A 228,918-nucleotide genomic window follows, 5' to 3' on the forward strand; every position below is an offset into this window, starting at 1 on the left:
TGCGCCAGTTGTCGATTCTCTTGCATATATATCTCGTGCCGCCGCCGCACACGGTGCGGGGCCTTGCCGCGACGCTCAAGGTGACGAAGCCGGTCATCACCCGCGCGCTCAACACAATGGGCGAGATGGGCCTGGTGGACCGGGTGCGCGACGACATGGACAAGCGCAACGTCATCATCAAGCGAACGGTCGGCGGCGCGCTCTATCTGGAAAAACTGGGCGACCTGATCATCGATCAGGCGCGAACCGTAAGGACGTGACGATGGCGCCGGATCACAAGCTTGACCGCAGGCTGAACGCCTATAGACCCGATCTGGCCGATGCGGCTCTCGCCAGCCTTGTTGAGGCTGAGCGCTTCGTCGAGGGCATTCCTGCGCGCGTTACGGTGCCGGTCGCAGCCTTGCGTCCGCGTCCCGACCTTGCCAGCGGCATCGATACGGAATTGCTTCTGGGCGAGGAGGTCAAAGTCTTCGATCGTGCCGACGGCTGGGCCTGGGTCAAGGCTGTGTCCGATGGCTATGTCGGCTATCTCCCGGAGACTGCGCTCGGCCCTATCGAAGCGCCTCCGACCCATTGGGTGACGGTGCCACGCAGCTTTCTCTATACTGGCCCGGATCTGCGCTTTCCCAACCAGCTGGCGATCTCCATGGGCAGTCGCCTGACGGTGACGGGCGAAGCCGAAACCCGCGGCACGCGCTATTTTCTGCTGGATGACGGTCGTGCCGTGATCGCCGATCATTGCCGCTCCATCGGCACCCCTGCCGGCGTGGATTACGTCGCCGTTGCCGCCCGATTCCTGGAAACGCCCTATCTCTGGGGCGGTCGCAGCGGTCACGGCATCGACTGCTCCGGCCTCGTGCAGCTTTCCATGCTGATGTGCGGACTTCAGGCGCCGCGCGACAGCGACATGCAGGCCGCAGGTCTCGGTAACCCCATCGATAGAAGCGATCTTCGTCGCGGCGACCTGATCTTCTGGAAAGGCCATGCCGGTATCATGGAAGACGAACGCACGCTACTGCACGCCAACGGCCACACGATGAGCGTGGCCCGCGAAGATGTGGATGCGGCCATTGCCCGGATCGGCTGGCTCTACGAGCAGCCGACCGGCTATCGCCGGCCGGAGCGGATTGCTTAAAAGCTAGCAACCGTAACTAGCTAGACGAGGCGCATTAATGCGCCTCGTCCCAGTTAAGGGCAGCGCGGGCGTCAACCTTCAGCGGCACGCGCATGGCGATCGCCGGCATGGCGGCGTTTTCCATGGTCGAGACGATCACGGGCATGGCCGCCTCGATGGCCTCGTCTTCGACCTCGAATATCAGTTCGTCATGCACCTGCAAAAGCATCCGCGTCTTCTCACCAAGGCCGGCCTTGGCAAGCGCTGGCTCGACCTGAACCATGGCGCGGCGGATGACGTCTGCGGCCGAGCCTTGGATCGGTGCGTTGATCGCCGCCCGCTCGTTGAAGGCGCGCATCGACGGATTGGACGATTTGATCTCGGGATAATGGGCGCGCCGGCCGAAAATCGTCTCGACATAGCCATGCTCGCGGGCAAAGGCCTTGGTGGCTTCCATATAGTCCTTTATGCCGGGGAAGCGCTCGAAATACTTCTTGATATATTCGCCGGCTTCCGACCGCTCGATGCTAAGCTGGTTGGCAAGACCGAATGCGGAAATGCCGTAGATGATCCCGAAATTGATTGCTTTGGCACGGCGACGCACTTCCGAGGGCATGCCGTCTACGGGCACGCCGAACATTTCCGAGGCCGTCATCGCGTGGATGTCGACGCCATCGGCGAAGGCCTGGCGCAGCTGCGGAATGTCTGCGACATGGGCAAGCACGCGCAGTTCGATCTGGCTATAGTCCGCCGATAGCAGTTTATGACCCGGCGTGGAAATGAAGGCGGTGCGGATCTTGCGGCCTTCGGCGGTGCGCACCGGAATGTTCTGCAGGTTCGGTTCCGAAGACGACAAGCGCCCGGTGGTGGTTGCCGCCATGGAATAGGATGTATGCACGCGCTTTGTCTGCGGATGCACATAGCCGGGCAGGGCATCGGTATAGGTCGATTTCAGCTTGGTCAGCTGGCGCCAGTCAACGATCTTGCGTGGCAGCGGTTCGCCCTGAGCGGCAAGGTCTTCCAGCACCTGTGCCGAGGTCGACCATTGTCCGGTCTTGGTCTTGGTGCCGCCGGGCAGGCCCATGCGGCCGAACAGGATATCGCCCAATTGCTTCGGCGAGCCGATGTTGAAGCGTTCGCTGGCCAGTTCGTAGATCTCGTCTTCGAAGGCAGCTGCCTTCTGGGCGAGTTCGCCCGACAGGCGCGACAGAATCTGGCGGTCGATGGTGATGCCGCGCTCTTCCATTTCAGCCAGAACCGGCACCAGCGGCCTTTCCAGCCGCTCATAGACGCGGGCAAGGCCGGCAGCGGCAAGCCTTGGCTTCAGCACTAGCCAAAGACGCAGCGTCACATCGGCATCCTCGGCGGCATAGGCCGTTGCCTTGTCGATGTCGACGAGATCGAAGGTAACGAGCGATTTGCCCGATCCGGCCACCTCTTTGTAGGGGATCGGCTTGTGGCCAAGCCAGCGCTCCGACAGACTGTCCATGCCGTGGGCGCCGACACCGGCCTCCAGCACGTATGAGATCAGCATCGTGTCGTCGAAGCCCTTGATGGTAACGCCATGCCGTTTCATCACGAGGTAATCGTATTTCAGGTTCTGAGCCACTTTGAGGACCGATGGGTCTTCCAAGAGCGGCTTCAGCGCGGCAAGCGCCGCATCCATCGGCACCTGATTTTCCGCCAGCTTCAGCCCGTCGCTGAACAGGTCGTCACGGCCGGTCTTGTGGGCGAGCGGCAGATAGGCGGCGCGAATGGCCGCAGCCCCAGGCGATGGACCGTTTTCCTGGATGGCCAGCGACAGGCCGACGAGATCGGCCTGCATCGGATCGAGAGAGGTGGTCTCGGTGTCGAAGGCAACGACGCCGGTCTCTCTTGCGGCGGTAATCCAGCCCTGGAGTGTGGTGAGGTCGCGGATCGTCACGTATGTGGAATGGTCGATGGGCTGGCTGCCAAAGGCGGATTGCCGGGCTGCGGCAAGATCTGCAGGCGTTGCGCTACCAGCTGTGGCTTTCACCGGCGCTGCAGACGAGGCTGCGGCCTCGCCTGAGGCAGTCGGTTGCCCAGGAGCCGATGTATCGCTGTCGAGATCTGGTCCGTGGGCGGCTGCACCCCATTCCACAGGCACGACGGCCGGCTCGATGACGCTGGCATCGCAATCGCAGCTGTCGGCAACGCGGCGCGTCAGCGAGGTGAATTCCATGGTCTTGAGGAAGGCGACGAGCTTTGGCCCGTCCTGCTTTTCCAGCATCAGCGCGTCAAGCGGCATGTCGAGCGGCACATCGGTGCGCAGCGTTACCAATTGCCGCGACAGCTTGACGAGTTCGGCGCCAGCCAGGATGTTTTCGCGCCGCTTGTTCTGCTTGATCTCAGCGGCGCGGGCCATCAACGTGTCCAGATCGCCATATTCCTCCAGCAATTGCGCCGCCGTCTTCGGTCCAATGCCGGGAATGCCGGGAATATTGTCGGTGCTGTCGCCGGTCAGGGATTGCAGGTCGATCATTTTTTCCGGCGGCACGCCCCATTTCTCGATCACGTCGGGAATGCCGATCTGCTTGTCCTTCATACTGTCATACATATGGACATTGGCGGTGACGAGCTGCATCAGGTCCTTGTCCGACGAGACGATGGTGACGTCTGCGCCGATGGCTTCCGCCGCCCTTGCATATGTTGCGATAATATCGTCGGCCTCGAAGCCTTCAGTCTCGATACAGGGCAGGTTAAAGGCGCGGGTGGCTTGGCGGATCAGCCCGAACTGCGGCACCAGTTCTTCCGGCGGAGCAGAGCGATTGGCCTTGTATTCCGGGTAGATATCCTTGCGGAAGGTCTTCGACGAATAGTCGAAGATCACAGCCAGATGGGTGGGCGTCACGCCGACGGAGGTGTCGCGCGCCTCGGTCAACAGTTTCCACATCATGTTGCAGAAACCGGAGACTGCGCCGACCGGCAAGCCGTCGGATTTGCGGGTCAGCGCCGGAAGCGCATGGAAAGCCCGGAAGATGAAGCCGGAGCCGTCGACAAGAAAGAGATGATCGCCTTTTTTCATGGGCAAAGGGATAGCGCGCCGGCCCGAAAAGGTCCATGCTTCCGTCACGGTTTGCCCGCTGTTTTACCGTCGTGCCATAGAGCGTCTTTTGATGATGGTGACTTTCTGTCTGATCGGAGGATTGACCAATGCGCCGCAAGGAGCTTGTTTCCGCAAGTATCGTATTTCTCGTGGTCGCTCTTAGCTCCAGGAACGATTCAGGGAGCCTATTCGCGATCAAATTGTTAGGCTTTCTCGCTATTCTCCTGGCCGTTTTTTGGGTAGAGCGTCGATGGCCGTGGGCAAAGTGGGTGAAGGGCGAAACATTCAGCATCGGTTATACCGCCGCTCTCGGATTGTTGATCGCCCTCGAAGCGACCCTTTTGACCTATCATGCCGGTCGGTCTTTCATCGAAAGTCTGGAAGGGTTCGCGCTGACGCTCCTGTTATTCCTCATTTTTTCTCTCGGTTTGGCGCTTCTGCGTAATCGCCGCATCATCAAGTGACGATTTTCCTGTGTCATCACGAAAAGCTTACCGGATTGTAATCCTTGCTCCCTTGAAAAGACACATTTGCTGGCGCATTTACTAGTCACCGGCGCATGATTGGCGCCGCGGTCTGAAAGCCGGCTCGTCCCCCGCCGCTTCAGACTTCAGGACAAAGGCCTTATCCCCCCTCTCCGGGCCTTTGTCCCCTGTTACGAAAGTCGTCACGGCGCCGCCTCCGGCCGTGGCGACTTTTCTTTTTTGGGTGGTGCCTCCCAAAGGCTGTCGCCGGGACGGCGGCCGGATTGCCTCATTTCAGAAACCGGCCTATCATTCCGCCATGGTCTTTGATCGCCGGCAATCACCAACCTATCTCGTTAGCCAGCTCGCCAAGGAATTTGGCCGCGCTTTGCAAGCCCGTGCTGAAGGTCTGGGCTTTTCCGCCGGTCAGTTTCCGATCCTGCTGGAGCTGTGGCAGGAGCAGGGCTTAACGCAGAAGCAATTGCTCGAACGGGTCGATGTCGAGCAGGCCACTATGGCCAATACGCTGTCTCGCATGGAGCGTGATGGGCTGATTGATCGCAAGCCGCATCCCACGGATCGCCGCGCCCAGCTGATCTTTCTGACGCCAAGAGGCGAGGGGCTGCGCGATCAGGCAATTTCTGCCGCCTGCGAGGCCGATGACGCGCTATTTCATGGGTTCCGCCGCTTCGAGCGCGAATTGCTGCTCGAATTCATTCGCCAGGCGCTGGACAATGCGCGCCGGGCCGACACGGGTGGCAGTGCGGTAAATAGTTAGGTTTTCGTCTCGAAACCGTCAGCCTGATGGTCTATCGTCCCTGCCGATTTGAATAATCCAGGAAGAGCCCATGACCGATCTTGCCCCCATTCTCGCCGAGGCCGACAAGGCGCTGCCGCAAAGCCTCGATCGGCTTTTCGACCTCGTGCGTATTCCATCGATTTCCACCGATCCGGCCTATAAGGCCGACTGCCGCAAGGCGGCAGAATGGCTGTCGAAAGAATTAAACGACCTCGGTTTTACCGCCTCTGTGCGCGATACGCCCGGCCACCCCATGGTAGTCGGCCATCACGACGCGCTCGCTGCCAATGCTCCGCATGTTCTATTCTACGGTCATTATGATGTGCAGCCGGTCGATCCGCTGGAGCTTTGGGAAAACGATCCCTTCGCTCCGGCAATCAAGGAAATCGAGCCCGGCCGCAAGGTCATCACCGGGCGCGGCACCGCCGATGATAAGGGCCAGCTGATGACCTTCGTCGAAGCCTGCCGAGCCTATAAGGCCGTCCACGGCGGCTTCCCGATCAAGATCACGATTTTGTTCGAGGGTGAGGAAGAATCCGGCTCGCCATCGCTGAAGCCGTTCCTAGAGGCCAATGCCGCCGAACTGAAATGCGACTTTGCCCTGGTCTGCGACACCGGCATGTGGGACCGCGAAACACCCGCGATCGCCGCTGCTCTGCGCGGCCTGGTCGGGGAGGAAATCACAGTGACAGCCGCGGACCGCGATCTGCATTCCGGTCTGTTTGGCGGTGCTGCGGCCAATCCCATCCATATCCTGGCCAAGGTGCTGGCGGATCTGCACGACGAGACCGGTCGCGTTACCATCGACGGCTTCTATGAAGGCGTGGAAGAGACGCCAGCCAATATCAAGGCCTCCTGGGAAACGCTTGGCCGCACGGCCGATACCTTCCTGCGCGATGTCGGCCTGTCGGTTCCATCAGGCGAACAGGGCCGTAGCGTGCTGGAACTGACTTGGGCGCGGCCGACCGCCGAAGTCAACGGCATCACCGGTGGCTATACCGGCGAAGGCTTCAAGACGGTGATTGCATCCAAGGCCTCGGCCAAAGTGTCGTTCCGTCTGGTCGGCGACCAGAACCCAGACAAGATCCGCGAAAACTTCCGGGCCTTTGTCCGTGCTCGTATCCCGGCCGATTGCTCGGTGGAGTTTCATGAACACGGTGCATCGCCGGCTATTCAGCTACCCTATGACTCTGCATTCCTGACCAAGGCGAAATCCGCCCTGTCGGATGAGTGGCCAAAACCAGCAGAAGTGATTGGCATGGGCGGCTCGATACCGATCGTCGGCGATTTCCAGACCTTCCTCGGCATGGACTCGCTGCTGGTTGGTTTCGGCTTGGTGGATGACCGGATTCACTCGCCCAATGAGAAATACGAGCTCAACTCCTTCCACAAAGGCATTCGCTCGTGGATCAGGATCATTGACGCTCTGGCGAAGTGAGTTTGACAGCGTCCGGTATGCCTCATACCGGACGCTTCTCCTTGGACAGTGTCCTGAAAAGCAAAAAGGCCGGGGAGTGAACCCGACCTTTCCAAAACTCGCTTCCATCGCTGCCAGTACATCCGTGGTCAACGAAGCGCGAGGCTTCAACCTGAGAGCGGACCGGACTTTCGCCCTTGATGCCGCCTTGCCACCAGTGTCGCGCCAAATACCTAATTTAGAATTAAGCGTTGTCAGCGACGCCGGCAAAAAGACTGGCGGCTAGCCTCGTCTCTCACGTCTGATCCCTAAATGGTGTACCAAAACGGCAATTCAAGGGCCCAATGATATTTAGTAGGATCTTTTCGATTTGCGCTGCGATGTCTTGCCGGGACGGGCCAATCTTTCTAAAACCGAGCCATGAGCCTTAAATCTGTTCAAGACTTCTTTTCAGTGCATGCGCCAGAGATTGCCGTGATTGAAACGGCAGAGAGTTCCGCGACCGTTGCGCTGGCCGCTGAAGCCCATGGGGTCGCCCCGGACCAAATCGCCAAGACCCTGTGTCTCAGGGTGGGCGATACCACCATGCTGGTGGTCGCCGCAGGTATGCGGCGGCTGGATAATAAAAAGTTTCGTGAGAGGTTCGGCGGTAAGCCCCGCATGCTGGGCACCGAAGATGTGGTGGAACTGACCGGCCATCCAGTTGGTGGCGTTTGTCCATTTGGGCTTGCGACCCCGCTTGCGGTTTTCTGCGATCTGTCGCTGCAGGATTATGACATTGTCGTGCCCGCAGCCGGCGCCACCAATTCGGCAGTGAAGATAACGCCGCAGCGCATGGCCGAACTAACGGGTGCCGAGTGGGTGGACGTCTTCCAGTAAAGAAAGTGTGAGCATGAAAAAAGGCGACGCACGAATGCGCCGCCTTCCTCCTCGCTCCAACTGAATGGATTAGAGTCTGTCAGGTTCAGACTGAACCAGACAGACTCTAGATTGTTTTGTTTTCGTTTGTCTTTTCGGGAAAACCGGGCTCCACTTTTCCCTGACAAACTTTAGTACCAGCGGCGGCGCGGTTCCGGCTGCGACTGCGTGGCGACCAAATAACCAACAAAGGCGCCGACCAAAGCAATGCCGAGCAGAGCTGTCGATGTTGCCGTCGGATGTTCTCGCACGATGCCGGCAACGGAAGAGGCTTCTTCCTTTGCGTAGCGCGCGACGTCCTGGGCGCTGCGGGCAGCGTTGTTGAGGGCATGCGACGTGGAGCCGCGCACCTGATTGGCAACCGAATAGCTCTGTTCTGCCAACCGATCCTTCAGTTGGGCAACCTGAGCCTGAAGTTCGCGCATTTCCGCTTGCATACGCATGTTCTCAACCATGACTAACTCCCTGTTTTGTTTTCGGGGGACAAACGGTCCCATGTCCGTTTGGTTCCATTTTGCCCTCGAAAACACCGCAAAGAGCTGAGATCACCCAGTCTGCCTCGTCTTCCCTCTCTGCCCAAGACATTATAAGCAGGGGTTGACACGGCCAGCAGATCCACCATCCGGAGACGGCCAGCACGAAATGGCAGGCATGAAGAAGTCACGAAACCGCATCGAGCCGAGACTCGGGGAAACCGAGGACGAGGATGAAAACGAGATCAGGCTCGATAGCAGCGATCGCGTGACCGGCGGACGGCAGGCTTCGAAACGGTCATCGCTCTCCAGTTCCAGCACGTCTGCAAAAGGACACACACGCAGCGTCAAGCGAGAAAAGGCCCGCTCTGGCGGCTTTCTCGGTCTCATCAGGCGACTGTTTTACTGGTGCATCGTGCTTTGCATCTGGAGCACGATCGCGGTCGGCGGCGTGGTCGCCTATTTCGCCGCTCAAATGCCAAGCGCCAGTTCCTGGACCGTGCCGGCCCGCGCCCCGAATATCAAGATCGTCGCCGTCGATGGAACGCTGATTGCCAATCGCGGCGTTACCGGCGGCGAAGCGCTATCGCTGGACGAGATGTCGCCCTATATGCCGGAAGCAATCGTGGCGATCGAGGATAAGCGCTTCTACCATCATTTCGGCGTGGATTTCATCGGCGTCGGCCGTGCTTTCGTCACCAATATTCTGCTCGGTCACAAGGCCCAGGGCGGATCGACCATTACCCAGCAATTGGCCCGAAACCTGTTTCTGTCGCCGAAGAAGACCTTCGAGCGCAAGGTGCAGGAAGTGCTGCTGTCGCTGTGGTTGGAACAGAAATACACCAAGGACCAGATCCTTGCGATGTATCTGAACCGCGTTTATTTCGGCGATAATGCGTACGGCGTCGAAGCCGCCTCCCGGCGCTATTTCAATACCTCGGCCCGCGATATCAATCTTGGCCAGGCGGCACTTCTCGCTGGTCTGGTGCAGGCGCCGTCACGGCTGTCGCCGGTCAACGATCCCAAGCCTGCCCAGGAGCGGGCCAAGGTGGTGCTGGGCGCCATGCGCGAGCAGGGATACATTACCGATAGCGACTTCGACCGCGCTATGAAGCAGAGCCCCGACCATGCCAAGCGGCAGGCCGATGGCGCCGGCCAATATGTGGCCGACATTGTTGCCGGCCAGCTGAAGGGTCTGATCGGCGAGGTCAAGCAGGATATTGTTGTCACCACCACCATCGATCCGAGCCTGGAAGATGCCGCGCAAGCGGCAATCACGGCAACGCTCGACAAGGACGGCAAGAAATCCAATGCCTCGCAGGCCGCCCTTGTGGCCGTTGACGGCAATGGCGCGGTGCGCGCTCTTATCGGCGGCCGCGATTATGCCACCAGCCAGTTCAACCGTGCGGTAACCGCCAAGCGCCAGCCAGGCTCGGCCTTCAAACCCTTTGTCTATGCGACCGCGATGGAGATCGGCGATACGCCCGGCACGATCCGCAATGATGGGCCGGTCAAGATTGGCAATTGGACGCCTGAAAATTACGAGCAGAAATACAATGGGCCGGTGACGCTTGCCTATGCGCTGGCCCATTCGCTGAACACGGTCGCCGCGCAGCTGGTGGTGGAAGTTGGCCCGGACCAGGTGATCAAACTCGCCCATCGGCTTGGCATCGAGTCGGACCTGCAGAGCAATGCCTCGATTGCGCTTGGCACATCGGAAGTCTCGCTGCTGGAGCTGACCTCGGCCTACGCACCCTTTATGAATGGCGGCTACAAGGCGACGCCGCATGTGGTGAGCCAGATCGCCGATGCCAACGGCAAGGTGCTCTATACCGCCGATTACGGCGAGCCGCCGCGGGTGCTGAACCAGCAGGTCGTGACCGAGATGACCCAGATGATGGAAGGGGTGATGACCGAGGGTACCGGCAAGGCCGCCCGGCTGAAAAACTGGCAGGCGGCCGGCAAGACCGGCACGACACAGTCTTTCCGCGACGCCCTGTTCGTCGGCTTTACCAGCAACCTGACAACAGGCGTCTGGTTCGGCAATGACGACGGCACCCCGATGAAGAAGGTCACCGGCGGCGGGCTGCCGGCCAAGACCTGGAAGGACTTCATGACTGTCGCGCACAAGGGGCTGACGCCGGTACCGCTGTTTGGCGATCCGACACCGCAGCAGCCGGATGACAGCCCATCGCTGACGACGATGATCCAGCAGGTTCTGTCCGGCACGCCATCGACGCCTGCGGGTTCCGATCAGCAGGGCTCCGATCCCGTCGATGCGTTTCCGCCGGCGCCGCCAGCACCGGATGCGCAGCAGGGGCAGCCTCCTGCCGCCAACCAGCAAGGGGTTAATCCCAGAGTTTCTCCGGGTGCTGTGACCGCCTATCCGCAGCGTGATCAGGCCTATCCAGGCAATCAGCCGTATCCGGCCAATCCGTCGCAGCCGCGCCAGATGCCGCCACAAGGCCAACCAATGCCGGCTGGACGGCAGGTGCCGCAATACCAGCCGGGCGATCCGCGTCAGGGAGCTGTGCTGGAAGGTCGGGTGCCACCGGGTGCTGCGCGCCGCAAGGGCCCTGTCGAAGATGGCGATCCCTATCTCGATCCGGATGGTAATCCCTATGATCCGCGCGCGCGTCAGCCTTACGGCCCGCCAGGCGCGGCGCCGCCCGAGCCGGCATATGGTCAGGATGACGGGTACGCGCCGCCCGCAGATGTTGGAACGCCGGTTCGTCCGCAACCCGAGGGTCGCGTCAGCGGCAAAACGACATTGCTTGATGTGATCATGGGGCGCTAGTATAGGCGCTTCATTGACATGCAGTTTCGTGCCACAGGTTGGGGCAAGTCCGGCCTGTCACATCTGTCGGGATTTGGACCTGTTTACCCGCTGGTTTCGGCGGGTTTCTGGATAAAGCCCGGTTTTGCCGGAAATGCGCAAACTTGGTGCCCGCCGTGAATTTGGTGCCTTGCAGTCGCAAATTTCGGTTCTTATATAGCCCGCATAAGCCAGCGTCGCTGCGCAATCCCGTAGACCCAATCCACGTCGAGGGGCTGTCACCGGAATGCCTGTCGGGGGTTCGGACAGTCTGCTTCAAGGAGAGTATAAAATGGCAAAAGTAATCGGTATCGACCTTGGAACGACCAATTCCTGCGTCTCCGTCATGGACGGCAAAGATGCGAAGGTCATTGAGAATTCGGAAGGCGCACGCACCACGCCGTCCATGGTTGCCTTTTCGGACGACGGCGAGCGCCTTGTCGGCCAGCCGGCCAAGCGCCAGGCGGTCACCAACCCCACCAATACGCTGTTTGCGGTCAAGCGCCTGATCGGTCGCCGCTACGAGGACCCGACCGTCGAGAAGGACAAGGGCCTGGTGCCTTTCCCGATCGTCAAGGGCGACAATGGCGATGCTTGGGTTGAGGCACAGGGCAAGGGCTATTCGCCTGCCCAGATCTCCGCGATGATCCTGCAGAAGATGAAGGAAACGGCGGAAGCCTATCTCGGCGAAAAGGTTGAAAAGGCCGTCATCACGGTTCCCGCCTACTTCAATGACGCTCAGCGTCAGGCCACCAAGGATGCCGGACGCATCGCCGGTCTCGAGGTGCTGCGCATCATCAACGAACCGACGGCCGCTGCTCTGGCCTACGGCCTGGACAAGAAGGACGGCAAGACGATCGCCGTTTACGACTTGGGTGGCGGTACCTTCGATATTTCCGTTCTGGAAATCGGCGATGGCGTCTTCGAAGTGAAGTCCACCAATGGCGACACCTTCCTCGGTGGCGAAGACTTCGACATGCGCCTGGTCGAGTATCTGGCTGCTGAATTCAAGAAGGAACAGGGCATCGAGCTGAAGAACGACAAGCTCGCCCTGCAGCGCCTGAAAGAAGCTGCCGAAAAGGCAAAGATTGAACTGTCGTCTTCGCAGCAGACCGAAATCAACCTGCCTTTCATCACGGCAGACGCTTCCGGTCCGAAGCATCTGACGATGAAGCTGACCCGCTCCAAGTTCGAAAGCCTGGTCGACGATCTCGTCCAGCGCACGGTCGCACCTTGCAAGGCAGCCCTCAAGGATGCCGGCGTTACTGCGGCCGATATCGATGAAGTGGTTCTGGTTGGCGGCATGAGCCGCATGCCGAAGGTGCAGGAAGTCGTCAAGCAGCTGTTCGGCAAGGAGCCGCACAAGGGCGTCAACCCGGATGAAGTCGTTGCCATGGGTGCTGCCATCCAGGCCGGCGTTCTCCAGGGCGACGTCAAGGATGTTCTGCTGCTCGACGTTACGCCTCTGTCGCTCGGCATCGAAACGCTCGGTGGCGTCTTCACTCGTCTGATCGATCGCAACACGACGATCCCGACCAAGAAGAGCCAGGTGTTCTCGACCGCTGACGACAACCAGCAGGCCGTTACCATCCGTGTTTCCCAGGGTGAGCGAGAAATGGCGGCAGACAACAAGCTGCTCGGCCAGTTCGACCTCGTCGGCCTGCCACCGGCTCCGCGCGGCGTGCCGCAGATCGAAGTCACCTTCGACATCGACGCCAACGGCATCGTTCAGGTCTCGGCAAAGGACAAGGGCACCGGCAAGGAACAGCAGATCCGCATCCAGGCATCTGGTGGTCTGTCTGACGCCGACATCGAGAAAATGGTCAAGGATGCCGAGGCCAATGCCGAGGCTGACCGGAAGCGCCGTGCAGTGGTCGAAGCCAAGAACCAGGCCGAAAGCCTGATTCACTCCACCGAGAAGTCGGTGAAGGATTACGGCGACAAGGTCTCCGAGGCCGACCGCAAGGCTATCGAAGATGGCATCGCAGCGCTGAAGGCCTCGGTCGAAGCTTCCGAGCCTGACGCTGATGACATCCAGGCCAAGACGCAGACGCTGATGGAGGTTTCCATGAAGCTTGGTCAGGCCATCTACGAGGCCCAGCAGGCTGAAGGCGGCGCCGAAGGTGCGGCCGGTGGTCATCATGATGACGGCATCGTCGATGCCGACTATGAAGAAGTGAAGGATGACAACACGAAGAAGTCTGCTTGATGCGGATTTCACGGCATCATACCTTCTCGAGATGGCTGGCCTTCGGGCCAGCCGCGTTTGCTTTGGCGGCCAGCCTTGCCGTCTTGGCAGGCCCCGCTGCGGCAGCGTCGGGGGCTGATGTCCGACAGAAAGTCAGTTCTGCGGAAGCCGCCATGCTGCAGGCGATTGCCAAGCACGATACCGCACTGCTGCGGCGTACGATCGGTGGGCTTGGCCCGCTGATCGAGGATGCGTTGAAGCGCAAGAAGTCGGGCGCACAGGTTTCGTCTTGCGATTTGGCGGCCCATTCGCTCGGGTTCGCCGGAACGGCGCTGTCGGAAGCGATCGCTCAGAAGGGTGAGGCGCGCAAGCTGCTGATGGATGATGCCCGTCAGGCAGCAGCGGACTTCAACAGGGATATGTCGGCTTGCGATGCGCAGGTCGGGCAGAAGACAGGCAACCACGCGGGCGTGGAAAAAGCTTTGAGAGCTTTGTAGGACGATGGCAAAGGCAGATTTCTACGAGACCCTCGGTGTCTCCAAGACCGCAGACGAAAAAGAGCTGAAAAGCGCCTTCCGCAAGTTGGCGATGAAGTACCATCCGGACAAAAACCCCGGGGACGACGAGTCGGAGCGGAAGTTCAAGGAAATCAACGAGGCCTATGAAACGCTGAAGGACCCGCAAAAGCGCGCGGCCTATGACCGTTTCGGCCATGCTGCCTTCGAGCAGGGCGGCATGGGCGGCGGGGGTGGCGGCGGTTTTGCCGGCGGTGGCTTCTCGGATATTTTCGAGGACATTTTCGGCGAAATGATGGGCGGCGGCCGTGGCGGTCGCGCACGCTCGACCGGTGGTCGCGAACGTGGCGCCGATCTTCGCTACAACATGGAAATCTCCCTGGAGGAGGCCTATAGCGGCAAGACGGCGCAGATCCGGGTTCCGACCTCGATCACCTGTGAGGTCTGTTCGGGCTCGGGTGCCAAGCCGGGTACCAAGCCGACCACCTGCGCCACCTGCCAGGGTTCTGGCCGCGTGCGTGCTGCGCAAGGGTTCTTCTCCATCGAGCGGACATGCCCGACCTGTCAGGGTCGTGGCCAGACGATCAGCGATCCCTGCGGCAAGTGCCATGGCCAGGGCCGCGTCACGGAAGAGCGTCAGCTGTCGGTCAGCATTCCCGCCGGTATCGAAGACGGTACCCGCATTCGCCTGCAAGGCGAAGGAGAGGCCGGTCTGCGCGGTGGGCCTTCGGGTGATCTCTACATCTTCCTGTCGGTGAAGCCGCACCAGTTCTTCCAGCGAGAAGGCGCCGATCTCTATTGCTCGGTCCCGATTTCGATGACGACAGCCGCCCTTGGCGGCACCTTCGACGTCACAACGCTTGACGGAACCAAGTCGCGGGTAACGGTGCCTGAGGGCACCCAGCCGGGCAAGCAGTTCCGTCTGAAGGGTAAGGGCATGCCGGTGCTGCGCTCCGCGCAGATGGGCGATCTCTATATCCAGATCCAGATCGAAACCCCGCAGAAGCTGACCAAGCGCCAGCGTGAACTGCTGCAGGAGTTCGACCAGATTTCCTCCAAGGAGAACAATCCGGAATCGACCGGGTTCTTCGCCCGGATGAAGGAATTCTTCGAGGGTTGAGATAGAAAAAGGCCGGTGCGTAAGCGCCGGCCTTTTTAAGTTTAGTAATGCGGCGGCTTGGTGATTGGCACGGCATCGTGCGATTGCTCTTCCAGGCTTAGAAACCTCTCGGTCAAACGGTCGAGCTTGGCACGAGTCTGCTCCACCACTTTCCACTGCTCAGTGAGCTGATCTGAAAGTTCCTCGATAGTTTTCGCCTGATAGGCGACCGTTTCTTCAAGCCGGATCAGCCTGTCTTCGGTATCGGCCATGCTTTTCTCCTGGCAATGATGCTTTGCACATTACAGCGCCGTGCGCCATATATGGCGCACAAAGGTTCGCTGTAGCGTTTTATACCTGCTGCAAAATTCCTTAAATCGATTCCGATTTAAGGAATTTTGCAGTGGAACAGGAGCTACCCGATAATTTGCCAGACTGGAACCGTTTTCGCGGATTCCATCATGCCTCAGGCGGGTCCGGGTCATCATAGGGCATGAGTATGACAGCCGAGGCTGCCGCAGACGCGCCAAACAGCAGAGCCATGGGAAAGGCCAGCATCGCCAAGGCGATAAACGGGTGGGCGGCGTGACCAAGCAAACCACTCAGTCCGCCGATGTCGAGCCAGATTAGCAAGATTGCGGTACCGGCGCCGAGGGCGGCGCCACAGGCGGCGTTGCCGGCGAGAAAGCCAAGCATGCGCCGGTGATCCAGCTGCGCGTCGCCGGGTGATTGCTTGTAACTGTCATGCGCCATGCAAAGCCCCTCCTGACTCCGCCTCGGTTCCAGATGGTACGAACGGAGCGCTCGAACCGTTCCATTATCGCCGAGCGGGCGGAAAAAGCCATGAGGCAGCTTGTCTCGGCATGGCTTTGCCCCTAACTGCACATAATCTCGTTTTCTGGATCCCATGGCTGAAAAAACCTTCATCAACCGGCTGCAATTGACGGATTTTCGCAATTATGCTGCGGCTTCCCTGCGGCTTGATGGGCGGCATGTGGTGCTGACCGGGCGCAACGGCTCCGGCAAGACCAACCTGATGGAGGCTGTGTCGTTCCTGTCGCCGGGGCGCGGTTTGCGCCGGGCGGTACTGTCGGATGTTGCAAGAGCAGGCGCTGAGAACGGATTTTCGATTTTTGCCAGCGTCGAGGGCATGGCCGGGGAGGCGGATCTCGGCACAGGCTCGGAAATCCAGGAAGAGACTGCGGTGCGCCGCCTGCGCATTAACGGCTCTCCGGTGCGCTCTGTCGATGAGCTTACCGATCATCTGCGCGTGCTGTGGCTGACGCCAGCCATGGACGGTCTATTTACAGGGGCCTCGTCTGAACGCCGGCGCTTTCTCGACCGCCTTGTGTTGTCGATCGACCCGCAGCACGGCCGCCGCGCCAGCGATTTCGAGCGTGCCATGCGCAGCCGCAATAAGCTTCTGTCAGACGGACGTTTCGACGCGAGCTGGCTGTCCGGCATTGAACAGCAGATGGCCGCACTCGGCATTGCCATGGCGCTGGCCCGCCAGGAAATGATGCGACTGCTGGCCACCCTGATCGAGCAGCGTCGCGATCCCGGCAGCTTCCCAGGCGCCGATCTGATGCTCTCAGGCTTCCTTGACGACGAGGCGGGAGCCGCGGCGATCGATCTTGAAGACCGCTATCGCGACCTGCTTGCCCAGTCGCGCGGGCGGGATGCGGCGGCAGGGCGCACGCTGGAGGGGCCGCATCGCAGCGATCTTCTGGTGCGCCACCGGGAAAAGGACATGGAGGCGGAGCGCTGTTCGACCGGCGAGCAGAAGGCTCTGCTGATCGGTCTCGTGCTCGCCCATGCCGAACTTGTCGCGACGATGACTGGTTTCGCGCCGATCCTGCTGCTCGATGAAATCGCCGCCCACTTGGACCAAGGCCGCCGTGCGGCGCTGTTCGACAGAATCGACGTGCTGGGCGGGCAGGCTTTCATGACCGGAACCGACACCCATATGTTCGAAAGCCTTGGCGAGCGGGCACAATTCGTGACCGTCGACGATGGACAGTTGTCATAGCGTTTCAGTGTTTCATAGAAGCACCGCAACGCTCTAACTCTCTGTTTTTACGGATTTCCGGAGGGAAAACCGGTTCCCACTTTTCCTGGAAATGCTCTAACCTGACTGTTCGCAGAGGCAAAGACATGCAACAACAAGACATGGAACCGCTTTCGCCAGAAGAAATCCAGCGCTACCAGCGCCATATCCTGCTGCCTGAAATCGGCGGCGCCGGCCAGCAGAAGCTGAAGGCGGCGCGCGTCATGGTTATTGGCGCGGGAGGGCTCGGCGCGCCCGTGCTGCAATATCTTGCAGCAGCCGGTGTCGGCACGCTTGGCATTGCCGATGACGACCACGTGTCGCTGTCCAATCTGCAGCGGCAGGTGATCCATGACAGCGGTACCCTCAATGAATTGAAAACTGAAAGCGCTGCCCAGGCTATAGCAAGGCTCAATCCGCATGTGCGGGTCGTACGCTTCGAAGAGCGGTTCGATGCTGAATTTGCGGATACGCATTTGCGTGGCTTCGATCTGCTGATCGACGGTTCCGACAATTTCGATACGCGTTACAATGCCGCCGATGCGGCCGAACGGCACCACCGTCCCTTGGTCACGGGCGCTGTCGGCCGGTTCGAAGGCTCTCTGACGGTGCTGAAACCCTATGCGGCGGATGCCGAGGGAAACCTCTATCCTGCTTATCGCGATCTGTTTCCGGAAAAGCCGCCGGCGGGTCTCATCCCGACCTGTGCTGAAACCGGCATCGTCGGTGCCTTGACCGGGGTGATCGGCACAATGATGGCGATGGAAGCGATCAAAATTATCGCTGGCATTGGTGAACCATTAGTAGGACGTTTGCTAATGTACGACGCCTTGTCCGCCCGCTTCGAAACGGTGCGATACCGGCGCCGAAACAGAAACACGAAGGTTTGACCATGGTGGAAATCGTTCAGATCGACGAGCATTTTGAAGACTGGGATGCGCTTCTGGCCCTGGTGCTGGATGCTTTCGACTATATGCATCCGCTGATCGACCCGCCATCTTCGGCTTTAAAGCTGACACCGGAAGCGTTGAAGGCTAAAGCGCATGAGGAAATCGGCTATGCGGCGCTGATAGACGGGAAGCTCGTCGGCTGTCTGTTCTGTCGGCAGAGCGCGCCGGACCGGCTCTACATGGGCAAGGTAGCCGTGCTGCCCGATCTCCAGGGTCAGGGCATTGGCCGGGCGATGCTGAAGGCGGCGGAAGGCCTCGGCCATGCCTGCGGCGTCAGATATCTTGAACTTGAAACCCGCATCGAGCTCAACAACAATCACAAGCGCTTCGAAAAATGGGGCTTCCATATCGTCGCGGAAAAAAGCCATCCGGGCTATGACCGGACGACCTTCGTACAGATGGAAAAGTCGCTAGGGTGAACCGCTGAGTTGAAGTGTGCGCCCTAGATGCAGCACGGCACTGTAGGGCTTAATCGCGCCCGGGCAGGACCCGGTTTGGCGGTCGATGGCCGTCGAAATAGGTGCGGATATTGATGATGACCTTGTCGCCCATGTCGATGCGGCCTTCCAGCGTCGCCGAGCCCATATGCGGCAGCAGCACGACCTTGCCCTCTTCTGCCAGTTTCAGCAGCTTCGGATTGACTGCCGGTTCGTTTTCGAACACGTCGAGACCTGCGCCAGCAATCTTGCCCTCGCGGATACATTGAATGAGCGCAGCCTCGTCGATAATGCCGCCGCGCGCGGTATTGACGATATAGCTGGTCGGCTGCATCAGCGCCAAACGCCGTGCAGACAGAAGATGGTAGGTAGCCGGTGTCGACGGGCAGTTGACCGAGACGATATCCACCCGCGCCAGCATTTGGTCGAGGCTGTCCCAATAGGTTGCCTCCAACTCGTCTTCCGTCTGCGGGCTGACCTTTTTACGGTTATGATAATGGATCGAGAGTCCAAAGGCCTTAGCCCGGCGGGCAACGGCCGTACCGATTCGCCCCATGCCGACAATGCCGATCCGCTTGCCCCAGATGCGCCGCCCCAGCATCCAGGTCGGCGACCATCCAGCCCATTCTCCTGGCCGTTCGGTCAGGATGCGAGATCCCTCGGCCAGGCGGCGCGGCCCGGCCAGAATCAGCGCCATCGTCATGTCGGCCGTGTCTTCACTCAGCACATTCGGCGTGTTGGTCACCGTAATGCCCTTGCGGGCAGCAGCATCGACGTCGATATGGTCGGTGCCATTGGAAAAGCTGGCGATCAGCTTCAATTGCGGCCCGGCGGATTCGATCAGCCCGGCGTCGATCCGGTCCGTCACGGTCGGCACCAGCACGTCGCTGGTCTGCATCGCGCGTTCCAGGTCAGCACGGGTGCGCGGCGCGTCATCGATGTTCAACTCCGCGTCAAACAGCTCGCGCATGCGGGTTTCCACTGCGTCCGGCAGCTTGCGGGTAATGTAAACCTTGGTCTTTTTCCGCTGGGTCATGAAGACTTTCGATGCCTTGTAAACAGGTCCTTAACCAAACGCAGGCGATGATTCCGCTAATCGCAGCGCGTCCTCGACACGCACGGACGTTTTAAGAGGTTTCGCCTGCTGCGCAATGGAGCTTGATCAATCGGATCGAAAAACCTGTTGCGCAGTCAGGTTCATTTCTATCAAACCTGTCCGGGAAGACAATTGTATCTTCGCTTGCAGGATCACATACAGGCGACGGAACCGCTGGCGGGGGCTTCGGGTTCCGATCGATCCATCGACAACGGAAATGCCATGCCCAACGGGTTCAAACGCTCCTGTCTCACGCTTTTCGTCTCCACGCTGTTCGCTCTATGGGCTGGCGCTGCCGCCGCGCAAGGTGCGACCAAGGGTACCAGCGGCTTGCCCTTGCCACGGTTCGTCACCTTGAAATCGGCGCGCGTCAATCTGCGCATCGGCCCCAGCACCGATTACGCGACGTCCTGGATGTATACCCGCGCCGGCCTGCCGGTCGAGATCATCCAGGAATACGACAATTGGCGGCGGATCCGCGATACTGATGGTACCGAAGGCTGGGTCAACCAGACCCTGCTGTCGGGCGAACGCAGTGCGCTCGCCGCCCCGTGGATGAAGGGCAAGGGCGACGATGTCTATGTCAACATGCGCCGTGACGGCCAGGCCGGCTCTGCAGTCATTGCCAAGCTTCAGCCGGGCGTGCTGATGCGGTTGCTGGAATGCAACGGCACCTGGTGCCGCGCGGAAGTCGACGGCACCAAGGGCTGGGTCGCCCAAGGTGAAATCTGGGGCGCCTATCCCGGAGAAGCTTTCAAGTAGATGCCTTCAGCCGAAGCGGCTTCAAGCCAGCCCGGCTTCCGCTGCGGCATCCTTGAGCGATGCCAGCGGACGCGGTCCGATCTGCTGAATGACAAGACCTGCGGCCAGGCAGCCGAGCTTGCCGCAGTCTTCCAGAGACCGGCCCTGGGTATAGCCATAGAGGAAGCCTGAGGCGAAGAGATCGCCGGCGCCTGTCGTGTCAACCAGTTCAGCAATGGCGGTCGCCGGCACATGGATGCGCTCGGAGCCCTTGACGATCATCGCGCCATCTTCGCTCATCGTCACGGCGGCGAGTTTGCAGTCCTTGGCGATCTGGTCCAAGGCCAGCTCGAAATCCTCGGTCTCGTAAAGAGCAAGCGCCTCCTGGCGATTGGCAAAGACGATGTCGACTGTGCCGGAGCGCATCAGGTCAAGGAATTCCGCCCGGTAGCGGTGCACGCAGAAACTGTCGGACAATGTCATCGACATTTCGCGGCCGTGCTCATGGGCAATGCGGGCACACTCGACGATCGCCTGCTTGGCGCGCGGCGGATCCCAGAGATAGCCTTCGAAATAGGTGACCTTGGCTTCGGCAACGACTTCGGGCTCGACATCTTCAGGGCCGAATTCGACGCAGGCGCCGAGATAGGTGTTCATCGACCGCTCGCTATCGTCGGTCACGAAAATCATGCAGCGCGCCGTCGGTGGCTCGGTTCCCTTCGCCATGGTCTTGTAATGAACGCCCTGGGCACGAATGTCGTGGGCAAAGATGGTGCCCAATTGATCTTCAGCAACCTTGCCGAAATAGGCGGCCTTGCCGCCGAAACTGGCGATGCCTGCCGCCGTGTTTCCGGCGCTGCCGCCGGAAGCTTCGACGGCCGGTCCCATCATATCGTAGAGCTTCGTGGCGCGCTCCGCGTCGATCAGGTTCATGGCGCCTTTGACGATGGCGTTTTCCTCAAGGAAGCGATCTTCGCATCGTGAGATGATGTCAACGATTGCATTGCCGATGGTCAGCACGTCGAATTGCGTCATGGGAGGCTTGGTCCGTCCATTGATGTTGGGATAAACTCATAGCGGATTTTGACGGGCAGAAAAGATGAAAAAGGCACCGGCAGACAAGCTCTGCCCGCGGCCCGTCAAAGAACATTGGATTTTCATCTTCAGGAGGCGAGAGCATCCCTTTCGCCACGTCCTGCGATCAACGACAGAGCCTCTTGCGCCGGCAGCGCCTTGCTAAACAGGAAGCCTTGGCCGAAATCGCAGCCGATGCTTTTAAGGAAGGCGAGTTGGCTCTCGTCCTCGATGCCTTCGGCTGTGGTGGCGATGCCGAGACCCTGGCCGAGACCGAGAATGGCCCGCACGATATCTTCCTGCTTCTTGTCGGTGTCGTATGCCATCACGAAGCTGCGGTCGATCTTGATCTTGTCGAATGTGAATTTGGACAGTTGCGACAGATTGGAATAGCCGGTACCGAAATCGTCGAGAGCAATGCGGATCCCGCTCTTTCGCAGATCGGCCAGGATCTGGCTGGCCTGCTCGATGTCCTGGACAAGCGCCGTTTCGGTGATCTCGATTTCCAGCTGGCTGGGCGGCAGGCCAGTTTCCATCAGGATAGCTATGATCCTGAGGCTCAACTGCCGGTCAACGAATTGCGTTGGTGAAATGTTGAAGGCGAGCCGCACGGTTGGCGGCCATTGCAACGCGTCACGGCAGGCCTGGCGCAGCAGGCTGTCCGAAAGTTCGACGATCAGCCCGGCTTTTTCGGCGAGTTCGATAAAGTCGCTGGGCAAGATATACTGGCCAGGGCCGGTCTTCCACCGCGCCAATGCTTCGAAGCCGCGCAACTCGCCCGTCTTCAGATCGATCAACGGCTGGTAATATGGCACGATCTGGTTGTCGCGGATCGCCGACTTCAACGCCATTTCCGTTTCTGCGCGGCGCAGGGCCCGGTCTTCCATGATCCGGTCGAAGCCGTAGACACTGTTATGGCCAGCCTTCTTGGCGACATACATGGCGACGTCGGCGCAATGGGTGGCGTCCTTGAAATCGCTGCCGTCTTCCGGGAAGAGAGCAAAGCCGACGCTGGCGCCGATCTCGCTGGTCATGCCTCCGACATCGTAGGGATTGCACAGCAGCCGGGCAATGTGCTGGCCCGCATGGGCATAATCCATATGTTCCGAGCGGGGGCTGACAAGCAGAAATTCATCGCCGCCCATGCGATAGACTTCGGCGCCTGGAAGCGCATTGCGCAGCCGATGCGCCACGTCTTTCAAAAGCAGGTCGCCGCCCTGGTGACCGACGAGGTCGTTGACCTTCTTGAAGCCGTCGAGATCAATCGAGTAGATTACCCAACGACCCTCCCGGAAAGGATCCGCGTCCGCCTGTCGCTCGGCAAGCGCTCGACGGTTCGGCAGGCCGGTTAGCGGATCGTGATGGGCAAGCCAGTCCATGTTCTGTTCGGCCACATTGCGAAGGCGGATTTCCGACTGCAACTCTCTGATCCGCCTTGCCGCGAAGACCAGACTTAACAAGCCGACAATGCAAAGGGCGGTAAAAAGTTCGTCGAGCTGAAGCGATTCGTTCGCATCCATGAAGGCATCGAGATTTTCATGAAAATTGTATAGAATTGCGATCGGCCAAAGAACCAGCGCAATGCTTGTTAAAAGCACAGCGTCCTTGGTGGTCTTGTTTTGGACGATCTCTAATATCTTCACGCTGCGACCCCTCTGAACGGCTGCCGAACCGCCCGCCTTCCTGACAAAAGCATGGTCATTGTGAAATTGCCGTTAAAAACATTCCTTAAATATAATTCACCCGCATAAATAGTATTAGCGATTACTGGTACGCGAGATGATAGATGTCCCATGTTGGGGCGGTCAGTCCAGGCTGGCCAGGAAGCCTGCTGCACTGTCGGCAATCCGCTCGCGTTCTGCCGCGTCGAAATTGTCGTAGCTGCGCAACATCTGCGCCATGCGCGGGTTCTTGGCCAGCCGGTCCCGGTGCCGGGCGATGAAGTCCCAATATAGTGCGTTGAAGGGACAGGCCTTTGCGCCCGTGCGCTGCTTTACATCGTAGCGGCACGAGCCGCAGTAATTGGACATACGGTTGATATAGGCGCCGCTCGCTGCATATGGCTTTGAGGCCAATAGACCACCGTCGGCAAACTGGCTCATACCGAGCGTGTTGGGCAGCTCCACCCACTCATAGGCATCGGCATAGACACTGAGATACCATTCATGCAGCGCATGCGGATCGATGCCGGCAAGCAGCGCGAAATTGCCCGTCACCATCAGGCGCTGGATATGGTGGGCATAGGCCTGCTGCTTCGTCTGGGTCACGGCGGCCTTGACGCAGGCCATGTCGGTCTCTGCCGTCCAGTAGAAATCCGGCAAGGGGCGGTGGTGATCGAGGGCGTTCAACGACACGTAACCGGGCATCTTGAGCCAGTAGATGCCGCGCACATATTCACGCCAGCCGATGATTTGGCGGATGAAGCCTTCCGCCGCATTGAGGGGCACCTTTCCTGAATGATAGGCAGCCTCGACCGCGCGGCAAACCGTGAGCGGGTCAAGAAGGCCGCAATTCAAATATTGCGAGATGACTGCATGATAGAGAAAAGGCTCGCCCGTGAGCATCGCGTCCTGATAATCGCCGAAGAAGGGCAGGGCGTGGTCGACGAAGGCCGTAAACGCCGCTTGTGCATCGGCCCGCGTCACCGCAAACCAGAAAGGCTCGAGATCGCCGAAATGATTGCCGAAGCGCGCCTCAACCAGCGCCAGAACCTCCTTGGTGATGGCATCGGGTTTGCAGGTCTTCGGCTTTGGCATGAAGAGATCGAGCGCCGCCGGCTTGCGGTTCTCTGTATCATAGTTCCAGCGCCCGCCCTCGGGCGTGTCTCCCTCCATCAGCAGGCCGGTTTTCCGGCGCATCTCGCGATAGAAATATTCCATGCGCAATTGCTTGCGCCCTCTGGCCCAGGCTGCGAATTCGTCGGGAGTGCAGAGGAACCGCGTATCGGGGAGAATGTCGACCGGAAGCGACAGTTGCTCCTCCCACCCTGCCATCATCTGGCCCACGCGCCATTCGCCCGGCTCGGTCACCACGATGCGCTGGGGACGATGTGTCTTCACCGCCTGTCGCAGCTGCTCGGTAAATCCGCCGCCGTTTTCAGCGGCATCAAGCGTTACATAGTCGACGGTCCAACCCGCGGCGCGCAATTCCTCGGCGAAGTGCCGCATGGCTGAAAACAGGAAGGCGATCTTTTTCTTGTGATGGCGCACATAGGTGGCTTCGTCGTGAAGCTCGGCCATCAGCACGACATCCTGTTTGGGATCTCCAGCTGCAAGGCTTGTCAGCGTTGGCGTCAGTTGGTCGCCAAGAACCGGAATGAGATTGCGCACAGCGACCATTTGAGACCTACAGAGACAAGTAATGTCTCAGATACGCCGCGCACGATCCGATGGATCGTTGCCGGCGGATGCAAAACCATCTGCACCCGCCGGGATCATTGATGTCAGACGGCGATCTTCATCGGCGCCGGCGCGCAAACTTCCTCGAACGGCTGCCAGCTCAAACCACCGGTATACCGCCAGGCCATCCGGCCCTGATCGTCGAGGGCGAAAAGATGCAGCCAACTGTTGTCGAACAGGGCGCGCACGCCGTCATGGCGCGCCAGGATCTCGGTCATCGCCTCGGTCGGCGCCTCGATGCAGACCGATAGCCGCAGCGGTTCATGCACGAAGCGCTCGCCGTCATGGACAGATTGCCAGGGAAGCCCGGCCCGCAGCGGTCCGCCATTACCCTCGATGACACCGATGCCACCGGTGACATTGTGCAAGAGCTTGTTGCCGCCGCCGAATACCTCGGGTGCCACGGTCGAGCCGTAATATTGCAGGCTGATCCAGCTGGCGACGATCACAGGCGCCGTCAGGATCAATTCCAGGGTGCCAAAACCCTGATCCGCCTTCCAGTCGTAATCGTGTAGGAAGGCGCGTCCCTGCAGATTGCGGCCTGATGTGCGCGACCGGGGTGCGGCGACAAACGCCTTACAGCCGGCAAGCGCCCATTCCGGCCGTGTTTCCGCCCAGTCATGGCTGCGTGCGGCAACCGAAGCCTCATTGGCCGCCCGCGGCAACCGCAGAGCCCGTTCGCTTCTGGCTAGCTGGCCTGCACTATCGAGCCACGCCATAGCACGGGCGATGTCTCCCGCGTGAGCATCAGCCGGATAATCGCCGGTGAAAAGCTGCACCCCGTCGGTGGTGGTATCATGCAGCGCGCCGAGGAAAACCGTATCATCGGGGATCTCGATGCCGGCCTCAGTCAGACCCGCCCTGACATCCCGGTCGTTCAGCAGCGCTGCCAGCAGCCGGGCATTGACATCGCCCGCGTAGCCACCGCAAGCGCCGCAGTGAAGCGCGCTGGCATGGGGATTGTTGACAACATTTGCACCGTGCCCGACCAGCAACACCAGCCGCGCAAAGCCTGATGTCAGCGACATCGCCGTCAGCACGGCTGTCGCCGCCGTGATCCGCTCTGGCAGAGACAGAGCCGGAAGCATCTGCGGTGCCGGCTCGACGGACGGCTTGCCATGATGCAGGCCCAGCGCATCGCCGAGCAGCTTTGCGACATAAACCGGCCCGGTTGCCTCGACGAAGGCGAAGGAGGAGACGGCCGCGAGCTTGAACCGCCCCCAGGCGCGCTTGGCCCGGGCCTTGACCCGCACCGGCTCCACTTCCTCAGCGCGGTAGGCGCCGCCGGCCCGCGAGGTCAGCGCCGGATTGAGCAATACCGGAAACCGCGCCTCCTCGACATCGGAGGCAAATCGATGATGGGCGGTTCTAAGGCCGAAGAAGCCCGCAAAGCCAAGCGTGCGGATATCAGGATCGAGGCTTTCCAGCGCCCGCCGGAAGACTTCCGACCGGACATCGATACAGAAGGCCGCCTGCAACAGGGGCCGATCCTGGGAGGCTCTGGGACTTTCCGAGGCAAAGATCTGCGCCAGCCCTCTTTGCGCCGCCCGTTCTGCTGCTTCCTGCAAAAGAGCGTCGAGGACGAGATCGGCAGTCGGTGTGAGCGGCAGGCTGTGGGCATCCCGGACCTTTTTCCATGGCTCGGCGATCGCCTCCTCGTAGCGAATAAACAGTGCTTCTTCCCAGATCAGCCGGATCGCGAGGAGATCGGTGATCGTCTGGTCTGTGCCGCCGGCCAGTTCCGCCTGCCACAGCTTGTAGCGCCCATATTGCGCCCAGCCACCCAGCGTCATCAGCATCTGGTGATAGTAGCTATCGAGTGCCTCGGGCTTGAGGCCCAGCCGCTCGCTGACCCTGACGATGACCGCCTCTGCGCTCTCAGGTGCGTCCGAGACATGCCGGGCAAAGCCGGAGAGGCCGGCGATCTCGGGCGTGAGGTCGTGGGTGGCCACCGCCCGCCAGGCGCCGTAAGCGCCCTTTGCGCGCGGGGCAGCCCACAGAGCTTGGCCTTCGTCAAAGTAGCCGGCCATCCAGGCGCCCAGCCGCTCGGCGATGAGGCCGGGCCAGTCGGTGCCGGAGGCCTCGGCAGCCAGATCCGCTACCGTTGCCAAGGCTACCGGCTTTTCCGGGTCTTCAGCCTTCCGCGCCTTGAGATCTGCCAGATTGACCGGCTTCAGCGTGGAAGCGCAGGCATCGAGCGCGGCCAGCAGGTCATCATCGCCAATCTCACCGGTGGCGATTTTTGTCCGATACCATTGCCTCGCCATGGTGACGGACACGCCTGCGACCCGGGCCAACCGTGCGCCGACCTCGGCCAGGGTCTCGCCGGTCTGGCCGAGAAACGGATTGACAGCGACGCTAGCCATCAGCGGCCAGGCCGGGGGAATGGCCCGGGCGGCGCGGTCCGCAGCAGCGTGGAACAGGGCCGCATCGATCATGGTGTCTTTGGTTTCAAGAGACATGGCGAACTCCTCAGTTCTGCTTGCTGGCGGTCAGCTTGGATGTCGACCAGCCGCCGACCAACCGGTCGAAGACGGCATTGACGTAAAAGCCGTTGGAAAGATGCACCCGCAGACCGGCGGCAGCAGGATGATAGGCCCAGAGCGGAAACATGGCCTGAACGACCGCAACAGCCGCGAAGCTGACGACGGCCAGAACCAGCAGCGCCCATTCCAGCGGCGCCGGTGCCGGGGTTGGCGGCAGGGTGCCTGCCATCAGCAGGTTCGTCACCGTCTGCAGGGCGAAATAGCTGACCGAGGTCGCGACCGCATAGACCGCTGTGCTGCGGGTCAGCGCCTTGGGCGCGGCGTCGGCGAGGCCCTGGGCCAACATATAGGCGACGCCGAAGATCAGGATGGCACCGAGCGCAATCGCCTGCGGCGACTTATGCGTCAGGCCAAAGCAGAGCCCGACGAGCACATAGATTGCCAGTGCCGAGAGAAAAGCCCGCCCAACCGCGCCGGCATCGGGCACGGCAACCGGGCCGGGCCGGCGAATGGCCGCCACCCGCTCCACCGCGCCGCCTGAGGCGAGGAAGGAATGGGCCTTGTAGAGTGAATGGGCGACGATATGCAGAAGCGCCAGCGGAAACAGCGCCAGCCCGCATTCAAACACCATGAAGCCCATCTGCGCGACGGTCGACCAGGCCAGCGACGTCTTCACCGCCGGTTGGGTCAGCATGACGAGGCTGCCGAACAGGGCAGTAAATCCCCCGACCATGACCAGTACGGCAAGCACGCCAGGGCTGAGCAGCATGACATCGGCAAACCGGATCAGCAGGAAGCCGCCGGCATTGATCACCCCGGCATGCAGCAGGGCAGAAACCGGTGTCGGGGTTTCCATCACCTCCGTCAGCCAGCCATGGGTCGGAAACTGCGCGGATTTCAGCATGGCAGCGAGTGCAAGGAAGCCGGTTGCGACCATCGCCGCACTACCGCCTTGGCCGTGGCGCGCGGCTTCAAGGATCGTGGCGATATCGGCGCTGTTATAGGCATGGGCCAGCAGGATAGCTGCTACCGCAAGAGCGGCATCACCGAGCCGGGCAGTGATGAACTTCTTGCGCGCCGCGCGCTGGGCGGCAATCCGCTGCGGGTAAAACAGCAGCAGCCGGTGCAGAAACAGGCTGGTGGCGATCCAGGCGAGAACGAGTTGCAGAAGATTGCCGGCCGTGACCAGAAGCAGCACGGCGACCAAAGTGGCGCAGAGCCAGCCTGTGAACGGCCCTTGCCGGTCCTCGCCGTCAAGATAGGTGGCGGCGTAGCGGATCACCACCCAGCCGATGAAGGTGACAAGAACAAGCATAGTGACGCTGACCGCATCGAGCCGGACGGAAAACCCAGCCGAGGCCACGCCAAGCAGCGGGCTGGTGCCGGGGCCGGCAAGGATCAAGCTCGCAAGACAGGCGAGCGCCGCGCAAAGCGCTAGCAATGCGGCACCTTCTGCGAGCTTCGGCGCGCGCTTGGGCCTGATGCCGGGTTCGGAAAAGCCGACTGCGGCAGCGGCGAGCAGTGGTATGGGTGCCAGCAAGGGCAGGAAGTGGATAAGCACGGCAAAACCCCTCAATCGATCCGTTGCGGACACTGTTAGTCGAGGCGGGTCTCCAATAAAAATTCATTGTTTTGTTGTTATCGTTCGTTTTAAAAGAACGATATGAGAGATCTGAACTTCAACCATCTGCGATATTTCTGGGCTGTCGCCCATGAAGGCAGCCTGACGCGGGCTGCCCAGCACATGAATCTGTCGCAATCGGCGCTGTCGGTGCAGATCCAGAAACTCGAGCATCAGATGGGGCATCCGCTGTTCGAGCGGGTGGGCAAGAAACTCGTGTTGACGGAAGCGGGCCAGATCGCGCTCGATTACGCCGATACGGTGTTCAAGGCGGGTGACGAGTTGATGAGCACATTGCGCGGTCGGCCGACGGCCAGCCGCCAAGTGCTCAGGGTTGGGGCGCTGACGACGCTGTCGCGCAATTTCCAGCTGGAATTCCTGCGCCCCCTCGTCGGGCGTTCCGATGTCGAGTTGATCGTCCGCTCCGGCAATATGCGCGATCTCCTGGCGCAACTTGAAGCGCATGCCATCGATGTGGTGCTCGCCAATAGCGCTGCCCCCCGCGATGCGCGGTCTGCGCTGCGCAACCATCTGCTGAATGCACAGCCGGTCAGCCTCGTCGGCCGGCCGCGCTCTGATGGGCGGGTCCTGAATTTTCCCGATGACCTTCGCAGCGAGCCGCTGCTGCTACCGAGCCTCGACAGCGACATTCGCGTCGCCTTCGACCGCATCCTGGAAATGGCCGGTATAAGGCCTGTCATCCTCGCCGAAGTCGACGACATGGCGATGTTGCGTCTGATGGCACGCGAACGCGAAGGTGTTGCCCTCGTGCCGCCTATCGTTGTGCGTGACGAGCTGGAATCGGGCATTCTTGTTGAGCATTGCCGCATCCCTGAAGTGACCGAGAGCTTCTATGCCATCATCCAGAAACGCCGCTTTCCGAACGCTTTGCTAAGCGAATTGTTGGCCCGGGGCGAAACCGTCGGCGGGGTGGAGTGACCTCCGGACGCCATCGCCAACGCATGATGCCCGGTTATCAATCAATAAAGCGGGCAAGCTCATCTGGCGTTCCCTTTGGAAAGGTGGCCTTCAGATACTCCAGGAAGGCCGACACCCGCGTGCTAAGCAGCCGTCGTGTCGGATATAGCGCCCAAAGTGCCGTTTCAAATCCTTCCACATCTCCCCAACTGACCAAGGCGCCTACCGCTAGGTCTGAACTCGCCAGTGACAGAGGGAGACGTGCTGCGCCGAGGCCAGTGCGCACCGCATCGCGGATCATGATGAAGGAAGAGAGGCTAAGAACCGGCCTCACCATCAGGCGCGATTGTCCGTCCGCCGTCGTGATCTCCCAAACATCGCCTTGAACCATTGGCCCACGAATGATGGCAGGAACGGTTTCCTGATCGGCGGGTCGCGGCAGGTCCGGGCTCGCGACAACGACCATGCGGTCGTGCAGAAACACGCGACCGACCAGACTTTCATCCGGTTCCGGATTGACGCGAATGACCAGGTCATAGGCGTCTTCGATCATGTCGACAGCTCGATCTTCCGTGGTGATCTCCAGCTGAACCTCCGGATATTTCCGCACGAAGCCGGCGGCGAGCTTGCCCATCGCCGTCTGGGAAAATAATAGCGGCGCGCTGATCCTCAACCGGCCGCGAGGGCTATGCCCGCCGGATGCGATTGCTTTGGCCGTCTCGTCTAACTCGGTCAAAAGCGTCGCTGTCCGCTCGAACAGCGCCCGCCCTTCCTGTGTCAGCCTCAGCACCCGCGCGCCGCGCTCGAAAAGACGTAGCTCAAGGCTCGCCTCGAGTTCGCTAACGCGCCGCGAGAGCGTCGCCTTTGGCCGGCCAGCCGCGCGAGCCGCTTTGCCAAACCCGCCATGACGAGCAACCAGATTGAAATCTGCCAGCGCCAGTAGATCCATATGTTCCACCTGTGAGACGATCTGTCCAAATACTGCGTCTATCGGAAAGAATATGGATCACTAAATTCACGTGTGTCAACGCAAGCAAACTTATCCGACCCAATAGGAGTAGAGACCATGACTATTCTCGTTACTGGTGCCACCGGCCGTGTTGGCCGCCATGTCGTCGATCAACTCATTCGTCGCGGCGCCAAGGTGCGCGTCTTGACCCGTGACCCCGCAAAGGCTGACTTTCCCGCTGATGTCGAAATTGCCCAAGGCGACTTGCTCGATATCGATGCCTTGCGCCGTGCCTTTCAGGGAGTGCGCACGTTGTTCCTGCTCAATGCCGTGACCGGCGATGAATTCACCCAGGCGATCATTACCTTGAACATTGCTCGGGAAGCCGGTGTCGAACGGGTCGTCTATCAGTCGGTCTTCGATGCCGAGGGCGCGGTAAATGTGCCGCATTTCGCCGTAAAATCGGGCGCCGAGCGTATGCTGCGGCAGATGGGATTCAGCGCTACCATCCTGCGCCCGTCCTACTTCATCGACAACGAGTTGATGATCAAGGACGTTATCCTTAATCATGGCGTTTATCCGATGCCGATCGGCTCCAAGGGTGTTGCAATGGTCGATGCCCGGGATATCGCCGAAATTGCTGCGATCGAACTGATCCGCCGTGACCAGGCGCCGGGCACTCTTCCAATCGAGACCATCAATCTTGTTGGTCCAGACACTCTGACGGGCCCGCAGGTGGCCGCTATCTGGTCGGATTTGCTCAGCCGGCTGGTCGTTTATGGTGGTGATGATCCGAGCGGCTTCGAGCAGAACATGGCAACGTTCATGCCGAAATGGACGGCCTACGAGATGCGGTTGATGGCCGAGCGATATGTCAGCGACGGGATGATTCCGGAAGCCGGAGATGTCGAGCGTCTGACGCGAATGCTAGGACGTCCGCTTCACAACTATCGCAACTTTGCGGCAGAGATTCTGCGCGCAGCGTGAGAACCACGCTCTTCGCCCAGGTCCGTTGGGAGGAGCAATATTATATATGGCGGGCCTAGAGAGCAGATGCTGGGCAATTGCAATGCCCAGCTTTCTCCGTGAGTGGTCCGATCATTCCCACTCGATCGTGCCTGGTGGTTTCGACGTCACGTCATAAACCACGCGGTTGATGCCGCGGACTTCGTTGATGATGCGGGTGGCGGCGCGACCGAGGAATTCCATGTCGTAATGATAGAAATCCGCTGTCATGCCGTCGACCGAGGTGACGGCGCGCAGCGCGCAGACGAATTCGTAAGTACGCCCGTCGCCCATGACGCCGACGGTCTGGACCGGCAGCAGCACGGCAAAAGCCTGCCAGATGGCGTCGTAGAGGCCAGCCTTGCGGATTTCATCGAGATAGATAGCGTCTGCTTCGCGCAGGATATCGAGCTTCTCGCGGGTCACGCCGCCGGGGCAGCGGATGGCAAGGCCCGGACCGGGGAAGGGATGGCGGCCGATGAAGCTGTCTGGCAGGCCGAGCTCTTTGCCCAGCACGCGCACTTCATCCTTGAACAATTCGCGCAGCGGTTCCACCAGCTGCATGTTCATCCGCTCAGGAAGGCCACCGACATTGTGGTGGCTCTTGATGGTCACGGACGGACCGCCGGAGAAGGAAACGCTTTCGATGACATCGGGATAGAGCGTGCCCTGGCCGAGGAAATCGGCGCCGCCGAGCTTCTTGGCTTCGTCTTCGAAGGTCTCGATAAACAGCCGGCCGATGATCTTGCGCTTGGTTTCCGGATCGGACACGCCTTCCAGCTCGCCGACAAAACGGTCGATCGCGTCGACATGGATCAGGTGCAGATTGTAATGTTCCTTGAACATGGCGACGACATCGGCCGCCTCGTTCTTGCGCATCAGGCCGTGGTCGACAAGAATGCAAGTCAGCTGGTCGCCGACCGCTTCATGGATCAGCAGGGCCGCAACCGAACTATCGACGCCGCCGGACAGCGCGCAGATGACGCGCTTGTCGCCGACCTGGGCGCGGATTTGTTCGACCGCCTTGGCGCGGTAGGCCGACATGCTCCAGTCACCGGAAATGCCGGCGATATTGTGCACGAAATTCTGGATCAGCTTGGCGCCGTCAGGCGTATGCACCACTTCTGGGTGGAACTGCACGGCGTAATATTTGCGCGCTTCGTCGGCAATGAAGGCGAAAGGCGCGTTAGACGAAGTGGCAAGTACGCGGAAGCCCGGCGGAATCGCGGTAACGCGGTCGCCATGGGACATCCAGACCTGATGGCGCGAGCCGACTGACCAGAGGCCTTCGAACAGCTTGCAATCCTGCTCGATGTCGAGGAAGGCGCGGCCGAATTCGCGGTGGTGGCCGCCTTCGACCTTGCCACCGAGCTGAGCGCACATGCTCTGCTGGCCATAACAGATGCCGAAGATCGGCAGGCCGCTGTCGAAGATCGCCTGGGGAACGCGTGGGCTGTTGTCATCCAGTGTTGAGGCGGGGCTTCCGGACAGAATGATCGCTTTCGGCCTGAGCCGGGCGAAACCCTCTTCTGATGACTGGAAGGGAACGATTTCGCAGTAGACGCCGGTTTCGCGAACGCGCCGCGCAATCAGCTGCGTCACCTGGCTGCCGAAATCGATGATGAGAACGCTGTCGGGATGTGCTATCTGGGTCATGTCGAGCCTTTAATGAAAAGCGATGCTGCTGGCAATCCGGGAAATGCCGGAAGCATGAAAAAACCAATGCGTGACCCGGTGGACCGGATCAGAACCAGCCGGCTTAAAACCAGCCGGCTCAAAACCAGAAGGTGCCATCTTCCAGCGCCTTCACCAGCGCGTCGACAGCCTGGGCGAGATTGCGATCGACCACGTGGAGATATTCCGTCCAGTCGCTGACATGGTTCAGCTCCGCCTTGCCATCGGAAATGCCGCGCAGGCCGATGAGGGGCAGATTGAAGCTCTGGCACGCCCGCAGCACGGCGTAGGTTTCCATATCGACCATGTCTGCGTCGATACCGTCATAGACGGTGCCAGACACGATATTGCCGCCGGTCGACAGGCTGGCGGTTGCGACGCCCGGAATGCGCAGTGGCAGGTCTATGGCTGCCGGCAGATCGAGAAACGGCGTGCGGCCCTTCTCGAAGCCGAGCGGCGAGGCATCCATGTCGCGATAGGCAACCGAAGAGACCTGATAGACCTCCGTCTGCTCCAGCCTGGCCGATCCGGCCGAGCCGAGCGACACGACCAGATCCGGCAGGGCATTTTGAACCTGCAGGTCTTTCAGCGCCGCCGTCAGCACGATGGCCGCCTCGACCGGGCCGACGCCGGTCATCAGAGGCTGGATGCGCAGCCGAAGGAAAGGGCCATATTCCGCGTCGACCGCCATGACGAACAACACGGATTTGCCACAGACGGATTTCAATTCGAATGTCATTCCCGGATATCCTCACGGCCCCGCATCACCATCATGGTGCTGGTCATGGAGGCGATCAATTTGGCTGGACCGTCGCCGAGCGCATAGCCACGGCCATCGGCGACGATGATGGTGGAGCCGGGCTTGATGATTTCGCCTCGAAACAGAAAGCGCTCTCCGCGTCCGGGCGACATCATGTTGACCTTGAATTCGATTGTCAGCACCGAAGTATCGGGCTCGATCACGGTATAAGCGGCATAGCCGCAGGCCGTGTCCAGGGCTGCCGAAATCACGCCGGCATGCAGAAACCCATGCTGCTGGGTGAGCTTTTCGTGAAAGGGAAGCTCGATTTCGACAAGCTTGTGGCTGACCCGGGTCAGTTCGGCACCCATGGTCTGCATGGCGCCCTGACGCGCAAAACTCGCCTCGATCCGCTGCTGGATTTCCGCATCCATCTGGCTGCCGCCCTTCATCCCTCGCTTGCGCAGCCATTTGGCACGAGACGGCCGCTTGGGCAAGCCCTTGCGGCGCAACATGACCGGCGGGTCAGGGATCAGTTGAGCAGGAACAGGGCTCCATTGAGCACGCTGGCGAACCCGACCCAGGCTGCATAAGGAATGAAACAGGCGAGGGCCACCTTGTCGAACCTGCGTACCTGCCAGAGAAAGGCGAGGATCAGCGCCAGCATCGGCAGGATGACGATCAGCCCGAGCCCGGTGCTTTGCTGGCCGAAAAAGGCCGGCGACCACAGGAAATTGAGGATCATCTGGCCGAACCACAGCGTCATGGCCTTTGAACGCCGCGCGCGGCGCCAGATCCGCGCGCCGGCAAGGCCGATCAGCACGTAGAGTACGGTCCAGACCGGCCCGAACAGCCAGGCGGGTGGATTGAAGCTCGGCTTCACCAATCCGTCATACCAGTCGCCTGGCAGGTTGGAGAGGCCGATCAGGATGCCGATGCCGGTAACGGCGATCATGAAAATGAGGTTGGTAAGGGCGTTGCGCATGACGCTCGAATTTAGTGGCTGTCGCGTTTTTTGGAAGAGTGCGAAAGTCTAAGAATTCGCGCCACGAATATTCACGAGAGCCGGATGATGTGCTGGTCCCAGTTCACCGCCTCCTGGCTGTCGAGAAAGCGGCCGTCGTAGGAAGAGGTGGCAAAGCCGTGCCGAGCCGAGGCTATGCCCGCGGCTTCATTAAGGATGCCGGTCGCTTTGACCTTGCCGCTGGCCGCGTCAAGCACCACCGAGACGCCGCCGGCAGGAGAGGTTACGCCGACCAGTCCATCGCGCCTGTTAACGGCGATAGCTCCGACATAATTGCCAAGGCTGCGGGTGACCTCAGGCGGCAGGTCGATCCAGGTCAGCGCCTCGCCTTTGCCGAAATGGCCGATCAGGGGCGGCAGGTCGCGGCGCGGCCCTTCGTACTGGCAGGCGAACCAGATACGGCCATCGGCATCGAGATCGATATGGCGGGTCGAGACTTGGCGCAGCACTTCGGGCAGCTCGTGCTTTTCGACGAGGTCGCCGGTTGCGGCATCTGTCAGGACCAGTGAGGGTTCCATATGGTCGAGATTGAGCTTGGTGCGACCGAAATCCGGATTGGTCTCGATGCCGCCATTGGCGATGATCAGCAACTTTCCATCGTCGCTGACGCTCATGTCATGGGTGCCGATGCCATGGGCGGAAAATTCGCCGATCCGGCGAAAGCCGTCGGTCGCATCGTAAAGCCCGATCATGCCCCTGTTGTTGTCAAAATCGTTTTCTGAGGCATACAGCAACCTGCCATCCGGCGAGAAATGGCCGTGGCCGTAGAAATGCCGCCCGGCCGGGGCATTGACCACCACGGGTGCTATCAGGTTCTGCCGGTCGAAGATGAAGATAAACGTGCCGGGGCGACGGGCAAAGGCGGCGACTTTTTTGGCCGAGGAGGCAAGCCCGTGAGCACGGCCGGGCAGCGCAACGCGCGAGACGATACGGCCATCTTCTGCCAGCAGAGCTGCGCCAAAACTGCCGTCCGGCGCGCGAAAGCCCGAGGCATAGACGGCATCGGCCTGCACCAGCATCTCGGCTGCGGCAGGCGTCAGGCTGGCGAGATAGATGGCGCCGGCAGCTTTCAGGAAATCTCGACGGTCGATCAGCGCGCCGCGCATGGCGATCAGTCTCCGTCCGCGAAGGAGAAGCCCGCGCTGAGACCGACGCCGCCGCCCAGGCCGTCGCTGAGGTCGGTGATCATGCTGCGGCTGTTGTCGAGCAGGCTGACAAGCTTTTGGCGCTCGTCGGGCTTCGATACCGCCGCTTCGACGTCAGGTGTTATCGTCTTGGTGGTTTCGATCAGCTTGTCGGCGCGGGCGTTGATGGCGTCGATAACACCGCGCTTTGCCGGTGGCAGCAGGCTAGCGGCATTGGTGCCGTTCAGCAGGTCTTTGAGGCCGGTGAGATTTTCCTGCATGCTGGCGAAGGTCAGGCCCGAGCGCCAGAAAATCGCCTGTTTCGGCGCAATCCGGCCATCGGCGCCCTTGAAGAAGGTTTCGATCCGCTCGTCGCGCACCGTTTCCGTGCCATGGACGAGAACACCAAGCAGGCCGGTCACGGCTTCTGATGGCGTGCGGAACACGTCATTGTCGGGGCCCGGCTGCTTCCACGCCGCCTGTACGCCACCGGGGGCTTCCCAGAGGCTCGACAGTTCACCGGCCATGTTTTCGACATTGCCTGCGATCGCTGCGCCATAGCGGCAGCGGAAGTCGCCGTCCTTCTGAGCCAGGGTCTCCGCGCCGGTGCCGTAGAGCACATATTCCAGCGCGCCGAGGCCCTGGATTGCCACGCTTTTCTCGTGCAGCGACTGGGGATCGGCAAAGCTCTTGTCGTTGGAGGCAATCGCGCCCTGGATCTGCTTCAGCGCCAGGCCCTTGCGGTCGGGATAAAACAGGATGTGCTCGAAGCGGTTCTCCTCGATCACCGGTCCGACCCTGATAATCTCGATCCGCGCCCAGGCGCGCACGGCATCCCCAAATCCTTGCCTGGCCGCCTTAAGCGTTGCGTCTGACGGCGTTGCGCAAAGACTGTCCATGCCTGCATGCAGCGCCTTGGCCTTGTCCACGAACTGGCGGTAGCCGGGGCGGATAAAGCCGTCTACTGCCTTTTCCATGACGGCGGGAACGGCATCGGTCTGTAGCGCCGTCGCATGAGGTGCGGCCTCTTGCGCAAAAGCCGGTAAAGCGGCGGAGAGGGCGAGGATCAGGCTCAAGGTCAGGGAACGCGGGTTCGGCATCAGAGAGACTCCAGAAACGTGATCAACGCCTTGCGGTTAACAGGCGTCATGGATGCGAAAGCTTGGCGGGCCTGCTCGGCCTCGCCACCATGCCAGAGGATGGCTTGCGGCAAGGACGATGCTCGCCCGTCGTGCAGATAGGCTTGTCTACCGACCTTGCCCGTCAGCCCAAGCCCCCAGAGCGGCGGCGTGCGCCATTGCCGGCCTGTGGCCAGGCCCACCTGCTGCCCGTCGGCAAGTTCCGGTCCCATATCATGCAGCAGGAAATCGGAATAGGGCCAGATCAGCTGGAAGGAGAGCGCCGGATTGGCGGCATCGCGGCGCGTCACATATTTCGGCCTGTGGCAGGTGGCGCAGCCAGAGGCATAAAACAGCGCCTTGCCCGAGAGAACCTCGGCCTTTGCCACATCCCGGCGTTTCGGCGGCGCGAGCGTCTCGCTGTAGAAGGTCATAAGATCGAGAACCGGCGGCGGTGCCTCGACAGTTCCAAGCCGCTTTTGCACGCCATTCGGCATGGCAAGACAGACCTTTTCTGCCGCCGTGCAATCGCCGGCATGGCGCGGATCGTCGGGTGAGGAGATACCGATATCGCCGGCAAGCGCGCTTGCGGACTGGTCGCGGACGCCGGCATTCTCCGCCTTCCAGCCAAACCGGCCGATCCTGACATCGCCGGTCCTGTGGTCCCGCACCTTGGCAACGGTGCCAGATATGCCTTGCCCGGCTTGAGCCTGAGCCTCGGCATTGCCAAGAATATCCTCGTCGGCGATTGCCTCGATCAGGCCCATACCGATCATCGGATTGGCGATGCGCGGCGACAGAATGGTGTCGGCTCCAAGCGGTCCGTAAGCCAGCTTGTCGATCCGGTAGGCGGGAACCTGCAGCACCTCGGTCTCGCCACCGGACAGGCTCACGGTCTTTGGCTGATAGGTCACAGCCATCTGCCCTTCGGCAGCAAGGCCGGGCACGGCGCGATCCTGCAATTGCCGGCCATAGGTTTCGTCGCCGAAATTCAGCGCCTTCAGGGCAGCGATCTCCGCCTTTTCCGTGTCCGTATGGGCGGGGCGGGCAAGCCGCAGAAACATCGAGGTGGCATCGCCATTTGGGCCGGGTGGATGGCCACGTCCGCCGCGCTGATGGCAGCTTTCGCAGGAGCGCGCGTTAAACAGCGGCCCCAGTCCATCGGAGGCCTGGGTGGAGGAGGGGGCGGAAACCCAGAGCTTTTGAAATAGCGCCTCGCCCAGCGAAAATTGCTGCTGCTGGTCGAAACTCAAGGTGGCAAGCGGATGGGTGAAGGCCTTGGCGTCTGCGGTGCCGGTAAAAGTCGCAGCCCCCGCACTCATCACTTCGAAAGCTTCCGGCTTGGAAAAATCACCGGTCGGAGCGGTAACGGTCTCGACCCTTGCTCGGTCCGCGGGAGAAAGATCCGCACGCGGCTCTGCTGTGGCGTTCGCTACCAAAGCGGTCAGCATGACCAGGGTCGTTGAAATGATACGCAAAGGCGCTACCTCGGCAAACGAATGGCCGCGACCATGAAGGCAGCGGCCATTCGAAGATGCATGATCTTACTTGAAGACGGCGCTCGGGTTGTCGAGGCTGTCGGAGCCTTCCAGCTTGACTTCGCCAAGGTCGAGGTCAGCGACGACGCGCTGGATCGATTTGGTCTGGTCGATCAGGCCATCGATGCCGGCCTGGACCGTCGCATTGCCTTCCTTGTTGTTCTCGGCAATCATCTGGTCATAGTGCTCGACGGTCTTGGCGCGCTTCACCAAGGCGGTCATAGCCTTCATCGTGGTGTTGAGCTTGGACTTCATTTCCTTGTCCAGCGCCTTGTCCTTGGCGGCCACCAGATCGGACAGCGACGGACCGGTCATCTTGGTGCCGTCAACGCGGGTGTATTTGCCTGTGTAGGCCGAACGGATGCCAAGCGCGTCGTAGTAATGGGAGTTATGCGTGTTGTCGGAGAAGCAGTCATGCTCTTCTTCCGGATCGTGCAGCAACAGCCCAAGCTTCATCCGCTCACCGGCCAGTTCGCCGTAAGACAGCGAGCCCATGCCGGTGAGGATGGCCTTCAAGCCCGACTTAGGATCGGCCAGCAGCGTCTTGGTGGCTTCGCCTTCCGGCTTCCAGGCGTCAACCATTTCCTGCAGGTCGGACACCAGCAGCGTAGAGGCCGACTTCAGATATTGAGCGCGACGGTCGCAATTGCCGCCGGTGCAATTCTTCAGGTCGTAATCGGTATAGGGACGGTTGCCGGCGCCAGGACCAGTGCCGTTCAGATCCTGGCCCCAGAGCAGGAATTCGATGGCGTGGTAGCCAGTCGCGACATTGGCCTCGACTCCACCCGCCTGATGCAGCTTGTTTGCCAGGAAATCGGGCGTCAGATTGGTGGCATCGACTTCTTCGCCATTGATCTTGATCTTGGTATTGGCGATCACATTGGCAGTAAAGAGCGCGTTGGTGTCGCTCTCGGTCCCGTAGGACTTGTCGACATAGTCGATCAGGCCTTCGTCCAGCGGCCAGGCATTGACCTTGCCTTCCCAGTCGTCGACGATCTTGTTGCCGAAGCGATAGACTTCCGACTGCTGATAGGGAACGCGCGCCTTGATCCAGGCGGAGCGAGCCTTGTTGAGCGTCGATTTGCTGGGCTTGGCGAGAAGCGCATCGATGGCGGCATCGAGCGTCTTTGCCGTGGTCAGCGAATCCTCGTATTTCGCCTCTGCCAGGTCAGCGTAATGCTTCAGCACCGCATCGGGCTCAGGCGCCTTGGCGGCCGGCGCGGCAAACGCGGTGGAGGCGATGAAAAGCGCCAGTCCGGCGCCGATCATGAATGGTCGAGACATGCCCTCTCCTTTGACGCTGTCAGCGTCGTTCTTCGTCGATGGCCTGTCATGGAACAAAATTAAACTAGTGTCAAACAATCAGGAATAGCCCCTGAAAAATAGGGGCTAGCTGACCGATTGTTGTAGAAGTCGGGCCTTAAATTAGGCCCGAACCATCCGACAGAAAAAGAACCCATCGGTATCAGTTGTACCTGGGCTAAGCGTCAGGCCGGCACCATCGGCCGTCGTCGGACGGGCAGCGGCGGGACCAAACAGCGCTGTCCAGCGCTCCAGCATAGGCTTTGGCGAAAACTGCGGATGATCGGCAATGAATGCTTCGATCTGCCGATGATTTTCCTCCGGCAGCACCGAGCAGGTGACATAGATCAGTTCGCCGCCGGGCTTCACATAGGTCGCGGCCTCTGTCAGCGCCTGCCGCTGCTGGTCGATCCGTTCCTGGAGATTGCGGTCCGTCAGCCGCCATTTGGTATCGGGGCGGCGGCGCCAGGTACCGGTGCCGGTGCAGGGCGCATCGACCAGAACCTTGTCGAAGCGGCCGGCAAGCGCCTGCAGCGCGGCAACCCGGTCGTGCACCTGGACGTTATGCGTACCAGCCCGTTTCAGCCGTTCGATGATGGGTGCCAGCCGTTTGCGGTCACTGTCATAGGCGTGGACCTGGCCCTTATTGCCCATAGCAGCCGCCATGGCGAGCGTCTTGCCACCACCGCCGGCGCAGAAATCCAGGACCTGCTGGCCCCCGGTCGCTTCCACCAGGGCGGAGACGATCTGCGACCCCTCATCCTGAACCTCGAACCAGCCCTTTTGGAAGCCAAGTTCGGCAGTCACGTTCGGCAGTCGCGACGGACCTTCGCCGGGCTCGATGCGAATGCCGATCGGCGAGATCGCCGCCGGCTTGGCATCTGCGTGAGACAGCGCCTTGACTACCTTTTCACGGTTGGCCTTCAGGGTGTTGGCGCGCAGATCGAGGCTGGGGCGCACGGTCAGCGCCTGCGCCTCGCGCAGCCAGTCGGCGCCGAACACGGCTTCGAAGGATGGTACGATCCATTCGGGGATGTCGCCCTGGACGAAAAATGGCGCGTCCTCAAGATTACGGCTGGTGAAGGCATGCTTCTGAGCGTCGCTGAGCGGGGCAGGGGCAAAGCTGTCGCCATCGAGATCGGCAGCAAGGGCGTCCGCTGCAAGCCCCCATTGCCGCAGCAGAACCGCGTAGGCCAGGGCGGCCGGGCTATCATCGTCCATCAGATAGGCGTGGGAGAGTTTCATCCGAAGCGCGTCGTAGACGATATTGCCGATAGCGGCGCGATCACCGGACCCGGCAAAACGATGGGCGAGGCCCCAATCTTTCAGCGCATCGGCCACCGGCCTGCGACGTGTCTCGATATCGCTTAAAACCTCGATTGCTCCGGCAAGCCGTCCGCCCAAACGCATGATCGTCTCCTTGGTGATCCATCAGACCTTGCGTGGTAGCGATGAAACCCGGTCGGGGCAAGCACGTATCATGGCATCAAGCCGCAGACTTATCCCACCAGTTCGTAGCAAACCTTGGCGGTGCCGCTGCTCACCATGCCGATATCGGCGGCGGCTGCCTTGGAAAGATCGAGGACTCGACCCTTGATGAAGGGGCCGCGATCGTTGATGCGCACAACGACGGTCTTGCCATTGTTGCGGTTCGTGACCTTGACCTTGGAGCCGAAGGGCAGCGACTTGTGGGCGGCCGTGAAGGTCGAAGGATTCATGCGTTCGCCGGAAGCAGTCTTGGAGTATACCGCGTACCAGGAAGCACCACCGCAGCCATTTGCTGCAAAGGCCTTGATAGGGCTGAAAGCAACAAGAGAGGTAATAGCTGCTGTGACGAGAATGGATCGACTGAAAGGCACCAAAATCTTCGTTTCCCTTTGCTGTTTCTGAGACGAAATTTGCGTAGGGAGGCTTAAGCGTGGTCAAAAATGGCAAAAAAGTGCCCCAATCAATCACGGAATGTTACATTAAGATATATTCGTGATCGACCTGCTGAATTAATGATTTGGTAAGTTTTTAGAAAAACTGTTTAAAATCAGCCTAAAAACAGAAAAATATTGCGTACTATATGTTTGTGAATCGATCACGAAATTTTTTTCCGAAGTTTTGAAAAAAGACGTCGGGAAAGCAGCCTCGCTCGGGAGAATGAGGCGAAATTGGCGCAATTTCTGAGCGAAATCGAGGGTGTTTTAGGAATGAATGTTCAGGTGCTATCCGCGCCAGCGCCCTGAGGTCCAGAGCTGCGAGAGCGATACCCGGTAATCGGGATAGGTAAAGGAGAAGCCCAGCGCCCTTATCTTCTCATTCCTCACCCGTTTGCTCTCGCCGTAAAAGGAGCGGGCCATGGGCGACAGTTCGGCGGTCTCGAATGCCTGTTCCGGCGGTGGCTCCGCCGCCATCAACCGTGCGGCCTCGGCGACCACATCCTGCGGCGGTGCCGGCTCATGATCGGTGATGTTGAAGATGCCGCTCTCCAGGCGATCGGCCAAAAACAGAGTGGCCGCAGCGATATCTTCGACACGGATGCGGTTGAACACCTGATCCTTCTTGACCAGACGGCGGGCATTGCCCTCGGCAAGATTGACGAAGCCATTGCGGCCCGGCCCGTAAATGCCCGAGAGCCGCAGCACCGCCAGCGGCAGAGAGCAAGCGGCTGACACTTCTGCCCAGGCCTGCTCGGCCTCCACCCGCTCCACCGAGCGGTCCGAGACCGGCTTGCAATCCGTCTCCTCATCCACCCAGGCGCCCTGGTGGTCGCCATAGACGCCGACGGTCGACAGATAGGCGATCCATTGCAGCTTGGGCATCACGGTTTTCAAATTTCCGCCGGTCAGCCGCAGCAGCGGATCGCCGTCGCGGCCGGGAGCGATGGACTGCACCAGATGTGTGGTCTGCGCCATCGCAGCCAGAAGCGGCGCGGAGAACGCGTTTCCATCAAAGACCAGCGGTGTGATGCCGAGGCCGGCGAGCGCTTCTGCCTTTGCTAGCGAACGGCTGGTGCCGTTTACGGAAAAGCCAGCTTCGGCAAAGCGCTGGCCAATGGCCTTGCCGGAAAAGCCGGCACCGAAAATCATCAGGTTCATGAGGTCACTCCAACAGCTAGCCATTCGGCCCGAACGTCTTCGTCGGGCTCTTTGTCTTTATAAGAAGCGAGGGTGGAAAAATCGGCCGACGTCATTAGCCGCGATAGAGCCCAGACGGCCATGCCGCGTACATCCGGCGACGCATCGTCCAGCAGCGCCTTGCATGGCGCAATCAACTCGCCGGAGCCGGAATTGCCAGCGGCGATCAGCACGTTGCGCACGAAACGGTCACGCCCGATACGCTTCACCGGCGAGCCGCTGAAATGGCTGCGAAAGCCCGTGTCGTCGAGAGCAAGGAAGGCGGCGATCTCGGGCGCCTGCAGATCCTCGCGGGCCTGAAGCTTGATCTCGCGGGCCGTCGCGGCAAACTTGTTCCAGGGGCAGGCAGCCAGGCAATCGTCGCAGCCATAGATGCGATTGCCGAAGGCGGGGCGCAGGTCCCGGTCGATCACGCCTTTATGCTCGATGGTCAGATAGGAAATACAGCGTCGCGCGTCGATCTCGTAGGGGGCCGGAAAAGCTGCGGTCGGACAGGCATCGAGACAGGCGCGGCAGGAGCCGCAACGGTCGCGTTCCGGCGCGTCCAGTTCGAGATCCGCCGTGGTGAACATGCTGCCGAGAAACAGCCAGGAGCCGAAGTCTCGGCTGACCAGGTTGGTATGCTTGCCTTGCCAGCCAAGCCCGGCGGCGGCGGCAAGCGGCTTTTCCATAACGGGAGCGGTGTCGACAAAGACTTTCACATCCTCGCCTGCCCGTGCCGCAAAGCGGGTCGCCACTTCCTTGAGCTTGCCCTTGATGACATCGTGATAGTCGCGGTTGCGGGCATAGACCGAAATTGCTGCCTTTTCCGGCTCGGCCTGCAACAGGCGCGGATCACTGTCAGGACCGTAATTCAGCCCGAACATCACAACGGAACGTACCTCCGGCCAGAGCACCTTTGGATCGCCGCGCCGCTCGCGCGTCTCTTCCATCCAGGCCATGGTGCCGTGATGGCCGGCCTTTATGAAGGCAGACAGCCGTGCCGGTGCCTGGGGAATGCTGTCAGGCCCGGTGATGCGACAGAGATCGAAGCCCTTGTCTGCGGCTTCCTGCTTGAGGAAGGCGGTCAGCTTGCCAGCGCGTATTCTGGCCTTTTCCGCCTCTCGCCCGGGCTTGTCCGCCTCAGCCATCATCCGTCCCGTCAGAAATCCAGATCCGCATAATGCGAAACCGGGGTGAGGCCGCGCACCCGCTCGGCAAGAAGCGGGCGGAAGGAAGGCCGCGATTTCAGCCGCTGATACCAGTCCTTGGCAACAGGCGATTCTGCCCAGTCGATTTCTCCAAGATAATCCAAGACGGAAACCGCCGCGCCCGCAGCAAGATCGCCGTAGCTCAGCCGGTCGCCGGCAAGCCAGGTGCGCGAGCCAGCCAGCCAGCTCAGATACTTCATGTGCTGACGGATATTGCCCCGCGCGGTGCGCAGTACCTTGGAATCCGGAGCGCCGCCGCCAAGCCCATTCGGGATCTGCAGCTTGAACACCCGTTCGCGCGCCAGGGGCCGTGTCACGTCCTGTTCCATCTTCTGCAGGAACCAGTCGACCAGGCGGCGGATCTCGGCGCGCTGGAACGGGTCTTCGGCCAGAAGCCGGCGGTCGCGCTTTAGCACGCCATGGGTTTCGTCGAGGAATTCAGAAATTACCGTGCCGCCGCAGAGCGTGCGCATGTTGTCATCGACATAGACGGGCAGCGTGCCGGCGGGATTGAGGTTTAGGAATTCCCGCCGCTTTTCCCAGGTCTGCTCCTCGACCAGATCTGCCTGGAACCCGTATTCCGACAGGATCAGCCGGACGAAACGGGAGGTGGTCGACATGGGATGATGATACAAAGTGGGCATTGCTGGGATACTGTTCCGGTTGGGGCGGTTATCGGTTGTCGTCTGGCTGTCTCGGCGGCTTGTTCAGCGACCATCCTTGCGGGGGCATTCTTGCTGGGCATTCTCGCTGGTCAGGGAGCCAACCTTGCGTCTATAGGAATTTCATTCCGTCATACAAGCGAATCGCTTTCCTTGTCACGCCTATCAAAGGACAATCCATGGAAGATCAATCGATCGTCAGCGCAGTTCTTCTCGGCCTCATCGAAGGGCTCACGGAATTCATCCCAGTCTCCTCGACGGCGCATGTGTTGCTGGCCGGTCATTTTCTGGGGTTCAACTCGCCGGGCAATACCTTTGCCGTGCTGATCCAGCTCGGTGCGATCCTCGCCATCCTGACCGTCTATTTCCACAAACTGCTTGCCATCGCCACCGCCCTGCCCAGCGATCCCAGAAGCCGCCATTTCGTGCTGGCCGTGCTGGTCGCCTTCCTGCCCGCCGCCATCATAGGGGCGATCGCCCATGATTTCATCAAGGCCGTGCTGTTTGAAACGCCGATGCTGATCTGCGTCATGCTGATCGTCGGCGGTGTCATTCTTCTCGTGGTCGACAAGATGACCTTCAAGCCGCGCTATACCGACGTGATGGACTATCCCCTGTCGCTCGCTTTGAAGATCGGCTTCTTCCAATGCCTGGCAATGATCCCCGGCACCTCGCGCTCTGGCGCTACCATCGTCGGCTCGCTGCTGATGGGTACCGACAAGCGCTCCGCCGCCGAGTTTTCCTTCTTCCTTGCCATGCCGACCATGCTCGGCGCTTTCGTGCTCGATCTCTACAAGAACCGCAATGCGCTGAGCTTCGACGATGGCATGTTGATCGGCGTCGGCTTCATCGCCGCCTTCATCTCTGCCCTGTTCGTGGTGCGCGGCCTGTTGGACTTCGTCTCGCGCCGGGGCTACGCGCCTTTCGCCTGGTGGCGGATCGCTATCGGCATTGCTGGTCTAATCGGCCTGCTCGTTCGCGGATAAGGCGAGTGATATAGCCATGCTTGAGGCGTCGCGTGAACAGCGCGGCGCTTTTTTCGTGCCATAAAGCCTGTCGCGTTTAATTGCCTGCAATTAAACGATAACGTACATGCGACAAAAGAAGACCTAAAGCGTGTCGCCGTGAATCCTACTCACGGCGACACGCTTTAGGCGTTCGGTGAAACGCATAAGGTTTGAAAAGCCGATGCGGACCGCTGTCGCGGTTCGCGATGCGTTGGCCAAAGTGAGCGTCGCGCGTCAAACCTTCTTACCCAATCTGACAGCACCAGGCGACGACGCAGCAGAACCGCGCAGAGCCAAGAGTCCGGAAAGTAAGAGAGAAGGTGCTGCGATCAGCTGCTGTTAGCGGGCGATCGAAGCAGTGCTGCAGGGATCAACGCCATAGGCGGGGGCGCAATTGCCTTTGCGGGCTGCGACCGTCGACGGGGCGATGAACGAACCTGCGATGACAACCAATGCCGCACACGCAAAAAACAGTGCGATAGATTTGCCCATGAAATGAGAACCTCAGAAGTCTGTGATGTGGCGGGGCGCGAAGATCGCCGGTCCCATGCGCTGACCCGTCTTTACGCACGGGCTACCGCAACATCAATAGCCGAATGTGCTGAACCAGCGGTTAATAAAACAAATTAATTGCTGCGACTTTTGTGCAACGCCAAAACAGCCGAACGGCGCCTCTGGTAAAGGCGCCGCTCTGGCTATCTTGCTCTAAAACCTGTCGCTTCAGGCAGCCTTGCCCGTGCGCGTATACTGGCCGTGCGGGCGGAAATGCACCAAATACGACGGCAGGACGGCGGCAAGGGCGCGTGGCTGGATACCGAGGCCGGTTAGCGTGCGACCATCCTTCTTGGCGGCTTCCGAAACGACGTTGTCGCTTTTCAGCAGCGTCAGCTGGTCGTTGGTCAGTGGCGGCGCAACGAGCGGGATCAACGAGGCGACGGAGGCCATCAGCGAGGCAACGCCGAAGGGGATCGAAACGAGCGGATTGCTGCGATCGATAACGCGCAGCATTTCCTCAAGACATTGACGGAAAGTCAGCACTTCAGGACCGCCAAGCTCGTAGATGCCGGGCGCAGCCTTGCCATTGGCGGCAAGTGCGACGGCCTCGGCCACGTCCTCGACGAAGACGGGCTGGAACTTGGTCTTGCCGCCCCCGATCAGCGGGAGGCATGGGAGAAGGCGGGCCATGCCTGCGAACTTGTTGAAGAAACCGTCTTCCGGACCAAACACGATGGAGGGGCGCAGGATGACGGCGCCGGGCGCGACCTTCAGAATGGCTTCTTCGCCCCGCCCTTTGCTGGCGGCATAGGCGGAGGCGGATTTGGAATCGGCGCCGATGGCCGAGACATGTACCAGGCGAGCGCCTGCCGCAGTGGCGGCTTCAGCGACGGCACGCGCGCCGAAATCCTGGACGGCGTCGAACTTGTTTCGGCCGGCTTCCATCAGGAGGCCGACGCAGTTGATGACGACGGATGCGCCTTCCACGGCTTTGGCGACGCTATCGCGGTAGCGCAGATTGGCCTGGGCCAGCGAGATCTGCCCGACATTGCCAAAGGGCAGCACGAAGCCGGCGAGATCCGGGCGGCGCACGGCGACGCGCACGCGGTAGCCACGTTGCGCCAGCACCCGCACCACGTGCCTGCCCACGAACCCTGAGCCTCCGAAAACGGTCACGAGCGGCGGAAGATTTGCGAGTGTCATAGAGAGCTCCTGCGGATCGGAATATCGGACCAAGTCGTCTGCTGTCTCATATCGCTATTGCCTTTGAAGGTGAAGCGGAATCATCCGGGCGCGGCCATGCGGCGTCGCCTGGATTAAGGAGATACAAATAAGATAGTGCAGCACATCAAAGATCGAGTGGCGCGCCCGCGAAAATTGCTGAACGCGAGGCGCCAGAATGAGGTTTGCCGGTGGCTCAGAGTGTTTCCGGGAAAAGTGGAAACCGGTTTTCCGTCCGGAAACACGTAAACACTCTAAAGAGCACCTTCGACGAGCACGATCTCACCATCGGCCACTTCCTGGCGGATCTTGACGGCCGCCTGGTATTCAGGCGAGTGGTAGCAGTCATAGGCGGCCTGGAACGAGGGGAATTCAATGATGACGTTGCGGGCACGGCCGGGGCCTTCCACGGCGTCGGTTTTGCCGCCACGGGCAAGGAATACGGCACCGAAACGTTCGAAGGCAGGCTTTGCCGTCGAGACGTAATCCTTGTAACGTTCAGCGTCGCGGACGTCGACGCGAGCAATCCAGTAACCCTTTGCCATCAAAACACCTCTTTCGGTTTCTTTCTGGTGATCGGCGAAATTTGCGGCAAGGTCAAGCGGCGAGATTGCGGGGCTGATCGTGATTTATCTCGCTGGTTCTCACGGCGATATCGATGCATGGTCAGGCCAGAGTGGTGTCAAGCCCGTCCGGGCGCAGTTGAAGGCGGGGTCAAGGTGGACATTATTCGCAAGCCGACACGGCAATCATCAAGACCAGGCAAGGTATCGGCATCGGCATGGCCCTTGCTGGCCGTCCTTCCCTTGCTTGTGGCAATGCCCGTTGAGGCGCAAACCGGCGCGTCTACCGCGCCGCCGCCGGGCCATGGAGCCGTCGCCAAACCCTGCGCATCCTCCGTTTACGACGATCTGCGCAATGCGCCGATCGAGGCCGACAGCGTGTTGCGCATCGCCTGCAAGGTCGAGTTGAAGCACGACGATCTCGTCATGCAGAACCTGGAACTCTCTGGCGCGGAAGCCAGCGGCGTCAGTATTGATTGCCATGGCGGCGTCATCGGTCTGCCTGGGCAGGTGCCGAAAGGCGCGCCTCCCACGATCCGCATCGCATCGCTGCGCAAGGAGGATGGCAGCTGGAGCGTTCCGCGCGACATCGTCATCCGCAATTGCAAGATCTATGGCTCGATCCACATCATGGGGCTCGGCGCCAATGGCGAGGCTGAACTGGTGCGCCAATCCTCCCTTAACCGCAATCACACCGAATATGCCCAATCGGCCGCGCCGTCAGGCGTGGTGCTTGATAATCTGACCATTGTTGCGGACGGACCGATTCCGCTTTATGTGGCTCCCGGCGTCACCCATGTGACCCTGTCCCATTCGGTCATTCAGGGGCAGACAAAGGGCTCGGCCATCTATCTCGATGCTGAAAGCGCCTATAACACCATTTCCGGCGACCGGTTCGAGCTTGGCACCCGCAGTCGCGAGATGATTGCGGTGGATGGATCGGCTCACAACGTCATAGAGGCTAACAGTTTCCTGAATGCCGTGCATGGCGGCATCTTTCTCTATCGCAATTGCGGGGAGGGCGGCACGATCCGTCATCAGACGCCCCAGCACAACAAAATTGCCGGTAACAGCTTTGTCTATGAGGACGCCGTTCGCCCGCGCCCGGCGATCTGGCTCAATGCGCGAGAAGCCTGGCGCAATCTCTATTGCTATCAGGACCCGCCGGCACCTTTCGGCAGCGGCGCCGACAACCGCAGCTTTGCCGATTTCAACACCGTCACCGGTAACAGGATTACCGGCGGCGATATCGACCTGATCCGCGACAAGGGCGACAACAACGTCCTGAGTGACAACAGTGCCAAGCCGCATTGAGCATTTCCAACAAAAGTGCGTAGCGGTTTTGTGTCTGGAAATACGGTAAAAAAGGTCAGAGTATTTATGCGTTTCCATGAAACGGGGAAGTGCTCTGAGCCGCGAGGTTCAGGCCAGGGCGGTCTTCATATCCGACAGAATGGCTTCGGCGGCAGCCTTCGGATCGGCAGCGCGCACGATCGGCCGGGCAACGACCAGATGGCTTGCGCCGGCGCCAAGCGCTTGCGCAGGTGTCATCACCCGTTTCTGGTCTCCGGCATCGGCGCCGGCAGGGCGAATGCCCGGCGTGACCACGGCCATGCCAGGACCGAGAATGGCGCGCACTGCTTCTGCCTCCTGCGCCGAGCAGACGATCCCGCCCATGCCGGCTGCCTTTGCCTGCGCGGCGCGCTTGAGCACGAGATCCCTGGCATTGACCTGATAGCCGGCATCGGAGAGATCGCCGTCATCCATAGAGGTCAGTACGGTCACGCCAAGCAGGCAAAGTCCAGAGCCATCGGCCGCAGCGACGGCGGCCTGCATTGCTTTTGGATAGGCATGCAGCGTCAGCATCGTCATGCCCATCTTGACGATATTCTCCACCGCCGAGGCAACGGTGTTGTCGATGTCGAGCAACTTCATGTCGAGGAAGACCTGCTTGCCGCTGCGGGCGAGATCGCGGGCAAATTCCAATCCGCCGGCAAAGGCCAGCTGGTAGCCGATCTTGTAGAAAGCCACGGTATCGCCCAGCGTTGACACCAGCTTTTCGGCGTTCGCCACGGTTGCGACATCAAGGCCCACGATCAGGCGGCTGCGCGGATTCATGACCAATCTCCCTGCCAGGTTTCCATCGCGGTCCAGTCGCATGCAACGCGTCGATCCGCAAGGCTAAAGCAGAAGAGATTACCGCCACCCCCAGGCTGATCGGCATCTCTGCCGATCGCGCGTCCCTGAAGATGGCATTTCAGCAGCGTGCCGACGCCGCCATGGCCAATAAAGGCAATCGGGACCGATGGATCGTGATTGGCCAAGGCCTCTTCGATGGCGCGGTGGATGCGCGTCTGCGCATCCACCGCTCGCTCCCAACCATGAAAGCTCTCCTGCGGATGGGCGAAGAACCAATCCGCCGCCTTTTCAAAGTCCGGCGGCGCAAGGAAGCCGGTGGCGGAGCGGTCGTTTTCATGCATGGCCTCTACCGTTTCAACATCGAGGCCAGCAGGCTGCGCCAGGATAGCGGCGGTTTCCACCGCCTTCACCTCTGCGCTGCTGATGACCCGGCCGAGGCGTCCGACCCATTCTGCCTTGGCGGTCGCTTCGGTGCGCGCCCGCCCGTGTGCCGACAGCCCCCATTGCGGCACGGGCACATCAGGATCTATCTGCACCTGCGGATGGGTGATGTAGACGGCAAACACGTCTCGTTCCTATCAGCGGCGGCGATAAAGCCAGAGCTGGGCCGGCGGAATATTGCGGACCACGAAATCGAAATGCTCGATGAAATAGCTGCCGCCTTTGGCGATGATCGGCGACATCGGTCCGTAGGAAATCTGGATGACAGGGCGACCATGCGGCACGCGGTCGAGCAGGTCTTCCAGCAGTCGAATTCTGTCCTGCATCGGGAAATTCAGCATGGGAACGGCGGAGATGACACAATCGAACGAGAGGCCGGATAGCGGCCCCAGCGTCTTTTGCAAATCGAAGGCATCGCCATGGACGAAATTCACGCCGGGAATAGTCTCTGTCAGATGCCGGTGAAACTCGGCGGAATATTCGACCGAGACCAGTTTGTCCGAGGTAATACCACGCGCTAGGATCGCCTTGGTGATGACGCCGGTGCCCGGACCGAGTTCCAGAACCGGTAGCCCGCTTTCCGGCCTGACGATGCTGGCCATGCGGCGCGCTGTTATGGTCGATGTCGGAACGATGGCGCCGACAAGCTTCGGCCCCTGCATCATGCCCTTGAAGAAACGGATTTCCTCGTCGAACTTCTTCTCCAGCCGTTGCTTCAGGTTGAGCTTCATTCCAAGTCATCTCCTAATAAGACATGCTTTGCCTGTCATGGGCGCACGAGCGGCATGTTGATGTGATTTGTCGCGAAAACAAGACAAAATGGCGCACATGTGAAAATTTTGTGTCGAGAATCACTTTAGCGGCCGCTCAGCCAAGCCCGGTTTCGCCTGCCTAAACCGATTGTGCAAACATGCAAACGCCGCCCCGAGAGCCCCCAGGACGGCGTTAAAAGCGGCAGTGCGATGGCGGATTTTAAACGCGCATCGGCATCAGGACATAGAGCGCGTCATCGCCGGCGGTGTCGCGGATCAGCGTCGGCGAACCGGCGTCGGCGAGAAGGAAGATGGCTTCCTCGCCGGACAGCTGCGCGGTGATGTCGAGCAGATATTTGGCATTGAAGCCGATTTCCATCGCGTCGCTATCATAGCCCACGGCCACTTCTTCGGTGGCGCTGCCGGAATCGGGGTTGTTGACCGTCAACAGCAGATGCCCGTCGCCGATGGCGAGCTTCACCGCCCGGCCGCGTTCCGAGGAAATGGTCGAGACGCGGTCCACGGCGCGGGCAAAGCTTTGGCAATCGACCCGCATTTCCTTGTCATTAGCCTGCGGAATGACCCGCTGATAGTCAGGGAAGGTCCCGTCGATCAGCTTGGAGGTCATGACGATCTCGCCGATGTTGAAGCGGATCTTGGCGTCCGATACTTCGAGCGTGACGATCAGGTCGGGATTGTCGACCAGCTTCTGCAATTCGCCGACCGTCTTGCGGGGAATGATGATGCCCGGCATGCCTTCGGAGCCGGACGGTGCCTCGACGTCGGCCCGGGCGAGACGGTGGCCGTCGGTTGCAACGGCCCTGAGCTTCAGCTTGCCGTCCGCTTCGATCGTGTGCAGATAAATGCCGTTGAGGTAATAGCGGGTTTCCTCGGTCGAAATCGCAAACTGGGTGCGATCGATCAGCATCTTCAGGTCCGACGCCTTTAGCTTGAACGAATGGCTGAAGCTGCCGGTGGTCAGGTCAGGAAAATCCTGTTCCGGCAAGCATTGTAGCGAGAATTTCGAGCGGCCCGAGGCCACGGTCATGCTGGCGCCGTCAGGATTGGTGGACAGCAGCACCTCGGCGCCATCGGACAGCTTGCGGACGATTTCATACAGAAGATGGGCAGGAACCGTGGTGGCGCCGGCTTGTTCGATGTTTGCGGGCGTACCCTCGGTGATTTCCAGATCGAGATCGGTCGCCTTCATCGACAGGCTCTGGCCCTCGGCACGCAGCAACACGTTCGAGAGGATAGGAATGGTGTTGCGCCGCTCGACCACCCGATGAACATGGTTCAGGGACTTTAGAAGATTGGACCGTTCAAGAGTAATACGCATCGACGCTGCCACTTTCGACCTGTGCGATCCGGCCAGCAATCTTGGCCGCGGATCGGCTTGCCTTGGTCCGGACGGTGGATGTCCGGCTTGATTGGGACCGGCAAAATGGCAGTAAAACCGATCAGAATGCAAGGGGCTGGTGGCTTTTGCCAAGGCTTGGTCGCCGCTTTCCACCACAGATCGCGCCCTTGCGCTTGCGATGACGCAGCGCCTCGCCCATAACAGGAGGGTACCGTGCTTGGCGGGGCACCCTTCTGAGGCGTCCGGGCGTGGTGAGTGGGAAAGCAAGCGTGGCGGAAACTGACATCAAGCCGGATGACGGACAGAAGACCTTCCGGCTGCATGACCGTGCGGTCAGTGCTCGCCCGGTCGAGCCGGCGCTTTATCTGGTGGCGACGCCGATCGGCAATCTCTCCGACATTACCTTGCGGGCCTTGGAAATCCTGGCTGGCGCCGATGTTCTGGCCTGCGAAGATACCCGCGTCACCCGCGTGTTGCTGGATCGCTACGGCATTACTACACGCCCCTATGCCTATCATGAACACAATGCCGCCGAGGTCGGGCCGAAGCTGATCGAGGCGCTCGCTGCCGGCAAATCGGTAGCACTGGTGTCGGATGCCGGCACGCCGCTGGTCTCCGATCCCGGCTATCGGCTGGGGCGTCTTGCCATCGATGCGGGCTTTCGCGTCGTGCCGGTTCCAGGTCCGTCCGCGCCGCTCGCGGCACTGGTCGGTTCAGGCCTGCCAAGCGATGCTTTCCTATTTGCAGGGTTTCTGCCCACCAAGGACAAGGCCCGCCGAGACCGGCTGGCGCAATGGGCAACGGTGCCGGCAACCATCATCTTCTTCGAATCGCCGCACCGCATCGGGGCAACGCTTGCCGCTGCAGTGGACGTGCTGGGCGCTGATCGTACAGCCTGCGTTTGTCGCGAACTGACCAAGACCTTCGAGGAGTTCCGGCGCGGCACGCTCGCCGAGCTTTCTGCCTGGTACGACGACGAGCGCCAGGTCAAGGGCGAGATCGTCCTCGTCATCGCCCCGCCGGACGCCGCTGCGCCGCCCGAGGCCGCCGATGTCGACCGCCTGCTCATGCAACTCGCTGCGACCTTGCCCACCTCAGGCGCAGCAACCGAAGCGGCCCGCCAGACCGGTCTGCCGCGCAAGGACCTCTATCAAAGACTGCTGGAACTCAAAGACGGGACGTGATTTTGGGGACGAAGACGAAAGGGCAGGGGCAGGCAACGACGTTATCGCGGGTTATGAGGGGCCTTTTGGGCCGCTGGTCGGACAGCGGTGTGCACACAGGCAATTACATTCCCGAAATCGATGTGCTGCGCGCCGTTGCCGTGGCCGCAGTCGTACTGTTTCACGCGGGCCTGCCATTCTTTAAAGGCGGTTTTCTCGGTGTTGACGTCTTTTTCGTCATCAGCGGCTTTCTGATTGCCCGAATCTACGCCACAAGCGGCGTAAATTATTCAGCTCTTGCCTTTTATCGCAGGCGGTTCCTGAGAATCATTCCGGCTTTGATCGCAATGATTCTTCTGGTCCTGCCCTTCGTCTGGCTCGTCCGCTACGGAGCAGTTTTCAGCCAGTATCTGCGCAACGCACTCTATTCCTTGCTGTTCGTAGCCAATTTCGACTTCTGGAACCATGTCGATTATTTCGGTCCGACCAATGATGAAGTGCCGCTGCTGCATGTCTGGAGCCTTTCCGTCGAAGAGCAGTTCTATCTTGTCGCGCCGCTCATCCTCTTCTACTTCCGGCGCTTCCGTTCGATGCGGGGGCTTTTGGCCGCCGCATTGATCCTTAGCAGCCTGATCCTCAGTTTCGTCCTGGATCGCTTTGCTCCGGATGCTGGATTTTTCCTCATGCCCTCCCGCTTTTGGGAATTGGCGGCCGGCGCTGTGGTCGCCTTCCTGCCCCTGCCCGGGGGCATCAGGCCCGGCAATCAGTTGGCGAGCCTCGGGGGGGCTGTTCTGCTCGTTCTAATGCTGGTTCTTTTCATGTCCTTTGGCGAGGAATACACGGTCCAGACCATCGGGCGATTGATCGCCGTCTTGCTCGCAGCCGCCTATCTCGCCTTGTTTGGCAGGGGCGATCACAAGATGTCTTTGGCTCGGATTGCGCCGCTGCGCGGGCTCGGAAAGATCAGCTACAGCCTTTACCTCTGGCACAATCCGCTGCTCGCCTTGCTCAGCCTTCAACTCTTTCGGCCCTCGACACCTATTGTCGTCATCCTGACGGTCTGTCTTTCTGTCGTCCTGGCGGTCATCAGCTATACCCTGATTGAAAATCCGTGGCGGCGACTGGGAGGGGCAACGACTGCCAGCCAGGCTCTGTCGTCGTCCCTCGTTGGGGCCTTGCTGATCCTGCTGCTGATCAGCGTGCCCGGCTATCTCGCCACCGGTGGCTTCCGATTTGATGCGCGGGCGAAATTGGTTCTGGAGGAGGCACAGACCCCCGTTCCGGCTGAATTTTCGTCGCATTGCTTCTTGGAAGGAAAGAGCGGTATCGCGTCCTTTCCGCAAGACTGCAAAAGCGCCATCGGTCCGCAATCCACTTTGGTCTGGGGTGACAGCTTTGCCCACCACCTTGCCATGGGCCTGCGCACTGTCAGGCCTGATATCGAAGAATTGAGTGCGGCAGTCTGTCCACCGACGGTGCATATATTTTTTCGCGGAAACCCTCGATGTGAAGGCCTTAACGATCAGGCCATTGCCGAGATCGCACGTGCCCACCCGGCACGCGTCATTCTAACCGCTTACTGGTCGCATGCCGAGAACTTCAATGCATCGCTTGCCGTTGAGAAGACTGTCCTGGAGATCAAAGCCAAATCGCCACAGACCGAAATCATCCTGGTCGGCAGTCCCCCGATCTGGCGACCGAATCTGTCACGGCTGATCTTGCGAAATAATGTCCCGCTTGAGCAGGACGATCTGGAAAACCGGTCTCTCGGCGAAGTTGCAGCCTCTGATGCGGACCTCAAAGCCGTTGCGGAGCGGAACGGCCTTCGATTCATATCCTTGAAGGATATGCTTTGTCATGGCAACGTGTGCCGAAGCTGGGTGAACACGCTCGGTCGCAGAGCATTGGTGACAATGGATCTGGGTCACTTTACCTATGACGGATCGGTTTTCGTTGCCCGGCAATTATCACTCGGAAACTGAGTGCCCGTGAGGTCTGCGGGCGAAGGATCCCGTCCGAGACGGCGGTAACCGGAAGCAAAGCATGAAACCACAGACCAAAAGGCGCAAACCACCGTCCGACCCCAGTCGCCAGCGAGCCGAGCGGAGAGGCCGATGGGCGGAATATGTGGCCGCCGCCTATCTGATGCTGAAGGGTTACCGCATAGCCGCATTGCGCTACAAGACAAGGGCCGGCGAGGTCGATCTGATCGTCAGGCGCGGCGATCTGGTCGTGCTGGTCGAGGTCAAGGCCCGCGCCAGCGAAGCTGCCGCCATAGATGCGGTCAGCGGCGACAGCCAGCGCCGCATTCGCGCTAGCGGCGATTTCTGGCTCGCTCGCCAGCCGGACGCCACCCGTCTCTCCATCCGTTGCGATATTATCGCCGTCTTGCCCTGGCGCTTGCCACGGCATTTTAAAGGCGCCTTTTGAACCGGTTTTGCCCATTAATATAGCTAGTATTTTTCGCCGTTCTACTTTGACGATCTTTGTGACATTGCTGTCATAAAACATTCAAGTCGCTGTCATGAAGGCTCACTAATGGCTTGCTCACCCCAATACTGGCGGAGAGGGATCTACCATGTTCAAGAAGCTTTCGATGGCGGCTCTGGCCGTGACCGTTTCGGCAACCTCGTCTTATGCAGCCACCAATATTTCCTGGTGGCACGGCATGGGCGGGCGCAATGGCGAAGTGATCAACGAAATCTCCCAGAAGTTCAACGCAGCGCAGAGCGAATGCGTGCTCACACCTACGTCGAAGGGGTCGTATGAAGAGGCGCTCGCCGCCGGCATCGCCGCTTTCCGCTCCGGCCAGCAGCCGAATATCCTGCAGGTCTTCGATGCCGGTGCCGCCACGATCATCAACGCCAAGGGTGCTGTCATCCCCGCTGAGGACCTGATCACCAAGGCCGGCTACAAGTTCGATCGCGATGCCTTTATCGAAGGCGTGAAGTACTTCTACGCCGACTCCAGCGGCAAGTTCGTCGGCATGCCGTTCAACTCCTCGGCGCCGATCATGTATATCAACACCGAAGCCCTGAAAAAGGCCGGCGTCGAGGCGCCGAAGACCTGGGAAGAGTTCGAGAAGATCGCGCCGAAGCTGAAGGAAGCCGGTTACATCCCGCTCGTCCAGTCGCAGCTGACCTGGGAATTCACCGAGAATTTCTTCTCGCGCAACAATATCCAGTTCGCTTCCAACAACAACGGCTATGACAGCATCAAGGACACGGTGATCAATGTCACCGATCCGAACCATGTCATGATGTATGACAAGCTGAAGGCCTGGAAGGACCAGGGCTATTTCGCCTATTACGGTGCTGCCTGGAATGACAACCAGAAGGTTTTCGAAGAAGGCAAGGCCGCGCTCTGGATCGGCTCGTCCGGCTCCTTCGGCGGCTTGAAGAAGACCGCATCCATGCCGTTTTCGGCTGATTTCCTGCCTTACTGGGGCTCGATCAAGGGCGCTGGCGTCCACTCCTTCATCGGTGGCGCTTCGCTGTTTGCCATGTCCGGCAAGACCGAAGCTGAGAACAAGTGCACGGCCGCCTTCTTCAACTTCCTGACCTCGCCTGAGATCCAGAAGTTCTACCATCAGGCTACCGGTTATGTCGCGATCACCAAGGCGGCTTACGAACTGGCCAAGAAGGAAGGCTATTACGAGAAGGAGCCGGTTGCCGAAGTCGGCATCAAGCAGCTGTCGCTGCCAGGCGGCGAGTGGGACAAGGGCTACCGCCTCGGTTTCTACCCTCAGATCCGCTCGATCATGGAGCGTGAATACAACAAGATCTTCTCCGGCGAGACCACGCCTAAGGCCGCCATGGAGACCATCAAGAAAGAAGCGGACGAGCTGCTCGTCAGGTTCTCCAAGACAGCGGGCTGATCTCCGACCCGTCCTGGATGAACGGCCCCGGGGGCTTGCCCCCCTTGTCTCCGGGGCACCACGTTCAGGAATGTCAGTCTCTTTCCTGCTCAGTCCTCCTGATGCCTTCGCTTCGGGAGGGCTGAACAGGAAATGAGACAGGACCGCACCCGATTTCCCGCCACGAGGTCTACGCCATGAAGCGCGTCCAGTTCGATTCGCGATTTCTGCCTTATCTATTGCTGCTGCCGCAGTTGAGCATCGTCGCGATCTTTTTCTACTGGCCGGCGGCTCAGGCCATCAGGTCTTCTTTCTATATCGAAGATCCCTTCGGCTTCGGCGCGAGTTTCGCCGGGCTGTCGAACTATACCGATATTCTGACATCGCCCGAATATCAGCGCGTAGCCCTGTTCACCTTTGGATTTGCCCTGGTCGTGACCTTCTTGGTTCTGGCGATTGGTCTGACACTCGCCGTCAAGGCGGACGCGGTGATCCGCGGGCAATCGGCCTACAAGACAATCCTGATCGTGGTCTATGCCATCGCACCGCCAGTGGCGGGGCTGATCGGCTCGATGTTCTTCGACCAGCACATCGGCCCCTTCGTCAAATTCGTCGCGCTGTTCGGCTGGGACATGAAGGTTGGGCTGAACTACTACGACACCGCGTTTGCGCTGACGGTCATCGCGGTCTGGAACCAGATCCCCTATAATTTCATCTTCTTCCTCTCCGGCCTTCAAGGCATTCCGACTTCGGTGCGCGAAGCGGCGGTACTGGATTGCCGGTCGGGCCCCCGCCGGTTCTTCACGGTCATTCTGCCGCTGCTGACACCGACAGCCTTCTTTCTGCTGGTCATCAACATGACCTATTCGCTGTTCGACACCTTTGCGCTGATCGACGTGATCGTGAAGGACAAGCCGGCCGATAACCCGATCACGCTGGTCTACAAGGTCTATGCCGATGGGTTCAGAGGCAATGATATCGGCTCGTCTTCGGCACAATCGGTCATCTTGATGGTGGTCGTGCTGGTGCTGACCCTGATCCAGTTCCGCTTCATCGAACGTCGCGTTCACTACGGGTGATGCCATGTACAAGACGAAATTCTTCGACCACGTCATCCTGATCGCCGGCTGCCTGCTGATGCTGGCGCCGATCATCGTGGCCTTCACCACCTCGACCCATTCGGCGCCTGAAATCCACCAGAAGGGGCTGATGCTTTCCCTGGGCGATAATTTTGGCGAGACCTACCATAAGGTCCTGTTTGCCCAGACCGGCTTCAACGGCACGGTCACCGGCCTCAGCATGATGCTGAATTCGCTGATCCTAGGCCTGGGCTTTGCCTGTGGGAAGATCGTGCTGTCGATGCTGGCGGCCTATGCCATCGTCTATTTCCGTTTTCGGTTTGCAACGCTCGCCTTCTGGATGATCTTCACAACGCTACTGTTGCCGCTCGAAGTGCGCATCATGCCTTCCTATCAGGTGATGAGCGAGCTGCATCTTCTGAACACCTATACCGGCCTGATCCTCCCGCTGCTCGCGTCGGCCACCGGCACCTTCTTTTTCAGGCAGTTCTTCAAGTCCGTGCCGGAGGAATTGCTGGAGGCGGCGCGCATCGACGGCGCCGGACCGGTCAAGTTCTTCATTGATATTCTGCTGCCGCTGTCGCGCAGCATGATCGCCGCCGTGTTCATCATCATGTTCGTCTACGGCTGGAACCAGTATCTCTGGCCCATCCTGATGACCACGGACGAGAGCTTCTTCACGCTGATGCGCGGCATTAAGCAGATTCTCCAGGTCTGGGTTGGCGCCCAGATCCCTGACTATAACGAGGCTTTTGCCATGGCTGTTCTCGCCATGCTGCCTCCCGTCCTGATCGTCGTGGTGTTCCAGAGCTGGTTCATCAAGGGTCTCACCGAAACCGATAAGTAAGGGGTCGTCCGATGGCGTCCATTGACATCAACCAGGTCTCGAAACTCTATGATGGCGGCGTAAAAGCGGTCAACGCGGTCGACATTCAGATTGCTGATGGCGAATTCATCGTGTTGGTCGGACCGTCCGGCTGCGGCAAGTCTACGCTGCTGCGCATGGTGGCCGGGCTCGAGAGCATTTCCGAGGGCGTCGTCAGGATCGGCGATCGGGTGGTCAACACCGTCGAGCCGGCGGATCGCGACATCGCCATGGTCTTTCAAAACTACGCGCTTTATCCGCATATGACGGTGCGGCAGAACATGGCCTACGGCCTGAAGAACCGCAAAACCCCCAAGGCAGAGATCGACGCCCGGGTGGATGAGGCGGCCCGGATGCTGGAGCTGCAGCCTTATCTCGACCGTAGGCCGAGGGCTCTCTCCGGCGGTCAGCGTCAGCGTGTTGCCATGGGCCGCGCCATCGTGCGCAAGCCGGCCGCTTTCCTGTTTGACGAGCCGCTGTCCAATCTCGATGCCAAGCTGCGCGTTTCCATGCGCGTCGAAATCCGCAAGCTACAGCGCCGGCTTGGCACGACATCGATCTATGTCACCCACGACCAGCTGGAAGCGATGACATTGGCCGACCGGCTGGTGGTGCTGAACGGTGGCCGGATCGAGCAGATCGGCACGCCGCTCGAAGTTTATCACGCCCCCGCCTCGACCTTTGTCGCCAGCTTCATCGGCTCGCCTGCCATGAACCTGATCACCGGCCATATCGATGGCAATCGCCTGGCGATCTGGCCGGTAGGTTTCACTTTCGATGACGAAGCCGCCTATCGCGGCGAGGTGACGGTGGGCCTGCGCGCCGAAGACCTGACGGTGGCAGCACCCGGCCAACCCTATCTGCCGTTCCGAGTCGATTATGTCGAGGAGCTTGGCGCCGTGCGGCTCGTCCACGGCTTCGTGGGCGATCAGGCACTCTGCGCCTCGCTGCCTGTCGCGACGGCCTTGTCTGGCGAAATGCGCCTTGGCGTCGATCCGCAGAAATTCCACTTTTTCGACCGCGAGGGTCGACGGCTGGCGCTGCCCTTTGCCAAGGCGCGGATGACTTTCGGCGCGGAAGCGGCAACGGTGAGTGCCTGATAGGGATTCGATAAAATTGTAAGGCTGGGATTAACTCGGATTTGACCGGCTCGCGCTAAACCGAAGTCTGGTCATCATGGGGGGTATCCATGCCAGTCAAACTCTTGTTCGCAGCCATGGCCGGTGTTGCGATTATGCGGCCGCGCCTGAAGATGCAGGACGTGCCTGCCCTCGTCACGGCCAATGCCGATCATCTCAATCTGAAGCCGGCGCCGATCAATCCTGACTGGATTGTCGAGGGCGATCCGCAGGCGCGCATGGCAAACCACTCGCAAAGCGAGGACGAGGCCAGCTCTACGGCCCTGTGGGATTGCACAGCAGGCACCTTTCGCTGGTATTTCGGCTGGGATGAAACGGTGGTGATCCAGGAAGGCGAGGTGCATGTGACGGCGCAGGACGGCTCGGAGCGCGTTTTGAAGGCTGGCGATATCGCCTATTTCAAGGGCGGCACCTGGGCAACATGGCGGATCGAGACCTATGTCCGCAAGATCGCTTTTCTGCGCAAGCCCTTTCCCGAGCCTATCGCCACCCTCTACCGCTTGCGCAATGCTCTGCGCGGAGGCGGACGATCCGGCCTCTGACCTCGCGGAAAATTTGCGTCCAGCCGGCGTTGCGTTCACAGACTGCGCAGCCTAAATCTCTCTCCGGTTTAACGCGAGAAAGATTATGGCTCAGATCCGCAACGTCGCCGTCCAGATGGACCATGTCTCGTCGATCAATATCGGCGGAGATTCCACCTTTGCCATGAGCCTGGAGGCTCAAGCCCGCGGCTACAAGCTTTTCCACTATACGCCTGACCGGCTGACCATGCGCGATGGCAAGATCTACGCCACCGTCGAGCCGATGGAACTGCGCGACGTCAAGGGCGACCATTTCACGCTCGGCAGCCCTGAGCGTATTGATCTCTCGACCATGGATGTGGTGCTGCTGCGCCAGGATCCGCCTTTCGACATGGCCTATATCACGGCCACCCATCTGCTGGAGCGCATTCATCCGAAGACGCTCGTCGTCAACGATCCGGCATGGGTGCGCAATTCGCCGGAAAAGATCTTCGTCACCGAATTTGCAGATCTGATGCCGCCGACGCTGATCACCCGCGATCCGGCAGAAATTGCTGCCTTCCGCGCTGAGCAGGGCGATATCATCCTGAAGCCGCTTTACGGCAATGGCGGCGCCGGCGTGTTCCACTCCACCCGTGACGACCGCAATTTCTCCTCGCTGATGGAGATGTTCGGCCAGATGTTCCGCGAGCCTTTTATCGCCCAAGGTTATCTGCCGGCGGTGCGCAAGGGTGACAAGCGGATCATTCTCGTCGACGGCGAGCCGGTCGGCGCCATCAACCGCGTACCGGCCGAGCATGATGCCCGTTCCAACATGCATGCCGGCGGCAAGCCGGAACCGACGGAACTGACAGCGCGCGAGCACGAAATCTGCGCCCGCATCGGTCCTGCCCTGCGCGAGCGCGGCTTCCTGCTTGTAGGCATCGACGTGATCGGCGACTACATGACCGAAATCAACGTGACGTCCCCGACCGGCCTGCGGGAGGTGAAGAAATTCGGCGGCGCCGATATTGCCGCGCTGCTTTGGGACGCGATCGAAAAGAAGCGTAGCTGACCTTCATCCACTCGCCTTATGATCAATCCGCCGCGACCCCCTGCGGCGGATTTCGTCTGTCTGGCACCCACGTCTCGTTTTGTTCACGGGTTGCAACCGCATACAACCAAAATGCTGCTTTTGCGGGTGTTTGTTCATATAATGTTCTTGCTGTCTTTAATCTCTTGTGTAACAGTAAGGTTGTGGTGAATTGTCCTCACCGGACTTCCCATTTCAAGAGCCGCATATTTTATGAGTTTGATATTAAAGCAGTTTCTTTCTTCGTTACCGACGATCCTGGAAATTGCGACATTGGCGGATCATCCGCTGCCGGCAAGGGGGCTGGGTTATGGTTGCAAGGGTGGGCACGGTTGCCTTTCAAGGAATTGACGGCGTACCTGTTGATGTTCAGGTCATGGTGGCACCCGGCAAGATCGGTGTGCAGATTGTCGGCCTGCCGGACAAGGCAGTGGCCGAGAGCCGCGAGCGCGTTCAGGCGGCCCTGCATGCCTCAGGCCTTGCCCTGCCGCCAAAGCGGATAACGATCAACCTCGCCCCGGCCGATCTGCCCAAGGAAGGCTCGCATTTCGACCTCGCCATTGCCCTTGGGTTGATGGCGGCGCTCGGCGCCATTCCGGCGGATGTGCTGGGTGATTATCTCGTGGTCGGTGAACTCAGCCTTGACGGAACGATCGCCGCCGTGGCCGGTGCACTGCCGGCTGCCATGGCGGCCAACGCACTCGGCAAGGGCTTGATTTGCCCGGCCGACAGTGGGCCGGAGGCGGCCTGGGCTGGGGAGGATATCGACATTCTCGCGCCTCGCAGTCTGATTGCACTCGCCAACCATTTCCGGGGAACCCAGGTTCTAACCCGTCCGACCCCGGCCAGCCGTGCGGTGGCGGGCAATCTGCCTGATCTTGCCGATATCCGTGGTCAGGAAAGCGCCAAGCGGGCGCTGGAAGTGGCGGCGGCTGGTGGCCATAATCTGTTGATGGTCGGCCCACCCGGCTCCGGCAAATCCATGCTCGCAGCAAGGCTGCCGTCGATCCTGCCGCCTCTGTCGGCGCCGGAACTGCTTGACGTGTCGATGATCCATTCCATCGCCGGCCAATTGGCGGGCGGCCGTCTGTCCGACCGGCGGCCGTTCCGCACGCCGCATCATTCCGCCACCATGGCCGCGTTGGTTGGCGGTGGGCTGCGTGCCCGTCCGGGCGAAGCCTCACTTGCCCATAACGGTGTGCTGTTTCTCGATGAATTCCCGGAGTTTTCGCCGCAGGTGCTTGACGCTCTGCGCCAGCCGCTGGAAAGCGCCGAATGCGTCATTGCCCGTGCCAATCACCGTGTGACCTATCCTGCCAACTTCCAGCTTGTGGCGGCGATGAACCCCTGCCGCTGCGGCATGGCGGGCGAGCCCGGCCATACCTGCGCGCGCGGCATCCGCTGCCTGACCGAATATCAGGGGCGGATTTCCGGGCCGCTGCTGGATCGCATAGACATCAGGATCGATGTACCGGCCGTTTCGGCGATGGATCTGATCAAGCCGATGGCGGCGGAAAAGAGTGCGGATGTCGCCCGTCGCGTCGCTTTGGCCCGGGAGCGGCAGACGCAGCGTTTCGTTGACGCCGGTATTCCCGAAGTCCGCACCAATGCGCGATGCTCGACGTCTTGGATCGAGAAGCTCGCGGCCCCGGATGCGGCAGGCTTGCAGCTTCTGCGCGACGCGGCCGAAAAGTTCAAATTTTCCGCCCGTGCCTATCACCGCGTGCTGAAAGTGGCGCGTACGCTTGCTGATCTCGACGGATCGGAAGCGCTTGGCCGCATTCACCTGGCCGAGGCAATTTCCTATCGCATACCCTCAGAGCGGCTAACGGCGGCGGCATAATGCAAAAGGGCTGCGTGAGCAGCCCTTCGCAGTAAGTGAATCACGTTCTTGGTGTTCGGCAGCGATCCGAAACGGATAGCCGAGCCTTGGTCATCCGAGCTGTGGTCGTGGCGACGTTATTCGCCGAGACCGGCAAACAAGGCCGTCGACAGATAGCGTTCTGCGAAGGACGGAATGATCACCACGATGGTCTTGCCTTCGTTTTCCGGTCGCTGGCCGAGTTTGATGGCAGCGGTCAAAGCGGCGCCCGATGAAATGCCGACCGGCACGCCCTCAAGCCGGGCCACTAGGCGGGCCTGTTCGAAGGCTTCGTCATTGGTGACGGTGATGACTTCGTCATAGATCCCGGTGTCGAGAATGGCAGGAGCAAAGCCGGCGCCAATGCCCTGGATCTTGTGCGGACCGGGAGCGCCACCCGACAGGACCGGGCTATCGGCCGGCTCGACCGCGACCACCTGGATCGATGGCTTCTTTGCCTTCAGCACCTGGCCGGTGCCGGTGATCGTGCCGCCAGTGCCGATGCCGGAGACGAAGATATCAATAGTGCCGTCGGTATCGTTCCAGATTTCCTCGGCTGTTGTCTTGCGATGGATTTCCGGATTGGCGGGGTTTTCGAACTGCTGGGGAATGATGGCGTTGGGCGTGCTGGCTGCCAGTTCCTCGGCCTTGGCGATGGCGCCCTTCATGCCCTTCGGTCCCTCGGTCAGCACCAGTTCCGCGCCGAGCAGAGCCAGCATCTTGCGCCGCTCGATCGACATGGTCTCGGGCATGGTCAGGATCAGCCGATAGCCCTTGGCGGCGGCAGCAAAGGCAAGCGCAATGCCCGTGTTGCCGGAGGTCGGCTCGATCAGAACCGTCTTGCCGGGCGTGATGGTCCCCTGGCTTTCGAGGCTCTCGATCATGGCGACGCCGATACGGTCCTTGACCGAGGCGATCGGGTTGAAGAATTCGAGCTTGGCGAGAAGATGGGCCTTCACGCCCTTTTCCTTTGCCAGCTTGTCCAGCCGCACGATCGGGGTATCGCCGATGGTCTCGGTGATCGACCCATAGACGCGGCCGCGGCCCGGCTTCTTGGTCTGCGACATGTTTCTTCCTCCAGATAAAAAAGTGTTTGGCCGAGACAATAGGATCAAATCGCCTGTCCGACCAGAACCCTTTGCCTATCCGCTTGCATCAAGGGAGAAAAAACCCACTGCCAAGTCCTTTCGGGCAAATGTTTATTTCACGCTGCCCGGGCGGCGATATAGGCGGCGGTCGCGGCCAGAATGCTGGCGGCAGTGCGGTTAAGCAGCTTCAGCGCCGAGGGCTGTTTCAGCAGCAGCCGTGCCTTGGCGGCTAGCAGAATATAGGGGATCAGCACCGCCATCAGCACGATGAAAGTGGTTCCCACCAACAAGCCGTAATCGGCGGGGCCGATAGCGGCAAGCGGGATCAGCGTCGGCACCAGCGCCACGTAGAACAGCATGGTCTTGGGATTGCCGAGCGTCACGAACAAGCCGGACAGGAAGGACGCCATCAGGCCGGAGGCTCTGCGCGCCTCGATATTCTGCGGCAAGAGCCCTGCGGTCCAGAGTTTCCAGGCGATATAGGCGAGATAGAGCGTACCGAGGAGCTTGATCACGAGGAAGGGGGTGACGAAGGTTTGGGCGATATAGGCCAGGCCGAGAACCACAGCCGTCAGATAGCAGAGATCGCCGAGGATCAGGCCAAGCCCCATGAAGAAGGTCGGTCGGAAGCCGGAGCCGAGTGCCCGCGCCACAATCGCCGTCATGCCCGGGCCGGGGATCGCAGCGGCAATGAACAGAGCGGCGGCATAGGCAAACAGGCTGGCAAGCGTCATGGCAAATCTCCAGGGAAGATGTATTGCTAGATCGCTCGGTTGCAACTTGCAACGGTGACACGATTGAATTTGAAGGCCACACGATTTTCTGGTTTGACGGTGTCACCGCCATTCAAGGTCCCCGCCATGCCCGCTACTGCCTCGCTGATTGCCTTTGCCTTCGTCTGTCTCGGCATGGCGCTGACACCGGGTCCCAATATGATTTATCTCGTCTCCCGGTCGATTTCCCAGGGGCCGATGGCGGGCCTGATCTCGCTCGGCGGTGTCGCTGTCGGTTTTCTCTTCTATATGCTGGCGTCAGCGCTGGGCATTACTGTGCTCGTCATGGCGGTGCCCTATGCCTATGACGCGCTTAAAATCGCCGGCGCCGTCTATCTTGCCTATCTTGCCTGGCAAGCGATCAGGCCCGGTGGCCGCTCGCCGTTCCAGGTCCGGGAACTGCCGAAGGATAGCCCGAAACGGCTGTTCATGATGGGGTTGATCACCAACTTCCTCAATCCGAAGGCTGCGGTTCTCTACCTCTCGCTGCTGCCGCAATTCATCGACCCGTACCGTGGCGGCGTGCTGATGCAATCGGTCGTCCTCGGCATCACCCAGATCGCCATCAGCATGACCATCAACGGCACGGTCGCAATCACCGCCGGCTCCATCGCCCTGTTCCTCGGCCGCCGCCCTCTCTGGATGCTCGTGCAGCGCTGGCTGATGGGCACTGTGCTGGCAGCCCTGGCGGTGCGGATGGCAACGCAGGCACAGCATTGACCTAAAAATCGGCCATAGGCGACAGCATGGCAAATGCTTCCCGCGCCTCGAACCTGGTACCGGTCATCATCAGGGCGCAGGACCCTTCATAGGCAACGGGGCGTCCCTGCCAGGCGAGGCAATCCGGTGTGACGTAAACCTCGACATGCTCAGGCTCGATTGCAAGGTTTGACAGCACGGTGTCCAGATGCGGCATCTCTCGCGCTACGATATCTAGAAGCTTGAAACAGCCATCGTTGCCCCACGTCCAGGCAACAACAGCATCAATTTCCGCCAAATACGTCAGATGAACTGAAGCGTCGAAATGAGCGTTGAGCAGGAACATCTCTATCTGACGAACAACGGCAAACTGCTCCGAGACTGGCTGACGGGTTGCGAGCCTATCGCGCAGCAGGCCGACGTCCTCGGCGGTTGCCACGTCGAGCTGGCGGCGATTGCTGTCAGACTTCGGCTTGAAGACCGGCGGCGGGCCGCTAAACTTGAATTGCGGGATCACGCTGAAACCATAGGCCTGATAGAGCGAAGGCTTGTCTGTCAGCAGAATTCCAGTCTCATATCCCGCTTGTTCGGCCCAGGCATAGGCTCGCTGCATCAGGTCGCGATAAAGCCCTCGTCCTCGATATTCGGGACGGACAGCACCAGATTGGTAGCCTGCGGCCTTGATAATATCGCCATTCACCATCAGCGGCATGGAAAGACGGAAAAATTGGCAACGCAACGGCCGTCTGTATCGAAATACCCGAAAGGCATGCAGGTCGGGTCCGGCCCGCCGAGCAGGTTTTGCGCGCCGATATCGATGCCGAACACATCTTGCAGCAGATCGACAAGCCCTTGGAAGGACCGGGGGTCTTCGAAATAGCCCTGTCTTAATGTCAGGCCGGCCGGCGCCATCGTCTTTACACCCCTGTCGATCCAAAACCGCCTGCGCCGCGTGTCGTCTCCGACGTCTCGGTCACCTCAATGACCTGGGCCTGCGTGACAGGTGCGATCACCATCTGTGCAATGCGCATACCACGGCTGACGGTAAAATCCTCATGGCCGAGATTGATCAGCAGCACTTTCACTTCGCCACGATAGTCGCTGTCGATTGTACCCGGCGTGTTGAGGCAGGTGATGCCGTTCTTGAAGGCAAGGCCGGAGCGGGGGCGGATTTGCGCTTCAAACCCTTCGGGGATCTCGAAGATAAAGCCTGTCGGCACCAATGCGCGTTCGCCCGGCGCCAGTACCAGAGGTTCGATCTCCTCCAAGGCGGCGCGCAGGTCCATGCCGGCGGCCCCTGCGGTTTCGTAGGCGGGCAGGTCGATACCTTCACCATGGGGCAGGCGCTGGAGCGCGAGGCGGGGGGCTGTTGTGGCAGGCTTCATGTCTGGCATAGGGGCAACATCCTTTGTTTGCGGCGGTCAATTGCATATCGGGCGCCGAAACGCTAGATAACCGGCCAGTCAAAAGGAATTCCTCGCATGGCCGAAACGCTCGCAGAGGCGGTGTCCCGCCGCCGCACCTTCGCTATTATCGCTCACCCGGACGCCGGTAAAACAACGCTGACCGAAAAGCTGCTGCTGTTCGGCGGTGCCATTCAGCTGGCCGGTGAAGTGAAAGCCAAGAAGGATCGCATCCAGACCCGCTCGGACTGGATGAAGATCGAGCGCGAGCGCGGCATCTCCGTCGTCACCTCGGTCATGACCTTCGAATATGAAGGCAATGTCTTCAACATCCTCGATACGCCCGGCCATGAAGACTTCGCGGACGATACCTATCGCACGCTGACGGCGGTCGATGCGGCCGTCATGGTCATCGACGCCGCCAAGGGTATCGAGCCTCGGACGCTGAAGCTGTTCGAGGTCTGCCGCATGCGCGACATTCCGATCATCACCTTCGTCAACAAGATGGACCGCGAAAGCCGGGACATTTTCGAGATTCTCGATGAGGTCGAAGAAAAGCTGGCGCTGGACACGGCCCCGATCACCTGGCCGGTCGGGCGCTCCAAGAGCTTCTGCGGCTCTTACAATCTTGTCGACAACACCTTCCGTGGGTCCGACAAGCAGGTGGAAGCACTTGCTGTGAACAGCCCTAAAAACGTTGCGGAAAACCTGCCGGAAAACGAGCGTCAGACCTTTATCGAAGAGCTGGAACTGGCGCAGGAAGCCTGCCGCCCGTTTGACAAACAGGCGTTTCTCGAAGGGCATATGACGCCGGTGTTCTTTGGCTCTGCGCTGCGTAATTTTGGTGTGCGCGATCTGATCAATGCTCTGGGCGATTTTGCGCCGCCGCCGCGTGACCAGGTGGCGGATATCCGCAAGGTGCATGCGGCAGAGGACAAGATGACGGCCTTCGTCTTCAAGATCCAAGCCAATATGGACCCCAATCACCGCGACCGTATCGCCTTTGCCCGCATCTGCTCCGGCAAGCTGGAGCGCGGCATGAAGGCGCGGCTGGCTCGCACCGGCAAGCTGATGGGCCTTACGGCGCCGCAATTCTTTTTCGCCTCTCAGCGCCAATTGGCCGACACCGCCTTTGCCGGCGATGTGGTCGGTATTCCCAACCACGGCACGCTACGCATCGGCGATACCCTGACCGAAGGCGAGGCGCTGGTCTTTCAGGGCGTGCCGAACTTCTCGCCGGAAATCCTGCGCCGCGTGCGGCTTGAAGATGCCATGAAGGCGAAGAAGCTGAAGGAAGCCCTGCAGCAGATGGCCGAAGAGGGTGTCGTGCAGCTGTTTTCGCCGGAAGATGGCTCGCCCGCCATTGTCGGTGTGGTCGGTGCGCTGCAGCTCGACGTCTTGAAGGAGCGGCTGTCGGGCGAATATACCCTGCCGGTCTCGTTCGAGATGTCGCGTTTTTCCGTCTGCCGCTGGATTTCCGCCGACAATGCCGCCGATCTCGACAAGTTTATGACCGCAAGACGTGGCGATATCTGCCGGGATCTAGACGGCGATCCCGTGTTCATGGCGCAGGACGCCTTTTCCCTGCGCTACGAGGCCGAACGATATCCGGCCATCAAGATGGTCGCGATCAAGGAATATCACGTCGCCAAGGCGGCGTGACAAGGCGGCGTGATCTGCTGGAGCATCGGATCTCCGAAAACCTGGTCCTCAGCTCTATCAGGCGGCTTCGGCCGCCTGATATCCCGGCATCTGCATCAGATCCTGCAGGAACGTGTCGCACCAGTGATTGACGTCGTGGACGAGCAGATGGTCCATCATCTGCTGCCAGCGTTGCTGGCGCTCGGCAAGCGGCATAGCCAGCGCCTTGGCAATCGCATTGCTCGTTCCTTCGGTATCGTAGGGATTGACCAGCAATGCCCCCTTCATTTCACGAGCGGCGCCGGCAAAACGTGAGAGAACCAGCACGCCCGGATCATCTGGGTCCTGAGCGGCAATATATTCCTTGGCAACTAGGTTCATACCGTCGCGCAACGGTGTGACCAGACCAACCTTGGCCATCCGGTAAAGACCGGCCAGCACAGGCCGGGCCACGGAGCGGGTCATGTAGCGGATCGGCACCCAGTCGACGGTGCCGAGTTCGCCGTTGACCCGGCCGGCCTGTTCGGCAACGGTGCGCTGCATGGCCTCATATTCCGGCACTTCCGAGCGCGATTTTGGCGTGATCTGCAGATAGGTCACCTTGCCCTGGTAGTCGGGATTGGCGGTGATGAAATGCTCGTAAGCGTCGAGCCGCTGTGTCAGTCCCTTGGAGTAATCCAGCCGGTCAACGCCGATGACCAGCGCTTTGCCTTCAAGACTCTGGGCAGCGCGCTTGACCATGCCGTTCTTGATGGCGCGGCGGGCATAAGTGGCGAAGGCTGCCGTCTCGATGCCGATTGGATAATAGCCTGCCTTGAAGATCCGGTTATGTGACTTGATCTTGCCCCCGGAGAGCGCTTCGCCAATACCCTCGCGCACCAGGGCGCCAACGAAATTCGCATGGTCGAAATCCGTCTGGAACCCGACGAGATCATAATGGGCGAGGCTTTCAATCAGCGTTTCATAGACCGGCATTGCAAACAACACGTCGGCTGGCGGCAGCGGAATATGCAGGAAGAAGCCGATCCGGTTCTTCACGCCCATCTGTCTGAGTTCTTTGGCAAGCGGGATCAGGTGATAATCCTGGATCCAGATGGTGTCATCGGGCTTCAATAGCGGAACCAGCCGCTCAGCAAAGAAGCGGTTGACCCGGAAATAACCAGTCATTTCCTTGCGGGCGTAATCCGTCAGGTCGAGACGGTAATGAAAGGTCGGCCACAGCACGCGGTTGGCAAAACCGTGATAATATTCGTCGACATCCCTGTCGGTGAGATCGGTTAGGGCATAGGTGATCTTGCCGTCCTGGATCGACGTCAATTCTCCGGTTTCTTCCTCTCCGCTCGATTTGCCGGACCAGCCCATCCAGATGCCGCCCTTTTCCTCGAGCGCGGCGCGAAGCGCCACGGCCAAGCCACCGGCGGGCGCCTTGTTGCTCTTATCAGGCACGGGAACCCGGTTCGAAACGACAACAAGTCTGCTCATCTGAAAATCCCTTTCGTCATCTTTAATTATTGTCCCCGGCGCGCCAGCGTCGACAGCGTGTCGCGCAGCACTTGCGGATTGTTCAGGCTCTGGCGCGCGAGACTGCCATCGAGATCTCCAACCCGAAACGACAGCCCGCCAAGGCGGTTGACGCATTCGAACATCGCCTCGTCAGTGACATCGTCACCGATGGCGATGGCAACGCGATCGCGAAACGTCGGTTCGGAGAGATAAGCCTGCAGCGCCCGACCCTTGTCTGCGCTATCCGGGCGAATCTCGACCACCATCTTGCCGGTCTGTAGCTCGTATCCGGGTCCTACCGCAGCCATGGCATCGGCCATGGCTTGCTGTACGACGTCGGCACAATCGGGTGCCTGACGGTAATGCACGGCAATCGCGGCACCTTTGTCCTCGACGAGGACGCCCGGCCATGCCTGCTGCAGGCGCGGCAGGTCTTCCTTGACGGCCAGAAAGGCCGCACTCGACTCGCTTCGGATTATCGCGCCAGACGCGTCTCGCCGCTCAGTGCCATGGAGACCGGCGATCGGAAACCGATGGGGCGCAAACAACCGATCCGCATAGGTAAGCGCTCGCCCGGTCACCAGCGCCAGGGCGCCGCCCATTCTCGCCGAAACTGTGGCAAGGTCGTCGGCAAGTCCGCTCGGAACGCGGATGCCGTCAGGGCTCTCCGCCAAATCGAGCAATGTGCCGTCAATGTCGAGAAAAAGGGCGTAGCGCTCAGGCTCCCTGTCGACGAGTTCGAGGAGCAGCCCCGCTGCATCTTTTTGTCCCGAAACGAAGGGTGAGCGCTTGATTGCCGATTGCTGGTTTTCCATATCCTGCCTCGTCTCACACGACCTGTTCATGCAGGATAACGATAGAAATGCCGTTTGGTTCCGGGCTTTATGAGTGAACTTGCGCACTGCAGCAAAGGTGACAGAGCCCCGGAAAGCTGCGATAGAGCAATGGAGTTTAAGCGGTAGCCGGCTGCCTGGCTGCAGCCTGGCATGTTGCGAGCAGACTGTGAGAGACCCCTCCACCATGAACGACAATGAGGCCGAAAGGCCAGTAAACCGGGTTGCCAATGTCCTGTCGATTGCCGGCTCCGATCCCTCTGGCGGCGCGGGCGTCCAGGCGGATCTGAAGGCGTTTTCAGCACTTGGCGTCTATGGCATGGCGGCAATGACGGCATTGACCGCGCAAAACACGCTGGGCGTTGCTGCGGTCGAAGTGCTCGACCCGGCCTTTGTCGCGCGTCAGATCGAAACTGTTTTTGCCGACGTCAGGGTCGATGCAGTGAAGATCGGGATGATTGCCAATGCGGGAATTGCCCAAGCTATCGCCGCTGTACTGGCGCCTCATCCTGGCATTCCCATCGTGCTCGATCCTGTCATGGTCGCCAAAGGCGGCGCCTCGTTGCTCGATGAGGCGGCGGTCGGGGCGCTGGTCGGTCAACTCTTGCCCCTAGCGCGCCTTATCACGCCTAATCTGCCGGAGGCGGCGGCGCTGCTGGGTGAGGACGAAGCGACGGATCGGGCCGGGATGGAGCGGCAGGCAAAGGCGCTGCTGGCGCTCGGGGCTAAGGCGGTGCTGCTGAAGGGCGGACATCTGCCGGGCGATCAGAGCCCGGATCTTTTGCTGACCGCTCACAGCGGGGTTTGGCTGGAAGGCGAAAGGATTGCCACCGCCAACACCCATGGCACCGGCTGCTCGCTGTCCAGCGCCATTGCCGCTGAACTGGCCAAGGCTGGCGGTGCTAACAGAGAGGACGCTTTGGCCGGCGCAGTAGCGCGAGCAAAGACTTGGCTCACGGGCGCTGTGCGGGCGGCAGGCCAGCTTTCAGTCGGCTCGGGCCATGGTCCGGTGCATCATTTCCATAATCTTTGGGTGTGAGATGATGCGGTGGACACAGATCACCGCTATTCCGTGTCAGGTCCCGGCAGGCCGCTTATACTGTCGAGCCAGTGGACGGCAGACCGCCGCCAGATCTGATGGTTCGGTACTAGCTTGTCCCGCTGATTGATGCTGCCCCAACGGATGCCCCATACGCCTGCATCCTCTCCGTCTCCGGTGGTCAGTAGCTGGGAGCCGCATTTCGAGCAGAAAAATTGATACCGGATCCGCCCGTTGTCGCCATGTTTCGTGTAGGACTGAGGCGGGTTGCCGGTGAACTGGAGCTTGTCACGCGGTGCAGACACCGTAACCCGGAAAGGCGATCCACTCAGGCGCTGGCAATCGGTGCAATGGCATATGCCGACATTTTCAGGATCGATTTCGGCCTTGTACGTCACATGACCGCAATGGCATTGACCGTCGATATGCATGACTGGAACCTCCCGTTGAGCATTTCAGGACCCAAAGCTGCGGCGGACTTTTGCTGGAAATGCTCAAGACCATAGCGCTTCGGCATGACCTGCCTAACTCAGGAAGTTAACTTTCGATCCCGAATGCCTTTTCAAAGACCAACCAGCTTCGGTCCATGGCATAGGCACGGGTGACATAGGGAATGCCAACGTGACCATAGAGCACCGGCCAGAGCTGCTGTTCGGCCTGTTCTTCGTTCACTCCGGCAACCTGTTGGAGATAGAGGACCGAGGCAAGGCCGCTGCGGTCGGCGCCACCTTCGCAGTGGATCAGAATTGGTTTCGGAGCGGACTTCAGCAATGCGATCAGCCGCTCGGCCTTGTCGATCGTCAGGTCCCGTCCAGCGGACATTCGAAAATCAACATGCTCTATACCGAGCTGCTGCGAAACGCCCAGTTCCTGCTGATACCACGGAGAGGGCGATGGACCTCTCAGATTGACGATGGTCTTGATGCCGTAGCGTTTGGCATAATCGGTGATATCGGCAGCACTTGGCTGAGCGGACCGATATAGTTCACCAGGAATGACCTCGTGAAAATTGCCGGATAGCCTGAGATAGCCGAGATAGGCGCCGCAGCACAGAAGAGCCGCAAGGCAGGTGAGTGCGAAATGGCGAAGGGTTTTAGCCAGAAATATCATCATGAGGTCCAGGCGGGTCGAGAATATACTCGCCCGTCACTGGACCTTCTGTCTGACAGGACGCTGAAAGGCGTGGCTGGGAGCCGCGCCTTACCGCTTCACGTTTTTGTCAGTGATCGGCCTTGATGAAGGTGCCGTTCTGCAATTCCCGCATCGCCTGCATCAGTTCCTCGCGGCTGTTCATCACGATCGGACCATGCCAGGCAACGGGTTCCTTGATCGGCTTGCCGGTGACGAGCAGAAAGCGGATGCCCTTTTCGCCGGCCTGCACCGTGATCTCGTCGCCCGTGTCGAACACGACAAGGGTGCGATCGCCGGAGAGGTCGCGGATGTTCAGTTCTTCGCCCTGATACTCCTTCTCAACCTTGACGCCAAAGGGTTTGGACGCATCCCGGAACGAGCCGGACCCGGCGAAGATATAGGCAAAGGCCGAGCGATAGGTGTCTATAGGAAAGCGCTTGGTCTTGCCCGGCGGCACTGAAATGTCGAGATAGACAGGCTCGGCGGCAATGCCATCGACCGGGCCGCTCTTGCCCCAGAATTCGCCAGAGATCACCCGGACAGCGGTGCCGTCATCATCGATAACGACGGGAATGTCGCCGGATTTGATGTCCTGGTAGCGCGGCGCGGTCATTTTCAGCGAGGAGGGCAGGTTGGCCCAGAGCTGGAAGCCGTGCATCTTGCCGGAAAAATCGCCCTTGGGCATTTCCTGGTGCATGATGCCGCTGCCAGCTGTCATCCATTGGATATCGCCGGCACCAAGCAGGCCCTGATTGCCAAGGCTGTCACCGTGCTCCACCGTTCCGGCGAGCACATAGGTAATGGTCTCGATGCCGCGATGCGGATGCCAGGGAAACCCGCGGATATAATCTTTGGGGTCGTCGTTGCGGAAATCGTCCATCATCAGGAAGGGATCGGTCATCGACGGATCGCCGAAACCGAAGACGCGGTGCAGCCGCACGCCAGCACCTTCCATGGCGGGGGTGGCTTGGCTCTGGTGTTTGACGGGGCGAATGGACATGAGAAACTTCCTTTCAGGCAAAATGGGGTTGGCGCCAATATAAGCATTTTCGAAGGCGCGCGAAGAGATCGACTGGCGACGCAGTGTTCACCGGATAAACTTCACAAAAATGCATTGTCGCACTGCAAAATGTGATTGTCGGCCACGTCAAGAATCTGTCATGAAGAAAGCCAAGTTTTACGCTTCGTTATATACCTTCCTTCAAACTTGGCTTTGCCGTCTTCGCAACGGAGCGGCAATGCCGGAGCATAAGTGCCATGTGTCGTTGGGCAGCCTATCGCGGAGAACCCCTCTTCATCGAGGAGCTTGTGTCTTCGCCCGCTCATTCACTAATCGAGCAATCCGTCTGCGCAACCCGTGCCAAAACCTCCACCAATGCCGATGGGTTCGGCATCGCCTGGTACGGTGACAGGCCTGAACCGGGCCGTTTTCGCGATGTCTTGCCCGCCTGGTCCGATTGCAATTTGAAGAGCATCGCACGGCAGATTCGCTCGCCGCTGTTTCTGGCCCATGTGCGCGCCGCCACCCATGGCGCCACCCGGCGCGACAATTGCCATCCTTTTGTGCATGGCACATGGTCCTTCATGCATAACGGTCAGATCGATCATTTCGATCGTCTCCGCCGGGCGATGGAGGGCATGCTGGATGACGAATATTTCAATGCCCGGACCGGCTCGACGGATTCCGAATTGCTGTTCCTGCTCGCGATGCAGTTCGGGATGAAGCAGCGGCCTGTTGCGGCTATGGCCGAGGCGGTGGGCTTTGCCGAGCGGCTCAGCCTTGAGCTTGTCGGTACCGCCCGGGTTCGCTTCACCGCCGCCTTTTCCGATGGCAATACGCTCTATGCGGTGCGTTATTCCACCGACGCCTTTGCCCCCACCCTCTATGCCGGGCCGATGGGAACGAGTGGGGGCCATTGCCTGGTCTCCGAACCCTTGACCGACGACGGTGATGCCTGGACGGAAATTCCACCGGGCAGTGCCGTGATGCTGAACGACAAGGGCCTGACGGTCACTGTTTTTCAGCCGCAGTCAAAGCTGGATGTAGCCCGCGAAGCCTCCGTTGGCATCGCAGAGATGGCCGGCTGAATCTCGCGCCCTCAGGGCTTGGCGACTTGGTCTTTGACTTCCCTGACGAAACGTTCGAGCGCGCCATGATAAGCCTCGCTGCGATAGGCGAGCGACAGCGGCGCCTCAAGCCCCGAACCGGCCGCAAACCGCCGATAGGCCACGCCTGACGTTTCCAGCCGCGCCATGGAGTGGGGAATGATCGAGACGCCGAGGCCGGCTGCGACGAGGCTGAGGGTGGACACCAGCCGCGGCGCTTCCTGCGCCACCCGGGGGCTGAAGCCTGCCGCCTGGCACGCGGCAATGATCCGGTCATAGAGCCCTTGCGCCAGCGGCCGGCGATACAACACGAAGGTTTCTTCGGCCAGGGTCGCCAGCACCACGCGCGCATCATCCGCTTTCGCCGTATGAAGGGCCAGGGGGTGGGTGTCAGGCAGCGCGAGAACCATGTCCTCGACATCCACGGTCTCGACCGTCAGCAACGGCCTCAACTCGGTCATCGCGCCCGGCGTGGTGCGAATGAAGGCGGCATCAAGCCGACCAGCCGTCAGATCTGCCAGCAATTCGGCCGTTGAGCCTTCGTCCAGCCGCAGTTTCAAAGCCGGTGCCGTCAGCCTTGTGGCGCGCACCACGCTTGTGACGAGCGGATGGAAAGCGGCCGAGGTGGTGAAGCCGATGGAGAGTTGACCGGTCTCGCCCCGGGCTGCCCGTTGCGCCTCCTCAACGGCACCGTCGACATCGGCCAGGATCTGCCGAGCACGGGCCATGAAGACCTCGCCCGCGACCGTCATGCTCATACCGCGCGGCTGGCGATGAAACAGCGCCACGCCCACCGCCTGCTCCAGCGCCTTGATCTGTTGGCTAAGTGGCGGTTGCTGCAAACCGAGGCGCTCGGCAGCACGGGTCAGATGGGCCTCATCGGCAACGGCAATGGCATAGCGGAGATGGCGAAGCTCTATCATCCCATATTTATAACATATGGCAGAACCTTAATCCATATATTGGACACGGAATCTGGAGAGGCGTATGACGAGGCAAAATTAGCTGGAAGAAAATCATGGCAGAGATCGAAAGCACGAGGACAATTGACGTGCAGCAGACGCAAGCAGGGCTACATCACCCCGGGGTAGGCGAGTTGTTTTCCGGCTTCCTCACCCTCGGCCTGATGGGCTTTGGCGGCGTATTGCCCATGGCGCGGCGGATGATGGTGGATAAGCGGCACTGGCTGTCCGAAGGCGAATTCATCGATCTTCTCGGCCTCTGCCAATTCCTGCCCGGCGGCAATATCATCAACATGTCGGTGGCGGTCGGGCTGAAATTCCGGGGATGGAGAGGGGCAATCGCGGCCCCCTTCGGATTGATCGCGGCGCCCACGGCGATCGTTCTCTGTCTTGGTGTGATCTATGATCGTTATCGCGACAATCCCCAGGTCGAGCATCTGTTTGCGGGCCTTGCCGCCGCCGCCGCCGGTCTGCTGATCTCGCTCGCCTGGAAACTGCTGCAGCCGCTAAAGTCAAAGCTCTGGGCATTGGCCATAGTCGCCTTGTGCTTCATCGCCATTGCCGTCTTCCGCCTGCCATTGCTGGCGACCATGCTGGTTCTGGCCCCGATCTCCATCGCTTTAAGCTGGAAATTGCCGAAATGACCGCCACGCTTATATCGCTTACCCTGATCTTCGTCGAACTTTCGCTGATCGCCTTTGGCGGTGGCAATGCCGTCCTGCCGGAAATGCAGCGCCGCGTGGTGGAGGTGCAGCACTGGATGAGCGCCAGCGAGTTCAGTGCACTCTTCGCACTAGCCCAAGCCGCTCCCGGACCAAATATGATGATCGTGCCGCTGATAGGCTGGCATGTGGCGGGCCTCTCCGGCCTTGTCGTTACCTCAATTGCTAAATTCGTTCCGTCCTCGCTGATCACGGCGGGCGCCTTCACGCTGTGGGAACGGTTCAAGGACCGGCCTTGGCGTCGGGTCGTCCAAGGTGGTCTGGCACCGATGACCGCAGGCCTGGTCACCGCCAGCGCTGCCGTCATCACGCAGGCCTCGGCCACAGGACCTTTGCTGATCGCGATCACCGTCGTCACCGCCCTCGTGACGGCGCGCACGAAAATCCATCCCTTGCTGGTGCTCGGCGCTGGCGCTTTGGTTGGGATGATAGGTCTTTAAGATTCAGGCCGAGGCGAGCATCTCGGCCAGCATCAGCGCCAGTTTTTCGCCAACGGCATCCTTGTCCATCTCGGGCCAGTCCTCGATCCGGTCCTTGAAGATCAACTTCACCCGATTGCGGTCGCCGCCCATGATGCCGGTCTGCGGCGACACGTCATTGGCGACGATCACGTCGGCGCCCTTGCGCTCCAGCTTGGCGCGGCCGTTGGTCTCGACATCACTAGTTTCGGCGGCAAAGCCGATGACCAGTTTGGGGCGCTGTGCGTGATGGCCAACGGTTTTCAAGATGTCTGGGTTTTCGGCGAGCCGCAGAGCGGGCGGTGCATCACCCGGCTGCTTTTTTATCTTCTGGTCGGAGGCCGTTTCGACCCGCCAATCGGCAACCGCAGCCACCATGACCGCCAGATCGGCCGGCAGGTGTGCCAGCACGGCATCGCGCATCTCCTCGGCGCGCTCCACGTGGATCACGGTTACCCCGGCAGGATCGGCGATCGTCACGGGGCCGGAAATCAGCGTCACCTCGGCGCCAAGCTGGGCAAGGGCTGCTGCAATCGCATGGCCCTGTTTGCCCGACGACCGGTTGGCGATGTAGCGCACCGGATCGATCGGCTCATGGGTCGGCCCTGACGTCACAATGGCCTTGCGGCACGCGAGCGGCTTTTGGGAGCGGTCGGAAAGACAGGCTTCGACAGCGGCGACGATGTCGAGCGGTTCAGCCATTCGGCCGGTGCCGGCTTCGCCGCTTTCGGCCATTTCGCCGGCCATTGGGCCGATGAAGCGGATACCGTCGGCCTTGAGTTGCGCCACATTGCGCAACGTCGCGGGATTATTCCACATTTTCGGGTTCATGGCGGGCGCCACAAGCACCGGCCGGTCGGCGGCAAGCAATACGGCAGAGGCGAGGTCGTCGGCCAGTCCATGCGCCATTTTCGCCATCAGATCGGCGCTGGCAGGGGCTACAACGATCAGGTCGCAGTCACGCGCCAGCCTGATATGGCCGACATCCTGCTCATCCTCGCGGGAAAACAACTCGCTATAGACATGGGAGGCTGATAGCGCACCGACGGCCAGCGGCGTCACGAATTCCTGCGCCGCCCGGGTCATGATCGGCCGCACCGAGGCGCCGCGCTCGCGCAGCCGCCGGATCAGGTCGAGGCTTTTATAGGCGGCGATGCCACCGCTGATGATCAGAAGAATACGCTTGTTCGCCAGCGTCATGAACGGCCTGCCATGAATGAACTGATATGTCCGACCTTATCGCATAATTTCAGGAAAGAGGAACCGATAAGCGGTCCCTGACAAACTCTAGCGGCTGAGGTCAATCGGCACGCGGGCGACAGTGCCGGCGGCCACATCTTCATAGGCAAGCCCATCGCCAAGCGTTGCGGCCATGGACTTGATGATCCGGCTGCCAAGACCTGTGCCCTTCGGTGCGGCATCGGGACTGATGCCGATGCCGTCATCCTCCACCGTCAGCAACGCATGACCGGGCTCGGTATGGCGCAGCCGCACCCGGATTTCGCCGTCGCCGCGCTCAGGATAGGCGTATTTGACGGCATTGGTGACGAGTTCGGTGACGATCATGCCGATCGAGACAGCCCGGTCGGCGCTCAGCGAGATCGGCTCGGCGTCGACGGAAAGGGCAATCGGCCGATCCGGATTGGCGAGCGACCCGCCAATCTCCCGCACCAGATTGGCGATATAGATCTTCATATCGACGCGGCTGACGTCTTCCGACGTGTACAGGCTGCGATGCATGCCGGCGATCGCTGTTATGCGCGCTTGGGTCTCGGTCAGCTCCGCTTTGACCTCGTCGCTGCGGGCGTTGGCGATCTGCAGCCGCAGCAGGCTAGCGACAAGCGCGAGGCTGTTGGCGACACGATGATTGACTTCGCTCAGGAGGGCTTCCGCCCGTTCCTTGCCAAGCCGAATTTCCTCTTCCGCCTTCACCTTGGCTTCGCGCAAGCGGGCATTTTCCACCGACTGGCGGATTGCGCTTTCCAAAAGTGAGAGGAAGTCCTCGCTGGTAGTCTTGATCACATAGTCGGATGCGCCCGCTTTGATCGCTTCGATAGCGATGCGCGCCTCGTTGGAGCCGGTGACGTAGACAACAGGTGTCATGATGTGTCGGCCACGCAGATGCGTGAGCACATCATGGCCGGTCATGTTGCTCAGATAATGATCGAGCACGATGACGTCGAAGGTCTCGCTCGCCAGCAGGCCCAGAGCCCGCTCCAAATCCTCGGCATGGCTGACGGAATGCCCGTGGCGGCCAAGCGCCTTCTGCACCAGCCGCGCAATGGCCGGGTCGTCATCGAGATAGAGAATTCGGACATTCATGATGCGGTCGGCTCGTTTACGGAATCTGCATCACGGAAAAGAACAGACCAAGCTGACGGATGGCATTGGCAAAATTGTCATAATCAACCGGTTTGGTGATGTAGACATTGGCGCCAAGGTCATAGCAGCGCTGGATTTCCCGTTGATCGTCCGTTGTGGTGAGGATGACGACTGGCAGCCGACGTGTATGCGGATTATTTTTTACTTTATCGAGTATATCGGTGCCCGACATGTCCGGCAAGTTAAGATCCAGCAGAATCAGCAGGTAGCGGTCTGCGGAGGTCTCGCCGGAGCGGTCTGTTCCCAGGATATAGTCGAGAGCATCGTTGCCGTTGGTGAAGGGCACGATCTCGTTGTGAACGCCGGCGCGGCGAACATTCTTCTCGATCAGGCGCGCATGGCCTTCGTCGTCTTCGACCATGACGATGGTCACTTCCTTGGCCACTGCTTTCATGCTCACGTCCCTACCAGTTTTGAAAGATCGCGCGGAAGGCGCAACACGAAGGTCGATCCGACGCCAATTTTCGATCGGACCGTAATTTCACCTCCCAGGTTGCGCGTCAAGGAGCGCACATGGGCGAGGCCAATGCCTTCCCCCACCTGGTTCTGCTGTCCGGATCGGCGGAAAAGTTCGAAAATCCGCTCATGATCCTGTTCGGCGATGCCGCGGCCATTATCCTCGATCTCCAGGCAAATGAAATGGCGTCCATCTGCAACCGTCCGGATGGAAAGAGAGAGCGGACGGTCGGGAGACTTGTATTTGATAGCGTTATCAAAAAGGTTACCGAGAATTTGTTCGAGGGACAACTTGTCGCTGACGATGCTGGCCGCTTCAGCAGAAATCTCCGTCTGGCCGCCGGTATCGGCGATTTGGTGATGGACGCTGGCCGCCGTTGTCTCGATCAGGGCCTTCAAATCCACAATTTCCGGCTTGAGTTGGCGACGCCCGTCGCGGGAAATCTTCAAAATAGCGTTAATCAATGCATCCATTTTACGGGTCGAGGAGCGAATGAACGAAATCGCTTCCGGCAAGTCTTCCGAGGCAGCAAGGCGCGCATCTTCTATCTGTTGCGGTGTCAGTGGCTGGCCGTCGGCCAGCACGTAAGCCTTCAAGGTCTGAAGCGCCGTGTCCAGTTCAGAAGTGAAACCCATGATATTGACGAGTGGAGCCCTCAGGTCATGGGTGATGATATAGGCGAAGCGCTGGATTTCCTGGTTGGCCTGGATCAGATCCTCTGTGCGTTCTCTTACACGCTCTTCCAGCCCTTCATTAAGGACTTCCACCTCCTGGCGCGCCTTCTGAAGATCGCGCACATGCTGGATGATGATGCCGATGGCGCCACCGATAACGATGAAGATCGCGACAGCCCCGCCGATGGTGAAGATCTGCAGCCATCCGACGGCGAGAACCTGATTGGCGATGCCCTGATCGATCCGGGCGTCGGACTGATCGCGGACATCATCCAGAATAGCCCGGATCTGATCCATCAGCCGCTTGCCATAACCGTCGCGCACGAGATCGACGGCCTTGTCGCCATTGCCGGTCCGGGTCAGTTCCACGGTCCGCGCCAGTTCACCCAGCTTGGCATTGACCAGGCCACGCAGCCGCTGGACGTCGGCGCCTCGATCAGGATGGGGCTTCAGAAGATTGGTGAGATTGTCTACCTCGTTTGCAACATCGGTTATGGCGTCGCTGTAAGGCGTCAGGAAGCTTGTATCGCGGGTAATGATAAAGCCTCTCTGCCCTGTCTCCGCGTCGGTCAGCGTTTGCATCAGATCGGCACTGGCGCGCCGCAGCGCCCGTTCATCGACAACCGTGCCGAAAGTATTCCGCGTTCTTTCCGCCAGCCAAAGTGTCGATCCCACCAGACAGATAAGGATGAGGCAGCCGATGCCGAGGACGAGAAGGCTGGACCGGACAAACCCGGCATTGGTTGCTGACATGATGAACTATCCGCTGTGGCCGAGATGGAACGCGATGAACAGAAGGCTGAACGCTATCACCCAAAGCGCCAGCCGTCCGGTGCGGCTATGGCGTGCCTGCGCCTTGCCGATCGCGTCGGCCGTACCGGCGTCGACTCTCAGACCGTGTTCGCTCATCTGCATGAGCTCGCTGTGGAATTTCTCGGTTTTGGCGGCAATTTCCGGCAGGGCCTCGGCCACGCGCACCGCAGCGCGCAACCCGTCCTTCATGTCTGTCACGATCCGCCTTGGACCGAGATTGGCCTTGATCCAGTCTGCAACGACGGGCTCGGATGCTTTCCACATGTTGAAGCGCGGATTGAGCATGCGCGACACGCCTTCGACGACGACCATTGTTTTTTGCAGCATGACCAGTTCCGGCCGCGTCTGCATGTCGAACAGTTCGGTGACCTCGAACAGCAGCGTCAGCAGCCGCGCCATCGAAATGGTTTCCGCTGGCTGACCGTGGATCGGCTCGCCAATCGCACGGATCGCCTGGGCAAAGCTTGCCATATTGTGATGGGAGGGCACGTAGCCGGCTTCGAAATGCACTTCCGCCACCCGCATGTAATCCCGGGTAATGAAGCCGAAGAGGATCTCGGCAAGAAAGCGCCGTTCCTTCTTTCCCAGCCGCCCGCAAATACCCATGTCGACCGCAACGATCATGCCGGCGGGATCCACGAACAGGTTGCCGGGGTGCATGTCGGCATGGAAAAAGCCGTCCCGCAAGGTATGGCGCAGGAAGGACTGGATGAGCGTATCGGCAAGGGCGTTCAGGTCGTGGCCTGCGGCCTTCAGGCCTTCCACATCAGACATCTTGACGCCGTCGATCCATTCCATGGTGATGACGTCGCGGCCGGTGCGTTCCCAGTCCACCTGTGGCACCCGAAAGCCGGGATCGCCAGCAGTATTTTCGCCAAGCTCCGACAGGGCGGCAGCTTCGAGCCGCAGATCCATCTCCACTTTCGTGGTCTGCTCCAGCGTCTTCGTTACCTCGACCGGCCGCAGGCGGCGCGTCTGTGGCAGCAGCATCTCCTGCAGGTGCGACACGAGATACATGACCTCGAGATCAGCAGCGAAGCGGCGGCGCACGCCGGGGCGGATGACTTTTACAGCCACCTTCTTTTCGCCGGCCGGCGTCGTCACCCGGCAGGGATGCACCTGGGCAATCGAGGCGGCGGCAATCGGTGCGCCGAATTCGGTGTAAAGTTCGCCTACTGACCGTCCCAGCGACAGTTCGATCGATGATTTTGCCTCCTCGGTCGGAAAGAAGGCCATGCGGTCCTGCAATCCCGTGAGGTCATAGGCAAGTTCGGCGCCGACGACATCGGGCCGGGTCGCCAGGAACTGGCCGATCTTTGCATAAGACGGACCAAGCCGCTCGACCGCCTGGGATAACCGATCGGACCTGAGCGTGCCGCGTGCCCGCTTGCGCTCGAGGGCGGCAGCAACTTTCTTGGCGAAACGGACGGACGGCGGCAGGCCATCGGCAGGCAGCGCCGAAACGACGCCCTCGCGGACCAGGATCCAGCCGACGCGGGCCAGGCGAAAATAGGCGCTGATTGTGCTCATCAAAACGTCTTCAATTCGGCGATTATGGCAGCCATCGGTCGACCCGGCATCAGATCTTCCAGCCGGAATGTAGCGCGGCAATACCGCCGGTGTAATTGGTGAAGGAGACCTTGGCGAAGCCAGCCTTGGTAATCATCGCCGCAAAATCTGCCTGACTGGGGAATTTGCGGATCGACTCCACGAGATATTGATAGGGCTCTGCCTCGCCGGTGATCATCTTGCCAAAGCGCGGGATCGCCTTGAAGGACCATTCGTCATAGAAACGGTCGAGAAGCGGCATCTGCACCTCGGAAAATTCCAGCACCAGCAGTCGCCCGCCGCGCTTCAGCACCCGATAGGCTTCCGACAGCGCTACATCAATCCGCGGTACGTTGCGGATGCCAAACGCAATCGTATAGGCATCGAACGTGTTGGCCTCGAATGGCAGTTCCTCGGCATTGGCCTCGACGAAAGTCAGGTTCTGCGCCAGCCCCTTCTTTTCGGCACGCTCGCGCCCGACGCCAAGCATCGAGCCGTTGATGTCGAGCACCGTTGCGTGGGCTTGTCGGCGCGACGCCTCGACGATGCGAAACGCAATGTCGCCGGTGCCGCCGGCCACATCAAGGGTCTTGTAGCTGGGATCCTTGCGGGGATTGAGGGCTGCGATCATCGCATCCTTCCACACCCGGTGCATGCCGGCCGACATCACGTCATTCATGATGTCGTAGCGCTTGGCGACCTTGTGGAACACTTCGTTGACCAGGCCCTGCTTTTCGCCTTCCGCCACATCGCGGAAGCCGTAGGAGGTTTCCATGCCGCCATCGGCGGAGGTGCGGCTTGCGACCATCGGTTCAGCTCCATTCTCTCAAAAACAAACGGGGGACCATGGCGAAGCCCGGCCCCTTGCATTATGTCTGCGATACGGTCGCACTGGCGCGTCGTCTTCGCGCGCAGGGCAGTGACCATGGCAGGTTGTCTCGTCCTTAAACCATGATGCCTGCCACTGAAATAGAAACATGGAGCCTTCATGCCTGAATTACCAGAGGTGGAGACGGTAAAACGGGGACTGGCGCCATCGATGGAAGGCAGGCTGCTGACCCGGCTCGAATTGCGTCGGCCTGATCTACGCTTTCCCTTGCCTGCCGACTTCGCCGCCCGCGTCGAGGGGCGCCGCATCGTTTCCCTGTCACGCCGCGCCAAATATCTCCTGATCGACCTTGAGGATGGGCTTTCAGTCCTGTCCCACCTTGGCATGTCCGGCTCCTACCGCATCGAGCGGCAGGACGAGACTGGCTTGCCTGGCCAGTTTCATATGGCGCGCTCGCGCGACGAGAAGCACGACCACGTGATCTTTCACCTAGATGGGCCTGATGGTGACAGTGCCAGGATAATCTACAACGATCCACGCCGGTTCGGCTTTATGGATTTGGTCGAGAGGCGCAATATGGACCAGCACGCCGCCTTTGCCGGGCTGGGACCAGAGCCGGTCGGCAATGCGCTCGATGCGGATTACCTTGCCAGCCGCTTCAAGGGCAAAGCACAGCCGTTGAAATCGACGCTGCTCGATCAGCGGGTCATCGCCGGGCTTGGCAATATCTATGTCTGCGAGGCGCTGTGGCGGGCGCATCTGTCGCCGGCAAAGCCGGCTGGCGCCCTTGTTTCCGCCGAGGGACGGCCGGCGGCGGCACTGGAAGACCTGACTTTCGCTATTCGCACCGTGATTGCTGAGGCAATCGAAGCTGGCGGCTCGTCGCTGCGCGACCACATACAGGCCGACGGCTCGCTCGGTTACTTCCAGCATAGTTTCAATGTCTATGACCGGGAAGACGAACCTTGCCGCACGCCCGGCTGCCACGGCACGGTTCAACGCATGACCCAGGCCGGGCGATCGACTTTCTATTGTTCTGTTTGTCAGGTCTGAGACAAAAGACCCGATGTGTTGAACAGCAAGCATTATCCGCCGGAGGAATAAAATGACGTTTGAAACTTTGATTGTCGAGATCCGCGGTGCTGTTGCGCTTGTGACGCTAAACCGCCCGCAGGCGCTCAATGCCCTTAATAGCGTGGTCATGCGGGAGTTGAGCGAGGCCTTCAAAACCTTCGACACCGATCCGGCCGTGCGTGCCGTGGTCCTGACCGGTAGCGAAAAGGCCTTTGCGGCCGGTGCCGATATAAAGGAGATGCAGCATGTCGAGTTTGCCGAGGCTTACAGCAGCGATTTCCTGGCGGGCTGGGCGGAACTTCCTAACTTCCGCAAGCCGCTGATTGCGGCTGTGTCCGGCTTTGCGCTTGGCGGCGGCTGCGAATTGGCGATGATGTGTGACTTCATCATCGCCTCGAAGACGGCGCGCTTTGGCCAGCCGGAAATCACCCTGGGCATCATCCCCGGCATGGGCGGCACCCAACGCCTGGTGCGCGCCATCGGCAAGGCGAAGGCCATGGACCTCTGCCTGACAGGCAGGATGATGGATGCCGAAGAGGCGGAACGCTCCGGCCTGGTGGCGCGGGTGGTCGAGCCGGGGAAATTGATCGATGAGGCCTTGGCTGCTGCCGAGCGGATTGCAGGCCTGTCCGGACCTTCCGTGCTCATGGCCAAGGAAGCGGTCAATCGCGCCTTCGAGCTGACGCTTGCCGAAGGCCTTCGTTTCGAGCGCCGGCTGTTTCAGGCCCTATTTGCCACAGAAGACCAGAAGGAAGGCATGGCCGCCTTTGTCGAAAAACGCCCGCCCGCGTTCAAGAACCGTTGAGGGTCAGGGGCTGGTCTCGGCACAAAGGTTGAGAAAGCGCGTTGACGCCGCTCCTCTTTCCCGCTATATGCCCGCCCACAGTTAGGAAAGCTTATCGCTTTTCACGATTGCTCCCGAATTGCTGATAGTGCAGGTCGCGACGACTTGGCGGCGAAGGTGGAGTTTTGGTTCGTATTCGAGAGAGGCATCCATGGCCAATACTACATCGGCGAAGAAGGCGACCCGCAAGATCGCTCGCCGCACTGCAATCAACAAGAGCCGCCGTACACGCGTTCGCAACTTTGTTCGCAAGGTTGAAGAAGCTATCGCTTCCGGCGATCAGGCAGTTGCCGCTGCAGCCCTGAAGGCTGCTCAGCCGGAACTTCACCGCGCTGCTACCAAGGGCGTTCTGCACGCCAACACGGCTTCGCGGAAGATCTCGCGTCTCGCAAGCCGGGTAAAGGCTTTGGCCGCTTAATTTTCGCCAAAAATTAACGTTTTGATCAGCCTGGCTTATTAGCCGGGCTTTTCGTGTTTTGACATTTTTTGTTTTTCATCACTTACGCACGTTACGGTTTCATGTCACTCGAGTGACATGAAAAACCTTTGAAAATCAAATATTTGCTGGAGGTTGACTTGTTGGCTTGGTCTTTCCTTTACGGCAGGACTGTCCGATTTTGAGTCAAGTGATTTTTTTATTTTCGGCCATTCCGAGGGCTTGCATTTTCTGCCCCTGCCAAACTCCTTGATTCAAAAGCGATTCTTTTTTGCCACTGCGGCGTGGTGAAACTTCGTCGCCGGAGTCAATGCCGCCGTCTTAATTTTAGGTAAAATTCATTGTTGATCTCTCCAATCGATCCTGCCTAAATGCATCCCAAGAGAGGCGCGGATTTAGCTCCTGCCAGGAAGATAATGGCCTTAACGCCGGTTTTTCCGAAGACGCTTCTCCAGGCGGAACCGATCAGTTTCGTTTCATCACACATTGGTTTTTGGTGACGATCGTACCGCCTGTATAGGGCGTACGTTTTTGCCTCTGCGTGCCTGCCCTAGATGGGGTGCGCGGATATCGATAAAGGATAGAGACAGGAAAAGGAGCGCGCTGTTCGGCCCGACATGAACGAGGATGTGGGGTCGACATTAAAGCATGGCATGAACTCTTCCGAGCCATCTCCAGGTTGGATCGAACATCTCTAAAGCAATGAATTGCTGCGGAGGTCGAGGTTGATCAGGCAGAGGGGCGGTTTCCGAAAAAGGCGATGCGAATGTGTCGCATGGATGTTCGGAAACAAGGACGGGTGAAATCGGTTTGAACGATATCGTCGCGAGGGGCGCTGGTCGGGACAATCGATTTCCGGGGCAAAAATTAAAGCGTCGGGCAGCAATGGCGGCTGGCCGGCACATTTAGACAATTTGGAAGGCGGCGAGATGCAGATGAAATTGGTAACGGCAAGTGCGGCAGCCGGTGGGGACGAGGCGCGCACGATCAATCAGGCCGTTTGCCCTGACGCGACAGGCGGCCCGAACGCGGTAAATCTAGATGAAGCGGTGGTAGAGGACGGTGAAGTTGCGCATGCGGCGCTGTTTGAGCGGTTCAGTGCCCGGCTGAGGGCCCAGGTTGGCCCGGATGTCTTTGCAAGCTGGTTTGGCCGGCTGAAGCTCCATTCCCTGTCGAAAAGCGTTGTCCGCCTGAGCGTGCCGACCACATTCCTCAAGTCCTGGATCAACAACCGTTATCTCGACCTGATCACTTCGATTTTCCAGGCGGAAAATCCCGGTGTTCTCAAAGTCGAAATCTTGGTGCGCAGCGCCAGCCGCAATGTTCGCGCCCCAGTCGTCGAAGATCGGGCCGAACCTGCTCTTGCCCCCGCACAGAAGCGCCAGATGCCGCAGAGCATCGGTCAGGTCGCTCCGGCTATTGCAGCCCCTGCTGCGTCCCAGCGGCCCGCTCAGGGTCCGTTGTTCGGTTCGCCGCTCGATAGCCGCTACACCTTCGATGGTTTCGTCGAGGGCGCATCGAACCGGGTGGCTGTTGCCGCTGCCAAGACCATTGCCGAAGCCGGCGCTGGCGCCGTGCGTTTCAATCCCCTGTTCATTCATTCCTCGGTCGGTCTCGGCAAAACCCATCTGCTGCAGGCGATCGCCAATGCTGCGATCCATAGCCCGCGCGCCCCGCGCGTCGTCTATCTGACAGCCGAATATTTCATGTGGCGTTTTGCGACCGCGATCCGCGACAACGATGCCCTGACGCTGAAGGACTCGCTGCGCAATATCGACCTGCTGATCATCGACGACATGCAGTTCCTGCAGGGCAAGACCATCCAGCATGAATTCTGCCATCTGCTGAACATGCTGCTCGACAGCGCCAAGCAAGTCGTTGTGGCCGCCGACCGTGCGCCCTGGGAGCTGGAATCGCTCGACCAGCGGGTGCGCTCGCGCCTGCAGGGTGGTGTTGCCATCGAAATGGAAGCGCCCGACTACGACATGCGCCTCGACATGCTGAAGACCCGGCTGGCGCTGGCCAAGAAGGAAGATCCGAGCCTGGAGATTCCAGAAGAGATCATCGCCCATGTCGCCCGCAATGTCGCAAGCTCCGGCCGCGATCTGGAAGGCGCCTTCAACCAGCTGCTGTTCCGCCGCTCCTTCGAAGCCAACATGACCATCGAGCGGGTCGATGAACTGCTCGCCCATCTGGTTGGTGCCGCCGAACAGAAGCGTGTGCGCATCGAAGACATCCAGCGCGTTGTTGCCCGCCATTATAACGTGTCGCGCCAGGAGCTGGTCTCCAACCGCCGCACGCGGGTGATCGTCAAGCCGCGCCAGATCGCCATGTACCTGTCGAAGACGCTCACGCCGCGCTCCTTCCCGGAAATCGGTCGTCGTTTCGGTGGTCGTGATCACACCACGGTTCTGCATGCCGTGCGCAAGATTGAGGAACTGATCTCGGGCGACCAGAAGCTGTCGCAGGAGATCGAGTTGCTGCGCCGCCTGATCAACGAGTAATCCAAACATTCCCTTACCTGCAGCGCTCTCGCCGTGAAACGCGAGGGCGCTGCTGTCGTTTCATGGGCCCGATGATCATCCGACGCAAGGAAATCACAGCTCGTACCTGATTTCCGGTTGCGGTCCGTGGTCGCAAGAAACGGGTGGCGCTGCGGATGTGAAACGGCGATAACCGCCATCACTATAATGGTGATGATACTGGCAGTCATAATGGCGCGGTGAGGGGGATCGACGATGGCGAAACAGATGGGCGCTCGGGAATGGGCCATGTTGCTCACCCTCTCGGTTCTCTGGGGTGGCTCGTTTCTGTTCATCGGCATTCTGGTCAAGGTCTGGCCGCCGCTCACCATCGTGACTGCCCGTGTTGCTATTGCGGCGATCGCGCTCTGGCTGATCGTGGGTCTATCCGGGCAGCCGGTGCCGCGCAGCGGCAAGGTCTGGCTTGCGTTTTTCGGCATGGGCCTCCTCAACAATGTCATCCCCTTCACGCTGATCGTCTGGGGCCAGACCCATATTCCGGTCGGGCTGGCGGCAATCTTCAATGCCACGACGCCGCTGTTCGGGGTGTTGATTGCTCATGTGTTGACAGCAGACGAGAAGCTGACGGCCAACCGGCTGACCGGCGTGCTGATCGGCGTCTTTGGCGTCGCGGTCATGATCGGGCCGTCTGTCTTCAGCCATATCTCCGGCGATCTCTGGGGCGAACTGGCCGTAATGTTGGCGGCGCTGTCCTATGCCTTTGCCGGCCTGTTTGGCCGCCGTTTCAAGGCCATGGGTCTGCCACCGCTTCTTCCGGCTGCGGGCCAGGTCACAGCCGCCACGATCATTCTCCTGCCGATCACGATGATGGTCGATGCGCCATGGACGCTGCCGGCGCCAAATGCTGAGACGGTTGCGGCCTTGCTGGGCCTTGCCCTGCTATCGACTGCCGTGGGCTACGTGCTGTTCTTCCGCATCCTGGCATCCGCTGGGGCTACCAATATCATGCTGGTGACCATTCTAATCCCACCCAGTGCCATTCTCTTGGGTGCGCTCGTATTGGGCGATCAGGTCGCCCCGCGCCATCTTCTCGGCATGGTGCTGATTGCGCTCGGCCTCGCCGCAATTGATGGCCGCATGTGGCGGCGCTTGCGCAGCAGGGCAGTGAGGTCAGCCTGATCTCGGTCAGGCGCTGGCGATCACGATAATTTCGGGGCTGGTTGCATCGAAGCGGCGCCCATCCCACCAGCCAATCATATCGAGGTTCGCAAAGCCGGCCTGCCTGAACAGCTGCCCGATCCGATCGCGGTCCGGAAAGCGGAGACAGCTGCGGCTGATGCGCTGCTCTCCTGTCTCCAGCAGGGTAAAGACAGCGTCGAAGGTCACATGCTCGCCATCGACCTCACGGACCTGGTAGTAAACGTCGACCGGTCCAATGTTCGGCACATCCGCCCGCGCCCGTGTCAGCTCTTCTTTCCAGCCGTCCCAGGCCCGCAGCAGCGGATTGCGGCTCTCGATGATCATCTGCCCGCCCGGCGCCAGATGCCGTCTGGCATTGGCAAGGGCGAGGACGCACTCTTCGTCGGTCAGAAACACCTGGAAGACATGGCCGGTCATGATGATCAGGTCGAAGCGCTGGCCGAGATCGAAATCGAAGGCATTGCTGGCCACCCATTCGACCAATCCATCGTCATCCTTGGTGCGCGCCACCGCCAGCATGCCAGCTGCAGGATCGAGCCCGGTAACCTGATTGCCGCGTCTCGCCAACCTCAGCGTAACAGAACCGGTGCCGCAGCCGATATCGAGGATACGGCAGGGGCGATCAGGAAAGGTCTCGTAGAAATCGCCGTCTTCGCGGTGAATGTTGAAGCTGTCGTAGAGAATGGCCATGTCGTGGCGGGCAAATGCGTCATCCACTGGCATCGGCATTCCCCTTTTTCAGCAGGCGAGATCCGCCACAACAGCATCCAGCACCAACATGCCCTTCGGCGTGCAGCGCAGTCTGGAATTGCCGAGCCTTTCGATAAACCCGTGTCCCAGTAAAAATTCTTCGCGCGCCGGATCGGGGTCGCGGCCTGATAGCATCTGCCAGCGGGCGAGATCGACGCCTTCGCGCAATCTGAGGCCCATCAACAGCAATTCGTCGGACTGTTCTTCCGGTCCGAGACTTTCCTGGTCCACCATGCCATGGCCATTCGCTTCGACAGCGGTAAGCCAGGTTTCCGGATGCTTTTCCGTGGCGGTGGCGAGCTTTTCATGGCCCTGGGAAAGCCGTCCATGAGCGCCTGGGCCAATGCCGGCGTAGTCGCCGTAACGCCAATAGGTGAGGTTATGGCGGCTTTCTGCACCCGGGCGGGCATGATTGGACACCTCATAGGCCGGCAAGCCTTCGCGGGCTGTAATCTCCTGGGTCGCCTCGTAAAGCTGGGCGGCGTGTTCCTCATCGGGCGTGACGATCTTGCCGGCCTTGTGCAGCCCGAAGAAGGGCGTGCCTTCCTCAATGGTCAATTGATAGAGCGACAGGTGATCGACCGCATAGGAAATCGCCTGTTTCAACTCGGCTTCCCAGGCGGCTATGGTCTGGCCGGGCCGGGCATAGATCAGGTCGAAGGACATGCGCGGGAAAATCTCTCGCGCCAGCCGCACAGCCTTCAGCGCGTCCTCAACCGAATGCAGCCGGCCCAGGAATTTCAGGTCGGCATCGTTCAGCGCCTGCACGCCAAGCGACACGCGGTTGACGCCGGCTGAGCGATAACCGCGAAACCGTTCCGCCTCGACGCTGGTCGGATTGGCTTCCATGGTAATCTCGATGCCGCGCGGCACGGTCCAGTGCTTGGCAATGCCATCGAGAATGGCACCCACGGTGGCCGGATCCATCAGCGACGGTGTGCCGCCGCCGAGGAATATGCTGGTCACGGTCTTCGGCCCGCTCAAGGCGCGCACCGTTTCCATCTCCTTCAGAAACGCCTGGGTAAAGCGCGGCTGGTCGATCTTCTGGTGGCGGACATGGCTGTTGAAGTCACAGTAAGGGCATTTGGCCGCGCAGAACGGCCAGTGGATATAAACGCCAAAGCCCGGTTCGCCGGTGTCTGGAAGGAGAAGCGAAGTCGGCTCGGCCATAGATCCTCAGGCGTTCAGGCAGGTTTCGACGAAGAGCTTGAACGCCCGCGCCCGGTGCGACAGCGCCTGCGCGTCACCGGGCTTCCAGCCGTGCTTCTCTTGCGCACTCATCTCGCCAAATGTCGTGTCATAGCCCGCAGGCTGAAAAATCGGATCATAGCCGAAACCGGCTGTACCGCGGGGCGGCCAGGCAACTGTGCCTTCGACCTCGCCTCGGAAGAATTCCGTATGGCCGTCCGGCCAGCCGAGGCAGAGCACGCTGACGAAGCGGGCGGTGCGGCTCTTCTGTTCGGTAGCGCCCTTGTCCTGAAGCGCCTGCTCCACTTTCTCCATCGCCATGGCGAAATCGCGGCTGCCATCCTCGCGCTCGGCCCAGTTGGCGGTATAGACACCGGGCGCGCCATCCAGCGCATCGACGACAAGGCCGGAATCATCAGACAATGCCGGCAAGCCGGAGGCTTTAGCCGAGGCAAGCGCCTTGATCGCGGCATTTTCCTCGAATGTGGTTCCGGTTTCATCAGGCTCGATAAAGCCGAGTTCCTTGGCGGATTTGGCGGCAAAGCCGAACGGACCGATCAGGTCGGCGATCTCGGCGATCTTGCCGGCATTGTGGCTGGCAACGACGATGGTCCGGGTGTCCAATTTGCGCATGGGTCCAATCCTATTCTATCTGCCAAAGCCGAGCTTCGGCGCATTCCAGACTATTGCCCGCGGGATCGCGGAAATAAATCGAACGCGCGCCATTCGGCCAGTGAAAATCCGCTTCGATCGCCACGCCATGGGCACGAAGCCGTGCTGCCATGGCGTCGAGATCCGCTCCCTTGACCCGGAAGCAGGCATGACCCGGCCCGGTCGCGCCATGGGGTGGCACGGGCAGGGCGCCAGGTTCTGCCGGCTTGACGGTTTCTGCCGCATCAAACAGCAGGAGTACGCCAGGGCCGCAGCGCAGGAAGACATGCCGGCCCGGTTGGCGGGTGATGACGGCAAGACCCAGCACCTCGGCATAGAAACGCTCTGCCGCATCGAGATCATCGACATAGAGCGCCGTCTCCAGAATGCCTTCGATGCCCTCAGCCATGCCGGCCTCCCTGCTACCGCGCCGTTTTAGCCGGCAATCGCCTGCTTCTGCAGTTCGACCAGTTCGGCAATGCCGGTCTGGGCAAGGCCGAGCAGGGTCAGGAATTCGTCCTGGCTGAAGGGCTTGCCTTCCGCCGTGCCCTGGATTTCGACGATGCCGCCGGTGCCGGTCATGACGAAATTGGCGTCAGTTTCGGCGGCCGAATCCTCGAGATAGTCGAGGTCGATTACCGGCTGGGCGGCGAAAATGCCGCAGGATATGGCCGCGACATGGTCCTTCAGCACCCGGTCGACCTTGATGATATTGCGGGCTTCCATCCATTTCAGGCAGTCGTGCAGGGCAATCCAGGCGCCGGTGATCGAGGCGGTGCGGGTACCGCCATCGGCCTGGATCACGTCGCAATCGAGCGAGATCTGACGTTCGCCAAGCGCTTCGAGATCGACCACGGCACGCAACGAGCGGCCGATCAATCGTTGAATTTCCTGGGTGCGGCCGCTCTGCTTGCCGGAGGATGCCTCGCGCTTCATCCGCTCGCCTGTGGCGCGCGGCAGCATGCCGTATTCTGCGGTGACCCAGCCTTTGCCGGTATTGCGCAGCCACGGCGGCGTGCGGTCTTCAAGGCTTGCCGTGCACAGCACATGGGTATCGCCAAACTTGACGAGACAGGAGCCTTCGGCATGCTTGGAAAAATTGCGCTCGAAGGAAATCTTGCGCATCTGATCGGTTTTTCTGCCTGAAGGCCGCATGTCCATCTCCTCGGTAAAGCTTCAGGCTGCCTTCTACGGGCGGTTCGGATCTTTTGCAAAGGAAAAGCCGGGATCGGGCGATCAAACCGGCGCTTCCTCACCGAAAGCCGTTGTGATTGGTCAATCAACGATTATATTAAATCAAGGTGTAGCAGCAAACATGAGCGCAATGGGGAAAAGCCCGATTACAGCAGGCGATGTGTCGATGGCTCTGGACGAACGATCCAGGGAAATTTTCAGGCGTATTGTCGAGACCTATCTGGAATCCGGTGAACCGCTCGGCTCGCGCAATCTGTCGCGCATCCTGCCTATGTCGCTGTCGCCAGCCTCCGTGCGCAATGTGATGAGCGATCTGGAAGAGCTTGGCCTGATCTATTCGCCGCATATCAGCGCCGGGCGCCTGCCAACCCAGACGGGCCTGCGCTTCTTCGTCGATGCCTTCATGCAAGTGGGCCGGCTGTCGGAGGAAGAGCGAGGCTCAATTGAGCGGCAGATGCGATCCTCGGAAGCTCAGCCGGTCGAAACGCTATATAACGAGGCGAGCCGCATGCTGTCCGGCTTGTCACGCGGTGCTGGCCTTGTCGTCGCCGCCAAATCCGATCCGGTCCTGAAGCATGTCGAATTCATCCGGCTGGAGCCTACCAAGGCGCTCGCCGTGCTTGTCGGCGAGTTCAACCAGGTCGAAAACCGGATCATTGAGCTGCCAGCCGGCATTACTGCTTCGCAGCTGACCGAGGCCGCCAATTTCCTCAACGCTCATCTCACCGGGCAGACCTTGCAGGAACTGCGCGGCCAACTTGTTACCCTTAAGGATCAGGTATCAAGCGAGCTCGACGTGCTCTCACAGGATCTGGTCGAGCGCGGGCTTGCCGTCTGGTCCGGCGGTGAGGGAGACAAGCCGACGCGGCTGATCGTGCGCGGCCGCGCCAACCTGCTTGAGGGGCTCGCTGGCGTCGAGGACATCGACCGCCTGCGCCTGTTGTTCGACGATCTCGAGCGCAAGGAAAGCCTGATCGAAATCCTCAACCTTGCCGAGACTGGTCCGGGCGTGAGGATCTTTATCGGGTCCGAAAACAAGCTGTTTTCGCTGTCCGGCTCTTCGCTAATCGTCGCACCCTACCGCGATGGCGACGACCGGATCGTGGGCGCCGTCGGGGTCATTGGCCCGACCCGGCTCAACTATTCCCGCATCGTACCGATGGTGGATTACACCGCTCAGGTCATGGCCAAGATCACCCGCAGTGGGCATTGAGCGCCCATATAAGCCACATGAGGGCGAAGCTCGTTCAGCCGGCAGGTTTAGGGTCCGAAAGCAAAAAATCGATTGGGTTGCCGGTTTTGCGGGTCGCTCAAGATTGGAGTAACGCGGATGATGGATATGGAAGCTCGGGCCATAGGTTGCCTGCTTGGCCAACTCGCGGGTGATGCGCTCGGGTCGCTTGTGGAATTCCGGTCACCAGAGGAAATCCGAGGGCGATATCCTCTCGGCGTTCGAGAAATGCACGACGGCGGCACCTGGGATACGATCGCCGGCCAACCCACTGACGACTCTGAAATGGCTTTGGGCCTCGCACGATCGATCATTGCAGGAAAAGGCTTCCAGCAAGCCGCAGCACGAAAGGCCTACGGAGATTGGCTGGCATCGCAGCCATTCGATGTTGGCATGACGGTTCTTGGGGGCATCCAGGGAAAGCCAAATGGCGAGAGCCAGGCAAATGGCGCCCTGATGCGGATCGCACCCCTTGGAATATTCGGCGCACGCCACTCGATCACTTTGGTTGGGACATGGGCCGAGGAAGATGCGGTCATTACCCATCCCAATCCTATTTGCCGGCAGATCAACAATCTCTTTGCTCGCGCGGTTGCGCATGCTGTTGCTGTGGGGCCATCACCTTCAGATCTCTACGACCTGGTTGCGCGTTGGGCTGAGGAATTAAATGTCGACCCAATAGTTCACAGAGCTATTCTCGATGCGAAGACGGTGCCGGCCTGGGATTTCATGCATCAACAGGGGTGGGTGATCATTGCCTTCCAGAACGCGCTCTTTCAAATCTTGCATGCGGCCTCGCTCGAAGATGGAGTGGCCGATACCGTTTCAAGGGGTGGTGATACCGATACGAATGCCGCGATAGCAGGTGCGCTGCTGGGCGCTGTTCATGGAGAGTCCGCAATTCCTGGGCAATGGCGTCAGACCCTGCTGAATTGCAGACCGCAAGCGGGCCTGCCGCGTGTGAAGCGCCCGAGGCCGCAAGTCTATTGGCCGATCGATGCAGTCGAACTGGCGCGCGGCTTGCTAAATATCCCGGCAGAAAGATGATCTTGAAGACGGATATAGCCGCGCCGCGAGCGATCCTGATCATCAGCTGGACTATCCGCCCGGGGTCAGATCAATTTAGATGGTAACGTGCGCGACAGGGAGAAATTCGGCCAACCGTAAGCCTGCCATAGTACGCAGTGGCAGGAGTTCATCACTCTACCCTTGATTTTTCGGCGCCGAACCATGATATCGGGGCCGGACGAGAAACAGTATTCCGGAGAACGTCATGACCGACGAAACAGCCAAAAACGGACCTGACGCTGCCGCTGACGCGCAGACTGAATCCCAGGTGCAGGACGAAACCATTGCCGCCGGGCAAGAGCCTTCGCAGGATAACGATCCGCTTGCAGCCCTGCAGGCCGAAAATTCCGAATTGCGCGATCGCTTTCTGCGACTTGCCGCCGAAATGGACAATCTGCGCCGCCGCACCGAGCGCGACGTCAAGGATGCCAAGTCTTACGCGGTGACCGCCTTTGCCCGTGATATGCTGGCCGTGTCCGACAATCTTCGCCGTGCCATCGATGCTGTCCCCGCAGAAGCCAAGGAAGCGGCTGAGGCGGGCCTGACGGCGCTGATCGAAGGCGTTGAGATGACTGAGCGGGCCATGCTGACGACCCTGGAGCGCCACGGCGTGCGCAAGATCGAGCCGGAAGGCCAGAAATTCGATCCGAATTTCCATCAGGCGATGTTCGAAATCCCCAACCCGCAGGTTCCAAACAATACCGTTGTTCAGGTTGTTCAGCCGGGCTACACAATTGGCGATCGTGTTCTTCGTCCGGCTATGGTCGGCGTTGCCAAGGGTGGTCCCAAGGCTGAGGCGGCGACCGCTGAAGCGGACGGCAAGGCTTGACCTGAGATCGGCATCGTCGCCGTTTTGGCGATCTGGTGCCGTCGCAAACAAAAAAAAGCGCTGCGCAGAGATGCGCGGCGCTTTTTGCGTTAGTCAGTTAGTCGAAGGCTCTGCGAAGCAAATTAAGGCTGGTCAAGCCGCATTCGAAGACTGATCCTGATTCAGGAAGGTATAGATCGCGGTGGCGCTGTCGCTGGCGCGCAACTTTGCCACCAGATCCTGGTCGCGAAGCACACGGGCGATGCGGGAAAGCGCCTTCAGGTGATCGGCGCCGGCACCTTCAGGCGCCAGCAGCAGAAACACCAGGTCTACTGGTTGTTCGTCGAGTGCTTCGAAATCGATAGGCACTTCCAGACGGGCGAAGACGCCTTGAATACTGGAAATGCTGGTCAATTTGCCATGAGGAATAGCGATGCCATTGCCGACCCCGGTAGAGCCGAGCTTTTCGCGCTGCAGGATCACATCGAAAATTTCACGCTCGGGGATGCCGATCAGTTTAGAGGCTTTGGCGGCCAGTTCCTGAAGAAGCTGTTTTTTGGAATTGACCCTCAGGGCGGGTAATATCGCATCTTGATGCAGCAAATCTGCCAAGGCCATTTCAAAAAATCCTTATACCCGCCGACGCCATGAACGGGGAAAGCGGTGGTCGGCCACCGCTTTCCGAGAGCTTGTCAGCCCTTGATTGCGGCAGAATCGATCCACCCGATATTGCCGTCCGTGCGGCGGTAGACAATGTTGAGATCATCCTTGCCCGGGCTGCGGAACAGCACGATGGGCTCGTCCGTCATGTCGAGCGCCATGACGGCGGTGGCGACGGACATGGTTCTGACCTTCTTGGTGCTTTCAGCAACGATGGTGGGGGCGAAATCCTCCGCCACATCCTCGTCTTCATCGGAGACGGGATCCATTACCGTATAGCTGATTTCGATATTGTTGGCCGGTGCGTGGTGATCCTTGAGCTTGCGCTTATAGCGTCGCAGGCGCTTTTCAATCCGTTCTGCAGCGGTATCGAAGGCCACCTGCGGATCGGCAGCCTCGCCGGTCGCATGCAGGTTGATGCCGGTGTCGAGATGCACGGCGCAGTCTGCGGAAAAGCGCGAAGCCGACTTCGTCACTGTGACCTGACTGGAATACCCTCCGTCAAAGTATTTGCTTACCGCGTCTGTGATCTGGCCGTCGATCTTCGTGCGGAACGACTCGCCGATTTCCATATGTTTGCCGGTTACGCGTACACTCATGGAGTTTCCCTTCTTATCGTGATTTGCAGGGTGAGTTTACGCCAAGCGCGGGGCGCATCCAAGCGTTTCCATAGTCCAAGGCGAAAGCTGTGCTAAGGACCGGTGTATGAACGGTTACAGGAACCGGCCGGATGGCGATGCGCGGTCGCCGCAAGAAGGGTTGTTCAGCATGTCAAGGACTGAACGGTCGTCTAACACTACCCAGGATGAGACTAAGTGTCTGATTTTGTACATGTCACTATTCCAAAATCGTTCCCGTGTTTTGGCGCTATGCTCTAGATGGCACGGGGGGTAATGTCAATATTCTGTTAACGAATATTGCAGAAACGTGATTTCCGCTCATGTTGTCTGCTTGGCCAGTGCACGTTTTTCCCGTCGGCGCTGCACGGAAGAGGCAATGTTCATGGCCTCGCGGTACTTTGCCACGGTGCGACGCGCCAGTTCCACACCTGTTATCTTCAGGCTCTCGACGATATCGTCGTCGGAGAGGATATTATCAGGGCTTTCCTGGGTGATCAGCATGCGGATCCGATGGCGCACGGCCTCAGCCGAATGGCTGTCGCCACCTTCGGCCGAACTGATCGAAACGCTGAAAAAATATTTCAGCTCGAACAGGCCGCGCGGCGTCAGCATGTATTTGTTCGAGGTCACCCGGCTGACGGTCGATTCATGCATCTTGATGGCTTCGGCCACGGTCTTCAGGTTCAGCGGGCGCAAATGATCGACACCGTGGCGCAGGAACGCATCCTGCTGGCGGATGATCTCGGTGGCCACTTTCATGATCGTCTTGGCGCGCTGGTCAAGGCTGCGGGTCAGCCAGTTGGCTGTCTGCAGGCATTCGGTGAGAAAGGCCTGTTCGCCTTCGACTTTTCCATCGCTGCCCTTGGCGGCCGCCTTGGTTCCCACTTGGCGCAGGCTGCTGCGGCGAATTTCGGCAAAATAGCTGTTGTTGACGAGGACGCGCGGCAAGGTCTCCGGGTTGAGCTCGACCAGCCAGCCGCCCTCGGAAGAGGGCAGAACAAGAATGTCGGGCACGACAGTTTCCAGCGCATCCGTCTCGAAGCCAGCGCCAGGCTTGGGGTTGAGCTTGCGAATTTCCGCCAGCATGTCGATGAGGTCCTCCTCATCGACGCCGCAGAGCCGCTTCAGCGTCGCGAAATCCCGTTTGGCCAGATAGTCGAGATTATCAATCAGCGCTGCCATGGCCGGATCGAGCCTGTCGCGCTGACGCAGCTGGATCGCCAGGCATTCGCCGAGATTGCGCGCAAAAAGACCAGCAGGTTCCATTGTCTGCAACGCAGCCAAAATCCGCTCGACATCGGCAGGAGAGGCGCCCATCTGCGTGGCGACATCGCCGAGATCAATTCGGAGATAGCCGGCCTCGTCGAGCTGATCGATCAGGGCAAGCGCAATCATCCGGTCTGATGCGGAGGACAATACAAAGGGCAGTTGCTGGCCAAGGTGCTCGCGCAAGGATATTTTTCCGGCGACGAAATCGTCCAGGTCGTAGCCTTCGCCGTCCCCCTGGCCGCCTGGCATGGATTTCCATTGGCCAAGCATTTCCGGCACGTCGGTCTTTGGTGTTGCACCATCGTCGGAAAAGGCCGTGCCGAAATTGGCATCCAGCTGCTCATTCAGATCGTTGTTGCTGCCCTGCTCATACCAATCGCTCTGCAATCCCTCGGCGGCGGCGGGCGGTGCTTCTGCTTCCGGGCCAGCCTCGCCGCCGCTCGTTCCTTCGTCATTTGGCGCAAATTCAAGCAGAGGATTCTTTTCGACTTCCTGCGCAATGAATTGCACAAGCTCAAAATGGGTCATCTGAAGCAGCTGAATCGATTGCATCAGCTGCGGCGTCATCACCAGTGACTGGTTTTGGCGAAGGAAGAGATTGGCTGACAGGGCCATGGCGGACGAAAAACTCCCCTACTATTCCCTCTTGGACCCCTTTTGTTTCTGTTATGGATTTTCTGAAGTCCCAAGTGGCCCAAAAATTGCTTTTTTATGAGGTTTGGTCAAGCGGCAGAGCGGCTTGCGGCGCAAATATCCTATAATCTGGGAGCGTCTTCACCCAGGATTGCCGATTTTCATCAGGAATTGCGCCTCTGACGTGTCAGAGGCTAAATTTTTCGCCGAGATAAAGGCGCCGAACATCGGAATTGTTTACAATGTCCTCAGCTCGTCCATGGGTCAGCACCTCGCCGGCATGGATGATATAGGCGCGGTCGATCAGCCCGAGCGTTTCACGCACATTATGATCAGTGATGAGCACGCCGATGCCGCGAGCCGTCAGGTGCCGCACCAGGTTCTGGATATCGGAAACTGAAATTGGGTCTACGCCTGCGAAGGGTTCGTCCAGCAGCATGAAAGTCGGATCGGTGGCCAGGGCGCGGGCGATTTCCAGACGTCGCCGCTCACCGCCGGAGAGCGACACCGCCGCCGCCTTGCGCAGTTTTTCAATGTTGAACTCGGCAAGCAGCTCGTTCAGCTTCTGCTCGCGCTTGTCCTTATTGCTTTCATGCAGTTCCAGGACAGCCCGGATATTGTCTTCCACGGACAGGCCACGGAAAATAGAGGCTTCCTGCGGCAGATAGCCGACACCGAGTCTTGAGCGGCGGTACATCGGCATCGAGGTGACATCATTGCCGTTGATGGCGATTGTGCCCATATCGACAGGCACGAGCCCTGTTATCATATAGAAACAGGTGGTCTTGCCAGCACCGTTGGGGCCAAGCAGACCAACGGCTTCACCGCGGCGCACGACCAGCGAAGCGCCGTTCACGACACGTCGTGTATTATAGGTCTTCGTCAGCCCATGCGCGATCAGAGTACCTTCGTACTTGTTCTTCTCGCGCCCATTCGAGGCCGCGCTGGCCGGACTCGCGTCCTGTTGTTGGGAGGTCAAACCTGGAACCTTCACGTCTGCGTTCGCAATCAGGGTTTTTGCTGTTGCGGCTGCTGTTTGGACTTCGGATCCAGCTGAATCTGCACGCGCTTGCCGCAGCTATCGAGCTTGGCTTCTCCGGTCGTCATATGGACAGTGAGCTTGCAGCCGACAAAAACATTGCCACCCTCTGATAAAATGACCTTGTCGCCATCAAGCGTAAAGATCTGGGTGTTCATGTCGAAGTGACCTTTGTCGGCGGTCGCCTGCTGGGTATCGGTATTGATGACCACGTTGTTCATCACATCGATCGTATCGATCTTGGCGTCGCCGCTGGTCACCGCAGCGCCCTGACCCTTATATTTCACCACCATATTGCCGGACCGCATGGTTGTCGTGCCCTGCACGACTTTCACATTGCCGTCGAAATTGGCGAGATTTTCCTGCTGATGCACTTCAAGCGCATCGCTTTCGATCTGAATCGGCTTGTCGCCGGACAATTTGAGCCCATTCATATTGGCAGTGGTCGACTGCGCAAATGCGCCGGTCGCTACGGCAGTCGCAGCAAGGCCTGCGATCAACGCGGCGCGAGCCACGCTAAGGGGAAGGCGACGATGGCTTTGCGTCATGATCTGTTCTCAGTTGCCCGGTTTCTGAACGGCTGTCGGCGCGATATTCAACCGCACCGCGCCGGTCAGCGTGATTGTCTGTCCCTTATCGGTCATATCCATCGACTGTGCAACGACTGATGAGTCTTTCGTCTGGATAGCGACGGGTTGATTTGTCTTAAGCTTTCCGGCTTTCACGTCAAGGTCGGCGGATTGAAACTGTGCATCCACGCCGCTGGACAAATGAATCGTGAAGGGCTCGTCCAGCACCATCTTGTCTGAAGAGCGGTCGTAAGTGCCACGCTGCGCTTTGATATCAGCGGACGTATCGTCATTGACTGGCATGGTCGCCGTGATCGTCTCAAGCGTGATGAGGTTGGGGTTCTTGATGTCCTGAAGCGCCCGCACGGCGTTCAGCGAATATGGTGAGCCATTGGAGTTGCGCCCAGAAATGGCCGGCTTGGCCATGACCACCTTGCCATCCTCGATTTTGGCACCCTCGATTTTGATATTCTCGGGCAAATAAGCGCGTACGACAGATACGGCGACGAAGCCGAGCGTCAGCACCACGGCAAGAGCGGGAAGGACGATGCGCAGGCGCCGAACGCGGTTGGAATGACCGATTGCCTTGCGGTAGGAAGCGTCGAGCGACGCTCCGCCCGAAACCGGTTCTGACGACGCGGCGGGACGCGGCTCCGATGGGTGCGGGGCGGAGGCACCTTTGTCTAAACGCTTGAGCATGCTCGACAATCCGTAGAGCCGATCGGTTATTTCGTCACCCGCTCGGCAGGTAAACCGCTTCCAGCTTCTTTTCGATACTGTTACTGGCTGCAAATATGGATTTTTTCAAGTCTCTTACAAGCATGCCGCGACGTCTTTTCGCATGCGCGAAATCGGCTAAGCTGAAAGCCATCCACATTCGTGGTCCCCGATCTTGTGTCTGGTCGTCGGTAAGGGGCTTGTCCTTAAGCAGGCGGGAAGGGTTGATCGGCGAGCGTTCTCGCAGTCAATTTCCGGTCATTGCGGCAGCTGCGCGTGTTTCCTCGCCTGTCTTCGGGCTTAAGCGATTGATTATTCCAATTTTTTATGATGTTTTACGGCCTGGAAAACGCATCCGGATGCGCCTTTGTCATCCTCAGGTGGCTGAGGCTTGGCAGGCGAGTCCTGAATATCCTAGACCGAACAGGGGGTTAACGTGATCAAATCCGAGCTGGTGCAAATCGTTGCGGCACGAAATCCGCATCTTTATCACCGCGACGTGGAAAACATCGTCAACGCTGTTCTGGATGAAATCACCGATGCTCTGGCCTCGGGCAATCGGGTCGAGTTGCGCGGTTTCGGCGCCTTTTCGGTCAAGAATCGCCCTTCGCGCACCGGCCGCAATCCCCGTACGGGTGATACGGTTTTCGTCGAGGAAAAGTGGGTTCCCTTCTTTAAGACGGGTAAAGAACTCCGCGAGCGGCTTAATCCCGGCATGGACGATGAGGACGATGGCGACGCCGACTGACCTAAAGCCTTTATCCGACTGACGAACCGCTCTTTGGGCTGTGTTGCCGATCCGGTTTTCAAATCTCGGCTTAGGATATACGCTGGAGGCGTGCCCCTTTGAAATCTCCAGCGGGGTCTTGCGCCTTTCTGTTTCTCCTCCATATGATGCCGCAATCGAAGTTTAGGCCGGTCGTTTGCGGGCGGATGGACGGTTTGCGGTACGGAAGCGTTCAGCCGCTAACAACGGCCAGAGGGTCGACCGCCGGTCGAGCCGAAAGGAGATGCAAGTGGTGATGAAAAAAATTATCAATATTGTCATCCTCGTGCCCTTGGCGGTGGTTCTGATCGTGCTGTGCGTTGCCAACCGGCAATGGGTGACGCTGGCGCTCAATCCCTTCCGTCCCGATGATCAGATGCTGTCGGCCGGTGCGCCCTTTTTCGTATTTCTCCTGTCTGCGTTCCTGGTTGGGGCCATTGTCGGCAGTTTTGCCACTTGGCTAACGCAGGGCAAACATCGCAAGCGTGCCCGTCATGAGGCGCGCGCTGCGGTGAAATGGCGTGGTGAAGCCGACCAGCACAAGAAGCGCGCTGAGCAGATGGCTACCGGCAGCTTAAACCAACTGCCATCTCCCTGAATGTTGCCCACTGATTCCGGCGGCCGACATCGATACTGCCTTTGTTTGCAGTCGTCTGCGCCGGAGAGCTCTTTATTGTCGGTCATTTGAATGATATGGGCGCTCGAACTTTGGCTGAGCAGGCGCATGCTTAGTCAAGCGGTTGATGTGCCGATCCGCCACATCTGAATTTAATATTGCAGCCCGTATCTGCCATCGCGCATTGGCGGCGCTGATTTCGGAAAGCCTGACCGATCGTGAAAGACAAATCCCGCCCGCCCAGCAAGCGCGGTTCAAGCCGGAGCACTCCCAACCGGGGTGCGACAACCAAGCGCGACGATACCGCAAGGCCATCAGGCAGACCGGCAGATGCGGCCTCGCGCCCGGCGCGTCGGGATGACGTCAAGACCCGGCCGGCTGGCAATGCGGTAAAGTCGCCAAGAAATCAGGCTGGCAGGGCAGACCGAGCCGCAGAGCCTGCCGTGCAGCAACGGCAGGATAAAGATCAGACGGCTGAAGCATCAACGTCTTTGCCGCTGGCCTTGCGGACGGGCGCGATGCCGCGCGAAAACCTGCCGCTTATCCTGGAATCTCTTGGCGCCGGCGATTTCCATCTGATCGATAGCGGTCATGGTCTGAAACTTGAGCAATACGGGCCTTATCGGATCGTCCGGCCAGAAGCACAGGCGCTTTGGCCGCCCAGCCTGCCTGCCCATGTGTGGGAAAAGGCAGATGCGATTTTTACCGGCGACACGGATGAGGACGGCATGGGTCGCTGGCGTTTTCCGCGGGAGGCGCTGGGTGAAACCTGGCCGCTCGCGCTGCTTGACGTCGACTTTCTGGGTCGCTTTACATCCTTCCGCCATGTCGGCGTCTTTCCCGAGCAGATCGCCCATTGGCGCTGGATGAAGGAGACGCTCGAGAAGGCCGGCCGCCCTTTGAAGGTGCTCAATCTCTTCGGTTATACCGGTGTCGCATCTCTCGTGGCGGCGGCCGCCGGCGCAGAAGTAACCCATGTCGATGCGTCCAAGAAAGCCATTGGCTGGGCGCGGGAAAACCAAACGTTGAGCCGGCTCGACCGGGCGCCGATCCGTTGGATCTGCGAGGACGCGATGAAGTTTATTCAGCGGGAGGAGCGGCGTGGTAGCCGCTATGATATCATCCTCACCGACCCGCCGAAATTCGGTCGCGGTCCGAATGGCGAGGTCTGGCATCTATTCGAGCATCTGCCGCTGATGCTGTCGCTCTGCCGCGAAATCCTGTCGCCCAAGGCTGAAGGCCTAGTGCTGACGGCCTATTCGATCCGGGCGAGCTTCTATGCCATTCATGAATTGATGCGCGAAACCATGCGCGGCAAGGGCGGTCTGGTCGAGTCGGGCGAACTGGTCCTGCGCGAGGCCGGCCTCGACGGCAAGACGCATGGCCGCGCCCTTTCCACTTCGCTGTTCAGCAGATGGGTTCCGAAATGACGGACGCTAACGAAAACGGGGCCAGAGACAGAACTGGCCAGACGCGGGTCGGGCAGGTGAAGGACATTACCAGCCTCGCCAATCCCATCGTCAAGGACATCAAGGCGCTGTCGCAGAAAAAGACCCGCGATGAAACGCGGACCTTTTTGGCAGAAGGCCTGAAACTGGTGATCGACGCGGTCGAGCTTGGCTGGACGCTGCGCTACCTGATCTATTCCAAGGCCGCCAAGGGCAAGCCCCAGGTCGAACGCATTGCAGCCCGCACCGTCGCGCACGGTGGCATGGTGCTGGAAGTCAGCGAAAAGGTGATGGCCTCCATTACTCGCAAGGATAACCCGCAGATGGTGGCTGGCGTCTTCGACCAGCGCTGGACAACGCTTCGGGATGTCAGTCTCAAGGAAGGCGAAACCTGGGTGGCGCTTGACCGCGTGCGCGATCCCGGCAATCTCGGCACGATCATCCGCACTGCAGACGCCGCAGGCGCATCGGGCGTCATGCTGATCGGCGACAGCACCGATCCGTTTGCAATGGAAACGGTCCGCGCGACCATGGGCTCGATTTTCGCACTGCCGCTGGTCAAGACGACTGTCAGTGACTTCCTCTCCTGGAAGTCCAAGGCTGGCGTTAGCGTTGTCGCCACTCATCTGGCCGGTGCGGTGGACTACCGTACCGTCGATTACAAGCGTCGTCCGGTCGTGGTGCTGATGGGTAACGAACAGTCCGGCCTGCCAGAAGAACTGGCCAGCCGTGCCGACATGCTGGCGCGGATTCCTCAGGCAGGTCTTGCCGACTCCCTTAATCTGGCAGTAGCCACGGCAGTGATGCTGTTTGAGGCCCGACGCCACCTTTTGAAGCTCGACGAGGCCAAATAATGCCTTCCGCTGCCCTGTTTTGCCGGCCTGTCCCGGCCATCCTGTTCATCCTCTCCCTTCTGCTGCTGGATCAGGCGATCAAATACGCGGTTGAGGTCACGCTGCCGATGCAGGAGCTCATCTCCGTGGCGCCGATGCTGGGGCTTTACCGCACCCACAATCTAGGCGTCGCCTTTTCCATGCTCTCCCACCTCGATGCCTGGATGATCGTCGCCATGCGGCTGGCGATCGTCGTGTTCGTCACCTGGCTCTGGCGCAACACCAGCCGCGATCATCATTTTGCGCATCTTGGCTACTGTCTGATTATCGCCGGCGCTTTCGGCAATATCATCGACAGATTCACCTACGGCTACGTTGTCGACTATATTCTGTTTCATACCGAGACATGGTCGTTCGCCGTCTTCAATCTCGCTGACAGCCTGATCAGCGTTGGCGCAGGGTTTATTCTGCTCGAAGAACTGTTGTTGCTTCGACGACCGAAAGTCTAATAGCTGGAGATAGCATCGTCACTCCTGCATCCCCAACGGGGGGAATATGATAAATACCACGGAAATCCAGTAGGATAGTTCGAGGTTCTATGTGAGCGCGGCATTTCTGCGTCCGTGAGCGCACTCAGGAGCAGCGGCAAGAAGGTCCGCATCCGGCACTTTTTGGCCGACCTACCCGAAGTAGCGATGGAAATTCTGATCGTATGTTGTATCATCGGTTGGAACATGTCGATTTCTAATGTCCAGCATGCGTTGTTCTGCCAACTCGGCTAAGGCGTAAGCATTTCATTCCCGGCCTAAGGCCTGCGTTCGAAATGATCTGTCCGACGGGTACGAGAGCGGTAGGCAGCGCCAGTGCATCGGGTTCTGTGTATGCCGTCGTCGGTTAAGTCGATATGATTTAAGAAAAAAGTTATGCAGTAGATGTAGGATGCGGCGTGTTTAGCGTCTTGATGGGCGCGATGCCGTGAATGGCGACATGAAGTCCCGACGTCGGCGATCAGGCCGGACGATGGATGATGCAGCACCGATAAAACCGGGCGAGCGTCGTCCAATGTCTCTGTTGATGCCGACCTTCAGCCGGAGGTGGCGCAGATGCTATCGAAGACGCAAAGCCCTGTCTCATCCATCGCCACGGCCGAAGTGGTGCGTACCCGGCTGCTTGCCACGGTCAGCCACGAAATGCGCACGCCCCTCAACGGTATTCTCGGAATGAGCCATCTGCTTGGCCGTACCGATCTGTCCCCCGAACAGCGCAATTATCTGGCCGGCATCGTTCAAGCCGGCGAATCCCTTCAGCAACTGATCGCCGACCTTCTGGATTATACCACGCTGGAAACCGGTCACTTCGAACTGCATAACCAGCGGGTGTCGCCGCGTCGGCTGATCGAAGGTGTCGTGGAAATGCTGTCGCCACGGGCTCATGCCAAGGGCATCGAGATTTCGGCGACCACGGATGCCTGCGTGCATGAGGAGGTCGATGTCGATGTCGCCCGCCTGCGGCAGGTTCTATTCAATGTTATCGGTAATGCCGTGAAATTCACGGCGGAAGGCGGCGTGCTTGTCTCGGCCAGCTGTGTCGGTGACGAGTTGGCGGTTCGCGTCCGCGATACTGGTCCTGGCATGACCGAAGAGGAACGCACCCGGCTTTTCGTTGAATTTTCCCAAGGCGGCGACCCCGTGCAGCGCAGCGGCGGCACGGGGCTTGGCCTGTTTATTTCTCAGCGCCTGATGATGGCGCTCGGCGGTTCGCTATCGATTATCGAGACCGCGCCGGGCCAGGGAACCTCCTTCGAGATCCGCTTGCCGACCAAGGCGATCGCACTCGACCGGACAGGTATCCAACGTAACGCGCTGTTGTCAGGGTCGAGCGTTCTTTTGTTGGCTCCAGAGGGGCCGGCCGCAGAAGGTGCTGCCATGACGATCCGCACGCTTGGTGGCTTTTGCCACTGGGCACGCAAGACCAGCGATGCTGCGATGCTGCTGCAGAAGGTCGAGGAAGGGCAGGCCGTGCTGACGGACCTAATCATCGACCACCGCTGCATCTCCGATTACGACGCTCATCTCGCTCCGCGGCTGGCCGGTCTCGGCAAAATCAGGCGAATCTATCTCGTCAATCCCGAGGAACGCCCAGTGCGGCCGCTGACCGGGTTTGATGCTTGGTTGATCCGGCCGCTGCGCGAACAGACCCTGAGCGACGTTCTGCGCGGATTGATGAGCGGTGTCGATGCAGCTCATGTCGGTGATAGCGAGAAGACGTTTGATCCCGCTGCCGACGCAGGCGATGGTCCGGACGCCGAGGAAACCGGCTCGGAAGCGCCCGTGATCCCGAAGATCTTGAATGTGTTGGTTGGCGAAGACGATTTCGTCAATGCAACCTTGCTGCGCGCCGTGCTGCAGAAGGCCGGCCACATGGTCGGCGTTGTCAATGACTTTGACGCCTTGCGGCGGGAAGTGGCCCTGGAAGAGGCCGTGAAGCTGGACTTGATCATCACTGATCTGGGCATGCCTGGAGGCGAGGGTAGCTCGGTGCTGCGCTATGTCAGGATGATCGAGCAATTGAAACGACGGCCGCGCTGCCCCATCCTCGTTCTGACCGGTGATCTGCGCGATGCGGCCCGAGCCGAGGCGCTTGCCAGTGGCGCAGATCTCGTGCTCCAGAAGCCTGTCAATCCTGAGCGCCTGCTCAACGAGATCTCTTCGTTGATGAAAACCTACCGTACTCGGATGTACGGTTAAATTTTGCTGCGTTGCGAGAGCATTCCTCAGGTCTCCGCCTTGATTTTGCGCTGACTGTTGCCGTAAATGACAGAGACGATCGAGGGTATGTCAACTTATTGTCGCATAACCATGTTTTACAGATCGTATTTGAATAGATTCGGATGAGACGCCATGACAGTCGAAGTTCTTGATCGCACAGGCCCAGCGGAAGCAGACCACCGCTCTGCTCCGGCTTCCGGCGCCCTTGGCGATGTACTTGGCAGGATCGGCACCTTGGAAACGCGGCTGGCGCGCAACGCGCGCGAGATCGACGCGGCCCAGGCTGTGCGCTACCGTGTCTTCGTCGAGGAAATGAATGCGACGTTGCCACCGGAGCCGATGCGGCTGAAGCGCGATTTCGATGCCTTCGATGAAATCTGCGACCATCTGCTGGTGCTCGACCACGCGATTGAAGGCGATCCGGAAGACCAGATCGTCGGCACCTATCGTTTGCTGCGCCATGAAGTGGCCATGGCCAATTTCGGCTTCTACTCCGCATCCGAATTTGCAATCGACGAACTGGTAGCCCGCCACCCTGACAAGCGGTTCATGGAGCTTGGCCGTTCCTGCGTGCTGCCCAACTACCGCACCAAGCGGACGGTTGAGCTGCTGTGGCAGGGCAATTGGGCCTATGCGCTGCGCCACAATATGAGCGCCATGATCGGTTGCGCCTCCTTCCCGGGTGTGCAGCCGGAGCAGCATGCCCTGGCATTGTCTTTCCTGGCGCAGAATGCCGAAGCGCGTGGCGAATGGGCCGTTCGTGCTCGTCCGGAATTGTTCTGCCCCATGGATCTGATGCCGTCGGAAGTGGTCAATGCCCGCAAGGCGCTCTCGGCAATGCCGCCGCTGGTCAAGGGATATCTTCGCCTTGGCGCCATGATCGGCACCGGTGCCGTGATCGACCATGCGTTCAACACGACCGACGTGCTGATCGTGCTGCCCATCACCAGCATTTCCGATCGCTACGTGAATTATTACGGCGCCGATGCCGGACGGTTCGCGAGCTAAGGTGCTTCCAAGCCGGATGCAGTATCTGTGTTTGGCAATGATCCAAATGGGTCTCGAATGGCGAGCGCGTGAGTTCGCCATTCGCTTAATAGCGAACCATCGATCCTTTTCAGGACATTCCTTCCATCAATAATTCACCAGCATGTTGCTGCCGAAGTCCTGTTGGACACCCAGCAGCGGTGCTGCGCGGCGGATGATGTCGCGCACCATCGGGGCTGCTGTATTGGTTGCAAATGTCAGGCCGTGTTCTCCTGTCAGCGGTTCATCGCAGAAGGAGAGGATCACATATTTCGGCTTGTCGATGGGAAAGGCCGCCAGATAGGCGTTGAAGCTGAGGACGTGCGAGTAGACGCCGTGGATGACCTTGTTGGCCGTTCCCGTTTTTCCGCCGACGTGGAAGCCGGGCACATCGGCGCTTTTGCCAGATCCCTGTTCACCGTTCAGCTTGAACAGGGCACGAATGGTGTCGCTGGTGGTCTTCTTGACGACCATATGGCCCGCCTTTTCAGCCTCCTTCGCGGTGCGGGGCAGGAAGGTCGGCTCGATAAGCTCTCCACCATCGACAAGGGCAGCACCGGCAACGGCCGTCTGCAGCGGTGTCGTCGCAACGCCATGGCCGAAGGAGATCGTGATCGAGCTGATCTTGCTCCAGACCCTGGGCTGCGTCGGCGCCTTCACCTCGGGCAGTTCCGTCTGCAATTTCGTCAGCAGTCCGAATCGGGTCAGATAGTCCCGCTGCGCATCGACGCCCACCACCTGCATCATCTTCGCCGTACCGATATTCGAGGAGTAACGGAAAACTTCAGGAACGGTCAGGAATCGGCGTGGCACATCGCGGTCGTCATGAATGGTGAAACGGCCGATATGGAGAGAATCCCTGGCGTCGAAAGTGTCGGTAAGCTTCACCGAATTGGTATCGATTGCCGTTGCCATGGAGAAGGTCTTGAAGGTCGATCCCATTTCGAACGTGCCGTTCGACATCCGGTTCAGCCAGCCATCGCCACCCGTCGCCTGGGGGTCGTTGGGGTCAAAGTCGGGCACCGAGGCCATGGCCAGTACTTCGCCAGTATGGATGTCCAGAACGACGGCACCGGCAGCCTTGCTTTTATAGGTTGTCAGCGCATCCGAGACGACGTCGTGGACGATGTTCTGGACGCGCAGATCTATGGATAGATGCAGCGGTTCCAATTCGCTGCGGGTGGCGAGCCCGGTAGCGGCCAGTTCTGATAAGCCCTGGGCATCAATGTATTTCTCCATGCCGGCGACGCCGCGGTTGTCGACATCGACATAGCCCAGAATATGGGCTGCGGTGCGCCCGCCCGGATAGAAGCGCTTGACCTCCGGGCGAAAGCCGACGGCGGGAATGCCAAGCTTCATCACCTGGTTCTGCTGGCTCGGCGTCAACTGGCGCTCCAGCCAGGCAAAGTGCGATTTGCGATCCGAAAGCTTTTTATAGAGGCTCTTTCTATCGATATCGGGAAAAAGCGTCGCAAGCTTTTCCACTGCTTCATCGACGTCGACAATGCGGTGCGGATCGGCAAACATCGACACCGTGCGAATATCTGTTGCCAGGATTTCGCCATTGCGGTCGAGAATGTCGGGGCGCCATGCGATCTGTGGTGGCGCAGGGCCGATCGCCGTATCGTTGAGCTTTTCTGTGCCGAGATAAACCAGCTTGATGACGATGGCGACGTAAAACAGCGCTATCATTGCGGACAGAAGTGCAATGCGCGGCTTTGTTCTTTGGTGGCGGGCGTGAGGATTGCCGCGCCCGCGATGTCGGGAAAGCCCGCGCAGTCGAAGCTCAACAATGCGCCCAGCCTTCGAACTAAAATAATGAAGAGTCGACATCCAACTCAGCCCCGTATTGCAGAGGTAACCGGCTAGTTAATTTGGCTTAAAAATCTATTAAAATGCACGCTGACTCACGTTTCGTTGATGTCACCCGCTTTTGTCTTGCTGGCAATAGATCGCCCGGCCGGTTCCTCCGGAGGGATGACGAGATCGGCGAGTTCGCGTTGCGACAGGCGTGCGAGATCCGGATGCAGCAGGGGATCTGGCGGCGTCAAGCGCTGGCGAGCGCGCCAAGGCAGCAATCTCGAAACGACGCATCTGAGCATGATCATGAACTTTGCCTCGATCGCAGTGGTTTGACCGGTTTAAGTAGGCGGGCGGCAGAGAGCGTGCTTGAGCGGCGAGTGAAGACGGCTCAAACCGAGAAGGTTTCTCCTGATTTTCTAAAGGACGTAAGTTTGAAAGCAATTGAGTTTACGTGTCTTTGCCTATAGCTTTTCTATATGATGAAACTCAATCTTGTGCATCTCAATGGGTTGCGGGCTCTTGAGGCCGTTGGGCGGCTTGGCTCGCTTCAGGCCGCGGCCAACGAGCTTGGCGTATCTGTCGGCGCGGTCAGCCAGCAGGTGATCAAGGCAGAGGAGCAGCTACAGCTGCACTGTTTCGAGCGGACCAGCCGGGGCATGGTCGCAACCGATGGGGCCGTGCCGGTGCTCGCGCGACTTACGGCAGGCTTCCAGCATTTGAACGATGCCGTGGCGCAGGCCCTGCGGAGCGATGAGACCGTTCTGACGATTTCCGTTGCCCCGGTTTTTGCCGCGCGTTGGCTGGTGCAGCGTATCGGCACCTTTTCCGAGCGTTTCCCGGATATTCGCCTGCGGATGGAGGCGACCGACCGGCTGATCGATCCCTCCGCTTCCGATGTTGATCTCTGCATTCGCGTCGGTCGCGGCCACTGGCCGGGGCTGCGCGCAGAGCTTCTGCTGGAACAGCGCGTCTATCCCGTCTGCGCGCCGGCGCTTGCGGCTCGGCTGCAATCGCCCGCCGATCTCATCGATATGCCTGTCGTGGAAGACGCGCGCGCCATGTTTACGTGGGATCTGTGGCTATCGGCGGCAGGGCTTGCCGGCCAAGTCTGCACGCGGCATGCCTTCAGCGAGGCCTCGCTCTGCCTTGATGCGGCATTGGCCGGGCAGGGGGTCTTCCTGGCCTGGCAGACGATTGCCGCGCACCATTTGCAGCAGGGGCAATTGGTGGCACCCTTCGGGCCGGCGGTGAAGACCGGCCTTGGCCATTATCTCGTCAGCCGCGAGGGCGCGCCCCGTAGCGGCAAAGTAGAGGCCTTCAAACGATGGCTTCGCCATGCGCTTGAGGCGGATATGGCGCGTCTTGGAGATGCGGTTCCCTTTCTTCGCGAAGATATCGCCTGAGAGAGAGGCGCCTCAGCTTTTTGTGGGCAGCGAGCGCCTTGTCGGCTGCCTCTGTTTCCTCTTGGCCGGAACATGGCTACAGTTTGTGAAATCCGGATACAGACCCATTGCCAGCAATTTGCTGACTCAAGATTGAAAAAACCGACATGTTGACCATCGAAAGTACCGCCGGGCCGGACGTGCTCAACGCCGCCACCCTGACTTCGGACGCAAGCCGCGCGACAGCGACGCCGATGATGGAGCAGTATATCGAAATCAAGGCCAACAATCCGGGGTCTCTGCTGTTTTACCGGATGGGCGATTTCTACGAGTTGTTTTTCGAGGATGCCGTCGAGGCTTCGCGGGCGCTCGGCATTACCCTCACACGGCGCGGCCAGCATCTGGGCCAGGACATTCCGATGTGTGGTGTGCCTGTCCATGCCTCCGACGATTATCTGCAAAAGCTGATCACGCTCGGCTTTCGTGTTGCCGTCTGCGAGCAGGTCGAAGACCCTGCGGAAGCCAAGAAGCGCGGCTCGAAATCCGTAGTCAAGCGCGACGTCGTGCGGCTGGTCACGCCCGGCACGCTGACGGAAGAAAAGTTGCTGTCGCCGTCTGAGACCAATTACCTGATGGCGCTGGCACGGGTGCGCGGCGGCACCGAGGAACTGGCGCTGGCCTGGATCGACATTTCCACCGGCGTGTTTCGCCTGGCTGAAACCAATCCGACCCGGCTGCTCGCCGACATTTTCCGCATCGATCCGCGTGAAGTCATCGTGTCAGACACGCTGATGCAGGACCCGGACCTGAAGCCAGCTTTCGATGTCCTTGGTCGTGTGGTCGTGCCGCAGCCGGCGGTGCTGTTCGACAGTTCGTCGGCGGAAGGCCGCATCACCCGCTATTTCAACGTCAAGACGCTGGACGGCTTCGGCGGGTTTTCAAGGCCTGAAATGGCTGCCGCGTCCGCTGCCATCTCCTATGTCGAAAAGACGCAAATATCCGAGCGCCCGCCGCTCGGCCTGCCGGAGAGGCAATCCTCGTCCTCGACCCTGTTTATCGATGCCGCCACCCGCGCCAATCTGGAACTGGTGAAAACCCTGTCCGGCCAGAAGCAGGGCTCGCTGCTCACCACCATCGATCGGACGGTGACGGGCGGCGGCGCCCGTCTTCTTGCCGAACGGCTGATGTCACCGCTGACGGAGGTTGTCGCAATCGGCGAGCGTCAGGATGCGGTTGCCTATCTGCTGACCGATGGGTTCCTGTGCGAGCGGCTGCGCGAGATCTTGAAGCGCGCGCCTGACATGCCGCGTGCCCTGTCGCGGCTGGCGCTCGACCGTGGCGGCCCGCGCGACTTGGCCGCGATCCGCTATGGCCTTTCCACCTCGGGCGATGTCGCCGGCCTGCTGCGTGGAGCGGTCCTGCCGGATGAGCTTGCGGGTGCTCTGACCGATCTCGAAATGCTGTCGCCGACGCTGGAGCATCTGCTGGCCTCGCAGCTTGCCGAAGACCTGCCGCTGTTGAAGCGTGATGGTGGGTTTTTGAGGGAGGGGGCCGACGAGGCGCTGGACGAGGTCCGCGCGCTGCGCGATCAGTCGCGTCGGGTCATCGCCGGGCTGCAACTGCAATATGCCGAGGAAACCGGCATCAAGTCGCTGAAGATCAAGCATAACAATGTGCTGGGCTATTTCATCGAGGTGACGGCGGGCAATGCCGGGCCGCTGACAGAGGGGGAGGCCAAGGCGCGCTACATCCATCGTCAGTCCATGGCCAATGCCATGCGCTTCACCACGACCGAGCTCGCCGATCTCGAAAGCCGGATCGCCAATGCCGCCGGTCAAGCGCTGGAGATTGAACTGGCCGCCTTCGAGCGCATGCGGCTGGCCGTCGTTGCCGAGGCCGAAGCTATCAAGAAGGCGGCCCGCGCGCTTGCCGTGATCGACGTTGCCGCCGGCCTTGCGGTTCTGGCCGAGGAACAGGGCTATTGCCGACCGCTGGTCGATGACAGCAGAATGTTCAACATCGTTGCCGGCCGCCATCCCGTTGTCGAGCAGGCGCTGCGCAAGCAGGCGGCAAGCCCCTTCATTGCCAACAATTGTGATCTTTCTCCGAAAGGCGAACAGAAGCACGGCGCAATCTGGATGCTGACCGGCCCGAACATGGGCGGTAAGTCTACCTTCCTGCGCCAGAACGCGCTGATCGCTATTCTCGCGCAGATGGGTTCTTTCGTGCCGGCCGGATCGGCCCATATCGGTATCGTCGACCGGCTGTTTTCCCGCGTCGGTGCCTCAGACGACCTAGCGCGTGGCCGCTCGACCTTCATGGTGGAAATGGTCGAGACGGCGGCGATCCTCAACCAGGCCGGCGAACGGTCGCTGGTTATTCTTGACGAGATCGGTCGTGGAACGGCAACCTTCGATGGTCTCTCCATCGCCTGGGCGACGGTCGAGCATCTGCATGAGGTCAACCGCTGCCGTTCGCTGTTTGCCACCCATTTCCATGAGCTGACGGCACTGTCGGAAAAGCTGGGCCGTCTGTCCAATGTGACGATGAAGGTCAAGGAATGGCATGGCGATGTAATCTTCCTGCATGAGGTGGGCGCCGGTGCCGCCGACCGCTCCTACGGCATTCAAGTGGCCCGACTGGCAGGTTTGCCCTCGACGGTAGTCGAGCGGGCGCGGGCGGTGCTGTCGCAGCTCGAGGAGACAGACCGCAAGAACCCGGCCAGCCAACTGATCGACGATCTGCCGCTGTTTCAGGTCAGTCAGCGCCGGGAAGCCAGAGCTGCCGATGCTGCGGCATCTGCAGTGGAGGAGGCGCTTCGGGGGCTCAACCTCGACGACCTGACGCCACGCCAGGCCCTGGACGCCCTTTATGGACTGAAAGGCAAGCTGTCGAAAACCTGAAACCGATCTGTTTTCGTTTGGTCGAAAAACGAAACATAAGGATTTAAGGAATCCTCCGCTATCCTGTTGCCCGCAGCGCCTTAAAAACGCTAAACCCGTCACAGAAAAAGCCGTCGACTTGCAAACGGCAGGGAACAGATATCCGGACGATCATGGCACAGCACGACCTCACAGACGCGACGCTCCCCGATTTCACGGCCCTGGAAGCGGAATGCATGGCTATCGTGCAGCAGAACGGCAAGGCGCTGGACATGCGCGCCGCCATCCTGCCGCTGCTCAAAAAGGCAAGCGCCGATGGCCGGGATGCCGCACTGCGTCACCTGATTGCCCACGGTAGCGGTCTCGAATGCGCCGGCATGATTTCCAACGTGCAGGACCGGCTGATTTCGCTGGTGCACCGGATCGTTTCGCAGGCTGTCTATCCCACGACCGGGTCGGAATTCGCGGTGGCAGCCGTTGGCGGTTATGGCCGCAGCACGCTGGCGCCGGGCTCGGATATCGATCTGCTGTTTCTTCTATCGGTCAAGGCCGGTGCCGACGCCCGCAAGGCAGTGGAGTTCCTGCTCTACATTCTGTGGGATCTCGGCTTCAAGGTCGGCCACGCCACCCGCACGGTCGAGGAATGCATCCGGCTGGCGCGCACCGACATGACCATCCGCACCGCGATCCTCGAAACCCGCTTCATCTGCGGCGAGACGACGCTGGTCGCCGAACTGGAGAAGCGCTTCAACGCGGAAGTGGTGGAAAAAACCGCGCCCGAATTCATCGCCGCCAAGCTTGCCGAACGCGACGAGCGCCACCGCAAGGCGGGCGACACGCGCTATCTGGTCGAGCCGAATGTCAAGGAAGGCAAAGGCGGGCTACGCGACCTGCATACGCTGTTCTGGATCGCCAAATATTACTACCGGATTTCCGATCCGGCCGATCTGGTCAAGCTTGGGGTGCTGTCGCGCCAGGAATGGCGGATGTTCCAGAAATCCGACGATTTCCTCTGGGCAGTGCGCTGTCACATGCATTTTGCCACCGGGAAGCCGGAAGAGCGCCTGTCTTTCGACCTCCAGCCGGAAATCGCCCGCAATCTCGGCTATAGCGCCCGGCCAGGCCTGTCTGAGGTCGAGCGCTTCATGAAGCATTATTTTCATGTCGCAAAGAATGTCGGTGACCTCACGCGTATCATCTGCGCCAGCCTCGAAGATAAGCAGGCCAAGGCGGCCCCTGGCCTGACGGCTGCGATCGGCCGTTTCGCCCATCGGCCACGACGCATTCCCGGCACGCCCGAATTCATCGAGGATCGCGGCCGGATCGCGCTCGCCAGTGCCGACGTGTTCAAGCGCGACCCGATCAATATCATGCGCTTCTTCCATGTCGCCGATCTACATGGGCTGGAATTTCATCCCGATGCGCTGAAGGCGATCACCCGGTCGCTGCCGCTGATCGATCATTATTTCCGCGAAAGCGAAGAGGCCAACCGACTGTTTCTGTCGATCCTGACCTCGAAGCGCGATCCGGCCCTGATGCTGACGCGGATGAACGAGGCGGGCGTGCTCGGCAAGTTTATCCCGGATTTCGGCCGCATCGTCTCAATGATGCAGTTCAACATGTATCATCACTACACCGTTGATGAGCATCTGATCCGCTCCGTCGGCATCCTTGCGGAAGTCGACCAAGGCAAGCATGACGACATTCATCCGCTTGCCGTCAAGTTGATGCCGAATATCGAGGAGCGCACCGTGCTGTTCGTGGCGGTGCTGCTGCATGACATTGCCAAGGGTCGCCAGGAAGACCATTCGATTGCCGGCGCCAAAGTAGCGCGACGTCTGGGACCGCGCCTTGGCCTCAACGACAAACAGACCGAACTGGTCGTATGGCTGATCGAACAGCACCTGCTGATGTCCATGGTTGCCCAGACCCGCGACCTTCACGACCGCAAGACCATCACCGATTTTGCCGAAAAGGTGCAGTCACTCGACCGCTTGCGGATGCTGCTGGTGCTGACGGTCTGCGATATCCGCGCCGTTGGCCCTGGTGTGTGGAACGGCTGGAAAGGCCAGTTGCTGCGCACTCTCTACTACGAGACCGAACTGCTACTTTCGGGCGGCTTTTCCGAAAGCCCGCGCAAGGAGCGCGCCAAACATGCCGCCGAGCAATTGGCAGCAGCCCTATCCGACTGGAGCCAGAAGGACCAGAAGACCTATAGCAAGCTGCATTACCAGCCCTATCTGCTGACGGTGCCGCTTGAGGACCAGGTCCGCCACGCCCAGTTCATCCGCCAGGCAGACAAGGCCAACCAGGCGCTGGCGACCATGGTGCGCACCCATTCCTTTCACGCGATCACCGAGATCACCGTATTGGCGCCCGACCATCCGCGCCTGTTGTCGATCATTGCCGGCGCATGTGCTGCGGCAGGCGCCAACATCGCCGACGCGCAGATCTTCACCACGTCCGATGGCCGGGCGCTGGACACAATCCTCGTCAACAGGGAATTTCCCGTGGATGAGGACGAGATGCGCCGCGGCAATACGATCAGCAAGATGATCGAGGATGTGCTGGCCGGCAAAAAACGCCTGCCTGAAGTGATTGCCACCCGCGCCAAGGGCCGCAAGCGCAACAAGACCTTTATCGTCAAACCCTATGTGACGATTTCCAACACGCTCTCAAACAAGTTCACGGTTATCGAGATCGAATGCCTCGACCGCATCGGCTTGCTGGCGGAGGTGACGGCCGTGCTGTCGGATCTGTCGCTCGACATTCACTCGGCCCGCATCACCACCTTCGGCGAAAAGGTCATCGATACCTTCTATGTCACCGATCTCGTTGGCCAGAAGATTACCAATGAAAACCGCCAGGGCTCGATTGCCGCCCGCCTGAAGGCGGTTATGAGCGAGCAGCCGGACGAGTTGCGCGAGCAGATGCCCTCAGGCATTATCGCTCCCGCCGCGACCCGGTCGCCGGCTGCCCCGAAGAAAGTCCGCGCCTGAGATGTCACTCGTCAAGAAGTTCATGACCGTTGGCGGTGCCACGCTCGGCAGCCGGCTGTTCGGGTTTGCCCGCGAAACCCTGATGGCAGCAGCCCTTGGCACCGGGCCGATGGCGGACGTCTTTTATGCCGCCTTCCGCTTTCCCAATCTCTTTCGCCGGCTGTTTGCCGAAGGTGCCTTCAACGCCGCCTTCGTGCCGTTGTTTTCCAAGGAAATCGAGGCGAACGGGCTGGATGGCGCCAAGCGCTTTTCGGAAGAAGTTTTCGGCGTTCTCTTCACGGTCCTGCTGCTGATTACCATCGTCATGGAGCTTTCCATGCCGCTGCTGGTGCGCTTCGTCATCGCGCCGGGCTTTGCCGATGATGCCGAGAAATTTTCACTGACAGTTCGGCTGGCGGCGGTGATGTTTCCCTATCTGATGTGCATGTCGCTGACGGCGATGCTGAGCGGCATGCTGAATTCGCTGCACCATTTCTTCGCCGCCGCAGTCGCGCCGATCTTCCTCAATGTGGTGATGATCAGCGCGCTGTTTTATGCGCTGTACTACGGCGTCGAGCCTGTTGTGACTGCCTGGTATCTCTCCTGGTCGGTGCTGGTGGCGGGGCTCTTGCAATTGCTGGTCGTCTATATCGGCGTGCGTCATGCCGGCATCCGGCTCGGCTTCAAATGGCCAAGGATCACGCCTAATGTGAAACGGCTGCTGGTGCTGGCGGTGCCGGCGGCGGTGACTGGAGGTATTACCCAGATCAACCAGTTGATCGGCCAGGCGATTGCGTCCTCCAAGGAAGGCGCGATTGCCGCCCTGCAATATGCCGACCGTATCTATCAACTGCCGCTCGGCGTTGTCGGCGTTGCCGTTGGCGTGGTGCTTTTGCCGGAATTGGCGCGGGCGCTGAAATCCGACCATCAGCGCGAGGCTTCGACTATCCAGAACCGCTCGATTGAGTTCGTGCTGTTCCTGACGCTGCCGGCTGCCGTCGGCCTCTGGGTCCTATCTGACGATATTATCCGGGTGCTTTACGAGCGTGGTGCTTTCACGGCCCACAACACCAGTATCGTCGGTGCAATCCTGGCCTGGTACGGTCTGGGCCTCCCCGGCTTTGTGATGATCAAGGCGCTGCAGCCCGGTTTTTATGCCCGCGAGGATACCAAGACGCCGATGCGTTTTACCGGCATCTCCGTCGTCGTCAACTCAGGCCTTGCGATCTCGCTGTTTCCGATTTTGCAGGAACGCGGTATCGCCATTGCCGAGGCAAGTGCTGGCGCGATCAATACCGTGCTGCTCTTCACCATGCTGGTAAGGCGCGGTCATCTGCAGGTGGAATGGGCGCTGGTGTCGCGTGCGCTTCGATTGCTGCTCGCAGCACTGGCCATGGGCGCGGCGCTGATGGCCCTGTCAGGCTTTTTCGCGCCCTATGGCGGCGTGGGGGCGCCCTTCCTCCACAAGGTCCTGGCGCTGTTTGCTCAGATCGGTGTGGCCATGGTTGTCTACTTCACACTCGCCTTTTTGATCGGCGGCGCAGATATCGGCATGCTCAGACGCAATCTGAAGCGCAGGGGCAAGGCAAGCGCTGGCGATACGGCCGCTGCCAAGGATAACAGTGATGCAGAATAAGCCCACCAAGCGCATTGCCACCGTGACCCTGGTGGTTGATGATTACGACCGCGCACTCGCCTTCTATTGCGGCAAGCTCGGCTTTGCCTGCGAAGCCGATATCGGTCTCGGTGGCGGCAAGCGCTGGGTGGTCGTCTCGCCCGGCAATGGGGCAGGGTTGCTCCTCGCCTTGGCAGAAGGCGAGATGCAGCGGGTCGCAATCGGCCATCAGACCGGCGGCCGCGTGGCTTTCTTTCTGGAAACCGACGATTTCGCTCGCGATCATGCCGCCTTTATCGCAGCCGGCGTTACCTTCCGCGAGGACCCGCGCCACGAGCCCTATGGGACGGTTGCCGTGTTCGAAGATCTCTACGGCAATCTCTGGGATCTGATCGAGCGAAAATTATAAGCCGCGCTCACCCCGTGCCCGCTTGATTGGTGCGGCGGCGATGTGCATAAGCGCCAAGATAATCCATCACGAGGTACCAGGCCCTCCACAAGCCTGCTGAGGTCGATCATGAGCGAATTCAAGCCGCTGGTTTTCTCCGGCGTTCAGCCTACCGGCAATCTTCATCTTGGCAATTACCTCGGCGCGATCCGCAAATTCGTCGCGCTCCAGGATAATAACGACTGCATGTATTGCGTCGTCGACCTGCATGCGCTGACCGCGCAACTGGTGCATGACGACATGCGCAGCCAGATCCGCTCGATCACGGCGGCGTTTCTGGCGGCCGGCATCGATCCGGTAAAGCATATCGTCTTCAACCAGAGCCAGGTGCCGCAGCACGCCGAACTTGCCTGGATCTTCAACTGCGTCGCCCGCATGGGCTGGATGGAGCGGATGACGCAGTTCAAGGACAAGGCCGGCAAGGACCGCGAACGTGCCTCGCTCGGGCTGTTTGCCTATCCGAGCCTGATGGCAGCCGACATTCTCGTCTACCGCGCCACCCATGTGCCTGTTGGCGAAGACCAGAAGCAGCACCTTGAGTTGACCCGCGACATCGCCATGAAGTTCAACCTTGATTTTGAGCAACAGATCCGGCCGAGCGGTTTTGGTGTCGATATCACCGTTGGCGATCAGCCGGTGCATGCCTATTTCCCGATGGTCGAGCCGCTGATCGACGGGCCGGCGCCCCGCGTGATGAGCCTGAAGGACGGCACCAAGAAGATGTCTAAATCCGATCCGTCGGACTTGTCGCGCATCAACCTTATGGACGATGCCGAAGGGATCGCGAAGAAGATCCGCAAAGCGAAGACGGATCCCGACGCGTTGCCGAGCGAAGTGGATGGGCTGAAGGGCCGCCCCGAGGCCGACAATCTCACCGGCATCTATGCAGCGCTGGCCGACAAGACCAAGACGGATGTGCTTGCCGAATTCGGCGGCCAGCAGTTCTCGGTGTTCAAACCTGCACTGATCGACCTTGCTGTCGAGGTGCTCGCGCCGATCAACGGCGAAATGCGCCGTCTGATGGACGATCCCGGCCACATCGATGCCGTGCTGCGGGACGGTGGTGCGCGTGCGCGGGCGCGCGCTGAAAAAACCATGACGGAAATCCGCGACATTATCGGCTTCGTGCGCTAAGTTCTGTCAGTGGCGGCGTGAACACGCTTTTGCGCCGCCACGGCAGAATTCTACGAAGCAAGGCTGGCCATGGTATCCAAGCGTCTATCGCGTCTCGAAGGACATCGGCGAAAGTTTCTCGCCGTTATCGACGATACTCCGGAATGTTCGCGGGCCGTGCATTATGCCGGCCGGCGCGCCAAAAACTCCAATGGCGGCTTGGTGCTGCTCTATGTGATCCCCGAGGGTGATTTCCAGCAATGGCTGGGCGTCGAGGAGATCATGCGTGCCGAGGCCCGTGAAGCCGCCGAGGCCGTCATGGCCAAATCAGCTCAAACGGTGCGCGAGACCATCGGGCTGGAGCCTGAAATCGTCATCCGCGAAGGCAGTGCTGCCGAAGAAATCAAGGCAGTGATCGAGGATGATCGCGATATCGCAATCCTGGTTCTCGCGGCTGGTTCTGCCAAGGACGGGCCGGGGCCGCTGGTGTCGATGATTGCCGGTCGTGCGCAAGCCTTCCCGATCCCCGTAACGGTGCTGCCGGATGCGCTGAGCAACGAGGAAATCGACGCTTTGTGTTGAGCGGCCTTTACCCTCAAGATCTGGCTCGCGCGGTATCCCGTTGGGGCAAGGTTTATTTGTCAGCGGCGCTTGAAGCGGGTGGCTCGAGGGTTTATTTTCCAGCAACGGATACATGCCGCGCAAAGCTGCTGAACTGCCTTGCGATGACGGCATGCCAAAACAAATCTTGAAGCGAGACGCGCGTGTGTAATGCTGCGGCGCGCTTCAAATCGGATCGGATGGCCGGTCCGCAAGGAGCTTTTCATGTTCATTCAGACCGAGTCCACGCCCAATCCGGCCACGCTTAAGTTTCTGCCGGGCAAGGTTGTTATGGAAAATGGGACGGCGGAGTTTCGCGACCGCGATGCAGCCATGGCCTCGCCGCTTGCCGAAAAGCTGTTCGCCATTCCCGGCGTCACCAGCGTCTTCTTCGGCTACGATTTCGTCACGGTCACCAAGGACAGCGCCGAATGGCCGCATTTGAAGCCAGCGATCCTCGGCTCGATCATGGAGCATTTCATGAGCGGCGCGCCAATCATGGGCGGCGGCGCAACCAGTGATGAGGACCCGGACGGCGAATTCTTCAACGAAGGCGACGAGTCGATCGTTGCGACCATCAAGGAACTGCTGGAAACCCGGGTTCGTCCTGCGGTCGCGCAGGATGGCGGCGATATCACGTTCCGTGGCTTCCGCGACGGCAAGGTCTTCCTCAATATGAAGGGCTCCTGTGCAGGCTGCCCGTCGTCGACGGCGACGCTGAAGCACGGTGTGCAGAACCTGCTGCGCCACTTCATACCCGAAGTTCAGGAAGTCGAAGCTGTCTGACGATAGTACGGCTTCAAGTATGACAGGCATGCGCGGTTTGGTGTGGAAGACAGGCAGACGATGATGCTTTTGGCAGTCGACACCGCGGGCATTGATTGTGCTGTGGGCCTTTACGATAGTGGCAAGGATCAGATGCTTGCCCAAGCCTGCGAGACTATCGGTCGTGGCCATGCTGAAAAGCTGATGGGCATGATCGACGAGGTGCTGGATCAGGCGGGCGTTGCGCTGTCCGACGTGCAGAGAGTGGCAGTGACCATTGGTCCAGGCTCCTTTACCGGTATCCGGGTGGGTCTGTCGGCGGCACGCGGCTTGGCTCTTGCTCTTGGTGCGGAGATTGTTGGCGTCACCACGCTGGCAGCGCTTGCTGCAGCGGAACGGCGTAAGTCAGGTGCCGTCCCGGTTTTGGCCGCCATGGATGCCAAGCGTGATGAAGTCTATGTCCAGTCATTTGCTGCCGACGCCACGCCGTTGGGTGAGGCGCAGGTTTTGCCGATAGAGGCTTTCGTCGATCTGGCGGAGACCTTTCTGACGCAGTCCGATGCGCGGGTGACCGGCTCGGCACGCCGTTTTCTTGATGCTGCCGCTCCCGGCGTTGGCGAGACAGCGGTTGCGGCAGGGGAGGCGGATCACTTTCCAATCGAAGATATTGCCCGGCTGGCAGCGGTGGCGCAGGCTTCGGGCAAGCCGAAGCCGCTCTACTTGCGTGGTCCTGATGTGAAGCCTCAGGCCGGCTTTGCCGTGGCGCGGGCTTGAATTGCTTTTGACGACGGCCCGTTGTGACGCAACTGGTTAAAATTGCAGCAGTTTTTCAGTATAAATCCCACGCGATCTTAGGGATTTTCAGCTAGAGTATGAGTCGCGTCGGAATGAACATGTTTTCATTGTCCTGACTCTGGGGAGGGTCTCATGCTTGAAGCCATTTTTGCCCGCAAAGCCGAATTCGAAGTCGTCGCCATGGGGCTTGACGATTGCCACGATGTCTCGGACCTCCATGGCCAGCGTTTTTCGCGTCCATGGAACGACGGCGAGTTCGAGAGCCTGCTTTTACAGCCCAATTCCTTTGGTTTCGTCATCCGTCAGACCAACACGCTGATGTTCAAGCCACAATTGAGCGGTTTCGTTCTCGCCCGTGAAGTGGCTGGTGAAGCTGAAATTCTGACGATTGCTGTCCATGAAAAGTCGGCCCGCAACGGTCTTGGCTGGCGCCTGATGCAGGCCGCCATGCGCGAATCGCGGGTGCGCGGCGGTGAAATCATGTTCCTTGAGGTCGATGATGGCAATCATTCCGCCATCAATCTCTATCGCAAGCTTGGCTTCGAGACCGTTGGTGAAAGGCCGGCTTACTATGCCGATACCAATGGCCGTCGCAGCGCAGCGCTTGTCATGCGGCGCGATCTTCGCTAACTCGTGACTGTTGCATTTCACGAGCATGCCGGAGCCCTATGACGGAAACGCCGAAATCGCTGGAGGAACTCTGCGCCGAGCGTGGCATGCGTATGACCGAACAGCGCCGGATCATCGCCCGCATCCTTGAAAGCTGCGACGATCATCCCGATGTCGAGGAATTATACCGACGCTCCTCGGCGGTCGATGCAAAGATCTCTATTTCGACCGTCTATCGCACCGTCAAGCTGTTCGAGGATGCCGGCATCATCGCCCGCCACGATTTTCGCGACGGACGCTCCCGCTACGAGACGATGCCGGAAGAGCATCACGACCATCTGATCGATCTGAAAACCGGTCGGGTGATCGAATTCCGTTCGGCGGAGATCGAGGCATTGCAAGAGCGTATTGCCCGTGAGCTCGGTTTTCGGTTGGTGGATCACCGGCTGGAACTCTATGGCGTGCCTTTGAAAAAGGACGAGACGTGAGTGCTTCTACCGTTGCGGGGACGGGGTGGGCCTCATGATCGCCATTCGCACCGTCCTGCTGCTCTCCCTGCTGATTATCGTCACGCTTATCATGCTGCCCCTGCAATTGCTGGGCTTGGCATTCGATCTGAAGCTGCGCCGTTACCTGCCGCGCTACTGGCACAAGGTTGCCTGCTTCGCGCTCGGCATCCGGGTGAGGGTGCATGGTCGGCTGGAGGGCAAGCGCCCGCTAATGCTGGCTGTCAACCACTGTTCCTGGACGGATATCCTGGTGCTGAGTTCGGTGGCCGATGTCGCCTTCATCGCCAAGATGGAAGTGTCGGAATGGCCGATTTTCGGCACGCTGGCTAAGCTTCAGAAGAGCATCTTCATCCGCCGCGAGGAAAAGCGCTCCTCGGGCGAACAGGTCAATGATATCGCCGCCCGCATGGCGGCTGGTGAAATCGTCGTACTCTTTCCCGAAGGCACGACGTCTGATGGCAACAGGCTGTTGCCGATCAAGTCCTCGCTGTTTGGCGCTGCCGCCATGGCGGTGCCGCTGGCGCCTGAAGGCGTGGTGCATGTGCAGCCGGTGGCTATCGCCTATACCGGCATTCACGGCATGCCGATGGGGCGGTTTCATCGCCCGCTCGTGAGCTGGCCGGGCGATGTGACGCTTGGGCCGCATCTGGCTGGGTTGCTGAAAGTGGCGGCCATTGATGTCGATGTCTGCTTCGGCACCCCCATCGCGTATACGAAGGATAGCAATCGCAAGCGGGTCAGCGCCACGGTCGAGAGCGATATCCGCCGCATGCTGCTGTCGAAGCTGCTGGGGCGCACCATCGAGTAGCCGTCCCGGCCGATCCTTTCAGTTCCAAGGCTTCGGCGCTCTTTGCTAATGGCAAGCATTGGTATAAAAGGCGCGCCATGACCCAGGAAATTTCAAGCCTTTCCCCATCGGCAGAGCCGGTGTCCGCCATGGTTGAACACGCCTCTGCTGCGCAGAAGAAGGTGTTCATCAAGACCTATGGCTGTCAGATGAATGTCTATGACAGCAGCCGCATGGCCGATGCGCTGGCGGCGGATGGCTATCAGCAGACCGAGGATATGGAAGAGGCGAACCTCGTCCTGCTCAACACCTGTCACATCAGAGAAAAGGCAGCCGATAAGGTCTATTCCGCCCTTGGTCGCCTGCGGGAAATGAAAAAGACCCGCACCGCAAAGGGCGAGGAATTCATGATCGGCGTCGCTGGCTGCGTCGCCCAGGCCGAGGGGGAGGAAATCGTCCGCCGTGAGCCGGGCGTGGATGTCGTGGTTGGCCCGCAGACCTATCACCGCTTGCCGCAGGCGCTGAAGAGGGCGCGCAGCGGCACACGGGTCGTCGATACCGACTACGCCGTTGAGGACAAATTCGAGCATCTGCCCGATCCGACCAAGATTGCCGGCAAGCGCCGGGTGGTGACGGCCTTTCTTACCGTGCAGGAAGGCTGCGACAAGTTCTGCACCTTCTGCGTGGTGCCCTATACGCGTGGCGCGGAAGTGTCGCGGTCGCTGTCTCAGTTGCTTGATGAGGCGAAACGCCTGGTCGACGGCGGCGTGCGGGAGATCACCCTGCTGGGCCAGAACGTCAATGCCTGGCATGGCAAAGCCCCTGATGGGGGCACGATGGGGCTCGGCGATCTCCTCTACAAGCTCGCTGAAATTCCCGGCCTTGCCCGGCTTCGCTACACGACCAGCCACCCGCGCGACATGGACGACCGGCTGATCGAGGCGCATCGCGACCTGCGCATGCTGATGCCCTACCTGCATCTGCCTGTTCAGTCCGGGTCTGACCGGATCCTGAAGGCGATGAACCGCAGGCACAAGGCTGCCGACTACATTGCCCTTGTCGAGCGCATCCGCCAAGTGCGGCCAGACATTGCCCTGTCTGGCGATTTCATCGTCGGCTTTCCCGGCGAGACGGACGAAGACTTCGAGGATACGATCCGACTGGTGGAGCATATTGGCTATGCCCAGGCCTTTTCGTTCAAATACTCACCACGTCCGGGCACACCAGGTGCCGATTTGCCCGACCATGTCAGCGAAGACGTCAAGACCGAGCGATTGGCGCGGTTGCAGGAATTGCTGTTGAAACAACAGCATGATTTTGCCCGCTCGCTGATCGGCCAGACCATGGACCTGTTGCTGGAAAAGCCCGGCCGCATGCCCGGACAGATTATTGGCCGTTCGCCTTGGTTGCAGTCTGTGAATGTTGATGCAAAAGCATCGCAAATAGGTGACATTATTCAGGTACGAATCACGGATATCGGCCCAAACAGCTTGTTTGGCGAAGTGGTAGAGAGTTAGCGAGCATTTCTAGCAAAACTGGAAACCGGTTTTGCGTTCGGAAATGCGGTTGAAACAAGAAGCTGGAGCATTTTTGCGTTTCCGTGAAATGCAGAATTGCTCTAGTGTAGGGGCCGGAACTGAATTCCGACAGGGAGCCTGATCGCTTGAACGCACCAGAAGTGGTAACCTCATCCTCGCGCAGTGCCAAAACGGTGGCGACCGACGCCAATCACTTCATCTTGACGTTCGAGAACAACCGGCACGCTAGCGAGCTTTTCGGCCAGTTCGAACAGAATCTGAAACTTCTCGAGCAGCGGCTACAGATCAAGGCCAGTGCGCGTGGCAATTCGGTGTCGATATCAGGCGATATCATGGCGACCAACCAGGCGCGCCGGGCACTGGATTTCCTTTATGCACGCCTTCAGAGCGGTGGCAGCGTCGATGCCTCCGATGTCGAGGGCGCCATCCGCATGGCAGTTGCGGCCGACGACCAGTTGACCCTGCCAACGATGGAACGCAAGGCCAAGCTCAGCATGGCGCAGATTTCCACCCGCAAGAAGACCATCGTCGCCCGTACGCCAACGCAAGATGCCTATATGCGGGCTCTTGAGCGCGCTGAACTGGTGTTCGGCACCGGGCCTGCCGGCACGGGCAAGACCTATCTGGCCGTAGCGCAGGCGGCACAACTGCTGGAGCGCGGCGCCGTCGACAAGATCATCCTGTCGCGCCCGGCCGTTGAAGCGGGCGAGCGCCTGGGCTTTCTGCCTGGCGATATGAAGGAGAAGGTCGATCCCTATCTGCGGCCGCTTTACGACGCGCTCTATGACATGATGCCGGGCGACAAGGTCGAGCGGGCTATCACTGCGGGTGTCATCGAAATCGCACCGCTGGCCTTCATGCGCGGACGCACGCTTGCCAACGCGGCGATCATTCTCGACGAGGCGCAGAACACCACGCAGATGCAGATGAAGATGTTCCTGACCCGTCTTGGCGAAAATTCCCGGATGATCATCACCGGCGATCCGAGCCAGGTGGACCTGCCGCGCGGCGTCAAATCCGGTCTGGTCGAAGCCCTCGAAATCCTAAACGATGTCGAAGGCGTGTCCTTCGTCCGCTTCAAGGATGTCGATGTGGTCCGCCATCCGCTCGTCGGTCGTATCGTCCGGGCCTATGACGCGCAATATACCCAGCCGGCTCCTTATCAGGCTCCGGCAATGCAAGCCTCGCCTCAGGCAGGAGAAAGCGAAACGGCGGAGTGATATACTCCGTCTCTTGAGCCATGCAGAAACTCGATATTCAGATTGCAGTCGAGGCCGAGGGTTGGCCTGAAGAGGCCGAACTCGAAGCCTTGAGCGCAAAAATTTTGGTTCATGCGGCAGATTTTCTGGAAGCGCAGGGCCAGCCTTTTACTCCGATGCCAAGCGAAGTGTCGCTGGTCTTTACCGATGACGCCGAAATCCAGGCGATCAACAGCGAATGGCGCGCCAAGGATAAGCCAACAAACGTGCTATCCTTTCCTGCTTATCCGCTGAAGCCCGGTCATAAGCCTGGCCCGATGCTGGGCGATATCGTCATTGCCCGTGAGACGGTGGAGCGCGAAGCCGACGAGCTTGAGAAAAGTTTTTCGGATCATCTGACGCATTTGATGGTTCATGGATTTCTCCATCTTTTCGGTTATGATCACATGACCGAGGAAGAGGCGGAGGAAATGGAGGGACTTGAGACTCGCATTTTGGCCGGTCTTGGCCTATCAGATCCCTATGCGGGTCAAGTCCCGGTTTGATAGAACGGTAAGATGAGCGATTTTTCGACACGTACGGCCGGTGAGGCCACAAAGGAGCAGGACGGCTCCTCCTCTGAAGAGGGTTCCAGTCCGCAGCGAAGTTCCGCGGCCCACAAGCCGCAATCCTCTTTCTGGGCGCGCGCCGCCCGGATCTTGAAGCCTGCAGGCGCCAGCCTGCGCGAGGACATCGCCGATGCGCTGATGTCCGACAGGGCCGCTGAAGAGGCCTTTTCCGCCGAAGAGCGGGCCATGCTGCATAATATTCTGAGGTTCCGCGAAGTTCGCGTCGAGGATGTGATGGTGCCGCGCTCCGACATCCACGCTGTCGATGTCGAAACCACCATCGGCGAACTGATGACGCTGTTCCAGGAGACCGGCCATTCGCGCATGCCCGTCTATTGCGACACGCTGGATGATCCCCGCGGCATGGTGCATATCCGCGATCTCCTTTCCTATATTACCCTGAAGGCGCTGAACGGCAACGGGCTCGACCTCGCCTGCGTCGATCTCGGCGTGACGCTCGAGGCGGCGGGCATTATCCGGTCCATCCTGTTCGTTCCACCCTCCATGCAGGCGTCGGATCTCCTGGCGCGCATGCAGGCAGCCAGAACCCAGATGGCGCTTGTTATCGACGAATATGGCGGCACCGACGGTCTCGTTTCTCACGAAGACATCGTCGAAATGGTCGTCGGCGATATCGAAGACGAGCACGACAAGGAAGAGGCGCTGGTCACTCGGGTGTCCGACGATGTCTATTTGGCCGATGCGAGGATCGAACTCGAGGAGATCGCTGAGGCAATCGGCTCGGATTTCGACGTCAGCGCTGAAATGGATGAAGTCGATACCTTGGGCGGATTGCTGTCCACGGCTGTTGGGCGGGTGCCGCAGCGTGGCGAAGTGGTGCAGGCGGTTCCGGGGTTTGAACTACACATTCTCGATGCCGACCCACGTCGTGTGAAAAAGGTTCGCATCACCCGGATGGCGCCGATCGCCAAACGCATTCAGAGTGGTGATCTCCAAGTAACGCCGCACGACGGCGATTGATGAACATCCGGCGCGCTCCTCATTGCGAGCTGTCGATTTCATTCGAATATCCCGAACGACCCAAGACAGGGCGGCAGTTTTTTGAAAAACTGCCGCCCTGTTGATTTGTGGGGGCTGTGGGCGGGCGTGAGCGCGCCTGTTTGATAGCGCTCGGCTCATCCTGGAAGAATGACTGGAGAAGATGCATGGAACGGTTGGCGGCAAGGGTAATGCTTCTGGCGGGCTGGCGGCGTGCATTGCTGGCCATTGGGGCGGGCGCTGTCGGGGCGCTGTCGCTGCCGCCTGTTGGCTTCTTTGCCGCGCTGTTTGCGTCGTTCACTCTGCTGGTCTGGCTGCTCGATGGGGTGAGCGGCAACCCGGACCGTGCCGGCTCGAAGGGACTGCGCACTGCGTTCTGGATCGGCTGGCTGTTCGGTCTTGGCTATTTTGTCGCCGGTCTCTGGTGGCTGGGCAATGCGCTGCTGGTCGAAGCCGACGAATTCGCCTGGGCCTTGCCGCTCGCGGTTCTGGGGCTGCCGTCGGTTTTGGCGCTGTTCTACGGCCTTGCCTGTCTTGCCGCACGCCTTTTGTGGTCCGAAGGCGTCGGCCGCATCGCCGCGCTCGCCGCCATGTTCGGTCTCACCGAATGGCTGCGCAGCTTTGTCGCAACCGGCTTTCCCTGGAATGCGATCGGTTACGGTGCCATGCCGATCCCGTTGATGATGCAGTCGGCGGCTGTGCTTGGGCTGTTCGGGGTCTCAGCTCTTGCCGTCTTCGTCTTTTCTGCCCCCGCTCTTCTCGGTACCCGCCGCGGTGCCGGTGTCGGTCTGGGAATTGCCGCCCTACTGATCGCCTGCCATCTCGGTTACGGCGCTTATCGCCTCGCACAGCCGGAGCCGGATGGCCGCAAGGTGACGGTTCGTCTCGTGCAGCCGAATATCGACCAAGCAGCGAAGATGAGCGATACCGACAGGGTCGCAACTTTCGAGAAGCATTTGCGCCTGACCGCCTTGCCTCTGGCGCCAGGTGAACAGCCCGCAGACATCGTCGTTTGGCCCGAGACCACTATTCCCTTTATCCTCACTGAAAATCCCGATGCCTTGCGCCAGATTGCCGGCGTGCTGCGGCCGGGCCAGATACTGCTGACCGGTACGGTGCGCTCGGAAGAGCAGGGGGCCGGGACGGCGCCTCGCTACTACAATTCCATCTACGCCATCGACAGCCAGGGGCAAATCGTAGCCGCGGCCGACAAGGTCCATCTTGTGCCATTTGGGGAATACGTCCCATGGGAGGACATTCTCTCCAAACTCGGCATTTCCAATATCGTCGATATGCCTGGCGGCTTTTCTGAGGGAGCTTCACGACACTTGATGGATATTCCAGGCGGGCTCAAGCTATATCCTTTGATCTGCTATGAAGTCATCTTCCCGGACGAGATGGTTAAGGGTTTAGCGGGGGCCGATGCCATCATTAACGTTACCAACGACGCGTGGTTCGGCAATACGCCAGGTCCATATCAGCACTTTCAGCAGGCCAGATTGCGTGCAGTGGAGACGGGTCTCCCCATTATTCGCGACGCCAATAATGGCATTTCTGCCACAATTGATAGTCGCGGCCGCGTGTTTTCGGGTTTGCGATTGAACGCTGAAGGCGTGGAAACCGCAACCTTAACGGTAGGTATGCCATTGGGAATCGATGCAAACCGTAGTAAATACAACTTTTGGACGGTAACTGCTTTGTTATTATCTATGGCTGTAATTTCTCGTTTAGGTTTAATAAAGAGATTGAATTGACGGAAAACCCCTAAAAATGCATAGTGGTCTGGCTCGATGATGCTTGTGATCTGGCGCTTGAAGCGCGGACGGGTACAACGTAACGTTATGGTCAGTTGCAAGCATTATGGGTGATAACCAATTCAAACCACTGTCAGGATCGTGACATGCTCGAAAACAAAAAGAAGCCGAACCCTATCGACATTCATGTCGGTAGCCGGATTCGCCTTCGCCGCACAATGCTCGGAATGAGCCAGGAAAAGCTGGGCGAGAGCCTGGGCATTACATTCCAGCAAATTCAAAAGTACGAAAAAGGCACAAATCGGGTCGGCGCCAGCCGCTTGCAGAATATTTCAAGCATCTTGAATGTACCGGTGTCCTTCTTCTTCGAAGATGCTCCAGGCGAGCAGGTGGTTGCCGGCACCAACGGTTTCTCGGAAGCCGCCAGCTCCAACTACGTTGTAGACTTCCTGTCCTCCTCGGAAGGCCTGCAGCTGAACCGTGCCTTTGTGAAGATCAATGATCCGAAAGTACGCCGCAAGGTCGTCGATCTGGTCAAGGCTCTGGCAGCAGACGCCGACGCGGAATAACCGGGATCCCTTCATCAAGGCCCCGAAAAAAAAGCGGCGCGTGAGCCGCTTTTTTTATGCGCTGGTGACGTTTGAGAAAGCCTACTGACATAAAGATATATTTATGTCGTTGTGTCCTTGTTTTTGAGGCATGGAGCCTTTATCACAATGGCATCTGGTTCATTGAGGGGAATCCCGCATGCGCTCAAACTATCTGTTTACGAGTGAGTCCGTTTCTGAAGGTCATCCGGACAAGGTCTGCGACCGTATTTCCGATGAAATCGTCGACCTGGTGTATCGGGAAGCCGCACGGACTGGGGTCGATCCCTGGACGGTGCGCATTGCCTGCGAAACGCTGGCAACCACCAATCGGGTCGTGATCGCCGGCGAGGTCCGCCTTCCCCCGAGCCTCATGAAGACAGACAAGAACGGCAACGAGGTCATCAACCCTGCCAAGTTCAAGGCTGCGGCGCGCAAGGCTATCCGCGACATCGGCTACGAACAGGACGGCTTCCACTGGAAGACCGCCAAGATCGACGTTCTCCTGCATTCGCAGTCCGCTCATATCGCCCAAGGCGTCGACAAGTCTGCGGACCATGAAGGGAGCGAAGGCGCGGGCGACCAAGGCATCATGTTTGGTTATGCCTGCCGCGAAACCCCGGACCTGATGCCGGCCCCAATCTATTATTCCCACAAGATCCTGCAGCTTCTCTCCGCCGCCCGCAAGAAGGGCGAGGGTGAGGTGGCAAAGCTCGGTCCTGACGCCAAGAGCCAGGTTACGGTTCGCTATGTCGACGGCAAGCCCTTCGACGTTGCATCTATCGTCCTGTCCACTCAGCATCTCGACGAAAGCTGGGATTCGGCCAAGGTTCGCTCCGTCGTCGAGCCCTATATCCTTGAAGCGCTCGGCGACCTCAAGGTTGCCGACGATTGCAAGTGGTATATCAACCCTACCGGTAAATTCGTGATCGGCGGCCCTGACGGCGATGCAGGCCTGACCGGCCGCAAGATCATCGTCGACACCTATGGTGGGGCGGCCCCTCATGGTGGCGGCGCGTTCTCCGGCAAGGACACGACAAAGGTCGACCGTTCGGCAGCCTATGCGGCTCGCTATCTCGCCAAGAACGTGGTGTCCGCCGGTCTCGCCGACCGCTGCACCATCCAGATCTCCTATGCCATCGGTATCGCCCAGCCGCTGTCGATCTATGTCGACCTGCATGGCACCGGCAAATATACCGAGGATCAGGTCGAAGCGGCTGTCCGCAGCGTCATGGACCTGTCCCCGACGGGTATTCGCCGCCATCTCGATCTCAACAAGCCGATTTATGCCAAGACCTCGGCCTATGGCCATTTTGGCCGCAAGGCCGGCCGTGACGGCTCCTTCGCCTGGGAGAAGCTCGATCTGGTCAAGCCGCTCAAGGACGCCTTGAAGGCTTAAGATGATGACAACAGAACGCCGCAGCCGGGCGACCGAAGCCTTTTTCGGTCGCCGCAAGGGTAAGCCGCTTCGCGACCAGCAGGTCGAGCGGATGACCCAGCTCCTGCCGGAGCGCAAATTGGACTTGAGCACGGCAGCGCCTGCGGATCTGAAAAGTCTTTATCCCATTCCTGTCGAGCGCATTCGTCTTGAAATCGGCTTCGGCGGCGGCGAGCATCTGGCGCACCGCGCCAGAAACGACGCGGCGACCGGCTTTATCGGCGTCGAGCCCTTCGTCAATTCCATGGCCAAGCTGTTGGCCGTGATTGAAGACGAGGGCCTTCCAAACATCCGCGTTTATGACGATGATGCCACGCAATTGTTGGACTGGCTGCCGCCGGCTTTGATCGACCAAATCGATCTGCTCTACGCCGATCCCTGGCCCAAGCGTAAGCACTGGAAGCGACGCTTCGTCTCACAGGTCAATCTGGAGCGGTTTCACCGGGTGCTGAAGCCCGGCGCGATCTTCTGCTTTGCCTCTGATATTGATACCTATGTCAACTGGACGCTGCTGCATTGCCGCGATCACGGCGGCTTCGAGTGGTTGGCCGACAGTTCGGCCGATTGGCTGACGCCCTACGACGGCTGGCCGGGCACGCGCTATGAGGCCAAGGCACGCCGCGAGGGCCGCTCGTCAGCCTATCTGACGTTCCGCAGGCGCTGACGCTTACAGCTTATGACACTGCAAGACGACAAAACCCCGCGCTGGTCTCAGCGCGGGGTTTTGTTTTGAATAATGCAGGTGTTGCCCGTCAGTGGAGGCTGACAGTCTTCAATTCGTCTTCAGCGGCCTTGAAGAAGGTCGAGGAGCGGTTATCGGTCAGCAGGATCGGCGTGCCGTCGGCGGCAAACAGCGCCCAAAGATCTGTGCGCGGGTCGATCTCCGGGGCATCGGGGAAGCAGCGAGAGACTTCGTCGTAACGGATCTTGCGGATATAGCCCACTTCGCCGGACCCAAGATGCGCCAGCTCGTTTTTCGAGAGCTTGGAGGAGGCTTCTTTAATCAACATTCCGGTTCTCCGTCATTGAGGGAGCGGCTGCACGACAACGCGCTGGCCCAGAGATGCGGGACGGCGGCTGCGGCGCGTTGTTCCGTGGTGAAATATCCTGCAGGATCAGATCCGGCCTTCCACATTCACCGCGGCGCCATATTCCTAGTCTGAGGCGGAAATGTTAATTTTCCTTACCACTTGCTGAGGATCTGGACGAATTAGTTCCACCACCAGCAAGCCGTTGCGAAGTGCCGCACGCGACACGTCCATGCCATCCGTTAACAGAAAACTACGCTGAAAGTTCCGTGCCGCGATACCTCGAAAGAGATAATCCGCATCCGGCCTTTCGCTCTGGCGACCACGAATGATCAACTGGTTGCCCTCGACAGTCACATCCAGATCGCCTTCGGCAAATCCTGCCACCGCAAGCGTGATCCGCAGCCGGTCGCCGTCATGCTCTCCGCCGCGCCGGATCAGCTCGATATTGTAGGGCGGATATCCGTCGCTGGCCCGAGCCAGCTGGCTCAGCACGGCATCGGTAATGTCGAAACCCAGCAGCAGGGGCGTGGTGATGGATTTGGTCCGGCGCATTCTGTCCTCGTCTCTCCGTCCGCCTAGCCTCTGCCCTGGTCCGGCGGCATCTTTTCTCGGGGCTCCGCAGCCATTTTGCGGCTTGTGGCCTGAGGCAGCATATGGGGATCGGCAGGCCGGAAACAAGCGGTTGACTGCAGCGCCCCTCGCCAGGCATGCCGCACAAAGGTTCGCTGTAGCACTTTAAATATGCTGCATGAATTTCTGCTTAGATCGATTCCGATTTAAGGAATTATGCAGCAGCGCGATAGCGCTTGACAATTCGCGGGCTCGGCGTCCATCAAATCGCGTCAATCACAGGGAAACAGCCATGGACCAGCCGAGAAAAATCATTATCGACACCGATCCCGGTCAGGACGACGCCGCCGCCATCATGCTGGCACTGGCGAGCCCTGCGGAGCTCGACGTTCTCGGTTTGACGGTTGTTGCCGGCAACGTGCCGCTGAGCATGACCAGCCGCAATGCGCGGATCGTCTGCGAGCTGGCAGGACGGCCGGATCTCCCGGTCTATGAAGGCGCTCTGAAGCCGTTGGAGCGGCCCCAGGTGACGGCGGAACATGTGCACGGTAAGACCGGGCTCGATGGCGCTGTCGTCGATGAGCCTGTCATGCCGGTCAAGGACCAGCACGCAGTGGATTTCATCATCGAGACGATCCGCCGCGAACCTGCTGGGACAGTGACGCTTTGCACGCTTGGCCCGCAGACCAATATCGCGCTTGCGCTTCAGAAGGCACCCGACATTGCGCCGCGCGTGCGTGAACTGGTGATGATGGGCGGCGGCTTTTTCGAAGGCGGCAACATTACGCCTGCCGCCGAATTCAACATCTATGTGGATCCCCAGGCCTCCAAGATCGTGTTCGCGTCCGGTATTCCGATCGTGATGCTGCCACTCGACGTGACCCATCAATTGCTGACGACAAAGGCCCGCGTTGCCCGCATCGCCGCCATCGGCTCCCGGCCGGCGAAGGTGATGGTCGACTGGCTGGAATTCTTCGAGCGGTTCGATATCGAGAAATACGGCTCTGACGGCGGCCCGCTGCATGATCCGAGCGTCATCGCTTATCTCTTGAAGCCAGAACTATTTTCAGGCCGCGATTGCAACGTCGAGATTGAAACTGCGTCCGAGCTGACCGTTGGCATGAGCGTCATCGACTGGTGGCGCGTGACCGGACGCAAGCCCAATGCCAAGGTTTTGCGCGATGTCGACGCCGATGGCTTCTTCGCGCTGCTGACGGAGCGGCTGGCTCGGCTTTGATGCCTGATAAACGGCGTGCGGTCCTTGCGTTTTTGATGGCGCAAGGGCCTCGCCTGTGGCACACCTGACCCCATGAACACGCCCAAAACAATACCGTCGCCCGCCGAGTTTGTCCATGTCCGAGACTGGGTCTTCGATCTCGACAACACGCTTTATCCGCATCACATCAACCTCTTTGCGCAGATCGATCGTAACATGACGGCCTATGTGGCCGAACTGCTGCAGATGGAGCCGGACGAGGCACGGGTCCTGCAGAAGCGCTATTATCACGAGCACGGCACCACGCTGGCGGGTCTGATGGCTCATCACGGCGTCGACCCGAACGATTTTCTCGAAAAGGCCCATGCCATCGACTATTCCGCCCTGCTGCCGGATGAGGCGCTCGGAGAGGCGATCAAGGCACTGCCGGGCCGCAAATTCATTTTCACCAATGGTACCGTCGAGCACGCGCAGGCAGCAGCAAGAGCGCTTGGTATTCTCGACCATTTCGATGATATCTTCGATATCGTTGCAGCGGCATATCTGCCGAAGCCGGCCAGCCAGACCTATGACAAGTTCACCCAGCTGAAACAGATCCGCACCGAGCAGGCGGCGATGTTCGAGGACCTGCCGCGCAATCTCCTGGTGCCAAAGGCGCTTGGCATGAAAACCGTGCTTCTGGTGCCACGCAACCTCGAAGGCGTCGTGCTGGAGAGCTGGGAGCGGGTAGACGGCGAGACTGGCAAAGCCCATGTCGACTTCGTCACCGACGATCTCTCAAGCTTCCTCAGCGCCATTCTTGCAGGGCAGTGATGTCGCCCGTCACATCCCAGTCAAAATAGTTATAAATTATAAAATTACAAAAATGTAACCAGCATTACCGAACCTTAAGTGGTCGATGCTGAGGTAAGCCCTTACTTTCGGGATATTGCATGCGCCACCTGACCTGAAGCGGTGGCGTCAGCAACAGCCGTAGAGCTGCAATCGAGTTCCTGGTTCGCCAGGCTCGAAACTGATGCTGCCCCGAGGAAAGGAAACATCATGAGTGCCAAAAAGACAACCATCGCCGCGCTGGCTGCCACGCTGCTTGTCAGCGCTTCATCCGCCGCTGTTTTTGCCAAGGATGCCAAGGCACCGCCGCCGAAGCCTGATGCGGTTGCCGAAGCCTGCGGTCCGCGGCCGATGATGATGCACGGTCCGGCTGCGATGTTCATCTATGCTCTGCAGCAGTTCGACGCCAACAAGGATGGCAAGATTTCTAAGGAAGAGGCGAAGGCCGCCGAGGACAAACTGTTTGCGGCTATCGACACCAATAAGGATGGCGTGATCACGCCAGGTGAAATGCGAAAGTTCCACGAGGCTCGCATGGAAGCGATCCGCGCGGCCATGCCGAAGCCGCCCGCGCCTGATGCCTCGGCTCCGGCCGATCCAAATAGTCAAAAGCCTGGTGATGAGGCCGGCAAGGCGCCACCGCCGCCTCCTGGCGATGACGAAGCTATGGATGGCCCGGATGACGGCATGGCAGGGTGCGGCCCACATCCGATTAGGCACCATATGGATAACGGCGTTGGCCATCATCAATGGGCAATGGATCACGGTCCAGATGGCGATGGCATGCGCGGCCCCCACGGCCCGCACGACCGCCATAAGATGATGGCCCGCATGATGGAAATGGCTGGTCCGATGCGGATGTTCGAGAAGATCGACACCGACGAGAATGGTCAAATCAGCAAGGCCGAAGCCGATGCTGCGCTCGACAAGCTGTTCGACCGCCTTGACAAGAACAAGGATGGCTTCATCTCGGCTGACGACTTCCCTGCGGCACCGCCGCTTCTGCCCTAAGGTAGGCTCTGCCGAAGGCCGTTCGCGGTCTGTGCGATCGTAAGAATTGCTGCCGCATCTTTCGTGCATAAAGCTGATGATGCGGCGGACCTCCCAAAGCAAAAGCCGTGTGTCAGATTACTCTGACACACGGCTTTTTAAGAGAGCGTACTGACCGAAGCCGTCGTGCTCGGAAAGAAATCAACCTAAATCAGTCCGACTTAGGAAGCTGATCAAAACTCCTCCCAGTTGTCGCGGCTGACCGCGGCGTTGCCGTGGCTGACCGGCATGGACTGGGTGGCGCGGCGCGGTGCCGGCTGAGCCCGAGTTACCGGAGCCGATTGGTGGGCCGGTGCTGCCGCACGGGTCGGTTGATTGGACTCGTTGCCGGTACGGAATTGCGATAGCAGTTCCGACAGACGGCGGCTCTCCTGGGCAAGCCCTGCTCCAGCTGCATTCATTTCCTCGACCATGGCCGCATTCTGCTGGGTCGCCTGGTCCATATGGTTGACCGCAGTGTTGACCTCGGCCAGGCCGCTGGCCTGCTCGTGGGCCGCAGTAGCAATTGCGTCCATATGCAGGTTCATGTCCTCGACCACCTTGGAAATGGTTGTCAGACCTTCTCCGGTGTCGTTGACCAGCTTGACGCCTTCACTGACAGCAGCTTCCGAATTGCCGATCAGTGACTTGATTTCCTTGGCTGCATTGGCCGAGCGCTGAGCGAGTTCGCGCACTTCCTGGGCAACGACTGCAAAGCCCTTGCCGGCTTCGCCAGCCCGGGCCGCCTCGACGCCGGCATTCAGGGCGAGGAGGTTGGTCTGGAAGGCGATCTCATCGATCACGCTGATGATCTGGGTGATCTTGCGCGAGGCATCCTCAATCCGCTCCATGGCCGATACGGCATTGTTGACCACGGTGGCAGAATGCTCGGCATGCTGACGGGCATTGCGCACCAGATTGCGTGCTTCGCCCGTCCGCTTGGAGGTAGCTTGAACGTTGGACGTGATTTGCTCGAGAGCCGCAGCCGTTTCTTCGAGTGAGGCGGCCTGCTGCTCGGTACGCTTGGCCAGCGTGTCGGAAGCCTGCGAGATTTCGCCGCTGCCGTTCGTGACACCCTTGCCAACTTGGCCGACGGCCACAAGAACCGAACGAAGCTGGTTGACGGAGGCATTGAAGTCATGCCGCAGCGGTTCGAACTGGGCGGCGAATTCATGGTCGATTTCGCACAGAAGATCGCAGGCGGCCAGGCGTTTCAGGCCGGCGGCGAGAGCACCGGTCGCTTCGTTCAGGCGCCGTTCTGCATCTTCCTCGGCACGGCGCTGCACTTCCAGGCGCTCCTGCTCGGCGTTGATACGGCTCTGTTCAGCCCCGGCCTCGAGTTGCACCTTAGCCACGGCCGATTGGCGCATGACTTCGACGGCACCGGCCATTTCGCCGATCTCGTCTTTGCGCTGTGCGTCCGGTACGGTCACATCAAGCTTACCATCGGCGATATGCAGCATGACCTTGGCCATGCGCGTGACGGGAAGCGAGACGCCTGTGATGATCCAGGCTGTCAGCAGTGCCATCAGGACCACGGCAAAGACAATGACGCCAATAGTGACATAGGTCGATTGGTTATAGGCCGACTCGGCCGCTGTGCCCGAGGCTGCAGCACCGCTGTCGTTCAACTTGATGATCTCGCCGAGAGCGATAAAGCTGTCGACCAGAGGCTGCCGGGCCGGAGCGATGGCGGCTGTTGCTGCAGCCTGATCCTTGGCGGTCACGGCGCTGATGATCTTTTTCTGGAATTCGAGATAACGCGTCCACTTGGCCTCGAAATCGCTCCAGAGCTTCTTTTCGGCATCATTGCGCAGCGTTACACGGAAGTCGGCATAGGATTTCGGAATGGAAGCATCCATTTCCACGAACTCGTCGTCCAAACCTTTGATTTCCGCGGGGTCGACGGCAATTGTCTTGCGGATTGTTGTCGTGTGGTAGCGCAGCATGGTGAACTGGATAGCATCCAGCTTGGCCATACGCGGCATCCAGACCTGGCGCGTGTCAGAGGCTGCCGAAAAAACGACAGAGGTTTGCTTGTAACTGAAAAGGCCGAGCGCGATGATCAGCATCAGGGCTGCCCCCGCCATGGCCATAAGTCTCGTTGAAATTCGCAGGCTCATTATCGCATCCCTTTAAAGGCCAAAAACCCTATGTCTCCGGCGAAGAAAGTGACGCAGAATCATAAATTAATAGTGAAGGTTGCTAATATGCAGACCTCTTTAGGTAGCCTGTTAGATGAAAATCTGAATCAAAAATGCGACTTATAGTAGAAAATAAATGTCTGGTTCCGCGATAAGGCACGCGCTCGTTCGCCGAGAAGGCTCACAAGTAAAAGGTCGGATGTCTGCAATATTTTAAGGAAGTGGTGCCGCTTGCAGGACTCGAACCTGCGACCCCATCATTACGAATGATGTGCTCTACCACCTGAGCTAAAGCGGCACGAAGGCCGGTGAACGGCCTTTGGATGTGAGCGGGTGGATACAGGCAAACATTGCCGATTTCAAGATGCGTTTTGCGCTGGTTTACATTTTTCCGCAGATCCTGGCTTTCGAGGCGTGATATTCTTGCTCCAGCCGCTCGATCAGCTGGGCGACCGGCTGCACCGATTTTATGACGCCAATGCCCTGGCCGCAGCCCCAGATGTCTTTCCAGGCCTTGGCACCGGTGACGGCGCTGTCGAAATCCATCTGGCTCGGATCGGCATTTGGCAGTGCATCGGGATCCATGCCGGCGGCAATGATCGATGAGCGCAGATAGTTGCCGTGCACACCAGTGAAGAAGTTGGAATACACGATGTCGGACGCGGTTGCATCGACGATCGCCTGCTTGTAGCCGTCTGCGGCGCGTGCCTCCTCGGTGGCGATAAATGGGGAGCCAATATACGCCATATCGGCACCAGCGGCCTGAGCGGCGAGGATGGCGCCGCCGGTGGCGATCGAGCCTGCGAGCAGTAGCGGGCCGTCAAACCAGTCGCGGATTTCCTGCAGCAGCGCGAAGGGTGACAGGGTGCCAGCATGCCCGCCAGCGCCCGCAGCAACGGCAATCAGCCCGTCCGCACCCTTCCTGATCGCGGAATGGGCGTGGCGGTTGTTGATGACGTCATGTAGCACGATCCCGCCATAGGAATGGATGGCGGCATTGACCTCGGGAACCGCGCCGAGCGAAGAAATCACGATCGGCACCTTGTACTTCACGCACATGGAGAGGTCGTGTTCCAGCCGCTTGTTGGAGGTGTGGACAATTTGATTGACGGCGAAGGGCGCCGACGGCCGCTCCGGATGCGCCCGGTCATGGGCAGCAAGCTCTTCCGTGATTTGCGCCAGCCACTCGTCAAGCTGGGCTTCGGGTCTCGCATTCAGAGCCGGGAAGGCGCCGATGATTCCGGCCTTGCATTGCGCAAGTGTAAGGCGCGGATGGGAAATAATGAACAACGGCGACGCGATGACTGGAAGGCGCAGATTGCGGGAAAGAAGATCTGGAAGAGCCATGATGGGCCTCGATAAATTGACGTTCGCGTAAACGTCAAAAAATAGCAGACCTCTAGACGGTTGAAAAGGGGCGCCGGAAATGTTCCGGATGAAGCAATGGCTGAAACCAGGTGTTGTGAAAGGGGCTCATATTGCCGCCACTGCTCCTTTTTCCACCGCCGATCGGCCGGGAACCAGGCTGCGGGCTTGCGGTTTGTTTGGTCTACCATTACCGATTCACCGGATGAAGAACTGCTGCCGCATCAGCCTGCGGCTTTGAATTATGGAAAGGTCTCGCGTGAGCGGATTGGAAACGGCCATCAGAAGCGCCCTCGACCGGTCGGAACGGTCGCGGGCCGAAGTTCGGGCCAGGATCTACCAATCGGCGCGCCAGGCTTTGGAAGCCGGCCTCAAGAAGCAGAACGTCAACGATCCCGAGACGGTGGCCGAGCAACGGCATCGGCTGGAAGCAACGATCCATGCCATAGAGCAGGAGGAGCGGGCGCGCCTGAAGGCCGAGGTTACTGTGGAGCCGCCAGTGCGAGCTGCAACGCCGCCGCCAGCACCGACAACACCGCGCGCGCCGGCAGTACATCAGGAGCCGGACCTTTCCGTGGCCGGTGAAAGTCGGGACCTGCGGCCGCCCGCAAATGCAAGAGCATCGGGTGATGATGCGGCCTCGCTTTCTTTCGGTGTAGGCCGCGACCATGACCGTCGTCAGGAGCCGGTTCCAAGCCCGAGCCCGAGCCTTGATGACGTTCGTGCAGACCGCGCTGAAGCAGACGATCTCTCGCGTCTCGACGAATTTTCGACGAAATCCCCAGCGGCCGTCGAGACGGATGACAGCTATGACGAGGACGGTTTTGCCCGCGAGCCGGTCAATATCAGGGCCGAGCCCGTTGCAAAGCCGCGCCGCCGCCGAGGGTTTCTGTCGCGCATTCTGATTTTCGTGACGATACTGTCCTCAATCGGCATCGGTGCCTGGTGGGTCTATTCCACCGGTCTGTTGCTGACGCCGGCTCAGCGTGAAACCGGCTTGCCGTCACCCGTGCCAAGCGCCTCGTCTGAGGATTATACCGGCGATCAACCTGCAGACCAGCCGAGTGACCCGCAGGGCGCCCAGCCAGCCGGCGATGCAGCCAACCAGCCGAAAACCATCGATCCGCAACGCGGTTTTTCGAGTGACTGGATTGAATTTTTCCAGCCGAGCGATGTCTCGAAAATTGCCGCAGGTCCTAATGCGACGGTTGACGTGATCGGCGCCAGCGATGGCCGTGCCATCCATATCGTGTCCCGCAGTTCTGACGTAACGGGTGCTGCCTCCATCGAGGTGCCTGCGGATCTGCTGCGCCAAATGGTCGGCCAGACCTCAACCCTTGCTATCACTGTGCAGTCATCCAGCGAAAAGCCCATTCAGTTTGCATTGACCTGCGCCTTTGACCGGTTGGGCGATTGCGCCCGTCACAGGTTCACCGCCAATCCTGAAAAGGCGGACTTGCTTTTCCGGGTGACCCTGCCCAACACGGTCGTCGCCAACACGCCCGGCAAACTGTTTATCAATTCCGATATCGGCGGCGAGGGCAGTGGCATCAATCTTTACGCCATCCGCCTGTTGCCAGGTCGCTAGAACATCACACCGAAAACAGAAATCGGTCCGATGCTCTGAACGCGCGTTCGTTGATGCGCCCGTCTAAACCAAGGAGGCGGGCATGCACGTCAGATCATGTCGGGAGCTTCTCCGATGATTTTCTTGTCGATCTCGCCGATCGCCTTCAGGTCACGGCCCTCGTAGTTCAGCGACATCAGGATGTGGCGAATGACGTTCAAATGGGCGCGACGCTTGTCATTGGCTCTCGCGACCATCCAGGGCGCATCCTTGGTATGGGTCTGCTTCAGCATCCTGTCGCGCTTGTCGGTATAGTCGCTCCATTTGTCGAGGGCGGCGATATCCATGGTCGAGAGTTTCCAGACCTTCAGCGGGTCGTGGCGGCGATCGTGGAAACGTTTGATCTGCATTTCCTGGCCGATTTCAAGCCAGAACTTGAAGAAGTGGATTCCCTCCTGGTGGATCAGCTTTTCAAAACGCGGCACCTGCTCCATGAAGGCATCGTATTGCTCTTGCGTGCAAAAGCCCATGACCGGTTCGACAATGGCGCGGTTGTACCAGGATCGGTCGAACAGCGACATGTTGCCCGCGCTGGGGAAGTGGGCGATGTAGCGCTGGAAATACCATTGACCGCTCTCGGTCTCCGTCGGCTTGGTCAGCGCGATATTATGGGCGAGACGAGGGTTCATGTATTCGAGGATGGAGTGAATCGTGCCGCCTTTTCCCGCCGCATCGCGGCCCTCGAACAGCGCCATCACCCGCTTGCCGGTCGCCTGTAGCCAGAACTGCACCTTGACCAGTTCGATCTGCAGCGTCTTCAGCTCCTCCTCGTAAGCTTCCTTCTTCATTTTCTTGTCATAGGGATGGCCGTTTGAGGCGAGCGCCTGGTTTTCCACCCAGTCCGGCAGCACGGGATCGTCAATGTCGAAGGCGCGCAACTCGCCTCGGATACGCAGGCTGACGGCACGGCTCGACGTTGCCGCACCGTTTGTCACCTCACCCGATCCTGCACTTTTACCACTCTCCATCCGGTCCTCCTGGTATGTTATGCGGCGATATGATCATCAAACGGTCGACATTCGCAACAAGCTGTCTGCAACGCTCTGGCTTGGCGCTTCGTTCCTGCCCTAAAGTTGACGCCTCTTCAGGCCTTGCCGGTACAATCCTGTCATGCAACAGGATTAATATGGTCTCTCAGCCTGTTATCATTCTGCCCTCCCGGAGGTTTTCGTTGAAGCAGTTCTTTCCATCCTGGCGGGATTTAGGTCAGCGTCTTCGTCACCGCTGGGATTTCATTCTTCTCGCGCTGCTGGTGTCGGGCGCCTCGGTGCTGGCGGGCGCCGACAGCGTGTTTGGTGTGATTCTCCTCGTGTTTTCGCTGATGGTGATCCTGTTGTACAACAGCACCGAGGAGAAGGCGCTGCCGGCAGTATCGTCAGGCACTTTGATGTCCGTGCAGACTGACGTCGACGATATCGAAGGTCTGGTGCGGGCAAACTTCAATGCCATCGACTTGCCCTGCGTCACCTTCGGCTCCGACGGCGTCGTCCTGTTCCAGAATGCGGCGGCGGAAAAAGCCTTCGGCACGCTGGAGACCGGCATGCATATTTCCGCCCGCTGGCGCTCGCCTGGTATTCTCGACATGGTACGTGAGACCGTCGCCAACGGTCTGCCGAACCAGATCGAGCATTCCGAGGTCCTGCCCTCCGAGCGGGTCTTCGTGGTGCGGGTCGCGCCTTTGTCGCTGCATCAGTTGAAGCGCGGCGCTGCTCTGTTCGTCATGACCTTCCGCGATATTTCCGAATTGCGGCGCATCGACCGGATGCGCTCGGATTTCGTCGCCAATGCCAGCCACGAGTTGCGCACGCCGCTCGCCTCATTGCGTGGCTTCATCGAGACGCTTCTCGGACCGGCCCGCAACGACACGAAAGCTCAGGAACGCTTCCTCGGCATTATGCTCGACCAGGCCAACCGCATGAGCCGGCTCGTCGACGATCTCCTGTCCCTGTCGCGGCTCGAATTGAAGGCGCATCTGGCGCCCGACCAGAAAGTGGCGCTGCAGCCAGTATTGAGCCATGTGCGCGACAGCCTTAGCCCGCTTGCCGCCGAACTCGACGTGGACCTTTGCCTGCACCTGCCCGAAACCAATGTCGAAGTGACCGGCGACCGTGACGAACTGGTGCAGGTGTTCGAAAACCTTATTGAAAACGCCTGCAAATACGGCCAGGAGGGCAAGCGGGTCGATGTTTTCCTGCGCCAGAACGCCGGGGCTGTCGAAGTCAGCGTTATCGACAAAGGCCCAGGCGTGCCCGCCGAGGACGTGCCGCGCCTGACGGAGCGCTTCTACCGGGTCAGCGTCGCCGATAGCCGGTCCAAGAAAGGCACGGGCCTTGGGCTTGCCATCGTCAAGCATATCCTGACGCGCCACCGCGCTCGGCTGATCATCCGCTCGGAGCTCGGGCAGGGAACGGACTTCACGGTCCGTTTTTGACAGACTCGTAAAACGGGAAAAGCATCGAATCTAAAATGCTCATAAATTCAAATACTTGAACTGTCACAAATGTTTCATTGAACTGACATAAAACCTGGGCTTGTCGGGGCTTAAGAACAAGCCGCCGGAGCACGGCGATTGTAGGCGGGGGACGCCTGCAGCCCAAACGAAAGCTCATTCTCGGGAGAGATAAATGAATATGCTGAAACTGTCCGTAGCGGCTCTGGTCGCCTCAGTCGCCTTTGCTGGCGCCGCCGCTGCGCGTGATCAGGTCCAGATCGCTGGTTCCTCCACCGTTCTTCCCTATGCCAAGATCGTTGCCGAAACGTTTGGCGAGACCTTCACGAAGTTCAAGACCCCGGTTGTCGAATCTGGCGGCACCGGCGCCGGCCTCAAGGAATTCTGCAAGGGCGTCGGCCCTGAGACCATCGACATTGCCAATGCTTCGCGCCCGATCAACAAGTCCGAGCAGGAAGCCTGCCAGGCTGCCGGCGTGACCGACGTTCAGGAAGTCAAGTTCGGTTATGACGGCATCGTCTTTGCTGTCGACAGCTCCAACAAGGATCTGGCCCTGGTTCCCTCCGACCTCTACAAGGCGCTCGCCGCTGAAGTCGTCGTTGATGGCAAGCTGGTCGCCAACCCCTACAAGAAGTGGTCGGAAGTCAACAAGGACCTGCCGGACACCGACATCATGGCGTTCATCCCGGGCGAAAAGCACGGTACCCGCGAAGTGTTCGAAACCAAGGTTCTCGAGCAGGGCTGCAAGGACACCAAGGCGATCGACGTGATCAAGGCCGCCGTTGGTGAAAAGGATGCCTCCAAGAAGTGCATCGCCGTGCGCAAGGACGGCAAGGCTGTCGATATCGACGGCGATTACAGCGAGACGCTCGCCCGCATCTCCGCCAACAAGACCGCCTTTGGCGTGTTCGGCTTGTCCTTCTATGAAAACAATGCCGATAAGCTGAAAGTTGCCACGGTTTCCGGCGTCAAGCCTTCGGTTGAAACCGTCGCCTCCGGCAAGTATCCGGTATCGCGTCCGCTGTTCTTCTACGTCAAGAAGGCCCACCTCGGCGTTATCCCGGGCATGAAGGAATATGTCGACTTCTTCCTGTCCGAGCAGATGATCGGCCCTGATGGCCCGCTGGCCAACTACGGCTTGGTTCCTGCTCCCGACAAGGAGCGTGAAGAGTTCCGCGCCAAGTTCACGGCCGGCAAGTAATCGGTTCGGGGCCGGCGCGGAGTTACTCCGCGCCGGCTTCGTCATCACGATGCGGCACGCGGCAGCAAGGCGGCGCGAGTGCAGCGATCCAAACGGAGGCTTCAGCCGAGTTTGGGAAAATTGCTGCATAGATGGCACTTTTGGGTGTTGCGCAACCTTGCGCCAATTGACGACAGGACATGCGGTCCAGCCCTTGGCTGGCAGGGCATGGAGAGGCCGGGGATGATAGGATGAGTACATCAATTCTGATTTTTATCGTCATTGCCATCGCGATCATCGGGTATCTGATGGGCTCGTCGCGGGCAGTGGCGCTTGCGCAGGGCCGGGCATCCGCTCTGCATTCGCGCTATGGTTATCACGGTAGTTTTGTTTCCATTTTGGCGGCAGTTCCGGCTTTGCTGCTGCTCGGCGTCTGGATGTCTGTCGCCCCCGCTTTGATCGAGACCCGGGTGCGCGATGCTATGCCCGACGAGGTCAAGGCCCAGGCTGGCGCGACACAGAATTTGAATTACGGTACGGTCAATGCAATCGCCCGCGGCATGAAGGTCATGGACGAGGCTGAGCTGGCCAAGCTCAAGGGAGCCGACGGTCCGACTGCGAGGACCCTGCTGGCCGAACAGGGCGTACCGCTTGCCAGCGATCCCGAACCCTACATGATTACGGCTGCCGAGAGCTTGAACGGCATGCGCGGGATCAACGATCTGGCACTCGCCGTCGTCGTGATTGCCGTTTCGCTTGCTGGCGCGCTGCTTGGTTTGCGCATGATCGCTCCGCGTTTCCGGGCCCGCAACCGGGTCGAGCAGGCTATGCTGGCGGCGCTGATCATCTGCTCTTCCATCGCGATCCTCACCACGATCGGTATCATCCTGTCGATGCTGAGCGAGGCCGTGCATTTCTTCCAGGCGGTTCCAGCCTGGCGCTTCTTCTTCGGCACGGTCTGGGATCCGCGCTTTTCTGCTGCTGGCGCCACCGATACCGGAGGTCAGTTCGGTCTCATCCCGCTGCTGCTCGGCACCATGTATATCGGCGTGGTCGCCATGCTGTTTGCCGTGCCGGTCGGCCTGTTCGCTGCCATCTACATGGCCGAATATGCCTCGCCGCGGATGCGCTCGATCATCAAGCCGATGCTGGAAGTGCTGGCCGGCATTCCCACCATCGTCTACGGCTTCTTCGCCCTGACCTCGGTCGGACCGTTCCTGCGTGATATCTCGGCCAAGATCAGTGGCATTGCCACGGGCGATTTCACCAGCTTCATTCAGGCGCAGAGCGTGCTGACCGCAGGTTTCGTCATGGGCATCATGCTGATCCCTTACGTTTCCTCTCTGTCGGACGACATTATCACCGCCGTGCCGCGCTCGCTGCGCGACGGTTCGCTCGGCCTTGGTGCGACGCGCTCTGAAACTGTCAAGCGGGTCATCCTGCCGGCAGCACTTCCCGGCATCGTCGGCGCGTTGCTGATGACCGCCTCGCGTGCCATCGGCGAGACGATGATCGTGGTTCTGGCCGCCGGCGTTGCCGCTCGCATCCAGTTCAACCCCTTCGAGCCGATGACGACAGTGACCGTCAAGATCGTCAATCAGCTGACCGGCGACCTTGAATTCACTTCGCCGCAGACGCTGGTGGCCTTCGCGCTGGGCATTACCCTGTTCGTCATCACGCTTTGCCTCAATATCTATGCACTCTACATCGTGCGCAAATACCGGGAGCAGTACGAATGAGCGAGATCGTCTCTCAAGGGTCGGCCGCTGCCACGATCGGCACCGCCGCCCGTCCCCGCCGCGATATCGGTATCAAGCGTCGCTACGCCGCCGAGCGCCGGTTCCGCGCCTATGGCATAGCCGCCATCAGCTTCGGCCTGCTGTTCCTGCTGCTGTTGCTCTCCTCCGTGGTCTCCAAGGGCTATACCGCCTTCCTGCAGACGACGATCACCGTGCCGGTCGAGTTCAGCGAAAAGATCATTGATCCGAGCAACCAGCGCGCCAGCAATCCCGATGTCCTGGTTGCTGCCAATTATCCGCTTCTGGTGCGCAATGCACTGGCGGCACAACTGAAGCTCGAGACCTCCAACCGTCCGGCCATGAAGGCGTTGACGGAAATGGTCTCCGACAGCGTGCGCGTTCAGTTGCGCAACATGGTCGCCGGCGATCCGTCGCTGATCGGTAAGACCGTGCCGGTTTCGGTTCTCGCCAGCGCCACCGTCGACACTGCTTTCAAGGGCCAGTTCGACCTAACGGTCGATGAAAAGAGCCGCAAGATCTCCGATCAGCAGCTCGGCTGGATGAAGCAGCTGGCCGATAGCGGCGCGCTTGCCAAGACCTTCAACACCGGCATTTTCCTGAACGGCGCATCCAGCCGTCCGGAAGCGGCAGGTGTTGGCGTCGCGCTGATCGGCTCGGCCTATATGATGCTGATCGTGTTGGTGCTGTCGCTGCCGATCGGGGTTGCCGCTTCGATCTATCTTGAGGAATTCGCGCCGAAGAACCGTTGGACCGACCTGATCGAGGTCAATATCAACAATCTCGCCGCCGTTCCCTCGATCGTCTTCGGTCTGCTTGGCCTGGCCGTATTCATCAATTTCGCGGGCCTGCCGCGCTCGGCCTCGCTGGTCGGCGGCCTGGTCCTGACCTTGATGACCCTGCCGACCATTATCATTGCCACCCGCGCAGCCCTGAAAGCCGTCCCGCCGTCGATCCGCGCGGCGGCCCTCGGCCTCGGCGCCTCGAAAATGCAGACCGTGTTCCATCACGTCCTGCCGCTCGCCATGCCCGGCGTGCTCACCGGCACGATCATCGGCCTTGCCCATGCTTTGGGCGAGACCGCGCCGCTCCTGTTGATCGGCATGGTCGCCTTCGTCGCCGACTATCCGGGCACGCCGCTCGATCCGTCGACGGCCCTGCCGGTGCAGATCTACATGTGGGCCAATGAAGCCGAACGCGCCTTCGTTGAGCGTACGTCCGGCGCGATCATCATTCTGCTGCTGTTCCTGCTGATCATGAATGTTGGAGCCATCCTGCTGCGCAGGCGGTTCGAGCGTCGGTGGTAGCGGCATCGCCTGCAGCGCGGTTCCGCTGGAGCTGCGCTGTAGAAAATCAGAATTCCAGCAAAGTTCATCGCGGTTTTCCGCAAGCGATTGCGGCAAGAGAGGCCGGGGAGTTAAGAACATGAACATGATGTCTGAAGCAGCAGTTGAAAAGGCCGTGGATCAGAAGATGAGCGAACTGAACACCAAGATGGTCGGCAAGGACGTGTCCGTTTACTACGGCGAGAAGCGCGCTTTGTTCGACGTGAACCTCAATGTCCGCGAAAACACGGTTACGGCGCTGATCGGTCCTTCCGGCTGCGGCAAGTCCACCTTCCTGCGGACACTGAACCGCATGAACGACACGATCGACCATTGCCGGGTCACCGGCCGCATCACCCTTGACGAGATGGATATCTACGATCCGTCGATCGATGTGGTCGAGCTGCGTGCCCGGGTCGGCATGGTCTTCCAGAAGCCGAACCCGTTCCCGAAGTCGATCTACGAGAACATTGCCTATGGTCCACGCATCCATGGCCTGGCCCGCAACAAGGCGGATATGGATCAGATCGTTGAGAAGAGCCTACAGCGCGCCGGCCTCTGGAACGAAGTCAAGGATCGCCTGCAGGAGCCGGGAACGGGTCTTTCCGGCGGTCAGCAGCAGCGCCTGTGCATTGCCCGCGCCATTGCGGTCAGCCCGGAAGTGATCCTGATGGACGAGCCCTGCTCGGCACTGGACCCGATCGCAACGGCCAAGGTGGAAGAGCTGATCCACGAATTGCGCGCCAATTTCACCATCGTAATCGTCACCCACTCGATGCAGCAGGCCGCCCGCGTATCGCAGCGTACGGCCATGTTCCATCTCGGCCAGCTGGTCGAGGAAAACGACACCGACAAGATGTTCACCAATCCGGATGACCAGCGCACCCAGGACTATATCATGGGCCGTTTCGGCTGATCGAACGCCGGTCCGCAGAGGGGGGAGCGAGGACAGTGACCTGTTTTTGCTCCGCCGCGTTTGAAATGCATCTTTAAAAGGATCAGAACATGACAGCCCATATCTACACTGCCTTTGACGACGAACTGAAATACCTGATGCGCCGCATTTCCGAGATGGGTGGTCTGGCAGAGCAGATGGTTGGTGAATCCGTACGCGCCTTGGTCAATTCCGATGCAGCGCTCGCGCAGAAGGTGATTTCCGACGACGTGATCATGGATACCGCAGAGCGCGAAGTCGGTGACAAGGCGATCGTCACCATCGCCAAGCGCCAGCCGATGGCTGCCGACCTGCGCGAAATCATTGGTGCGTTGCGCATCGCGTCTGATCTGGAGCGGGTCGGCGATCTCGGCAAGAACAACGCCAAGCGCGTCATGGCCGTGCAGGGCACCGGCGTACCGCGCAAGCTGGCGCGCGGCATCGAGCATCTCTCGGAACTGGCCATGACCCAGCTCAAGGAAGTGCTCGACGTCTACACCACCCGTTCAGCCGAAAAGGCCAAGTCGATCCGCGACCGCGACGAGGAAATCGATGCGATCTATACGTCGCTGTTTCGCGAACTGTTGACCTATATGATGGAAGATCCGCGCAATATCACCAGCTGCACGCATCTGTTGTTCTGCGCCAAGAACATCGAGCGTATCGGTGATCACGCGACCAATATCGCCGAAACCATCTATTATATGGCAACGGGCTCGCAGCCCGAAGGCGAGCGTCCGAAGGACGACACAACGGCCGCGTTCGGCGCGTCCGAGTAAGACGAGACTGGATACGGAACTCCGGCGCTGCCAGCGTCGGAGGCGGAAATGGGGTGAGGGGGCATCACCCGAAGGTCGGCCCTGGCATCGGGCCGGCTTTCAGTCGCAGTGCAAGCGTCCTGTGAGACGCAGACATGCTGTACCAACGTCATTCCATGCGATTTGCCTTGGTTCGCCTGAGCGGACGAGACGTAGCGTGCGGAACGGCTCTCTCATTGAAGGTGTGGGATCGAAATGCTGCCGAAAATTGCTGTCGTTGAAGATGAAGAGGCCCTCAGCGTATTGCTGCGGTATAATCTGGAATCGGAAGGCTACGAGGTCGAAACTATTCTGAGGGGCGACGAGGCCGAACTGCGCCTGCAGGAGCGGGTGCCCGACCTGCTGATCCTCGATTGGATGCTGCCAGGCGTTTCCGGCATTGAGCTGTGTCGTCGGCTGCGGATGCGCCCCGACACCGAACGCCTGCCGATCATCATGCTGACGGCGCGCGGCGAGGAAAGCGAGCGGGTACGCGGTCTTGCCACCGGCGCCGACGATTATGTGGTCAAGCCGTTCTCGACGCCGGAACTGATGGCTCGGGTCAAGGCGATGCTGCGCCGGGCAAAGCCCGAGGTGCTCTCCAGCCTGCTGCGCTGCGGCGATATCGAGCTAGACCGCGAAACCCATCGCGTTCACCGGAAAAGCCGCGAAGTGCGTCTCGGCCCGACCGAATTCCGGCTGCTGGAATTCCTGATGACCTCACCCGGCCGTGTGTTTTCCCGCTCGCAACTGCTCGACGGCGTCTGGGGTCACGACATCTATGTCGATGAGCGCACGGTGGATGTGCATGTGGGACGTCTGCGCAAGGCACTGAATTTTTCCAACATGCAGGACGTGATCCGCACGGTGCGCGGCGCCGGCTATTCGATGGAAGCCTGATAGGTTACTTAGTCTTTGCGGGCTTGAATGAAGTCTCTGATCTGCCGGCAGCCAAACGCTTGTCGGCTATGGTTCAACGTAAAAAGCGAGCCTGTTGGCCCGCTTTTTACATTTTCGAATGTCGGAGGCCGGCAGGCGGCCGCTAACCTTTTGCTTTCGCGCATTTTCAGGAAGGGAAACCGGTCCCGCCCTCCCTAAAAACGCTTTAGCGGGCGTTGGCTGCTGCCCGGCGGCGTTCGTTAACCGGCTGATAGGCGAGCTTTGCGTGGTATTTGCAGTAAGGCGAATTGTCCTGACTGTCGCAGCCGCAGAAATGGAATTCGTCGGTCATCGGGTCGCCGACCGGCCATTTGCAGGTGCGCTCGGTCAGATCCGTCAGAGACAGGCGACGCGAGGTCGGCAGAATGGTGTTGTTGAGAACCGGCATCGGCGCCAGATTTTCGGCCATATCAAGCGCGAGATCGTCGTTCAGCGCGGTCGCGGCAACCGGGCGGGACGCGGCCCGCGGAGCGGGAGCCGAGGGACGGGCGGCAAAGTTCGAAGGCCGTGGCGCAGATGGCGCGGGACGCTTCGGTGTGCGGGCCGGCGTTGCTGCAGGGCCACCTGCCTTGGCGCGTCCGGGCAGGCACAGTCGATGCACCTTGCCAATCACAGCATTGCGGCTAACGCCGCCCAACTGCGTGGCGATCTGGCTGGCGCTCAGTCCTTCCGCCCATAATTTCGTAAGTCTTTCGACGCGCTCGTCCGTCCAGTTCATGCCGCAATCTCCGCCTTTTGCACGCGTTTGGCGCAGAATCCATCATCCTTACCCCGGAAGACTCCGGAGCCCCAACTTCCCTCGTGTTGTTGGAGACTTTTTCCGCCGCATGCAGTGTAGTAATTCGTCATTAACCTAGTGTGAGCCTGACTCCCTGACAAGAGTCGCCGAATCATCATGAATCGAATTTCAGGCTTTTCCCCAACTTGCTATCCACCGGTTTTTTTATTGGCCGGTACTCGCGGAAAGAGTGTGGCGGCTTTGCTGTCGAAGGCCTGCGCGCCGATGTTTTGTTGACATTGGAGGCGGAAGCCGGAATAGTGCAAACGCCGCCGAAAGGCGGCATTTTTAATTTTTTCCACCGGTTTTTAAGGTGGATGACCGTAACATCTCGCAGACTTCTAAAAGCCGCTCGAAAGGATTGCCCGTCATGGCTCAGACATCAACGCCGCTGTTCAACACGTTTTCACGTGCGCCGCTGCGTTTCGAGCGAGGCGAGGGCCCTTGGCTTATCACCGAAAGCGGCGAGCGGTATCTCGATTTCGCCGGCGGCGTTGCCGTAACCTCCTGCGGTCATTCCCACCCGCATCTGGTCGAGGCGCTGAAGAGTCAGGCGGAAAAGGTCTGGCATCTCTCCAATCTCTATGAAATTCCCGGCCAGGAGCGTCTGGCGGCCCGGCTGGTCGAGGCGACTTTTGCCGATAAGGTGTTCTTCACCAATTCGGGTGCGGAAGCGCTGGAATGTGCGATCAAGACTGCCCGGCGCTACCACTACAGCAAGGGCCATCCGGAAAAATTCCACATCATCACCTTCGAAGGCGCTTTCCACGGCCGGACCATCGCGACGATTGCGGCTGGCGGGCAGGAAAAATATCTCGAAGGTTTCGGCCCCAAGGCAGCTGGCTTCGACCAGGTACCCTTCGGCGATCTCGATGCGCTGAAGGCGGCAATCACGGATGCAACGGCAGCGCTGCTGATCGAGCCGATCCAGGGAGAGGGCGGCATCCGCACCGTGCCCAATGAGTTCCTGCGCGAATTGCGGACGATCTGCGATGAGAAGGGCCTGCTGCTCATTCTCGATGAAGTCCAGTCCGGCGTCGGCCGCACCGGCAAGTTTTTCGCCCATGAATGGGCTGGCGTCACGCCTGATATCATGGCCGTGGCCAAGGGCATTGGCGGCGGTTTCCCGTTCGGCGCTTGCCTTGCGACCGAAGAGGCAGCCTCTGGCATGACGGCGGGCGTGCATGGCACGACCTATGGCGGCAATCCGCTGGCCATGGCAGTCGGCAATGCCGTGCTTGATATCGTGCTGGGTGACGGCTTCCTGCAGAATGTCCGCGATGTCGCGCTCGTCATGCGCCAAGGTCTTGCCGGCCTGAAGGATCGCTTTCCCGGTGTGATTGCCGAAATCCGCGGCGAAGGGCTGATGATGGGTATCAAGGCGGCGCTGCCATCGGCTGAACTGCTGCAGGCCATGCGTCAGGAGCAGATTCTCGGTGTGCCCGCCGGTGACAACGTCATTCGTCTGCTGCCGCCGCTGACGCTGACGGCCGAGGAGGCCCGCGAAGGCTTGAAGCGCATTGAGCAGGCCGCCGAGGCCGTGACCGCAAAGGCCGCCCCGCAGGCTGCTCAGGCTTGAACCACGGGCCAGGCTTGAAACACAGGCCAAGGCTTGAACCACAGGTAAGACAATGGCATCCCCTAAGCACTTTCTCGATCTTTCGGCCGTGACCGCCGAGGACCTGCAAACCATTCTTTCCGACGCCCATGATCGCAAGACCAAAACCCGCGCCGGCGTGGCCGACAAGCCGCTCGCCGGCAAGATGCTGGCGATGATCTTCGAAAAACCGTCGACCCGCACCCGTGTGTCATTCGATGTCGGCATGCGCCAACTCGGTGGCGAAACGCTGTTCCTGTCGGGCACGGAAATGCAGCTTGGCCGCGCTGAAACCATCGGCGATACGGCTCGTGTTCTGTCACGCTATGTCGACGCGATCATGATCCGCACCACGGACCACAATCGCCTGCTGGAATTGGCCGAGCACGCTACCGTTCCCGTCATCAATGCGTTGACCGATCTGACCCATCCTTGCCAGATCATGGCTGATATCATGACCATCGAGGAACATCGCGGCCCGATCAAGGGTAAGACGCTGGCCTGGACCGGTGACGGCAACAACGTGCTGCATTCGCTGGTAGAAGGCGCTGCCCGCTTCGGCTACCGCATGAACATGGCCGTGCCGCTCGGTTCCGAGCCGGAAGACCAGATCCTCAACTGGGCGCGCAACAATGGCGGCGAAATCATGCTTTGCCATGATGCCGACCGGGCCGTGGCTGGCGCCGATGCCGTGATCACCGATACCTGGGTGTCGATGAACCTCGAGCACAAGGCGCGCGGCCACAATGTGTTCCAGCCGTTTCAAGTCAATTCGGCACTGATGAAACAGGCCAAGTCCGACGCGCTGTTCATGCATTGCCTGCCAGCGCACCGTGGCGAGGAAGTGACCGACGACGTGATCGACGGGCCGCAATCGGTCGTGTTCGACGAGGCGGAAAACCGGCTGCATGCCCAGAAATCCATTCTTGCCTGGTGCTTCGGCGCAGTCTGACGGCAAAGAGCCCCCTGGGAAGGCGAGGAGCCTTGATCTGTGCCATCAGCGTCACATCAGCAACGAATGGCTGATACGCAGATTTGCCGCTTGATCTTTCGGCGGCAAGTCCCCATCTCACCGCTTAGTTTTAAGGTTTGGTGCCGTCGTATCGTTGCAAATCCGTATGACGGTTCCACTTTGCCTTTTGACGGTTTTCCATCCGGAAACGTGAAGAACAGTCTCGACCATTTCATCGAAATGATGAAATGGTCTAATAATCGTTGTCAGGCGGTCGTCTCAGATTGCAGCGCGCCTTTGCTGCTGCAAAGGCTGAGCCATGCTTTCGTGCCAGGAGTGTTGTTATGTCAGACAAATCGAGCCAGTTGGGTGAGTTCGGCTTTGCCGGCGACGATCGGGTCGTGCCTTTCCAGGTCGAGGATCTGGACGTGCGCGGCCGCGCCGTGCAGCTTGGGCCGTTGCTCAATACCATCCTTGATCGCCATGATTATCCGCCGGCAGTTGCCCGTTTGCTGGCCGAGGCGATGGCGCTGACGGTGCTGATCGGCACCTCGCTGAAATTCGAAGGCAAGTTTGTCGTTCAGACCAAGAGCGATGGCCCGGTGGATCTGCTGGTTTGCGACTTCGCCACGCCTGAAAATGTCCGTGCTTATGCCCGCTTCGATGAAGAGCGGCTTACCCAGTCGCTCGCCGAGGGCAAATCGTCACCGACCGATCTTCTGGGCAAAGGTGTGCTCGCCTTTACCATCGACCAGGGTAACTACATGCAGCCTTATCAGGGCATCGTGCCGCTCGATGGGTCGTCGCTCGAAGATATCGCCGGTTTCTACTTCAGGCAGTCGGAACAGATCCCGACCCGGGTGCGGCTTGCCGTGGCCGAACTGTTCGACCGCGACGAGGCCGGAAAGCCGCGCCATACCTGGCGGGCCGGTGGCCTGATCGCGCAATTCCTGCCGGAAGCGCCTGAGCGTATGCATCAAGGCGATCTGCCGGGTGGCGACGGCGATGACAGCCAGTATGACCGACCCGAAGACGACAACTGGGCAGAAGCGCGCATGCTGGTCGAAACGATCGATGGCGACGAACTGACCGATCCGCAAATCGGCGCGGAACGGCTGCTGTTTCGCCTGTTCCACGAGCGTGGCGTCCGCGTGTACGAACCCCAGCCGGTCCATGACCGTTGCAGCTGCTCGCGTGATAAGATCAAGGGCGTGCTGAAGGGTTTCAGTGCCGAAGAAATCGCCGCCAGTGAAGAAGACGGCGCCGTCTCTGTTACCTGTGAGTTCTGCTCGACCACCTATCGCTACGAGGTTGACGAACTCACTCCGGCGTAAGGCTTAACGGCTGCTGGAGCGTGTTGTCGGTGCGGCGGGCGCACGTCAGCGGATCAGGATCGCCCTGAAATCGTTGACGTTGGTGCCCGTCGGGCCTGTCATGAACAGGTCGCCCAAGGCGTTAAAAGCGCTGTAGCTGTCATGGCCGGCAAGCATATCTGCGCCATCCAACCCCAGTTGTTTTAGCCGCAGTATGCTGGTGCCATCGGCAAAGGCACCGGCATTGTTTTCTGTGCCGTCGATACCGTCTGTGTCTGCTGCGAGAATATCGACGTCATGCCCGGCAATGCCAAGCGCCGCCGCAAGAGCAAAGGCGCTGTTGCGCCCGCCACGGCCGAGAGGTCCGCCCTGGCGGATCGTAACGGTGGTTTCGCCGCCCGACAGCAGGACCACCGGCTTTGCAAAAGGCCGGTTCTTCGAGGCGATTTCACGGGCGAGTGCGGCATGGACGGATGCGACGTCGCGGGCTTCTCCCTCCACACTGTCCGACAGGATTGCGGCTTTGACGCCTGCCGCCTCCGCCAATCTTGCTGCCGCCTCAAGAGAGACACCGGCCGAGGCGATGACATGATGCCGATTGCGCGCGAATGCCGGATCGTCTGGCAAGGGCGCATCGGCCGCCGGTGTTTGCAGATAGTTGAGTGCTGCCTGGGGCAAATTAAGGCCATAGCTGCTGACGATCTCTAGCGCCTGATATCGGGTTGAGCGATCCGGCACGGTCGGGCCTGAGGCGACATGGGCGGGATTGTCGCCGGGAATGTCCGACACGATCAGGCTGACGACTGGAGCCTTGGTCAGTGCCGCCAACCGGCCGCCTTTGATGGTAGACAGATGCTTGCGCACCACGTTCATAGCCGAGATCGGCGCGCCGCAGGCGAGAAGCTGGTTGTTCAACTCGATTTCGTCTTCGAGCGTCAGTCCGGAGGGAGGAGCGGGAAGCAAAGCCGAACCGCCGCCGCAGATCAATGCTATCACCAGATCCTCGGGACCAAGCGGTGCAACCGCCTGTTTCAGCCGCGCCGAGGCCGCGAGCCCATTGGCGTCAGGCACAGGATGGGCGGCTTCGAGAAGCTCTACGCGATTGAGGGAGCAGCCATAGCCGTACCGGGTCACCACCACGCCTTCCAGCGGGCCATCCCAGAGGCACTCCAGGGCTGCGGCCATTTGGGCCGCGCCCTTTCCGGCTCCCACCACGACAGTGCGGCCTTTCGGTCTTGCCGGTAGATGGGCGCGGATACCTTGCAGCGGATCGGCCGCCGCGACCGCAGCGGCAAACAGCGAGGCAAGAAATGGGCGGGGAGCAAGCGACGATGAGGTCATGACCGGAAACCTCAGGCCGCGCGGGCTTTGGCTATGGCCTCTTTCAATGCTGCTTCATCAAGCGCACCGGGATAGAGCGTCTTACCGATCACGAAGGAGGGCGTGCCGCGGAACTTCAGCGCTTCCGCCTGCAGCCAGTTGCGGTCCAGCACCCTCGATATGGTCTTGCTGTTCTTGTTGACGGCTAATGTCACGGCAGTCATGTCGAGGCCGATGTCCTTGAACGCCTGGGCGGCCGCATCGGGCGTCATGCGACCCTTGAGATCAAGAAGGGCGTCCTGGGCTTCCCGGTAGCGGCCAAGGGCGGCGCTGGCCAGTACCGCCTGGGCAGCATAGACGGATGCCGAGCCAAAAACCGGCCAGTCCTTCATCACCAGCCGCACATTGCCGTCATCCTTCACCACCTTGCTCACAACAGGGTGGTAGGTTTTGCAGAAGCTGCATTGGTAATCGAAATATTCGGCGATGGTCACATCGCCCTTGGGATTGCCGAGGACAGGAATGTCTTTATCGAAAAAGATGTCCTGCTGGCTGGGCTCTGCCGCTCTGGACAGGCTGGGTGCCGCAATAGACAAGGCAGCGGCGGCAACGAGGCCTCGGCGGGTGATCATTGGTGAAATCTTCCATCAGGCCCGCAAGTTCGCACCGAACCGGAAGGCGGTCTCTTCGTCATCTGCTGAGCAGCGCAGCCAGATTATCATGTGGCCGACGAAGCGATAGAAAAATTTATGTGTTTGATCCGATGGCTTCGATTATCTCAAGGGCTGACAGGAACAGCTCCATGGCTGGTCGCCCGCAGTGTGGACCACGGCCGCTCCCGAACCAATTCAACCATCACATTGGTGTAATCGGCGGGCTTGGGAATGATCCTGTCGGCTGGGATGCCGCAGGCGACGATTTCCTGGAGGGGCGAGCCTGAAACGACGCGATAGGGAATGCCCGACCGGCATAGCCGCTCGACCACGGGCGTTATCTTGCCGTCAAGAACTTGGAAATCCAGAATGGCTGCGGTGATGCGGTTTGCTTCAAGACATAGAAGCGCGTCACTCACCGTTTCCGTTGTCACGACATTGGCGCCGGCATGGGCAACGCTGTCAGCCGCGTCCATCGAAATGAACGCATCGTCTTCCACAATCAAGATCGTTTCTGGCTCTGGCTTCATGACATCGTCTCCTTGTCTGAGCGGCTAACGCGCCACGTCGACCTTTGTTCAACTTTGGGCCAAAAACAGTATTTCATGCTTAACGAAAGGTTAAAATCCATCGATATTTGCACCTGCACGCCCAGATTTCATGTTGTCCTCCTTTTTTACTAGGGTCTGTTTAAGGTAAGTCCTCGCATTTTATCGAATGAGGCTTTGTGCGCCATCGATCCAAACGGGGGTACCGGTGATATGGCGTGCCGCATCACTGGCCAAAAAGCCGATCACAGCGGCGACTTCCTGGGCCGTGCCGGGTGTGCCGCCGGTAAGTGGGATCTGCTGGCGCTGCGGTGGCTGCACAATATCGAGCCTATCGAGGTCGCGTGTGCTGGTGTTGTCGTCGATCTCAGTATCGATCGCGCCGGGGCACACAGCGTTGATGCGGATGCGATCCTGCCCCAGTTCCACGGCGAGCTGCTGCACCATGGCCAATTGCCCGGCCTTGGTGGCGCTGTAGGCGGTGGCGCCCGCCGTTGTGAAGGTGCGCGTACCGTTGATGGACGAGACGACGATAATGCTGCCGCCGCCGTTGCGGCGCAGATGCGGCACGGTTAAATGGAGCGTCAGGTAGGTTCCCCTGAGGTTGATCGCCATCGTCCGGTCCCATTCGTCCGGCTGCAGAGCGTCGATCGGTGCCCAGACACCGTTGACGCCAGCGTTGGCCACGACGATGTCCAACCTGTTCTTCCAGGTGAGCAGCATCTCAACGGCGGCTTGCATGGAGGCATGGTCAGCGATGTCAGCCACCAGCACCAGCGTCTCGCCGCCGTTGCTGCTGATCTCCCCGGCAACCTTATCCAGCTCATCCTTTGTGCGCCCAAGCAGTGCTACCGCGCATCCGTCCTCTGCCAACTTCAGGGCTGTCGCTCGGCCAATGCCTGAGCCGGCGCCGGTGATAAGCGCCACGCTTCTATCCTTGCCCATAAGGCCTCCTTCAGATGTGAAAGAAAAATCGCCCGCACGATTGAGGAGATCTGCGCGGGCCCACGGGCACGAACAGTTGCACGGTTAAAAAGTTCCGTCGTTTGTGAAAGGAACAAAGCAATCCCGGAGGAATTACTGGTGCGACCTTAGCCCTACTTTAAGGGGCAGGCTGGCCATGGGGTCGGCCGGAAAGACGAGAGCACAATGGATATGATCAAGACCAGTTTCGACATCCTTCCGGGCGAATGGGAGCGATTGGGCGCTCGCTATACCGGCGAGGGTGTCAATTTCGCTCTGTTTTCCGCCCATGCCGCCAGGGTCGAACTATGTCTTTACGATTCGTCTGGCACCCACGAAATCGCCAGGATGGACCTGCCAGAATATACCAATGAGATCTGGCATGGCTTCGTTCCCGGGCTAAAGCCGGGAGCTCTTTACGGCTACCGTGTTCACGGGCCGTTCGAGCCGGAGAATGGTCATCGGTTCAATCATAACAAGTTGTTGCTCGACCCTTACGCCCGCGAACTGGTCGGCGACATCAAGTGGTCGCCCAACGTCTTCGGTTATCATTTCGACGATCCGGACAAGGATCTGTCTTTCAACGATCTCGACAGCGCCGCGTTTATGCCGAAATGCCGGGTTGTCGATCCCAACGAGGCCGATTGGGGCGGTGACCGCCGACCAGGTATCAGCTGGGCCGATACGATCGTCTATGAGACCCATGTCAAAGGCTTCACCCAGCTCAATCCCGCCATTCCCGAAAACCTGCGCGGCACCTTCGAAGGTCTCGGCCACAAGGCCGCTGTCGATTATATTAAAAGCCTCGGCATCACCTCGGTCGAGTTGCTGCCGATCCATGCCTTCCCCGATGACGGTCCACTTCTCGACAAGGGTCTGAAGAACTATTGGGGCTACAACACGATCGGCTTCTTCTCGCCGGCGCACCGCTACTACGGTCCAAAGGGCGTTCAGGGCTTCCGCGATATGGTGCGCGCCTTCCACGATGGCGGTATCGAAGTCATTCTCGACGTTGTCTATAACCACACGGCTGAAGGCAACGAACTCGGCTCGACGCTGTCGTTCAAGGGCATCGATAATTTCTCCTATTATCGCACGCTGCCGGACAATCACCGCTACTATATCAACGACACCGGCACCGGTAATACGGTCAACACCTCCCATCCGCGCGTGCTGCAGATGGTGATGGACTCACTGCGCTATTGGAGCGAGGACATGCATGTCGACGGCTTCCGCTTCGATCTCGGCACCATCCTTGGCCGCGAGCCTGAAGGCTTCGACCAGCGTGGCGGCTTTTTCGATGCGGTTACGCAGGACCCGACACTTGCCGGCGTTAAGCTGATCGGCGAGCCCTGGGATATCGGGCCGGGCGGCTATCAGGTTGGCAGCTTTCCGCCAGGCTGGGCCGAGTGGAACGACAAATACCGCGACAGCTGCCGCGAATTCTGGCTGAACGGCGACAATTGTGCGCCCGACTTTGCGGCTCGCCTTCTCGGCTCCGGTGATCTCTACGATCAGCGCGGTCGCCGCCCTTGGGCTAGCGTCAACTTCATCACCGCCCATGATGGTTTCACGCTGAATGATGTCGTGTCCTATGACAGCAAGCACAACGAGGACAATGGCGAGGACAATAACGACGGTCACAACGACAATCGCAGCCATAACTATGGCCACGAAGGCCCGACCGACGACGAGGGCATCAACGCAGTGCGCGAGCGCCAGAAGCGCAATTTTCTCGCTACGCTCCTGTTTTCCCACGGAACACCGATGATTCTCGCTGGCGATGAATTCGGTCGCTCGCAGATGGGTAATAATAACGGTTACTGCCAGGACAGCGAAATCAGCTGGGTCCACTGGGAAAACCTCCCTGACAGCGCCGATGAATTGCGTGAGTTTACCCGCCGGGTGATTGCACTGCGTAAACAGCAGCCGCTGCTGCGCCGTGAAAACTGGCGCGATGGCCTTGTGATTGATTGGTACAGCGTCAGCGGTGGACGGCAAACCCCTGAAGCATGGGAAAATAACAATGCCCTCATTGCCCGTATTCACCGGGATGATCTGCAAGCTGAGGAAGGCATCTGGTCGGATATCATGATGCTGTTCAATCCGGCTGATGAAGAAACGACTTTCACCATCCCCAAGGAAAGCGGCGGTGAGCGAATTTTGGAGCTGATCACCGGCGATCCTGACCGCCAGGGCGAAAAGGTCAGGCAAGGCGAAAGCTTCAAGCTGTTACCGAGAAGCATGGCGCTGCTGAGGTCGCTAGCATAAGGCAAGTGGAAAAGCCGGTGTCGCCGATGATGGCGCGCCGGTTTCACGCCTGTCGAGTCGGCTAACCGCCTTTAACTGCCTCCAAGATAAAAACGACAAACACAAAAGCCCGGGAAAAATCCCGGGCTTTTGTGTGATATCTCTTGGCGGCCTTAATGCAGGGTGCGGTTGACGATCTCGAGATCGACAGAGACCTTGTAGACGCCGGGAACGGAGAGGGCGACTTCGACGGCGCGGTCAACTTCAGCTTCCGTCAGCACGCTCCCCATCAGGCAAATTTCGTCACCAATCGAGGTGACCTCGACTTCAGTCGCGTCGATTCCGTCGGATTCCGCCAGCAATGCGGCAACGGCGACTTCAAGCTCGGCCTGTGCCGGATTTTCTTCGATGATTTCAGGCGTCTCACCGAAGGTTTTGGCAGGTTTGAAAACCATGACACTCTCCTTTGTCTCGAACCTCGATCTTTCAACGCACGACAGCGGCCTTGGTTCAATCCGATATGGATCTGCAGGTGGTCTTCAAAAAAATCGACCAGGAGTTGCGGCGGGAATCGCTTTTCTGCAAAGTCATAATTGACGTTTACGTCAAGGTTATTATAGCTTTGCTCTTGCGCTCTCCTGCTACGCCGCACCATATAATTGGACCGGGAGAGAGAATGAGAAAACGGACCGTTGCAGCCTTGAGGAGGGCGGGCGGAACCGATGAGCAAGGGAGTGAGGAATGACTACGCTGTCAGCGCCTGAAAGCGATTTCGCGTCTCGACGCATCTGGCTTGAATCCTATGCGGCCTCGGTGCCCGCAACCTTGCCGCCACTCGATCACGAGACGCTGCCTGAACTGTTCGATGACAGCTGCTCGCGCTATGCGGATCGCAAGGCCTTTACCAGTATGGGTCGCTCCCTGACATTTCATGAACTGGGGGAGCAGGCGACGAAGATCGCCGCTTGGCTACAGGCGGAAGGTTTCAACAAGGGCGACCGGATCGCCGTGATGATGCCCAATATCCTGCAGAACCCGATCATCGTCTTCGGTATCGTCAAGGCCGGCATGATCGTCGTCAACGTCAATCCGCTCTACACGCCGCGCGAGCTGACGCATCAGCTGAAGGATTCGGGCGCAGTCGGGATTTTTGTACTCGAGAATTTCGCCCACACGGTGCAGGCAGTGCTGGACAAGGTGGCGCTGCGGCGGGTGGTCGTGACCAGTATGGGGGACATGCTCGGGCTGAAAGGTCACCTGGTGAATTTTATCGTTCGCAAGGTCAAGAAACTCGTACCGGCCTGGTCCATTCCCCATGCCCGGAGCTACGTGAGTGTGCTTGCCGATGGCGGTAAAGTCAGTTTCCGGCCAGAGGCGTTGACACGCGGCGATATCGCTTTTCTGCAATATACCGGCGGCACGACGGGTGTGTCCAAGGGCGCGGTTCTGACCCATGGCAATCTTATTGCCAATACGATGCAGATGTCCTTCTGGCTCGGCTCGGCTTTTGACAATCGTCCACGGCCGGACCCGTTGCTGTTTGTCTGCGCTCTGCCGCTGTACCATATCTTCGCGCTGACCGTGAACGCGCTGATGGGTATCGCCTGCGGCGGTCATAACGTGCTGATCGCCAATCCACGCGACATTCCGGGTTTTGCCAAGGAGCTGTCGCGCTACGATTTCAACATCATCATCGGCCTCAATACGCTTTTTAACGCGTTGATGAACAATGAGGCCTTCCGCAAGCTCGATTTTTCCCACCTGCAATTGACCTTTGGTGGCGGCATGTCGGTGCAGAGGCCGGTTGCCGAACGCTGGCAGCAGATCACCGGCTGCCCGATCATCGAGGGCTACGGCCTGTCGGAAACCTCCCCGGTGGCGACGGCCAATCCGATGAATGCCGCAGAGTTCAGCGGCTGTATCGGTATGCCGATTTCCTCTACGGATGTGGATATCCGAGATGAGGAAGGTCGCAGCATGCCGCTGGGCGAGGTCGGCGAGATCTGCATCCGCGGACCGCAGGTCATGGCCGGCTACTGGCAGCGTCCGGAAGAAACCGCACGCGTCATGACGCCGGACGGCTTCTTCCGGACCGGTGACGTGGGCTTTATGGACGCGCGGGGCTTTACCAAGATCGTCGACCGCAAGAAGGATATGATCCTGGTCTCGGGCTTCAATGTCTATCCAAACGAGATCGAGGAAGTCGCGGTCATGCATCCTGGCATCCATGAGGCAGCAGCCATAGGCGTGCCGGACCCGCATTCGGGCGAAGCGGTCAAACTCTTTGTGGTGCGTAAGGACGAGACGTTGACGGAGCAGCAGGTGAAGGATCATTGCGCGGCTAATTTGACCAATTACAAGCGCCCGCGCCACGTTGCTTTCATCGATGAATTGCCCAAATCCAATGTCGGAAAAATCCTGCGCAAGGATTTGCGACCATGACCAAGGGGTGAGGTCGCGATTTTTCTATCAAAGCGATTTGGAATTTCAACTTTATGCGCTAGTTTCCCGTCCGTCATTGGATTGGAGTATGCTCATGCACGCCATCGTCGAACAGCTGAAGTCCACCGTTGCGGCCACTGCCGCCACTGATATTCGCGCCGCATTTGCAAGCGATCCCAAACGTTTCGAGCGGTTTTCCGCCCGCATGGACGATCTGCTGATGGATTACTCCAAATGTGCCGTCAATGATGAGATCATGGTGCAACTGGAAAAGCTCTGCGCCGAGGGTGGCGTGGCGGCCAAGCGCGAGGCAATGTTTGCCGGCGAAGCAATCAATTTCACTGAAGGTCGCGCCGTGCTGCACACGGCGCTGCGCAACCGCGCCAACACCCCTGTCGTCGTTGACGGCAAGAATGTCATGCCTGATGTCAACGCTGTCCTGCATGCCATGTCCGGCTTTGCCGAAGGTGTGCGTCAGGGCACGATAACTGGTTCGACCGGCAAGCAGATCACCGATGTCGTCAATATCGGCATCGGCGGCTCAGACCTTGGTCCGGCCATGGCGACTTTGGCGCTGGCGCCCTTCCATGATGGTCCGCGCCTGCATTTCGTTTCCAATGTCGACGGTGCTCATATCGCCGACACGCTAAAGCTGCTGCAGCCAGAAACGACGCTGTTCATCGTGGCGTCCAAGACCTTCACGACCATCGAAACCATGACCAATGCCGCTACGGCCCGCACCTTCATTGCTGACGCTCTGGGCGAAAAGGCGGTCGGTGATCACTTTGCCGCCGTCTCGACTGCGCTGGACAAGGTCGGCGCCTTCGGCATCGGTTCCGAGCGCGTCTTTGGCTTCTGGGACTGGGTCGGCGGCCGCTACTCCATCTGGTCGGCGATCGGCCTGCCACTGATGATTGCCGTCGGTGCCGATAACTTCACCGAATTCCTGTCGGGCGCTCATGCGATCGACAACCATTTCCGCACGGCGCCTTTCCGCGAAAACCTGCCGATGCTGCTGGGCGCCATCGGTTATTTCCACCGCAATGTGCTCGACTATCCGACCCGTGCCATCCTGCCCTACGATCAGCGCCTGTCGCGCTTCCCGGCCTATCTGCAGCAGCTCGATATGGAATCGAACGGCAAGGGCGTCACACTGGACGGCACGCCGGTCAAGGGCAATTCTGGCCCCGTCGTCTGGGGCGAGCCCGGCACCAATGGCCAGCACGCTTTCTACCAGCTGATCCACCAAGGCACGAGCGTCATTCCGGCTGAATTCATGATCGCAGCCAAGGGGTTCGAGCCCGAACTGCGCCACCAGCACGAGTTGCTGATCGCCAATTGCCTGGCGCAATCGGCGGCGCTGATGAAGGGCAGGACTCTGGAAGAAGCAAAGGGTCAGCTTCTGAAATCCGGCATGGACGCGGCCAAGGCCGACCACATCGCCCCGCACCGGGTCTTCACCGGCAACCGCCCATCGATCACCTTCGTCTACGAGCAATTGACGCCGTTCGCGCTCGGTCGGCTGATCGCGCTCTATGAACACCGCGTCTTTGTCGAAGGCGTGTTGTTCGGCATCAATTCCTTCGACCAATGGGGCGTGGAACTGGGCAAGGAACTGGCGACCGGCCTGCTGCCGGTGGTGCAGGGCAAGGCCGGCACTGACGGCCAGGATGCCTCGACGACTGGCCTTGTGGGCGCCTTGAGCCATTTGGCCGGATAAGGAAAACAGCAATTGACCGGGCAAAGACTGGCGATCGTGACGGGCGCCGCACGCGGCATCGGCGCCGCCATTGCCCGGCGTCTCGCCTCAGACGGCTGCACCGTCCTCGTCAGCGATCTCGATGGGGACGGGGCTGAGCTTCTGGCTGGCGAAATCTTGACATCGGGCGGTGCCGCCTTTGCCGCACAGGCCGACATTGCCGATCCGGCTACGTTTCCGCTGTTGTTCGACAAGGCCGAGGCGATTGCCGGCGGCGTCGATATCCTCGTCAACAATGCTGGCATCATGGTGCGCCGGCCAATGGCTGAGATCGACGATGCCATGTTTGAACGCCAAATTGCCGTCAACCTGAACGGCACATTTTTCGGCATGCGCGAGGCGGCCAGACGGATGCGCGAGGGTGGCCGGGTCGTCAACATTTCCAGCAGTGTCGCGGCAATGCGGACCGCCAATTACAGCATCTATGCCGCGACCAAATCGGCAATCGAGACCATGACCTCTATCCTTGCCAAGGAATTGCGTGGCCGAACCATTACAGTCAATGCCATCGCGCCCGGCGCGACGGCAACGGACCTGTTTCTGGATGGGAAGACGCCTGATGCGGTTGGAGCCTTTGCCAAGTTGGCACCGCTGGAGCGGATCGGCACGCCGGAAGAGATCGCTGCGGCCGTTGCCTTCCTGGCAGGCCCTGAGGGCGGCTGGATCAACGGCCAGACCATCCACGCCAATGGCGGGGTGATATAGCACTTCCAGGAAAAGTGCGTAGCAGTTTTCCGTTCGGAAATGCGTAAAAATAAAAAGTTAGAGCGCTTCGGTGCCAATCAAATATGTGGCAAAGCGCTCTAAGGTTTCGGGAAAATGATCGACCTTAAAGGCCGATCTCATGCGCGAAAGGCGGATTGGCGCCGGCGCGGGATACGGTAACAGCCGCAGCCTTGGAACCGAGTGCCAGCGCCTTGGCGATCTGGTCCTCAGACAGCTTGGCCACTTGCTGCTTGGTGAGCAGGTTCTGCATCTTCAGCGAGGCGAGCACGCCAGCATCGAACGTGTCGCCGGCGCCGACCGTATCGACAACAGTTACCTTTTCGCTTGGCACTTCCACCTTGTGCTCCGCGGTATAGCCAACGGCACCGTCGGCCCCACGCGTTACGACAACAAGCTTGGCGCCGTGATGCAGCCAGTGGCGGGCAAGCGTGTCCTCGTCGCCCTCAAGCCCGAACCATGCCAGATCCTCATCGGAAAATTTGACGATATCGGACAATGCGGCCATGCGGCGGATGCGGGCCATATGGGCGGCCTTATCCTTGATGAAGCCGGGGCGAATATTGGGGTCGAGGGAGATCACCCGGGTGGCGTGCTCGCGGTTAAGCAGCGCCTCATAGGTGGAACCACAGGGTTCGGGGATCAGGCTGATGGCGCCGAAATGCAGCGCTTCGCAATCGTCGCCAAGCGTTGGCAGATCGGCTTCGGTGATCATCCGGCCGGCGGTGTTTTCATCGTAGAATGCGTAGGAGGCGTGGCCGTCGACCAGCTTGACGAAAGCAATCGTCGTTGGCCGCGACAGGGTGGCGCAGTAGCTGAAATCCACATGGCTCGCCCGCAGTGTCTCGCGCAGGATGTCGCCCATCATATCGTCGGACAGGCCGGTGAAAAAGCCTGCTGCAACGCCGAGCCGGCCAAGCGCAATGCCGGTATTGAAGACCGCACCGCCGGCATAGGGCGAAAAGCCTCGCTCGCCGAGCGTGGTTTCGCGCGGCAGCATGTCAATCAGGGCTTCACCGCAACACAGGATCATTCTGACCTCCCAATCCGGATCTTCAGATAAACTTCAATCGATTTAAATCATTGAGCGAAGAATTGCCAGCCCTTGTGGCAATTCTTCGCTACCTCTCAGCCGAGCGTGGTGACGCCGCCATTGCGGCCAGACCATTCGAGCGGGGCATCCAGGAAGGATTCGACTTCCGACAGGGTCTTGTCGTCGAACAGCTTCTGCTGCTTGGCCACTTCAAGGACATTGCGCCAGGTAGCGATGTAGTGAAGCCTGACGTTGCCCTTCTCGAAGCGCTGATGCGCTTCCGGGAAGATGCCGTAAAAGAACAGGGCGATGCCATGATCGACCACACCGCCGGCGGCCCGCACGGCATCGATGAAGGTGAACATGCTGCCGCCGGCCGTGGTCAGATCCTCAATGACGAGTACCCGCGCGCCATCAGGCATGTGGCCTTCGATCTGGGCATTACGACCGTGGCCCTTGGGCTGCTTGCGCACATAGATCATCGGCAGCGACAGGCGGTCGGCGAGAAGGGCTGCGAAGGGAATGCCGGCTGTCTCACCGCCGGCAATACAATCGAACTGCTCGAAGCCGGCGTTGCTGAGCAGCGTCGCAGCTGCGAAATCTATCACTGTGGAGCGGATACGCGGATAGGACAGCAGCTTGCGGCAGTCGATATAAACGGGGCTGCGCATGCCTGATGCCAGCTTGTAAGGCTCGCTTGCGTTGAAATGCACCGCCTTGATTTCCCAGAGCATTTTTGCGAGCAGTTCCGCCATGATGGCGGGATCGGAAAAGGAAGTCTGGATCATCGGCGCTCCTATCTGGTAGCCTTGGAATTGCTCAAAATCTGGCTCTTCCGGCGTTGGCGAATGATCCGTCGCCGCAGGCGACATCTACATCTCACCCTTCCAGCGACTGATCGTCATGCCCATAGCAGGAAGCGACGGGGCAGGCCAGAGGAGAAGCTTGACGGTCGGACAGGAAATGCCGCCTATGCCAACAGGGACGCTCAAGCCCGATCTGCGCCGGTAGCACTGTCGTCATGCCAGCTCGCAAGCGCCAGTTCCGTCCGGTTGCGACCCTGCCGCTTCGCCGCGTAAAGTGCGTCGTCGGCAAGACTGAGGATTGCCTCGAACGTCAGGCCGGAGGCTATGCCGTAAGCGATGCCGATGCTTGTTGTCGCAGAGATGCTTTCGCCATTGACGTTGATTTCGCGGTCCTGGAACTGGCGGCGCACCTTTTCGGCAATCCATTCGGCGCGGCCGGGTGCTGCGTTTTCCAGGACGGCTGCAAATTCCTCGCCACCCATCCTGGTTATGCTGGAAAGACCCGTCGCCGATTTCAGCTCCATGGCGATGTTGCGGATCACGTCATCGCCAGCGGCATGACCATAGCGGTCGTTGATCGACTTGAAGCGGTCGATGTCGAACACCAGCACGGCCATGTCTTCATGGAAGGTTTTCGATCCGTAGGCGTCGAAAAGGGCGCGGCGGTTGCCAAGGCCGGTCAGGGCGTCCGTCAGCGCATCGCGCCTGTGGCGCGCGGTGATCCGCGCTTGATGCATCGTCAGGGACAGAGCGCCTATGCCGGTCATGCCGCCGATGCAGACAGCCATGTTCAGATCTTCCGTCCAGCCTGACGGCGCAACAGCGAGGTCCCATACGCCCTTATGGATCAGAGCCAGCGCGCAGGACAGGAAGGAGGCGCTGGTGATGCCGTAAAGGGCGGCCATGCTGCTCAGGACGCCGGGCGATTCAGCACGTGCGAGCCAGTATTGGCGGGCGATTGCCAGCATGATGACGGCCGTGATGGTGTTGAGCAGAATGAAGCCGATGCCGCCATAGCCCGACAGAAACGCGCCCGCGAGCAGAATGGCGGCAGAAGCACAGAAGACGATCAGACGCGGAACCGGGAAATGACCCGTGCGAAACTGCCGGGCGGCGGCATGCAATGTCAGGAAACCTGACGTCATCAATGAGCAGGCCAATGCCGCCATGCCTCTTGAAGGTGATGCCGTAAACACACTGTAGCAGATGATGCCGAGCATGGTGAGAGAAAGCCCAACGGCCCAGCTCAGGAGAAACGAGACTTCCCGGCGCGCAATCCAGGTCCCAAGGAACGTGAAGAGAAGGCAGAAAGTGGAAACGCCCAAGGCAAGTAGGAGAGAACTGATGTCCAGCATCATGCTTACCCTAGAGAAGAATGAATGGATCCCAGTAATGCAGTCATCGCATACTCCCGGGAAAGATCGAAAATCCAATATTACCTGCAACGCAATGTTTTTACTGGTACTTCCTTCCAAGCACTTCTGATTGCAGCGTGCGACAACGGGTTGTGAAAGTCAAACTTTTTCTACCGCGCTGCAGCATGCCACTCCGATCGTCACAAAATGACGGTCAAATTTCCAAGCATACGCGCCTGCTGTTTGGTAGTATTTCTGTTCTCTAGGAGAATGACTACCAAAAGGTTGCCGCAGGATCATTGGAGGCATTGGAGGTGCCATTTATCCAACGCTTCCTCAGCTTTGATCGGCAACCTATCAGAAACCGTCGTTGTCGACCGCCCAGTGGAGCGGAAACATCGGATCGAATACGGTGACCGGGCCGGCGCCAGTCTCGATTTTGGCGGGGTATGCAACCGGTGTCTCGCGCTTGACGAGGGTGATGGTATCCTCGTTCGGCGCCATTCCATACCAGGCTGGGCCGTTCAGTGAAGCAAAGGCTTCGAGCGTATCGAGAGCGCCATCCTCTTCGAATACATGAGCAAGGCAGCTCATCGTGTTGATCGAGGTGTAGATGCCGGCGCAGCCGCAGCCGCATTCCTTTAATGGATCGACGTGGGGTGCAGAATCCGTGCCGAGGAAAAACCTGCTGTCGCCCGAGGTTGCCGCCGCCCGTAGCGCCAGCCGATGGCTTTCGCGCTTGGCGACCGGCAGGCAGTAATAGTGGGGCTTGATGCCGCCGACCAGAATGGCATTGCGGTTGATGATCAGGTGATGGGTGGTGATCGACCCCGCCAGATTGCTCTTGGCTCCTCTGATGTAATCGATGCCGTCGGAGGTGGTGACATGCTCCATCGTCACCTTCAATTCCGGCAGGCGACGGCGCAGCGGGTCGAGCACAGTATCGATGAAGATGGCTTCGCGGTCGAAAATATCCACCTCAGGCGTCGTTACTTCCCCGTGGACGCAAAGCGGCAGACCGATCTTTGCCATGCGCTCCAGCACCGGCATGGCCTTGTCGAGATCGCGCACGCCGCCGTGGGAATTGGTCGTAGCCCCGGCCGGATAGAGCTTTACGGCGGTAATCAGGCCGCTCGTCTTGCCTTTTTCGACGTCGTCAGGGTCAGTATGCTCGGTGAGATAAAGCGTCATCAGCGGCTGAAAGCGGTCGCCTTTCGGCAGGGCGGCTAAGATCCGCTCGCGGTAGGCCTCTGCGTCCGCCACCGTCACCACAGGCGGCACCAGATTGGGCATGATAATGGCGCGGGCGAAATGCCGGCTGGTATCTGCGATCACCCCTTCCAGCATGGCGCCGTCGCGCAGGTGCAGATGCCAGTCATCGGGGCGGCGGATGGTGAGCGAGGTCATGGCGGATCTCCAGCGGGGCTTAGACGCGATCTCTCGCATTTCCAGGGGAACTAGGAACCGGTTTCCCGTTCGGAAATGCACACAGACAAAAGGCTGGAGCGGCTGTGCCTCTCAAGCCGATTTGTCGATATCACGTTCCTCGCTCGAGGCAAGGGCCATATCGGTATACGGCTTGATTCCCGAAATTGCGATCTTATTCATGATAAAATATAATTAATTTGCTGCATGCAGCCTTTGCGCGCCATATCTGGCGCACGGCACTGTGGACTATATCTGGTTCAATCAGAACCCGAGACACTTTAGGCGATTTTTCCAAGCGGCGGAGCCGCAGTCTTTCGAGCGGCTTCTTCGGCCTGTTCGCGGCGGTCCGCTTCCATCATCTCACGGATGGCCGGCAGGGCACGCTCGAAGGCCGCGACGCAATCCGGATCGAACTGGGTCCCCGCCCGCGACAGAACATGTTCCACTGTCCGTTCATAAGACCAGGCCTGCTTGTAGGGCCGCTCGGAAGTCAGCGCATCGAAATTGTCGGCAATGCAGATGATGCGGCCGGATAGCGGGATGGCATCGCCGGCAAGGCGGTTTGGATATCCCTGGCCGTCCCATCGTTCGTGGTGGCTGGCGGCGATTTCGGAGGCAAGCTGTAGCAGCGAGGAATGGGACTGGGCGAGGATATCGCTGCCGATCTGGGCGTGGGACTGCATCTGACGGTATTCGGATTCTGTCAGCCGGCCCTGTTTCAGCAGGACTGTATCAGGCATGGCGACCTTGCCGATGTCATGCATGGGCGCGGCCAGCTTCAGGTCGATGCAAAATTGCTCAGGAAGCCCCATTTCCCTGGCGATGGCGTGGGAATAGGCCGCGACCCTGAGCGTATGCCGGGATGCCTCGGGATCCTTGTAACCTGCCGCCAGGGTGAGGCGCTCGATGATCTCCTGTTCGCGCTGCCGCAGTTCGCTCACGGCCTTATCCACTTCCCGACGCAGCCATTCGGCTTGTTCGGCAAGCTGACGACGGGCGACCGTGAGGCTGACGATATTCTGGATGCGGGCCTGGAACTCGACCGGATTAACCGGTTTGGTGAGGAAATCGATGGCACCGGCATTGAGCGCAGCCATACGGGTCGTCATGTCCAGATCGGCAGTGATGAACACGACCGGCACTTGTGCATATTTTTCAAAGCGCACGATTTCCGTATAGAGTTCGACGCCATTATAGACGGGCATCTGATAGTCGATAATGGCAACATCGAAATCCAGGTCCGGCAGAGCGGAGAGTACCTCCTCCGGGGTCGGAAAGGGCAGGGCTTCGCATCGGTCGATCTTTTTGACCAGCCGCGTCAGCAGTTTCAAATTCGTGTTGTTATCATCAACAAGCAATATACGCATTACAGCCTCCGCGGCCGTCAGGCCTCTCGGTTTCATTATCCGCAGGCTCCGGTCGCCCGCACCTTGTCAAAAACACCGGCTTCAACTTCCCACCAGTCTCAGCTTCATGGATTGAACCTGCTGCGACAGCCGCGCCACGGCATCAGGTGTTGGTTGTTGTGCCCGAAGCGCGTGGGCAAAGCCGGCAATATCGTTCAGCCCCACATTGACGGCGGCTCCCTTGATCGTGTGCAGCACGCGGTCGATCTCCCGGGCATTGCTCTCGCCCATCGCCCGATGCAAATCGCCGAGCAATTGGCTGGCGTCGTCAAAGAAGGACGCTATCAGTTCCTGATAGATGTCTTCGCCCAGTGCTTCGACCAGTTCGTCATGGCGTGCTTCGTCCAGCGCGTTGAGTTCATCGAGATGCTGTTGCAGCGTCAGCGTTGAATGATCGGCGATGGCAGTGCGATGCGGCATGGCCTCTACCGGCGCTTCGCTTTCTGCTGGTTCGGCTACGATGGTCCGTTCCGCTGGTGCAAAGCTGAGAATGAGGTCACGCAAGCGGTCCATGGTTACCGGCTTCGATTCGAAGCCGACCATGCCGGCGGCGCGGCATTGGCGGCGGTCGTCGTCCGAGGCATTGGCGGTCATGGCGACGATCGGGGTCAGCGCGGAGGCCCCACCGCGTTCAATGATATGGCGGGTGGCCTCGATGCCATCCATGACCGGCATTTGCATGTCCATCAGGATCAAGTCGAAAACATCGCTTTCGGTTTGTTGGACCGCCTCCGCGCCATCGCCGGCCACCACCACGTCCTGACCAAGCTTGGAGAGGAAGCGACTGGCGACCTGTTGGTTGACCCTGTTGTCCTCGACAAGCAAGATCTTCAGTCGTGGCAGGTCCATGGAACGGTGTCTGGAATTCTGGCGAACGTCGTCCTTGCCTGCGGCGATGACGGGTAGTTCGAACCAGAAAATACTGCCGACGCCGACCGTGCTGCTCATGCCCAGTTCGCCGCCTAGCTTTTCGACAATCTGCTTGCAGATCGTCAGCCCAAGGCCTGTACCGCCGTATTTACGGCTGATGCTGGCATCTACCTGGGAAAATGGCTTGAACAGCTTGGCGAGCCCGGCCTCGTCAATGCCGATGCCGGTATCTTCGATTTCGAACCGTAGCATCAGGGCGCTACCGCGATAGAATTCCCGCAATCTTAGCGTAACGACGCCGTTCTGGGTGAATTTGATGGCATTGCTGAGCAGGTTGAGCAGTACCTGGCGCAGCCGGGTCGGATCGGTGCGTACATATAGCGCGTCGAGCGACAGCGGAATATCGAGGAGAAGCTGGTTGCTCTGGTCGTCGGCGCGGCCGCGCATGATGCTGATCGTGCTTTCGGCAAGGCTTGAAATGTCGACGGCGCGCTCTTCGAGCTCCAGTTTGCCGTGCTCGATCTTGGAGTAATCGAGGATTTCGTTGATCACTTCCAGCAGCGCTTCACCCGACGAGCGGATGGTCTTGACGCTTTGCAGCGCGTCGGTTGGCAACTGGGAATATTCCAGCAATTCCGCCATGCCGAGAATGGCGTTCAATGGCGTACGGATCTCATGGCCCATGGTCGCCATAAACTGCGATTTTGCTCGGTTGCCGGAATCGGCGGCCTCATAGGCATCCGACAGTTCCCGGGTCATCGCTTCCAGGCGCCGGCTTGTCTCGCTCACCGACTTCAACTGGCGGCGTAGCGTCACGACGAGAAAGGTGACGGACGCCATCAGCAGGCCGAGCATGATGGTCGAGGTCTTTTCCAGCTCGAACATCGCGTTGCGGATCGTCGCACGCTCGGTTCCGACATAGGCGTTGGTGTAGATCAACAAGTCATTGGTCTGCGTCGAAAGCTTGGCAAGTTCGTCGTCTACCGCCTCGACTTCAGCCTCACCTGGTACTCGTCCACTCTTGAGCGCATCGAAGAAAGGACCGATCTCCGAAACGATTCCCTCGATTTTTTTGAGGTGGTCTGCGACCGTCTTGTCCTCGTTGAAATAGGTCCCGAACTTCGAATCCTTTACGACTTCAACGCGGGAATAAAGAATGTCGTAGCGCATGGTGATCTGCTGCGCGGTCGTTTCTTCGCCTACACGGTCGTCGCGCCGCGCTTCCGCCAGGACATAATCCAGCGTGCGGGCCTCGCGGTCCAACTGATACATCGACCAGACGGCGTTTTCCCTGATGTCGTTGAACAGCAGACGAAAGCGGTCTGAGACATCTTTGAACAACAGCAGAAAGGTCAGCAGCAGCACCCCCGACAGGATCAGCAGGATCATCGTCGTCTTCGGCTGCGACTGGCGCTTGTCGGCCATGACCGGGCTGGTCAGCATCACTGGGCCTCGATCGATTTGATCTGCCAGACGGAGCGGGCGAAATAGGTCTCGGTGTAAAGCGCACTATCCTTGTCGAAGGGATAGATCACCATGAGTGGCCCCTTGTCACGCACCTGCATGGCCTTGCCGTCTGTGCGCGTCGCCAGAATGATGTCTAGATTGGCGACATCCTCGGCCGGAATGACGGCGGAATAGTCGTTTAAAGCCCGAATGGTCACCGCACCGGCTTTTGCACCGGCCGCAGCCAATACAGCACGCAGATACGGACCTGAATACGTGGTGGGACCTTTGGTCCAGGGCGTTTCCAGTGTCACCTTTCGCCCGGACAGCATTTCCAGCATTGAAAGATCGAACACCGCCTTTTTGCCGCTGTTTGAATGGGAAAGCTCGCCTTCGATGATCAGGACAACGGGTCCCTTCGGCATGTCTAGTGCCCTGGCATCAGGCACCAGCACCACACATGCCATCCAGAGGCTAACGAAAAGCGAAGCAGCATATCGGATCATCGGCATCTCGATCCTCAATTTGCGGTAGCAGCGCTGCGGCCGCGATAGTTTGCGATCAGCTGCCGGAAGGCCAGGGCCTCGACCGGTTTCGTCAGGAAGTCGGTGATACCGATATCGCGCGCAGCCTGGCGCAGGCCCGGTTCGCTATCGGCCGTGACCATGATGATAGGCACTTTGTCATAGCGCCCAAGCTGGCGAAGCATCCTGACAAACTGGAGGCCGCTCATCCCCGGCAGGATTTGGTCGACGATCAGGAGATCGAAAAGAGTGTTGTGACAAAGGACGAGAGCCTCGTTCGCATCGGGCTCCACGGTGATTTCGTCATCGGCTACCTTGCGCGCCAGATGCTTCAGGATCATCGCGTTGGTTGCATTGTCTTCAACAATCAAAATGCTCATGACTTCCTCCACTGCGGGCTGTCCGACGCTTTCCAGCCAGAAACGTGCGATCGGCACAGTATTGTCGTCTCTAGGTCTTGCATCGGACTGATCTCGCCATCGGTTCCTGTTCTCGCTCCGATCGCGACATTCTCCCGCCTTAAGTCTTCCCGAAGTCGAGTTCTCGACCCCCCGAGGCAGCCCTTGCATATTACAGGTCGCTGGACATGGTCGGCGGCTTCAAGAACCGTTGTGTCAGGATTGCATGCTGGGTCTTTTGAGGAGCAGCCTGCTTCATGCAGGATCATCTTGTCGCTCGGAACCTCAGCTCAGGCGTTCTTTCTACCAGCGGTGTACTGAAACTAGCTGAAGCAATCGTCTAAAACTTTAGGTTTTCTTGTTTTAGGGCATTCCGGGGACGGCGAGGAAATTTGGATAGGCTGTGGGACACGAGCCTTTCCATTTCAACGATTTGCAATGGCCTCTTCGGGCAGAGCCGATGCCACGAATGCCTCAATCTCCGGTGATCTGCGACAGGCGGCGCAGCAACTCATGCGGCTGGCGAATGAGAATCGCCTTCCGATCGCGCTCAATCACGCCATCCTGGGTCAGGCGCGACATTTCCCGCGATACGGTTTCCCGGCGAGCGCCGATATGTTCGGCAAGCGCCGAGTGGATCACCGGTGGCGCGATCCATCGTTCTCGCGGCTTATCCGGACACAGAGGCTCTGACAGTCGCAAAAGCGTTGTGTAAAGCCGGTGCCGGACGTCCAGATAGGAAAGTTCGCAAAGGCGGGCGTGAAGGACCTGCAGCCGCTTGGTAAGGACTGAGAGCAGGGCGGTACAGACATGGTGGTTTTCGGCGATAAGGCGCTGGAAAACCGGGATCGGCATCAACACGACAACCGAATCTGTCGTTGCCATCAGGCAGACATCATAATTCCAAGGATGAATAGCCACGATTTCGGCGGCTGTGGCGCCGGGGCCAGCGGTGTCGAGAAATAATTCCTTGCCGGAGCCAACCCGCATTGTTGCCCGAAGGTGACCCGACTGCACGATGAAGACTGTTTCTGGGCATTTTCCGTAATCACCAAGAACAGCCCCGGCGGCATATTTGGCGATCGTGCATTGTTTCGACCACGCCCGGTCTTCATCAGGTGTTAAGCCGGCAAAGATCTCCGCCTGGCCGAGCTTTGCCTCGATGTCAGTGTCATTTGTCTCTGGCGTGATCCTGTCTGTCATCGCATCCCTTCGACAAGGCCGTCGCCTCATCTCATGTCGAGATGCAAAAACTGCCCCTCCCTCTGTAATAAGGGGCAGCTGAGAAGCGGTTCAACCCTGTATTTCGACAGGTATTCGCTATTTCTGGGCGAAAACTGGTGTGACGATGCCATTTGCCTTTCAGCCTGGCGTAAAGCCTCAGATCTCGATCGATTCGGCTGCAGCCCCCCAGACATCCGTCAGCACGAACCCGCGCGACAGCGGATCAAAGGCATCGAGTGCAACCTGGTGGATGCCATAGGTGAAGCCGCGTCCGGTTATTTCCGGGATGACGGCCGGCCGTCCGGCGATTTCCGTAACATCATGCAACCCGACCATGAACTGGGAGCCGATGATCGACCGCGACAGGAAGCGATCGCCGGGCTTGACGCGGCCGCGCGCATAAAGCGTAGCGAGATTGGCGGAATTGCCGGTGCCACACGGCGAGCGGTCGACCCGGCCCGGCCACATGGTGGTGCAGGTGCGCACCGCGCCGTCGGGGTCTTCATCGCGGAACATCACATAGGCCAGCCCCGAAATCGCCGGGATCTCGGGATGGACGATGGTGTGGCGACGGTTGATCTCGCTTTTCAGCAGCATGCCGGCTTCCACCAGCCGCCGGGCATTGCCGGGTTCAATGGTCAGGCCCAGTTGCCGCACGTCGACCAGCGCGTAGAAGACGCCGCCATAGGCAAGGTCGAAGCCGATCTTGCCCCAGGCTTCGGTCTCGATATGCGCATCCAGTTCATGCACGAAGGACGGGACCATGGTCAGCGTCACGCTGTCGCAATGGCCGTCCTTGCAGGCAGCGACCGCCTTGACCAGACCAGCCGCGGTATCCAGCATGACGACCGTTTCCGGCTCCTGCATCTCGATCATGCCGCTTTCAAGCAGGGCCGTCGTTACGCAGATCGAATTGGAGCCGGAACTGGCATGCGCCTGGTCAGGCTGGAGAATGACGAAGGCCGCATCGGCTTCAGCGTTCTTAGGCGGCAGCAGCAGATTGACTGAACCGATCGGCGCGCCGCGCGGCTCCAGAACCAGGAAATGCCTGAGTTCCTTGCCCTTCGGATCGGTGTTCAGCCAATGCAGTTGGTCGGCCACGGTCTGCCCAGGAATGGTCGGAACGCCGCCGATGGCGACCTTGCCGATCTCGCCCTCGCAGTGAACGTCGAGCAATTGCATCATCCGCTTCCATCGCATCGCGGCTCTCCCTGTTCGGCTCGTATGTTTACCGATCCCATCGGCTTTATTGGATAAGGCTGATGTACCGGATAAATTCGCAAATCCCAATCAATTCGAAGTGGTAATCATCCGGCAGGCATCACTGTGCCACGGTGTCTCCCACCGAGGTCACGGTGGAGCCAGCGCTTTGCCCGAGCCGCTTCAACTGGTCGCCGTAATTGCGCCGTGTGCGCGGGTCGAAGATAAGGATCGGGGCGCTGATGGCTGTCGTCGCCGCCTGGCCGATCGTGTTGGTGGCCCCAATCGTAACGGCACCGATGGCTTCGCCGACACCGACCTGCGAATCGGTCACGGTCTGCCCGGCAATCAGCCGATCACCGATCAGCCGCACCACTTCAGGGCTTTCGGCAAACTTGCCGTGATTCAGCTTGTCGCCGGTCTTCAGCTTGGTGAGGTCGAGAACAGTGATACCCGCCTTCTCAAGCGCACTGCGATAGGGCTCGTCGGTTGGATTGATCTGCCCGAGTCGGTCGACATTGCCGGAAATACGCCTGGAGATGCTGAGCGCTCGGTCGTCGCGCGACACGAAGAGCGTGAAATGCGGCGGCTTTTTGCCAAGCGCCTGGAACTGCTTGCCGAAGACGTCGACATCCAGGTCCGGCGAGGCCAGAATGACGTTCTTGATCTTTGGATTGACGCTGCCGTGGCGGATCGCCATCTGCCGCAAGGCTTCCACCGCGAGCCAGGAGCCCATCGAATGGGCCATGATGGTCACGTCAGCCACCTGCGGATCGCTGGTCATGCGGGTCAGCATGTCCTCCAGCGCGTCGCGGGAATAATTGGTGCTTTCCTTGTCGTAGTTATAGTCGAAGATGCTGGCGCGCGACGGCCAGGTGAAGACGATCGGCACCACATCCGTGCGCGAATCATGCACGATCTGCGCGAAGCGATAGACCGAATCCTCATAGGTATTGTTGAAGCCGTGCACGAACAGCAGCACGCGGCGCTTGCCGCGTTCATGGGTATTGAGCCAGGCCCGGCGCTGCTGGTCGTTCTGGATAGGCTCGACGGAAACGGTGGTAAAGTCCTTGCGCGGATCCGGCGGCAGGCGCTTTGGCCACTGCACTTCACCGACCTTACGGCTGGCATCGGGTGGAATCGAAATGGTGACTGCATCGACCATCAAGCCGGTGCCGCGCTCGCCGCTGAACAGGATCGATTTGTCGGTCGCCGGCGCGCGGGTGGTGGCCGCCAGCAGGCTGACTTCGCTGACATGGGGCGCTGCGACCGGGCCAAACGGCTTCATCACGCCGACCGCCCTTGAGGCACAACCAGCCAGAAACAGGCCGAGCATAAGCATTGCGAGCGTTTTTGTCACAGCACATGTCGAGAACGGCGGTACGGCATGCGATCTGGTCATTCTCGGGTCCGGTACTTGTCCGCCCAAGGTCCGCATCATGCAGACCGGAACAGGTGTCGAGACCGGTTTACCGTCATCACCCGCCGAAGACCAGCGCAATTTTAACCGCGCATGCTGCCCTTCTCGCGCAGCGCCTGATGCCAAGAGAGGGCTTCCTCCAGAATATGCGGCGTATGCCCGCCGCGGCTGACTGCCCGCTGGTAATAGTCGTCAAGCGCTTCGCGGTAGTTAGGATGCACGCATCTGTCGATGATCAATCGCGCCCTTTCCCGGGGTGCCAGGCCGCGCAGGTCGGCAAGCCCCTGTTCGGTCACGACAATGTCGACATCGTGTTCGGTATGGTCGACATGGCTGACCATCGGCACCACGGAGGAAATTGCCCCGTTCTTGGCAATGGATTTGGTGACGAAGATCGAGAGATAGGCATTGCGGGCGAAATCGCCCGAGCCACCGATGCCGTTCATCATCTGGGTCCCGCCGACATGGGTGGAATTCACATTGCCGTAGATGTCGAATTCCAGCGCGGTGTTGATGCAGATCAGGCCGAGCCGGCGGATCACCTCGGGATGATTGCTGATTTCCTGCGGCCGCAGCACGAGGTGGTGCTTGTATTCCGCCAATTTCGGCAGGACTTTCTGGTACATCTCCGCCGAGAGCGTGATCGATGATGCGGAGGCAAAGCTCATCTTGCCGGCATCGATCAGCTCAAAAGTAGAGTCCTGCAACACTTCCGAATACATTTTCAGATCATGAAACGGCGTATCGATAAAGCCATGCAGCACGGCGTTGGCGATGGTGCCGATCCCCGCCTGCAGGGGCAGGAGGTCGTGGCCCATCCGGCCCTGGCGCACTTCTTCCAGCAGCAATTCGATCAGATGGCCTGCGATCGCCCTGGTATCGTTGTCAGGCGGCTGGATGGTGGCCGAACTGTCGTGCTTTTCCGAAACGACGATGGCGGCAATCTTTTCTGGTGGGATCGGGATGTAGGGCAGGCCCACCCGGCTTTCGGGGGTGACGACCGGGATCGGCATCCGCGCCGGGCGCTTCGAGGGGATGTAGATATCGTGCAGGCCTTCCAGCGTCGTCGGTTGCGACAGGTTCAGCTCGATAATTACTTTCTTGGCCAGAATGGCAAAACTGGCGGAATTACCAACGGATGTGGTCGGCACGATGCCGCCATGCTCGGTAATTGCCACGGCCTCTATGATGGCGATGTCGACAGGCGCGATCTGGCCCGTACGCAATTGCTCGACCGTTTCCGACAGATGCTGGTCGATGAACATCACCTCACCGGCATTGATCGCCTTGCGCAGCGCCGGGTCAGACTGGAACGGCATGCGCCGCGCCACGACATGGGCATCAACCAGCGTCTTGTCTAGATCGTTGCCGAGCGAGGCGCCGGTCATCAGGGTAATCTTCAGGGGGTGCTTGCGCGCGCGCTCGGCGAGCGCCAGCGGCACGGCCTTGGCCTCTCCCGCGCGGGTAAAGCCGCTCATGCCGATCACCATTCCGTCTTCTATCATCGCGGCGGCCTCATCGGCGGTCACCAGTTTGTCCATCAAGGGTCTGTGGCGAATACGATCCCGCAACATCTTAATCCATCTCCTGTCGACTGGCGCCGCAAAGCGGCGGATCTGTCAGTTCGGTCTAACGGTTCTATCCTGATCCCGAACGTGCGTGAGACGGCAACTATTTGTGAGAATTATATTATTTTCAAAAATACGCGCACACGTCGATCCCGGGAGGACCTGACGCGATAAAACGCGATCACCGCCGGCGCAGCATTGACATAACTCAAGTCAAGAAAATTGTGCGCCGCGCGAACCGGGAAAGGCAGGCGGTTACCAAAAGATGCGGGAGGAAATCGGTTTCCGGGTGATCACTCAGGCTATGATGCCTGTCAACGCGCTCAGGCTGTGGGGGCGGGGGCCGCACCGGAGGAGGATTGGGTCGCAGAAGTAGAGGTTGCCACATCAGCCGCCGCTGTATGGCCAGCGGCAACCGCGCCATCGTGTTGCGCAAATCCTGAAACAGGTTTGACGGACTTGCTGCCGGGGTCAGATGGACTGCCCGTCAGACCATCTGCTGCGCCTGTGTCCCGAGTGTCCGCGATCGTGTCATAGGCATTCTGAGCGTGGGGCAAGGGCACTTCTGGCGACATGCGGCCGGTGTCGAGCAGCGTGAACAACACCAGTGCCGGCGGCTGAACGACGTTTAAAAGCACCTTGTCGAGCACATTGTCACCGTGCCTGGCGTCACGCGCGAGATTGAAAGTCTCCTTTTGAGCAAGACTCAATCCCTCAAGCGATATCCCCCCCTCCGACAGGGCGGAGAATGTATCGTCTTTGGATGCGGGAAGCGGAGTATTTGACGAATTTGTCGGGACAATCATGCTTGAGCCTCACACGGTATCAAGCGGGATATTAACAAAGCCCGGTATGCATTCGGCTAAATCAATAGTTAAAATTTTAACGACCAGGAAAATCGCTGGAAAATCAGGCGCACGAAGCAATTGTAGCAACGCTTCGATTGAAATGATGACTGATTTTAAAAGGAAGAGGAATGGCGCACCCGAAGAGATTCGAACTCCTGACCCCCAGATTCGTAGTCTGGTGCTCTATCCAGCTGAGCTACGGGTGCGTCTGCCGTCGGTGTTTCCGTTGGCGTGCCGATCCTCTAAAACGAGACGAGTTTGAATGCAAGCAGAATCGATCAAAAAAATCAGGTCGATTTTCAGTTTGCCGCTAAATGCATGATGGCAATGGCATTTAAGGCTCGAGCTTTGCCCCGGTCCGGCGCCGGAACGCATCAAGCGCCACGGGGCGATCGGGAATCTCGATCCGGAACTGGGTTCCGGGAGAGGGTTTTTCCATCAGCGCAATGGTGCCGCCATGCGCGAGAACGATTTCACGGGCAATGGCCAACCCAAGCCCGGTGCCGCCGGATCTTGTAGAACCTCTGAACGGTGTAAACAGGTTCTCACGTGCCTTGCGCGGCAGACCAGGGCCATTGTCGTCGACAGTTATGGCGACCACGCTGCCGATCCGGTGGGCCGAAAGGGTAATGCGCGGTGTAGCGGTCGTCATGTCGGGCAGGGCGGCAGACAGGGCCTGGGCGGCATTGCGGCAGAGATTGTGGATCACCCGAAACAACTGTTCACTGTCGGCGTCAATTTCGATTTCGGCAGAGATCTGATCGATGAAGTCGATGCCCTTGTCGAGGGCGAGAATGTCCTGCACGTCCTGACTGAGCGTTACGAGAGGAAATAGCCGTCGGCGCGGTTCCGCTTCCGAGGCCTGCCCATAGGCAAGCACCTCGCTGGTATAGCCGACCGCCCGGTCGATGGTGCGCACGAGCTTGGGCGCAAAGCTCTTCACCATCGGATCCTCGACGTCCACGAGCCGGTCGGACATCAGCTGCGCTGAGGCGAGGATATTGCGCATGTCATGATTGATCTTGGACACGGCCAAGCCCAGATCCGCCAGGCTCTTCTGTTGGCGCAGTGTCTTTTGCAGGTCCTCTTGCATCTGCGCCAGATGGCGGGCGACAAAGGCGAGCTCATCACGCCCGCTGACCGTCTCCATAATCCGCTCGGGATTTTCAGGATCGCTTGCAAAGGCCTGGATGTTGCGACTCAGCCGGCGAATCGGGTTGATCAGCATCCGGTTCAGCGCCACGAACAGCAACAGGCCTGTTATGACCGAAATAAACAGCGAGACGAAGGCAATGCGTGTCGCAAAGGCCAGCAGGCCGCGATGCAACATGGCGTCTGACATCACCACCTCGACCTGCATCGAGGTTTCGCCGATCGGACCGGAAACGCTGATCAGTCGGTTGCCGCCAAAGAGTAGCGTGTCCAGCGCGTCCTTGATCGCTGTCAGCGTATCGACATCGGATATATCGTATTGCCCATCGACTTCCTGCGGCATGTCGGCCATGGCCAGCAGGCGTGAGGTTCCGTCCTTGCGCAAAGCGATCGCCTTGGTGCCGGTGGCGAGCAGCGTATCGGCCTGGACTTCCTTCGGCAATTCCGGCGGCTGCAGCCCGTCGATGACCACGGCGGCGGCTGCCGCCTTGTTAATGTGGTTTTTCAGCCAGTTCAGCCGCATGGTGGCGATAGAGGGCGCGAAGATCAGGACCTGTGCCGCCAGCACAAAAATCACCGTCAGGACCAGAAGCTTACCCGAGAGACCACGCAGCCGGCTGGGCATGGCCGCGACGGCCGGGGGCCTCTTTGCGTCCTGTGCCCTTCGCATCCCCATCCACTCGCCTCGTTTTTTGGGTCGGATATTCCATAGCGCCACCGCTTCGCGAACCATTTGATCGCTTCTCCCTGGATTTCCACTTGGCTTGGGTTCCATTGAAGACTACGACGCAATTCAAGAAGCAGTTTTATGCGCGCCGCACCATATCATGATCGCCGTGTTTGGCAAAATGCGGCGCAGCAAAGATTTTATAGCGGTATCGCCAGTATTCGTCGGTCTCTATATCGACCTGAAAACGCTTGTAATCCTTCGTTTGCGCGAATTTTGGGGAGTGGTTTCGAGGCGGCAAGATTGACTCTGTGCCTTATCCTCCGTATAAGCCGCGCGGCTTGCACAGGTTTCCCGTTCTGCGGGCCCGTACTGCATGCTTATTCCCAACGCTCTTGCAATTCGTTGCAAACCTAAGAAGGGCCGCACACCGCGGTATTAAAATAAATGAAGCGTACCTACCAACCGTCCAAGCTCGTTCGCGCTCGCCGTCACGGCTTCCGTGCTCGCATGGCAACCAAGGGTGGCCGCAAGGTCCTCAATGCACGCCGCGCTCGCGGTCGCGCAAGCCTTTCGGCTTAAGACCGGATCGGCCCGATGAAAGCGCCGGGCTTATGACGTCACCGAAGACATCCAAAACTGTCGGGCGGCTGAAAAGCCGCCCGCAGTTTCTTGCCGTTCGTGCCGGCGAACAGCGCAAGGGGCGCTATGTCCTGCTGGAAGTTCTGGATCGGGGCGAACCCGATACGCCGCCTCGCGTTGGTTTCACCGTTACCAAGAAACACGGCAATGCCGTCGCGCGCAATCGCATGCGCCGCCGGTTGAAAGAAGCGGTGCGCACCGCAGCAGGCTTTGCAATGCAGCCCGGACATGACTATGTGATCGTGGCGCGACGTGACGTGCTGGCCGCCCCCTTCGCGGAGCTTCAGGCCGTTCTGCAGCGTCGCATTCTAGAAAAATCCAATGTTCGGCGTCCCGATGCGGCCCGGTCCAGGAAAGTATGATGCAAAACAACCGCAATTATCTCATCGCGATTGCACTGTCGGTGATGGTCGTCCTGGGCTGGCAGTTCTTCTACATGAATCCGCGGATCGAAGCGCAGCGCCAGGCCGAACTGGCCCAGCAGGCGAAAAATCCGGCTGCCAAGCCGGCAGAGGGCGCGGCCGTCAATGGCGCGCTGCCCGGCCAGACTCAGGCAAACGCTACGGAAAGCCGTGAAGAAGCCGTTGCCAAGACGGCACGCGTCGAGATCAACACCGAGGCACTTGCCGGTTCGATCAACCTGACCGGCGGCCGCCTCGACGATCTCCGGTTGAAGGGCTACCACGAGACCGTCGACAAGACGAGCCCGATCATCACCCTGCTCAACCCGGCCGATACCAAGGACGGTTACTTTGCCGAAGTCGGTTTCATCGGCTCGGAAAAGTCGGGCAGCGTTCCCGGCCCCTCGACCGTCTGGACCGTCAAGGACGGCCAGGTGCTGACAGAAACGACACCGGTCACGCTCACCTATACCAATGATGCCGGTCTCACTTTCAGCCGCAAGATCTCGGTGGACAAGCATTACATGTTCACCATCGAAGACACGGTGAGCAATGGCGGCAGCGCCGAGGCAAGCGTTGCGCCTTATGGCCGCATAACCCGCTACAACAAGCCGGCTGTCGCCTCGACCTATGTTCTGCACGAAGGCTTCCTCGGCGTGATCGGCACTGGCAATAGCCTGACCGAAGCCAAATACGCCTCGATCGAAAAGGGTAATGAGACCAACGCCAAGGCAACCGGCGGCTGGCTCGGCATTACCGACAAGTACTGGGCCGCTGCCCTGGTGCCGCCGCAGACGCTGGCTTACGATTCGCGCTTCTCGCATTTCACCGACGGCCAGGCTCGTTTTCAGGCCGACTACAAGAATGACGCGGTAACGGTCGCGCCCGGTCAGTCGCAGACGATGAAGACCCTGCTGTTTGCCGGTGCCAAGGAAGTGCCTGTCATCGACAGCTACGAGACCTCCTATTCCATCCCCGGTTTCGACCGGATGATCGATTGGGGCTGGTTCTACTTCCTCACCAAGCCGATGTTCAAGCTGATGGACTTCTTCTTCCGTCAGGTCGGCAATTTTGGTGTGGCGATCCTGCTGACGACCATCGTCGTCAAGGCACTGTTCTTCCCGCTGGCCAGCAAGCAATATGCCTCGATGGCCAATATGAAGCGCGTCCAGCCGAAGATGGAAGAACTGAAGGCCAAGCATGGCGACGACCGCATGGCCCTGCAGCAGGCAACGATGGAGCTGTACAAGACCGAGAAGATCAATCCGGTGGCCGGCTGCTGGCCGCTGCTGTTCCAGATCCCCGTGTTCTTCTCGCTCTATAAGGTAATCTACATCACCATCGAAATGCGCCATGCGCCGTTCTTTGGCTGGATCCGCGATCTCTCCGCTCCCGACCCGACCAGCTTCGTCAATCTGTTCGGCCTGCTGCCGTTCGAGGCACCTGCCATCGTGCATCTCGGCGTCTGGCCGATCATCATGGGCATCACCATGTTTGTGCAGATGCGCATGAACCCGACGCCTCCGGATCCGACCCAGGCCATGCTGTTCAACTGGATGCCGCTGGTCTTCACCTTCATGCTCGGTTCTTTCCCGGCTGGTCTGGTGATCTACTGGGCCTGGAACAACACCTTGTCTGTGGTACAGCAGTCGATCATCATGAAGCGCCACGGCGTGAAGATTGAGCTGTTCGACAATCTCAAGGGGCTTTTCCGGCGAAAATCCGCTAAGGCGGAATAGTCAGGCGAACCCACACTACGCTTCTGCCCTACACCATCATGCGTCAAAGGCGCATGATGGTGTCATAGTTTAAATTCGACGCATAATTTTCCCCTTTAATCCGTGGCGATTGGAGTGGAAAATTATGCAGTGGCACCGTCATCCATCAGGTTGGTGCTTTGCTTCAGGAGACAATGCGATGACCGCAACACAGGCGTCGAGCGACCAGCCGCTGTTCGGCAGCCCATGGATTTTTATCCGGGGCGTGCCGGCGATGAAATTCCTGCCGCCGGAAGGGCCCCTGGAGATAGCCTTTGCCGGGCGCTCCAATGTCGGCAAGTCCTCGCTGATCAATGCGCTGGTTGGTCAGAAGGGCCTGGCGCGCACCTCCAATACGCCTGGCCGCACCCAGGAACTGAACTATTTCGTGCCCGATGGTTACAGCGGTGAAGGTGCGGACCTTCCGCCGATGGCGCTCGTCGACATGCCTGGCTATGGCTATGCGCAGGCGCCGAAGGAACAGGTCGATGCCTGGACCAAGCTGGTTTTCGATTATCTGCGCGGACGCGCCACGCTGAAGCGCGTCTATGTGCTGATCGACAGCCGCCATGGCATCAAGAAGAACGATGAGGATGTGCTTGGCCTGCTCGACAAGGCGGCGATGTCCTACCAGATCGTGCTGACCAAGACGGACAAGATCAAGGAAGCCGGCGTTCCGCGCTTGATCGAGGAGACACTTGCGAAGATCAAGAAGCGCCCTGCCGCCTATCCTTTCGTCCTGTCGACCTCATCCGAAAAGGGCAAGGGCCTGGACGATTTGCGTGCCGCGATTTGCGAGACGGTCGGCGTTTCGGCCGAACACAATATCTCGCCCCCTGACGGCCGCCGCTACACGTGAAAAAGCCCGGCGATGGGGGCACTCCATCGCCGGGCACTGCCGAAGTTGAGGGTGGTGGGGATTACATCTTCGGCAGCAGAACCTTGTCGATGACGTGAATGACGCCGTTCGACTGCTTAACGTCGGCGATGGTTACGTGAGCAACGCCGCCATTTTCGTCGGTGAGGGTGATTTTGCCCTTGGATTCCTTGGCCTTCAGCACGCAGCCGCCGACCGTCTTCACGTCATGTTCGCCGCCATCGTCCTTGATCATCTTTTCGATCGCGGTCGACATCGCATCGGCGGCCACCACGTGGCAGGTCAGGATCTTCGTCAGCTTTTCTTTGTTTTCCGGCTTCAGCAACGTTTCGACCGTGCCCTTTGGCAGCTTTTCGAAGGCTTCGTTGGTGGGCGCGAAGACCGTGAACGGACCCTTGCCTTCAAGGGTCTCCACCAGGCCGGCAGCCTTCACGGCAGCAACCAGAGTGGTATGATCCTTGGAATTGACGGCATTTTCGACGATGTTCTTGTTCTCGTACATGGCGGCGCCGCCGACCATAGGGTTCTTGGCGAAGGCCACGGCGCTGCCGGCGGCGATGATCGATGCGGCGGCCAGCAGGCGAAGGGTGGTCTTGGTCATGGGTCTAGGTCCTCTTCCCGGTTAATATGCCCAGTCATGCTGGGCTTGGCTGGCAATGGCCTGTCCGTTTGGCGGCCATGCGCAGCGGGTTGATTCCGTGCCGCTCTGATGAAACAGAAGGCGGCAGTGTCACCGCTGAACTGCGATGACACTGACAAGGACGGAAGGTCAGGGAAAAGAGTTTCAGAAACGGCGAAAAGAAATGATATCGCCACGTAGGCCTTTGTTAAAGAAGGCTAATTTATGGAATGTGCGTCACGCCCGACGCGATGACCGGACCACTTGCCACCCCGGTTGGCGAACCGCCAAAAGGCTCGATGCTGACGGCCAGCGTGACGCCATCCTTGAGACGTGGTCGCATGGTATCGGGCACGAGCACCTCGCCTTCTCCCGATTGCGGCAGGACGCCAAGCGAGCGTGGCGGCTTATTGCCTTCGACCATCCACAATTCCAGCGACTTCTGACCATCGGTGCGTGAAGCGACGGGTGTCACACGAAGGCGTCCGCTCTGGCGGTCGTAGCTGGCGACCAACGAGAGATCGGCATTATGGGTCTGCAGGTCCGCCAGAAGCGGTCGCACGCCATAGCGGTCTTCCCACATGCCAAGCTCGACACCGATGAGGCTGGCCACGGCAATCATGCTGGTCAGCGCCAGGCCGCGCCAGAGGGCGACGGAATGCCAGAGACGGGTCATCGGGCCGCTTTGGCCCGCGCTGCGGCCGTTGAACAGCCGCGCCTCGAGCATCTGGAAATTTTCAGGGCGTGGCAGGTCCACGCCATAGTCGTCGTTGAAATTCGATAGATTCTCTTCCCAGCGCTGCACGATGGCCGCAAACGGCCTGTCGCGTCTCAAGCGAGCCTCGACCTCCATCCGCCCCTCTGCAGACAGTACGCCGAGCACATATTCCCCCGCCAGAACCTCGTCCCTGGAACGGTCCCCCTTGCTCTGATCCGGTGTCGTCATCTTCCCAAGCACTCTCTCAATGCCAAAAGGCTGCGACGCAGCCATGTCCTCATCGTGTTTAACGGTACATCGAACTGATCCGCCAACTCCCGGTAACTAAGCCCCTCCACATAGGCTTGCCGCACGGCGGCGGCACGATCAGCTTCCAACGCTTCCATGCAGCTGTCAATCCGCTTTCCTTCACTGCGCAACGTGGCGCTTTGTTCTGGGTCGGGAGCGCTGTCGGCGATATGCCAGGCCTCCTCCAGTTCGATGGCAGCAGGTGCCCGGCTGCGCATCCGGTCGATACAGTGGTAGCGGGCGATGGTGGCGAGCCAGGCCATGGCGCTGTGGCCGGTTGCGGCGAAACTCTGCGATCGCTGCCATATCTTGACGTATACTTCCTGCATCGCATCTTCCGCTTCGCCTCTGTCCTTCAACAGACGCAGGCAAATGCCAAAAAGTTTCGGGCTGGTCAGCCGGTAGAGCTCTGAAAGGGCGCGGCGCTCCTTCAGGGCGATCTTTCCCAGGAGGGTTGCGATCTCGTCGGTCATTCCTCATCCACTTCGCGCTTCTGATCTGGTGCCCGCCCATCGCCAGGCGATGGGCCAATGATCATTTCGATCAGCAAGACGATCTGGATTATTCCATCCGCCGAATTCTTAGGGTAAAAGGCCCCGAACCAACCGAAGGGATCTTCCATGAGCGCCTCCGAAAGCCAGACTCAGGCACGCCTTCTCGCGCAGGCGCTGCCCTTCATGCAGCGCTACGAAAACAAAACCATTGTCGTGAAATATGGCGGGCATGCCATGGGCAATGCCGAGCTGGGCAAGGCTTTCGCGGCTGACGTCGCGCTGTTGAAGCAGTCTGGTGTCAATCCGATCGTCGTTCACGGCGGCGGGCCGCAGATCGGCGCAATGCTGACCAAGATGGGGATCGAATCGAAATTCGAAGGCGGCCTGCGTGTCACCGACCAGAAGACCGTCGAGATCGTCGAGATGGTCCTGGCCGGCTCGATCAATAAGGAAATCGTCGCCCTGATCAATCAGACCGGCGAATGGGCGATCGGGCTTTGTGGCAAGGACGGCAATATGGTCTTTGCCGAAAAAGCCAACAAGACCTTTGTGGATCCTGATTCCCACATCGAACGGGTGCTGGACCTGGGCTTCGTCGGCGAAGTCGTCGAAGTCGATCGTACCCTGCTGGATTTACTTGCGAAGTCCGAGATGATCCCGGTCATTGCCCCGGTTGCGCCCGGCCGCGACGGCCATACCTACAATATCAATGCCGATACCTTTGCGGGCGCCATTGCCGGTGCGCTCAGGGCCGATCGGCTGCTGTTCCTCACCGATGTGCCCGGTGTACTCGACAAGAACGGCGAATTGTTCAAGGAGCTGTCGGTCGCCCAGGCGCGTGCGCTGATCAAGGACGGCACGATTTCGGGTGGCATGATCCCGAAGGTCGAGACGTGCATCGACGCCATCAATGCCGGCGTTCACGGTGTCGTCATCCTCAATGGCAAGACCGCCCATTCGGTGCTGCTGGAGATCTTCACCGAACATGGTGCCGGTACGCTGATCGTTCCCTGATCCGTCGCATCAGCTATATCATCGCATGAGCGGACCAGAGGCCAGGAGGCGTCTGGTCCGTTTGCGTTTCAGGTCCGCAGGAACAGTTTGAAGGTCCCCCTGCCAACGACAGGGATAAAGGACAGGCCAGACCATCAGGATACCCGCCATTGTCCACCGAAATCCGCAATCAGCAGAAAGGTGTAGACGGCGAAGAGGTGACAGGACAGGAATGCGAGCGCAACCCAGCCGGTCTTTTTGACCCTGTTCGTTGCGCCAAGCTTCCTTTCGCTTAAAGCCGGCTATCCACCGCTTCGGCGAGCGGAATGGCTGGCTGCGCGCCGGCCTTGAGGCAAGCGAGCGATCCGGCGACGGCGGCGCGGTGCAAGGCCTGGTCAAAGGCGACGCCTGCATCGAGGCTGGCGGCGAGATAGCCACAGAAGGTGTCGCCGGCGCCGACGGTATCGACTGGCTCGATGGTCAGGCCCTTGGCTTTTTCAATCTGGCCGTCGCGAATGGCGATCACACCTTCGGCGCCAAGCGTGACGATCAGGATCTGGCCGGTTTCGCCATGCAGACGCAGAAGCGCGGCTTCGCGCTCCGCTGGCCCCATATTGCTCTCGCCGGCCAGAAGCTCGAATTCGGTTTCGTTGGCGATGACGATATCTGCCATCCGGCCAAGCCGTGCGGCGTCTTCGGTGAGCGGGGCAAGATTGAGGATGGTGCGGACGCCTGCGGCCTTGGCCTCATGCAACGCAGTTTCGACGGCGGCCGCCGGGATTTCCAACTGCAGCACCAGGCTGTCGGCCCGGGTCATGGTCTTAATCGCAGCGCTGGCGTCGGCGCTGCTGAGAGTACCATTGGCGCCGGGTACGACGGCAATCATGTTCTCGCCGTCGCCGCCAACCAGGATCAGCGCCGTTCCGGTCGGCCCGGGTACCTTTTTTACGCCTTCGAGATTGGCACCACTTTCATCCAGCAGCGCGAGGGCAGGGGCGGCGAACTCGTCCTTGCCGACAGCGCCGGCCATTTTTACCTCAGCACCGGCGCGACGGGCGGCGAGCGCCTGGTTGGCGCCCTTGCCGCCGGCGGCCGTGGCAAAGCCGGTACCGGCAACGGTTTCGCCCGGCTTCGGCAGCCGGACGGTATTGGCGATAAGGTCCATGTTGATGGAGCCGAAAACGGTGATCATGGGGCGCACTCCTGAAAGAGCATCGTTCCGAAATTCGTATCGGTCCGATGTTTCGAATTTTCGTTTTCGCATCGAGCTTACCCGAAAACCGGTTCCCACTTTTCGGCCGATGCTCTCACGTCGGCCCAAGCGAAATGGACCGACCGATTCGGGCTCTGTTTTGCGGCAGGGATCAGTCTTCGTCAACAAGCCGCAGCTTGAGCAAGCCGGTACGGCTCTCGGCAGACGGGTCCGCCGCGGTTTCCGATTTGGGCGCTGGCTCCTGCGGACCTTCGAAATCCATCGCCTCGATTTTGGCGCCGCGACGGTTCAGCTTGTCGGCCGAGGTGAGGATCATCTCGACATCCTTCTGGGCAGCCAGGAAATGGCTCTGGAGCTTGCGGGTCCGGTCGTCGAGCCGCGTCAGGTCTTCCATTAGATGCACGACTTCGCCCTGGATTAGATGAGCCTGTTCGCGCATCCGCTGGTCCTTCAGCACGGCTTGAATCACCTGGATCGACAACATCAGCAGCGATGGTGAAACGATCACCACCCGCAGCTTGTGGGCGCGCTGGACGATACCTTCGAAATTCTCGTGGATTTCAGCAAAGATCGATTCGGACGGCACGAAAAGAAAGGCCGTATCCTGCGTCTCGCCATGCATCAGGTATTTTTCAGAGATGTCCTTGAGGTGCACCTCCATGTCGCGGCGAAACTGTTGACCAGCTGCCTTCTTCTGCTCCGGCGTGGTCGCATCGCGAATGGCGTTCCAAGCCTCCAGAGGAAACTTGGCATCGATCACCAGCGGCGGCTGGCCGTTCGGCATGCGGATGGTGCAATCCGGCCGCGATCCATTCGAAAGCGTATCCTGGAAGGCATAGGCGCCCATTGGCAGGCCATCGGCGATAATGGTCTCCATCCGCGCCTGGCCGAAGGCGCCACGTGTCTGCTTGTTGGACAGGATTGCCTGCAGCCCGACAACATCCTTGGCCAGCGACTGGATATTGTTCTGCGCCGCGTCGATCACGGCCAAGCGCTCCTGCAGGATGCGCAGATTGTGATGGGTTGATTTGGTCTGCTCGCTGATCGTCGTGCCGAGCCGATGGGTCATCCCATCCAGCCGCTCATTGATACTGCGGTTGAATTCCGATTGCCGCGAGCCGAACAATTCGGCCATGGTCGCCAGCCGCCCCTGCATTTCCGCCTGTGCCTGCATCAAGGCCTCAAGGCGCCGGTCTTCCGTCGCCTGTCGCTCGGCAGCCACTTCCGCGGCAAGATCGAATTCCTGTCGGATACGCAACTTCGCCCAAAGCCTGAGCGACACAAATAACAGTGCCATTGCTGCAAGGCTGGCGCCAAGTGCGCCGAAGCTGACAGACATGCCGTCCACGGAAAAAGCGGGATTTGAAAACAACTGGAGCGTCTGGATCATACCATTACCCTAGCAGATCGTTTTGAAAAAAATAGATCAAAACAAGAACATTTTGAAATCACCCGTGAATGAGAGCCAAGTAATATCGCGGCGCGTTTTATATTAAATAAACCTAAAATTTACCAGTCTTCGCCTTATACTTGTATCCGGCATTGTTTCAGTTCTTGCCGAAACGAGTGGCAAAGCATCAGCAGAACTCGATGATCGGCTATTTTTCAATTCAGGCGGCATGCCGGTTAATTGATGACGACGGTAAAGTGGGAAGGACGGGACATGATTTCATCCGAAGAAAAACAGGCGCTTTCGAAGCGACTGGACTTTATCGGTCTTGATGAGCGGGCGCGGAAAGTCTTGAAGGACCTCGGACCGACGATCCGTGACAACATGAGCGCTGCCCTCGACTCGTTTTACAAACGATTGCGGATGTTTCCGGAGACCGCGCGGTTCTTCCGCAGCGACGAGCACATGGCCGGTGCCAAACGCCGCCAGCAGGAGCATTGGGGCGTGGTCGGCACCGCCAAGTATGACGAAACCTATGTCGAAGGTGTGCAGTCGGTTGGGCGAGCCCATGCCCGGATCGGCCTGGAGCCGCGTTGGTATATCGGTGGCTATGCCGTGCTGCTGAACGAACTTGTCGCTGCCGTGGTACGTGAGCGCTGGCCGAGCAGGTTCGGCAGGGGCGGATCGGACAAGCTGGCGGATGAAATCGGCGTCGTCGTCAAGGCCGCGTTGCTGGATATGGATTATTCGATCTCTATCTATCTCGACATCCTTGAGGATCAGCGCAACCAGGCAGAAATTGCTCGGAAGAAGGCTGAGGACGAGCAGGCGCAAGCGTTGGCGGCTCTATCTGATGCGCTTGCAAGGTTGGCGACAGGCGATCTGGAGCACACCCTGCCATCGACCATGCCAGCCAATTTCCAGAAAATCACTCAGGATTACAACAGTTCTATCAAGAGCCTGGCCGGGACATTGACCACCGTGCGGGCTGCGGGTGAAGAGATCTTCCGCTCCTCCGCATCGATTGCCGAAGCGACTAACAATCTTGCCCATCGCACAGAGCAGCAGGCCGCCGGTCTTGAAGAAAGCACCGCCGCACTGCATGAATTGACCGGCAGCGTTTCCGGGGCAGCCGATGGCGCGCAGAAGGCGTCGCAGGTCGTGCAAGTCACGCTTGAAGAGGCTCGCACTTCTGGTGATGTCGTCACCAAGGCCGTCAGCGCCATGGGAGCCATTGAGAAATCCTCCGAGGCGATTTCCAAGATCATCGGCGTCATCGATGAGATCGCTTTCCAGACCAATCTTCTGGCCTTGAACGCCGGGGTCGAGGCAGCAAGAGCCGGGGAGGCGGGGCGCGGATTTGCCGTCGTTGCCCAGGAAGTGCGCGAACTTGCACAGCGATGCGCCAATGCAGCCAAAGAGATCAAGGGCCTGATTTCGCAGAGTTCCAGCCAAGTGCAGTCGGGTGTCGGGCTGGTCAACAGCGCCGGCGATGCCTTGAACAGCATCATTGCTCGTATTGACGAGATCAATACCATTGTCAGCAAGATTGCCGCCGCGGCCTCCGACCAGTCCGGCAGCCTGAAAGAAGTCAGCGCCGCCATCGGCAGCATGGACAGCATAACCCAGCAGAATGCAGCCATGGTCGAGGAGACCTCGGCCCAGACATCGACCTTGCGCGAGGAGGTTGAGCGGTTGGTCTCCTCCTTGCGGGGCTTCAAGACGCGGGATCTGGAACGGTCGGGCGGTGAAAACCTTGGCCGTCGCCAGGACGATCAGGCGACGAGCATGCGTCGCGCCAGCTGACGGACGCGGACAAAAGCCAGTGACATCTTTGACAGCGCCAGACCGGAAACCGGTCTGGCGCTTTGCTGTTTGGAACTTCCTGTTTTGGAAGATGTGTCGCTGTGTACCGGCAATATCATCTGCCCATCTCCCGGTTATTGCAGATCTTCTGCCCGTCGAGGGAGTGGAGTTCTATATTTATCAATGAAATCAATTGGTTTATGCAGTCGCAAGGCTCGCACAAGTTTTTAAGTACATCAGTTTTATAAGAAAACAATTATGAGGAAAGACTGTTGTAATGTCCCTTGCATCCGCAATGAATTCATCGGTTTCGGGCCTGACAGCACAGGCCACGAAGCTCTCCTCGATTGGCGACAATATTTCCAACTCCAGCACGACGGGCTATAAAGCGACGACAACGGCATTCTCGAGCTTGGTCAACGGCGGCACGTCCGCGACGAACACGCAATCGGTGACGCAATCCGGCGATCTGGCATCGACATCTTCGGAAACGGATCTGGCAATCAGCGGCGACGGCTATTTCGTCGTGCAGGACGATAGCGGCAACATTTTCCTCACCCGCCAGGGCGATTTTTCAGTCGACGAGAGCGGCTATCTGGTCAACTCGTCCGGTTATACTCTGATGGGCTATTCCTACGACAATGGCGAGCCGGCCTCCGTTATCAATGGTTTCGACGGGCTGGAGCCTGTGAAGGTTTCGACCGATACGGTCACGGCCTCTGCAACAACCAAAGGCACGCTAACGGGTAATCTTGATTCGGCTTCCGACATCGTCACGGGCGACACACCGTCGTCTAACGCGACCGATTCCACCTATACATTCAAGTCGTCGGTCGTCGCCTATGACGCCCAGGGGTCTGCGACCCAGTACGACCTCTATTATACCAAGACTGCCGACAACGAGTGGCAGGTGTCGGTCTACCGGAATGACGAAGCAAGCACCGACAACGACACCAGCAGTTTCCCCTATACAAATGGGGAACTAGGGTCGACCACGCTAAGCTTCGACAGCGATGGCTCGCTTGCGGATGGCAGCGAGAGTGCGGTGACTTTCACAGATGCCACCACCGGTCAGACGGTTGCGCTCGACCTCTCCGCCATCACCCAGACCGCGACCAGCAACACCATGAGTGGCTCGGTCAATGGCAGCGCGGCCAGCAGTTCCTCAGATTACACGATCGGCTCCGATGGCGTGATCAGCACCGTTTCCTCTGATGGCACAACGACAAATATGTACAAGATCGCCCTTGCTACGGTAGCAAGCCCAGACAACATGGAAGAAGTCGGCGGCACGGCCTACCGCGTCGATGCCGATTCCGGCACCGTCGTCGTTGGTTTTGCCGGCACCGGCAGCTTCGGCACTATCCAGTCCAGCACGCTGGAAAGCTCCAACGTTGATCTGGCCTCGGAATTGTCAGACATGATAGCGTCCCAGCGCGCTTATAGCGCCAATTCCAAGGTCTTCCAGACCGCAGCCGACATGCTCGACACCGTCATCAATATGGTTCGCTAAAGCATGGACCGGTCGGTGGCCGGTCCACTCTAATTGCGCGAGCGTTGGAAGGTCCCATTCCCTGTCCAACACTCACGCTTTCGTCGCCGCCGCCCATTTCGGTGGTGACGCCCAGCAAAGCCTGCCGTGTGCCCGCACGGCAGGCTTTGCTGCCCTTTGTTTCAGCAAGAGTGTATCAGGCCGGTTCGACGGCCTCGATCTCATAGTGCCGCCGAACGATGTCCCAGGCTTCGGCGGCTGTTTCGACAAAACTCAGCAATTTGACGTCATCAGGCGCAATGGTGCCGAATTCGGCGAGGCTGTCGAAATCGATGATCCGATGCCAGAATTCCCGGCCAAACAATATGAGCGGGATCGGCGCCATGCGCTTGGTCTGGATCAGCGTCACGGCTTCGAACATTTCGTCCAGCGTGCCAAAGCCGCCGGGAAACACCACGATCGCCTTGGCGCGCATCAGGAAATGCATCTTGCGGATCGCGAAATAGTGAAAGTTGAAGGACAGGTCAGGCGTGACGAAGGCATTGGGCGCCTGTTCGTGCGGGAGCACGATGTTCAGCCCGATGGATGGCGCACCGACATCGGCGGCGCCGCGATTGCCGGCCTCCATGACGCCAGGGCCGCCGCCGGTGACGACGACATATTCCTGATAATCGAAGCGAGCGGCATATTCGCTGCACTGGCGGGCGAAGGCGCGCGCCTCCTCATAAAAGACCGAAGCCGCTTCCAGATTGCGCTTCTGCACGTCGTTGCGCGCCGCCCAGGCCGCCTGGCCGGGGGCGGGAATCCGCGCGCCACCGAACATCACGACGGTGGATTTGATGCCGCGTTCTGCCAGCACCATTTCGGGCTTGAGCAGCTCCAGCTGCAGGCGCACCGGGCGCAATTCCTCGCGGCAGAGGAAATCGTCATCCGCATAGGCCAGCCGGTAGGAGGGCGACAGGGTTTGCGGTGTCGCAGGCACGACGCGGGCGCTCTGGCGGTCCGATTGATTGTCCTTCAGCGGTGCCCAGCTGCCGTCGCTCTTCCGCCGCCTGCCATTGCGCATCTTCGCCATCTTGCTGCCTTTCGTCATCTCGGTTCTGGCACCCGACTGTTTCCTCAAATCCGGACGATTTAAGGCAAACGCGGTGCCGCAGGCCGATCGCGCTCAGGTCCGCGCCATGCCCGCGCCGGTAGCGGCGCAGAAAACATGGCATGCGACAGCTGCTGAATGGTTCCCAAGGGCAAGCCAATGCGCTAGAGACATCAGCCAGTCTATCGACGCAGGACCGATCGGATCGGGTCTTGACGTTAGCCAATGAAGTTTAAGGAATCCTCATGAGCGCTCCGGACCTCTCCTCGTTGCAGCAAGTCATCGAAACCGCTTTCGACAACCGCGACACGATCAACCTCTCCACCAAGGGTGAAGTGCGCGACGCCGTCGCGGAAGCTCTCGCCCTGCTCGACCAGGGCAAGGTCCGGGTTGCGACCCGCGGCGAGGACGGCCAGTGGACGGTGCATCAGTGGCTGAAGAAGGCCGTGCTGCTGTCCTTCCGCCTCAACGACATGGAAGTCGTCAAGGGCGGCCCCGGCGCCTCGACCTGGTGGGACAAGGTGCCGTCCAAATTCGAAGGCTGGGGCGAGAACCAGTTCCGTGCCGCCGGCTTCCGCGCTGTACCGAATGCCGTGGTGCGCCATTCCGCCTTCATCGCCCCCAATGCGATCCTGATGCCGTCTTTCGTCAATCTCGGCGCCTATGTCGGTGAGGGCACCATGGTTGATACCTGGGCCACGGTTGGCTCCTGCGCCCAGATCGGCAGCCATGTGCATCTCTCGGGCGGCGTCGGCATCGGTGGCGTGCTGGAGCCGATGCAGGCCGGCCCGACGATCATCGAAGACAATTGCTTCATCGGTGCCCGTTCGGAAGTCGTCGAAGGCTGCATCATCCGTGAGGGCGCGGTGCTTGGGATGGGCGTCTATATCGGCAAGTCCACGAAGATCGTCGACCGCGCTACCGGCGAAGTCACCTATGGCGAAGTGCCGCCCTATTCGGTGGTCGTGTCCGGCACCATGCCGTCGCCCAACACCATGCCGAATGGCCTGCCGGCACCGAGCCTCTACTGCGCCGTCATCGTCAAGCGGGTCGATGCGCAGACCCGTTCGAAGACCGGCATCAACGAACTGCTGCGGGATTGATTATCACGGCGTCCGGGCCGTTCCCGGTCTGGACGCCAGGTCATGCCTGAGCGCCTGGGCAGGTCGATAAAACGACATCCCGGCGCTTCCTGAATTTCGGGGCCTTTTTCTGGTCCTAAGCTCCTATACTGGTCTGACATCGCCATGCCGAAGCCTTCCGCCCCCGCCATCGATCCCGTCGCCAATCTCATCACGCTGATCCGATGCCCGTCCGTGACGCCTGCGGAAGGCGGAGCGCTATCGGCAATTACCGCGATGCTGGAGCCCCTGGGCTTTACCGTCGAGCGCATGATGGCGCGCGAGGATGGCACGCCCGACGTGGAGAATCTTTACGCAAGGCTTGGAGTGGATGGCCCGCATCTGATGTTTGCCGGCCATACGGATGTGGTGCCTGTCGGCAACGAGGGCGACTGGAGCCATCCGCCCTTCGCCGCTGAAGTTGCTGGTGGCGAGCTTTACGGTCGCGGCGCGGTCGACATGAAAGGCGGCATCGCCTGCTTCATCGCCGCTGTCGCCCGCCATATCGAAGCCCATGGCGCGCCTGCCGGGTCTATCTCCTTCCTGATCACCGGCGACGAGGAAGGTCCCTCGATCAACGGCACGACCAAGCTGCTGCAATGGGCCGCGGAAAAGGGGGAGCGCTGGGATGCCTGCCTGGTGGGCGAGCCGACCAATCCGGACCAACTGGGCGACATGATCAAGATCGGCCGGCGCGGGTCGCTGTCGGGCGAGATCGTCGTCAAGGGCGTGCAGGGTCACGCTGCCTATCCGCATCTGGCAGACAACCCGGTGCGCGGCGTCATCAAGCTCGCCGAAGCGCTAATGCATCCGCCTTTCGATCAGGGCACGGACAATTTCCAGCCGTCCAATCTGGAAGTGACGACCATCGATGTCGGCAATGCCGCCACCAATGTCATTCCGGCTCGGGCGAGCGCCAAGTTCAACATCCGCTTCAACGACACTTGGACGGCGGATACGCTGCGCGCTGAAATCATTGTCCGTCTGGATAAGGCGAGTGCCGATCAGACGCTGCGGCCCGGCCGGGCACCGATGCCGTATGAGCTGACCTGGGCCGATCGGCCAAGCCATGTGTTCCTCACTCGCAATGATGCCCTGATTGGCTCGCTGACGGCTGCTATCGCCAAGGTTACGGGGCGCACTCCTGCTCTGTCGACCACTGGCGGCACGTCGGATGCGCGCTTCATCAAGGACTATTGCCCTGTCGTGGAATTCGGCCTCGTGGGCCAGACGATGCATATGGTCGATGAGCGGGTCGCCGTCGGCGATCTCGAAACGTTGACCGGCATCTACAGTGAATTCATCAGCATCTGGTTTGCCCATGCCGGGGCTTAGGGAGGTTGAAATCTACCTGACCGGCCTCTGGCTCCTGCTGAAGGGCGACCGTCAGGGTTTCAACTACTTCGATCTGACGGAACGCGGCGTCAGCCGCTCCTTCTGGTCCATCGGCTGGTCCATGCCAGCAATGATCTTTTCCTGGATTTACTGGTACCGGGCGCTGATCGACGAGATGCCTGTTTATAGCGAGATGCGGGCGCTGTTCTTCCTGCGCATGGCGATGATCGATCTCGCCACCTGGATGCTGCCGCTGGTGCTGCTCGGCTTTCTCTGCCGTTTCTTTGCCCTTGCCGATCGCTTCAATGCGCTCGTGATCACGTCCAACTGGCTGGCCCTGCCGGTTGCCTATGCCAATGCCCTGCTGATTGCCGTGCTCTTGGTTGTTCCCAGCCTCGGGCAGGCGATCGTCCTGCTCTGGCTGCTGTTGTTGCTGGGCCTCGTCGGCGGTGTCTTCCGTCTGGCATCGGCGGTCATCGGCGGCCATACCCTGCTGGTGGTGACAGTGACCCTGCTGATGCTGGTGCCGACCACGCTTCTGTCGGAATTTCTCGAGCGCTTCCTGGATGTGGCGCCGCTTTGATGCGGTCCGGTTTAGCCGATATCGGCAACAGCCTTCGCCGGTCCGTCCTGTTCCAGGTTGGAATAGGGCCGCCAGTTGCCGTCGACAGGGTAATCCACCTGCATGAAATATAGCCCTTCCGGCGGCGCGACAGGGCCGCAGGCCTTGCGGTCTCGGGCTTCAAGCGCTGCGCGCACGTCCTGCGGCGTCATCTTGCCTTCGCCTGCCAGCTTCAAGGTGCCGGCAAAGGACCGGATCTGATTGTGCAGAAAGCTCTGGGCCGAAGCGCGGATCTCAATGAGGTCGCCGTCACGGCTGACATCCAGCCGGTCGAGCGTGCGCACCGGGCTGATTGCCTGACAATGGGCCGAGCGGAAGGTGGTGAAGTCATGCTGACCGACCAGCATCTGCGCCGCCGCATGCATGGCCTCATGGTCAAGCGGCTTCGACACCCACCAGGCGCGATTGGCTTCGAGCGCCAGTCGGGCCGGACGGCAAAGGATGCGGTAGAGATAATGCCGCTTCAGTGCGGAAAACCGGGCATCGAAGGCATCGGGCATCGGTTCGGCAGACAGGATGGCGACAGCTTCCTTCGCCTGCGCAAGATGCGCGTTCAGGGCATTGCGCAGCTTGTAGCCCTGCCAATCCCGCGACAGATCGACATGCGCCACCTGACCGCTGGCGTGTACGCCGGAATCGGTGCGTCCCGCCCCACGGATGGTGACCGTCTCGCCGGTCAGGGAAAGCACGGCCTTTTCCAGGGCGCCCTGCACCGAGGGTCCATTGTCCTGTCTTTGCCAGCCGACATAATCCGTGCCGTCATATTCAAGCACCAGCTTGTAGCGCGGCATCAGGAGGCGGCCTTAGCATCAGGTGGCGAGGCAATGACGGTGCCGGATGCGATCGGCGTTCCCCGCAGAAACTCGATAGCGTCCAACGGTTTGCCACCGGCCTTTTGCAGCTTCAGGAGCTGGATTGCACCGTCAGCGCAGGCGATGGTGAGCGCGCCGTCCAGCACGGTGCCGGGTGCCGTTCCAGCAGGGTAGGGGGTATCGGCAAGGCGGCTCGCGAGAACCTTGATCCGTTCCGGCTTGCCGTGGATCTCGGCTTCGAACCAGGCGCCCGGAAAGGGCGAGAGACCGCGGATATGATTATGCACTGCGCCAGCCGCACGACGGAAATCGATTCGTGTTTCGCCCTTGTCGATTTTGGCCGCGTAGAGCACGCCATCCTCGCTCTGCGGCACAAGCGGTAGCGACCCGGCTTCGAGCTTTGACATGGCCTCGACCATGGCCTCGGCGCCGGCAAGGCTCAAGGCGTCATGCAACTCGCCTGCCGTGATCTCTGTTGTAATCGCCAGCCGGCGCGTAAGCGCCACGGGACCGGTATCGAGGCCCTTTTCCATCTTCATCACCATCATGCCGGTCTCGGCATCGCCAGCCATGATGGCACGCTGGATCGGTGCAGCACCGCGCCAGCGCGGCAGCAGCGAGGCGTGGCCGTTGTAGCAGCCAAGCCTGGTTCCGTTCAGGATTGCTTCCGGCAGCAGCAGACCGTAAGCGACGACCACAGCGACGTCGGCGCCATGCGCCGCAAAAGCCGCCCGGTCTTCTTCCGCCTTGAAATTGGTAGGGGTCAGCACCGGTATTTCAAGCCGCTCGGCGGCCTGATGCACGGGGGATTTGGTCAGGTCCAGGCCGCGACGGCCGGCCGGACGCGGCGGCTGGCTATAAACCGCGATGATCTCATGCCCGGCTTCGGCCAAGGCCGTCAGGGTCGGTACCGAAAACTCCGGTGTTCCCATGAAGATGATGCGCAGAGCCATGAGTGACAACCGATCTCGTTGATGTAACCGACGTTACCCGACAATAACGCTATGTGCGTGTTTCTAAGGTGTTAGACCGTCACTTTCGACTTGGCCGCCTTGGTGAATTTCTTAATCACCATTTCCCGCTTCAACCGCGAAATATGGTCGATGAACAGCGTGCCGTTCAGATGGTCGATTTCGTGCTGCAGGCAGGTGGCGAGCAGGCCGTCGGCCTCGATCAGTTGCTCCTTGCCGTGGCGGTCCAGGGATTTCACCGTGACCGCTGCCGGGCGCTCCACTTCCGCATAGTAATCGGGAATGGAAAGGCAGCCTTCTTCATAGGTGGAGACCGCCTGCGATGAGACGACCACTTCCGGATTGATGAAAACAAGTGGCTGCCGCTCATCGCCTTCCTTGGCGACATCGACGACCAGCAGCCGACGCGGCACAGCAACCTGAATGGCGGCGAGCCCGATGCCGGGCGCGTCATACATGGTCTCGAGCATGTCGTCGATCAGCCGCTCCAGGTCGGCGTCGATCCGCTCGATGGGTTTCGAGACCTCGCGCAGCAGCGGGTCGGGCAAAATAATAATGGGCTTTATCGTCATGGCCCTCCCCATAAACCATCCCGGTTTTCAAGGAAATCAAAAAATGTGGCGGAGCCGCTGCGTGATTATGGCCAGCGTCGGAAGATGTGAACAATGAGTTCTGGTGAGGCCTTTGCGCGGGCTCGCAACAGGAGAGCCAACACCTCTATCGCTGACGGATCAGTTCAGCACGCGGCGCAGATCGGGCGTGTCGAGGGAAAAGGCGGGTATGGCGACGTCGAAGGTCTCCGCATCGTCGGTTTCCATCTCGTAATGGCCGAACATGATGCCGGATGGCGTGTCGAGCGGACAACCCGACGAATACTCGTAGGATTCGCCAGGCGCGAGCCGCGGCTGCTCGCCGATCACCCCGGGGCCGCTAACTTCGTCGACCTGGCCATTTTGATCGGTAATGTGCCAGTAACGGCTGATCAGCCGCACGGCCACACTCGACTGGTTGACGATGATGACCCGATAGCCCCAGACATAGCGACTGTCTTCCGGATCGGACTGTTCCGCCAAGTAGAATGGTTCGACGCTGACCTCGATATCGCGGGTGAGGGCGCGGTAGACGAAGACTGACTTCTTGACGCCTTGATAAGCATACATTCTGAACGGCCGGAACTGTTGGAGTTGGCGAGATCACTGTGCAGGTAAAATCGCCCTGCTTCAATAGAGATCATCAATAGAATTAATTTCTCATGAAAATTAAGGGGTCTATATAAAATCATTGCGTTCGTGGGGCCGAACCTATGACTGGAGTAGACAGCCGCTGCAGCCATCACCTCACGGCTGCCGAGCCTGCGCAGGCACATGCCCACGCAGGCTTGATGATCAAGCCGAAACGGCGGCCAGCGCCTGGGCAAAATCCTCGACCAGGTCCTGGGCGTCCTCAATGCCGCAAGACAGGCGCAGGGTGCCGCCGGACATGCCAAGCGTTGCGCGCGCCTCGTCGGTGAGGTTCTTGTGGGTGGTCGTGGCCGGATGGGTGATGAGGCTCTTTGCATCGCCGAGATTGTTGGAGATCTTCACCACCTTCAAAGCGTTCTGCAGGGCGAAGGCTGCTTCCTTTCCGCCCTTCAATTCGAAGGCAACGAGCGTGGAGCCGCCCTTCATCTGCTTGGCGATGATGTCCGCCTGCGGATGATCGGCGCGTCCCGGATAGATCACCCGGGCGATCTTGCCGCTATCGGCCAGGAAATCGGCGACCTTCGAGGCATTTTCCGTCTGCTGCTTGACGCGCAACGGCAATGTTTCCAGACCCTTGAGCAGCGTCCAGGCATTGAAGGGCGACATGGCCGGGCCGGTATGGCGGAAATAGTCCTGCAGGCTTTCTTCGATCCACTGCTTGGACGACAGCACGATGCCGCCGAGGCAACGGCCCTGGCCATCGATATGCTTGGTGGCCGAATAAACGACGACATGGGCGCCAAGTTCGAGTGGGTTCTGGAACAGCGGCGTTGCAAACACATTGTCAACCACGACGGTGGCGCCGATCTGGTTGGCAAGCTTGGCAACGCCGGCGATATCGATGACTTCAAGCGTCGGATTGGTCGGGCTTTCCAGGAAGAAGACCTTGGTGTTCGGGCGGATGCCTTCTTCCCAGTTCTTCAGGTCGCGACCGTCGACCAGCGTGAATTCGACGCCATATTTCGGTGCTAGTGTCTCGATCACCCAACGGCAGGAGCCGAAAAGTGCGCGGGCTGCAAGAATATGGTCGCCCGCCTTGACCTGGCAGAGAATGGCGGCGGCGACGGCGGCCATGCCCGAGGCCATGGCGCGGCCCTCTTCGGCGCCTTCCAGCAAGCACATGCGCTTTTCGAACATGTCATTGGTCGGGCTGCCGTAGCGGGCATAGATATAGCCCTCAGTCTCGCCCTTGAAGCGGGCTTCGGCTGCCTCGGAGCTTTCATAGACGAAACCCTGGGTGAGGTAGATCGCCTCAGAAGTTTCGCCATAAGGCGAACGCAGCGTGCCGCCGTGAACAAGTTTGGTTGCGGGGCGCCAGTTGTCGGTCATGGTATCAAAGCCTTTCGAACACAAAAAAACCGGTCTCGAATACGGACCGGTTTGCACGCGTCCGATCTTTTTAGCCAATTGTTTAACGTGGCTGCAAGCCGACCGGCCAAATCACCACGGGATAAGATTGCCATACGCCGTTCTTTTGCTTGCGTCAATTGCCGGAGTTTGGTTTGTCTGGCGATTATGCTGGCAAAGCCTTGCGTTTGCTCAACGGCCAGTACCGGCACGGCAAGGAAGATATAATGAAGCGGAATGCGGGCATCTTGGCGGATCGCGCCATCGGCGACTTGTTCGGCTCCGGCCGCTTGCTGAGCGAAGCCATGCTCGACAGCGATCAGATCCAGCCGGCGAGCCTCGATCTGCGTCTGGGCTCTAAGGCGCTCAGGGTGCGGGCCAGCTTCATGCCCGGCCCCAACAGCACGGTGGCCGAAAAGCTGCAGCGTCTGACGCTGCACGAGATCGACCTGGAACATGGCGCTGTGCTGGAAACCGGCTGCGTCTACATCGTGCCGCTGATGGAAAGCCTCGATCTGCCCGCAGACCTGTCGGCCTCGACCAATCCGAAAAGCTCGACCGGCCGTCTTGATATCTTCACCCGGGTCATGGTCGATTACGCCCAGGAATTCGACAAGATCCCTGCTGGCTACAAGGGCCAACTCTATCTGGAGATCAGCCCGCGCACCTTTCCGATCATCGTACGGCGCGGCTCCCGCCTGTCGCAGATCCGCTTCCGCATCGGCCATGCGCTGCTGAACGATGGCGAATTGCTGGACCTGCACCGCGCCGAAACGCTTGTCGCGAGCGAGACGCCGAACGTCTCCAACAACGGCATCGCGCTCTCCATCGACCTGAAGGGAACCGGCCCCGAAGGCCTGGTCGGCTACCGTGGCAAGCACCATACGGCCGTGATCGATGTCGACCGCAAGGCCGCCCATGACGTTCTGGATTTCTGGGAGCCACTCTATAACAGGGGCCGCGAAGAACTGATCCTCGATCCCGATGAGTTCTATATCCTGGTGTCGCGCGAGGCCGTGCATGTGCCGCCGCTCTATGCTGCCGAAATGACACCCTATGACCCGCTGGTCGGCGAATTCCGCGTCCATTACGCCGGCTTTTTCGACCCCGGTTTCGGCCATGCCGAAGCGGGCGGCACCGGCAGCCGCGCCGTTCTGGAAGTGCGCAGCCACGAAGTGCCCTATATTCTCGAGCACGGCCAGATCATCGGCCGCCTGGTCTACGAGCATATGCTGCAACATCCAGAAGGCCTCTACGGCACCGGCCTCGGCTCCAATTACCAGGCTCAGGGCCTGAAGCTTTCCAAGCATTTCCGCGCCGGCTGATCAACGCTTTCACGCCTGACTTTCAAGCTTGACATGCGCGCCCAAGTGTAGGAACTCTCGGTACCAACGCGGGTGTAGCTCAATGGTAGAGCAGCAGCTTCCCAAGCTGAATACGAGGGTTCGATTCCCTTCACCCGCTCCAAAAAAATCAATACTTAAAGACCAATCGTGTCACTCCCGCCAGTGTGTGCCACTTGCGCTGTTCAGCACGCTCAGCGGATATTTTGCGACTCATCTCCAGCCCATCGCCTCTGGCATAGCGTTTCGTCATCTTCGCGGTGGTATGAGTGGCCAAGTTCGCAGGGCCGCCAGCGGCGCTGCGAACGAGGCTGAACTTGAATGCCAGACAATCTCATGGATTGCGACTTGCTCCCGGACATCAGCAATTTTGACCGCTACCCCGCGCTCTTTTCGTTACAGAAGCTTTGCGTCGATTTTGATGACGGCTTTACGGATGGGTTCGCTACCATTGACCTCGCAACACGGGCGATGGAATTCTCCTGGAAAAAACACGATGAAATCACTGGCGACAAGGTTCAGGAAATTCTCACGAGGCTGGTCTGAGTAGAACGCGATATCCTGTGTCGCGAGGCGATCGTCGATCGGCAGGAGGTCGGGATTGGGAGAGGAAAAACCGTAAGCCTCGCGACCGTTAAGCAAGATTTGCACGTCAATATAACGCCGGTGTGCTTCCGGGCGAAGTTGGTCCGCCGGCCGCGTCGGCATTTCCTGGATGAGCACGAAAATATCATCGCCCTTGATCGGATAGCGCCCGATCGGCAGGTTGTTGAGATCAAGTGCCAATGTGCTTTCGATTGCTTGGACAAGCAAGCCGGGCAGCGTTTTCTGGTAGAGATGCCAATGCGTAAGCGAGCCGGTGATCATAATATATATCCAGACGAAGGGAGGTTTCAGGCCTCAAAAGCTATGAAACTGTGAAGCCTTCCAGGCCGGACCTCCGCCTGAAAGACTTTTGAATAGCAGTTGCCCGGCAGTGCATTGACTACAGGCTGGCGATCCGGGCGCGGAACTGCTCCGTGCCGGCGACGATCTTGTCGAGCACGGCATCAAGTGCCCAGAAGCGCTCGCGGATATCGTAGTCGATGACGCGGCAGCGAATACTGTCGAACGTGCCGATGCGCTGATGATAGAGCTTCGCCAGCGCCGGATAGCCGAGCGCCTCCGACACGGCGGAGAGAACCAGGAATGTCGCCAATTCTTCGGCCAGTTGCGGATGGTTTTCACCTTTCCGCCAGAGCCAGTTGTAGAGATCGGGATGGAAATTGGTGAAGACGCCGTTGAAGCCAGGTACGCCCGCCTGCATCGCGTCCCAGGCGATTGCCGCGTTTGCGTTGAGGATCTTCAGTGGCGTGCCCTCGGTCAGCTTCAGCCGGCGCTTTACGGTATCGAGGTCGCAGCTCACGTCTTTCAGCATGATGAAGCGGCCGCTGTTTGCGCAGTAGCTGAGTTCTTCATCGCTCAACAGGCGGCGATAGGGGGCTGGGCATTCGTAGAGACCGAGTCGCAGATCCTGCGGCAGCGCGGCGAGGATCGCATCCAGTGTCTGTTTGAACGTACCAGTCCCCTGGTTATCGGAATCGAGATGATTGGTCACGAGGATCAGGGCGTCTGCGCCGACCCGGCTCATGGCCTGCAGTTCTTCCAGCTGAGCGTCGAGGTTGTCGCTGATATGGCCGGACACGACGACCGGGATACGACCTGCCGTCTTTTCGACAACGAAGCGGCCGAGAGCCACCCGCTCGTCCAGCGACAGAAACATCATTTCGCTGGACTGACAAACTGCAAACAAGGCGCTCGAGCCATTGGAAATGTACCATTCGATCAGACGTTCCAGACCGGGATAATCGATCTGTCGGGTCTCAAGAAAAGGTGTCAGCATGACGGGAATGACGCCGTGGATGGCGGGGGCTTGGCTGGTCATCATCAGTATCCGTTTTTGATTGGAATGGCGCTTTCCGGGAAACCCCAGAAAGCCATATCAGTTTTCACGACCCTTACGCCTGGTCCATTGGTTCGCGCACCAGCAGGAAATAGCTGGTCGCGCCGAGGAAGGCGATTGCAGCACCGGTCAACAGCGCTGGGACGAAGGAGGAGTATTGCGCGATGAATCCAGTCGCGATTGGCGCCAGCGAACCGCCAAGAAAGCCGCCAAAATTCTGGAGCGATCCAAGTGACGCGACGCGGTTTTTCGGAGCAACCGCCGTTACCAGCGCCCAGGAGCAGGCTGAAGCGGCATTGGTGAGAAAAATCACGACAGAAATGCAGAAGATGGCGATGTTGTTGTCCTGTACCAGCGCGGCGGGCACAGTGAAGGCAGCCATGCCGAGCATGGCAACCACGACAGGGACTCGGCGGCCTCGAACCGGAGATGCTTCGGTACGCTTGATGATCTTGTCGGAAAGCCAACCGGCGACAAGGCAGCCAATGAAGCCGCAGAAGAACGGCACGGAAGCCATGAAGCCTGTACGGGCAAGTGTCATATGCCGCTCATTGACCAAATAGGACGGCAGCCAGCTTAGGTAGACCCAATTGAGATAGACATTACCGAAGTAGCCGATGATCATGCCCCAGGTCGCCCGATAGGAAAATAGCTTTCCCCAGTCGGCGAGGGTCACCTTCTGCTGCGTCTCCTCCGTTTCGGAGGTGAGGTAGGCCTGTTCTTGCGCGCTCAACCCCATGGTCTTCGGATCTCTGTAGAGCAGGAACCAGAGGCAAGCCATGATCAATCCGGCAGCACCAGTGATGATAAAAACCCAGCGCCAGTCGAGAACGATCAGCAGCTGTGTCAGTAACAGGGGCGCAATAGCAGTGCCAAGCGGCGAGGCTGAATTGAAGATGCCTGTCGGCACGCCACGCTTGCTCACTGGAAACCAATTGCTGACAACGCGGGCTGCCGACGGAAATTGCGGGGCTTCACCAATGCCAAGGCCGATGCGGCTCAGAACGAATTGGGTAAAGGAGGTAACGAAGCCGCCAGCAGCTTGCGCCAGAGACCAGAAAACAAGGCCGAAGCCAAGCAGCCGGCGCGGGCCAAACCGGTCCACCATGGCACCGACAGGCAGCTGTGCCAGTGCATAGCTCCAGGAAAACGCCGAGAGCAGAAGCCCCATTTCACCCAGAGACAAATTCATGTCCTCGGCGATGCGATGATTGGCGACAGCAAGTGTGCCCCGGTCCATGTAGTTGATGACCCCAGCGACAACCAAAAGGCAAAGCGCGGTGATTTGCATGCGCCTGACACGTGGTGGCGCCTTGGTGCTCACCGCTCCGACGGGAACGACAGGCTTGGAATTAACGATGGTGCTCATGTTTCTCCTCCTTGATCTCATCGGCGGCCAAGGGCGAGAGACCTTGGCCTTCTGATTGCCGAGCCGAAATCAAACGCCGACACGGCAATTGCAGCTCCTCCCCGCAACCGAAATGTAAGCGCTTACATGATCTCATTTATCTGGGCTGTCAACGGTCGATTTCTGTTCGAGCACCTACGGGCTTGGGCAGTCCGAGAGGGTGATCTTCAATTTCCGGCTTGCAGCCTCGTGAGATTGATCACGGATATCCGGCACTCTTTTCAAGCCGATCGGCTGCTCCGACTTAGCAACTTGTTCTTCGTTGGGTTTTGCCGCAAACAGGTCCAGCTTTGCGACCAATGCTTCGGCAAGATCCGTTAGGCTTGGCTACTTGAACGGAGATGCAATGACTGGAAAACTTGGCGAGCCGGGATCACCTATCAAGCGCAGCCGTGAAGGCAGTGGCAGGGCGCGGTTGGAAGAAGTTGCCCGCCGTGCCGGCGTTTCCACGGCAACGGTGTCCCGAGCATTCAACCTGCCAGACAGGGTCTCCCCCGAAACGCGAGAGCGGATTTTTTCGACGGCCAAAGCCTTGGGCTGGGTTCCAAATGCTGCGGGCCGTGCCTTGGCCTCAAACCGCACTCACATCGCGGGGGTGATTATTCCGACGCTGGACAACGAAATTTTCTCACATCAGGTCGGTGCGATGCAGCGCGTCTTTGCCGAACACGGACTGAACCTGCTGATCGCATGTTCCAATTACGATCCGGATCTCGGCTTCCTACAGGCCAAAGCGATGATCGAAAGCGGCGTTGAGGCGCTCGCGCTGGCTGGCGAAACTCATCCTCAGGCGCTTTACGACAATCTTGATGCCCTCCGCATTCCCTATGTCCTGACTTATGCCTACCGCGACGGGGCCCCACATGCCATGGTCGGTTTCGACAACGAGGCAGCATTCGTTCAGATTACAGACTATCTTCTGGGGCTCGGCCACCGGCGTTTTGCCGTCGTCATGCAGCCGAGCGACAACAATGACCGTGTGCTGTCCCGGTTGCGCGGGATCAACATCGCCCTGAGGAACGCAGGTCTAACACTGGCACCCAAGCACTTAATCATCGGCAAGGCCAGCTTGGATTTCGGCATCAGTTCTGCCCATCAACTCATTGCGGAACCGGCCGCGACGCGTCCTACAGCCATCATTTGCGGCAATGATACCTTGGCGCTGGGTGTGCAGATCGGCCTCACCCAAGCAGGCGCAGATATTCCTGGCGACTTTTCCATTACTGGTTTTGACGACATCGAACTGGCCTCCAAACTCTCTCCCGCCTTGACAACGATGTTTGTCGACAACAGGGAAATCGGCACCATCGCTGCGCAGCAACTTGTTCTCTGTCTTGGTAAGGAAAACGCAGCGCCCCAGTCCCATCAGGTGATGACGGTTCTGCGTGTGCGACAGACCACAGCCGCACCGGCCTGACGGCGGGTAAGGGCCTTTTCGTGCGGATGTCGGAAGATGGGTGGGAGCCGGGTTCATCGCCTCTCCATGTCTGGTCGTCATCATTGACGAAAGGCGGCCGCTGCATCGCCGCGCTGGAGATGTCGTTTATGATCAAAGTGCTATCAGCTTCTTGATAGGCTTTCAGCGACGATGTGACCGACCGCCGCAAGCACGGCCACCGCGTTTTTATCCATTGGCTTGGCAGGCCGTATCGGTTCAAAATAGGCCGTGACAATCAGCGGACCGCGCCCGGCTGGTCCACCGAAGGCAAGGTCGACGTAGGTATGTTTCGTCTTGCCAATACCGGTGCCGGTTTTGTCGCCGGAAACCCAATCGACCGGGAAACTCGATCGGATGCGGTCGCGCCCGGTTTTTACGTCTGTCATCCAAGCACGGAGCATCGCGCGACTACCCGCACTAAGGACATTTCCGTGCACAAAAGCAGCGGTGGTTGCCGCCATTGCGGCAGGTGTCGTGGTATCAAGATCGGTCCCGGGTGGGGTATCGTTCAGATCGGGCTCGTATCTATCAAGCCGGCTCACCGTGTCGCCAATGGACCGCCAGAACGCCGTGAGTTGTGAAGGACCGCCAAACCGTCGCATCAAGACATTGGCCGCCGTATTATCACTGGTGACAAGCGTTGCCCTCCCCAAATCCCGCACCGAAAGTCCCTTGTCCAGATTGGCCTTCGTCAACGGACTGACAGGCAGCATGTCATCCTTCGTCCAATGCAGGATTTCATCCAGATCGATCTGCCCTGCGTCTGCCTTGGCGAGCAGCATGGCAGCCAAGGACATTTTAAACGAACTGGCATGAGTGAAATGCTCGTTCTCGCGCCAGCCAAATGCCGTTCCCCTCACGGGATCCAGAACATAGGCCCCGAGGCGACCGTGCGCCTTCTGCTCAAGCTCGCGAAGTTTACTGGCGCTAGTCTTATCTGCTAGCGCACGTGACAGGCAGCCGGCAATTAGCAACGCAGTTCCACCAAACAGCGCGTTTCGTCGACCGAATGTGGGCGCCGCAATGTGATGTGTCTTCATAGAGGCAGCGTATCACCGTCAAATTGCGAAGGCTAGATTTCTCAAGTCAGACTGGTGAATTCAGCTACGCAATATCCGGCTCACCTGGAGTTGATTCTAACCGGGTTGAAAGCCTCGTAATAGACCGTGGAGGAACCTCTCGAGCGCACTCGTTTCGGTGTCGGTAGCCTATCCCGGCAACCGCAGCCTTCCCTGTACTTTAGGGCCAACAGAAGCCGACTTCACGTTTTGAAATGAACGGTCACCGAAAATGAGTTCCCATTTTGTGTCATCGCGGGCATGTGTTTGTGAAAGTTCGTATGAGCCATCGCTCCACGAAGCACGAAGTAAAGAGTTGACAGTATGGAAAATCCGGTCGCACTGAATCGTCTTTCCGATAACACAGTTTTCCGTAAGGGCGATGTGTTCGTACTTTTCGGCGAACTGTTCGGTCGCGGGTACGCGACAGGCTTGCTCGACGAAGCCAAGCGGGCCGGAATGGAGATAGTAGGGATTACTGTCGGGCGGCGCGACGAGAACAACGCATTGCGGCCACTCAACTCAGAGGAGTTGTCGTCGGCTGAAGCCCAATTGGGTGGCAGGATCATCAACATACCTCTTATGGCGGGCTTCGATCTCGATGCACCCGCAAATGGCCCAACGCCAACCGATCTTCTGGCAAAGATGACGCTTGATAGCTGGGAACACGACAAGCTCGACTGGGACTATGTCGGGCAATGCCGTGACCTTGCCACGGCGCGTTTCACCGAGTCGCTTTCAAAGGTCATGACTGTTCTGGACGGGATGATCGCCGATGGTCGCAATGTTTTCTTCGCCCACACGATGGCCGGGGGCATTCCGAAGGCTAAGGTTTTCCTCGTCGTCGCCAATCGGATCTACAAGGGAACCGGATCCCGGCACATGTCATCGCAGAGGCTGATCGACAGTGACCTGGGAAAGCTCATCCTGCAAAATTTTGACGACGTTTCCGCTAACACCTTTCGCCATCTTATTGATTTCAGCGCAGCGATCCGAGAGCGCGTGGAAGCTTCGGGCGGTCAAGTTCGATATACTGCCTATGGTTACCACGGATCGGCAGTTCTCATTGACGGAAGCTATCGCTGGCAGACCTACACCAATTACACCCAGGGTTACGCCAAGATGCGGCTTGAGAGCATTGCACAGGAAGCTTGGGCGGCTGGTGTCAAGGCAACTGTCTATAACTGCCCCGAAATACGGACCAATTCCTCCGATGTATTCACGGGTATAGAGCTGCCCCTGATACCGCTACTGCTTGCATTGAAGAAAGAAAATGGCGGGCAATGGGCAGATGAGCAGTGGCATGCCTGCGAGCAGCTTTTGGCCGACGGTTTAACCATGAACGATGTACTTGAGACCATCAGCGAGATGCAAGCAAGCGAGGTCATGCGCCCGTTCTATGACTTCTCGGTATGGCCCATGGCAAACAGCCAGGCACAGGCCGATTTGACCATCGGCACATCCAGCAAGATCACGCACATGCATCGGAATAGCAAGCTGATGATCAGCGATCTTCTTAGCAGTCTTGTTGTTGAGGCAACCGGGCAGCTGATTTTCGGCGAAGCTTCCGAACCGTCCGGTCCCGTCCTGTGGCTCAACCACGATATCGTGGCTAGGCGACTTAACGCTTCCCATTCACAGTCGAAGTCTGCAGGGTCGGCTATGGCTAAAGGTATTGAGTCTTCGCACCTTGAAGTGGCATGAAGGTTTCGTGGCAGAGCTTAGAGAGTAGGCGTTTTATCTAAGGAGCCATGAATATTGCGACAAGAATGCACCTTGATTCGAGCCCTCACGGTGTTTGCGCTCGTTCTCCGGAAGAGTTCAGCATGGTCGCAGGTTCGTTTTAGCTCAAGAGCTTAACTGGCCACATTTACCGCGGCTCGCAAGGTATCGTTTATGCGCTCTTGCCAGCCCGGACCGTCAGCCTGAAAATGAGCGAGGACATCGCTGTCGATCTTCAACGATACAAGCTCCTTTGTGTTGGGGATTGCAGGCCGTTCAACAGCCGGCGCTGCGACCTTCTTTGCCGGTTTGAACAACGCCTCGGCTGCGTCTTTCGGATTGGACGGTCGTCGGGGTGTTGCCATGGTCATATCCTCTTGTGTCGTGCGCTTGAGCAGTGCAGCCGGCCAGGTTTCAAGCTGTATGTCCGACACAGCGGTGGGGGTAGCCACATGTCGTGTGGGCAGCCAAGAACGCAATACTGTTGATAAACTAGTCAGCGGCCCCGCACTCCGCAAGAGATCGCATATCGCGAAGTGAAACTCCGCTGGCTTTCTGGAGCGGCCCAACTGGTTGCAGGAAGCCCACAGAAAAATAGCCGTCATTTCATTTATGAAACGAAAGAATGAACTGGCCCCGCGACAACCGCGGAGCCAGGACAAAACTCAAATAACGGTAACGTTCTCGGCCTTAGACTTGCCGGTCTTGCGGTCCTGTCCAACGTCATACTCGACTTTCTGACCATCCTGCAGCGAACCGCCGTAACCTAAAGCCGAGATGTGGACGAAAACGTCCGGACCACCCTGGTCGGGGGTGATGAAGCCGAAGCCCTTGTCCTGCGCGAAAAATTTGACGGTACCTGTTGCCATAGTGTCCTCGTTAATTGGCTAAGTCTCAATTGTAGCGACCGAGGTCCATCGTTACAAGACGTCATAGCCTCTCGTTTTCCGCACCAGTGATACTCTTTCTGTTGCGGTGGATCCGGCTCGGTCGCATGGAAGAGGTCAAGAACCGGCCTGATCTTTTTCAGGCGGATCATTTCCTGTGAGACTTGGCAGAAATGGCGAGACAATAGTCAGCCGCAGCAGAGAAGCCGAAACGGTAGGCTGCGACATAACCAAACTCATTCATATGCTCAGGCTTCAGATCGTAGTGATCGGCGGCGGCTCTCGCCTTGTTGGCGGGGTAACGCGGAGAGCGGAAGCTCATATTTTGGGCAGTGAAGTGAACTGCATAGAATTTAATTGACAGCGCGTCGTTGTTCGCCAATATTCGAACCAATTGAGAATTGGTTTAAAAAATGGTGCAATCCTCAAATCCGCCTGACAATGCCAACTACGCGCTTGAGAAGCTGCGGGAGATGCTGCGCGCGGGGGGATTTGGTGACGATGGAAAGCTACCGACCGAGCGGGCTTTGGCTGAGCATCTTGGTGTTGGACGTCGAGCTATCCGCCGGGCTTTGGAAGTGCTTGAGGCTGAAGGCGAGGTGTGGCGACGACAGGGATCGGGCACATTTGCCGGCCCGCGTCCTGGAAATTGGTCCGGCAGTGTGGATGCCATCGTTGCCGGAACGGACTTCATGGAAATCATGGAGGTGCGGTTACGCATCGAGCCACAGCTTGCCCAGCTTGCAGCTATGCGGGCCAAGCCATCGGAAGTCGCCAGGATGCGCGACCTTGCCCGCAAGATCATAGACAGCGACGACGCAGATGCCCGGGAGTTATGGGATGGGGCATTGCACAGGCAGATCGCCCAAAGTGCGCGCAATCAGCTGTTCCTGGCGATTTTCGACATGATCAACCATGTCCGTCAGGATGAAGCCTGGCAGGCGATTCGCGAACGGGCGCGCAGCAACGGTGCAGTGGGTGTGGCCTATGCCCAGCATGACGGCATTATCGACGCCATTGCCGCTCGTGATCCCGCAAAGGCGGGCGAGGCCATGCTGCAGCATCTGCTGATGCTGCAGGAGCGATTGGTGCGTGCGACAGTAATGGATCCTATGGCCGGTGAGGCCAATGCTCTCGATTTGGTTGACTGAGTTTGGATCAAGGGTCGACGCGGCTGAAGGCTGAGCCTTCCAAAACGACGATACACAAAGCCGGCGGCATAAGCCGGCAATCGAACAAGCAGTCTTTTGGCTCAGAGGAGAACAAGTATGACCGGTATTTTTAACTGGGTGACAGCGCTTACATTCGGCGTTTTGACGGCTCTCCCGGCAGGGGCAACCGAATTGCGCATCGGGCTTCAGGATGATGCCGATGTCCTTGATCCCGCCCAGTCGCGCACTTTCGTCGGTCGCATCGTCTACACCGCGATGTGCGACAAGCTCGTTGACGTCTCGCCGGATCTGAAATTCGTGCCGCAGCTTGCAACATCCTGGGCCTGGTCCGAGGACGGGAAGGTGCTGACCATGAAGCTGCGCGACGGCGTGAAGTTTCACGATGGCACCACGATGGATGCCGCGGCGGTGGTTGCCACGATTGAGCGCAACATGACGCTGCCTGAATCGCGCCGCAAGAGCGAGTTGGCCTCGGTCGAAAAGGTCGAGGCGTCGGCGCCGCTGGAAGTGAAGTTCACGCTGAAAAAGCCGGATGTTACCTTGCTTGCGCAGCTTTCCGACAGGGCAGGCATGATCGTTTCCCCGAAGGCCGCCAAGGAACTGGGTGCCAATTTCGGCTCCAAGCCAGTGTGCGCCGGACCATTTAAATTCGTTGAGCGCGTCCAGCAGGACCGCATCGTGCTCGAGAAGTTTCAGGATTACTGGAACAAGGATCAGATCTTTATCGATAAGGTGACCTATCTGCCGATCCCCGACAGCACCGTTCGGCTCGCGAACCTTCAAGCGGGCGATCTCGATCTGATCGAGCGGGTCGCGCCGACCGATGCTCCGGCCATCAAGGCCGATGCCAAACTGGCCTATGCTGACATTGTCGGGATCGGCAACCTTTCGATCTATGTCAATGTCGGCAATGGACCGAAGGCGGACAACCCTGTCGGTAAGGACAAGCGGTTGCGGCAAGCCTTCTCGCTTGCCATCGACCGCGATGCGCTGATGCAGATCGTGTTCGAAGGCACGGCCGTCAGCGGTAATCAGCCCTTCGCACCCAGCAGTCCTTGGTATGACAAGGCCCTTCCGGTGCCCGCACGCGACGTCGAAAAAGCCAAGGCCTTGGTGAAGGCAGCGGGCTATGACCGCGTTCCGGTGGAAATGCAGATCCCCAACAGCCCTGTCGTGCAGCAGACAATGCAGATCATCCAGTCGATGGTGGCAGAAGCCGGCTTCGATGTGACGTTGAAGTCGACGGAATTTGCAACGCTGCTCGATGAGCAGACCCGTGGCAACTATCAGATGAGCCGCTCCGACTGGTCGGGTCGGGTCGATCCGGACGGCAATATCCACCAATTCCTCACATGCAAGGGTGGCCTGAACGATACCAAATACTGCAATCCTGAAGTGGATACGTTGCTGAACGAAGCGCGCGCCTCGACCGACGACAGTGTCCGCAAGCAGAAATATGATGCGGCCGCCAAGATCCTCAACGACGATTTGCCGATGATCTATATCGGCCATCAGTCCTGGATATGGGCGATGAAGAAAGGCGTCACCGGGTTCGTTGCGAACCCTGATGGCATGATCCGCCTCGTCTCCGTTAAAAAACAGGGCTAATGCCCGCCGCCGCAGGGCAATGTCCTGCGGCGCCTCTCTATCTCCAGGAGGATGGCGGAATGTCTGTCTATATCGGAAAACGCCTGCTGGTTGCGATCCCGACCCTGCTGGTCATCTCGATCTTCGTGTTTTCCTTGCAGAAACTTCTGCCGGGAGATCCCATTCTTGCCATGGCGGGAGAGGAACGCGATCCGGCCGTGCTGGAGTTGCTCAGGGAAAAATACCATCTGAACGATCCGATCCCGCTGCAATATGTGCGCTGGCTTGGCGGTGTCGCCACCGGTGATCTCGGCATTTCGCTACGCACCAATCAGCCGGTGACGGAACTGATCGCGGAGAAGCTGCCGGTGACGATCCAGCTTGCCATAATGGCGATGATCTTTGCCATCGTGATCGGCATTCCCGCAGGCATCATTGCGGCTGTCAAGAAGAACACGGCGATCGATTATATCGCCAGCATTCTGGCGCTGTCGGGTCTGTCCGTTCCAAATTTCTGGCTCGGGATCATGCTGATCCTGCTGGTTTCAGTCAAACTCGGATGGCTGCCGGCCTCTGGCTACGAGTCGTTTTTCGTCGATCCCGTCCGCTCGCTGCAGACGATGGTCATGCCGGCTTTCGTGTTGGGCAATGCGTTGGCCGCGACCCTCATGCGCCACACGCGCTCAGCGATGTTGGGCGTCTTGTCTGCGGACTATATCCGCACGGCCCGTGCCAAGGGTCTGTCGCCGAGCGAAGTCGTTCTTTCTCACAGTTTTCGCAATGCATTGCTGCCGGTGGTGACGCTGACTGCGCTGCTGTTCGGGGAACTGCTCGCCGGTGCCGTGCTGACGGAACAGATCTTCACCATTCCCGGCTTCGGCAAACTCATCGTCGATGCCGTCTTCAATCGCGACTATGCCGTCGTTCAAGGCGTTGTCATGTGTACGGCGGTGGGCTTTATTCTCATGAACCTGATTGCCGATGTCCTTTATGTGCTTCTCAATCCGCGCCTTAGGGCAAGCCTATGAGTGCGCTCGATCCATCCATTTCAGGTGTAACCGATACCAGCCAGAACAGCCGCGCCTGGCGCAAGCTAAAGGCCAGCCGCAGCGCGCTTGCGGGTCTGGTCATCATCGGCTTTTTCGTGGCGCTTGCCTTATCTGCGCCGCTTCTGCCGATACCGGATCCTGTTGCGACAAGCTGGTCGGCCATTCGCAAGGCGCCGTCTGCGGCCCATTGGTTCGGCACGGACGATCTTGGACGCGATATCCTGTCGCGGATGATTTGGGGCGCGCGGGCCTCGCTGATGGCCGGTATTTTCTCGGTCAGCCTGGCCGTCGTCATCGGCGTGCCCTTTGGCATCCTCGCCGGCTATTTCGGCGGCTGGGTGGATCTGGTGATCTCGCGGATCACGGAAGCGCTGCTCGCCATGCCGTTCCTGATCATGGCGATCGCGCTTGCCGCTTTTCTGGGGCCGAGCCTGACCAATGCGATGATCTCGATCGGCCTATCGGCCATGCCCATCTTCGTGCGGCTGACGCGCGGTCAAGTGATGGCGGTCAAGCAGGAGGATTTTGTCGAGGGCGCGCGATCCGTCGGGCTCGGGCATGTCGATATCATGGCCCGTTATATCCTGCCGAATGTGATGGCTCCGATCATCGTGCAGGCGACCTTGACTGTGGCGACGGCGATCATTGCTGAAGCCAGCCTTTCCTTCCTCGGTTTGGGGCAACAGCCACCGGCCGCCAGTTGGGGTTCCATGTTGAATGTCGCGAAGAATTTCCTGAGCCAGGCGCCCTGGATGGCCATGTGGCCCGGTGCCGCGATTTTCCTCGTCGTTATCGGATTCAATTTGCTGGGAGACGGCCTGCGCGATGCGCTGGACCCGCGAGAGCACTGATTTGCAAAGGTGAGAACCATGACTGATTTTACCACTCGTCCCGAAATCCTCGGCACTTTCGGTGTCGTTACGTCGACGCATTGGATCGCCTCTGCCGTTGGCATGAGCATTCTGGAAAAGGGCGGCAATGCCTTCGATGCCGCTGTCGCGACCGGTTTCGTGCTGCAGATCGTCGAGCCGCATCTGTGCGGTCCGGGCGGTGACATGCCAGCGGTGATTTATTCGGTAAAGAAGGACAAGGTGGAAGTTATCTGCGCCCAGGGGCCGGCACCGGCAGGCGCCACCATCGATCATTACACGGCGGAAGGGCTGAAGCTCATCCCAGGCGACGGGTTGCTGGCAACCGTCATTCCTGGTGCCTTCGACGGCTGGATGCTGATGCTGCGGGACTACGGCACCATGAGCGTGCGCGAGGTTCTGGAGCCCGCCATCTATTATGCCGAACAGGGGCATCCCGTGCTGCCGCGGGTTTCCGCGACCATCAAGGGCCTCCAGCATTTCTTCGAGACCGAATGGCCGACATCCTTCGAGACCTGGTTGCCGGGCGGCAGTGCCCCGGAACCCCATGCCAATTTCAAAAACCCTGTTTTGGCGGACACCTGGAAGCGGATCGTGTCTGAAGCGGAAGCCAAGTCGGGACGTGACGAGCAGATCGAAGCGGCCCGCGATGCCTTTTATCGTGGCTTCGTGGCGGAAGCGATCGAGCGCTACCTCAAGACGGCAGAGGTGATGGATGCGAGCGGAAGCCGCCACAAGGGTGTGCTGACCGCCGATGACATGGCCAATTGGCAGGCAACTGTCGAAGCGCCGCAGACCTATGATTATCACGACTGGACGGTGGCCAAGACCCCTGCCTGGGGCCAGGGTCCTGTGCTGCTGCAATCCTTGGCGCTGCTGAAGGGCTTCGATCTTGCTGCGATGGACCCGTCCGGCCCGGATTTCGTCCATCACGTCGTCGAGGCGATGAAACTCGCCTTCGCAGATCGGGAAGTCTACTACGGCGATCCCGAATTTGCGCAGATCCCGACGCAGTCGTTGCTGGGTGACGCCTATAACGACGAGCGCCGAAAGCTGATCGGTGCTGAGGCATCCTTCGAGCTGCGGCCGGGCGTGCTGCCGGGCTATGAACACCAGCATGCCCTGACGATGGCGATGCTCTCGGAATTTTCCGGCAAGGGTGCCGTCTATGAACCGACCATGGCGCATCTGTCGGAAAAGAAGGGCGATACTGTCCATATCGATGTGATCGACCGCTGGGGCAATATGGTGTCGACCACGCCGTCCGGCGGATGGCTGCAATCGTCACCCGTCATCCCCGGTCTCGGCTTCCCGTTGAATTCGCGTGCGCAGATGTTCTGGCTGAAGCCGGGGCTGCCGACCTCGCTGGAGCCCGGCAAGCGTCCCCGCACGACGCTCACGCCTTCGCTGGCCCTCTATCAAGGCAAACCGACACTTGCTTTCGGCACGCCGGGTGGCGATCAGCAGGATCAATGGCAGTTGCCCTTTTTCCTGCGCTATGCGCACCACGGAAAGAACCTGCAAGCCGCCATCGACATGCCGCTGTTTCACACGACGCATTTCCCCGGCTCTTTCTATCCCCGCACATCCGAGCCAGGCCATATCATGGTCGAAGCCGGATTTGGCGATGCCACCATCGCCGAGTTGCGCCGCCGTGGTCATCAGGTGACGGTTGCTGAAAACTGGAGCGTTGGTCGCCTGACCGCCGCCCGCCGTGATGCCGATGGCCTGCTGCGCGCCGCTGCCACGCCGCGCCTGATGCAGGCCTATGCCGTAGGACGCTGAGCCATGACCTGGTCGATCGTTGCGCATGACGTCAAAACCGGCCATCTGGCCGTAGCGGTTGCCAGCCGCTTTTTCGCCGTCGGCTGTGCTGTGCCGCATTTGCGCGGCCGGGTCGGCGCTATTGCCACCCAGGCTTTTGTCAGTCCGCTTTACGGGACGGACGGTCTTGCCCTGTTGAGTGAGGGGAAGGCACCGGACGAGATCATTGCCACCTTGACCGGCCGTGATGACGGCAGCCAGCAACGACAGATGCATCTGATCGATGCGCAGGGGCGCAATGCCGCCTTTACCGGAGACAAATGCATCGACTGGGCGGGCCATCTGGTCGATGATAACGTTTCCGTTGCCGGTAACATGCTGGCCGGTCCGCAGGTGATCGAAAAGACGTTGCGGGCCTATCACGATCTGGCAGAGGCGCCCTTTGCCGAGCGACTTCTCGGTGCAATGGAAGCGGGGGAGGCGGCGGGCGGCGACAAGCGCGGCAGGCAATCGGCAGCCTTGGTGATCTATCGGGATCAGGATTACCCGTGGCTTCGGATCAATGCCGATGATCACGCAGATCCGCTGCAGGAACTCTGGCGGCTCTATAGCGTGGCGCAGGAACGGTATCTGCATGTGGCCGAGACGATGCCGACGCGGCAGAACCCGCATGGCATGATCGATCGGTCGCATATCGACCGCAAAATCGCAGAACTGGAGGCCGAACGGATTGCCGCTGGCCGGCCCTCCGCATCAGACGCAACACCACCGGTGACCCCATGACAAGCAGACCGATCCTGTCCGTCAAAAATCTCACGACATCCTTTCTGGTCGACGGCCATTGGAAGCCCGTGGTGCGAAACATTTCCTTCGATGTTGCCGCCGGCGAAACCGTGGCAATCGTCGGCGAATCCGGCTCCGGCAAAAGCGTCACATCGCTGTCGATCATGCGGCTGCTGGCCGCCAATGCCAGCCGTATGGAGGGCCAGATCCTCCTCGACGGACGCGATCTCGCTGCATTGTCGGAAAAGGAGATGCGTGGCGTACGCGGCAACGACATGGCGATGATTTTCCAGGAGCCGATGACGTCGCTCAATCCGATCTTCACCATCGGCCGCCAGATTTCCGAAGTGCTGACACGCCATAAAGGCATGAACGCCGCCGAGGCGCGCAGCGAGACGGTCCGCCTTCTGGAGAAGGTCCGCATTCCCAACGCCAAAAGTCGATTCGACGACTATCCGCACCAGTTTTCCGGTGGCATGCGTCAGCGGGTGATGATCGCCATGGCGCTGGCGTCAAAGCCGAAATTGTTGATTGCTGACGAGCCGACCACGGCCCTTGATGTTACGATCCAGGGCCAGATCCTCGACCTGATCAAGGTGCTGCAGCAAGAAGAGGGCATGTCCGTCCTGTTCATCACCCATGACATGGGCGTGGTTGCCGAGATTTCCAACCGCACAATCGTGATGTTGCGGGGCGAAGCCGTGGAAACCGGGGCAACGGAAGCAATTTTCAATCGCGGTCAGCACCCTTATACGCGCGCGCTGTTGTCGGCGGTGCCAAAACTAGGGTCTATGGCAGGCCGCCGGCTGCCAATGCGCTTTCCCACCGTGGATATTGCGACGGGTGTTTCCGTCGAGCCATCCGAAGAGCGGGATACGGTCGCAAAAAAGGGGCCGATCCTCGAGGTGAAAAACCTGGTGACGCGCTTTGCGATCCGCTCCGGGCTGTTCAGCCGGCAGACGGGCGCCGTCCACGCGGTCGAAAATGTGTCTTTCGATCTGCGCGCAGGCGAGACGCTGGCGCTGGTCGGAGAGTCCGGCTGCGGCAAGTCCACCACCGGCCGCTCCATTATGCGGCTGATAGAGCCGATGGCCGGTCAGGTGATGCTTGACGGTTACGACGTGCGCAGCCTGAGGGGGGCGGATCTCAGGCGGATGCGCAAGAGCATCCAGATGATCTTCCAGGACCCGTTCTCAAGCCTCAATCCGCGCATGACTGTTGGTGCGGCGGTGGCGGAGCCTTTCATCAAGCATAAGCTTGGGACGCGCCAACAGGCACGTGAAAAGGCCGCAGACCTGCTTGAGCGCGTCGGACTGTCCAGCGCGATGATGAACCGCTATCCGCATGAGTTTTCGGGCGGGCAGCGCCAGCGTATCGCGATTGCCAGGGCGCTCTCGCTCGATCCGAAAGTCATTGTCGCCGATGAAAGCGTTTCAGCCCTTGATGTGTCGATCAAGGCGCAGGTCTGCAATCTTTTGCTCGACCTGCAGGAAAGTCTCGATCTCGCCTTCCTGTTCATCAGCCACGACATGGCAGTGGTGGAGCGGGTCAGCCACCGTGTTGCGGTTATGTATCTCGGCGAAATCGTCGAGATCGGACCTCGCGCATCGGTTTTCGAGAACCCGCAGCATCCCTATACAAAAAAGCTGATCGCTGCCGTGCCGGTTCCCGATCCGGCGCGTCGCGGTGTTCGCCGGGGAATTTCCAACGACGAATTGAAAAGTCCTGTCAGACCGGTCGGTTACACAGTACCTGACCGCTCGTATCGTGAGGTATCAGCCGGCCACCTCGTGCAGATGGCTGATAGCGGTTTATAAAACGCGCGGTCGGCGCAACGTTTTTCGCCTGCGGGATGTGCCTTCAGCAACGGACGATCGCATCCGAGGCCGGCGGCAGTTGTTTCTTCAGTTCGATCGTTATTTCGTCTTCAATCCCGCAAGCTTCTCCGATCGCTGTCCAGTCGAGATGTCCGTTCAGGATCGGCGGCTAACTTCTCTCTGGAGGTGGTGTGTCTGATCTCTTTGCCCTGCTCCTTGGCATGTGCGGCGTCTTGTTCCAGAAGAATGGTTTCGTTTTGAGCTCGATCATTGCATTCCAGGCGGCAACCGATGTCATCAGCCAATAAATCGGAATGAATAGATAGCGGCGGCCGATGCGGCGGCGTTCGAATTCGGTCATTGCTGCTCGGCCAAGAGCAAGGAAGATCAGATAGCTGCCGAGGATATTGACGAAATCAATCCAGAACATCGCGAGATCGCGGATCGGGATGCCTCCGATGGGCGGCTCGATCATGTTGGCCAGCGTGACGCCTAAGAACAGCAACAGGGCAGGGTGGCTGAGCGATGACAGGAGCATACCGCCGATCATCAGGTGAAAGACGGCGAAGGCGATCGGGCCCATTTCTGCCACGGCTCGACGCGGCGTGCGCATCACGATCAGCCAGGTCTGCAGCCAACCCTTGAACCAGCGACTGCGCTGTCCCAGCCAGATTCGGCCGTTGACGGGGGCATCCTCCAACGTATGCAGCGTTATGGTCTCGCAGCGATAGCCGGCTCGAAATAACCGCAGGCCGAGATCGGCGTCTTCCGTGACATTATAGGGATCCCACGCTCCGACATCCTTCAGGGCTTCGGTCCGGAAATGATTGGATGTCCCACCCAGTGGCAGCGGCAGGCGGTGCAGGGCCAACATCGGTAATATTCCGCGAAATAGCGCCGCATATTCCAGTGCAAACAGCCCGCTGATCCAGGATTCATCGCCATTGGCGATGATCAGCGGCGCCTGTAGGCACGCAACCTCAGGAGCGCTGGCCAGAAAATGGGCATAGGCCTGCTTGAGTTGAGCGGGA

At 59.5% G+C, this 228,918-nt stretch carries 213 protein-coding genes, 3 tRNA genes and 1 riboswitch (2 of these 217 cut by a window edge); of the genes, 109 read left to right on the forward strand and 107 right to left on the reverse strand.

The features are described from left to right. Positions 1–260: the 3' portion of a MarR family winged helix-turn-helix transcriptional regulator gene (locus BJF91_RS06005; RefSeq protein ID WP_075613577.1), read on the forward strand. It extends 91 nt beyond the left edge of the window; the window shows 260 of its 351 coding nt (coding positions 92–351); its start codon lies beyond the left edge, outside the window; its stop codon occupies positions 258–260. A gap of 2 nt (positions 261–262) precedes the next feature. After that, positions 263–1,135 (forward strand): C40 family peptidase, encoded by an 873-nt coding sequence (locus BJF91_RS06010; protein WP_075613578.1) that lies wholly within the window; start codon positions 263–265, stop codon positions 1,133–1,135. A gap of 34 nt (positions 1,136–1,169) precedes the next feature. On the opposite strand, the gene polA is transcribed toward BJF91_RS06010, so the two are convergent. Beyond that, on the reverse strand, positions 1,170–4,160 hold the full coding sequence (gene polA / locus BJF91_RS06015) for a DNA polymerase I (protein ID WP_075613579.1): 2,991 nt from the start codon (positions 4,158–4,160) through the stop codon (positions 1,170–1,172). Between the two features lie 128 nt (positions 4,161–4,288). Between polA and BJF91_RS06020 the strand changes: the two genes are divergently transcribed. The 4 genes from BJF91_RS06020 (at position 4,289) to BJF91_RS06035 (ending at position 7,740) form a co-directional block, all read left to right on the forward strand. Then, complete coding sequence (locus BJF91_RS06020; RefSeq protein WP_075613580.1) at positions 4,289–4,645, forward strand: hypothetical protein; 357 nt, start codon at positions 4,289–4,291, stop codon at positions 4,643–4,645. Between the two features lie 319 nt (positions 4,646–4,964). Next, positions 4,965–5,423, forward strand: a complete 459-nt coding sequence (locus BJF91_RS06025) for a MarR family winged helix-turn-helix transcriptional regulator (RefSeq protein WP_075613827.1) — start codon at positions 4,965–4,967, stop codon at positions 5,421–5,423. A 70-nt stretch (positions 5,424–5,493) separates the two neighbouring features. Beyond that, complete coding sequence (locus BJF91_RS06030; RefSeq protein ID WP_075613581.1) at positions 5,494–6,882, forward strand: M20/M25/M40 family metallo-hydrolase; 1,389 nt, start codon at positions 5,494–5,496, stop codon at positions 6,880–6,882. A gap of 399 nt (positions 6,883–7,281) precedes the next feature. Further along, a complete protein-coding gene (locus BJF91_RS06035) occupies positions 7,282–7,740 on the forward strand; it encodes a YbaK/EbsC family protein (RefSeq protein WP_075613582.1) in 459 nt (152 codons plus the stop codon). Positions 7,741–7,910: 170 nt separating this feature from the next. Here the strand turns inward: BJF91_RS06035 and BJF91_RS06040 are convergent, their stop codons facing one another. After that, positions 7,911–8,234, reverse strand: coding sequence for a hypothetical protein (locus BJF91_RS06040; protein WP_075613583.1), 324 nt, complete (start codon positions 8,232–8,234; stop codon positions 7,911–7,913). Positions 8,235–8,421: 187 nt separating this feature from the next. Here BJF91_RS06040 and BJF91_RS06045 point away from each other — a divergent pair, with 187 nt between their 5' ends. The 4 genes from BJF91_RS06045 to dnaJ all read left to right on the forward strand — a co-directional run bounded on the left by BJF91_RS06045 (position 8,422) and on the right by dnaJ (position 14,890). After that, complete coding sequence (locus BJF91_RS06045; RefSeq protein WP_075613584.1) at positions 8,422–11,049, forward strand: transglycosylase domain-containing protein; 2,628 nt, start codon at positions 8,422–8,424, stop codon at positions 11,047–11,049. Between the two features lie 310 nt (positions 11,050–11,359). Further along, positions 11,360–13,276 (forward strand): molecular chaperone DnaK, encoded by a 1,917-nt coding sequence (dnaK, locus tag BJF91_RS06050; protein ID WP_075613585.1) that lies wholly within the window; start codon positions 11,360–11,362, stop codon positions 13,274–13,276. Continuing rightward, positions 13,276–13,752, forward strand: a complete 477-nt coding sequence (locus BJF91_RS06055) for a hypothetical protein (RefSeq protein WP_075613586.1) — start codon at positions 13,276–13,278, stop codon at positions 13,750–13,752. The genes dnaK and BJF91_RS06055 overlap by 1 nt, the downstream gene beginning before the upstream one ends. A gap of 4 nt (positions 13,753–13,756) precedes the next feature. Continuing rightward, positions 13,757–14,890 carry a molecular chaperone DnaJ gene (gene dnaJ / locus BJF91_RS06060; protein ID WP_075613587.1) on the forward strand — a complete coding sequence of 378 codons (1,134 nt, stop codon included), beginning with the start codon at positions 13,757–13,759 and terminating at the stop codon, positions 14,888–14,890. A 41-nt stretch (positions 14,891–14,931) separates the two neighbouring features. Here the strand turns inward: dnaJ and BJF91_RS06065 are convergent, their stop codons facing one another. Together BJF91_RS06065 and BJF91_RS06070 are read right to left on the reverse strand one after the other, a co-directional pair. Next, the gene (locus tag BJF91_RS06065; protein ID WP_075613588.1) at positions 14,932–15,141 is read right to left on the reverse strand and encodes a SlyX family protein; all 210 of its coding nucleotides are present in this window, start codon (positions 15,139–15,141) and stop codon (positions 14,932–14,934) included. 187 nt (positions 15,142–15,328) lie between these two features. Next, positions 15,329–15,622, reverse strand: coding sequence for a hypothetical protein (locus BJF91_RS06070; RefSeq protein WP_075613589.1), 294 nt, complete (start codon positions 15,620–15,622; stop codon positions 15,329–15,331). Between the two features lie 154 nt (positions 15,623–15,776). Here BJF91_RS06070 and recF point away from each other — a divergent pair, with 154 nt between their 5' ends. The 3 genes from recF (at position 15,777) to BJF91_RS06085 (ending at position 18,285) form a co-directional block, all read left to right on the forward strand. Further along, on the forward strand, positions 15,777–16,898 hold the full coding sequence (gene recF / locus BJF91_RS06075) for a DNA replication/repair protein RecF (RefSeq protein WP_075613590.1): 1,122 nt from the start codon (positions 15,777–15,779) through the stop codon (positions 16,896–16,898). A gap of 140 nt (positions 16,899–17,038) precedes the next feature. Continuing rightward, a complete protein-coding gene (locus BJF91_RS06080; RefSeq protein ID WP_075613591.1) occupies positions 17,039–17,806 on the forward strand; it encodes a molybdopterin-synthase adenylyltransferase MoeB in 768 nt (255 codons plus the stop codon). A gap of 2 nt (positions 17,807–17,808) precedes the next feature. Further along, positions 17,809–18,285 carry a GNAT family N-acetyltransferase gene (locus BJF91_RS06085; RefSeq protein WP_083943179.1) on the forward strand — a complete coding sequence of 159 codons (477 nt, stop codon included), beginning with the start codon at positions 17,809–17,811 and terminating at the stop codon, positions 18,283–18,285. Between the two features lie 49 nt (positions 18,286–18,334). Here the strand turns inward: BJF91_RS06085 and BJF91_RS06090 are convergent, their stop codons facing one another. Then, positions 18,335–19,339, reverse strand: a complete 1,005-nt coding sequence (locus BJF91_RS06090; RefSeq protein ID WP_075613593.1) for a 2-hydroxyacid dehydrogenase — start codon at positions 19,337–19,339, stop codon at positions 18,335–18,337. A gap of 282 nt (positions 19,340–19,621) precedes the next feature. On the opposite strand from BJF91_RS06090, the gene BJF91_RS06095 reads away from it, so the two are divergent. Beyond that, positions 19,622–20,161 carry an SH3 domain-containing protein gene (locus BJF91_RS06095; protein WP_075613828.1) on the forward strand — a complete coding sequence of 180 codons (540 nt, stop codon included), beginning with the start codon at positions 19,622–19,624 and terminating at the stop codon, positions 20,159–20,161. Positions 20,162–20,182: 21 nt separating this feature from the next. Here the strand turns inward: BJF91_RS06095 and BJF91_RS06100 are convergent, their stop codons facing one another. The 5 genes from BJF91_RS06100 to BJF91_RS06120 form a co-directional block, all read right to left on the reverse strand. Continuing rightward, on the reverse strand, positions 20,183–21,175 hold the full coding sequence (locus BJF91_RS06100) for an adenosine kinase (protein ID WP_075613594.1): 993 nt from the start codon (positions 21,173–21,175) through the stop codon (positions 20,183–20,185). A gap of 128 nt (positions 21,176–21,303) precedes the next feature. Beyond that, positions 21,304–22,857, reverse strand: coding sequence for a putative bifunctional diguanylate cyclase/phosphodiesterase (locus BJF91_RS06105; RefSeq protein ID WP_234801558.1), 1,554 nt, complete (start codon positions 22,855–22,857; stop codon positions 21,304–21,306). A 162-nt stretch (positions 22,858–23,019) separates the two neighbouring features. Next, complete coding sequence (locus tag BJF91_RS06110) at positions 23,020–24,552, reverse strand: cryptochrome/photolyase family protein (protein WP_075613595.1); 1,533 nt, start codon at positions 24,550–24,552, stop codon at positions 23,020–23,022. Between the two features lie 104 nt (positions 24,553–24,656). Continuing rightward, positions 24,657–27,074 (reverse strand): YbcC family protein, encoded by a 2,418-nt coding sequence (locus BJF91_RS06115; protein ID WP_075613596.1) that lies wholly within the window; start codon positions 27,072–27,074, stop codon positions 24,657–24,659. Positions 27,075–27,084: 10 nt separating this feature from the next. Then, positions 27,085–28,659, reverse strand: a complete 1,575-nt coding sequence (locus BJF91_RS06120) for a proton-conducting transporter transmembrane domain-containing protein (protein WP_075613597.1) — start codon at positions 28,657–28,659, stop codon at positions 27,085–27,087. A gap of 102 nt (positions 28,660–28,761) precedes the next feature. Between BJF91_RS06120 and BJF91_RS06125 the strand changes: the two genes are divergently transcribed. Further along, the gene (locus BJF91_RS06125; RefSeq protein ID WP_075613598.1) at positions 28,762–29,658 is read left to right on the forward strand and encodes a LysR family transcriptional regulator; all 897 of its coding nucleotides are present in this window, start codon (positions 28,762–28,764) and stop codon (positions 29,656–29,658) included. A gap of 37 nt (positions 29,659–29,695) precedes the next feature. Here BJF91_RS06125 and BJF91_RS06130 read toward each other — a convergent pair whose 3' ends face one another. After that, positions 29,696–30,586, reverse strand: a complete 891-nt coding sequence (locus BJF91_RS06130; RefSeq protein WP_075613599.1) for a LysR family transcriptional regulator — start codon at positions 30,584–30,586, stop codon at positions 29,696–29,698. Positions 30,587–30,703: 117 nt separating this feature from the next. On the opposite strand from BJF91_RS06130, the gene BJF91_RS06135 reads away from it, so the two are divergent. Beyond that, positions 30,704–31,573 carry an SDR family oxidoreductase gene (locus BJF91_RS06135; RefSeq protein ID WP_075613600.1) on the forward strand — a complete coding sequence of 290 codons (870 nt, stop codon included), beginning with the start codon at positions 30,704–30,706 and terminating at the stop codon, positions 31,571–31,573. 111 nt (positions 31,574–31,684) lie between these two features. Here BJF91_RS06135 and guaA read toward each other — a convergent pair whose 3' ends face one another. The 13 genes from guaA to BJF91_RS06200 form a co-directional block, all read right to left on the reverse strand. Further along, on the reverse strand, positions 31,685–33,247 hold the full coding sequence (guaA, locus tag BJF91_RS06140; protein ID WP_075613601.1) for a glutamine-hydrolyzing GMP synthase: 1,563 nt from the start codon (positions 33,245–33,247) through the stop codon (positions 31,685–31,687). Positions 33,248–33,365: 118 nt separating this feature from the next. Further along, positions 33,366–34,004 (reverse strand): 5'-methylthioadenosine/S-adenosylhomocysteine nucleosidase, encoded by a 639-nt coding sequence (locus BJF91_RS06145; RefSeq protein WP_075613602.1) that lies wholly within the window; start codon positions 34,002–34,004, stop codon positions 33,366–33,368. Then, entirely contained in the window at positions 34,001–34,438 is a 438-nt protein-coding gene (locus BJF91_RS06150) for a PaaI family thioesterase (RefSeq protein ID WP_083943215.1), read from the reverse strand. Before BJF91_RS06150 ends, BJF91_RS06145 begins: the two co-directional genes overlap by 4 nt. Before the next feature lie 98 nt (positions 34,439–34,536). After that, a complete protein-coding gene (locus BJF91_RS06155) occupies positions 34,537–34,989 on the reverse strand; it encodes a TspO/MBR family protein (protein WP_075613604.1) in 453 nt (150 codons plus the stop codon). Between the two features lie 71 nt (positions 34,990–35,060). Beyond that, on the reverse strand, positions 35,061–36,134 hold the full coding sequence (locus tag BJF91_RS06160; protein ID WP_075613605.1) for a DUF1513 domain-containing protein: 1,074 nt from the start codon (positions 36,132–36,134) through the stop codon (positions 35,061–35,063). A gap of 5 nt (positions 36,135–36,139) precedes the next feature. After that, positions 36,140–37,252 (reverse strand): imelysin family protein, encoded by a 1,113-nt coding sequence (locus tag BJF91_RS06165; protein ID WP_075613606.1) that lies wholly within the window; start codon positions 37,250–37,252, stop codon positions 36,140–36,142. After that, on the reverse strand, positions 37,252–38,721 hold the full coding sequence (locus tag BJF91_RS06170) for a di-heme oxidoreductase family protein (protein ID WP_083943217.1): 1,470 nt from the start codon (positions 38,719–38,721) through the stop codon (positions 37,252–37,254). The genes BJF91_RS06165 and BJF91_RS06170 overlap by 1 nt, the downstream gene beginning before the upstream one ends. A gap of 93 nt (positions 38,722–38,814) precedes the next feature. Next, on the reverse strand, positions 38,815–40,092 hold the full coding sequence (locus tag BJF91_RS06175; protein WP_075613607.1) for an imelysin family protein: 1,278 nt from the start codon (positions 40,090–40,092) through the stop codon (positions 38,815–38,817). Between the two features lie 141 nt (positions 40,093–40,233). Next, positions 40,234–41,520, reverse strand: a complete 1,287-nt coding sequence (locus tag BJF91_RS06180) for an RsmB/NOP family class I SAM-dependent RNA methyltransferase (RefSeq protein WP_075613608.1) — start codon at positions 41,518–41,520, stop codon at positions 40,234–40,236. An 89-nt stretch (positions 41,521–41,609) separates the two neighbouring features. Then, entirely contained in the window at positions 41,610–41,951 is a 342-nt protein-coding gene (locus tag BJF91_RS06185; RefSeq protein ID WP_234801569.1) for a septal ring lytic transglycosylase RlpA family protein, read from the reverse strand. Positions 41,952–42,320: 369 nt separating this feature from the next. Continuing rightward, positions 42,321–43,193 (reverse strand): SDR family oxidoreductase, encoded by an 873-nt coding sequence (locus BJF91_RS06190; RefSeq protein WP_075613610.1) that lies wholly within the window; start codon positions 43,191–43,193, stop codon positions 42,321–42,323. Further along, positions 43,190–44,362, reverse strand: a complete 1,173-nt coding sequence (gene queG / locus BJF91_RS06195) for a tRNA epoxyqueuosine(34) reductase QueG (RefSeq protein ID WP_075613830.1) — start codon at positions 44,360–44,362, stop codon at positions 43,190–43,192. The genes BJF91_RS06190 and queG overlap by 4 nt, the downstream gene beginning before the upstream one ends. Positions 44,363–44,373: 11 nt before the next feature. Further along, positions 44,374–45,066: a glutathione S-transferase family protein gene (locus tag BJF91_RS06200; protein ID WP_075613611.1), complete on the reverse strand. Its 693-nt coding sequence runs from the start codon at positions 45,064–45,066 to the stop codon at positions 44,374–44,376. A 197-nt stretch (positions 45,067–45,263) separates the two neighbouring features. Between BJF91_RS06200 and BJF91_RS06205 the strand changes: the two genes are divergently transcribed. After that, a complete protein-coding gene (locus tag BJF91_RS06205; protein WP_075613612.1) occupies positions 45,264–46,070 on the forward strand; it encodes an undecaprenyl-diphosphate phosphatase in 807 nt (268 codons plus the stop codon). A gap of 741 nt (positions 46,071–46,811) precedes the next feature. Here the strand turns inward: BJF91_RS06205 and BJF91_RS06210 are convergent. Next, entirely contained in the window at positions 46,812–47,789 is a 978-nt protein-coding gene (locus BJF91_RS06210; RefSeq protein WP_075613613.1) for a complex I NDUFA9 subunit family protein, read from the reverse strand. A 272-nt stretch (positions 47,790–48,061) separates the two neighbouring features. Beyond that, a complete protein-coding gene (locus BJF91_RS06215; RefSeq protein ID WP_075613614.1) occupies positions 48,062–48,352 on the reverse strand; it encodes a DUF1330 domain-containing protein in 291 nt (96 codons plus the stop codon). 174 nt (positions 48,353–48,526) lie between these two features. On the opposite strand from BJF91_RS06215, the gene BJF91_RS06220 reads away from it, so the two are divergent. Then, a complete protein-coding gene (locus tag BJF91_RS06220; RefSeq protein ID WP_162843839.1) occupies positions 48,527–49,684 on the forward strand; it encodes a right-handed parallel beta-helix repeat-containing protein in 1,158 nt (385 codons plus the stop codon). Between the two features lie 108 nt (positions 49,685–49,792). Here the strand turns inward: BJF91_RS06220 and pyrF are convergent, their stop codons facing one another. From pyrF to dnaN, 4 genes are all read right to left on the reverse strand, one after another. Then, positions 49,793–50,488, reverse strand: coding sequence for an orotidine-5'-phosphate decarboxylase (gene pyrF, locus BJF91_RS06225; RefSeq protein ID WP_075613615.1), 696 nt, complete (start codon positions 50,486–50,488; stop codon positions 49,793–49,795). Continuing rightward, positions 50,485–51,075, reverse strand: coding sequence for a histidine phosphatase family protein (locus BJF91_RS06230; protein ID WP_075613616.1), 591 nt, complete (start codon positions 51,073–51,075; stop codon positions 50,485–50,487). Before BJF91_RS06230 ends, pyrF begins: the two co-directional genes overlap by 4 nt. Before the next feature lie 12 nt (positions 51,076–51,087). Then, complete coding sequence (gene pmtA, locus BJF91_RS06235; protein ID WP_075613617.1) at positions 51,088–51,681, reverse strand: phospholipid N-methyltransferase PmtA; 594 nt, start codon at positions 51,679–51,681, stop codon at positions 51,088–51,090. A 241-nt stretch (positions 51,682–51,922) separates the two neighbouring features. Continuing rightward, a complete protein-coding gene (gene dnaN / locus BJF91_RS06240; protein WP_075613618.1) occupies positions 51,923–53,041 on the reverse strand; it encodes a DNA polymerase III subunit beta in 1,119 nt (372 codons plus the stop codon). Positions 53,042–53,310: 269 nt separating this feature from the next. Here dnaN and rsmI point away from each other — a divergent pair, with 269 nt between their 5' ends. From rsmI to BJF91_RS06290, 10 genes are all read left to right on the forward strand, one after another. Next, positions 53,311–54,246, forward strand: coding sequence for a 16S rRNA (cytidine(1402)-2'-O)-methyltransferase (gene rsmI / locus BJF91_RS06245; RefSeq protein ID WP_075613619.1), 936 nt, complete (start codon positions 53,311–53,313; stop codon positions 54,244–54,246). 89 nt (positions 54,247–54,335) lie between these two features. Further along, positions 54,336–56,207, forward strand: a complete 1,872-nt coding sequence (locus BJF91_RS06250; protein WP_162843840.1) for an acyltransferase family protein — start codon at positions 54,336–54,338, stop codon at positions 56,205–56,207. Positions 56,208–56,268: 61 nt separating this feature from the next. Then, complete coding sequence (locus BJF91_RS06255; protein ID WP_075613621.1) at positions 56,269–56,655, forward strand: YraN family protein; 387 nt, start codon at positions 56,269–56,271, stop codon at positions 56,653–56,655. 148 nt (positions 56,656–56,803) lie between these two features. Further along, positions 56,804–58,102: an extracellular solute-binding protein gene (locus BJF91_RS06260; RefSeq protein ID WP_075613622.1), complete on the forward strand. Its 1,299-nt coding sequence runs from the start codon at positions 56,804–56,806 to the stop codon at positions 58,100–58,102. A 176-nt stretch (positions 58,103–58,278) separates the two neighbouring features. Next, the gene (locus BJF91_RS06265; protein WP_075613623.1) at positions 58,279–59,160 is read left to right on the forward strand and encodes an ABC transporter permease subunit; all 882 of its coding nucleotides are present in this window, start codon (positions 58,279–58,281) and stop codon (positions 59,158–59,160) included. Between the two features lie 4 nt (positions 59,161–59,164). Next, positions 59,165–60,007, forward strand: coding sequence for a sn-glycerol-3-phosphate ABC transporter permease UgpE (ugpE, locus tag BJF91_RS06270; RefSeq protein WP_075613624.1), 843 nt, complete (start codon positions 59,165–59,167; stop codon positions 60,005–60,007). Between the two features lie 11 nt (positions 60,008–60,018). Beyond that, positions 60,019–61,125, forward strand: a complete 1,107-nt coding sequence (locus BJF91_RS06275) for a sn-glycerol-3-phosphate import ATP-binding protein UgpC (RefSeq protein ID WP_075613625.1) — start codon at positions 60,019–60,021, stop codon at positions 61,123–61,125. A 134-nt stretch (positions 61,126–61,259) separates the two neighbouring features. Next, a complete protein-coding gene (locus BJF91_RS06280) occupies positions 61,260–61,706 on the forward strand; it encodes a cupin domain-containing protein (protein ID WP_407639863.1) in 447 nt (148 codons plus the stop codon). 85 nt (positions 61,707–61,791) lie between these two features. Next, positions 61,792–62,739 (forward strand): glutathione synthase, encoded by a 948-nt coding sequence (gene gshB / locus BJF91_RS06285; protein ID WP_075613627.1) that lies wholly within the window; start codon positions 61,792–61,794, stop codon positions 62,737–62,739. Between the two features lie 328 nt (positions 62,740–63,067). Beyond that, positions 63,068–64,600 (forward strand): YifB family Mg chelatase-like AAA ATPase, encoded by a 1,533-nt coding sequence (locus BJF91_RS06290; RefSeq protein ID WP_075613628.1) that lies wholly within the window; start codon positions 63,068–63,070, stop codon positions 64,598–64,600. 116 nt (positions 64,601–64,716) lie between these two features. On the opposite strand, the gene cysK is transcribed toward BJF91_RS06290, so the two are convergent. Together cysK and BJF91_RS06300 are read right to left on the reverse strand one after the other, a co-directional pair. Further along, positions 64,717–65,685: a cysteine synthase A gene (gene cysK, locus BJF91_RS06295; protein ID WP_075613629.1), complete on the reverse strand. Its 969-nt coding sequence runs from the start codon at positions 65,683–65,685 to the stop codon at positions 64,717–64,719. A gap of 137 nt (positions 65,686–65,822) precedes the next feature. Then, positions 65,823–66,440, reverse strand: coding sequence for a LysE family translocator (locus tag BJF91_RS06300; protein ID WP_075613630.1), 618 nt, complete (start codon positions 66,438–66,440; stop codon positions 65,823–65,825). A gap of 126 nt (positions 66,441–66,566) precedes the next feature. On the opposite strand from BJF91_RS06300, the gene BJF91_RS06305 reads away from it, so the two are divergent. Continuing rightward, positions 66,567–67,199 carry a LysE family translocator gene (locus BJF91_RS06305; protein WP_075613631.1) on the forward strand — a complete coding sequence of 211 codons (633 nt, stop codon included), beginning with the start codon at positions 66,567–66,569 and terminating at the stop codon, positions 67,197–67,199. Position 67,200: 1 nt separating this feature from the next. Here BJF91_RS06305 and BJF91_RS06310 read toward each other — a convergent pair whose 3' ends face one another. From BJF91_RS06310 to dut, 3 genes are read right to left on the reverse strand one after another with little or no spacing between them, the layout of a single operon-like run. Then, the gene (locus BJF91_RS06310) at positions 67,201–67,890 is read right to left on the reverse strand and encodes a GNAT family N-acetyltransferase (protein ID WP_407639860.1); all 690 of its coding nucleotides are present in this window, start codon (positions 67,888–67,890) and stop codon (positions 67,201–67,203) included. After that, positions 67,881–68,090, reverse strand: coding sequence for a hypothetical protein (locus BJF91_RS25285; protein ID WP_234801560.1), 210 nt, complete (start codon positions 68,088–68,090; stop codon positions 67,881–67,883). Before BJF91_RS25285 ends, BJF91_RS06310 begins: the two co-directional genes overlap by 10 nt. Positions 68,091–68,095: 5 nt before the next feature. After that, positions 68,096–68,563 carry a dUTP diphosphatase gene (gene dut / locus BJF91_RS06315; protein ID WP_075613832.1) on the reverse strand — a complete coding sequence of 156 codons (468 nt, stop codon included), beginning with the start codon at positions 68,561–68,563 and terminating at the stop codon, positions 68,096–68,098. Positions 68,564–68,659: 96 nt separating this feature from the next. Between dut and BJF91_RS06320 the strand changes: the two genes are divergently transcribed. Beyond that, the gene (locus tag BJF91_RS06320) at positions 68,660–70,243 is read left to right on the forward strand and encodes a peptide chain release factor 3 (RefSeq protein ID WP_075613633.1); all 1,584 of its coding nucleotides are present in this window, start codon (positions 68,660–68,662) and stop codon (positions 70,241–70,243) included. Between the two features lie 57 nt (positions 70,244–70,300). Here the strand turns inward: BJF91_RS06320 and otsA are convergent, their stop codons facing one another. Beyond that, complete coding sequence (gene otsA / locus BJF91_RS06325; RefSeq protein ID WP_075613634.1) at positions 70,301–71,704, reverse strand: alpha,alpha-trehalose-phosphate synthase (UDP-forming); 1,404 nt, start codon at positions 71,702–71,704, stop codon at positions 70,301–70,303. Between the two features lie 26 nt (positions 71,705–71,730). Continuing rightward, positions 71,731–72,540 (reverse strand): trehalose-phosphatase, encoded by an 810-nt coding sequence (gene otsB, locus BJF91_RS06330; protein WP_075613635.1) that lies wholly within the window; start codon positions 72,538–72,540, stop codon positions 71,731–71,733. Between the two features lie 205 nt (positions 72,541–72,745). On the opposite strand from otsB, the gene thiD reads away from it, so the two are divergent. Further along, positions 72,746–73,597 (forward strand): bifunctional hydroxymethylpyrimidine kinase/phosphomethylpyrimidine kinase, encoded by an 852-nt coding sequence (gene thiD / locus BJF91_RS06335; RefSeq protein WP_075613636.1) that lies wholly within the window; start codon positions 72,746–72,748, stop codon positions 73,595–73,597. Positions 73,598–73,623: 26 nt separating this feature from the next. Here the strand turns inward: thiD and BJF91_RS06340 are convergent, their stop codons facing one another. The 3 genes from BJF91_RS06340 to BJF91_RS06350 all read right to left on the reverse strand — a co-directional run bounded on the left by BJF91_RS06340 (position 73,624) and on the right by BJF91_RS06350 (position 75,728). Beyond that, the gene (locus BJF91_RS06340) at positions 73,624–74,028 is read right to left on the reverse strand and encodes a GFA family protein (protein ID WP_075613637.1); all 405 of its coding nucleotides are present in this window, start codon (positions 74,026–74,028) and stop codon (positions 73,624–73,626) included. A gap of 106 nt (positions 74,029–74,134) precedes the next feature. Continuing rightward, the gene (locus BJF91_RS06345) at positions 74,135–74,710 is read right to left on the reverse strand and encodes a dual specificity protein phosphatase family protein (RefSeq protein ID WP_075613638.1); all 576 of its coding nucleotides are present in this window, start codon (positions 74,708–74,710) and stop codon (positions 74,135–74,137) included. Between the two features lie 106 nt (positions 74,711–74,816). Next, positions 74,817–75,728 (reverse strand): pirin family protein, encoded by a 912-nt coding sequence (locus BJF91_RS06350; RefSeq protein WP_075613639.1) that lies wholly within the window; start codon positions 75,726–75,728, stop codon positions 74,817–74,819. Between the two features lie 257 nt (positions 75,729–75,985). On the opposite strand from BJF91_RS06350, the gene BJF91_RS06355 reads away from it, so the two are divergent. Continuing rightward, complete coding sequence (locus tag BJF91_RS06355; protein WP_075613640.1) at positions 75,986–76,816, forward strand: class II glutamine amidotransferase; 831 nt, start codon at positions 75,986–75,988, stop codon at positions 76,814–76,816. An 11-nt stretch (positions 76,817–76,827) separates the two neighbouring features. Here BJF91_RS06355 and BJF91_RS06360 read toward each other — a convergent pair whose 3' ends face one another. Further along, on the reverse strand, positions 76,828–77,757 hold the full coding sequence (locus BJF91_RS06360; RefSeq protein WP_075613641.1) for a LysR family transcriptional regulator: 930 nt from the start codon (positions 77,755–77,757) through the stop codon (positions 76,828–76,830). A 95-nt stretch (positions 77,758–77,852) separates the two neighbouring features. Between BJF91_RS06360 and BJF91_RS06365 the strand changes: the two genes are divergently transcribed. Next, a complete protein-coding gene (locus tag BJF91_RS06365; RefSeq protein ID WP_083943186.1) occupies positions 77,853–78,440 on the forward strand; it encodes a chromate transporter in 588 nt (195 codons plus the stop codon). Next, complete coding sequence (locus BJF91_RS06370; RefSeq protein ID WP_075613642.1) at positions 78,437–78,958, forward strand: chromate transporter; 522 nt, start codon at positions 78,437–78,439, stop codon at positions 78,956–78,958. The genes BJF91_RS06365 and BJF91_RS06370 overlap by 4 nt, the downstream gene beginning before the upstream one ends. Before the next feature lie 3 nt (positions 78,959–78,961). On the opposite strand, the gene coaBC is transcribed toward BJF91_RS06370, so the two are convergent. The 6 genes from coaBC to ubiE all read right to left on the reverse strand — a co-directional run bounded on the left by coaBC (position 78,962) and on the right by ubiE (position 85,658). Beyond that, positions 78,962–80,176 (reverse strand): bifunctional phosphopantothenoylcysteine decarboxylase/phosphopantothenate--cysteine ligase CoaBC, encoded by a 1,215-nt coding sequence (gene coaBC / locus BJF91_RS06375; protein ID WP_075613643.1) that lies wholly within the window; start codon positions 80,174–80,176, stop codon positions 78,962–78,964. Positions 80,177–80,263: 87 nt separating this feature from the next. Beyond that, positions 80,264–81,298 (reverse strand): sensor histidine kinase, encoded by a 1,035-nt coding sequence (locus BJF91_RS06380; RefSeq protein ID WP_075613644.1) that lies wholly within the window; start codon positions 81,296–81,298, stop codon positions 80,264–80,266. 16 nt (positions 81,299–81,314) lie between these two features. Next, positions 81,315–81,752, reverse strand: coding sequence for a response regulator (locus tag BJF91_RS06385; RefSeq protein WP_075613645.1), 438 nt, complete (start codon positions 81,750–81,752; stop codon positions 81,315–81,317). Between the two features lie 2 nt (positions 81,753–81,754). After that, a complete protein-coding gene (locus BJF91_RS06390; protein WP_075613646.1) occupies positions 81,755–83,242 on the reverse strand; it encodes a sensor histidine kinase in 1,488 nt (495 codons plus the stop codon). Between the two features lie 6 nt (positions 83,243–83,248). Beyond that, positions 83,249–84,832, reverse strand: coding sequence for a 2-polyprenylphenol 6-hydroxylase (gene ubiB, locus BJF91_RS06395; RefSeq protein ID WP_075613647.1), 1,584 nt, complete (start codon positions 84,830–84,832; stop codon positions 83,249–83,251). Positions 84,833–84,881: 49 nt separating this feature from the next. Further along, positions 84,882–85,658 carry a bifunctional demethylmenaquinone methyltransferase/2-methoxy-6-polyprenyl-1,4-benzoquinol methylase UbiE gene (gene ubiE, locus BJF91_RS06400; RefSeq protein WP_075613648.1) on the reverse strand — a complete coding sequence of 259 codons (777 nt, stop codon included), beginning with the start codon at positions 85,656–85,658 and terminating at the stop codon, positions 84,882–84,884. Between the two features lie 180 nt (positions 85,659–85,838). Here ubiE and mutM point away from each other — a divergent pair, with 180 nt between their 5' ends. The 5 genes from mutM (at position 85,839) to BJF91_RS06425 (ending at position 91,695) form a co-directional block, all read left to right on the forward strand. Next, a complete protein-coding gene (gene mutM, locus BJF91_RS06405) occupies positions 85,839–86,732 on the forward strand; it encodes a bifunctional DNA-formamidopyrimidine glycosylase/DNA-(apurinic or apyrimidinic site) lyase (protein WP_075613649.1) in 894 nt (297 codons plus the stop codon). Positions 86,733–86,784: 52 nt separating this feature from the next. Next, on the forward strand, positions 86,785–87,558 hold the full coding sequence (locus tag BJF91_RS06410; protein ID WP_075613650.1) for an enoyl-CoA hydratase: 774 nt from the start codon (positions 86,785–86,787) through the stop codon (positions 87,556–87,558). A gap of 190 nt (positions 87,559–87,748) precedes the next feature. After that, positions 87,749–88,015, forward strand: coding sequence for a 30S ribosomal protein S20 (rpsT, locus tag BJF91_RS06415; protein WP_075613651.1), 267 nt, complete (start codon positions 87,749–87,751; stop codon positions 88,013–88,015). 947 nt (positions 88,016–88,962) lie between these two features. Then, positions 88,963–90,537 carry a chromosomal replication initiator protein DnaA gene (gene dnaA / locus BJF91_RS06420; protein ID WP_075613652.1) on the forward strand — a complete coding sequence of 525 codons (1,575 nt, stop codon included), beginning with the start codon at positions 88,963–88,965 and terminating at the stop codon, positions 90,535–90,537. A 234-nt stretch (positions 90,538–90,771) separates the two neighbouring features. After that, the gene (locus BJF91_RS06425; protein WP_234801561.1) at positions 90,772–91,695 is read left to right on the forward strand and encodes a DMT family transporter; all 924 of its coding nucleotides are present in this window, start codon (positions 90,772–90,774) and stop codon (positions 91,693–91,695) included. Positions 91,696–91,701: 6 nt separating this feature from the next. Here BJF91_RS06425 and BJF91_RS06430 read toward each other — a convergent pair whose 3' ends face one another. The 5 genes from BJF91_RS06430 to rph are packed head-to-tail and all read right to left on the reverse strand — an operon-like array spanning position 91,702 to position 95,460. Further along, positions 91,702–92,439 (reverse strand): class I SAM-dependent methyltransferase, encoded by a 738-nt coding sequence (locus BJF91_RS06430; RefSeq protein WP_075613835.1) that lies wholly within the window; start codon positions 92,437–92,439, stop codon positions 91,702–91,704. 15 nt (positions 92,440–92,454) lie between these two features. After that, positions 92,455–93,636: a radical SAM family heme chaperone HemW gene (gene hemW, locus BJF91_RS06435; protein WP_075613653.1), complete on the reverse strand. Its 1,182-nt coding sequence runs from the start codon at positions 93,634–93,636 to the stop codon at positions 92,455–92,457. A gap of 6 nt (positions 93,637–93,642) precedes the next feature. Continuing rightward, positions 93,643–94,287, reverse strand: coding sequence for an RdgB/HAM1 family non-canonical purine NTP pyrophosphatase (gene rdgB / locus BJF91_RS06440; protein ID WP_075613654.1), 645 nt, complete (start codon positions 94,285–94,287; stop codon positions 93,643–93,645). 10 nt (positions 94,288–94,297) lie between these two features. Next, positions 94,298–94,714 (reverse strand): VOC family protein, encoded by a 417-nt coding sequence (locus BJF91_RS06445; RefSeq protein ID WP_075613655.1) that lies wholly within the window; start codon positions 94,712–94,714, stop codon positions 94,298–94,300. Between the two features lie 26 nt (positions 94,715–94,740). Next, positions 94,741–95,460 carry a ribonuclease PH gene (gene rph, locus BJF91_RS06450; RefSeq protein ID WP_075613656.1) on the reverse strand — a complete coding sequence of 240 codons (720 nt, stop codon included), beginning with the start codon at positions 95,458–95,460 and terminating at the stop codon, positions 94,741–94,743. Positions 95,461–95,629: 169 nt separating this feature from the next. Here rph and hrcA point away from each other — a divergent pair, with 169 nt between their 5' ends. The 3 genes from hrcA (at position 95,630) to grpE (ending at position 98,627) form a co-directional block, all read left to right on the forward strand. Continuing rightward, a complete protein-coding gene (hrcA, locus tag BJF91_RS06455; protein WP_075613836.1) occupies positions 95,630–96,712 on the forward strand; it encodes a heat-inducible transcriptional repressor HrcA in 1,083 nt (360 codons plus the stop codon). Between the two features lie 117 nt (positions 96,713–96,829). After that, positions 96,830–97,777 (forward strand): ADP-ribosylglycohydrolase family protein, encoded by a 948-nt coding sequence (locus BJF91_RS06460; protein WP_083943188.1) that lies wholly within the window; start codon positions 96,830–96,832, stop codon positions 97,775–97,777. Between the two features lie 226 nt (positions 97,778–98,003). Continuing rightward, on the forward strand, positions 98,004–98,627 hold the full coding sequence (gene grpE / locus BJF91_RS06465; protein ID WP_075613657.1) for a nucleotide exchange factor GrpE: 624 nt from the start codon (positions 98,004–98,006) through the stop codon (positions 98,625–98,627). A gap of 132 nt (positions 98,628–98,759) precedes the next feature. On the opposite strand, the gene ptsN is transcribed toward grpE, so the two are convergent. From ptsN to lptC, 6 genes are all read right to left on the reverse strand, one after another. After that, positions 98,760–99,224 (reverse strand): PTS IIA-like nitrogen regulatory protein PtsN, encoded by a 465-nt coding sequence (gene ptsN, locus BJF91_RS06470; RefSeq protein ID WP_075613658.1) that lies wholly within the window; start codon positions 99,222–99,224, stop codon positions 98,760–98,762. 74 nt (positions 99,225–99,298) lie between these two features. Further along, positions 99,299–99,865 carry a ribosome hibernation-promoting factor, HPF/YfiA family gene (hpf, locus tag BJF91_RS06475; RefSeq protein WP_075613659.1) on the reverse strand — a complete coding sequence of 189 codons (567 nt, stop codon included), beginning with the start codon at positions 99,863–99,865 and terminating at the stop codon, positions 99,299–99,301. Between the two features lie 339 nt (positions 99,866–100,204). Continuing rightward, positions 100,205–101,770 (reverse strand): RNA polymerase factor sigma-54, encoded by a 1,566-nt coding sequence (gene rpoN, locus BJF91_RS06480; RefSeq protein ID WP_075613660.1) that lies wholly within the window; start codon positions 101,768–101,770, stop codon positions 100,205–100,207. Between the two features lie 205 nt (positions 101,771–101,975). Continuing rightward, positions 101,976–102,689: an LPS export ABC transporter ATP-binding protein gene (gene lptB / locus BJF91_RS06485; protein ID WP_407639864.1), complete on the reverse strand. Its 714-nt coding sequence runs from the start codon at positions 102,687–102,689 to the stop codon at positions 101,976–101,978. Positions 102,690–102,796: 107 nt separating this feature from the next. After that, positions 102,797–103,375, reverse strand: a complete 579-nt coding sequence (locus BJF91_RS06490) for an LptA/OstA family protein (RefSeq protein ID WP_075613662.1) — start codon at positions 103,373–103,375, stop codon at positions 102,797–102,799. Between the two features lie 9 nt (positions 103,376–103,384). After that, entirely contained in the window at positions 103,385–104,095 is a 711-nt protein-coding gene (gene lptC, locus BJF91_RS06495; RefSeq protein WP_075613663.1) for an LPS export ABC transporter periplasmic protein LptC, read from the reverse strand. A gap of 454 nt (positions 104,096–104,549) precedes the next feature. On the opposite strand from lptC, the gene BJF91_RS06500 reads away from it, so the two are divergent. The 7 genes from BJF91_RS06500 (at position 104,550) to BJF91_RS06530 (ending at position 111,552) form a co-directional block, all read left to right on the forward strand. Beyond that, entirely contained in the window at positions 104,550–104,861 is a 312-nt protein-coding gene (locus tag BJF91_RS06500; RefSeq protein WP_012654814.1) for an integration host factor subunit beta, read from the forward strand. A gap of 271 nt (positions 104,862–105,132) precedes the next feature. Continuing rightward, positions 105,133–105,477 carry a LapA family protein gene (locus tag BJF91_RS06505; protein WP_075613838.1) on the forward strand — a complete coding sequence of 115 codons (345 nt, stop codon included), beginning with the start codon at positions 105,133–105,135 and terminating at the stop codon, positions 105,475–105,477. Between the two features lie 233 nt (positions 105,478–105,710). After that, positions 105,711–106,925 carry a class I SAM-dependent methyltransferase gene (locus tag BJF91_RS06510; RefSeq protein ID WP_407639865.1) on the forward strand — a complete coding sequence of 405 codons (1,215 nt, stop codon included), beginning with the start codon at positions 105,711–105,713 and terminating at the stop codon, positions 106,923–106,925. Next, on the forward strand, positions 106,922–107,797 hold the full coding sequence (locus tag BJF91_RS06515; RefSeq protein ID WP_075613665.1) for a TrmH family RNA methyltransferase: 876 nt from the start codon (positions 106,922–106,924) through the stop codon (positions 107,795–107,797). The genes BJF91_RS06510 and BJF91_RS06515 overlap by 4 nt, the downstream gene beginning before the upstream one ends. Further along, positions 107,797–108,285, forward strand: a complete 489-nt coding sequence (gene lspA / locus BJF91_RS06520; protein ID WP_075613666.1) for a signal peptidase II — start codon at positions 107,797–107,799, stop codon at positions 108,283–108,285. The genes BJF91_RS06515 and lspA overlap by 1 nt, the downstream gene beginning before the upstream one ends. 594 nt (positions 108,286–108,879) lie before the next feature. Continuing rightward, positions 108,880–110,523, forward strand: a complete 1,644-nt coding sequence (locus tag BJF91_RS06525) for a hybrid sensor histidine kinase/response regulator (protein ID WP_075613667.1) — start codon at positions 108,880–108,882, stop codon at positions 110,521–110,523. Between the two features lie 153 nt (positions 110,524–110,676). Next, positions 110,677–111,552, forward strand: a complete 876-nt coding sequence (locus tag BJF91_RS06530; protein ID WP_075613668.1) for a GNAT family N-acetyltransferase — start codon at positions 110,677–110,679, stop codon at positions 111,550–111,552. Between the two features lie 126 nt (positions 111,553–111,678). Here the strand turns inward: BJF91_RS06530 and BJF91_RS06535 are convergent, their stop codons facing one another. Together BJF91_RS06535 and BJF91_RS06540 are read right to left on the reverse strand one after the other, a co-directional pair. Continuing rightward, positions 111,679–113,403 carry a peptidoglycan D,D-transpeptidase FtsI family protein gene (locus tag BJF91_RS06535; RefSeq protein ID WP_075613669.1) on the reverse strand — a complete coding sequence of 575 codons (1,725 nt, stop codon included), beginning with the start codon at positions 113,401–113,403 and terminating at the stop codon, positions 111,679–111,681. Between the two features lie 74 nt (positions 113,404–113,477). Next, entirely contained in the window at positions 113,478–113,678 is a 201-nt protein-coding gene (locus BJF91_RS06540) for a hypothetical protein (protein ID WP_075613670.1), read from the reverse strand. 171 nt (positions 113,679–113,849) lie between these two features. Between BJF91_RS06540 and BJF91_RS06545 the strand changes: the two genes are divergently transcribed. From BJF91_RS06545 to trmB, 20 genes are all read left to right on the forward strand, one after another. After that, positions 113,850–114,776 carry a LysR substrate-binding domain-containing protein gene (locus BJF91_RS06545; RefSeq protein WP_075613671.1) on the forward strand — a complete coding sequence of 309 codons (927 nt, stop codon included), beginning with the start codon at positions 113,850–113,852 and terminating at the stop codon, positions 114,774–114,776. A 146-nt stretch (positions 114,777–114,922) separates the two neighbouring features. After that, positions 114,923–117,658 carry a DNA mismatch repair protein MutS gene (gene mutS / locus BJF91_RS06550; RefSeq protein WP_075613672.1) on the forward strand — a complete coding sequence of 912 codons (2,736 nt, stop codon included), beginning with the start codon at positions 114,923–114,925 and terminating at the stop codon, positions 117,656–117,658. A gap of 152 nt (positions 117,659–117,810) precedes the next feature. Continuing rightward, complete coding sequence (locus BJF91_RS06555) at positions 117,811–120,636, forward strand: [protein-PII] uridylyltransferase (RefSeq protein ID WP_139310601.1); 2,826 nt, start codon at positions 117,811–117,813, stop codon at positions 120,634–120,636. Between the two features lies 1 nt (position 120,637). Continuing rightward, positions 120,638–122,251, forward strand: coding sequence for a murein biosynthesis integral membrane protein MurJ (gene murJ, locus BJF91_RS06560; protein WP_075613674.1), 1,614 nt, complete (start codon positions 120,638–120,640; stop codon positions 122,249–122,251). After that, entirely contained in the window at positions 122,241–122,639 is a 399-nt protein-coding gene (locus BJF91_RS06565; protein ID WP_075613675.1) for a VOC family protein, read from the forward strand. The genes murJ and BJF91_RS06565 overlap by 11 nt, the downstream gene beginning before the upstream one ends. Before the next feature lie 108 nt (positions 122,640–122,747). After that, positions 122,748–123,812 carry a tryptophan--tRNA ligase gene (trpS, locus tag BJF91_RS06570; RefSeq protein ID WP_075613676.1) on the forward strand — a complete coding sequence of 355 codons (1,065 nt, stop codon included), beginning with the start codon at positions 122,748–122,750 and terminating at the stop codon, positions 123,810–123,812. Positions 123,813–123,881: 69 nt separating this feature from the next. Continuing rightward, positions 123,882–124,373, forward strand: coding sequence for a universal stress protein (locus BJF91_RS06575; protein WP_075613677.1), 492 nt, complete (start codon positions 123,882–123,884; stop codon positions 124,371–124,373). 243 nt (positions 124,374–124,616) lie between these two features. Continuing rightward, a complete protein-coding gene (locus BJF91_RS06580) occupies positions 124,617–125,177 on the forward strand; it encodes a NifU family protein (protein ID WP_075613839.1) in 561 nt (186 codons plus the stop codon). A gap of 60 nt (positions 125,178–125,237) precedes the next feature. Then, positions 125,238–125,930, forward strand: a complete 693-nt coding sequence (tsaB, locus tag BJF91_RS06585) for a tRNA (adenosine(37)-N6)-threonylcarbamoyltransferase complex dimerization subunit type 1 TsaB (RefSeq protein WP_075613678.1) — start codon at positions 125,238–125,240, stop codon at positions 125,928–125,930. A 153-nt stretch (positions 125,931–126,083) separates the two neighbouring features. Then, a complete protein-coding gene (locus BJF91_RS06590; RefSeq protein ID WP_075613679.1) occupies positions 126,084–126,581 on the forward strand; it encodes a GNAT family N-acetyltransferase in 498 nt (165 codons plus the stop codon). 38 nt (positions 126,582–126,619) lie between these two features. Then, the gene (locus BJF91_RS06595; protein ID WP_075613680.1) at positions 126,620–127,048 is read left to right on the forward strand and encodes a Fur family transcriptional regulator; all 429 of its coding nucleotides are present in this window, start codon (positions 126,620–126,622) and stop codon (positions 127,046–127,048) included. 34 nt (positions 127,049–127,082) lie between these two features. Next, entirely contained in the window at positions 127,083–127,877 is a 795-nt protein-coding gene (locus BJF91_RS06600) for a lysophospholipid acyltransferase family protein (RefSeq protein WP_075613681.1), read from the forward strand. Positions 127,878–127,954: 77 nt separating this feature from the next. Then, the gene (miaB, locus tag BJF91_RS06605) at positions 127,955–129,373 is read left to right on the forward strand and encodes a tRNA (N6-isopentenyl adenosine(37)-C2)-methylthiotransferase MiaB (RefSeq protein ID WP_075613682.1); all 1,419 of its coding nucleotides are present in this window, start codon (positions 127,955–127,957) and stop codon (positions 129,371–129,373) included. A gap of 146 nt (positions 129,374–129,519) precedes the next feature. After that, positions 129,520–130,614, forward strand: coding sequence for a PhoH family protein (locus BJF91_RS06610; RefSeq protein WP_075613683.1), 1,095 nt, complete (start codon positions 129,520–129,522; stop codon positions 130,612–130,614). A 20-nt stretch (positions 130,615–130,634) separates the two neighbouring features. Continuing rightward, positions 130,635–131,138, forward strand: coding sequence for an rRNA maturation RNase YbeY (ybeY, locus tag BJF91_RS06615; protein ID WP_075613684.1), 504 nt, complete (start codon positions 130,635–130,637; stop codon positions 131,136–131,138). Between the two features lie 12 nt (positions 131,139–131,150). Further along, the gene (locus tag BJF91_RS06620; RefSeq protein ID WP_075613685.1) at positions 131,151–132,182 is read left to right on the forward strand and encodes a hemolysin family protein; all 1,032 of its coding nucleotides are present in this window, start codon (positions 131,151–131,153) and stop codon (positions 132,180–132,182) included. A gap of 185 nt (positions 132,183–132,367) precedes the next feature. Further along, a complete protein-coding gene (gene lnt, locus BJF91_RS06625) occupies positions 132,368–133,954 on the forward strand; it encodes an apolipoprotein N-acyltransferase (protein ID WP_075613686.1) in 1,587 nt (528 codons plus the stop codon). A gap of 146 nt (positions 133,955–134,100) precedes the next feature. Beyond that, positions 134,101–134,523: a helix-turn-helix domain-containing protein gene (locus tag BJF91_RS06630; RefSeq protein ID WP_075613687.1), complete on the forward strand. Its 423-nt coding sequence runs from the start codon at positions 134,101–134,103 to the stop codon at positions 134,521–134,523. A gap of 178 nt (positions 134,524–134,701) precedes the next feature. Continuing rightward, positions 134,702–135,940, forward strand: coding sequence for a methionine adenosyltransferase (gene metK, locus BJF91_RS06635; protein WP_075613688.1), 1,239 nt, complete (start codon positions 134,702–134,704; stop codon positions 135,938–135,940). A 1-nt stretch (position 135,941) separates the two neighbouring features. Then, complete coding sequence (gene trmB / locus BJF91_RS06640) at positions 135,942–136,643, forward strand: tRNA (guanine(46)-N(7))-methyltransferase TrmB (protein ID WP_075613689.1); 702 nt, start codon at positions 135,942–135,944, stop codon at positions 136,641–136,643. An 88-nt stretch (positions 136,644–136,731) separates the two neighbouring features. Here trmB and BJF91_RS06645 read toward each other — a convergent pair whose 3' ends face one another. Both BJF91_RS06645 and BJF91_RS06650 read right to left on the reverse strand, forming a co-directional pair. After that, complete coding sequence (locus BJF91_RS06645) at positions 136,732–136,989, reverse strand: BQ00720 family protein (RefSeq protein ID WP_075613690.1); 258 nt, start codon at positions 136,987–136,989, stop codon at positions 136,732–136,734. 144 nt (positions 136,990–137,133) lie between these two features. Then, on the reverse strand, positions 137,134–137,562 hold the full coding sequence (locus BJF91_RS06650) for an Hsp20 family protein (protein ID WP_075613691.1): 429 nt from the start codon (positions 137,560–137,562) through the stop codon (positions 137,134–137,136). Between the two features lie 310 nt (positions 137,563–137,872). Here BJF91_RS06650 and BJF91_RS06655 point away from each other — a divergent pair, with 310 nt between their 5' ends. The 3 genes from BJF91_RS06655 (at position 137,873) to BJF91_RS06665 (ending at position 140,638) form a co-directional block, all read left to right on the forward strand. Further along, complete coding sequence (locus BJF91_RS06655; protein WP_075613692.1) at positions 137,873–138,817, forward strand: nucleoside hydrolase; 945 nt, start codon at positions 137,873–137,875, stop codon at positions 138,815–138,817. 72 nt (positions 138,818–138,889) lie between these two features. Then, positions 138,890–139,609, forward strand: a complete 720-nt coding sequence (locus tag BJF91_RS06660) for a pyrimidine 5'-nucleotidase (RefSeq protein WP_075613693.1) — start codon at positions 138,890–138,892, stop codon at positions 139,607–139,609. Between the two features lie 369 nt (positions 139,610–139,978). After that, complete coding sequence (locus BJF91_RS06665; protein ID WP_407639866.1) at positions 139,979–140,638, forward strand: calcium-binding protein; 660 nt, start codon at positions 139,979–139,981, stop codon at positions 140,636–140,638. A 212-nt stretch (positions 140,639–140,850) separates the two neighbouring features. On the opposite strand, the gene BJF91_RS06670 is transcribed toward BJF91_RS06665, so the two are convergent. From BJF91_RS06670 to BJF91_RS06680, 3 genes are all read right to left on the reverse strand, one after another. Further along, positions 140,851–142,779, reverse strand: a complete 1,929-nt coding sequence (locus BJF91_RS06670) for a HAMP domain-containing methyl-accepting chemotaxis protein (protein ID WP_083943190.1) — start codon at positions 142,777–142,779, stop codon at positions 140,851–140,853. A 243-nt stretch (positions 142,780–143,022) separates the two neighbouring features. Then, positions 143,023–143,098, reverse strand: a tRNA-Thr gene (locus tag BJF91_RS06675). Positions 143,099–143,181: 83 nt separating this feature from the next. Beyond that, the gene (locus tag BJF91_RS06680) at positions 143,182–144,147 is read right to left on the reverse strand and encodes an NAD(P)H-dependent flavin oxidoreductase (protein WP_075613696.1); all 966 of its coding nucleotides are present in this window, start codon (positions 144,145–144,147) and stop codon (positions 143,182–143,184) included. Between the two features lie 277 nt (positions 144,148–144,424). On the opposite strand from BJF91_RS06680, the gene BJF91_RS06685 reads away from it, so the two are divergent. Beyond that, the gene (locus tag BJF91_RS06685; RefSeq protein WP_075613697.1) at positions 144,425–145,753 is read left to right on the forward strand and encodes a hypothetical protein; all 1,329 of its coding nucleotides are present in this window, start codon (positions 144,425–144,427) and stop codon (positions 145,751–145,753) included. Between the two features lie 89 nt (positions 145,754–145,842). Here the strand turns inward: BJF91_RS06685 and ppk2 are convergent, their stop codons facing one another. After that, the gene (ppk2, locus tag BJF91_RS06690; RefSeq protein WP_075613698.1) at positions 145,843–146,760 is read right to left on the reverse strand and encodes a polyphosphate kinase 2; all 918 of its coding nucleotides are present in this window, start codon (positions 146,758–146,760) and stop codon (positions 145,843–145,845) included. 203 nt (positions 146,761–146,963) lie between these two features. Between ppk2 and phoR the strand changes: the two genes are divergently transcribed. From phoR to phoB, 7 genes are all read left to right on the forward strand, one after another. Further along, entirely contained in the window at positions 146,964–148,223 is a 1,260-nt protein-coding gene (gene phoR / locus BJF91_RS06695) for a phosphate regulon sensor histidine kinase PhoR (protein WP_075613699.1), read from the forward strand. Between the two features lie 193 nt (positions 148,224–148,416). Beyond that, a complete protein-coding gene (locus BJF91_RS06700; RefSeq protein WP_075613700.1) occupies positions 148,417–149,442 on the forward strand; it encodes a substrate-binding domain-containing protein in 1,026 nt (341 codons plus the stop codon). A 230-nt stretch (positions 149,443–149,672) separates the two neighbouring features. After that, complete coding sequence (pstC, locus tag BJF91_RS06705; RefSeq protein WP_075613701.1) at positions 149,673–151,160, forward strand: phosphate ABC transporter permease subunit PstC; 1,488 nt, start codon at positions 149,673–149,675, stop codon at positions 151,158–151,160. After that, entirely contained in the window at positions 151,157–152,485 is a 1,329-nt protein-coding gene (gene pstA, locus BJF91_RS06710; protein ID WP_075613702.1) for a phosphate ABC transporter permease PstA, read from the forward strand. Before pstC ends, pstA begins: the two co-directional genes overlap by 4 nt. A gap of 118 nt (positions 152,486–152,603) precedes the next feature. After that, the gene (gene pstB / locus BJF91_RS06715; protein WP_075613703.1) at positions 152,604–153,419 is read left to right on the forward strand and encodes a phosphate ABC transporter ATP-binding protein PstB; all 816 of its coding nucleotides are present in this window, start codon (positions 152,604–152,606) and stop codon (positions 153,417–153,419) included. Positions 153,420–153,508: 89 nt separating this feature from the next. Further along, positions 153,509–154,216 carry a phosphate signaling complex protein PhoU gene (gene phoU, locus BJF91_RS06720; protein ID WP_075613704.1) on the forward strand — a complete coding sequence of 236 codons (708 nt, stop codon included), beginning with the start codon at positions 153,509–153,511 and terminating at the stop codon, positions 154,214–154,216. A 234-nt stretch (positions 154,217–154,450) separates the two neighbouring features. After that, positions 154,451–155,134, forward strand: a complete 684-nt coding sequence (phoB, locus tag BJF91_RS06725) for a phosphate regulon transcriptional regulator PhoB (RefSeq protein WP_015914768.1) — start codon at positions 154,451–154,453, stop codon at positions 155,132–155,134. A 205-nt stretch (positions 155,135–155,339) separates the two neighbouring features. On the opposite strand, the gene BJF91_RS06730 is transcribed toward phoB, so the two are convergent. Then, positions 155,340–155,891, reverse strand: coding sequence for a GcrA family cell cycle regulator (locus tag BJF91_RS06730; RefSeq protein ID WP_075613705.1), 552 nt, complete (start codon positions 155,889–155,891; stop codon positions 155,340–155,342). A gap of 430 nt (positions 155,892–156,321) precedes the next feature. Between BJF91_RS06730 and BJF91_RS06740 the strand changes: the two genes are divergently transcribed. From BJF91_RS06740 to BJF91_RS06750, 3 genes are all read left to right on the forward strand, one after another. Continuing rightward, on the forward strand, positions 156,322–157,530 hold the full coding sequence (locus BJF91_RS06740) for an aspartate aminotransferase family protein (RefSeq protein ID WP_075613707.1): 1,209 nt from the start codon (positions 156,322–156,324) through the stop codon (positions 157,528–157,530). A gap of 52 nt (positions 157,531–157,582) precedes the next feature. Then, positions 157,583–158,500, forward strand: a complete 918-nt coding sequence (gene argF / locus BJF91_RS06745; protein WP_075613708.1) for an ornithine carbamoyltransferase — start codon at positions 157,583–157,585, stop codon at positions 158,498–158,500. A gap of 344 nt (positions 158,501–158,844) precedes the next feature. Further along, entirely contained in the window at positions 158,845–159,834 is a 990-nt protein-coding gene (locus BJF91_RS06750; protein WP_075613709.1) for an Hsp33 family molecular chaperone, read from the forward strand. A gap of 45 nt (positions 159,835–159,879) precedes the next feature. Here BJF91_RS06750 and BJF91_RS06755 read toward each other — a convergent pair whose 3' ends face one another. The 4 genes from BJF91_RS06755 to BJF91_RS06770 all read right to left on the reverse strand — a co-directional run bounded on the left by BJF91_RS06755 (position 159,880) and on the right by BJF91_RS06770 (position 163,279). Beyond that, on the reverse strand, positions 159,880–161,154 hold the full coding sequence (locus tag BJF91_RS06755) for a glycerate kinase type-2 family protein (protein ID WP_075613710.1): 1,275 nt from the start codon (positions 161,152–161,154) through the stop codon (positions 159,880–159,882). Positions 161,155–161,165: 11 nt separating this feature from the next. Continuing rightward, the gene (locus BJF91_RS06760) at positions 161,166–161,765 is read right to left on the reverse strand and encodes a DsbA family protein (RefSeq protein WP_075613711.1); all 600 of its coding nucleotides are present in this window, start codon (positions 161,763–161,765) and stop codon (positions 161,166–161,168) included. Positions 161,766–161,911: 146 nt separating this feature from the next. Beyond that, complete coding sequence (locus BJF91_RS06765; RefSeq protein WP_075613712.1) at positions 161,912–162,316, reverse strand: response regulator; 405 nt, start codon at positions 162,314–162,316, stop codon at positions 161,912–161,914. Positions 162,317–162,496: 180 nt separating this feature from the next. Next, on the reverse strand, positions 162,497–163,279 hold the full coding sequence (locus BJF91_RS06770) for an SDR family oxidoreductase (protein ID WP_075613713.1): 783 nt from the start codon (positions 163,277–163,279) through the stop codon (positions 162,497–162,499). A gap of 204 nt (positions 163,280–163,483) precedes the next feature. Here BJF91_RS06770 and glgX point away from each other — a divergent pair, with 204 nt between their 5' ends. Continuing rightward, positions 163,484–165,568: a glycogen debranching protein GlgX gene (gene glgX / locus BJF91_RS06775; RefSeq protein WP_075613714.1), complete on the forward strand. Its 2,085-nt coding sequence runs from the start codon at positions 163,484–163,486 to the stop codon at positions 165,566–165,568. A 152-nt stretch (positions 165,569–165,720) separates the two neighbouring features. Here glgX and BJF91_RS06780 read toward each other — a convergent pair whose 3' ends face one another. After that, positions 165,721–166,002, reverse strand: coding sequence for a BON domain-containing protein (locus tag BJF91_RS06780; protein ID WP_075613715.1), 282 nt, complete (start codon positions 166,000–166,002; stop codon positions 165,721–165,723). Positions 166,003–166,288: 286 nt separating this feature from the next. Between BJF91_RS06780 and BJF91_RS06790 the strand changes: the two genes are divergently transcribed. From BJF91_RS06790 to BJF91_RS06800, 3 genes are all read left to right on the forward strand, one after another. Beyond that, a complete protein-coding gene (locus BJF91_RS06790; protein ID WP_075613717.1) occupies positions 166,289–167,989 on the forward strand; it encodes a long-chain-fatty-acid--CoA ligase in 1,701 nt (566 codons plus the stop codon). Between the two features lie 94 nt (positions 167,990–168,083). Then, positions 168,084–169,709 (forward strand): glucose-6-phosphate isomerase, encoded by a 1,626-nt coding sequence (gene pgi / locus BJF91_RS06795; protein ID WP_075613718.1) that lies wholly within the window; start codon positions 168,084–168,086, stop codon positions 169,707–169,709. Positions 169,710–169,721: 12 nt separating this feature from the next. Beyond that, entirely contained in the window at positions 169,722–170,453 is a 732-nt protein-coding gene (locus BJF91_RS06800) for an SDR family oxidoreductase (protein WP_075613719.1), read from the forward strand. A 124-nt stretch (positions 170,454–170,577) separates the two neighbouring features. On the opposite strand, the gene BJF91_RS06805 is transcribed toward BJF91_RS06800, so the two are convergent. From BJF91_RS06805 to BJF91_RS06875, 15 genes are all read right to left on the reverse strand, one after another. After that, the gene (locus tag BJF91_RS06805) at positions 170,578–171,504 is read right to left on the reverse strand and encodes a carbohydrate kinase family protein (protein WP_075613720.1); all 927 of its coding nucleotides are present in this window, start codon (positions 171,502–171,504) and stop codon (positions 170,578–170,580) included. Positions 171,505–171,599: 95 nt separating this feature from the next. After that, positions 171,600–172,292: an orotate phosphoribosyltransferase gene (locus tag BJF91_RS06810; RefSeq protein ID WP_075613840.1), complete on the reverse strand. Its 693-nt coding sequence runs from the start codon at positions 172,290–172,292 to the stop codon at positions 171,600–171,602. Positions 172,293–172,492: 200 nt separating this feature from the next. Beyond that, entirely contained in the window at positions 172,493–173,668 is a 1,176-nt protein-coding gene (locus tag BJF91_RS06815) for a GGDEF domain-containing protein (protein ID WP_075613721.1), read from the reverse strand. Positions 173,669–174,022: 354 nt separating this feature from the next. Next, the gene (gene pyrC / locus BJF91_RS06820; RefSeq protein WP_075613722.1) at positions 174,023–175,072 is read right to left on the reverse strand and encodes a dihydroorotase; all 1,050 of its coding nucleotides are present in this window, start codon (positions 175,070–175,072) and stop codon (positions 174,023–174,025) included. Between the two features lie 299 nt (positions 175,073–175,371). Further along, positions 175,372–176,460 carry an HD domain-containing phosphohydrolase gene (locus BJF91_RS06825; RefSeq protein ID WP_075613723.1) on the reverse strand — a complete coding sequence of 363 codons (1,089 nt, stop codon included), beginning with the start codon at positions 176,458–176,460 and terminating at the stop codon, positions 175,372–175,374. An 81-nt stretch (positions 176,461–176,541) separates the two neighbouring features. Beyond that, complete coding sequence (locus tag BJF91_RS06830; RefSeq protein ID WP_075613724.1) at positions 176,542–178,812, reverse strand: ATP-binding protein; 2,271 nt, start codon at positions 178,810–178,812, stop codon at positions 176,542–176,544. Continuing rightward, entirely contained in the window at positions 178,812–179,240 is a 429-nt protein-coding gene (locus BJF91_RS06835; RefSeq protein WP_234801562.1) for a molybdopterin-dependent oxidoreductase, read from the reverse strand. Before BJF91_RS06835 ends, BJF91_RS06830 begins: the two co-directional genes overlap by 1 nt. Before the next feature lie 95 nt (positions 179,241–179,335). Then, positions 179,336–179,719 carry a response regulator gene (locus BJF91_RS06840; RefSeq protein WP_075613842.1) on the reverse strand — a complete coding sequence of 128 codons (384 nt, stop codon included), beginning with the start codon at positions 179,717–179,719 and terminating at the stop codon, positions 179,336–179,338. 492 nt (positions 179,720–180,211) lie between these two features. Further along, complete coding sequence (locus BJF91_RS06845; RefSeq protein ID WP_075613725.1) at positions 180,212–180,940, reverse strand: Crp/Fnr family transcriptional regulator; 729 nt, start codon at positions 180,938–180,940, stop codon at positions 180,212–180,214. 177 nt (positions 180,941–181,117) lie between these two features. Beyond that, positions 181,118–182,161 carry a proline racemase family protein gene (locus BJF91_RS06850; RefSeq protein WP_075613726.1) on the reverse strand — a complete coding sequence of 348 codons (1,044 nt, stop codon included), beginning with the start codon at positions 182,159–182,161 and terminating at the stop codon, positions 181,118–181,120. 121 nt (positions 182,162–182,282) lie between these two features. Then, entirely contained in the window at positions 182,283–183,503 is a 1,221-nt protein-coding gene (locus tag BJF91_RS06855; RefSeq protein WP_075613727.1) for an alpha/beta hydrolase, read from the reverse strand. A 161-nt stretch (positions 183,504–183,664) separates the two neighbouring features. Then, positions 183,665–185,155 carry an acetyl-CoA hydrolase/transferase family protein gene (locus tag BJF91_RS06860; RefSeq protein WP_075613728.1) on the reverse strand — a complete coding sequence of 497 codons (1,491 nt, stop codon included), beginning with the start codon at positions 185,153–185,155 and terminating at the stop codon, positions 183,665–183,667. A 317-nt stretch (positions 185,156–185,472) separates the two neighbouring features. Continuing rightward, complete coding sequence (locus BJF91_RS06865) at positions 185,473–185,859, reverse strand: hypothetical protein (protein WP_139310602.1); 387 nt, start codon at positions 185,857–185,859, stop codon at positions 185,473–185,475. 267 nt (positions 185,860–186,126) lie between these two features. Next, positions 186,127–186,203, reverse strand: a tRNA-Arg gene (locus BJF91_RS06870). 128 nt (positions 186,204–186,331) lie between these two features. After that, positions 186,332–187,774, reverse strand: coding sequence for a sensor histidine kinase (locus BJF91_RS06875; RefSeq protein ID WP_139310603.1), 1,443 nt, complete (start codon positions 187,772–187,774; stop codon positions 186,332–186,334). A 139-nt stretch (positions 187,775–187,913) separates the two neighbouring features. On the opposite strand from BJF91_RS06875, the gene BJF91_RS24735 reads away from it, so the two are divergent. From BJF91_RS24735 to yihA, 5 genes are all read left to right on the forward strand, one after another. After that, on the forward strand, positions 187,914–188,123 hold the full coding sequence (locus BJF91_RS24735) for a hypothetical protein (protein ID WP_139310605.1): 210 nt from the start codon (positions 187,914–187,916) through the stop codon (positions 188,121–188,123). Positions 188,124–188,263: 140 nt separating this feature from the next. Next, a complete protein-coding gene (gene rpmH / locus BJF91_RS06880) occupies positions 188,264–188,398 on the forward strand; it encodes a 50S ribosomal protein L34 (protein WP_075613731.1) in 135 nt (44 codons plus the stop codon). A gap of 32 nt (positions 188,399–188,430) precedes the next feature. Next, on the forward strand, positions 188,431–188,820 hold the full coding sequence (gene rnpA, locus BJF91_RS06885) for a ribonuclease P protein component (RefSeq protein ID WP_075613732.1): 390 nt from the start codon (positions 188,431–188,433) through the stop codon (positions 188,818–188,820). After that, positions 188,820–190,598, forward strand: a complete 1,779-nt coding sequence (gene yidC / locus BJF91_RS06890; protein ID WP_075613733.1) for a membrane protein insertase YidC — start codon at positions 188,820–188,822, stop codon at positions 190,596–190,598. Before rnpA ends, yidC begins: the two co-directional genes overlap by 1 nt. A gap of 178 nt (positions 190,599–190,776) precedes the next feature. After that, positions 190,777–191,475, forward strand: a complete 699-nt coding sequence (gene yihA / locus BJF91_RS06895; protein ID WP_075613734.1) for a ribosome biogenesis GTP-binding protein YihA/YsxC — start codon at positions 190,777–190,779, stop codon at positions 191,473–191,475. Positions 191,476–191,536: 61 nt separating this feature from the next. Here the strand turns inward: yihA and BJF91_RS06900 are convergent, their stop codons facing one another. The 4 genes from BJF91_RS06900 to BJF91_RS24980 all read right to left on the reverse strand — a co-directional run bounded on the left by BJF91_RS06900 (position 191,537) and on the right by BJF91_RS24980 (position 193,740). Continuing rightward, positions 191,537–192,094 (reverse strand): fasciclin domain-containing protein, encoded by a 558-nt coding sequence (locus BJF91_RS06900; RefSeq protein WP_075613735.1) that lies wholly within the window; start codon positions 192,092–192,094, stop codon positions 191,537–191,539. Positions 192,095–192,335: 241 nt separating this feature from the next. Then, entirely contained in the window at positions 192,336–193,058 is a 723-nt protein-coding gene (locus tag BJF91_RS06905; RefSeq protein ID WP_075613736.1) for an anti-sigma factor, read from the reverse strand. Then, a complete protein-coding gene (locus tag BJF91_RS06910; protein WP_075613737.1) occupies positions 193,055–193,591 on the reverse strand; it encodes a sigma-70 family RNA polymerase sigma factor in 537 nt (178 codons plus the stop codon). Before BJF91_RS06910 ends, BJF91_RS06905 begins: the two co-directional genes overlap by 4 nt. After that, positions 193,588–193,740, reverse strand: a complete 153-nt coding sequence (locus BJF91_RS24980) for a hypothetical protein (protein WP_162843842.1) — start codon at positions 193,738–193,740, stop codon at positions 193,588–193,590. The genes BJF91_RS06910 and BJF91_RS24980 overlap by 4 nt, the downstream gene beginning before the upstream one ends. Between BJF91_RS24980 and argB the strand changes: the two genes are divergently transcribed. Then, entirely contained in the window at positions 193,739–194,626 is an 888-nt protein-coding gene (gene argB / locus BJF91_RS06915) for an acetylglutamate kinase (RefSeq protein WP_075613738.1), read from the forward strand. The genes BJF91_RS24980 and argB overlap by 2 nt on opposite strands. 271 nt (positions 194,627–194,897) lie before the next feature. Here argB and BJF91_RS06920 read toward each other — a convergent pair whose 3' ends face one another. Next, positions 194,898–195,797 (reverse strand): ribokinase, encoded by a 900-nt coding sequence (locus BJF91_RS06920; RefSeq protein ID WP_075613739.1) that lies wholly within the window; start codon positions 195,795–195,797, stop codon positions 194,898–194,900. Between the two features lie 172 nt (positions 195,798–195,969). After that, positions 195,970–197,157 (reverse strand): DNA recombination protein RmuC, encoded by a 1,188-nt coding sequence (locus BJF91_RS06925; protein WP_139310624.1) that lies wholly within the window; start codon positions 197,155–197,157, stop codon positions 195,970–195,972. A 324-nt stretch (positions 197,158–197,481) separates the two neighbouring features. Between BJF91_RS06925 and BJF91_RS06930 the strand changes: the two genes are divergently transcribed. Together BJF91_RS06930 and BJF91_RS06935 are read left to right on the forward strand one after the other, a co-directional pair. Then, positions 197,482–199,014 (forward strand): globin-coupled sensor protein, encoded by a 1,533-nt coding sequence (locus tag BJF91_RS06930; protein WP_075613741.1) that lies wholly within the window; start codon positions 197,482–197,484, stop codon positions 199,012–199,014. A 277-nt stretch (positions 199,015–199,291) separates the two neighbouring features. Beyond that, positions 199,292–200,527 (forward strand): flagellar hook protein FlgE, encoded by a 1,236-nt coding sequence (locus tag BJF91_RS06935; RefSeq protein WP_075613742.1) that lies wholly within the window; start codon positions 199,292–199,294, stop codon positions 200,525–200,527. Positions 200,528–200,702: 175 nt separating this feature from the next. Here the strand turns inward: BJF91_RS06935 and BJF91_RS06940 are convergent, their stop codons facing one another. Then, positions 200,703–201,581, reverse strand: a complete 879-nt coding sequence (locus BJF91_RS06940) for an LOG family protein (protein ID WP_075613843.1) — start codon at positions 201,579–201,581, stop codon at positions 200,703–200,705. A 263-nt stretch (positions 201,582–201,844) separates the two neighbouring features. Here BJF91_RS06940 and dapD point away from each other — a divergent pair, with 263 nt between their 5' ends. The 3 genes from dapD to BJF91_RS06955 all read left to right on the forward strand — a co-directional run bounded on the left by dapD (position 201,845) and on the right by BJF91_RS06955 (position 204,638). Beyond that, positions 201,845–202,702: a 2,3,4,5-tetrahydropyridine-2,6-dicarboxylate N-succinyltransferase gene (gene dapD / locus BJF91_RS06945; protein ID WP_075613743.1), complete on the forward strand. Its 858-nt coding sequence runs from the start codon at positions 201,845–201,847 to the stop codon at positions 202,700–202,702. A 144-nt stretch (positions 202,703–202,846) separates the two neighbouring features. Further along, positions 202,847–204,055 (forward strand): succinyl-diaminopimelate desuccinylase, encoded by a 1,209-nt coding sequence (dapE, locus tag BJF91_RS06950; RefSeq protein ID WP_075613744.1) that lies wholly within the window; start codon positions 202,847–202,849, stop codon positions 204,053–204,055. Then, complete coding sequence (locus BJF91_RS06955) at positions 204,042–204,638, forward strand: hypothetical protein (protein ID WP_075613745.1); 597 nt, start codon at positions 204,042–204,044, stop codon at positions 204,636–204,638. Before dapE ends, BJF91_RS06955 begins: the two co-directional genes overlap by 14 nt. Positions 204,639–204,649: 11 nt before the next feature. On the opposite strand, the gene truA is transcribed toward BJF91_RS06955, so the two are convergent. From truA to BJF91_RS06980, 5 genes are all read right to left on the reverse strand, one after another. Then, positions 204,650–205,468: a tRNA pseudouridine(38-40) synthase TruA gene (gene truA, locus BJF91_RS06960; RefSeq protein WP_075613746.1), complete on the reverse strand. Its 819-nt coding sequence runs from the start codon at positions 205,466–205,468 to the stop codon at positions 204,650–204,652. Beyond that, positions 205,468–206,442, reverse strand: a complete 975-nt coding sequence (gene fmt, locus BJF91_RS06965; protein ID WP_075613747.1) for a methionyl-tRNA formyltransferase — start codon at positions 206,440–206,442, stop codon at positions 205,468–205,470. The genes truA and fmt overlap by 1 nt, the downstream gene beginning before the upstream one ends. Before the next feature lie 71 nt (positions 206,443–206,513). Then, positions 206,514–207,032 carry a peptide deformylase gene (gene def, locus BJF91_RS06970; protein WP_075613748.1) on the reverse strand — a complete coding sequence of 173 codons (519 nt, stop codon included), beginning with the start codon at positions 207,030–207,032 and terminating at the stop codon, positions 206,514–206,516. A gap of 159 nt (positions 207,033–207,191) precedes the next feature. Then, positions 207,192–207,620 carry a Co2+/Mg2+ efflux protein ApaG gene (gene apaG, locus BJF91_RS06975; protein ID WP_075613749.1) on the reverse strand — a complete coding sequence of 143 codons (429 nt, stop codon included), beginning with the start codon at positions 207,618–207,620 and terminating at the stop codon, positions 207,192–207,194. Between the two features lie 225 nt (positions 207,621–207,845). Next, positions 207,846–209,030 (reverse strand): O-succinylhomoserine sulfhydrylase, encoded by a 1,185-nt coding sequence (locus BJF91_RS06980; protein ID WP_075613750.1) that lies wholly within the window; start codon positions 209,028–209,030, stop codon positions 207,846–207,848. A 49-nt stretch (positions 209,031–209,079) separates the two neighbouring features. Further along, a riboswitch (SAM riboswitch) is annotated at positions 209,080–209,158 on the reverse strand. Between the two features lie 117 nt (positions 209,159–209,275). Here BJF91_RS06980 and BJF91_RS06985 point away from each other — a divergent pair. Together BJF91_RS06985 and BJF91_RS06990 are read left to right on the forward strand one after the other, a co-directional pair. Continuing rightward, a complete protein-coding gene (locus tag BJF91_RS06985; RefSeq protein ID WP_075613844.1) occupies positions 209,276–210,373 on the forward strand; it encodes a 2'-deoxycytidine 5'-triphosphate deaminase in 1,098 nt (365 codons plus the stop codon). Between the two features lie 68 nt (positions 210,374–210,441). Then, a tRNA-Gly gene (locus BJF91_RS06990) sits at positions 210,442–210,515 on the forward strand. Between the two features lie 272 nt (positions 210,516–210,787). On the opposite strand, the gene BJF91_RS06995 is transcribed toward BJF91_RS06990, so the two are convergent. The 3 genes from BJF91_RS06995 to BJF91_RS07005 all read right to left on the reverse strand — a co-directional run bounded on the left by BJF91_RS06995 (position 210,788) and on the right by BJF91_RS07005 (position 213,702). Further along, the gene (locus BJF91_RS06995) at positions 210,788–211,258 is read right to left on the reverse strand and encodes a YhcH/YjgK/YiaL family protein (RefSeq protein ID WP_075613751.1); all 471 of its coding nucleotides are present in this window, start codon (positions 211,256–211,258) and stop codon (positions 210,788–210,790) included. 118 nt (positions 211,259–211,376) lie between these two features. Beyond that, a complete protein-coding gene (locus BJF91_RS07000; RefSeq protein ID WP_139310607.1) occupies positions 211,377–212,318 on the reverse strand; it encodes a dihydrodipicolinate synthase family protein in 942 nt (313 codons plus the stop codon). A 70-nt stretch (positions 212,319–212,388) separates the two neighbouring features. Beyond that, positions 212,389–213,702 carry an MFS transporter gene (locus BJF91_RS07005; protein ID WP_075613752.1) on the reverse strand — a complete coding sequence of 438 codons (1,314 nt, stop codon included), beginning with the start codon at positions 213,700–213,702 and terminating at the stop codon, positions 212,389–212,391. Positions 213,703–214,156: 454 nt separating this feature from the next. Between BJF91_RS07005 and BJF91_RS07015 the strand changes: the two genes are divergently transcribed. Next, complete coding sequence (locus BJF91_RS07015; RefSeq protein ID WP_234801563.1) at positions 214,157–215,158, forward strand: LacI family DNA-binding transcriptional regulator; 1,002 nt, start codon at positions 214,157–214,159, stop codon at positions 215,156–215,158. Positions 215,159–215,301: 143 nt separating this feature from the next. Here the strand turns inward: BJF91_RS07015 and bla are convergent, their stop codons facing one another. Then, positions 215,302–216,219, reverse strand: a complete 918-nt coding sequence (gene bla / locus BJF91_RS07020; protein ID WP_083943198.1) for a class A beta-lactamase — start codon at positions 216,217–216,219, stop codon at positions 215,302–215,304. A gap of 342 nt (positions 216,220–216,561) precedes the next feature. On the opposite strand from bla, the gene BJF91_RS07025 reads away from it, so the two are divergent. Beyond that, positions 216,562–217,941: an enoyl ACP reductase FabMG family protein gene (locus tag BJF91_RS07025; RefSeq protein WP_075613755.1), complete on the forward strand. Its 1,380-nt coding sequence runs from the start codon at positions 216,562–216,564 to the stop codon at positions 217,939–217,941. 152 nt (positions 217,942–218,093) lie between these two features. On the opposite strand, the gene BJF91_RS07030 is transcribed toward BJF91_RS07025, so the two are convergent. The 3 genes from BJF91_RS07030 to BJF91_RS07040 form a co-directional block, all read right to left on the reverse strand. Then, the gene (locus BJF91_RS07030) at positions 218,094–218,324 is read right to left on the reverse strand and encodes a BrnA antitoxin family protein (RefSeq protein ID WP_075613847.1); all 231 of its coding nucleotides are present in this window, start codon (positions 218,322–218,324) and stop codon (positions 218,094–218,096) included. Positions 218,325–218,624: 300 nt separating this feature from the next. Next, on the reverse strand, positions 218,625–218,828 hold the full coding sequence (locus tag BJF91_RS07035) for a cold-shock protein (RefSeq protein WP_075613756.1): 204 nt from the start codon (positions 218,826–218,828) through the stop codon (positions 218,625–218,627). Positions 218,829–218,994: 166 nt separating this feature from the next. Continuing rightward, entirely contained in the window at positions 218,995–219,228 is a 234-nt protein-coding gene (locus tag BJF91_RS07040) for a hypothetical protein (RefSeq protein WP_139310608.1), read from the reverse strand. Between the two features lie 31 nt (positions 219,229–219,259). Between BJF91_RS07040 and BJF91_RS07045 the strand changes: the two genes are divergently transcribed. From BJF91_RS07045 to BJF91_RS07075, 7 genes are all read left to right on the forward strand, one after another. Next, complete coding sequence (locus tag BJF91_RS07045) at positions 219,260–219,997, forward strand: FadR/GntR family transcriptional regulator (protein ID WP_075613758.1); 738 nt, start codon at positions 219,260–219,262, stop codon at positions 219,995–219,997. Positions 219,998–220,114: 117 nt separating this feature from the next. Next, the gene (locus tag BJF91_RS07050) at positions 220,115–221,626 is read left to right on the forward strand and encodes an ABC transporter substrate-binding protein (RefSeq protein WP_075613759.1); all 1,512 of its coding nucleotides are present in this window, start codon (positions 220,115–220,117) and stop codon (positions 221,624–221,626) included. A gap of 59 nt (positions 221,627–221,685) precedes the next feature. Further along, positions 221,686–222,633 (forward strand): ABC transporter permease, encoded by a 948-nt coding sequence (locus BJF91_RS07055; protein WP_075613760.1) that lies wholly within the window; start codon positions 221,686–221,688, stop codon positions 222,631–222,633. After that, a complete protein-coding gene (locus tag BJF91_RS07060; protein WP_075613761.1) occupies positions 222,630–223,505 on the forward strand; it encodes an ABC transporter permease in 876 nt (291 codons plus the stop codon). The genes BJF91_RS07055 and BJF91_RS07060 overlap by 4 nt, the downstream gene beginning before the upstream one ends. An 18-nt stretch (positions 223,506–223,523) precedes the next feature. Then, entirely contained in the window at positions 223,524–225,308 is a 1,785-nt protein-coding gene (locus BJF91_RS07065) for a gamma-glutamyltransferase family protein (RefSeq protein ID WP_075613762.1), read from the forward strand. Positions 225,309–225,311: 3 nt separating this feature from the next. Next, on the forward strand, positions 225,312–226,070 hold the full coding sequence (locus tag BJF91_RS07070) for a DUF1028 domain-containing protein (RefSeq protein ID WP_075613763.1): 759 nt from the start codon (positions 225,312–225,314) through the stop codon (positions 226,068–226,070). Continuing rightward, the gene (locus BJF91_RS07075) at positions 226,067–227,887 is read left to right on the forward strand and encodes an ABC transporter ATP-binding protein (RefSeq protein WP_075613764.1); all 1,821 of its coding nucleotides are present in this window, start codon (positions 226,067–226,069) and stop codon (positions 227,885–227,887) included. Before BJF91_RS07070 ends, BJF91_RS07075 begins: the two co-directional genes overlap by 4 nt. Before the next feature lie 169 nt (positions 227,888–228,056). Here the strand turns inward: BJF91_RS07075 and BJF91_RS07080 are convergent, their stop codons facing one another. After that, a protein-coding gene (locus tag BJF91_RS07080; RefSeq protein ID WP_234801564.1) for a glycosyltransferase family 2 protein crosses the window boundary here: on the reverse strand, positions 228,057–228,918 show its 3' end. Its footprint extends 1,082 nt past the window's final position; only the last 862 of its 1,944 coding nucleotides appear in the window; the start codon falls outside the window, past its right edge; it ends in the stop codon at positions 228,057–228,059.

Origin of the sequence: Gillisella taibaishanensis (assembly GCF_001938985.1) — a bacterium.
GTDB classification, from domain to species: Bacteria; Pseudomonadota; Alphaproteobacteria; order Rhizobiales; family Rhizobiaceae; genus Allorhizobium; species Allorhizobium taibaishanense.

Excerpts from the sequence above, each read along its gene's own strand:
- BJF91_RS07060 (WP_075613761.1), top strand. The coding sequence starts at position 222,630 with ATGAGTGCGCTCGATCCATCCATTTCAGGTGTAACCGATACCAGCCAG.
- thiD (WP_075613636.1), top strand. The coding sequence starts at position 72,746 with ATGAACGACAATGAGGCCGAAAGGCCAGTAAACCGGGTTGCCAATGTC.
- BJF91_RS06170 (WP_083943217.1), bottom strand. The coding sequence starts at position 38,721 with ATGCTGACCGCTTTGGTAGCGAACGCCACAGCAGAGCCGCGTGCGGAT.
- BJF91_RS07005 (WP_075613752.1), bottom strand. The coding sequence starts at position 213,702 with ATGAGCACCATCGTTAATTCCAAGCCTGTCGTTCCCGTCGGAGCGGTG.
- BJF91_RS07035 (WP_075613756.1), bottom strand. The coding sequence starts at position 218,828 with ATGGCAACAGGTACCGTCAAATTTTTCGCGCAGGACAAGGGCTTCGGC.
- BJF91_RS06045 (WP_075613584.1), top strand. The coding sequence starts at position 8,422 with ATGGCAGGCATGAAGAAGTCACGAAACCGCATCGAGCCGAGACTCGGG.
- BJF91_RS07050 (WP_075613759.1), top strand. The coding sequence starts at position 220,115 with ATGACCGGTATTTTTAACTGGGTGACAGCGCTTACATTCGGCGTTTTG.
- ppk2 (WP_075613698.1), bottom strand. The coding sequence starts at position 146,760 with ATGGAGAGTGGTAAAAGTGCAGGATCGGGTGAGGTGACAAACGGTGCG.
- BJF91_RS06110 (WP_075613595.1), bottom strand. The coding sequence starts at position 24,552 with ATGGTCGCTGTGCGCAATCTCATTCCGGTTCTTGGCGACCAACTGACG.
- BJF91_RS06310 (WP_407639860.1), bottom strand. The coding sequence starts at position 67,890 with ATGCCGCTGATGGTGAATGGCGATATTATCAAGGCCGCAGGCTACCAA.
- BJF91_RS06875 (WP_139310603.1), bottom strand. The coding sequence starts at position 187,774 with ATGCCCAGCCGGCTGCGTGGTCTCTCGGGTAAGCTTCTGGTCCTGACG.
- lnt (WP_075613686.1), top strand. The coding sequence starts at position 132,368 with ATGGAACGGTTGGCGGCAAGGGTAATGCTTCTGGCGGGCTGGCGGCGT.
- BJF91_RS06830 (WP_075613724.1), bottom strand. The coding sequence starts at position 178,812 with ATGCTGACCAGCCCGGTCATGGCCGACAAGCGCCAGTCGCAGCCGAAG.
- BJF91_RS06255 (WP_075613621.1), top strand. The coding sequence starts at position 56,269 with ATGAAACCACAGACCAAAAGGCGCAAACCACCGTCCGACCCCAGTCGC.
- BJF91_RS06700 (WP_075613700.1), top strand. The coding sequence starts at position 148,417 with ATGAATATGCTGAAACTGTCCGTAGCGGCTCTGGTCGCCTCAGTCGCC.
- BJF91_RS06580 (WP_075613839.1), top strand. The coding sequence starts at position 124,617 with ATGTTCATTCAGACCGAGTCCACGCCCAATCCGGCCACGCTTAAGTTT.
- BJF91_RS06425 (WP_234801561.1), top strand. The coding sequence starts at position 90,772 with ATGGCGAAACAGATGGGCGCTCGGGAATGGGCCATGTTGCTCACCCTC.
- BJF91_RS06070 (WP_075613589.1), bottom strand. The coding sequence starts at position 15,622 with ATGGCGCATGACAGTTACAAGCAATCACCCGGCGACGCGCAGCTGGAT.
- grpE (WP_075613657.1), top strand. The coding sequence starts at position 98,004 with ATGACCGACGAAACAGCCAAAAACGGACCTGACGCTGCCGCTGACGCG.
- BJF91_RS06555 (WP_139310601.1), top strand. The coding sequence starts at position 117,811 with ATGGCACAGCACGACCTCACAGACGCGACGCTCCCCGATTTCACGGCC.
- rpmH (WP_075613731.1), top strand. The coding sequence starts at position 188,264 with ATGAAGCGTACCTACCAACCGTCCAAGCTCGTTCGCGCTCGCCGTCAC.
- BJF91_RS06280 (WP_407639863.1), top strand. The coding sequence starts at position 61,260 with ATGCGGCCGCGCCTGAAGATGCAGGACGTGCCTGCCCTCGTCACGGCC.
- ugpE (WP_075613624.1), top strand. The coding sequence starts at position 59,165 with ATGTACAAGACGAAATTCTTCGACCACGTCATCCTGATCGCCGGCTGC.
- BJF91_RS06955 (WP_075613745.1), top strand. The coding sequence starts at position 204,042 with ATGCCGGGGCTTAGGGAGGTTGAAATCTACCTGACCGGCCTCTGGCTC.
- BJF91_RS06590 (WP_075613679.1), top strand. The coding sequence starts at position 126,084 with ATGCTTGAAGCCATTTTTGCCCGCAAAGCCGAATTCGAAGTCGTCGCC.
- BJF91_RS06020 (WP_075613580.1), top strand. The coding sequence starts at position 4,289 with ATGCGCCGCAAGGAGCTTGTTTCCGCAAGTATCGTATTTCTCGTGGTC.
- otsA (WP_075613634.1), bottom strand. The coding sequence starts at position 71,704 with ATGAGCAGACTTGTTGTCGTTTCGAACCGGGTTCCCGTGCCTGATAAG.
- BJF91_RS06515 (WP_075613665.1), top strand. The coding sequence starts at position 106,922 with ATGACGGACGCTAACGAAAACGGGGCCAGAGACAGAACTGGCCAGACG.
- BJF91_RS06845 (WP_075613725.1), bottom strand. The coding sequence starts at position 180,940 with ATGACAGACAGGATCACGCCAGAGACAAATGACACTGACATCGAGGCA.
- BJF91_RS06860 (WP_075613728.1), bottom strand. The coding sequence starts at position 185,155 with ATGTTGCGGGATCGTATTCGCCACAGACCCTTGATGGACAAACTGGTG.
- BJF91_RS06630 (WP_075613687.1), top strand. The coding sequence starts at position 134,101 with ATGCTCGAAAACAAAAAGAAGCCGAACCCTATCGACATTCATGTCGGT.
- BJF91_RS06055 (WP_075613586.1), top strand. The coding sequence starts at position 13,276 with ATGCGGATTTCACGGCATCATACCTTCTCGAGATGGCTGGCCTTCGGG.
- BJF91_RS06670 (WP_083943190.1), bottom strand. The coding sequence starts at position 142,779 with ATGAGCCTGCGAATTTCAACGAGACTTATGGCCATGGCGGGGGCAGCC.
- BJF91_RS06650 (WP_075613691.1), bottom strand. The coding sequence starts at position 137,562 with ATGCGCCGGACCAAATCCATCACCACGCCCCTGCTGCTGGGTTTCGAC.
- BJF91_RS06035 (WP_075613582.1), top strand. The coding sequence starts at position 7,282 with ATGAGCCTTAAATCTGTTCAAGACTTCTTTTCAGTGCATGCGCCAGAG.
- BJF91_RS06925 (WP_139310624.1), bottom strand. The coding sequence starts at position 197,157 with ATGTCTGTCAGCTTCGGCGCACTTGGCGCCAGCCTTGCAGCAATGGCA.
- BJF91_RS06995 (WP_075613751.1), bottom strand. The coding sequence starts at position 211,258 with ATGATCACCGGCTCGCTTACGCATTGGCATCTCTACCAGAAAACGCTG.
- queG (WP_075613830.1), bottom strand. The coding sequence starts at position 44,362 with ATGGCTGAGGCGGACAAGCCCGGGCGAGAGGCGGAAAAGGCCAGAATA.
- BJF91_RS06810 (WP_075613840.1), bottom strand. The coding sequence starts at position 172,292 with ATGATCCAGACTTCCTTTTCCGATCCCGCCATCATGGCGGAACTGCTC.
- BJF91_RS06100 (WP_075613594.1), bottom strand. The coding sequence starts at position 21,175 with ATGACGCAATTCGACGTGCTGACCATCGGCAATGCAATCGTTGACATC.
- truA (WP_075613746.1), bottom strand. The coding sequence starts at position 205,468 with ATGCCGCGCTACAAGCTGGTGCTTGAATATGACGGCACGGATTATGTC.
- dapD (WP_075613743.1), top strand. The coding sequence starts at position 201,845 with ATGAGCGCTCCGGACCTCTCCTCGTTGCAGCAAGTCATCGAAACCGCT.
- pstC (WP_075613701.1), top strand. The coding sequence starts at position 149,673 with ATGAGTACATCAATTCTGATTTTTATCGTCATTGCCATCGCGATCATC.
- BJF91_RS06790 (WP_075613717.1), top strand. The coding sequence starts at position 166,289 with ATGACTACGCTGTCAGCGCCTGAAAGCGATTTCGCGTCTCGACGCATC.
- BJF91_RS06265 (WP_075613623.1), top strand. The coding sequence starts at position 58,279 with ATGAAGCGCGTCCAGTTCGATTCGCGATTTCTGCCTTATCTATTGCTG.
- BJF91_RS07075 (WP_075613764.1), top strand. The coding sequence starts at position 226,067 with ATGACAAGCAGACCGATCCTGTCCGTCAAAAATCTCACGACATCCTTT.
- BJF91_RS06665 (WP_407639866.1), top strand. The coding sequence starts at position 139,979 with ATGATGATGCACGGTCCGGCTGCGATGTTCATCTATGCTCTGCAGCAG.
- gshB (WP_075613627.1), top strand. The coding sequence starts at position 61,792 with ATGGCTCAGATCCGCAACGTCGCCGTCCAGATGGACCATGTCTCGTCG.
- hpf (WP_075613659.1), bottom strand. The coding sequence starts at position 99,865 with ATGAGTGTACGCGTAACCGGCAAACATATGGAAATCGGCGAGTCGTTC.
- BJF91_RS06155 (WP_075613604.1), bottom strand. The coding sequence starts at position 34,989 with ATGCGCAACGCCCTTACCAACCTCATTTTCATGATCGCCGTTACCGGC.
- BJF91_RS06215 (WP_075613614.1), bottom strand. The coding sequence starts at position 48,352 with ATGGCAAAGGGTTACTGGATTGCTCGCGTCGACGTCCGCGACGCTGAA.
- BJF91_RS06750 (WP_075613709.1), top strand. The coding sequence starts at position 158,845 with ATGTCAGACAAATCGAGCCAGTTGGGTGAGTTCGGCTTTGCCGGCGAC.
- BJF91_RS06190 (WP_075613610.1), bottom strand. The coding sequence starts at position 43,193 with ATGAACCTGATGATTTTCGGTGCCGGCTTTTCCGGCAAGGCCATTGGC.
- trmB (WP_075613689.1), top strand. The coding sequence starts at position 135,942 with ATGATGACAACAGAACGCCGCAGCCGGGCGACCGAAGCCTTTTTCGGT.
- BJF91_RS06730 (WP_075613705.1), bottom strand. The coding sequence starts at position 155,891 with ATGAACTGGACGGACGAGCGCGTCGAAAGACTTACGAAATTATGGGCG.
- BJF91_RS24980 (WP_162843842.1), bottom strand. The coding sequence starts at position 193,740 with ATGGAAGATCCCTTCGGTTGGTTCGGGGCCTTTTACCCTAAGAATTCG.
- ubiB (WP_075613647.1), bottom strand. The coding sequence starts at position 84,832 with ATGAGCACAATCAGCGCCTATTTTCGCCTGGCCCGCGTCGGCTGGATC.
- rnpA (WP_075613732.1), top strand. The coding sequence starts at position 188,431 with ATGACGTCACCGAAGACATCCAAAACTGTCGGGCGGCTGAAAAGCCGC.
- BJF91_RS07065 (WP_075613762.1), top strand. The coding sequence starts at position 223,524 with ATGACTGATTTTACCACTCGTCCCGAAATCCTCGGCACTTTCGGTGTC.
- metK (WP_075613688.1), top strand. The coding sequence starts at position 134,702 with ATGCGCTCAAACTATCTGTTTACGAGTGAGTCCGTTTCTGAAGGTCAT.
- BJF91_RS07030 (WP_075613847.1), bottom strand. The coding sequence starts at position 218,324 with ATGGCAACACCCCGACGACCGTCCAATCCGAAAGACGCAGCCGAGGCG.
- BJF91_RS06760 (WP_075613711.1), bottom strand. The coding sequence starts at position 161,765 with ATGATCACCCGCCGAGGCCTCGTTGCCGCCGCTGCCTTGTCTATTGCG.
- apaG (WP_075613749.1), bottom strand. The coding sequence starts at position 207,620 with ATGTATGCTTATCAAGGCGTCAAGAAGTCAGTCTTCGTCTACCGCGCC.
- pyrC (WP_075613722.1), bottom strand. The coding sequence starts at position 175,072 with ATGACCTCGCTCACCATCCGCCGCCCCGATGACTGGCATCTGCACCTG.
- BJF91_RS06930 (WP_075613741.1), top strand. The coding sequence starts at position 197,482 with ATGATTTCATCCGAAGAAAAACAGGCGCTTTCGAAGCGACTGGACTTT.
- pstB (WP_075613703.1), top strand. The coding sequence starts at position 152,604 with ATGAACATGATGTCTGAAGCAGCAGTTGAAAAGGCCGTGGATCAGAAG.
- BJF91_RS06160 (WP_075613605.1), bottom strand. The coding sequence starts at position 36,134 with ATGCGCGGCGCGCTGATCGACCGTCGAGATTTCCTGAAAGCTGCCGGC.
- ybeY (WP_075613684.1), top strand. The coding sequence starts at position 130,635 with ATGCAGAAACTCGATATTCAGATTGCAGTCGAGGCCGAGGGTTGGCCT.
- BJF91_RS06065 (WP_075613588.1), bottom strand. The coding sequence starts at position 15,141 with ATGGCCGATACCGAAGACAGGCTGATCCGGCTTGAAGAAACGGTCGCC.
- BJF91_RS06345 (WP_075613638.1), bottom strand. The coding sequence starts at position 74,710 with ATGATGATATTTCTGGCTAAAACCCTTCGCCATTTCGCACTCACCTGC.
- hemW (WP_075613653.1), bottom strand. The coding sequence starts at position 93,636 with ATGGCCGAGCCGACTTCGCTTCTCCTTCCAGACACCGGCGAACCGGGC.
- BJF91_RS06740 (WP_075613707.1), top strand. The coding sequence starts at position 156,322 with ATGGCTCAGACATCAACGCCGCTGTTCAACACGTTTTCACGTGCGCCG.
- recF (WP_075613590.1), top strand. The coding sequence starts at position 15,777 with ATGGCTGAAAAAACCTTCATCAACCGGCTGCAATTGACGGATTTTCGC.
- BJF91_RS06165 (WP_075613606.1), bottom strand. The coding sequence starts at position 37,252 with ATGCCGAACCCGCGTTCCCTGACCTTGAGCCTGATCCTCGCCCTCTCC.
- BJF91_RS07025 (WP_075613755.1), top strand. The coding sequence starts at position 216,562 with ATGGAAAATCCGGTCGCACTGAATCGTCTTTCCGATAACACAGTTTTC.
- hrcA (WP_075613836.1), top strand. The coding sequence starts at position 95,630 with ATGGGGAAAAGCCCGATTACAGCAGGCGATGTGTCGATGGCTCTGGAC.
- yihA (WP_075613734.1), top strand. The coding sequence starts at position 190,777 with ATGACCGCAACACAGGCGTCGAGCGACCAGCCGCTGTTCGGCAGCCCA.
- dnaA (WP_075613652.1), top strand. The coding sequence starts at position 88,963 with ATGCAGATGAAATTGGTAACGGCAAGTGCGGCAGCCGGTGGGGACGAG.
- rpsT (WP_075613651.1), top strand. The coding sequence starts at position 87,749 with ATGGCCAATACTACATCGGCGAAGAAGGCGACCCGCAAGATCGCTCGC.
- BJF91_RS06840 (WP_075613842.1), bottom strand. The coding sequence starts at position 179,719 with ATGAGCATTTTGATTGTTGAAGACAATGCAACCAACGCGATGATCCTG.
- rdgB (WP_075613654.1), bottom strand. The coding sequence starts at position 94,287 with ATGCGCAAATTGGACACCCGGACCATCGTCGTTGCCAGCCACAATGCC.
- BJF91_RS07045 (WP_075613758.1), top strand. The coding sequence starts at position 219,260 with ATGGTGCAATCCTCAAATCCGCCTGACAATGCCAACTACGCGCTTGAG.
- cysK (WP_075613629.1), bottom strand. The coding sequence starts at position 65,685 with ATGTCGCAGACCAAGAAGCCGGGCCGCGGCCGCGTCTATGGGTCGATC.
- BJF91_RS06835 (WP_234801562.1), bottom strand. The coding sequence starts at position 179,240 with ATGCCGAAGGGACCCGTTGTCCTGATCATCGAAGGCGAGCTTTCCCAT.
- BJF91_RS06660 (WP_075613693.1), top strand. The coding sequence starts at position 138,890 with ATGAACACGCCCAAAACAATACCGTCGCCCGCCGAGTTTGTCCATGTC.
- BJF91_RS06490 (WP_075613662.1), bottom strand. The coding sequence starts at position 103,375 with ATGACGCAAAGCCATCGTCGCCTTCCCCTTAGCGTGGCTCGCGCCGCG.
- pgi (WP_075613718.1), top strand. The coding sequence starts at position 168,084 with ATGCACGCCATCGTCGAACAGCTGAAGTCCACCGTTGCGGCCACTGCC.
- BJF91_RS06095 (WP_075613828.1), top strand. The coding sequence starts at position 19,622 with ATGCCCAACGGGTTCAAACGCTCCTGTCTCACGCTTTTCGTCTCCACG.
- otsB (WP_075613635.1), bottom strand. The coding sequence starts at position 72,540 with ATGGAAAACCAGCAATCGGCAATCAAGCGCTCACCCTTCGTTTCGGGA.
- BJF91_RS06040 (WP_075613583.1), bottom strand. The coding sequence starts at position 8,234 with ATGGTTGAGAACATGCGTATGCAAGCGGAAATGCGCGAACTTCAGGCT.
- BJF91_RS06115 (WP_075613596.1), bottom strand. The coding sequence starts at position 27,074 with ATGTCTCTTGAAACCAAAGACACCATGATCGATGCGGCCCTGTTCCAC.
- coaBC (WP_075613643.1), bottom strand. The coding sequence starts at position 80,176 with ATGACGCTGGCGAACAAGCGTATTCTTCTGATCATCAGCGGTGGCATC.
- BJF91_RS06540 (WP_075613670.1), bottom strand. The coding sequence starts at position 113,678 with ATGATCATGCTCAGATGCGTCGTTTCGAGATTGCTGCCTTGGCGCGCT.
- BJF91_RS06565 (WP_075613675.1), top strand. The coding sequence starts at position 122,241 with ATGCAGAATAAGCCCACCAAGCGCATTGCCACCGTGACCCTGGTGGTT.
- mutM (WP_075613649.1), top strand. The coding sequence starts at position 85,839 with ATGCCTGAATTACCAGAGGTGGAGACGGTAAAACGGGGACTGGCGCCA.
- BJF91_RS06290 (WP_075613628.1), top strand. The coding sequence starts at position 63,068 with ATGGTTGCAAGGGTGGGCACGGTTGCCTTTCAAGGAATTGACGGCGTA.
- BJF91_RS06755 (WP_075613710.1), bottom strand. The coding sequence starts at position 161,154 with ATGACCTCATCGTCGCTTGCTCCCCGCCCATTTCTTGCCTCGCTGTTT.
- fmt (WP_075613747.1), bottom strand. The coding sequence starts at position 206,442 with ATGGCTCTGCGCATCATCTTCATGGGAACACCGGAGTTTTCGGTACCG.
- dnaJ (WP_075613587.1), top strand. The coding sequence starts at position 13,757 with ATGGCAAAGGCAGATTTCTACGAGACCCTCGGTGTCTCCAAGACCGCA.
- BJF91_RS07000 (WP_139310607.1), bottom strand. The coding sequence starts at position 212,318 with ATGATGACCAGCCAAGCCCCCGCCATCCACGGCGTCATTCCCGTCATG.
- BJF91_RS06575 (WP_075613677.1), top strand. The coding sequence starts at position 123,882 with ATGGTATCCAAGCGTCTATCGCGTCTCGAAGGACATCGGCGAAAGTTT.
- bla (WP_083943198.1), bottom strand. The coding sequence starts at position 216,219 with ATGAAGACACATCACATTGCGGCGCCCACATTCGGTCGACGAAACGCG.
- BJF91_RS06935 (WP_075613742.1), top strand. The coding sequence starts at position 199,292 with ATGTCCCTTGCATCCGCAATGAATTCATCGGTTTCGGGCCTGACAGCA.
- BJF91_RS06320 (WP_075613633.1), top strand. The coding sequence starts at position 68,660 with ATGGCCGAAACGCTCGCAGAGGCGGTGTCCCGCCGCCGCACCTTCGCT.
- BJF91_RS06850 (WP_075613726.1), bottom strand. The coding sequence starts at position 182,161 with ATGCGATGGAAGCGGATGATGCAATTGCTCGACGTTCACTGCGAGGGC.
- pmtA (WP_075613617.1), bottom strand. The coding sequence starts at position 51,681 with ATGAAGCTCAACCTGAAGCAACGGCTGGAGAAGAAGTTCGACGAGGAA.
- polA (WP_075613579.1), bottom strand. The coding sequence starts at position 4,160 with ATGAAAAAAGGCGATCATCTCTTTCTTGTCGACGGCTCCGGCTTCATC.
- pstA (WP_075613702.1), top strand. The coding sequence starts at position 151,157 with ATGAGCGAGATCGTCTCTCAAGGGTCGGCCGCTGCCACGATCGGCACC.
- rpoN (WP_075613660.1), bottom strand. The coding sequence starts at position 101,770 with ATGGCCCTGTCAGCCAATCTCTTCCTTCGCCAAAACCAGTCACTGGTG.
- BJF91_RS06545 (WP_075613671.1), top strand. The coding sequence starts at position 113,850 with ATGATGAAACTCAATCTTGTGCATCTCAATGGGTTGCGGGCTCTTGAG.
- BJF91_RS06210 (WP_075613613.1), bottom strand. The coding sequence starts at position 47,789 with ATGACACTCGCAAATCTTCCGCCGCTCGTGACCGTTTTCGGAGGCTCA.
- tsaB (WP_075613678.1), top strand. The coding sequence starts at position 125,238 with ATGATGCTTTTGGCAGTCGACACCGCGGGCATTGATTGTGCTGTGGGC.
- pyrF (WP_075613615.1), bottom strand. The coding sequence starts at position 50,488 with ATGAATCCGCGCAGCCGCCTGATCGTGGGCCTTGATGTCGCAACCGTG.
- BJF91_RS06370 (WP_075613642.1), top strand. The coding sequence starts at position 78,437 with ATGACCGCCACGCTTATATCGCTTACCCTGATCTTCGTCGAACTTTCG.
- BJF91_RS06920 (WP_075613739.1), bottom strand. The coding sequence starts at position 195,797 with ATGATCACCGTTTTCGGCTCCATCAACATGGACCTTATCGCCAATACC.
- BJF91_RS06410 (WP_075613650.1), top strand. The coding sequence starts at position 86,785 with ATGACGTTTGAAACTTTGATTGTCGAGATCCGCGGTGCTGTTGCGCTT.
- BJF91_RS06980 (WP_075613750.1), bottom strand. The coding sequence starts at position 209,030 with ATGACCGACAACTGGCGCCCCGCAACCAAACTTGTTCACGGCGGCACG.
- BJF91_RS06390 (WP_075613646.1), bottom strand. The coding sequence starts at position 83,242 with ATGTCAGCAACCAATGCCGGGTTTGTCCGGTCCAGCCTTCTCGTCCTC.
- BJF91_RS06655 (WP_075613692.1), top strand. The coding sequence starts at position 137,873 with ATGGACCAGCCGAGAAAAATCATTATCGACACCGATCCCGGTCAGGAC.
- BJF91_RS06200 (WP_075613611.1), bottom strand. The coding sequence starts at position 45,066 with ATGCCCACTTTGTATCATCATCCCATGTCGACCACCTCCCGTTTCGTC.
- dnaN (WP_075613618.1), bottom strand. The coding sequence starts at position 53,041 with ATGCGTATTACTCTTGAACGGTCCAATCTTCTAAAGTCCCTGAACCAT.
- BJF91_RS06460 (WP_083943188.1), top strand. The coding sequence starts at position 96,830 with ATGATGGATATGGAAGCTCGGGCCATAGGTTGCCTGCTTGGCCAACTC.
- BJF91_RS06825 (WP_075613723.1), bottom strand. The coding sequence starts at position 176,460 with ATGCGTATATTGCTTGTTGATGATAACAACACGAATTTGAAACTGCTG.
- BJF91_RS06305 (WP_075613631.1), top strand. The coding sequence starts at position 66,567 with ATGCCCGCTACTGCCTCGCTGATTGCCTTTGCCTTCGTCTGTCTCGGC.
- BJF91_RS06355 (WP_075613640.1), top strand. The coding sequence starts at position 75,986 with ATGTGTCGTTGGGCAGCCTATCGCGGAGAACCCCTCTTCATCGAGGAG.
- BJF91_RS06180 (WP_075613608.1), bottom strand. The coding sequence starts at position 41,520 with ATGCGTTTGGGCGGACGGCTTGCCGGAGCAATCGAGGTTTTAAGCGAT.
- ptsN (WP_075613658.1), bottom strand. The coding sequence starts at position 99,224 with ATGGCCTTGGCAGATTTGCTGCATCAAGATGCGATATTACCCGCCCTG.
- BJF91_RS06360 (WP_075613641.1), bottom strand. The coding sequence starts at position 77,757 with ATGATAGAGCTTCGCCATCTCCGCTATGCCATTGCCGTTGCCGATGAG.
- lptC (WP_075613663.1), bottom strand. The coding sequence starts at position 104,095 with ATGCTCAAGCGTTTAGACAAAGGTGCCTCCGCCCCGCACCCATCGGAG.
- BJF91_RS06260 (WP_075613622.1), top strand. The coding sequence starts at position 56,804 with ATGTTCAAGAAGCTTTCGATGGCGGCTCTGGCCGTGACCGTTTCGGCA.
- dnaK (WP_075613585.1), top strand. The coding sequence starts at position 11,360 with ATGGCAAAAGTAATCGGTATCGACCTTGGAACGACCAATTCCTGCGTC.
- glgX (WP_075613714.1), top strand. The coding sequence starts at position 163,484 with ATGGATATGATCAAGACCAGTTTCGACATCCTTCCGGGCGAATGGGAG.
- BJF91_RS06940 (WP_075613843.1), bottom strand. The coding sequence starts at position 201,581 with ATGGCGAAGATGCGCAATGGCAGGCGGCGGAAGAGCGACGGCAGCTGG.
- BJF91_RS25285 (WP_234801560.1), bottom strand. The coding sequence starts at position 68,090 with ATGGCGCCGGCCGGCCTGACATTAAGACAGGGCTATTTCGAAGACCCC.
- dapE (WP_075613744.1), top strand. The coding sequence starts at position 202,847 with ATGCCGAAGCCTTCCGCCCCCGCCATCGATCCCGTCGCCAATCTCATC.
- BJF91_RS06085 (WP_083943179.1), top strand. The coding sequence starts at position 17,809 with ATGGTGGAAATCGTTCAGATCGACGAGCATTTTGAAGACTGGGATGCG.
- BJF91_RS06900 (WP_075613735.1), bottom strand. The coding sequence starts at position 192,094 with ATGACCAAGACCACCCTTCGCCTGCTGGCCGCCGCATCGATCATCGCC.
- BJF91_RS06135 (WP_075613600.1), top strand. The coding sequence starts at position 30,704 with ATGACTATTCTCGTTACTGGTGCCACCGGCCGTGTTGGCCGCCATGTC.
- lspA (WP_075613666.1), top strand. The coding sequence starts at position 107,797 with ATGCCTTCCGCTGCCCTGTTTTGCCGGCCTGTCCCGGCCATCCTGTTC.
- BJF91_RS06525 (WP_075613667.1), top strand. The coding sequence starts at position 108,880 with ATGCTATCGAAGACGCAAAGCCCTGTCTCATCCATCGCCACGGCCGAA.
- BJF91_RS06765 (WP_075613712.1), bottom strand. The coding sequence starts at position 162,316 with ATGAAGCCAGAGCCAGAAACGATCTTGATTGTGGAAGACGATGCGTTC.
- rph (WP_075613656.1), bottom strand. The coding sequence starts at position 95,460 with ATGCGGCCTTCAGGCAGAAAAACCGATCAGATGCGCAAGATTTCCTTC.
- BJF91_RS06595 (WP_075613680.1), top strand. The coding sequence starts at position 126,620 with ATGACGGAAACGCCGAAATCGCTGGAGGAACTCTGCGCCGAGCGTGGC.
- BJF91_RS06350 (WP_075613639.1), bottom strand. The coding sequence starts at position 75,728 with ATGTCCATTCGCCCCGTCAAACACCAGAGCCAAGCCACCCCCGCCATG.
- BJF91_RS06645 (WP_075613690.1), bottom strand. The coding sequence starts at position 136,989 with ATGTTGATTAAAGAAGCCTCCTCCAAGCTCTCGAAAAACGAGCTGGCG.
- BJF91_RS06855 (WP_075613727.1), bottom strand. The coding sequence starts at position 183,503 with ATGCTTATGCTCGGCCTGTTTCTGGCTGGTTGTGCCTCAAGGGCGGTC.
- BJF91_RS06365 (WP_083943186.1), top strand. The coding sequence starts at position 77,853 with ATGGCAGAGATCGAAAGCACGAGGACAATTGACGTGCAGCAGACGCAA.
- BJF91_RS06150 (WP_083943215.1), bottom strand. The coding sequence starts at position 34,438 with ATGGATGCGGAAATCCAGCAGCGGATCGAGGCGAGTTTTGCGCGTCAG.
- BJF91_RS07070 (WP_075613763.1), top strand. The coding sequence starts at position 225,312 with ATGACCTGGTCGATCGTTGCGCATGACGTCAAAACCGGCCATCTGGCC.
- BJF91_RS06530 (WP_075613668.1), top strand. The coding sequence starts at position 110,677 with ATGACAGTCGAAGTTCTTGATCGCACAGGCCCAGCGGAAGCAGACCAC.
- BJF91_RS06175 (WP_075613607.1), bottom strand. The coding sequence starts at position 40,092 with ATGTCTCGACCATTCATGATCGGCGCCGGACTGGCGCTTTTCATCGCC.
- BJF91_RS06030 (WP_075613581.1), top strand. The coding sequence starts at position 5,494 with ATGACCGATCTTGCCCCCATTCTCGCCGAGGCCGACAAGGCGCTGCCG.
- BJF91_RS06385 (WP_075613645.1), bottom strand. The coding sequence starts at position 81,752 with ATGAAAGCAGTGGCCAAGGAAGTGACCATCGTCATGGTCGAAGACGAC.
- BJF91_RS06025 (WP_075613827.1), top strand. The coding sequence starts at position 4,965 with ATGGTCTTTGATCGCCGGCAATCACCAACCTATCTCGTTAGCCAGCTC.
- BJF91_RS06445 (WP_075613655.1), bottom strand. The coding sequence starts at position 94,714 with ATGGCTGAGGGCATCGAAGGCATTCTGGAGACGGCGCTCTATGTCGAT.
- BJF91_RS06300 (WP_075613630.1), bottom strand. The coding sequence starts at position 66,440 with ATGACGCTTGCCAGCCTGTTTGCCTATGCCGCCGCTCTGTTCATTGCC.
- BJF91_RS06910 (WP_075613737.1), bottom strand. The coding sequence starts at position 193,591 with ATGACCGACGAGATCGCAACCCTCCTGGGAAAGATCGCCCTGAAGGAG.
- trpS (WP_075613676.1), top strand. The coding sequence starts at position 122,748 with ATGAGCGAATTCAAGCCGCTGGTTTTCTCCGGCGTTCAGCCTACCGGC.
- BJF91_RS06620 (WP_075613685.1), top strand. The coding sequence starts at position 131,151 with ATGAGCGATTTTTCGACACGTACGGCCGGTGAGGCCACAAAGGAGCAG.
- BJF91_RS06815 (WP_075613721.1), bottom strand. The coding sequence starts at position 173,668 with ATGATGCTGGACATCAGTTCTCTCCTACTTGCCTTGGGCGTTTCCACT.
- BJF91_RS06985 (WP_075613844.1), top strand. The coding sequence starts at position 209,276 with ATGAAGCGGAATGCGGGCATCTTGGCGGATCGCGCCATCGGCGACTTG.
- BJF91_RS06600 (WP_075613681.1), top strand. The coding sequence starts at position 127,083 with ATGATCGCCATTCGCACCGTCCTGCTGCTCTCCCTGCTGATTATCGTC.
- BJF91_RS06145 (WP_075613602.1), bottom strand. The coding sequence starts at position 34,004 with ATGACATTCGAATTGAAATCCGTCTGTGGCAAATCCGTGTTGTTCGTC.
- BJF91_RS07055 (WP_075613760.1), top strand. The coding sequence starts at position 221,686 with ATGTCTGTCTATATCGGAAAACGCCTGCTGGTTGCGATCCCGACCCTG.
- BJF91_RS06275 (WP_075613625.1), top strand. The coding sequence starts at position 60,019 with ATGGCGTCCATTGACATCAACCAGGTCTCGAAACTCTATGATGGCGGC.
- ubiE (WP_075613648.1), bottom strand. The coding sequence starts at position 85,658 with ATGGTCGCAAGCCGCACCTCCGCCGATGGCGGCATGGAAACCTCCTAC.
- yidC (WP_075613733.1), top strand. The coding sequence starts at position 188,820 with ATGCAAAACAACCGCAATTATCTCATCGCGATTGCACTGTCGGTGATG.
- BJF91_RS06010 (WP_075613578.1), top strand. The coding sequence starts at position 263 with ATGGCGCCGGATCACAAGCTTGACCGCAGGCTGAACGCCTATAGACCC.
- BJF91_RS06770 (WP_075613713.1), bottom strand. The coding sequence starts at position 163,279 with ATGGGCAAGGATAGAAGCGTGGCGCTTATCACCGGCGCCGGCTCAGGC.
- BJF91_RS06430 (WP_075613835.1), bottom strand. The coding sequence starts at position 92,439 with ATGCCAGTGGATGACGCATTTGCCCGCCACGACATGGCCATTCTCTAC.
- miaB (WP_075613682.1), top strand. The coding sequence starts at position 127,955 with ATGACCCAGGAAATTTCAAGCCTTTCCCCATCGGCAGAGCCGGTGTCC.
- BJF91_RS06780 (WP_075613715.1), bottom strand. The coding sequence starts at position 166,002 with ATGGTTTTCAAACCTGCCAAAACCTTCGGTGAGACGCCTGAAATCATC.
- argF (WP_075613708.1), top strand. The coding sequence starts at position 157,583 with ATGGCATCCCCTAAGCACTTTCTCGATCTTTCGGCCGTGACCGCCGAG.
- BJF91_RS06535 (WP_075613669.1), bottom strand. The coding sequence starts at position 113,403 with ATGTCGACTCTTCATTATTTTAGTTCGAAGGCTGGGCGCATTGTTGAG.
- BJF91_RS06205 (WP_075613612.1), top strand. The coding sequence starts at position 45,264 with ATGGAAGATCAATCGATCGTCAGCGCAGTTCTTCTCGGCCTCATCGAA.
- BJF91_RS06130 (WP_075613599.1), bottom strand. The coding sequence starts at position 30,586 with ATGGATCTACTGGCGCTGGCAGATTTCAATCTGGTTGCTCGTCATGGC.
- murJ (WP_075613674.1), top strand. The coding sequence starts at position 120,638 with ATGTCACTCGTCAAGAAGTTCATGACCGTTGGCGGTGCCACGCTCGGC.
- BJF91_RS06080 (WP_075613591.1), top strand. The coding sequence starts at position 17,039 with ATGGAACCGCTTTCGCCAGAAGAAATCCAGCGCTACCAGCGCCATATC.
- dut (WP_075613832.1), bottom strand. The coding sequence starts at position 68,563 with ATGAAGCCTGCCACAACAGCCCCCCGCCTCGCGCTCCAGCGCCTGCCC.
- BJF91_RS06090 (WP_075613593.1), bottom strand. The coding sequence starts at position 19,339 with ATGACCCAGCGGAAAAAGACCAAGGTTTACATTACCCGCAAGCTGCCG.
- phoU (WP_075613704.1), top strand. The coding sequence starts at position 153,509 with ATGACAGCCCATATCTACACTGCCTTTGACGACGAACTGAAATACCTG.
- BJF91_RS06905 (WP_075613736.1), bottom strand. The coding sequence starts at position 193,058 with ATGACGACACCGGATCAGAGCAAGGGGGACCGTTCCAGGGACGAGGTT.
- BJF91_RS06680 (WP_075613696.1), bottom strand. The coding sequence starts at position 144,147 with ATGGCTCTTCCAGATCTTCTTTCCCGCAATCTGCGCCTTCCAGTCATC.
- BJF91_RS06125 (WP_075613598.1), top strand. The coding sequence starts at position 28,762 with ATGAGAGATCTGAACTTCAACCATCTGCGATATTTCTGGGCTGTCGCC.
- mutS (WP_075613672.1), top strand. The coding sequence starts at position 114,923 with ATGTTGACCATCGAAAGTACCGCCGGGCCGGACGTGCTCAACGCCGCC.
- phoB (WP_015914768.1), top strand. The coding sequence starts at position 154,451 with ATGCTGCCGAAAATTGCTGTCGTTGAAGATGAAGAGGCCCTCAGCGTA.
- guaA (WP_075613601.1), bottom strand. The coding sequence starts at position 33,247 with ATGACCCAGATAGCACATCCCGACAGCGTTCTCATCATCGATTTCGGC.
- BJF91_RS06380 (WP_075613644.1), bottom strand. The coding sequence starts at position 81,298 with ATGAATGTCCGAATTCTCTATCTCGATGACGACCCGGCCATTGCGCGG.
- BJF91_RS06340 (WP_075613637.1), bottom strand. The coding sequence starts at position 74,028 with ATGCATATCGACGGTCAATGCCATTGCGGTCATGTGACGTACAAGGCC.
- argB (WP_075613738.1), top strand. The coding sequence starts at position 193,739 with ATGAGCGCCTCCGAAAGCCAGACTCAGGCACGCCTTCTCGCGCAGGCG.
- BJF91_RS06805 (WP_075613720.1), bottom strand. The coding sequence starts at position 171,504 with ATGATCCTGTGTTGCGGTGAAGCCCTGATTGACATGCTGCCGCGCGAA.
- def (WP_075613748.1), bottom strand. The coding sequence starts at position 207,032 with ATGACGATAAAGCCCATTATTATTTTGCCCGACCCGCTGCTGCGCGAG.